This is a genomic window from Caballeronia sp. AZ10_KS36 (assembly GCF_023631105.1).
Taxonomy (GTDB): Bacteria; Pseudomonadota; Gammaproteobacteria; order Burkholderiales; family Burkholderiaceae; genus Caballeronia.
Genome location: NZ_JALQDQ010000033.1, coordinates 1 through 182547, shown reverse-complemented (window position 1 = coordinate 182547; position 182547 = coordinate 1). Strand labels below are relative to the sequence as shown.

Here is a 182547-nt window from a genome sequence, read left to right as displayed (position 1 = left end):
CGACGAACTCAGGGGAACGGCGGCAGCTGCGAAGCGCAGCCCGCCAACTCGGCAGAACAACTTTTACGCCGGGACTCGGAATCTAGGGCCCCGGTCAGCAAGGGGGATTGCGATGTTTGATGTGAAGACGGCAAGCGATTACGTGCGCGGAGCTTTTCCGTATAGGTTCGACCGGATCGAAGTGAATGGCTCGGTCTTCACGGGCCCGGCGAAAGGCACGCACCTGTGCGCTGATTTCGAACGCCCGCGTGAGCCGGTCTCCTTCTGCCTGCTTGGCGAATGGTACTGCGACTATCCAAGCGGCCCGCATCTGGGCGTGCTTGCCAACAAGGCCGCCGACATTCTCGGCGCGAACGGCTTTTTTGGACTCGCCAGCGCCCGCCGCACAGGCATAGGCGACTGAGACGCACCCGACACAGTTCAATCGTCCACAGAGAAACGCAGAAACTAAGGATTACGACATGAAGCTGAGCCGCGCACAGACCAAGAAAATGCAGGAAGTTGAGCAACTGATTGCGCTTGAGCGCCGCCTGACAGACGATGAGCGCCTGTTTGTGTTCGAGCACTATCAGGAAGGCGCGAGCAGCAACAATGCAGCGCTGGGCGCTTTTTTCACCCCTTGGGGTCTTGCTCGGGATTTCGCCGTGGAGGTGCCGGAGCGTTGCAATACGATCGTCGATCTCTGCGCGGGCATCGGGTCGCTTGCCTATTGGTGCGAGAACAGGGCGCGGCAGGTCGTGTGTGTGGAGCAGTGCGCGGAATATGTGCGCGTGGGCCGGAAGCTGGTGCCGGACGCGACGTGGATTCACGCTGATGTTTTCGGGGACTGGTTTAAGGATTTTGACGGCTTCGACGTGGCGATTAGCAATCCGCCCTTTGGCAACCGCGTGAAGGCGCACGGCTTCGAGGGTCGATATACCGGCAGCACCTTTGAATACAAGGTGATCGAGCTTGCATCGCGTATTGCAGACACTGGCGTTTTCATCGTGCCCCAATCGTCGGCCCCGTTCGTGTACAGCGGCTCGCGTCGCTACGACGTGCGCGAAAGTGACGACTGCCGTCGATTCATGGAGCAGACGGGAATCCTCCTGGAGCCGAATTGCGGCATCGATACGGCGATGTACCGGGAGCAGTGGCACGGTGTCGCGCCGACCTGCGAAATCGTTGTATGCGATTTTGAGCAGTTCGAGCAGACCAGCCCGCTCGCGCAGACGCGCGCCGAGTCTATCGCGGTGCCGACAACGCAACTTGATCTGTTTGCCGCTGCTGCGTGATCCCCAACCAGATAACGAGAGTGCCCCTATGACACCGATGACATTTCACCAGACCTACGAGGTTGTCACTGACGACAGCGCAGAGCAGGGCGAGGCCGAGGAAACCGGCTTCGACTGGCAGGACGAACCCCACACGTTCAGCGAGCTGGTCCACCGCCTCAGGCGTGACTACATCGGCGCGGTCCCGCAACGCGGATGCAGCTGCATCACCGCGGACGGCGACCGTGAATATGTCGACGGTTCGACCCGCAATATCTCACTCCATCCCGGCAACGAACGGGCCAAGCGCTGGTTGCCGAAAGCATTGAAGGCCGCAGGACTGGTGCACTAGCCAACGTCACCGCCGATATGAACGCCGGCCGCGAGCCGGCGTTTTCACGTGCGCTGCAGCGCGCTGCTATCGAGCCGGACCGCTGCACCCTGCGCGCCGGTCCGCTGCGCAGCCCGTCACGCAAGCTGCGTTATCGCGGCCCGGTGACCGGACGACTCCGCTCTTGGGGCCGCGCCGCGTCCCGCGGACTTGCCCCGGCGCGAGCCATCCCCTCCAGCCTCGCAGCGCTCCTGACGTCGCACCGCTCGGATAGCGCGCTCGCCGCGCGGGGCGTCCTGCCTCGTGCGTGAGCTGCTGCTGCCGACACCTGCCGTTCCCCTGGTTCGCCGTCCAGTACCCGCGACCTTAGCTCAGGCCTTTGCCGCGTCAAGGCGCGCGGGGCCGTGTCAGTCGCTGCGCTCCATCCCGCACCCACCCCGCGCTTGATTCCTTGACGCGTCGCCGGCCCTCGCACGAATCGTCGCGGGACGACGAACTCAGGGGAACGGCGGCAGCTGCGAAGCGCAGCCCGTCAACTCGGCAGAACAACTTTTACGCCGGGACTCGGAATCTAGGGTCCCGGTCAGCAAAGGAGAACCGCATGCGTACTTTTTCACAGTTATCCGAATTTGCGTCGGTTGCGCAGGAGTATCAGCGACTCCGCACAAAGCATCCGTTGATTCCCGCGCGCTACGTGCTGAAGTGGATCAACTGCGACGACGCATCGATTGGATGTTCAACGATCGAGCAATTCGTGTGTCCGCACGAGTGGACCGTCAATGAGGAAAGCGACGCGGGTTACTGCTGTCTGTGTGGCCTCCCCGAGTGCTGAATCCCGTTACCACACCCCTTACTGGAGGATTTTGCAATGGTCGAAACGATCGAGATTGGTTCCGCTCCCTGCGATGAGCAGTGCGCGCAGGTCGGTGAATCCAATTACCCGGAGTGCAGCCGCGCCGAGTGCCGCGCATTCATCAACCAGATCAAGCGCGCAATGGGCGAGCCGCCGGAAGGCGTTGGCCTTTTCATCAAGAGTAACGCGCACGACTTCGGCACCTACCGCGAAGTGGCGGTAAAGGTCACCGGCCTGTTGACGGAGGAAGCACGCGAAAAGGCATTGGAGTATGCCTACCGCTGCGAGTCGGATTCGCCCGCGAGCTGGGACGACGAGGCGCGCGCTGAACTCGCCACAGCAGGATTTCCGGTCACGGTCGAGGCCTGACATGTTCCATACCATCGGCTACAAAGGGCACTACATTCACCTGGCCTATCAGGACGGCGTCGAGACCATCCAGACTCAGATCATGTATGCCGACGGCGGATTCACGCTGCAGCGTCGCAACACGTATGCAGGCGCGCAGCGTGCGATCACGCGGCACGTGCGCGCCGCACTCGCTGCAGCTAACCAGTAACGAAAAGGAAGGGTGAGCGGATCGCTCACCCACCACAAAAATGCGATTCAAGCGATATGGACGTTACGAATTCACCGACACGCCGCGTAAGCGCGCCGCGTTCGCGCGCAAACAGCGCCTGGAGCGTGAAGCCTTTCCGCTCTTCGCCGACCAAATCGCCGCCGAGCAGATCGGCGCCGATGAGGAAATGAAGGGGCGACGCGAGCAGTGGGACCGGCAGACGGCTGCGGACCGCTCGCGTCGCGCGACGCAGTGGCGCAAAGCTCGCGGCCGCCTGCGCGGATATCGGGCACCTGTTCGCAGCGCCTTGCACGCGTACTGGCAACAATGCAGATGGCCCGCCGACCCCGAATATCTGCTGACCATGCTGCGCATGTACGACACCGGACGCTTGTCCCTGCCGGACACCAGCCCTACCAACTGAGGATCTATGCAGCTCTCAATCCATCCAGTCACCAGACGAGCGCCGAACGGTCGCCTCTGTCAGAGCTTTGACGTGGTCTGCGACGGCGTAACGGTCCACAACGCGATGACCCGAAGCCTCGCCCTGGCGCACATGGACGCCCTTTGGGAGAGCCGCCCGGAATCCGATCGCGTGCTGGAACAGCTGTACACCGGCGACTAGATGTCGCAGCCCTGCCGGTTACTGGGCCGCGCGCCGCTATCGAGCCGTGCCGCTGCACCCTGCGTGCCGGTCCGCTGCGCAGCCCGTCACGCAAGCTGCGATCTCGCGGCCCGGTGACCGGACGACTCCGCTCTTGGGGCCACGCCGCGTCCCGCGGACTCGCCCCGGCGCGAGCCATCCCCTCCAGCCTCGCGGCGCTCCTGACGTCGCACCGCTCGGATAGCGCGCTCGCCACGCGGGGCGTCCTGCCTCGTGCGTGAGCTGCTGCTGCCGACACCCACCGTTCCCCTGGTTCGCCGTCCAGTTCCCGCGACCTTAGCTCAGGCCTTTGCCGCGTCAAGGCGCGCGGGGCCGTGTCAGTCGCTGCGCTCCATCCCGCACCCACCCCGCGCTTGATTCCTTGACGCGTCGCCGGTCCTCGCACGAATCGTCGCGGGACGACGAACTCAGGGGAACGGCGGCAGCTGCGAAGCGCAGCCCGCCAACTCGGCAGAACAACTTCTACGCCGGGACTCGGAATCTAGGGTCCCGGTCAGCGTAACACCCAACAGGAGGGCCTTTTCATGGTCGAAGCAGGTCGCTCGATTGCGCAGGCAATCGCCGCTGGTAACTATCACAGGATCGAGGTGTATTCGGCACCGGATGCGCTCGGTATGACTCGCGTGGAGTACCGATACGATCCGCCCGCGTGTGAAACCGTCGAGGAGGTCGCGCAGTGCTTTGTCGAACTGTTCGGGCCGATCAAGGCGGGCTGCACGGCGAAAGCATGGCGCATCAAGGGCGGCCGCATCGGTGCCTATGTTGTCGAGGACGCTGGAGATGTAACCGCGTTGCTTCAATAGCGGTAGCGCAGCAGCCGGGAATGTGACTTATCTGCTTTTCTCTTTCACTTAATCAGGAGCCTTAATCATGAAGTCGATTCTTGTTGCAGTTGTGGTCACCATCCTCGTATCGGGCTGCGCAACCAGTGCGGGCAACATGGCCATGAGGGAGCAGAGCGCCGACAGCATCAGCGCGCAAATCGATGAAGGGAAGACGACCAAGAGTGAGGTCCTGCACGCGCTGGGCTCGCCATCGAAGGTGACCTACAACGAGAACAGCGTCGAGCAGTGGACGTACAGCTACGCGCGTGCCACGCCGAAGGCGATCAACTTCGTGCCGATCGTTTCGATGTTCGCGCGTGGCGCCGACGTTCACAAAAAGCAGCTTCTCATCCTTTTCGACGACGCTGGCCGTGTGAAGAAATACACTTTCACTGACTCCGTTGACGAGGTGAAAGGCGGGCTGATCGGCTGATGGACACTGACACCCGCATACGTGCCGCGTGAAGCCCGCCGACCGGCGGGTTTTTTTTCGTTTGCGCGTGCGCGGTGTCACAGCTGCGATCGAGCCGGCCCGCTGCACCTTGCCCGCCGGCCTGCCCTGCAGACCGGCATGCAAGCCGCCTCGTCGCGGGCCAGTTTCCGGAACCAGCCGCTCTTGGGGCGCGCTGCGTCCCGCAGCTTGCCCCGGCGCGGGCCATCCCCTCCAGCTTCGCACCGCTCCTCTCGTCGCAGTGCTCAGATAGCGCGCTCGCCGCGCGGGGCGTTCTGCCTCGTCGACGGCCAGCAGCTGCCAACACCTGCCGTCCCCTGGTCCGTCGTCCACTTCCCGCGACTGTAGCTCGAGCCTTTGCCGCGTCAAGGCGCGTGGGGCCGTGTCAGTCGCTATCGCTCCATCCCGCACCCACCCCACGCGTCAATCCTTGACCCGGCGTCGGCCCTCGCTCCTTTCGTCGCGGGACGACGAACTCAGGGGAACGGCGGCAGCTGCAAAGCGCAAGCCGCCGACTCAACAGAACGGCTTACGCCGGGACTCAGAATCTAGGGGCCCGGCGGTCCCGTCACACCTTCAACCTTCATTGAGGAACTGCCATGCAAACCGTGAACGCCCACGACACCAACCAGACCGCGAACGAGAACACGACGACCGCAGAACTGCCGAACGCACTCAAGGCAGGCTCGGCAGAGGTGCTGATTCCGCTCAAGCGTCTGGTCGCCTCGCCGTACAACCAGCGCAAGACCAAGCGTGACCCGGCGAGCATCGAGGCAATCGCGGACAATATCCTCGCAGTCAACCTCCTGCAAAATCTGGTCGTCCACCCGATGAAGGTGTCCGCAAAAAGGGCGCAGACGTATGGCGTGGATGCAGGAGAAACGCGCCGACAGGCTTTGCTTCTCAACGTCGAGCGCGGCCACATCAGCGAGGATTTTCCGGTGCGCTGCATCGTCATCACTGAGGCCGAGGCGATTCTCGCCAGTGCATCGGAGAACGACCTGCGCGTGCCACCGCACCCGGCAGACCAGTTTATCGCCTATAAGGCGCTCGCGGATGAAGGTCGCAGCCCCGAGTTCATCGCCGCTGTGTTCAAGGTAACGCCTAAGACCGTCGCGGGCTATCTGAAGCTGGCGAACGTGTCGCCCAAGCTGTTCGACCTGTTCGCTACCGACGAAATGGACCTTGACCAGATCAAGGCCCTCGCCATGACCGATGACCATGAACGACAGGAAGCCGCATGGTTCGGCGCGAAACATTCGTGGTCACAGCAGCCGCACGAACTGCGCGCTGTGCTGAAAGGCGACAAGCTGACGCTTGGCGACCGGATGGTCAAGTTCGTCACGGTGGAGGCCTACGAGGCTGCTGGTGGAATCGTGGAACGTGATCTCTTTGCCGAGCGCGACGATGGCTTTATCGTCAACCGCGACGTCCTGAACCGGCTGTTCGATGCAAAGGTCGCCAGCGAGGTCGAAGCCATCAAGGCGCAAGGATGGGCATGGGTCGAGGCCCGACCGAAGTTCGACTACAGCGACCGCAACCAGTTCACCCAACTGGACGCAGAACCCGTACCCCTGACCGCTGACGAACAGGCGCGTTACGACGAACTTGAAAAGCGGTCCGGGGAAATCTCGGACAAGCTGGATGCGCACGAGAATGCTGACGAAGGCGACGAGGCCTACCTCAGCGACGAAGCGTGGCAAGCCCTGAGCGACGAATTCGACAAGGTGTCGCAAGCCATTGATGAAATGGACGAAAGGGAAGGCAATTTCACGGCCGAACAGATGAAGGTCAGCGGCGCTGTCGTGGCCGTTGGTTACCACGGCGAACTGGAGGTCGTGCGTGGCCTCGTTCGTCGCGAAGATCGCGCCGAAGCACGCGCGATGATGGAGGACAACGGCGTCGCTGTTCCGCACAGCCTGACCAAAAAAGAGAAGGGCGTTCACTCCGAAAAGCTGCTGCTGAACCTGACGGCGCACCGGACGGCTGCTGTGCAGTCCGCTCTCTCACAGAATCCGCAGGTCGCACTGGTGGCGACTGTTCACAAGCTTGCGCTCGAATATCTCTACACGGGTAGTAGCCTCGACCGACTGAGCGTCGCGCAGATCAGCGCGCGCGAAGTGACTTACGAACTGGCCCGGTCGGCACCGGACTTGGAGCAGACCGAGCACGCTTCGGGCCTTCGCGCCTACGTGGACTCATGGCGCGCTCAGATTCCGAAAAATCCCAACCTGCTGTTCGGCTGGCTGTTGGAGCAGCCGCAGGACCGCCTGTTGAACTTGCTGGCTGTCTGCACGTCGCTGAGCATCAACGGCGTCTCGCGCGAGGAGGGCCCGAGCGCGGTAAATGCTCTGGCGGGCGCTCTGAGCCTGAACCTGTCCGCCTACTGGCAACCGACGCGAGCAAGCTACCTCGATCATGTGTCCAAGGATCGCATCGTTGCAGTCGTGAGCGAGGTCGTCTCGAAGGAAGAAGGGGCGCGGCTCGCCAAGATGAAGAAGGGCGAAGCAGCGCAGGCAGCCGAGAAGCTGCTGCAAGGCAAGGACTGGTTGCCCGAATTCATGGCCGCAGCCCAGGTCGCAGAAGTACGGTTCTACGGTGATGACGACGACGATGCGGACGACGAGTGCGACGACGTCACGCTCGACGCCGGAGAGTGCGACGACTCCGCAGCGTCCGAAGGCCCTCAGCACGCGGATGCGGCACCGTGGCCGTTCCCGAAGGCGGCCGATTTCGGAACCGTTCCGGCAGAAGTGAGCGCGCGCAAGTCCGACCGTGATGATGGGCCCCGCAAGCCGACTTCGCCAGCGATCGCCTGGCCGTTCCCGACGACCAATCCGCAAGCACTGCGTGGAATGCGGCAGGCGGCCTGACCGTCCAGTTTCTCCCTCGGGTCTTCGGACCTTTTTCGCCCCGCCTTGAGCGGGGTTTTTTTTCTGTGGGTAACTTCGCCCGGCCAAACGGCGCCTCACGATCCTTCCTCTTCGCGCCTCCGGCGCTCATCGTTCGGACCGCTGGGCGACAAGGGACACTCGGCTTCGCCGACCAAGGAGGAACCCCGTTCCGGTTCCCCCTTGGAACTCCCTCCCTCGGGCCGCAAGCATTTTCATAATATAATTGTGCTCAGTTGCAGAACTGAGTAAAATTAAATTGTGGCCCTGCTTTGCAGGACCATCAAGGTAGCCGCGGAGACCACTTGAAGCAAAAAACCAAAAGCCAGAAAACGCGTGCCATGCTCGCCGCTTGCGCGGCAGCAGACACGCGTCGTCTAAGGCTACGCTTCGGGAACAGAGTCGCCCCGATCACGTCAATCTCTGTCGAACCTCCTTCAGGTATGGTCGCTCAACCCATGATCGGCAATACCATAGGGCCACGGCAGAACACGAACCAGAACTGAAGTGTGCCGGGGCCATGCTCACGTCGATCGTTTTTGGATTCATTGCAGCAAGGGTGTCCACGGGCCGAGCTGCGGCCGCAACGGCGGCAGTCACGCCGAATCATGTCGATCGCGTTGTGACGTTTTCCGTCGCAACTGAATTTTTTGTTGGGTCGATTATTCTGCTGACGCTGAGTGCGCTTGTATGGATGGTCGCTCCAGCAGTAGTATCCGCAGTTCGCTTTTGCAGTTCGTCTGTCGGTGGCTTACTGAGTGTTTCATTTCCTTCAGATTGTGCTCCGAGCAGTGCGAGCTGGTATGTCGTCAAACGCGCGCTCGTCGGATATGCAGGATTATCGTTTGTCGTATTTTGCATCGCATTGGCATGGCGAATCGTGATAAGCCTCAGGGAGCGATCCAGTCGCCGTGCAGTTAGTCGCTGGTCAGTTATGGTCGACGACGATGGAAAGGAGTAAGCCCAATTTATTGGGGCGTCTTTGCTCCGCAAAGACCGGCTATGTTGCGCTACGCCCGCAAAAGACGCGGGCTATGCGTCGAGCCTCCTGCGGAGTCTCGCCCCTCTCCCTGCGGTCGGGGCTGCCAGCGCCTCGCCGTCCGGTCGCCTCGCTCCCGGAAAAGCTCACCATCGCTGGTACGGTCTCTCAGCATGCTGCATATGGCCCTCGGAATGGCAGCATGTTTTACGCCCCGCTCACGCGGGGTTTTTTTTCCGCTTCGCTCTTCGTCCTTGAGGACGCGCTGTCGTGTCGCGCCGTTGGCGCGAAAGGCGCTCGCCGCGCGGCGTTCTACCTCGACGTCACAACCCGTCAATGGCCGTTCCCACCCGTTCACGTCCAACCTCGCGACCATAGGTTCGTCTTGGCGTCCGTCAAGGCGCGCGGGGCCGTGTTGTCGCTGCGCGACCGCCCGCCCCAACACCCCGCGCTCTTCTCCTTGACATCCGCCGCGGCGAACCACAACCGGCCGCGGGACGATGAACTCAGGGGAACGGCGGCAGCTTCGGCAAGTGCGGCCGTCTCGGCAAAACACGGACGCCGGGACTCCAAATCTAGGGGCCCGGTCAGCGACACCCGGCAGGAGGGGCGATGGATAAAGACGACGAACGCGTATGTGGGGGATGCAGACACTGGTGCAGGGCAGGCGACTACAGATGGGGCGGTTGCGATGCCCCGTTGCCAGCCTATCTCATGCACGCGGACCTGCCCCGTACCGGGCCAATCTTCCCAGACGACAAGCAGGCGCAGGAGTGCGAGGTATTCGAAGTCAACGGGTCGCAACAGATCGCATCCGGGAGCAGCCACACATCATGAATCCAGTCATGGCCACGCGCTCTAAGCGTTTTCAGGATCGCATGCCCCCGCGCTCGCCGGGAGCTATTCAACAGGCACGGCGCGGCGCTGCCGCGCCCCTCCGGCCACCGACCACGCGCCCTGGCGGCCGCATATTCCTTGCGGTGCCGACTAAGGACATCCCGAAGGCGCGCGCGATGGGCGCAGAATGGGACCACGAGCTTCGCCTTTGCTGGTTGCCCGCCACCGCAGATACGACACCTTTCGCAGCGTGGGTCGTGGATGATGCCGCGTTGAACGCTGCCGGTATCGACCGGACGGACGTCCTTGCCGACTTTGCCGAGGCGATGCGAAGCTACGGCCTCATTGTGCCTGACACGCTGTATGCGGACGGCGAATGGCACTGTGCGATGGTCATGACGAAGTCTGGCCCGCGATCGCATGGCGGCTACATCATCGAACTTGACGGAGTACCGCATGGCTACATCCGTAACTTCGTTGGCGCGTCGGGCGCGTGGTGGTATCGGGCAGGCAAGCTCACGCGTGAGCAGCGCGCCGCGCTCGAGGCGCAAAGTCGGGAACGGCAGGCCGCGCGCGAAGCAGCCCTGCGCCGCGCTCAGGAACTTGTCGCGCAACGCTCCCTGAAAATCCTCACCATGTTGCCGAGGGCGGAACAGCACCCGCATCCTTATCTGGACAAGAAGGGCGTCGGCGCGTACGGATTGCGCGTTGCACACGCATCGAAGCACAATCTGGCAGAGCTGTTAAACGCGAAAGACCCAAGCGTCCTGAAACGTAGCAATGCCACATATCTCGTGATTCCCGGCCGCGATGCAGAGGACCGACTGCTTACGGCTCAGGCGATCGGCCCGGACGGCTTCAAGATGTTCGTGCGCGATGCCCGCAAGAAGGGGGCGTTCCATCCCATTGGCGTGCGGCGCACGCGCGACCTTGCGGCCGCGCCTGCGGTGCTGTTCGCGGAGGGTTATGCGACAGGTGCGTCGCTGCACGAAGCGACCGGACTGCCCGTGGTGATCGCTTTCGATGCGGGCAATCTGGTCGAGGTCGTTCGGCAGATCACGCCGTTGCTGCCGCCGTCACAGCCCAAGGTCATCTGCGCGGACAACGACCAGTTCTTTCTCGACAACGCGCTGGCCAGAATCGCGGAGATTGGCGGCTCACCCGATGCGAAGCCGGTTTCGGTTCGCGTGGTCGCCGGCGCCGATGGGGCAACGCGGGAGGTCGAGATCCGCGCCACCTATGCAGACGGCAAGTGGCACCAGACACGGCTTGGTAAATACCGTCTCTCGCTGGAAAGCGTCGCGGGCGTGGTCAGGAGCGTGACGCTCGACCTCGTTGTGCCGGATAAGCCGCACGTCCGCGTAACGACCCGCAACACCGGCGTCGAAGCGGCCACGGACGCGGCCCGTCTCGCGGCCGGCCGCGTCGTGACACCGTTCTTTGTATCGCTCCAACGCCGGCCGACCGACTTCAACGACCTGGACGTATCCGAAGGGCGCGCGCGCGTCACGGAACTCGTCCAGAGCGTCCTGCCGTTTCACATCACTGCGGACGCGGCTGTTACCGAACGCGCCTGATCCCTATGGCACATCTCTACTACTACCACCAGCTCACCCTTGAACAACAGGTTCAGGCGCTGAAGTTTTCCGAGGAAGTGCGTCCGGAGTGGCAATGCTACATGGTCGATTTCCGGGGCGACGTGTTGCGAGGTTTGCCGCTGAACCCGATCCTCCAGACAGGAACGGTCCGCGTGGCGGACAGCGAGCGCGCGCAACTTGCAAAGTTTCATCGCGCAGAGATCGAATTCGTGGTTCGGCATGCGATCGGAGACTGGTCAGAAATGTCCCCCGACGAGTGCGCAGCAAACCATCTCGCCATCGAGAACGGGGCTCCCGTCATTTCACGTTATGCAGTGGGCGACATCGCCCAGGTGTACGTAGTCACGCCTGCGGACCGGCTTCACACGCAAGTGATGGTGAGCCTCCACGCCGGTAGCCCGCGAGGCGTTCAGTAATTCATAAACATCATCCGCTACGGGAATCATCATGCGTCGTTGCATTACTGCGGCCGCGGTCGTCTTTGGCTGTGTTGCTTTCAGTGCGCCCGCCCGGTCATCGCCCTGGTCCTCGCAGCTTGAGGCTGCACGGGCGACACATACCGCGAGCGTTCCGTCCCAGCGGGTCAACTGGTTCGCGTTCTCACCCGAGGATCACGGAATGGACCTTGTGATGTACGGCGTCTATTCCGCCAAACGGTCGATACATGTCCTGTCGTACGTGATGACGTATCGCCCGCTGCTGCAAGCTCTCGCCGCCAAGGCGCGATCCGGTGTCCAGGTCGCTGTCGTGGTCGACTACGGCGAGAGTATCGCTAACGACCGCAGTGGCTACATCCGGCAAGGGCTCGGTTACCTTGAAAACGCAGGTGTAAGAGTGTGCGCGATCGACGCCTACAGAATTTCGCACGATAAGGCGATGGTGCTGGACGGTCGCAGTGTGCAGACGGGAAGCATCAATTACACGGCTGCCGGCGCACGCGAGAACAGCGAGAACGCGGTCATTGAATGGAACGACGTCGACAGTGCAGCCGGCTTTGAACGGCATTTTCAGACGAGGCTCGAACAATGTCACCCATTCTGATGGAGTCGTCGCGTCAGGCGCCGCATTGCGACGACGGCCGTATTCGTGTGCTCGGCGCGCTGCACATCGCTGTGAGCATTGGCGAGCTGCTGTCGGGGCGCGTCAGGTCTTCTTTGCCGGTTCGCGCCTCCCAATGGTCGACGCTTGGCGAGCATGTCCGCGCATGGCGGTTGCTGCTGGCCGACGACGCGTCGAGGATCGACCCGCACACGAGATCTCACCTCAGCCTGGTCGTGCGGCTACTGAATACCCTCCTCGAGCAACATTGCGCCGGCGACGAGCCTGACCGGGAAATGTGGGATACCGTCATGCCCACGATTGCGTCCGCCGCCCGTCATCTCGACGCCTTCCCGCTTCGGCAGCGGAAAGCGGCCAGTCGGCACTTCGCTGCGTATCGGCCGTCGTAGTTCAAGTCATAGCACCAGCTGCAGGGGCATTTCCGGGCAGAGCCCGGAAACCGCTACGGCGTGCCCGGCACGCTGCGCGAGCCGGTCATCGAGCCCCGTCCCGGGTCTCGCCCCTTCGGGCTTTCATCGCTTGCCTTTCGGCTGACGCCGACCAGAAGGGACGAGTCCCTTCTGGACATCCAACTTCCCGAAGTGATGCGGCCTGCGGCCGCATGAAGGGCGCTCGCCGCGCGGCGTTTTTACCCTCTCGCGCAGACACGCCGTCGCCAGTCCCCTGAGTCCGCCGTCCCTTTTCGCGACAGTAGCCCTCCGCCGCGCCCGGCCAAGGGTTCGCTTCGCCGTGTCCTCGCCCGTTCGGTGCTCGCCTGCGGCTGCGCTCCGCATGCGGCCTCCGGGCACGCCCTTGTCCGTTCGCGGCTACGGGCTCCTTTGTCGCCGGGACGACGAACTCAGGGGACTGGCGGCAGCACGGTAGCAGCTGCCGGTCGGGCAAAAACAAACCCTACGAAGGGACTCGGAATCTAGGGTCCCGGTCAGCCTGAACCCCTTAAACCGAACGGAGCGCACATGAAATCGAATCTTCTTCGCCGCATCGCAGCTTTCTTTCTCGGCTGCGACCTGAACGCAGAAATCCGCGTGATGTACCGCTGGCGTCGTGAGGAGGATGACGTGCGCGCCGTGCGTCTCGAAACCGTGATCGACGGCCAGCCCAAGCGCGTGACGCTCTACCAGCACACGCCCGGTAACTGGTCCCCGATGGCCATTTAAGGGAGGCACCGTGAGCAGCTATTCGTTTGCGCTTGAAGCTCGCGCCGCATGGGCACTTCACGTCGTCGCAGTGATTGCAGGCGATTCGAAGGCCGCGGACGCTTACCGCGCCGAGGCACAGATTATGGCGATGGAGAGCGGACGGGCAAGCCACACCGAAGGTGTTAGCAGGCCCAACCTGGTGTCGGACGTTCCCGCGCTGGTCGGCAAATGGACTGCAGGTTGGAATGAACGAGCGAGAGCCGCGCTCCCGACTATCCACGACCTTATCGAGGCCGCCCTCAACGCTAACAAGGTGACGCAATGACAGATACGCAGAAAAGCACATTTTCGACCGCACTCGACGCTCGCACGCAATGGGCGCTGCACCGCGTTAGCGTGGTTGCTGGCGATGACAGGGACGCCAAAGACCGGCTTTTCTGGGCGCTCAACTACGCAAAGCGTTGTGGTGATGTCGCCGGGAGTGACGATTGTGATGTGCAATGTCCGGCACTTCTCGCCGATGTTCAGCCGCTTCGCAACGCGTACATCGAGGCGTTCGAGGCGGTAAGGGAGCGGCGAGAAAAGCGGCGCACCCGGGAAGGTATCGACTCCGAGCTAACGGCGATGGCCGACACGGCAAGGCGTGGATGCGGACTCTCATACGAACTGTTCGTAAAGCGGTTTTCACAGAACGTGGACGACTTTCTGGACGCGCTCGAAGTGCCCTTCCGAGACCTCGCCCTGGAGATTGCCAAGGGCAAGGGCTACGCCACGCCGGAGGAATGTCAGGCGATGCAGGATGAGATCGAGGAGTCCGGAGGGTGCTCACTGACGGGGATTGATCCCTGGTGTTGCCCTTGCGGTAATCACGAATAGCGGACTACGGAGGCGCACCCGTCGTGCGATGCACGGCGGGCAAAGTTGCGCATGCGAAAAACATTCACAGGTGGGGGTGACTGCAATTTCCGCGGTCGGCGCGGGCGGGCCGGCTTCTGCGCTGCGCGCCGAATCCACCCCGCCCGCGCCGGGCACAGCACTCGCGATTTTGAGCAATGACTTGCTCAAAATAGGTCCGTCCGATCCGGCTACCGGCGCTCACGCGCCGCTCGCCGGATCTACCGTACGAGTGGCCGCTCGCGGCGCATTGCCATGCAATGCCGCCTCTCGCGACTCCACGCTACGGAACGCTCCGCGTCCCTTCGCCTAGCGCACGGCACGTCATCCTGATGGAGACGTCGCCGACCTAAACGCCGCTCTCATTTTGGCCGGACTCTCGCATTTGAACCGGTGCTGGCCCGTGCCGGTCCAGCATTCACTTAATCCAGCCTAACCGATTAACTCGTACCCTCGTCATCGGTCAGGAAGCCCCTGAAAATGGAAACGGCGACCAGGGGTCGCGCGGGACTATCGTCCCACACTTGCCCTTGGCCGCCGTCGCCGCTCACCGCCGCGGTTCTTACACCGCACGTTTCCCACAAGCTCCACCGCACCCCGCGGTACCGAGTTTTCCACAACAAACCCCGTTGTGGAAAACTCCCGCGGCGGACGGCTCTTGCGATTTATATCAATCGCGGCCGTCCGTCCGGTGCCGTGGATTTGTGGAAAGCGCTAAGCCGCCTGCGCCTGCGCTGGGCTTGCTTCCTTGGCGCTATCCGGCGTGCGCGCCGGGCTTTCGCCCGAGGCTTGCACGCCGAGAAGCGCCTTGACCTGCGGGACAACCTTCTTCCACTCGTCGACGCTGATCACATCCAGTCGCTCGGATTTGAACAGATCGAAAATCGCCTTACGGTTCTTCTCGACGTTCTCTCTCTCTTCGCGCCTCGCCTGTTCCCTAAGCGCTGCAAGTTGCTTCTCCATGTCGGCGATTTTCTCAGCGGTAGACAACGCCGGCCGACGTCCACGCGGTTTCTTCTCAGTTACGTCTTGCTTGCTCATGATGCTCATCCCATAGTGAGGTTGTAGTCGGGGGATTCCGTAGTAGCGTGCGCCGGTGCATCATCGCTTTCTCACGCCCAAAAATCAATTCCCCGGAATCCCCCGACGCTGCAGGGGCATGCCTTTTCCCCGTATTCCGAGGCAGCAGGAAAAATCAAAACCGCCCCTCAGAAAGCACAGACATGACGCACGTACCGTGCACACGTCAAAACCGTCGCAAGCTCATGATTTGGCGGTTCTTTTTGCGCACCAAAAATTATAATCAGTTCTTTCCATGAAAGAAATAAAGATGTAAAATCGCGCATGAAATCAGAGAGATACATAGTGGTGCAAATTGCACCACTTGCCGATCAATCAACCTCAAGCGAGAGAGACCAGATACCGTGAAGCCGTCAATTCATTTCCGCGTTGAATGGGACGAATACGAGCATCTAAAACAGGAGGCGAAGAAGCGCAAGATCACTCACAACACGCTGGCTCGCCTCTACCTGCGCGACGCAATCTCCGGCTACGACCGCATGCACGAGGTCCTGTTGGAGACCAATCAGACGCTACAAGCTCAGGTAACAGATCTGCAGGAAGCGGTTACCAAACTCTGCATTCTCGCGGCCGGGGCGCTCGCGTCCTCCGCAATCCCTCCGGGACTCGCCAGCACGATGCCAGACAGCGTGAAGGATCAGGTGAGAGGGCATATCCGGGAAGCGATCAAGCAAGGAAAGTTCATCGACCGCGCATACGACAACGGGACCTTCAACGGGGATTGACGCCATGTTTCTTCCTATCGACATCGAGTCCGTCAACCGTCAAGAGCAGCTGGAGGAAGGCGAGTATCACGCCTCATGTCGTACCTACGCCTCCGAAGACGGCGCCTGCACGATGCTTCACTTCGAATACAAGCGGGTCGGTGACGAGCTGCCGGGTGCCTGCGAGATCGTGTTTGTCGAACCTGATGGCCGCGTCAGGGCGTGCGATTTCCTGCGTATGCCAGACCGTAGCTGGCGAGACAGTTTCGGCGCACGCGCGGATTCCCTGCTTACCCTTTTGCCGCATGACGCCGCGGGGTATCGGCTGTTGAGTGTGTCCGAACTGGGTGTGCAACATGTGGGGAATGCAACATGAGCGAGAAGATCATTTCCGACGCGGGTGCCGGTCGTGCGCTCTTTCTGACCCGGATGAAGTTGACCATCCATGCGGTGTCAATGTCGCTGTGGGCGGGTGCGGTCCCCGGGCTGATCGTTCCCATTGTGCTCTGGATGTCATGCCTTTCGCCTCGCGATGTCGATATCGTCAAGCTCAATATCGTGTCGCACTTGGTCAAACAGGACACGCCCCGTAAATGGCGAATCCGGGACGACGCGGGTCAGGAGCAGATTCTGACCGTGATCAAGTCCAGTGGGGACCCGGTGCAGTTGCTAACCGCTGCCCAATACCGCAGTGTGACGACCTCCATCTCGCGGCCTGTGACCGTCTTTGGCTATGTCATGCTTTCCAGCATGCTGTGCGGCCTGCTCGGATATCTGTCTGTCTGGTGGTCGCTTAGCCGTCTCGGCAAGCGTGCCCGCGAGAACAGGCGGGTCGATGGGGTCGAGGAGCTGGTCGAGCCGAAAGAGCTTTCGCGTCTCGTTAGAAAGGAGGAAGCCGGTCCCTACACTGTACTGGATGTCGCTCTGCCGAAATCGGCACCCATGCAGGGTATTCAGTTCATGGGCGCGCAGGGCACCGGGAAGTCGCTGGCTATCCATGACCTCATGCAGCAGGTCTTTCAGCGCAAGCGCAAGTGCATCATCTATGACCAGAGCGGCGAGTATTTCAGAGCCTACTTCCGTCCGGGAAAGGACTATTTTTTCAACCCGTCCATGCTGGGCTCGGTGCCTTGGTCTATCTTCAAGGAGCTGCAGAACACCTACGACTCAAACACCTTGGCGCACGCCTTTCTGCCGCCGAAGGCAGGAGTTGTGCACGGCGCAAGTGCGTTCTTTGAAGACGCTGCCCGCGCGCTGTTCTCCGTCATGACTTTGCGGCTACGCCAACGCGGTGCTGTCTACACGCGGACGATCGCAGAGGCTATTTTGAGCATGCCGGAGGATGAGCTCGAACTGCTGATTCAGGAGTCGGTTGCAAGTTCGGCGGTCGGCGGCGATTCGAAAGGGCAGCGCCAGGGTGTCATCAGCTCCATCGCGATCTATCTCGACGGGATAGCGGCGGTCCAGGACGGCGAATGGACGTTGCGCCAGTTTTTCGAAGCTGACGACGATGCGCGATTTTTTATCGTTAGCACGGACGACACCAAAGCGATGTTCGCACCGCTTTACCGGCTTTTGCTTGCGATCTCCTTTGGCATCATCGCCGCCAAACGCGAGATCTGCCACTACGACCGTTACTGGTACTTCCTCGACGAGGTGCATGTTCTTGGCGACATCAAGCTTGATGAGACGCAGGCGACGCATCGCAAATATGGCGTGTGCGTGGCGACCGGGATTCAGGCGGACACTCAGTACATCACGTCGATCGGGCATGAACGGGCGAAGACGCTGATGAACTGCTTTAACACGTCCGTAATGCTGCGGGCGAACGAGCCAGAGATGCGGGATCGCATGGCAAGACGCCTCGGCCGGATGGACATGGAAGTCGTCTCCAACGGGCAGGCTCTGGCGGTGAGCGACTGGCGGGACGGCGGATCGCTGAATCAGGGGCAACAGGAAAAATGGCTGGTGATGCCCGACAAGATTGGCAAGCTGAAAAACTGCATGGCCTACGTTCAGGTGCCGGGTGACTATCCCGCGACACTCGTCAATTACCGTCACTGGCTGCCGGCGTGGTATCGACCGTGGGCTCGCGTTAATCGACTTGCCGCGCGTCAGGATGACCCGCCACGTGACCCGAGATTCAAAATTGTGGTCGCGGAGGGGCAGGACGCTCTCGCGAGCGTTCGCGCGGAAGCTGAAGCGAAGCGGGTCGAAGCGGAAAAAGCTGCCGCAGCGAAAGACGCGATCGAACGGACCGGCAAATGGGTTGTGACCGATCTTGAAACGGGCGAGATCATGCCAGCAGAGAATCATCACGAGGAAGCGCTCGCCGAGGGAGCGGATGGTGACCTCAACGAGAACAGCAATGACGAAGGGGGGCTGTTTTGATGAAAGGGCTTTTCATTCGTTGGACCGTCACGTTCGCGGTAATCGGCATCGCGCTCGCATGGGCATTTTTCCCGCAAATCCGCGGAGTGGCCGCCGATTGGTATTCGGGTAATGCCGGCATGCCGGCGCTGCAAGATGCGGAACTGGCTGGCATCCGCGAGGTGAAATTTCTTGGGCACGACCAGATCATCGCCAACGTCGCCGTGTCCGATTTGCGCGTGATAACAGCAGCTCAGGGTTTTGCGACGATCGGTCTGACGCTGGCGAGCAGCGAGCCGACGGCGTTGTATCCAAGTTTGCGCGTCTACCTGCAGGCGAACCACCAGACCGTGCGCACGCTTGTCATTGGTCCGGGCGCTTACGAGCATCACGCAACCCTCGTAAATGAGCCGGTGAAGGTATCGATCAGGCTGCAGACCGGCGAAACAGGTTTTACGGCGAGCGCTTTCTACGGCGCCGGAGGGACCTGACGTGATCTCGAAGGAGCCAATCAAAAGCGTCGGCGACGCTGCGCGATACCACGACAAATCCTTCAATCAGGACGCCGGGCAGAAGGCGGACAACTACTACATCAACGAAAAGGCAACCGCCCGCTGGGAGGGGCGAGGCGCCGAAATTCTTGGCATTCGCGGCAACGCGGTCGAGAAGAAGGACTTCGTCAATTTCCTGAGCGGAAAGCTAGTGAACCCCGAGACTGGCGAAGTGGTCGACCTTGCGAAAAACAGCAAAGGCGATAACCGCCGGCCGGGAATCGACTTCACCGTTGCACCGCCAAAAAGCGTTTCAATCGCCGGCCTCGTCGGAAGGGATGACCGGATTGTTGCGGCCCATCTGGTCGCGAACGAACGGACAATGCAGTGGTTTGAAAAGCATGCATCGATCATTCGCGTGAAAGATGAGAACGGCCGGAATCGGCAGGAGCGCGCGGGCAATCTGCTTTACGCGAGCGTGCTTCACGAGACCAACCGGGAGAACGAGCCGCAGATTCACAGCCATAACGTCATCGTCTCGGCGGTTTATGACGAAAATCGGAAGGTCTGGCGCAGCCTCACGAATGACATGCTGCACAATCTGCGCGCGCAGGGCGACGTGATCTACAAGGCCGAACTTGCGGGCGCCTTGAAGACCTTGGGGTACGAGCTGGAATACGCCACCAACGGCGTGGACTTCGAGATCAAGGGCTTTACCAGAGAACACGTCGACACATACAGCACACGTGCGACGCAGGTACGCGATGCGTTGCTCAAGCGCGGCATAGATCCGGGCGAGGCGAGCTTCGACGCTCGCCGAATTGCGAAGCTGGACAGCCGGGCGGCCAAGCAGGAGCATCCGCGCGAGGTGCTGCAGGAAATCTGGCAGGAGACGGCGCGAAAGGCCGGTCTGGACGTCGAGGCTATTGTTCAGTCTGCGCGGGACCGTACGCCACCGTTGACACATGACCGCGGCGCAGGCGTGGATCGACCGCGCGCGGATATCGGACGGGATGGAAGCGAACAGTCGGTAAGTCGGGACGCCACAGACGGCACTGAGGCGGCCAATGCACAGCGCTCGTCGCGCGGCCGGGAGGGCGTCGAGGGCGAGCCAAGCCTGGGCGCCATGCGCGCTGTGTCATGGGCCATCGAACACCTTACTGAACGAGAGCAGTCGTTCGAGCTGGCCGATCTCGAAATCGCAGCGGTCAAATTTAGCCGCGGGATGATCGACGACGTCGATGCAGCCGTGCAGCGACATATCGACAATCACATGCTGGTCGAGCGTGGCACGACCGACGACGGCAGACTGTTGTACACGACGCACCGCGCGATCGATAGTGAGATGCGACTCGCCGAAAACATCCAGTCGGGGCGAGACGGCGGAAACATCATCCTGGGCAACGAGTCCGAGTTCGACGCTGCGCTCAAAGCTTTCGAGCAGAAGAAGGAACAGAAGACCGGCAAACCATTCAAGCTTTCTGGCGAGCAGATCAACGCGGCGCGGAACGTGCTCATGCATCCAGACTCGTTTCAGGGCATCCAGGGCGAGGCAGGAACGGGCAAGACTGCTGCGCTGGCAATGGTCAACGACGTGGCGCTGGCAAAGGGATGGGACGTCATTGGCGTGGCGACGTCGGCGGCGGCAGCGAAAGAACTGGAGGCCTCGAGCGGAATGAAGAGCAGCACGGTTGCTGCCTATTTCGCCGCGCGCGATACGCAGATCCGTACGATCGAGTCACGCCTGGGGGAGCTGCGCGACGCGCTGGACAAGCGCGAGAACATCCGGGATACCGGCGCACTGCGTATGGAATCACGCCGGCTGACAGTCAAAGGCAGCGATATCGATTTCGGCACCAGCCGTTATTCGTTCGATCATCAGCGAGGGGAGGTCTTCAAGTCGCCCGACAATCTGCGCAACGCCATCGGCGCGGTGCTGACTGACATTGCAGCGCGGCATCGGACCCAGCCCGGCGAAGCAGTGAAGGAGCGCGAGACCTTCGGCGCGCGTATTCAGTCAGGCGCATTTGATCTTGCCGCATCGCTTGGACGCAGACTCTCGACATTCGGACAGGTAGGAACGGTCGAGGCCATTGCTGCACGGAACACGCTCTACGAGACGCGGCCGGGGCCCGGAGCCGAGTTGCAGCGCGAGCTGCTGGTCAAACAGGCTGAGCTGGCCAACCTTCGCAGATACGGCAACATTGAGGGCAAGAAGACCCTGATCGTGATGGACGAGTCGTCGCTGACCGGTGCATTCGACACCGAGAAGATCTCTAACCTCGCGCGAGAGATCGGCGCGCGTGTCGTGTTTCAGGGCGACATCAAGCAGCATGGGAGCGTGGCGGCCGGCCGCGCGTTTGAGCAGGCTCAGAACGCCGGTATGAATGTTTCGGTGCTTGAGGAGACGCGGCGTTTCGTCGATGCGACTGCGCCCACGCAACAGGCCTTGCTCGAAATGAAGGCGGGAAACTACAGCCGGGCCGTGGAGATGCTGGATACCGTGACCGTGGACCAGGGCAAGCTGGCCACGACCGTCGCCGAACGCTATTTCGAGAACCTGCAAGCGCTCGAAGCGCGCGGCGTCGAAAATCCGAAGATTGGCGTTGTCGCGATTACCAACCGCGACCGGAAAGCAATCAACGAGGCTGTCCACGCGAAGCTTGCCGAAAACGGGCTTGTGTCGGGTCAGGATTTTCACAAGCCACATCTCGACGATCCGAAGATGACCGGTGCGGAGCAGCGGTACGCCGTCATGTTGCGCGAGAAAAAGGTGAACGTGCTCGTTTACCGCAAGACCTATCGCGAAATCGGTGTCGAAAATGGCGACGTGCTGCACGTGAAATCGTATGACATCGAGAAGAATCGCATCCACGCCGTGAACGCCCAGGGAAAAGCTATCGAGATCAATCCGCAGCGCCAGGACTATTTCTCGCCTGCGGTGCTGGAAGGCCGGAAGTTCTCTGTGGGCGATCGCATCGAGACGCGCGCGATCATTCGCCTGCCAGCGCAGGAACTGCAGCGGATCGACAATGGCACGCCCGGCGTCATCACCGAAATCGACGAACAGGGAGCAAAGGTCCGCTGGACGCGGACCGGCAAAGAGTCGTATCTGAAGAACGACGACATACGGTTCGTCGACCACGCGTACGCGCACACCTCGTACAAGGAGCAGGGCGCGACGAATGATCGCGAAATCATCGCTGTCAGCGTGACGGGTGCCAAGGTTTTCAATCGCGAAGCTGCCTACGTCGCGGCATCGCGCGCACGGGACAATACAGAGATCGTCACAGAAGACCGCGACGGTATGTTGCGTAACGCGGGCAAGGAGGTCGGTAAAACAACGGCCGTCGAGTTTGAGGCAGCTACGCGCAACGCGGCGACGTCGCAGCAAGCAAACGCGGCGCAAAAGCAGACAAACAAGCGCGACCGATCAGCGACGAAGGAGCAGGTGCGGGAGGTCGATGCGCACGCGCAGCCAGAACGCCAGACGGACCAGGACAAGCGGCAGGGACAGGAGAAGGGGAAGGTGCTGGAACTCTGACAGACTGCAGCCATACGCTCGCGCAAAAGAAAACGGCCCGCCTTAGACAAGGCGGGCCGTTTTCACTTGGCGTCGCACTACGCGTGCTGAGCCAGAGAGATGATCGCGGCTACCGCGATGGCGGCAAAGGCCACCCAGGTAATCCAGCTGTTTTTCTTTGCCATCTTCTGGCCGAAAGTTTCCTTCTTTGCCTCACTGCTTGTCATTCGATGCCTCCTTTTGGCATTTACCGTCAGCTACACATGCGTCCCAAATCGCGACGCGCTCCTTGAAATCTGTCTGCCGTGCGGCATCCACCGCATCGGCTGTGGTATCGGCCGCCGCGAGCGCGACGATCGCTTTCACGAGGGCATCCTGTTCGGCCTGCGGCGTTTTTTCTGTCTTGTAGGCGATCACAATTTCGCCCGGAGTGTCGGGCCTGAAATCCACGCGCCGTACGTCGATCTGCCGGTATGCACTCGTGTCGAGCGCCGGCAGGACAGCAGGGATCAATGCGGCGCGTGCGGGCCGGGGTACATTGCCAAGATCCTCGGCAATACCTGAATTCGCCATGACCTGAGCGCCGGCTGCCGTGCCGAGCCCAGGCACCGGAATGAAGAGCGCACCGATCGACAATGCGTCGCCCGCAATGTTGCGGACCCTCACACGTGCGGGCAACGAGCGGGGATCACCCTCGCGACGTACGAACAGTTGCCGGTAATCGAGCTGCGCCTTGGCGAACTTCGGGTAGTCGTCGGGCGCGAGCGTCGTCGCGTCCCCCACGTGGAAGAGATATGCAGACTTGCGGACCAGCGTTGTCTTCTGTGCCGCCAGTGCAGCCTGGGCTCCAAGCGTCACCGGATTGTCGCTGACGCCTTGAAGCACCAGTGGGCTTCCGCGGTAGCGCGTGCCGTCCAGCATGATGTCGTACGAGACCTGACGGTCACGGATTGCGTCAAGCGTGTCCTGCTGCACGGAGGTGTCGCCAGACCAGGAATCGACCGGCCGCACGACGATGACATGGGCGGCGTCAGTATCGAGTTCAACCGGCTGTGCCATGCTACAGAGCGGCGCGCCGGCCGCCGCCGTGGCGAGCACAAGCGCTTTGAGCATCCTTTTCATTGAGTCAGACTCCGAGTTTGAGCGTTTGGCGGATCTTCTCGCATGCCGCCGCCTGTTCGGCAAAAGCGCCGACATTGTCTTTCAGGCTGCTGTTTTCAGGAAGCAGCTTCGCGAGCTGGTCGCTCAGTGAGGCGAGCTTCGTCTCGTCGTCCCGGTACTGCTTGTCCAGCGTCTTGACCTGCGCGTCGAGCTTTGTCAGCTTGTCGGCCTGCTGTTTGTTCTGCACTTCAAGCGAGCGCTTGGAAAGATAAGTAACGCCGGAAAAGGCGAGCGACGCTACCAATGCGACTGCGCCGAGCGCGGTAAAGATCTTGGTGATGACCGGTTTACGGGTGTCCATGTTCGGCTCTATTTGGTTGAGTAAGTGGGTAGGACCGGGTTGCTACTGGATTGCACGGTGCCGCTCTTGCTGTTCTGCTCGATCGTGTTGTAGTTGCCCGGGATGTTTTTCGGCACGTTCGCCAGCGCCTGCTGCTCCATCTGTGCGGTGAATTCGCTGAAGTCGATCTTTGTGAAGTCAATCGCACTGACCTGGGCTGGCGTCAAGCCACCACAACCTTCCAGCGGCAAGCCGAGCTGGGTCTTACCCTGTATGTTGATGATTTTGGCGAGCAGCGAGTTGAACGAACAATAGTTGTCGACGTACTGCACGCAAGCGCCCAACACCTTCTTTGAACATGTCTCGTCGATAAACGTGCTGAGGTCCGCGCCCTTGTGTAGTGCGAGCAACTGTTCTGCCTGCGAGCACTTTGAAAGCGACGTGATCACCTGTATCGCGACCATTGCGGCGAAGACATACGGGTTGAACGCGAGATAACCGTTAGATCCGAATGTCGCGAGTTCGATATTGCCGCCGAAGAGGCCGGCCCCCATCGAACCCCAGCCAGCCGTGAAGCCGAACGCGCCGACCGAGAAGCCATTGGCTGCGAGGTTCGTGCCGAGGTTGCCGCCGCCGTTTGCTGCATCAAGCGAAAACGCAGTCGTGAAATTCTCCGTCAGTGCGTTCGTGAAGATGCCGTTCGTGTACATGGCATCGAACACGTAAGGCGAAGCGAGGTCGATCGCCTTCTCGCCTGCATACTTCACAAGCGACCCTGCGGCGCCGACCGCTGTAGACATCGCTACGTTGTTCGACGTCGCTCCGGGCGAGCTCTTGCAGCAGTTCTGGATGCCTTCGTAGCCCTTGCGGCAGCTTTCGGCAACGCCCTTGAAAATGGTGTTGCCGTCCGTATAGGTTTGCCCCTCGCCAAGAATCTCGAGCCCCAGCGCACCCTTGATGAACGAGTCGTTATTGTTAGGCGGGGTCGGGAACCCACCGTCGTTAAAGAGGCCACTCGTGCAGTTCAGGTTCTGTGCCGTCTGTTGCGCCTGGGTCTGGCATTTATACGTATACGTCCACTGATCGCACTTGCCGGTTTCGGCGATCGTGTCATTACAAACGCTTGAGACAACGCCGCACGCCGGGTCGCTACGATACTGCCCGCAGGTATCGGTTGTTGTTCCTGTGCACGCGTAGTTGTACGAATACTGCCAGCAGCTGTATGGCACCTGGAGTGCGCCAGACGGCAGAGAGGCGTTCGACAGGCAAACCTGCTGGCCGTTCGAATCTGTCTTGCACGGCGTGGTGTCGATGCATGTCTGCGAGCCAGGTACAAGCGAACATGCTCCCGCTCCGTAGGTTTGTGCGAAGGCGACGGGAACGTTGCAGGCGAACGTGAACAGCAGAAGCGCAATGACCTGCCGTAGGAAGCGGGAGAAGTTTGTCATGTGCCTTCTCAATTCGTAGGTGTGGCGAGCGACGAACCGGCGCTCTGTTCGTAGACGCCACATGTATCCGTCCACGTCGTGGTAACCGTCTGCTTGACGCAGTTGGTTCCAGTGAGCGACTGGCCAGATGGGCAGCTATACGTGATCGTGGGTGCCGTTTGCGTGACCGATACGCATGACTGGCCCTGCACCGAGCCGCCGCTCGGACAGTTGTACTGAGCGCCCACGGTGATGGTCTGGATACACTGGGCGCCATCCCACGAGTATCCGCTCGGACATGATTTGAGCGGGAGGAACCAGCACGTCCCCGCGTAACAGGTCACGAGATCCATCCCCTCATAAGTCGGAGGGTAAGCGGTCACGTCTGAGAACTGCTTCATGCACGTGTTGTTGCCCGAGATCGTCATGGGCGTCGTATCACTCGGGCAGGTCATCGAGGCCGCAAGCGTGTTGGTCTGGACACATTGATTAGCGCCTGACTGAATGTACCCGGCCGGACAGGTGATGGTCGGCGCATAGGTGTACTGGTTTTGACAAGCGCCATTGACGAGACTCCCGCCTCCCGGACAGCTTTCGGTTGAAATGGCCTGATTGATCGTGTTGACGATCTTCGCGCTCAGATACTGCGAGCAGGCGTTTTCTTCTTCGTCGGTCGACACCGTGCAGGTGTTGTACGCATATTGCGCGGGCTGGGTAACGACGGTGTCAGAGGTACACGTTTGCGTGAGCGTGTCCGTGGCTGTGTTTCCCAGGTTGCCTATCACCTGAAAGATCGGGTCCGACGACGTCACTTCATTGCCGTAGTTGTACTGTCCTTGACCAGCGCCGTAGGTGCCCGCGCAGTTGGCGGACGAGCCAAACTGAGTCGAAGTCGCGCCAAGCACTGACTTCTGGTTCCCGGTCGGCGTCATGCACTGTTCATTCAGGAAATTGACGGCGGCACAGTACTGGTTCTGGTACGGGTCACTTCCGGGGGTATAGCTGGCGCAGTACGACTCAGCCTGGCGTCCGAACGCCGTCAGATTTGAATTCTTCGCAGCGTTCAACGAATCCGATGCAGTGTTTGGATTCGAAAAGCCACCGAGGCCTGTTGGGACCGACGAAGATACGCCAGTCTGGTTGCCCCAAGTGCTCGAACTTACCCCGGTCGGATTGACGATCTGCGAAGGAGAAGTCGGCTTGATCGAGTTCGCGAAGGCTGTGCCATTCGCCACGTCTGAGGCACTTTGCGCATAAGCAGCCGTAACGCCGCAGGCGAGAAGGAGGACGGCGATAACGCGCTTCATTGACGGCTCCCCTTTGCTGCGGGTGCGTCGGGCGTGGCGCTTCTAACCGCTTTGGCGGCCTGTTCCGGGGTCATGCCGCCAGCGGCGACGGCACCTTGAATCGCGGCAGCGACTTCAGGTGTGTCAACTGGCGTGGACGCATCGGCGCACACGCTGTTGTAGGGGACGAGTTTGTCGGGGTGCCCCTTGCACATGCGCAAAGGCGGCTCGCCGTCTTCACAGATGTTGAACTGCCCCGACATATCGGAGTACATCACTTTCGCGCTCGGCTGCCCGATGATGAACCCGACACGTCCACAAAGCGGCTGTTGCGTGAAGCGGGTAATGCGCTGCGCGTAAACAACGACGGGGCCGCTGTCGCCGGTTCGCTTCTTGATGGCGACGACGGCTTTGCCAAAGTTGCCGTCGTCGGACAGGGGCGCGCTGGCCGAGCCGTTCGAAAGCGCCTGCGTAAATACGCTTGACGGTCCTTCGTCTGCACGAGCCAAGGTGGAAATCATCACCACGAACGCGCATAGGGACCAAGCCGGGAGTGACAGCCTCATGGGTTCTTTTCCTTATTGCCTTGTATGGCTGACAAATGGGGCGAACTGGTCAACGTCCTGTTGCCGGAAGGGGAGGTAAGGAACGCTCCACGCATAGTGGAAATGGTTGGATGCGCGCTCCTTTTCCAGTGAGCGGATCTCGGTAGGGACAAAGCCGACGATTCCAGGCACTACGGTGTTGTAGCGGATCAGGGCCTCTTTAGGGTCTGCCGCAATATTGCCGGTCTGGCGGTAGCAACTGATCGCGTCGTCGCGCAGGGTATTGCCATCGAGATTGTGACGGTAGCGATCGACCAGCATGTACTTGCAGGCAAGGTATTGGGGATCGGCTCCCGCGTCATGCGTCACTTTTGCGAGCAGGGGATAGCCGTCGTCAATGCCTGCGACGATCGATTCGCGTAGAAGGGTCACGCGTTGTGGCAGGGTTACGCGGTCGTCGTAGAGTGCCTTTGGAATGCCGGCCAGACTGGACCAGCATGACTGTGCGTAACGAGCCGCCTGCGCGCGATCGCCAACCCGATAGCTGAGGAATGCACCAAACCCGCACACACGATAGGAAGCGTCCGGGCTGATGGACGAGGCGCGCGCGATATAGCCAAGCGCGTTATTGAAATCTGCGCGGGACCCGAGTTTTCCATAGGCCGACGCGACAGCGAGGTTATAGATCGCTGGCTGATAATTGCGGGCGGCCGCTGCCTGATATAGCTGTAGCGCGCGAGAGACATTCTGTGGATTCCCGAACAGGCCATATTCAGCAGCGAAGCCCTCGAACGTCAACGCTTCGGGGATGTTCTGATCCGCCAACGCCGCGAGCTTGCCAAGCAGATCCGTGCGCTCCGCCGGCGACGCGCTCGTCAGTTGGATCATCCACGCGATCATCGTCTCGCCGTCGTTGCTAACGACCGCGTGGTTTCCATATTTCAGTCGCTCACCCAGGACCTTCGCCTTGGGCAGCATTGCTTTTGCCTGTGCGACCGCGGCGTCATTCACGCTGTCGATCACGGATCTGTTTTGACGCTGGAAGTTCGACTGGAGCTGGCTGAAGACGGGCGAATTGAATGTTGACTCGGCGAAGCCCTTGACGCTCTCAGGCGTCGTTGGCTGCATCTGAGCAGCCGAATAGCCAGGCAACAGCGCGGCCAGACAGGCAGCAGAAAACAATGAGAGACATCCCCGTGTGGTCGTAACTTTGTTCTGCATCGTTCTATTGAGAGGGCAGGTTACCTTAATTATAATCAGTTATCGTGCGGACTCAAATTTAAATCTGCGACTCGGCGGGTACGCAACAGATGGTCCAGCGCAGAGACCTCAACGGGGTAACGAGCGATGCAAATTAGAAACGGGATGCTGCTGGAAGAGATACCTGAAGTCGACGGATTGGACGACCTGACTGAGGAAGAACGCCGGAGCGTCATGATGATCCGCGAGGGCAGCAGTGAGCAGGCGCCCATCGAACTCGCCATTCGCAATCTTTTCGTGTGGGCGATTATCAGTAAGGCCGAAGACGTCCACATTGAAGGGCGAGGGCACCGGGACTCGCCGACGGTTCATGTGCACGTGAGACTGCCAGGCGGCATGGTGAACTTCAAGTTCGAACCCCGAGGCAAGGAAGCGCGGCATTGGGAAACCAAAATGTTCCAGCTCACTGGCACGTCGCAGGGGGCCACGACGCCAGAGATCGCTTCAACGCGTTTTGACATCGTGCTGCCGTCTGCTTTCGCGTCGCGGCATGGGCTAAAACCGTTCGAGGACGATCCATCCTATCGGGTGGACATCCGGGTCGAGTACACGAGGACATACAACGGCTTCGCTTTCATCAGCCGCCTGCTCGATTCTCAGCGCGCGCCGAAACTGGAGGAGCTGGGTCTTTCCTACACGCTGTACCGCATCATCCTGCGTGCATTGAACGAACCGAGTGGCCTCATCCTGGTGACCGGGCCGACAGGCTCGGGAAAGACCACACTGCTAAACGCCATGCTAGCGGTGCTGAACGACGGCACGCGAGCGATTGATACCGCGGAAGACCCGGTTGAGATCGCACTGCGCGGCATAGGCCCGATCAAACAGCGGCAGATCGGTGGAAACATCACCTTCCCGCGCGCCTTGCGCTCGATGCTTCGGTCGGGCCCAGACGTCATCCTGATCGGCGAAATTCGCGACGCGGAGACGATGGAAATCGCACTTCAGGCCTCGCAGACAGGTCACATTGTTCTCGCGACGCTGCACACCAACGACAGTGCTGAAACCTTCTCCCGGGCGCTCGATCTCACGCTGGACAAGGGCCGGGACGCATTCCGGCTCGCGCAGAATCTCAAACTCGTGGTCGCGCAACGTCTCCTGACCAAATACGAGGGACCGGTGGTGAAACGCCGGCTGACGCGCGATGAGCAGCAATGGCTCGATGCGAACGGCATCCCGTACGGCGACGATATCTCAGAGGTCGTACCTGAGCGGGTCGTCGGCAAGGTGGCCGTACTCGAGGCGGTTGTCACAACACCTGAAATCAAGCAGGTTATCCGGGCTGACCGGATGGATACGTCAGCCATCTATCGTGCGGCGTGCGACCAGGACCATTTCGAGCCGCTTGCGACCGGAGGAGTACGGGCGGTGCAGGCGCACCTGTCGACTTTGCACGAATGCATGCAACGTCTCGAAGGCAATACCGACGCCCGTATGCACCCGAGCCTGCGGGTTCGACTGGCGCGTCAGCACGGTCTGGATTTTGTACAGGTCGCTGATGCGATCGATGCCTATCACCTGGACGCCGACAGCGGCAGCAAAACCACGATCGAACAACACATCGAGACTGCCACGCTTGGCGCGCTGAACAAGGTCATCGAACAGGAGGCGGCATGAAAGGCATCGCATCACTCATTGTGGCGGCGGCCGCGGCGACGTTTGCATGCTGTGGGCACGCGCAGGTTCCAGCGGGGATGGAACAGCTCAAACCCTATTTGCAGGTAAAACCGGTTGCGGGCGACGAGGAGACGGTCCGCGTATTCTTTTCTCCGAGTTGCCAGTTTTCAAGAAACTACTTTCAGTTTTTTAAAAATCTCGAAGCAACGATGCCGAAACCCAAAACGTTTGAATTCACGCCTTTGGTAAATAAAGGAGATGGGCTCGCCTTCGCATTAAGCTTTTTAGCCGTCGAGAAATATTATCCGTCGTACGTCCATAATTTTATGGAGGCGTCGTTTATTGGAGCACAAGACCTCGGTATCTCGACCGTGAATTGGGCCGGAATTGACCGCATCGGGAAGGCGGCTCACGTACCAGTTTCCGTACCGCTGCTGGTCAAGCAGCACGAAGCCGCCCTCAGGACTGACCTGGCCGCGCTCCTGACGCTGCAGAAGGACCTGCAGGTGACAAATACGCCGGCCGTCTCCGTTGCCGGAACTTACATCGTCACGCCGGAATTCACCAACGGGGACGCGCAGCTCTTCAGCCAGCTGGTCAACGGCATCATCTCGATGGCTCGCTGATGGCGGGCCCGAACCAGAATCTGTCGCCCGCGAAGGAGACGCGCGGGCGAAAATACGCGCTTACCACATTACATTTCTTAACAGTTTTCAAAGCTACCGTCATAATTGTCCGGTTAAGATTCCGGGCTCTGCGTTGCGGGCTTCGTTTTTGCTGGTTCCCCGCAAACCTTTGCTTGCAGGCCGCTTTCGTTCGACCATTTCTTATTTCAAACCAGCGTTGTAAAGTGCGCTGGTAGGGTCTTGCGCGCGTGAGTCGAGACAACTTGAGTTATGAAACTGTAATGTGCTGCACGACCTGTCACCGGAGAGTGGCGAAAAAAGTTGAAGACCTATGCTGACGGACGAACAGAAAAAACTTATTACTAAGGGTCTCAGCAGGGGAGTCGCCGACACCCAGATAGCCGAAGCCATCGGCGTTAAACACATGCAGGTGTTCAACTACCGGAAATCCATCGGCGTCAGCTCACAACAGGTGGTCGAAGCGCGGTACGACACATGGATACGGTTGCTTGAGGCAGGGATGAGCGTTGACCTCGTGGCTTCCATGTACCAGGTAAAGCCTGAGTCCGTGCTGAATAGCCTGTACCGGAAGCGCGATTTCTCTTACACGGAAGCGAAGAAGCGCGGTCAGAAGGCGATCGAGGCGGGTTTCCGCAAGGCGATGGGACTGACCGCTCAAGACCTTCAGGAGCAACGGACTCAGGCTTGGGTGCGGCTATTTGACTCAGGCATGTCGGTGGAAGCGATTGCGGACATCTACAAGCTGAAGGCCTCGACCGTGCGCAATGCCATCAGGAAGGCGACGGACATGAAGGTCCCTTCAGAGTCCGCACATGGGGCGTTCGACTGGTGAGAGGCAGCCTAGAAACGCAAAGGGCGAATTTCGCATGCGAAACTCGCCCTCTTGCTACCACTTAACAAACTTCAAAAACCGGGGCCGGGTCGTGCGCCCCAATCGTTATTCGGGCCGCGCGCGCCTTGCCCAAATCCATTTGGATTGACGTGATTGAACCCGCTCGGTCCGACACCGGACCCAGCGACATAATCACCGTCTTCATCCTCATTATCGAGCGGAATGCGCTTAACTAATTCGAGGATTTTAGCCGCCGCGTTTTTTAACATCGACATGATCACCTCTTCTGCTTTAAACCTTTTCTCTAGGCTAACACAAAAGCCCGTTTACGGGGTCGCCTTGATTTCGGCGCCAAAATCGGGTTAGGTCGAGCACGATCTGACAAGGGTTTCCCTTGTGCCCCCAAATAAATACTATTTAAAATCAGAGGCTTCCTGTCTCCCTTTAGGCGCTTGCGTTTATCTTTTTGCGTCGCGGGCAGCCTAGCAATTCGTTTCCGGACTAAGGGTACCTTCTCGTCGAAGACTCGATTTCAGCAATATGCGGGCGCAGGAGGCACGAGGTGGCCGGACGGAGCAATGAAACAGCGGCCACACGCGATGCAGGTACCAAGTCCCTGGGCCGGAACCCCAGCGTGCAATGCCTTTGTGCAGAGAGGAGTTCGCGGGCGGAGGACGTCCAGACTGAGCGTTGAAACGAACGCGGATGCCCGAAGTTTCTATCCCAAGTGGGTCGTGCGGGGCTTCGGCGAGATCGTGTCCATCGATGTCAAGCCTTGAACAATGCCGCAGTTCTCGACGACTGCCCCTCCGCCGCATCGCTGCCTCAACGCCGTCAATTGCTGACGCAGATGCGTGAGTTCAGCAATCCGTTCGTCGACGTGCGCAATGTGCTCATCCACGAGCGCGTTCACGTTTTCGCAACCGCCGGACGGGTCGTCGGAGGCAACCAGCAGCGCCCGCACTTCGTCGTGCGTCATATCGAGCGCGCGACAATTCCGGATGAAACGAAGCCGATCGACGTGGCTTGCGGTGTAACTACGATAGTTCGCGCCGTTTCGCTCGGGCGGAGGGAGGAGCGCCTCTTTCTCGTAAAAGCGAATCGTCTCAGTCGTGCAGTTCGCCAGTTTCGCTAATTCCCCGATCCTCATCTTTGGCGTCCCTTCTCAAAAAAAATCCTTGACCTTGAAGCAACTTCAAGGTGTGTACTGCGAGCATACAGCAGAATAAGGATACGAGCATGGCACACGGCGAAGACAAGACGACCGCTCAAGCGCTCGCTGACAAGTCGAAGCGGGAACCGGGGAACGATCCCATAGCGGGTTGTGGCGAGGCGGTTTGCTGCAGCGGACCTGCGCAGCTACCCCTTGACTTGCAAGCGTCAAGCGGGACGCAAAAGCACGAGCACGCACATGGGAACCGCGACCACGGCGCGGACGATCACCACGACCACGATCATTCCCAAGGTGGCGATCATCCCCACGCACATGCTCACGCCAACGGCGGCGAACATTCCCATGAGGCGCACGACCATGGCGACTCGTGCTGCGGCACTGCGCCAACCTCCTTCCAGGCCCTTGCCGGAGCGGTTGCCGTGGGCGGCTCGATCCGCACCCAGATGCGCATCCTGCAAATGGATTGCCCGACCGAAGAAGCGCTCATCCGCAAGAAGCTGGGCGGCATGCCCGAGGTGGCTGAGCTTCAGTTCAATTTGATGCAACGCGTGTTGACGGTGGTGCACCGGCCGGACGGGCTCGACGCCATCGTCAAGGCACTCGGCACGCTCGGCTTTAAGCCCGAGGTCGCGGGCGCAGCAGGCGATCCAGGTGCCTCGCCTGCCGCATCCGAGGTGCGCAAGCCCTGGTGGCCTCTTGCGGTGGCCGGTGCGGCCGCGGTTGGCTCGGAGGCTGCCAGTTGGGCGGGCGCGCCGGTCTGGGTCGTAGCGGCCCTTGCGCTCCTGGCCGTCGCTTGCTCCGGTCTCGGAACCTATAAGAAAGGCTGGATTGCCATTCGGAACCGCAATCTCAACATCAACGCGCTGATGAGCATTGCCGTGACGGGCGCGCTGCTGCTCGGGCAGTGGCCCGAGGCCGCGATGGTGATGGTCCTTTTCACCATTGCGGAACTCATCGAGGCGAAATCGCTGGACCGCGCGCGCAATGCGATTCAAGGTCTGATGCGCCTTGCTCCCGACAAGGCGACCGTCAAACAGGCGGATGGATCATGGGCGGAGATCGAGGCCGCGCAGGTCACCATTGGGGCCGTGGTGCGTGTGAAGCCCGGCGAGCGAATCGGACTCGACGGAGAAATTGTGAGCGGCCGCTCGACGGTGAATCAGGCGCCGATCACCGGCGAGAGCTTGCCGGTCGACAAGGCGCAGGGCGACGCCGTCTTCGCTGGCACGATCAACGAGGCTGGCTCGTTCGAATACCGGGTGACGGCGGCGGCCAACAACACGACGCTTGCACGAATCATTCATGCGGTCGAGGAGGCGCAAGGCGCCAAGGCGCCGACACAACGCTTCGTCGATCAGTTTGCGCGCGTCTACACGCCGATCGTTTTCGTGTTGGCCATCGGCGTTGCCGTCGTTCCGCCGCTGTTCTTCGCGGGCGCGTGGTTCGACTGGATCTACAAGGCCCTCGTGCTGCTCGTGATCGCCTGCCCGTGCGCGTTGGTCATTTCCACGCCGGTCACGATCGTCAGCGGCCTCGCCGCCGCGGCGCGCCACGGGATTCTGGTGAAGGGCGGCACCTATCTCGAACTGGGCCGCAAACTTGCCTGGCTGGCGCTCGACAAGACCGGCACGATCACGCACGGCAATCCCGTTCAGACCGAATTCGAACTTCGCGCGGTCGATCAAGACAGCATGATGGTTCGCTCCATCGCGGCGAGTCTCGCGGGGCGCTCAGATCACCCCGTCTCATTGGCAATCGCGCAAGCGGGTGATGCAAACGGCGTCGCTCGACTGAGCGTCGATGCGTTCGAGGCGATTCCGGGCCGGGGCGTCGCAGGCGTCGTGAATGGGCAGCGCTACTCGTTGGGCAATCACCGGCTCGTCGAGGAGCTCGGTCGCTGTTCGGTCGAGCTCGAATCCCGACTGGATGTACTCGAGCGGGAGGGCAAGACGGTCGTGATGCTGATCGACGAGACTCGCGTTCTCGGACTCTTCGCGGTAGCTGATACCGTGAAGGACAGCAGCAAGGCCGCCATATCCGAGTTGCACGCACTGGGCGTTCGAACGGCGATGCTGACTGGCGACAACCCTCACACGGCGTCGGCCATTGCGAGTCAGGTCGGCATCGATCGCGCGGAAGGCAATCAGCTTCCGGAAGACAAGCTCGAAGTCGTGAAGACGCTCTCGGACGGTCGGTCGATGGTGGGGATGGTCGGCGATGGCATCAACGATGCACCGGCGCTTGCACAAGCTGATATCGGCTTCGCGATGGGCGCGATGGGAACGGATACCGCAATCGAGACCGCCGACGTCGCGCTGATGGATGACGATCTGCGCAAGATTCCGACGTTCATACGGCTTTCGAGGGCGACGCACAGCATTCTAGTTCAGAACATCACACTAGCACTGGGGATCAAGGCCGTGTTTCTCGCGCTGACCATCGGCGGCTTGGGCACCATGTGGATGGCTGTATTTGCGGACGTCGGAGCGAGTCTGCTGGTCGTGGGGAATGGACTGCGACTACTTCGCAAGTAAATCGAGATTTCAACCGAAACGGGAGATGACCCATGAACTGGCTTGAAAGGATATTCGGAGGTCATCACGGTGGCCACAACAGTGGAGGTCACGATCGTGGGCACGGAAGCTCGCATGGTGGATCGCACGACGACAGACGCGGTCATCACGGAAGCAACCACGGCAACAATGGTGGGTATGTCGACGAACGCAGTCGCGCTTCCAATGAAGGGTGGGGCAGGACGCCCGGCGCTGCTCCCGCAGCGCAGCCGGGCCTGACGTGCCCAAAATGTGGCGCGGCCAATGCCGAAGGCGCTCGCTTTTGTAGCCAGTGCGCGAGCTCGCTCACGCCGCAAGCCTGCACGAAGTGCAATCAGCCGTTGGCGCCGGGCGCGAAGTTTTGTAGCCAGTGCGGCACACAGGTGACCACGTGACACCCGCTGCTAAACTTGCACTCCTCACGCTGCCACCTGTGCTCGCCGCTGCCGCAGGTGCTGTGATCGCGTCGGCGCGCAAGCCTAGCCCACGCACCACCAGCGTCATCCAGCACTTCACGGCGGGCATCGTGTTCGCCGCCGCGGCGCTCGAATTGCTTCCCGAAGACCGCAAGCATGCCCTGTGGCCGGTCGTTATCGGGTTTGCACTGGGCTTAGGACTGATGCTGGGCATCAAGGCGGTCTGCAACCGTCTGGAAGAACGACTTGAAGGTTCCGCGCTTCCAACCGGCCTCGTGGTCGTGACTGCGGTCGACCTGATCATCGACGGACTTGTGCTGGGAATTGCCTTCGCGGCGGGAGAGGAAACTGGCGTGATCCTAACCATCGCGCTTACCCTCGAAGTGCTTTTTCTGGCGCTATCTGTCAGCGCAGCGCTGAGCGCTTCCGGGGTGCGTAGCCTTTGGGCAATCGTCGTCCCGATTGCGCTTTCTGCACTGCTCTCGGTATCGGCTGTGGCGGCCCATGGCGCACTTGCCAACTTACCCTCGGTCTATTACGCGGCACTCCTCGGGCTGGGAACCGTTGCGCTCATTTATCTGGTGACCGAGGAGTTGCTCGTGGAAGCGCATGAGGTGGCTGAAACTGCGCTTGCAACCACAGCGTTCTTTGTCGGTTTCATCGTCTTCTTCGTCATTGAAGCGACGGTCAAGACGGGATGACCATTCTGCGGGCAAGATGACAATTTTCTCATCTTCGCGTCATTGAGACGCACCGTCGGCACTCCACACTGAGTTGAGCCATATGCGGCTCAGTGTGGAGTTCACCGATGAAATCGAAAGTTGTTGTTGCAACGGCCTTGTTGATGGCCGGCTTGGCGCAAGCGCACGAAGGTCCATTGAACGAGGGGAAAACGCGGGAGCAAACGCGTCAAGAACTCGAGCAAGCCTATAAAGACGGCGTACTGCCCTTCAGGCGAAGCGAGTACCCGCCCACGGCGGCATCAAAGAAGAAGAACCGCGACGCGTACCTGCGGGCACATCCTGAAGAAATCGCGAAGCCCACAACCTCGGAAGCGAATGCCGGCCAGTAACTCGACTTGAGTGAGATGCTGGTCGCAACAGCTTGCGACCGCTTTGTTCTAAATAAACTCGATATTGCTGCGGCCCGTTCTCCCACGGGACGCACGCTTTTTTGCAACGGCATAAAGCCGAGGACCCAGCGTACTGAGTCAGAAATTGTGCGGTTAGTGGCTTGCCCGAAGATGACAAAAATTTCATTTTGATCTCATCTTGGCACTGCGATAGAACCGTAGCATCGCATCACCCCCATCCTTCAATGTCGCACATGCTCACGCGAACCCTTGCCGTCATGGCTCTCCTGGCGGTCACAACATCAAACTACACACAGGCGTCTCCCGTTCAGCCGATTGCGGATGAGGGCGGCTTGCCGCAGTCTCCGAGCGTTTCACCAACGGATCTGCCGCAAGTTTCATTGATCGACGTGCTTGGGCTTGCCGCGCAGAGCAACCCCCTCTTGCGAGGCGCGAGGGCGGACTCGGACGCATCGGCCGGCGCATTGATGCAGGCCGGCGCCAGGCCCAACCCCGAATTGTCGCTTCTGCAGGAAGGGTTTGGTGGTACGGAGCGCACGAGCACGGCGACCGTGAACCAGCTTATCGAACTCGGCGGCAAACGTCAGGCACGGCTGGACGTGGCGTCCTATGGTCGAGAGGTTGCGCTCGCCGCGCTCGACGGCAGAGGCGCGGCATTGCGGGCAGACGTCATCTCCGCGTTCTACGAAGAGCTCGCCGCGCAGCGGCAAGAGCAGGTCGCGCGTGAATCCGGCGACATCGCGGCCCGCTCTGCCGATCTTGCGGAGAAGCGTGCGCGCGCAGGCAAGGTTTCGCCGGTCGAAGCCACCAAGGCGCGCATTGCCGCGAGTGCTGTCCAGATCGAAGTGACGAATGCAACTGCGCGTGTCTTGACCGCTCGCGAGCGTCTGGCATCCGTCACCGGCAACGCGCAAGTGCGGGGCAGCGCAGCCGGAGGCGATATTGAGTCGGTGCCGAGTCTTGAGCCGCTCTCGGTACTCGTCAGTCAATTGAACGATAGCCCAGGCTCGCGCGTGGCCCGCGCCGAAATGTTGCGTTCAGACGCTGCGATCTCCGTTGAGCGAGCCAAGCGCATCCCAGATATCACGGTCAGCGCCGGTATGAAGCGGGTCATCACCGGTGGCATTCCCGACAATCAGGCCGTCATCGGCGTATCGATTCCGCTGCCTCTCTTCGACACGAATAAAGGTGCGCTTTTAGAGGCGGCTCACAAAGCCGAGAAAGCCAGCGCCGATTTCGATAACGAGCGCTTGCGGCTGCAACTGGAGTTGACCCGCGCGTATGCGAACTACGAAACATCGGTTCAGGCGGCTCGCAGGCTCAAGGACGACGTGCTGCCGGCCTCCAAAGATGCATTGAACGCCATGTCGAGAGGATTTGAACTCGGCAAGTTTGCTTTCCTCGATGTGCTCGATGCACAGCGCACGCTGTTCCAAGCGCAATCGCAATACGTGCAGGCGCTCACCGACGCTCACCTTGCGTATGCCGAAGTGGGGCGCCTGGTTGGCACGCCACTTCCCGCCGTCTCGCTGTCGAAGAACACTTTACCCTGAAGGAATCACCATGCCGCGCCGTAGAACATACTTCCTCATGACCGCTCTCGGTGGGATCGGCATCATCATTGCCGCCTACGCGATGACGCAAAAAAAGGAAGCGCCTGCGCTCGAGCCCCCGGTCGCCGAGGCTCAACAGGGCGAGGCGAATGCCAGTGCCGGACAGCACGGCGGCGTCCTCCTGAAAAATGGCCCGCTCACGCTCGAAGTCGTGCTCGCCGAGAAGCCCGGTGACTCGCGTCTCATCGTTTACCCCGCGAGCGATGGCAAGCCGCTGTCGAGGGAAGTGGTGGTCTCGGCAGCCGTGACCCGTTACGACGGGCAGAAAGAAACGTTGCAGTTTAGGCATTCCGCGCAGAAATACACGTCCACCGAGCCCATTGCGAAACCGCACGTGTTCGATGCGATCATCGAGGTCAAAGGAGGCGGTCGCAATGCCTCATTCGAATATTCCCGCACCGATGGGACGGTGGTGCTGTCCGAGGAGCAACTGAAGACCTCCAAGATCGATCTGGCCAAGGTCGGTCCGGCGCAGATCGCAACCTCGTTTCAGTTGCCCGGCGAGATCAAGTTCAACGAGGATCGCACAGCTCACGTCGTGCCTCGCGTGGCCGGGATCGTCGAACGCGTGGATGTGTCCATCGGGCAGAACGTAAAGAAGGGGCAGGTGCTTGCCGTGATCGCGAGCACCGGTCTGGCGGATCTTCGCAGCGAACTGTTGACGGCCGAGCGGCGTCTGTCGGCCGCGCGCACGACATACGATCGGGAGCAGACGTTGTGGAAAGAACGCGTGTCCGCCGAGCAGGACTTCCTGCAAGCACAGGTGCAATTGCGCGAAGCGGAGATCGCGGCGCAGAACGCTCGCCAGAAGCTCGCCGCGATCAATGCGCCTGCGGGCTCCGCTAGCCTGAATCAGTACGAGTTGCGTGCGCCTTTTTCAGGGACCGTGGTCGAGAAGCATGCGACACCGGGCGAGGCCATCACCGCGGACGCCAATGTCTTTGTGATCTCGGACCTTTCCAGCGTTTGGGCAGAAATGGCGGTGCCGGCACAGCGGCTCAACGACGTTCGCGTGGGACGGGAAGCCACCGTGAGCGCCGCAGCGTTCGAATCGACCTCGCGCGGGCCCATCGCCTATGTCGGCGCATTGTTGGGTGAACAGACGCGCACCGCACCCGCACGGGTCGTGCTGCCAAATCCCGACGGCGCATGGCGGCCCGGCATGTTCGTCAATGTCTCAGTCGACGCAGGCAAGCAGGACGTGCTGATCTCCGTTGCGAGCGACGCCCTTCAGGACGTCGATGGCGCGCCGTCTGTGTTTGTCCAGTCGTCCAAGGGATTCGTCGCTCAGGCTGTCGAAACGGGTCGTCGTGATGAACGGGTCACCGAAGTCGTCCGGGGCCTGCACCCTGGCCAGCAGTACGTTGCGGCGAACAGCTTCGTGCTGAAGGCGGAGCTCGGTAAAGGTAGCGCCGAAGAAGAATGAACAGCGCAACCCGCTACATAACGACGCGGCCCTTCGCGCCGCGCGCTTCCTGCTGCATCAGAGGACCATTCCATGTTTGAGCGATTGATTCGCTTCGCGATCGCGCACCGCTGGCTTGTCATGCTCGCGGTCGCTGCAGTGGCCGCCTTCGGCATGTACAGCTATCAGAAGCTGCCGATCGATGCCGTGCCCGACATCACCAACGTTCAGGTGCAGATCAACACCTCTGCTCCAGGCTATTCGCCCCTCGAGGCGGAGCAGCGCATCACTTATCCCGTCGAGACAGCGATGGCGGGTCTGCCGAACCTGGAGGAAACGCGCTCGATCTCGCGATATGGCTTGTCGCAAGTGACGGTCATCTTCAAGGACGGCACGGACATTTACTTCGCGCGTCAGCTGGTCAACGAGCGGATTCAGGAAGCAAAGGACAAGTTGCCGCCCGGTGCAACGCCTGCAATGGGCCCGACTTCGACAGGACTCGGCGAAATTTATCTCTGGACCGTAGAAGCGGATCCGTCTGCGCGTAAGCCTGACGGGACGCGTTACACGTCGTCGGATCTGCGCGAGCTCCAGGACTGGGTCGTGAAGCCTCAGCTTCGTAATGTGCCGGGCGTGACTGAGGTGAATTCCATCGGCGGATACGTCAAGGAGTTTCGCATCGCGCCGAACCCGACCAAGCTCATGTCGTATGGCTCGACGCTGGCAGACGTCGTGCGGGCGGTCGAGCGCAACAACGACAATGTCGGCGCGGGCTATATCGAGAAACGCGGCGAACAGTATCTGGTACGCGTGCCGGGTCAGGCGCGCTCGGCGGAAGATCTGGCGAATGTCGTACTGACGAACGTGGGGGGCGTGCCCGTTCGCGTGAAGGACATCGCGCAGGTCGACACGGGGCGTGAACTGCGTACGGGTGCTGCGACGTCCAATGGTGAAGAAGTGGTGCTCGGCACGGTCTTCATGCTGATGGGAGAGAACAGCCGCGCGGTATCGAAAGCCGTCGCGCTCAAGATGGACGACGTCAATCGTTCGCTGCCCAAGGGCGTGCGCGCCATTCCTGTGTATGACCGGACCAATCTGGTCGAGAAGGCCGTGGACACGGTCAAGAAGAACCTTCTCGAAGGTGCGGTGCTGGTCATCGTCATTCTGTTCCTCTTCCTGGGCAACATCCGCGCGGCCATCATCACGGCGCTCGTCATTCCGCTGTCGATGCTGATGACCTTCACCGGTATGGTGAACGCGAAGGTGAGTGCGAACCTCATGAGTCTCGGAGCGCTCGACTTTGGCATCATCGTCGATGGTGCGGTGGTGATCGTCGAAAACTGCGTGCGGCGGCTCGCGCATGCACAAACTCTGCTTGGCAGACCGCTGACGCGCGAGGAACGGTTTGCCGAAGTGTTCGGCGCATCGCAGGAGGCGCGGCGGGCCCTCATCTTCGGGCAGCTCATCATCATGGTGGTGTATCTGCCGATCTTCGCGCTCACTGGCGTGGAAGGCAAAATGTTCCATCCGATGGCCGTCACGGTCGTCATGGCCCTGGCGGCGGCGATGGTGCTGACCGTGACGTTCATTCCGGCGGCGGTCGCTCTATTCATTGGCGAGCGTGTAGAAGAGAAAGAAAACCGCATCATGGGCTGGGCGCGGCGCGCCTATGAGCCTGTGCTGACTCGGTTCATGGCGCAACCCAAGCGCGTGCTGAGCGGTGCTGTGGTCATCGTTGCACTGACGATGGGACTTGCGACCCGACTCGGTAGCGAATTCATTCCAAGCCTCAACGAGGGCGATCTCGCCGTGGCCGCGCTGCGCATTCCCGGCACAAGTCTGTCTCAGTCGCTCGACATGCAGAAAACGATCGAGAAAACGCTCAAGCAGCGCTTTCCCGAGATCGATCGGGTGTTCGCGCGTACCGGCACGGCAGAAATCGCGGCCGATCCCATGCCGCCGAATCTGTCCGATGGCTATGTGATGCTGAAGCCGACGAAGGATTGGCCAGATCCTGACAAGTCGCGTGACGATCTCATCAAGGAGATCGAGACGGTTCTCGCCGAACTGCCGGGTAACGCGTATGAGTTTTCGCAACCGATCCAGCTACGTTTTAACGAGCTGATTTCCGGCGTCCGTAGCGACGTGGCCGTCAAGATTTTTGGCGACGATATGTCGGTGCTCAACAGTACGGGCGAGAGGATCGCGGCGGCGCTGAACAAGGTGTCGGGCGCGTCCGAAGTGAAGGTCGAGCAGACGACAGGCCTGCCGGTGCTGACCATCAATCTCGAGCGGGAGAAGCTGGCCCGGTACGGCGTCACGGTTGCCGATATTCAGGATGCGATCGCCGCAGCGGTCGGTGGTCAGAAAGCGGGAACGCTGTTTCAGGGCGACCGGCGCTTTGACATCGTCGTGCGTCTGCCCGACGAGCTGCGCTCGGATATTGAGGCGATCAAGCGGTTGCCGATTGCGCTTCCCGCGGCGGCGTTGGCGCCCGCGAGCGGGCCGGTCGTGCAGGCGCCGTACGTTCCGCTGGCAGAACTCGCGACAATCGAGGTCGGACCCGGACCGAACCAGATCAGCCGCGAAGACGGAAAGCGGCGCGTCGTGGTGAGCGCGAACGTGCGCGGGCGCGATGTGGGCTCGTTCGTGGCCGATGCACGCCAGCAGATCCAGCAGGATGTACAAATCCCGGCCGGCTACTGGGTGTCGTGGGGTGGCCAGTTCGAACAACTCCAGAGCGCAAGCGAGCGGCTGAAGCTCGTGGTACCCCTGGCGCTGTTCATGGTGTTTGTGCTGCTGTTCGTGATGTTTAACAACGTGAAGGACGGTTTGCTGGTGTTCACCGGCATTCCTTTCGCACTGAGTGGCGGTGTCGTATCGCTTTGGCTGCGCGGCATTCCGTTGTCGATTACGGCGGCGGTCGGCTTTATCGCCTTGTCGGGCGTCGCGGTGCTCAACGGCCTCGTGATGATATCGTTCATCCGGAGCCTGCGAGAGGGCGGGGCGGAGCTCGACGTCGCGGTCAGGGAAGGTGCGCTGACTCGCCTGAGGCCTGTGCTGATGACCGCGCTCGTCGCCTCGCTCGGGTTCCTGCCGATGGCCTTCGCAACCGGCACGGGCTCGGAAGTTCAGCGGCCGCTAGCGACCGTAGTGATCGGTGGCATTCTGTCGTCCACCGCTCTGACCTTGCTGGTTTTACCGGTGCTGTATCGGGTGAGCCACTCGACATCGATGCGCGCCGTGTTCGAAAAGCGCTTCGGCTTTCTCGCGCCAAGCTGGCTTCAGCGGCGCATGCGTCACTCCCGAGGTAACGTGTAATGCGAATTCTGATTGTCGAAGACGAGGCGAAGATGGGCCTCTATCTGAAACGGGGGCTTTCCGAGGCCGGGTACACCGTCGATTGGGTTGAGGACGGCTTATCAGGCCAGTATCAGGCTGAAACGGAAGACTACGACCTTCTGATCCTGGACGTGATGCTGCCCGGCCAGGACGGATGGTCAGTGTTGCAAAACCTGCGTCGCACGAAGAAGACCCCCGTGCTTTTTCTGACGGCGCGAGACGATGTGGGCGATCGGGTCAAGGGACTCGAGCTTGGCGCCGACGATTATCTTTCGAAGCCGTTTGATTTCGTGGAGCTCACCGCTCGCATCAAGGTTATTCTCCGACGAGGTCAGCCGAGTGATTCGAGCACCATCCGTGTGGCCGATCTTGAACTCGATTTGACCAAACGGAAGGCCTTAAGACAGGGCAGCTCGATCCTCTTGACGGCGAAAGAATTTGCTTTGCTGTGGTTGCTCATGCGCCGTAAGGGTGAAATTCTGCCACGCGCGACGATCGCCTCTCAGGTTTGGGACATGAACTTTAATAGCGATACGAATGTGGTCGACTCGTCCATCAGGCGGCTTCGTTCCAAAGTCGACGACAATTACGAGCCCAAGCTTATTCACACCGTGCGCGGCATGGGATACGTACTCGAAGTCAGGGATGGCAAGTGAGAACCTCAAGCGTCAGACGATGAAGCGCGACTTTCCGAGAACCCTGCGCGCCAGGTTGACCGTCCTGATCGTCGTGTCCACTTCGACTGTGCTCGCTTTGAGCGGCCTGGCGCTCTACGAGGCTTTGCGAAGCCGTATTGAATGGACCGCGACCGAGCAGATGTCGAGCATTCTGACGGCGCTCAGGAGCCACTTCGACGAGATCAAAACCGCGGACGAGATCGCGCGCAATCCGGAGATGTGGACGGATCAGCTTCATGATCACCCCAACATGGCCATGGCGATCTACGATAGTAAAGGAGCACGGTTGCTTCAGACGCCCGGGTTCCAACCGTCCACGCCGATGATCGCCAAGCGGTCGCCCTACGCGGTTAGCCTTGACAGATCGAACTCCAAGAAGCGCTATCTCACCGCCGCGACGCCGCTAAACGCTTCGCCTGGCGAGAGTGTTCGCGTCGTGCTGCAGTACGACGGCAAGAATGATGCAGAACTTCTTCGAGCTTATGCTTATACGATCATTGTGATCGAAGTACTCGGGGTGATGCTCGCCTCAGCGCTCGCATACGGGATTGCCAGATTTGGCCTAAAACCCTTGAGGCAGCTCGCCGCTCGCGCCGAGCAGATGTCCACTTCGAGACTCGCGCATCCCTTGCCGTCACTGGATACGTCCGGTGAGCTCAAGGAACTCGAACTCGCCTTCAACGGCATGGTCGAACGGCTCAACGAGTCGTTCACGCGTTTAAGCGAGTTTTCGTCAAACCTTGCGCATGACATGCGCACCCCGCTCACCAACTTACAGGCGGCGGCACAAGTTGCCTTGACCCACGAGCGTTCCGCGCAAGATTATAAGGACGTAATTGAATCGAGCATCGACGAGTATCAACGCCTCTCGCGAATGATCGAAGATATGCTTTTCATCGCGCGTGCCGAACAAGCTGATGCAATGCTGAAGATCAGACGGCTCGATGGAGCATTGGAGGCAGGCAGGGTAGCGGGCTTCTATGAGTCGTTGGCGGAGGACACAGATTTGAGTATCCGCATTTCTGGACACGCGCGTATAGATGCTGATCTGCTTCTTTTTCAACGAGCGCTGAGCAATCTCGTCTCCAATGCGATCGCTCATGCGCCTTCTGGTAGCACAATCGATGTTAGTTGCGAGGAACGCGGCGACCAGTCTGTCATTAGCGTCACGGACACCGGACCAGGAATCGAACCGGTACACGTGGATCGCATCTTTGACAGGTTCTACCGTGTCGATCCCTCTCGCCATTCGCGATCATCCAGCTCTGGTCTCGGTCTCGCTATTGTGAAATCTATTGCTGGCAGTCACGGGGGAAACTGCGGAGTCGAGAGTCAACCCCATGTCAAAACAAGGTTCTGGGTTAGCTTTCCGATCCAACGTATTCGAGACGTCCCACCTGCGCTCTGATTTTCAATCAACGCGTTGAAGTGGTTTATCGCCGTCGACCGAGAAAAAGCGAACGCGCGCAGAGCTCAATCACGCGCGCGTTATTTGCGATCAGACGGCGCTATCGAGCAGCAACCGAGTCGTGATGATCCACGTTTGGCGTTACTTCGCCAGCATGTCGAGACGTGGCGTGCACTTGCTTATTGCGAGCGACTTGCGCTTCAGTAGGCGGATACTGGGTCTTGCTCGTCGGCACAACGCCCTCGTGCTGAGCCTGGACAAGCTCCTGATGGACTTGTGCGCGTGACTTACCTTGCGCCATAGCAACGTTTGAAATTGCGCCGAGCGTGACAGACGCGGTAACAAGCAACGCTGCGAATTTGATTGCTTTCATCTCTTTTCTCCGTTGATTCAGACGCCCAATCGGCGCGTCTTGGAGAACAGTATGCGTGTTAGCCCCTTCGTCAGCGTGACGCGAAAATGAGAAATCTGTTAGAGAGAAGATAAGTGAAGGAGGGACCGTTCGTCACCGTATTCGCAAGCACGTAGATGACGCCAACATGATGAAAATATCATTTCCGCGTCATCGCCGCAATTCGCTTCTAAGCCACCATAACACTGTAAATCTGCTCGATCTCTGAGAGCAGAGCGGTGGAGTCAGGATTAACTCAGATTGGTGGACCTTATGCGTAGAAAGACGCTTGTTGCATGTACTGCAATCACCGCAATTACCCTTGCGGGATGCGCTCAGTTTGGTTCGTTCGATGCAAACATGTTGCCGTCATCCAACGACGTCACGAAACAAAAGTCCTCGGCGCTACCATCCAACAACCAAGTCGATTATGCGGGGCATCCTTGTACGAGCGCGAATCTGCACGTGAAGGCACACCCGTGTATCTTTCCGCGGGATCGAGCCGAGTGACGCAAGAATCGTCGCGCCGCGTGTTGACGATTGAAATGGAATGAAAGGGACGGCGTTGTGAAGAACGGGTTTTATAGGATAGGTCTTGGGAAAGGGCACAACGCGAAGGGCAAGGCACACAGCGAAAGTTGGTCGCAGTAATCGAGCGAATGGTCCACTAGGAATCAATCTTGATCGCCCTCATTCATTTGAGACGAACGCGCTCTGCAAGGCTTCTATCAGAGCCTGGTCTATGAGATCAAAATGACGATACTTTCATATTCAGATCATGTTGGCAAAGCGTCCAGTTGCCATAATCCACTCACAGAATTGCCATTCGGCAATTAACTCCTGGAGAAACTGAAATGAATGCGAAGAAGGTTGTGGGCGCGATGCTGACTGTATGTGCGACGCTGGGTCTGGTTTCGGAAGTGGCGATCGCGCAGTCCAAGTCGCGTGAGCAAGTCCGTCAAGAACTCATTCAAGCTCGTCACGAGGGCATCACACCGGCAAGCAAGACTCAATATCCACCGACCGAGGCGGTACTTGCGCGCAACAAAGAGATTCACGCTGCTACAACCCATGCCGGTGAAAGATCGCCGAGTGCGGATCAACACGATCAGATCTCGGGCCGCTAATGTGCGAAAAACGTAACTCGTCAGTAGGCACCGTCCGAACGGACCGATAAATGGGGTTCGCTTCCACGTGCGCAGGGACCGGGCCGACGATCATCCATGTCGTACCGGTCCCGCATGACGTCGTCAGATGGCTTCATTTCACTGTCCCCACTTCTTCAGGTGCGCCAGGAACGCATCGGCACCGACGAATCCGACGAGCTGCGCGTCGCGTTCCTGTCTTCCGTTACTGTCGTAGAAGATCAGTGCGGGCGGCCCAAAGAGGCCAAAGCGCCGCAACATCGCAAAGTCCTCCGATGTGTTCTTCGTCACGTCGAGACGCATCTGTATCACAACTTCAGCTCGCGTTCCAACTCAATCGGCAACGGATTGCTGCGGTCGTGGCAACAGAGGGCATCCGGGACCCCGGCAGACCGATGATCCTCTTGAGCGTCTGATACGCCGATTCAACAACGCCGGTCACTTTCGCGTCTGTCTTTGAGTCGCAAGTTCCACCGTCGTTGGCGGGCTGGCGAGCAGTCTCAAAATATCGAGGAAAGGCGTCTGAATTGAGAACACGCTCCGGAGACGCCGTGGCTGGAGGGTCGCCGGATTCAGCCGGACCCTGAAACTGAAGCTCGGTGTTTCGCTGCGCGTCCTGAGCAAAAAACCGTCTGCTTCGCATACCGTAGCAATTTTACATAACCTAACTTATCGCATTTTAATTCGGGAGGCCTTATGTCAAGAACCATCCGCTGACTAGACTCGTTTCGCGCTACATTATGTCAATTGTAAAGAATCGCCGCTGGTTGCTGTCGGCTGGACAGCCGATGCCAGGTCGGCATCCCGATTTGTACCGTAGCGCCGCCGATTTTGCGCCGCTAGGCTGGATCGCTTCGTGATCGCCGCGGAGCACAGACGATGGAAAGCTGGCGAACAGGCTATCTTGGGATCCGTCAAGTACCCCGCGATCTGAGCGAGTTTGAACTCAACACTTTCTTCACGTTCTCGAAGCAAGAGATCGCGCTCATCGAGACGCGGCGATCTGAATTATATCGTCTCGCCGTTGCGTTGCACGTCGGGTTCATACGAATGTCCGGCCGATCGCTGGATTCATATCGCCAGATACCTGCGATGCTGTGGCGGCACCTCGGTCGACAACTGCATGTCCAGCCGCCCGATCTCGGAACGCTGCGCTCGATCTACGACGGACGCTTCGATACGCTGTCCGACCATCGACGATTTGCTCAAATCATCGCGAACTTCCGCACGATCTCAGAGCACCAACGGACCACGGATTGGCTAGAATTTGGTTCCAGAACACACCCCTCTCGGGCCTTGCGGCCATTTCTCTGCGAGCAATTCGACCGCACCCCCGAAAGCCGCACCCCCACTTTTTGCATCTAAAATTGACCCACCCCTGATGTGCAGAAACATCATTCTGGTGCGTCGATTTCCTCCTCTTTTTGTCGTCTGGGTGAGCTTTTCCGGGTTGCAGCCCGCGAAGCGGGCTGCCCCGCGGTGCTGTTTTTGAAGCGCCAAGAATCGTTGCCTGTTTCGACGATATGGCAGTGGTGCGTCAGACGGTCAAGCAGCGCAGTCGTCATCTTCGCGTCGCCGAACACGTTCGACCATTCGGTGAAGCTTAGGTTGGTCGTAACGAGAATGCTCGTACGCTCGTATAGTTTCGAGAAGAGATGAAACAACAGTGCGCCACCCGTTTGAGTGAATGGGAGATAGCCCAGCTCGTCCAGAACGATGGCGTCGACGTACATCAAGCGATTCGCCAGCTGTCCCGGTTTGCCGGCGGCCTTCTCGGCTTCGAGCTGATTCACAAGCTCAACGGTGGTAAAGAATCGAACTCGCTTCCCGTGATGCTGTATCGCTTCGATGCCGATGGACGTCGCAAGATGCGTCTTTCCTGTGCCCGGGCCACCGATGAACACAATGTTTTGCGCGGATTCGCAGAATCGAACAGTATGGAGTTCTCGCACAAGAGCTTCATCGACATTCGCCTGCCCGAAGTCGAACCCGGCGATGTCACGATGGGCAGGGAAACGAGCTGCGGCCATTTGGTAGTTGATTGACCGGACCTGCCGCTCAGCAGTCTCCGCCTTCAGCAGCATCTGCATGAATTGCTCCGGGTCGAAGTCGTTGTGACGCGCCTGCGCTACCAGTTCGGGCCATGCTTGCGCCATTCCGTGAAGCTTCAACGATTTGAGAAGTGCAGCTGTTTCATTCGACATGACCATCCTCCTCATTGCGCGTAACTCGCAGCCGCTCGTAACGGCGAACGTCTGCAAGCGGTTCGACCTTGAGCGTGATTGCTGTTCTCACAACGTCACCCGGACGCTGCGACGGACTTTTTAGTCGAGCAAGGATGTTGAGGACATGGTCACCGCTCGGGCGTCCGGACTCGAGCGCTAATTCCACGGCGACGAGCACGGCTTCCAATCCATGAACGGGAGTCGCAGCGAGAACCTGAACCATCACGCGGTCGCCACCGGTTTGCTTCAACAAGTGTCTCTGCAGACGAAGCATTGGTTCGGGCATCGTCAAGAACGGGGCCCCGTTTCGCAAGGAACCGGGCTTACGCTCCACGAGATTGATGTAGTGCCGCCAGTCGTAGAAGGTTTGATAACGGTCGAAACTGCGTGGATGGCGCGCAATCTCGGCGCCATCCGCCACGACGCTGATGTAGGTTGGATAGCTCCGGAGGCTGACGATTTGATGGGCATACTCCGTCGGCACGCTGTAACGGTTCCGGTCGAGATGCACCAAACTCGTCGGCGAGACGCGCACCGGCTTCTCAATGTAGCCGTCGAAGGGCTTTGGAACCTGCATCAGCCGTGGACGTTCGTCGGCCAAGGCGTCTTCGACGCTCAGTTCCGGCCATTGTGGATGTCTCAGCTGCTTCCAGGCCTGTTGGCATCGCTCGGCCAACCATATGTTAAGGACCTCGAGCGATTCCCACCGGATATTGATTGCATCGTGCCAAATCTGTCGGCGCCGGTCCTGAACGTTCTTCTCGACGATGCCTTTCTCCCAGCCGGCCGCTCGGTTGCAGAATTCAGGCTCGAAGAGATAGTGGCCGCACATCGCGTGGAACCGCGCATTGATGGCTCTCTCCTTGCCCGGCCCAACCTTGTCGACGGCGGTCTTCATGTTGTCGTAGTTTTGTGCCCGGACTCGTTTTGTGCCCTAGCGGCCTGAGACGCGCACCGGCATTGACGAGTCACCGGCCGCGAGGCACATAAGCTTCAAAGCGATTGCAGCCACTTCATCAGGTCTTTGTCTTGGTGCCATCCGTCGCGAGGCGGGGATGCCGCCGAAGCCGTCGGAGGCATGCATGCTGCGAGAGCGGCTTGCTTGGTTCGCATCGTGATCTCGGCGTACCGATTAGTTGTGTCGAGACTGACATGACCGAGCCAGGCACGGATGACGTTGGTTTCAACTCCCGACTCCAGCAATCGGACCGCGGTCGTGTGTCGAAACACATGGGGCGAAATATTCCTGCCTTGATCGTGGCCATCGCTTCGCACAAGGTTCTGCGTGTTCCGCCTGACGAGTTTGTAGATACCAAAGCGCGTCAGCGGTTGGCGTCGACTCGAAACGAAGAGTGCTGCTTTCGCGTCGCCGCCCTGCACCGTATCCAATTCCTTGAGCAAAGCGGCCGTTTCGGGCCAGATGGGGCAGCCCCGCCACTTGTCGCCCTTGCCATGTAGTCGCACGCGCAGCGGCCCCTCGAGATCGACATCGCCGACGCGCAGATCGGCGATCTCCTGTACGCGAGCACCCGTGTTGTACAGCAGCATCAGCAAGGCTTGATCGCGCAGCGTCCCCTGCGAAGCAAGCGTCCGGAATAGCCGGTCGATCTCATCGTGTTCCAAGTAGCGCGTTGGCGCGGGCGATGTCCGCTTGTTCGGGATAGCCTCGACGCGCTCTGCCTCGGCCAACATCTCGCAGTGATGTAACGCCACAAAGCGATAGAAGGTATGCAACGCGGCCAAGCGCTGGTTGCGCGTTTGCGGCTTGTTGTGGCGCTGAACCTCGATCATCTGCAGGAATTCGAGTACCCTCTGCGATGATAGATCCGTCAGACTGAGACGAGTGACCGGTTTGCGACGCGCGTGAGAAACGAAGGCGAGGAACAGCTTGATCGTGTCTCGGTAACTCCTGACCGATCCGGGACGTAGTCCCTTCTGGACCTTCAGATAGTCTTCGAAGAAGCTGAACAACACCTGCCCGACGGTGCTCATGATTGTTCTCCTCCAGGTACGAACATCCGAAATCGTCTGTCGGCTTCGTGCAACAACTCCTCGGTGATCGTCAGGTACACGGCAGTGGATGCCGGGTCTGCATGTCCGAGGAAGGTTGACAGATGGATCAAGCGCGAATTCGGATCGATTCCCGAGCGATACCAACGCAACAAGGTTCCGACCGCGAAGGCATGCCTCAGATCGTGTAGCCGTGGGGTGCATACACCGCTCGGGATGTTCAACTCGAGGTGCGGCAGTAGCGAGTGAAACGTTAGGCTGATCGTGCCTTCATGGATGGCTCCGCGCTTGGTGAACGTGAACAGCGGGGCCTCGGGATCGGGGCGCGGGCCGAAGCGTCGATCGACATAGCGTGCCAGGCGCTCGCCCATGCGTGGACCAAACGGCACAAGCCGGGACTTATAGAACTTGGTATCCCGCACCGACAGCATTGCACTCTGGAAATCGACGTCCCCCACCAACAACCTGGTGACTTCGCCGACCCGCAAGCCCAGCCCGTACAGCAAGGCGAACACCATCTCGTAGACCAACGCGCGATGTGGCGCCTTCGGCCGGGTACGCATGCCTCGGGCGGCCTCGAGCAACCGCTTCGCGTCGTCAAGGCTAAACAGGTAGGGGATGCGCTGGCCGGTCACGCGGCGAGAACAGGCATTGACCGGGTTGCCCTCGAGCACTCCTTGGATCGATGCCCAGTCGAAGAATCGCCGCGTTACGCCCACAAGGTGGTTGTAGCTGCGCACACGGGCACGCGGACGTGAAGCGAGGAAGGCGTCTATCTTAACCCGCGTTCGTCGCGCAAGTAGCTAGCAAATCCGGGAGCTTCCGATTCGAACGGGAACGGCTTGCGTTGACGATGTGGCCCGACGCTGCCATACAGCGCCAACTCCAGCATCTGTCGAACTGGATTACGCGCGTCATAAGCGACCTTCGCGCGAGCGATATCGGAATTGCACGACTTACCGTGAATCGACAGCCAGTGCTGCGCGAAGGCATCAATGTGGTCCAGCGCAGTCTGGCCGTCGGTTGCGCCGCGGGCGCTTGCGAATTCGCCGAACTGGCAAAGAATCGGCACCCGTCTGAAAACGTTGCGGTCCGCATAGCCCTGTGCACGCAGCCAACTGACGTAGTGCTCGATATAAGCCCCGGCGACGTTGGCCAGAATACGATCGACGGTGGCCGGCTTGACGTAGTAGTACTCCAACATGACAACCTCCGTTCCAAAATGGGAAGGGAGATTGATCATCCACCATCCGACCTGCGTTATGTGTCCGCTCGCAGTCGAGCCTTGAGGCGCGGTGCGCGTCTCAGGCCGCTAGGGCACAAAACGAGTCCGGGCACAAAACTACGATTTTGTGGCTGGCCACAAAATCGTAGATGCCGCGCCGAGGAACGCCGCCTAAGGCCACGAACGCTCGCGCGTGCGCGTCGAACAACATCTCGTGACTTTGCGTCGGATAGGCCACCAGCCAGAAGGCACGACTCGCGGCGAGCTTCATGTGGGCAACTTCTATCCGTCGCCTCAGCCCTCCGATAAAGACATACTCGCAACTCCAGTCAAACTGGAACGCTTCGCCGTATTCGAATGCGAGCGGCACGAAGGCACCGCGCTGCGCCCCAGCATCGCGTGCCTTCTTCCAGTTGCGCACAAACGCTGAGACGCGGTCGTAGCTCCCGTCGTAACCGGACGCGCGCAAATCCTCATATATCTGCGTTGCGGAACGACGCTCTCGCCTAGGTCGCGTTGTGTCGGCGACCAGCCACAACCTTAATTGCTCAGACCACGGGTCAATAACGCTGTCGTTGACGCGTTTCGGATACTTGGGCTCGCCCGTCGTGGGCTCGCGCAGCCAACGTCGAATGGTGTTTCTCGAGAGCCCCGTCTGTCTCGCAATGTCCCGAAGCGGGACGCCGTCGCGGAAATGCATCCGCCGAATCTTGGCCAACATGCTCACGGTAATCACTCCGTTCTGCTGCTTGGCGTCCAAGCAGGAAGTTGAACATGTGGGTCAATTTTCGATGCAAATTTCTAGCGGAAGTGGGTCAGTTTTGCGCGCGCATCAACATACAAGAACAACGAGAACAACCGCCGGCGTAGGGTGTGGCCTTTTTCTAGGGTCCCGTTTTCGACGGGTACCTGCACGACGTGCGCACCGATGCGCAGCAAGACCCAAATGCAGTCTTCACCTCCGCTGAGTTCCGAACGAGCCGTGTTCAGGCCGAACGTGTGAGGCAGGGATACTCAATTTCGTCCATGCGTCGTGCCGCGGTAGATTTGCCGGCTTCGACGACTTGAACTCAGTCGAACGCGTCCTACAATGGACTTCATCGTAACCAAGCCTCTCTTTGTCCCCAATGACATTTCCTGTTAGCGGCAATTTGAAAGTGCAAACAGAGATGCTGACCTTCCTCGTCATCTCCCACCTTGCGACCAAATTCGCGACCGGTGGATGGATGTCAACAGAGAATACCGTCGAGTCTTCCGTTTTCTGGTCGAAATCAATGCAGCGCGACGAAGATGTCGTAGCCCGGGTTATGTTGACAAGTCGTGCGCTATCGATTTCGAAGGTCATCGAAGCTGAGACTGGCCTCACGCTGAGCGGCAGCGCTCTAGCGTCCATCTTTGACAGCAATCTGCGGTTGGACTTCTCCTCTGCCACGACTCGCGATATTTACGAGCGGTGTTACAGGCATCTTCTGATGGTCAGGTAGGTTCAAAACCATACTCCAAACTATCTGCGCCTCAGGCGGAGCAATTTCGACGACGACCGCGTGGTGAACGCCAACCGAGCAGAGACCCTTACCCAAATCTACTTGCGCAGCAGTCGCAAGCCGTTCGCAACGACGAGCAGGCTCGCTCCCACGTCAGCGAACACGGCCATCCACATCGTCCCGAGTCCACCGATGGTCAGTGTAAGAAAGAGTGCCTTTATGCCAAGCGCCAACGTGATGTTCTGGACCAACACCGTGTGGGTCGCCTTCGAAAGACGGATGAACGTGGGAATCTTGCGCAAATCGTCATCCATCAGCGCGACGTCGGCCGTCTCGATAGCGGTATCCGTACCCATCGCACCCATGGCGAAGCCGATGTCCGCCCGCGCGAGTGCTGGTGCATCATTTATGCCGTCACCCACCATGCCGACCATCGCATTAACACTCGACAGGCTCTCGACCACGCGCAGTTTGTCCTCGGGAAGCTGGTCACCCTCGGCGCGGTCGACGCCCACTTCCTTGGCAATCGCTGCCGCAGTGTGTCCGTTGTCACCTGTGAGCATCGCGGTTCGCACGCCGAGCGCGCGGAGCTCGGAGATTGCTTCGCGGCTCGATTCCTTCACCGTGTCGGCAACAACAAAGAGACCAAGCACACGCTTGTTATCCGCGAGCATAACCACAGTCTTTCCGTCTCGCTCGTATGGTTCTAGTCGAGCCTCGAGTTCCTGCGAACAACGGCCAAGCTCCTCAACGAGGCTGTGATTACCGAGGGAGTAGTGGCGACCATCCACGCGTCCCGCGATACCTCGTCCAGGAATCGCCTCAAACTCCTCGACTGAGAGCCGCGCCACGCCATCGGCATTTCCTGCTCGCGTGATGGCTGTCGAGACAGGATGGTCTGAGCGACTCGACAAGCTGGCCGCAATAGAGCGCACGAACATGCTTTCGATGTCGGTCGCATGGAGCTCGAAGGCGACTTGCACCGGCTTACCGTAGGTAATAGTGCCCGTCTTGTCGAGTGCAAGCCAACGAAGCCTCCGACCCTGCTCGAGGAATGTGCCGCCCTTGACCAGAATGCCTTTGCGAGCAGCGGAAGCAAGACCACTAACTATAGAAACCGGCGTCGAAATCACAAGTGCGCAAGGGCAAGCGATGACGAGCAGCACCAGTGCCTTGTAGACCCAGTCAAACCATGCGCCGGCGAAAAGGAGCGGCGGAACGATGGCGACGCCAAGCGCAACCACGAAGACAATCGGGGTGTAGACCTTGGCGAACTGGTCGACAAATCGCTGCGTCGGGGCTTTGGTGCCTTGAGCGTCCTCGACCGCATGAATGATGCGCGCGAGCGTCGAATTGTTCGCCGCAGCGGTGACTTGAAACTCGAATGAACCCGATTCGTTGATGGTGCCTGCGAAGACGTTATCGCCGAGACCTTTTTCAACCGACATACTTTCGCCAGTAATTGGTGCCTGGTTGACCGTGGTACGCCCCTCTGTGACAGCCCCGTCAAGCGCAATACGTTCTCCAGGACGTACGCGCACAATCGCGCCCAAGTCGACGCGTGCCGCGTCAACGTCGACCCACGAACCATCTGCCTGCTTGACCGTCGCGGTTTCGGGCGCGAGGCTCATCAACCCTTCGATTGCGTTGCGGGCTCGGTCGAGCGATTTCGCCTCGATGAGCTCGGCAATTGTGAACAGCACCATCACCATCGCAGCCTCGGGCCATTGGCCTAAGGCCAACGCGCCCGTAACCGCGATGCTCATCAGCGCGTTGATGTTCAGGTTCAGATTCTTGATGGCGACCCAGCCCTTCTTGTAGGTGCCAATACCGGAACACGCAACGGCCACCAAGGCAAGCCCTGCTACGACCCACACTGACGCACCGAGCCAGTCGGAAACTTCTGCACCGAACGCGGCGACACCGGCGATGACCAATGGCCACCAGGACCTCTTGACCTGCCTCGGAGCGTGACGTGCGGCCGCTTCGTCGCCGAGTTCCGGCGTGAACCCAAGAGTCGAAAGCGCTTTGACGACTGCTTGGAGACCGTCGGGCCGATGAACTACTGTGAGGACCCGCTGCATGAGATTGAATTGCATCTCGGAGACCTCAGCCATTCCGCCGAGCTTCTTGCGAATGAGCGCTTCCTCCGTCGGGCAGTCCATCTGCATTATCCGCATCTGAGTGCTGACCAAGCCTCCGACCGCCGAAGACTGAGTGAGCGCAGCCAGAGCGGGCTGCGCTTTACTGTACCCACCATGCGGTGCGTGGTCGTGTCCATGGACGTGGTCACATTGCGCGTCTCGGCGATGCTCATGAACGTGACGATTGGTCGAATGCCCTGCGTCGTCATGCACCCGTCCTGTCGCATCTTCATCGAGTATGTCTGCGCAGGTATTTCCACGGCAACAACCATCGTGCGTCTCGCGCTTTGTTTTGGCCTGTTGCAACGCGATGTCCGAGCTTTTTTTACCGCAACAATCTTCCATGTCTGCTATCCGCTTGGTATATGCTCCCAGTAAACACCTTGGAGGAACTCCAAGGTCAAGGGTTTTTTGGGGGACAGATGTATGAGAATTGGCGAACTGGCAAAGGCGGCCAACTGCACAACAGACACGGTCCGGTTCTACGAAAAGGAAGGCTTACTCCCGCCGCCTGAGCGGACCGAGGCGAACTATCGTAACTACACTCCCGCCCACATCGACCGTCTCCGCTTCATACGAAACTGCCGCGCGCTTGACATGACGCACGATGAAGTTCGAGCGCTGCTGTCCGCATCGTACGAGCCGAGCATCGGATGCGGCACCATTGACTCGCTGCTGGACGAGCACATCGCGCATGTCGACGAACGTATCGCAGAACTTGTCCGCCTGCGGGAACAACTGGGTACTCTGCGCGCCCGTTGCGCGGGCGACGCGGCGGTCAAAGAGTGTGGAATTATGCAAGGTTTAACCTCGATGGAAACCACGCTTGAGAAACATCGAGGAACTCATCTGGGCTAGGAGGCAGCGGTTCATCGGCCTCACGAGCCGCGATTATCCTCGTGCTAATCCGAACGTTTGCAGCAACAAGAACGCGTTGAGTGCCAGGACGATGACCGCTGCCCCCGCGGCCAGTATGGTCGTAGATGCGCTATTCTTGCGGACACCCATGATGTCCTGTCGGCTACTAAACCATAGCAGCGCCAGCATCGGAAACGGCAACGCCAGGCTCAACACGACCTGACTGATGACGAGCGCAGTTGTAGCATTTACGCCGAAGCCGACTACCGCAAAACTGGGCAACATGGTCACGACCCTCCGCACCCATAGCGGGATACGAAAGCCAACGAATCCCTGCATAATCATCTGGCCGGCCATCGTTCCCACGACCGAGCTTGATATCCCGGAGGCGATTAGGGCAAGTAGAAAAATGCCTGCAGCGCCAATGCCCAGCAGCGGTGCCAATGTGTGATATGCCGTCTCGATTTCGGCGACATCAGGGTGTCCCTCGTGGAATGCGCCGGAAGCCATGATGACCATGGCCATATTGATAAGGCCGGCAGTGCTCAGCGCGATGACCACCTCGAGGTTCGAATACGCCAGTAGCGTGGTGCGTTCAGCTTCTGTCTCTGGGAGCATGCGCCTTTGAGTTAACCCAGAATGGAGGAACAACGCATGTGGCATGACGGTGGCACCAATGATGCCGACAGCAATAGTGAGAGCTTCTGAATCTGGAAGACGTGGCGAAAAGGTATGCGTGAAGACTTCTGGCCAGGCGACCCGTACGATGAACAGTTCGGCTAGGTAAGACAAGCCAATCACGCCCACCAGCCCCCCGATTGCAAGTTCGAGCGGACGGAAACCGGCGCGCTCAAACAACAGAAGCGCGTAGGTCACGAGAGCGGTGACAACCATGCTGACAAACAAAGGCATGTGGAACAGCAGGGATAGACCGACTGCTCCGCCCGCCCAGAAACTCGGCCAAATCCGTGGCCATCGCGGCCACCTCGCTCACGCCCCACATGAGAAGGACGAGGGACTTCGGAAAGTGTTCGCGGCAGAGCTCAGCGAGGTTTCGTCCGGTAACTATCCCCAGCTTCGCCGAAAGCGCCTGAAACAGCATGGCTATTAGATTCGCCAACAGCACAACCCAGAGGAGCGTATAGCCGTACTTCGCGCCAGCCTGAATGTTCGTCGCGAAATTCCCTGGGTCCATGTAGGCGATTGAGACGACGACCGCCGGGCCAAAAAACGGCAGGAACACCCGCGCGCCTCGCCCTTCGAGCCGCTCTCGCATCGCCGACTTCGTTTGCTCCGTCAGGGTTTTACGTCTGTCCTTGCGACGGGCACGGTCGTCCATTACCACTCCAGCCTGTCATCTGATGCACGCGCTGCACGTCAGCAGTCCGCCTGCACGCTGACACATCATTCGCCAGCGTGCTTGGCTTGCCACCTCTTCATGTAAGCAATCTCCTCATCTTGTGCCTTGATAATGTTCTTGGCCAGTCGCTTCATGTCGGGGTCCTTTCCGTACTTCAACTCCACCTTCGCCATATCCACGGCGCCTTGGTGATGGGGAATCATGTGCGCCACAAAGTCCTTGTCGGTGTTGCCCGTGTAGGGCGGAGCACTCATGTTTTTCATCATCTGTTCGCCGCCCTCCTTGAAGGCATGGGTTGCAGGGTTCGAATCACCGGCGGTCGACCCGGCCATACTCATGGCGGGCATCGACGCACTCTGCTGTGCGTGCACCGCGAGCGAAGCGCCCGAGAGGGCCACGCCAGCACAGACGGAGATGACATTGAGGAAGGTTACGTATTTCATGCTGGAGCTCCTTGCAAGTGAAATCAGTTGGATGGGTCCTGGCGATGATGATGCGCATCGGCATGTCCAGAGTGATGCCCGTGAGCGCCGTGCTCGTGATGGTCGCCCTCCATCATGCGCATCATCTCCGGACCACCTGTCCTGAAAAATACGACTGTCAAGACGATGAAGATTGCACCAAAGATGATGTCGAGTACGGTCGTGTAGTTGAATGTAATCGCTGCGTCGACGACTGCCGTGTGGCGTTCGCTCGGCACCCACCCGAGCGACTGGAAAAGCCCTTCGACCACGAGTGCCGCTGAAACCATTGAAAGATAGAAGGTCACAGCGAGGAACACCGTCATGCGGCCGCCGTAGTATTTCCTGTAGATGTTGAGGATGGGGAGAATGATGAGGTCGCCAAAGATGAAAGAAGCGACGCCACCGAAGCTGATGCCACCGTTCCACAGTACTGCTGCGAGCGGCACGTTACCCACGGAACAGGTGAACGACGCAACGGCAATCAGCGGGCCTACAAACGCGCCCCAAATCATCGCGACCGTAGGGTGGCTGACGAGGAAGAATTTCTGCCAGAAGCTGTCCGGCACCCATGCGCCGAGCGCGCCCGCGATAAGCAACCCTATTGCAATATCGCGCCAAAGCATCGACCAGTTCATCACGTAGCCGTGACTGATGGCTATCCAACCCTCTCTGGAAGCGAGACGTTGCTTCCAGGTCCCTTGCTGTTTGCTCATCGACATGGCGGCGTGACCCTCCATGCTGCCGGCAATACCCTCGTTCGCCTGTTCGATAGCCTCGCTTTTCAGCGAGCCCTTGAGAAAGAATCGGAAGAGTAGCGACAAGACGACAATCATGACTGGGCCGCCGATGAACTCAGCGGCTGCGAACTGCCAGGTAATCAGCACCCACATCAGCACGCCGAGCTCGAGCACGAGATTGGTTGCTGCGAACTGGAACGCCATCGCGGCCGTGAAGTCGCCTCCCTTGCGCACGATGGAGCGGGTCATCGCGACGGCGGCATAGGAGCAGGAGGACGAGGCAGCGCCGAGCAGACTGGCAGTTGTCAGCGACCCGGCGGACGCATTCGGAAGAAGCTTCGACATCTCCGACTTGGAGACAGCGACTTCAATCAAAGCGGAAAACAGGAAGCCGAGACTCAGCCCCCAGAATATCTGCCACAACATTGTGAAGGACATCCACAACGCGTGACCGAGGGCAGTGACAATCTGCATCGCAACCTCCTGCGAAGACTGCTACATCAGCGGTGCGCGGTTATAGAAGTAAATGCCGTGCGGTGATTTCCCGACCTTGATAGTGTTCACGAGCTTCAACGTCTTCATGTCGATAACGCCGACATAGCGCGTGAAACGGAACGTGACCCACAGGTATCGCCGGTCGGGCGTGAGCTCCATGTCATCGGGCCCGGGCAGCAACCCTGCGATGGTTCCCACATTAGTCAGCGTGTTCTGGTCTAGGATGCTGATGGTATTGCCGACCCGATTCGTCACGAGCACATGTTGGCCGTCGGCAAGGGAGCGGAAGTTGTGCGCCCCTCTATCCGTGTGAATTGTCTTCACGATTTTGCGCGCCCGCCAGTCAATGACGGCCACATAGTCAGCACCGGTCATGCCAATCAGCAGATACTTGTCGCCGGGCGTGAGCCACAGTCCTGCCGGCGCTTTGCCAACAGACATCTTCCACAGCACTGTCTGTGTCGCAAGGTCGATGGCGGCAACTTCTCCGGACTCCTGCAACGTGACGAAGACAATCTTGCTGTCGGCCGTGAAAATCATGTGGCTTGGCATCTTAGCGAGCGGCACCCGCTTGGCGAGCGAGACATTCTTGCCGTCGTAGTGGTAAATATCCACACGGTCAAGACGCAGTCCGTTGGTGACGAACCACTTCCGGTCGTAAGAAAAGCCAAGCTGATATGGGTCTTCGATGTCGGGAACCCACCTCTGAGTCTTACCTGTTTTCGGGTCCAGAAACACGAGGTTATTGCCCACCGAGTTTGCGACAATCAGAGACTGGTTGTCTGGCGTCGCCATCAGATGGTGCGGCTCTTTACCGACCGGGAAAGTGTCAACGACTTTCTGACTCGCCTGGTCGATGAGACTTACACTCGCGTCCGCCGAGTTTAGAACGATGACGTTCTCCGCCAAGGCGGGTGTACTTGCGAGTATCGCGACGGCAAGAGCGCCAAGCATATATCGCATCGGAGATATGCTCGGCTTCATGAAGCGAGCACCGTGGGATGAAAACCCGCGGCTTCGATTGCTGCCATGACCAGTTCCTGGGACACGGTCGAATCGACCTCGACAACCTTGCCGGCCACGTCGATTGCCACACTGGCTGCGGCGTCCTCCCGCGTGATGGCTTGCGTGATGGCGCTCGCACATCCGCCACATGACATGTCCTTGACTTCGAATTTCATTGCTGGCTCCAGCAGTTAGAAGCTCTGATGCTGAACCTTCCCATTGCGGGAAGGTCAAGCTTGTTCTCCGATTGCGCATGTCTTCCAATTCACGCGCAGGAACCGCGGGAAATGCAACGCCAAGGCCTCGTGGCGTCCGCTTTCCCTGATGGAGTCCCGCGACAGGTTTCACGCTAGCAAGCTTCAAGCCTGTGTTTTCCGGTGACTTCCGCCTTGAAGCGTCCATCTTTAGACCGCGCTCGGGATTTTCTCGACATGCCTGAGCGCAATCGCGGGCCCAACTTTGTTTCCTTGATAGCGGACAACTTCTCGAATAGGACGCACCGACGTAAATTGAAGCCCATTGAGCATGCTGGCGGCGACCGAAATGAGATTGGTTACGACCGACGGAACAGGATGGCATCGGCGGCAACGTGAGCGATTCTCTTAACCTGCAACGGCTCGTCATCGCACAGAAGTCAGCCGCCGAGGAATGAGCATCAAATTGAAGCGGAGCATCAAACCGAAGACCATCCGTTGCGCTGAAGTGACCGGGTGGCAGGTGCTCCGAGCAAAAACCAAATGTATGTTGAGCTCGCTAAAGTTTTTTGTCTAAAACCACAAAAAGAACATATCACGGCTGGCGCGAACGTTTAAAACAGCGGAAAGCGCGGTGCTCAGGTGCAGCACAATCGGGTTCAGTGACTTGTTGCTTTGCTGGGCGTGTCGAACTCTAAAGTCTTCTCAGGGTGAGCGCGAGCGTATGCGTCCTTGTTCTTTTTCATGGAAGCCGCGCTAGGCGGGTACTCCGACCGTCGAAAAGGCAAAATACCATCCTTGTAGGCCTGGACGAGTTCACGCCGAACCTCCTCGCGCGTTTTCCCCCGGTTCAACGGACCTTCATCGCCATAGGCTACGCCATTGACTCCTACTGTCAGCAGCATGAGCGTCGCGATTGCAATAATGAGTTTCATCGCATTCTTCCGTTGACCAAAATTCATATTGGCCTTCTCTTCAGTGTACAAGTCCGAAGCTGCTTCACGATGACGCGAAAATGATAAAACTGCCATTTGACTGTAATTTTTTGCCGACACCTCTCTCATAGAAAAAGAGAGAGCAAACGATGGAAGTAACGGTCGCTAGCCCAAGCTTCGCTGTTTATGGTGAGCAAGGTTATTTTGTTTGATGTAGACGACGGGGGCAGTTGCCAGGAGAACCAAGAATTACCTAGTACGGGACAAAAAAGTAGAAGCGTCCTAAGCCGGACTTTAGCCCCGAGGATAGCAGTAACAAGAATAGCGCGTCGCCCGGTTGACCTGACAGCTCTTAATAGCCGGTGAGAGACGCTCGAGTTACCGTCAATCTGCCGGGTGCGACGCCACGTCGCTTTTTCTCGGTGTCGCGGTCCTCGCAATTCCGCTAATATAACGTTTCAGAAGCAGTTCGGATTTTCGGAAGCGAACATGAAACGTCTTTTTATCACAGCGGCTTTTATGCTTGGAGCGCCGATAGCGCATGCCGCGGCTGTCACGGTCACGATATATAAAAGCCCTGATTGTGCCTGCTGCGAAGGTTGGGTTAAACATGTAAGGACTGCGGGTTTCGCGACTAACGTCGTTGATACGAGCAACCTTCAAGCGGTTAAGGACCAGCTAAGCGTACCGACCTTCGTGCGTTCCTGCCATACCGCTGTCGTGAGCGCCACGAATCAAGTCATTGAAGGCCACGTTCCTGCATCAGCTATAAAAAAGTTAGTTGCTCAACGGGCAGTGCGCGGTGTCGCCGCGCCGGGAATGCCGATGAATTCTCCTGGCATGGGAAAAATGGATGGGAAATTGGTCACCGTTGACTTCTCCGGAGAAAAATTCTCGCAGGACTGACCCGAACGAAGGGCGAGGTGTCAGATGCGTGATTCAAGCACGCGGCGAGCTCTCTCGCGGTTAGCTGCTCCAGGCGCATTTAATCGCCGATTTGCCCTCGCGGCCGGCCAGGATTGCTCCGTCATTCTGCAGGGATGGCAACGAGCAATCAATCATGGCTGGCGAATTCCCCATTTGTGCATCGCTCGTGATGTTTCAAGGATACTTTGCGAATCACCGCTCATGGTCGCAGGGCAATTTAATGTCCTACGGGAGCAGCGACGGGATTTGTTGCTCTGAGCCGCGACAAGTCTTGCGGCTCCTTGCCAACACGAATCGTCCACTTTCTAACTCTTCATGTCGACGAAACTCAGGCGTGCATTCGTCGGGTTTAGTACAATCACAAATTCTGCTCCGGGCTACCCTTGGCGCGACAAGCCTATTCGAGAAACAATGCTGACAACGTTTTCAGGCGGGGACGACCTCATTGATTGCAGCAGAATCGCTCGTTGGGAAATATAGAGTAAACGTCGTCCGACCAGCGGCACTTTGCACGTCAATTTTGCCGCGGTGCAGTTCCATAATAGATTTGACGATGGCAAGGCCCAAACCCGCATTCTTCCCGGAATCGTGTCGGGCAGGGTCTAGCCGATAGAATCGGTCGAATATCTTTTCGACGTCCGTGGCGGGTATTTCGACGCCTTCGTTAGTAACGGAGACGGCGGTATAACCGCGCCCGTTGGAACCTCGCAACTCGATGGTGGAACCGGGAGATGCATGGTCCAAGGCATTGCTTACAAGATTACTAACTGCTCGTCGAAACATCGTTGTATCGGCGCGAATAGTACCGTCGCCCTGAACGCGTAGCGAATTGCCGCGTTCCTCGGCTAGACCGTCAAAATAGGACGCGAGCCGTCGAAGCTCTGAAGCGATATCTACATCGACAGTCGTGATGGCTTGCTGAGCATTATCGGTCCGAGCAAGGAACAGCATATTTCCAATCATGCGCTGAAGCCGCTCGCACTCTTCGATGTTGGAGTCGAGAAGCGCTTCATACTCCTCAACGCTCCTGGTCTTGGATAGCGTGATTTGCGAAGAGCTGATTACGTTCGCGAGCGGCGTGCGCATGTCATGAGCGAGGTCCGATGAAAATTGCGACAACCGGACGAACGCGCGCTCCAAGCGGTCCAGCATTCGATTTACCGAGTGCGCTATTTCGTGCAATTCGACTGGGCCGCGCTCAATATTGAGTCGTTCACTCAAGTTGTGCGCCTCGATGCGAGACGCCTGGCGGCCAATACTTTTCACCGGCGTAAGTCCGCGCCTCGCCACGAGATAACCAAGAAGTCCTACCAGCGCCGAACCAATTGCCGCCGCAGCCCAAACGTCCAAGCGGTAACTAGCCAGCAGGGAAACTCTGTCAGAAGCACTGCGCGCGAGAAGTATGCGCACGGTCTCCCCGGAGGGCAGGGTCTCGCTTGAAAAAATGCATCTTGCAGACCCAATCGCTTCGGGCGAGCACGTGTAAGGGAACCCTTGCAGTCGCCGCGGCTCGTAAGCGGACAACAGACCACCGGGCGTTTCCGGGTGTTGAACCACTATCGCGCCCGCTCGGTCCAGGACCGTCAAATATACGCCCGGATGAGATAGCAGAATTTCGTGAAACATATTGCTGGCGTCGCGGACGCCTGCGACTGTCCCGGTGTTGTGAATGAGTTGTCGGAACTGACTGAGCTTTCCGTCAATCTCGATATCATCGCGTCGCTGAAGTTCTGATGAGAGCGACGTATACAGGAACGCACCCATTAACGCGAATACCATCGCCGCGACGCCGAGGAAGGCGAGCGCAAGGCGGCCGGACAGTGAATAATGCTGCCCATCCGCCTTCATGTGCGCTCCTCCAGTACGTAGCCCATGCCGCGCACTGTATGGAGCAGTTTTCTTTCAAAAGGAGCATCGATTTTGGCCCGCAGGCGCTTAACGGCGACGTCGACGACGTTTGTGTCGCTGTCGAAATTCATGTCCCAGAGTTGGGACGTGATGAAGGTACGCGTCAGCACCTCTCCTTGGCGCTCTGCCAGCAATTGAAGGAGCGCGAATTCCTGGGCTGTCAAATCAATACGAACGTTTCCACGACGGGCGCGTCGCTTGAAGAGTTCAATTTCGAGGTCAGCGATGTTGATTACGTCGCGCGCTCCGCGCGGCGAGCGTCGAAGCAAAGACTTGACGCGCGCCAGGAACTCCGCGTACGCGAATGGCTTTGAAAGATAATCGTCGGCCCCCAACTCGAGCCCTTTGACCTTGTCCTCCACCGTGTCCCGGGCAGTAAGAAGGAGCACCGGTGTCGATTTTTGTTGCCTCAACCGGCGAAGCACTTCGAAGCCGTCTAATTGGGGAAGCATCACGTCTAGGACGACAATATCAAAGTCTTCATGCAAGGCGAGGAAAAGGCCGTCCTTTCCGTTTGATGCAACGTCGACGTTGAAGCTCGCCTCGGTTAACCCCTTATGCAGATATGACGTCATTTTTTGTTCGTCTTCGACGAGGAGTATGCGCATATTGAGCCTTTCAATCGCAGAGGGCGTCGGTAAGGTTAGCAACGGCTGTCAGTCAAGCACATGACGCGAAAATGACATTTCGGTAATTTTAGGGTCTTCCATTACAGCTTGGTCATTTTCGAGCCACGGTCGCGTCATGCTCACCTGTGTATCGTCCTGTCAACTAATCCGCCGTAGCTTGCAACGGGTATAAACCCGCGTGCTAGACTCTTGCCTCATGACAAACTGGCGCCAATTCCTTACTGTCGTTCTGCTGATGCTCAGCCTGTCGGCTCGGGCATTCGCGGGCACACCGCTGAGCTGCGAACTTTCGCGGACTAGCGGAGGGAGTTCCTCCGTTAGTCATTTCCGTGCAACTCACTTGTTTGATGCAGCGTCGGACTCCGTCGCCGCCGTCGGCTCCGCCCAGCATCATCACGACGCCCATGACGGCTCACACCATCACGGCAGTGGGCCCTGCAGCATCTGCGCGTCGTGCTGCTTCGGTAATGCTCTGCCACCGGTAGCGGTCGTAGCGACACCCATCGAGCTATCTCATCAGGTGGCACCTACGCCACCGCACGTTCGCTCGGCCCGTTTTTTGACGGGCGGTATCGAACGTCCTCCTCGAACTCTTCTCGTTTAAGTCGAGTCGTCCCGCCCATGGCGTGACGCACCTTCGTTCTGTCTGCAACTCCTTGTGGACAGTTGACTTACGTCGAGAAATTTTTTATGCGAAACATTCTAGCGGCGCTGCTCACTGCGGCGGCGGCGATGCCGTCCTTCGCGAGCGAAACGCCGTCGCTTCCCGACCCTACGGACGCCGCGGCGCCGGTGCCGTCTGTGATGGTTCCGGCGATAGCCGGTTCATATCAATCGTTCCAGGACAAGCCGGTCGGGCCTTGGAGCGAGCTCAACAATGCCGTGGCTCCAACTCCGAAAAAAACCGGTCCGGCTGGAATGTCCGGGGTCGGAGAAATGGACCATTCCACGATGCCGTCGTCGACGGCCGTCACCAAAGCTAGCAAGGGCGCGGTACGTGGGGACGAAAAATCGCAGAAGGGCCGCAACGGCATGGCCGGAATGAGCCCTTCAGAGATGCCCGCGAAGTCCGCGACTGATGGCAACACGGGCTCGACTCGTGACAACAAGAAAGAGCATTCGAACCACGAGGGTATGCACGAATGAACCAGCGTTTTCTTTCCGCTGGCCGCCTAGTGACGACCGTAAGCATCGTCGCGGTGCTGGCCGGGTGTACGACTTTTTCTAAGGACGGCGGTTTTAACAGTGTCGCTAATGTCGCATCTGAACGACTGGGAAAAGACGCTGTCATCGTGAAAACTGACGATGACCGCAATGCGGTTTTCACGCGGACCAAGGAGTTGTTGGCCAAACCGCTGACCATGGACGATGCAGTGCAGGTTGCGCTCCTGAACAACCGCGGATTGCAGGTTTCCTATGGGGAGCTTGGTATCTCCGAGGCTGACCTCGTGCAGGCAGGACGATTGCCAAACCCGGGTTTCACGTTCAGTCGGACGCATTCCAGCAACGACCTGACCATCGGCCGTACGTTCTCGATGGGCATCTTGAGCATTTTTACGCTCCCGCTCGCGACTCGAATCGAAAGCCGCCGCTTCGAACAGACGAAATTGCTTACGGCCGATGCCATGCTCAAGGTCGCCGCTGACGCACGCCGCGCTTACACCACCGCAGTGGCCGCCCAGCAGTCGGTTGCCTACGCCGAGCAAGTCAAGGATTCGGCCGAGGCAGCTGCAGAACTCGCTCAGCGGATGCAACAAGCAGGCAACTTCAGCAAGTTGGACTACGCGCGAGAGCAGGCGTTTTACGCCGACTCCGTGGCTCAACTTGCGAAGACCCGCCAGGAAAGCGTTTCGGCCCGCGAGAAGCTTACTCGCGTCATGGGCCTTTGGGGTTCGGGTACTCAATACCAGCTTCCTGACCGGCTGCCGGACCTTCCGAATTCTCGCCCGGAATTGAATGACTTGGAAAGCTTTGCAATGCAGAACCGTCTCGACATTCAGGCGGCGAAGTTGCAGACACAGAGCGTGGCCACTTCCTTAGGCTTGACCAAGGCAACACGCTTCATTAACGCACTCGACGTTGGAATTCTCAATAACTACGAGACCGACAAGGGTCACGAGCACGGCTACGAAATCAGCGTCGAGATTCCCATCTTCGACTGGGGCGGGTCGAAGGTAGCACGCGCGCAAGCAATCTATATGCAATCGGCAAACCGCTTGGCGGAAACCGCTGTGAACGCCAGGTCGGAGGTTCGCGAATCTTACTCGGCCTACGTGACCGAATACGACGTAGCTAAGCACTACCGCGACGAAGTCGTTCCGCTGCGCAAGTCGATTTCAGACGAGCTGATGCTTCGCTACAACGGCATGCTTGCAAGCGTTTTTGAGTTGCTGGCGGATTCTCGTGAGCAGGTCGGCGCCGTCAACAGCTATATCGAGGCGCTGAAGGACTACTGGATTGCGGAGACCGATTTGCAGCAAGCAGTCGGTGGCCGCCTTCCTACTCTAGCCGTCGCCCAATCTCACCCCGCGCCTCTGGCACAGCCGGCATCGTCACCAAATTCTGAAGGTAAATAAATGGTCTCACGTCGAAATTTCATCGGCGGTTCAGGCGCTGCGTTGTTGGGCGCAGCACTTGTTAGCAAGGCCGGCGCTGCATCTCTGCCGGAGGCGCCGACAACGTCGAGCGTTAACATGCAGCCACCGTTGGTCCCGTCGAGCGGCCGCGCCTACACACCGGTGGTGACTCTCAATGGCTGGTCGTTGCCATGGCGCATGAAGAACGGCTGGAAGGAGTTTCACCTGACAGCCGAGCCAGTCGTGCGCGAAATGGCCCCCGGTATGAAAGCGAACCTTTGGGGCTATAACGGCCAGTCGCCGGGTCCAACCATCGAAGCGGTCGAGGGCGACAAAGTTCGAATCTTTGTGACCAACAAGCTTCCCGAGCATACCACCGTGCATTGGCACGGAATGCTGCTGCCGTCCGGGATGGACGGCGTTGGAGGGCTGACGCAACCGCATATCCCGCCGGGAAAGACCTTCGTCTACGAGTTTCAACTCGAGAAACATGGGACGTTCATGTATCACCCGCACGCCGACGAGATGGTGCAAATGGCAATGGGATTGATGGGTACGTTCATCGTCCATCCCAAGGACCCGAACGTCATGCGCGTTGACCGAGATTTCGTTTTTCTGATGTCGGCGTATGACATTGACCCTGGGAGTTTTACTCCGCGGGTCAACGAGATGACCGATTTCAACATGTGGACCTGGAATTCCCGAGTCTTTCCGGGCATCGACACATTGCCGGTGCGTAAGGGGGACCGTGTTCGCATTCGGTTCGGTAACCTCACGATGACCAATCACCCAATTCACCTGCACGGCTATGACTTTGAAGTGACGGGGACGGATGGCGGTTGGATTCCGCCGAGCGCGCGCTGGCCGGAGGTGACTGCAGACGTGGCCGTAGGCCAGATGCGAGCTATTGAATTTGCGGCGAATCGGCCGGGGGACTGGGCGTTTCACTGCCACAAATCGCACCACACGATGAATGCCATGGGCCACCAGGTGCCAAATCTGATTGGCGTGCAACAAAAGGATTTGGCGAAGCGTATCAATAAGCTCGTTCCGGACTACATGGCAATGGGGAGTGCGGGCGGCGCCATGGGGGAAATGGAGATGCCGTTGCCTGAAAATACGCTCCCCATGATGACGGGAACGGGACCATTCGGGCCGCTTGAGATGGGCGGTATGTTCACGGTTGTGAAGGTGCGCGAAGGCTTGGGCCGTAACGATTATCGCGACCCGGGTTGGTACAAGCATCCTAAGGGCACTGTCGCATACGAATACACCGGCGACATGTCTGATAGCTAAATCGCAGGTCCGCGGCGAGAAGCGGATATTTTCTAAACAGTATCTGGAGAAAGAGCATGAAAAAGACATTTGTTTCGATTGCATTCGGCGTTGCATTGGCCACTTCTGGCGCCGCATTCGCGGCGGGCGATATGGAGAACATGGACATGTCGAGCGGCGCCAAGCAAGGGGGGGCAGCTAACTCATCGATGTCGCACGGCGAAATTAAGAAAGTGGATACGGCGTCCGGCAAGTTGACCATCAAGCACGGCCCGCTTGAGAACCTCGGCATGGACGGGATGACGATGGCTTTCAAGGTCAAGGACCCGGCGATGTTGTCGCAAGTCAAAGTGGGCGACAAGGTTGATTTCGTTGCAGAGGAAATTAACGGTGCGTTGACTGTTACGAAACTGCAGAAACAGTAAAAGCATCTAGGACAGACAACTCGGTGCGCAGCGCTGTTTCGACGGCCCGCACCAACCACTATCAAGGAAATCAAAAATGAAGGCTTCGAAAAACAAGCTCATCGCGCCGGTCGTTGCGACTCTGGCCATCGCATTGACCCCAGCTATTGCCTTCGCACACGGCAAGCTCGAGAGCGCAGAACCTCCTGTGAATGGCACGGTTTCAACTGCACCGGGCGTACTGCGCCTAACCTTCAATGAAGACCTCGAACCGACTTTCAGCACCATCAAAGTCGCTGATGCGAGCGGTGCATCGGTAGGTGATGAAAAGGCCAAGGTGGACCCGGCAAACAAGCGCGTTTTGACTCTCGCCGTTCCGAAGTTGGCGGCAGGTACGTATTCCGTGCAATGGGCTGTCATGACCGGTGACAGTCACAAAGCGAAAGGCACGTATAAATTCTCGGTGAACTGATGAACTACGGCTCCTTGGACATCGAGCGCCTTTTGTTGATGGCGTTGCAAAACCTCGGTCTTGCGGCCATGGTCGGCGCTCTTCTCAGCGCGTGGTGGCTGAGGGGACCGAAATCCGATTGGCAAGTGCGCGCCTCGGCGAAGCTCGCACTTGTCTTCAGGATGTCAGCCATCGTAGCGTTGCTGTCAAGTACGGCAGGATTTTGGGTTCATTGCGCGTTGATGAGCGAGACTACTCTCCTCGACGCTTGGCCCGCAGTCCGCTCGATGCTGGTGAAGACGCAGTTCGGCCATATTTGGGCAATTGGGGCTAGTCTGCTGCTCTGCGCTGTTGTGTTGTCGTTCAAACCTACGAGTGGCGCCGGTATTCCGTGTCACCCTCTAATGTGGCTCTTGATAGGGGGAGTCGCTCTGGCAAAAAGTAACGCGGGTCACCCGGTAGATGCAGGTATTTTGAGTCTCCCCGTATGGGTGGATTGGGTTCACCTTCTCGCGATTAGTTCGTGGGTGGGTATGGTCCTCATGGCAGCGTACATCGTGTCGCCGGGAATGTTGCGCGCGAGGTCGACGGAACTCTCCGGGGGCGCGAGATATGTTCAGGCGATGTCGGATGCGGCTACCGTCGCCCTCATCGCCCTGTTCCTGACGGGCGCGTTCAACGGCTGGCGTGGTGTCAGCGCACCTGAGAATATTCTCGGTTCGTCTTACGGTGTGGTCCTCGTCTTTAAGCTTGCGCTCGTCTTGGTCGCCGCCGCGCTGGGCGGCCATAACCGGTTCTTCGAGATGCCCGCGCTTCTTGCGTCGCTGAAAGGGTCTTCGTCTGCCATTCAGACGCGTCAACTGAAACGCTTCGCGACCGTATTGCATATAGAGTCATGGGTCCTTATAGGCGTGATTGCAATTGCGACGGTGCTCGTATCGAGCCCGCTTCCGGGCACCGAGTGACAGAGCGAAATCTCGGCAGGCTCCTGCACATCGGTGCTCACAAGCCCCTCGCAACTTAAATTGGAAAGCGGTCGGCGCGAACCGAAGATAGCAACGCGGCGGTTCGCGGCGAGTCTACCGTCATCGAGATTAGTTGAGGCTCTCAGCAGACTCGTCTTTCGGGCCCGGAGTTCTACTTCGGGCCTTCTTAACCGCGTGGCGAGCCGTGTTTCTGCGATGGGAGACGCATCCGTCGATGTCCTCTCCGCACTGAAAGACCTTCTCGTGAATTTGTAGTCGGCGGGCATTGTAGAAGCCGAGCCAGTCGGCGATTTCATCCATCGCAGCACTCTGCGTTGCGAAGTGACGAGCGCGCAGTCGTGCGACCCCTCAGCGAGCCTTACAGGCTTTCGGTCGACGCACTATCACAACAATCGCCGCGACGGCTCCGTGACAAACGGATGCCAGTACGCCTTAAGCGTGTCCTGGAAGAGTCCGCTGCAATATTGGCTGCCACGGTGATACGCACCATCATTCCGGCTCCCAGGCGACGCCGGAACGCAATGCGATGCGCAGCGCATCTGTGGCCAGTCCGGCATTCATATGCGGCTGCATCGACCGGCCCACCACCTGCCATCTAAGCATGTCGATGACGACGGCCAGATACAAGCCAACCTTCGACCTCCGCGTCATACGTGATGTCGCTCGTTAGAGCTGCTTCGGCGCTACCGCCGTGAAGTTGCGCTCCATAAGTTCGGCGTGACCGGCAGGTTGTGGTTCGAGTTGGTCTTCGCAACGTACTTGCGCTTGTGCCGTGCGTGGATACCGTGCCGCGCCATCAGCTTGCGAAGCCGGTCCTAATCCACGCGTACGCAGCGCAATCAACTCCTTCCAAATGCGCGGCCGTCAGTATTCGCCCTTAACCTCGGCATGAATCGGCTTGATGTACGTCAGCAGCACGTCGTCGCTCACCCGGCAGGACGAAGCCGGAGCGGTATTCCTTCTCACATCCGAATTGCCATAGCGGTGCTTATGAAAAAATGACGCAACGTTTTACGATTCGCGTTCTGGAGGGTCAAACGGACCACGGTCAAAAGCTGCAAGCCGGGACAGCTTACAAGCGAAGACCCAATCAAACGTGACCCGCCGAGGGCACGGCCGCACAAATCCTCGAAATGCAGTACGGCAAGGATTCGGGAACGGCGGGCATGAGTTCGACTGAGCACGGCAAGGCGACAGCCACGCGGCACGGCCCAGGTGCGCAGGTGACTGCGAGCAGTTTGGGGCATTAAGCGTCGATGCGTCGCCCCGTCAGGTTCACGACCGCGACCGGCGGCGCTCGAACCCGGGGACTTTGGTATTCGAAAAAATACATCTTTCTCGACTTTCTTGCTCGAACTAACCAGTGGTTGGAGCGCGAACTGCGTAGACGCAGGATGGTGGCATGCTCGCAAGTGACGCATTGATTGCGCGCACATTACGACTGGGTCATTTGTTAGTCATCTTCAATCGTATTGCGTTTTTCCGCTTTCCTTCCGCTGTCTTGTGCAGTTAATCTCATCGACAAGTCGACTCGGTCGCTCGCATACAGAGGGCTGGTCAATGTTCAAAAGCGTTTTCGTATGGAATGTCGTCGGCTCCGGCTTTTCGCCAAGGGCGTCGATACTGCCTCGTGTGCAGTGCGCAAGAAGCCTCGGCGTTCGTATGACCATGCGGCGCGCGGTGGGACAAATCCTAGTTCTAGTTGTGAGAGGGCTTGACGTGACTAAGCTAAAGCAACAAGCGGATATTGATGTTGAAATCAACGGAAGGCGGCGTTTTGTACGCGGGCTCGCAGCCGGTAGTCTCGTCGCTGGCATTGGCGGATGGCCGATTGCATCACATGCCGCAACTGTAAGCACGGGTCCGACGGTACTTAGCGGCACGCAGTTTGATTTAACGATTGACTCGACACCGGTCAACTATACCGGGCGCACCCGACCTACAACCTCCGTCAATGGGTCGATTCCTGCTCCGATTCTCAAGTGGAAACAGGGTTCGGAAGTTGCGATGCGAGTCACGAATCGGCTTGCGGTTCCTACCTCCATTCATTGGCACGGCATCCTTGTCCCCTTTGGAATGGACGGCGTCCCTGGCATCAGCTTTCCTGGAATCGAGCCCGGCGAAACGTTCACCTATAGATTCCTTGTTCGGCAAGCGGGAACGTACTGGTATCACAGTCATAGCCGTTTCCAAGAGCAGACCGGCCTATATGGGCCACTGGTCATTGAGCCCGCCAATGGCGAGAGCGTCCCTACGGACCGTGACTACGTTGTCATGCTTAGCGACTGGACCGACGAGAATCCAGAGCGAGTCATGCAGAACCTGAAGGTCTCCAGTGACTACTACAACTACCAGATGCCGACGGCGCCGCAGTTTTTTAGCGATATCAAGCGAATCGGGCTCAAGGGGGCATTGAAGAAGCGGCAGATGTGGAACGAAATGCGAATGAACCCCACCGATTTCAATGATGTGTCGGGGGCCACCTACACATACCTCGTCAATGGTGTGGCTCCTGCCGGGAACTGGACCGCTATCGCGCGACCTCGTGAAAAGGTGAGACTTCGTTTCATCAACGGGTCTTCAACGACGCTTTTCGATGTTCGTATCCCGGGCCTGAAGATGACAGTCATATCGACAGACGGACAGGAAGTTGAACCGGTTGAGGTTGACGAATTCCGCATTTCGGTCGCCGAGACCTACGACGTTGTGGTTGAGATGCCTGACGACAAGGCGTACACGATTTTTTGTCAGTCGATGGACAGAAGTGGATATGCCCGCGCAACTCTCGCTTCATACCCCGGTATGCAAGCTCAAATTCCCCCAATGGACCAGAAGACCTGGCTGACGATGGACGACATGGGTATGGGCGGGATGGACGGAATGAAGGGAATGTCGGATATGGGCGACATGAAGGGCATGCACGACATGAAGGGCATGAGCGACATGAAGGACATGGGTGACATGGGCGACATGAAGAGCATGGGCGACATGAAGGACACGGGTGACATGAAGGGCATGGCCGACATGAAAGACATGGGCGACATGAAGGACATGGGCGACATGAAAGGCATAAACGGCGGAGGGACCACGGGGATGAGTGAGATGGCTCTTAAGACCGGCCCTGAAGTCGACATGCGACCGATGACTGTTTCGAGTTCTCTAAGCGACCCAGGACCACGGCTGCGGGGCAACGGCCGAAAGGTGCTGACCTATTCCGACCTGCGGACCATTGGCGGCCCGCTCGACAACCGCCCGCCTACGAGGGAAATGACGCTACGGCTTACGGGGAACATGGACCGTTTTATTTGGGGCTTTGATGGCAAGAAGTTCTCGGAAGCTGAACCTATCGTCTTCAACTATGGGGAGCGGCTCAGGGTTACGCTCATAAACGACACGATGATGAACCATCCGATTCATCTTCATGGGATGTTTATGGAATTGGAGGACGAGCATGGGCAATTCCTCGTGCGGAAACACACCATCAACGTCCAGCCCACCAAGCGAGTGAGCTATTTGGTAACAGCGGACGCTCCCGGGCAATGGGCGTTTCATTGCCATCTTCTGTATCACATGGAGGCGGGAATGTTCCGCAAGGTGGTGGTCGCATGAGCGCGAGCCACTTTTTCAGGCGCGCGAGCCAAAGGAAGCCGGTCAAGCCCTTTCCAACCGCGGTCGCGCTATTGATAGCCTCCTCGTCGGCCGTGGCTGCAGGAGATATGTCGCAGATGGACGGTATGCCGGGCATGAAAGGCATGGGCAACGTGGACATGTCGGACGAAGGGACTAACTCATCTCAGTCCCGCTCCGGCTCCGCCTTACAGACGGGCGGAGCACCCAGGGCAAAAGGAACGTCAGGGATGGACCGCGGGGACCAGACGAAATCGCCGGGCGACCAGCCACATCCCAAATCGGCTGCATCGACCGACAGCAATGGGTCGAAGTCTAGCGGCGACGCCGGTATCCGGGTGGATAATTCGAAGAGTCCGAAGGCAGGCCCGCTCAATGGACCCAATCACATCATTGGGGTAGACGAACCTCGCATTCCGATGGCGAACCCGAATGAAGGCATACCGATGCAAGGCATGGATATGTCCGACAGCGGTATCTACCATCAAATTCTCATCAACCAGTTGGAGTACGTTAAGGCAGTTGGAGGACAAGGATGGTCGTGGGACGGTGAGGCATGGATTGGCGGCGACATCAACAGGCTTTGGTTGAAGAGTTCTGGGGAGCGTCTTTACGGAAAAACAGACGATGCGCGCGTCGAAGCTCTCGTATCACATGCATACTCGACCTATTGGAACGCGCAACTTGGTGTCCGGCACGACTTCGGTAATGGACCGACTCGCGATTGGGCAGCCATCGGCGTTGAAGGACTAGCTCCTTATTTCTTCAATATACAGGCGACCGGCTATATCGGAACTTCCGGCCGCACCGCTCTTCAGTTGAAAACATCCTACGACATCTTGCTGTCTCAGAAGCTCTTTCTGACCCCCGAAGCCGAGATGAATGCATACGGCAAGTCCGACCCGGAGCGAGAAATTGGCAGTGGTATATCTGATATCAAACTGGGGTTGCGTCTTCGCTACGAGATTAGGCGAGAAATAGCTCCCTACATTGGCTTTGTGTGGGGACGCCGCTTCGGCCGTACGGCTGATTTTTCCCGCCGCGATGGAGAGCCGGTAACCGATACGGAACTGGTAGTTGGCTTGCGCCTTTGGTATTAACGCACCTCCGCTGTCCCCGTCGTTTGAACATGAAGCGTCGCGCCCGGCACTCCAACGTCGCCTTCGCCCTAGTAGTCCACAACTCGAACTAGGCAGATGATGTCAGCATTACATTTTGGTCATTCAACCGTCATTTTTGCGGTCCTCCTTCGACGAGGCATATCACGTAGGTAAAGCGCAACCTCGGTGAAGAAACCGTTGTCGGGTGGAACCGACGGCGGCTCGGTCATTCAGCCTTCCACGTCAGGCCGCGTTGCGCGCCCTAATGTGCCGTGCGACCGGTGGAACGTCCTGACGCGTTACTCGTTACAACACATGCGGCGAGCCGGGATTCTCCCGATGACCCACAAGGCAGGGCTAATGCGAGCCGGCACGCTCGGATGTACGTTTTCATATGGCTTTTGAGCAACGGGGCAGTGGTAGACTCGCGGCAAACGAGAGAGTCGCGAGCAAATGGACGAAATAGCAGCGTTGATTCAGCATTGGAAGCAAGACCCGACAGGAACGTTTCAGAGTTGGTTCTTATGGCCCGAACGCTTAAAGAATTTCCGCTCGATTCGCCAAGGGCTTCGACAAGTTGTGAAGGAGATAAAGGCAGGCACTTTCGGGAACGCGTACCGCGGGTCGTCACTCGAGACTGTCGTTCACTCAATCGCCGAGCAACGGCAAATATTTAAAGGGGCGGACCATGCGTTCATCTGGAAGCCGAAGCTCCGAATCCCGGACATCTACGAGAACTCCGGCAATCAGCGGGCGTTCGCGCGGCTCCTGGAAACTTGCGACTGCTGCAGCGAAGCAGAAGAAGTGCTTTGCGCCATACGAGCGCTCGATTCCCATGCTATCAAGGGGCTGGGACCGGCTGTCGCGAACTTGTTGTATTTCATCCATCCGACGCTGGTCAGTCCCTTCAATACAGCCATCGTCAAAGGCTTCAACGCAGTCTCGCGCTCGAACGTTAAGCTCGGCCGCTGGGACCATTATTTGACGATGCGGGAGAGCATTCTTGCGTTCAATGCGGCGCATCGCGGGCTCTTATCCAACGACCTTGGTGCAGCCGCTGGATTCCTGTTTGACGTTGGAAGCGAACGGTATCCGCTTCCGCCGATGGCTGACGACATGGCCTCACACGACGCGTGGCGCAAAGACCTTGAGGCAGTCCGCGCCCAATCCGCGAGTCAAGCCAAACAATTGGCGGCAAGCAGACAGGAGGATGCGACACATACGCAGATTCAAGGTTGGCTGCGCGACCTCGGACATTCGCTTGGATATAAGGTTTGGATTGCGACCAACGATAGGTCCCGCCCGTATGAAGAAGGAAAGCTCTCCGACGGATGCCTTGAGCAGTTACCGGTTGCGCTTTCAATCGTGGGCGGAGACACGGTACCTTTGATTGACGTCATCTGGCTGCATGAAGACGGCTCGGTTGTCGCCGCTTTCGAAGTAGAGCATTCGACGTCAATCTACTCCGGCATCGTTCGATTGCTCGACCTTGCGCTTGGGTCCGCAGATACTATTCAACGACATCTGTATCTCGTTGCTCCCGACAGCCGAGAGAGCGACGTTCGTAGTCAACTCGCGAGGCCGGCATTCTCGCGCGTGGCTGCGCTGAGCATGAAATACATCCCCTATAGTGCGCTAAAAGCAAATCGGGAAACCATCGCGCGTTTCGGCACCGGGATGAAGCCCATCGAGGCCATTGCCTCCAAGCTGTAGTCACTTGTCTCCCGTTGCTTGCTGGTCGCTTTAATCTAGACGCTAAGAATGTCCGGTTCACTCCGTAGCAGCGGCACGCATTTGTTCAAATGTTTCTGCGAAATGCTTCCTGTTGGGCCTGTGGTGTTCGTTGCGGTTCTGATAGATGAGCGGACACCGCATCATGCTCGTTGGAACGCTTGATTTAGCGAGCGATAGCCGTCGGTGGCCGACGTAGGAACAGACCTCGTCGCCGACCGATAGACCTACCGCATGTCATGACAGGACTGCATTGATGCTTGCATCACCGGGCACGATGCGTGCGCGTCCTTCTTCGCTGGCTCATCCAGCCCCTACTATTCAAGGAGGAAATATGGCTCACCAACAGTATCAGTCGTGCATTGACGCTTGCGATTCCTGCGCCACTGCTTGCGACAATTGCGCAACTGCATGCCTGTCTGAAAGCAACGTCTCCCAAATGGCCGATTGCATCAGACAGGACATGGACTGCGCTGGTGTCTGTCGTCTTGCGTCTGCGGTCATGGCTCGCGGCAGCCAACATGTCAAAGACATTTGTTCGCTATGCGCGTCCCTATGTGAAGCATGCGCTACCGAGTGCGAGAAACACCAACACGAGCATTGCAGGCAATGCGCAGAGGCTTGCCGCACGTGCGCGAAGGAATGTCGCGCGATGGCGTAGGACGCTATCTCGCCAAGCGGGCCCAGAGCGGCTCGCTCGGTCCGCCGTGCGAAAAAGGTGTAAGCACTTGGCGATGCAGTTTCTATATTCGGTAAGCGCTATCGACCACCGCTGTGCTGTCCGCGCAGATTTCCTCCTTCGGGTTGCAGTGGGCTAGCGTCCGAGAAGGGTTGATAATCTGCAATCCCGAAGTTCTTCTCGAGCAGCTCTCGCATCTCGTCGACGGCGCTAGTCTGAGCGTGCCACATTTGATTGCATAGGCGCGCGAGTGCCTCATGGCGTCGGTCTACACCGCTCATGCATCCATTAAGGGACTTAAACAACTGATAGTGGTGGTGACTGAATACCTCCAGGTAAGCGCGGTCGAAAGACTTGCCTGGCTGCGCATGCTCAAGTATTCCGATGGCCGCCTGTTGTTCCGGACGCAGCTGGGGTTGGTAGTTGATTCCATACCAGTCGTGAAGAAGCGACTGCAACTGAAAAATCTGCTCGCGCTGTGTGCGATTTTCCATACGAGCATTAGATTTGATTTCGTCCGAGCTGGCCTTAGCTTGTGTCGGAGGAAACCCCGGAGACGGTGACGTTCCCTCGGTTGGAGACAGATTGCCGCTCGTTCGAACGTCAGTGCCTGCGGCAAGCTCGGTCATCCTGAGCGCAGAAAAATGATGGTCCACGATGGTCTCCATCAGTCCCACCTCGAAATTCGCCGTTAGTCCTCGCCCAGGGCCGTCAGCATAGGTGGACGAGCTGGCAAAAGCAGCTACTGCTGCGACGATTGCGATTGCCGTTCGACGGCCTTGACGTGCACAGATGGTAAAAGCCGGAACGTCACGCCGTACTGTTTCCTTCCTCATACTAAATTGCATAATCCCCTCCGTGGAATTTTCCGAGTATGCGCATCGCCGAGTGACAGAGGGAGCGCTAGCATCCGTTAAGCCCGATTGGCAAAAATGACAAAGATTTCACGCGACAGTCATCAACCAGAAAGGAAGAGCTTCTCGCCTTTGCGCCACGAAACGGTGCCCAACTTCGTTTCTCATAATCTACGCAGCTCAACCCTAGTTAAACCAGTTAAACCCGGCCACGGCGAGGCGAATATGAGAGACGCCCTGGAACCGACGTCCGTGACACGTACGAATGGCCGCGTCGAGAAATGCCTCGGACCTCGCTTCACCGGCATGGCGTCGTGATGAATGTACAAGGCAAACGACACGGTCGACCGGGACGAGGCCGCAGAGATGCTCGCGGATGCGGTGCGATTTGCCAGTACGTCTATCACAGTCGATGCGGACAAGAACTACGAAGCGGCGGGGTTCGTGGCCATGTGCCGCTGTGACGCCGCATGTGGCGCAAAGCTCCGCATGCGCGGGCGGGTCCCAGGTCCGCGATTAACGCGCCAACGACGTAATGGTGGTTGCGCAATCAGTCAACTCAGACGCGAACGCATAGAGTATCGAGGTCTGTGGCGAGTCGACCCAGTTGCTGGGTAGGGCAAGACCGTCGGCAGGATTCGGCAGGCGATGTCCAGTTGCTTTTGCTGACTCAATCGGCCACAACTTGTTTCACGCGCGAACGCTTGCTGCTCAAGCAACATGAAAGGGTAAGCAAGACGGAAAGCGGCATCAGCGTCACCCGAATCAAGGAAGCTCGCCGTCGGAACACCACCGCGCTAGCTCTTGCGTATAAGCGAGCACGCGTTCGCGAAGGATAGTTCAACGACCTGCTAAGTCATTCAGCATCGCACCGACGCGATGTTACTTATTTGACCGCCATCACGGCTGCGCCGCGCACGGCAACCACTCATACCGTGAAAGAGCAGAACCTCTCAATTGGAAAAGCGCAATGCAGTGACACACTCAGCCCTTCGCGTCCTGCACGTTGGGTGACTGAATAGTCATCTGAGCGTCACGGTGTTTTCAGGTGCACGTCTTCAGAATAAGCCCCGTAGCGCGTCGAATCACCGACGCAGCTGTTAACAACGAGGTTAAACATGAAATTGCATCGTCTTGCTGTCGCCCTATGCTTGAGTGTCGCCACAACAGCTGCCTTGGCAGATTCTATGCACAATTACCCTCCGAAGGAAACCGCAAGAGCGGAAAGTGTTGAAACTACTCAATCCGCTCACGTCTGGCAAGCGCCGGTCGCTCAGGCCGCACCCACAGGGAAGACCCGACAGCAAGTCTTGCAAGAATTGAAACAAGCGGAACGAGACGGACTCATCCAGCACGGTGACAACGACTATCCGCCTAGCGAATCGCGCGTTCAATTGAACAAAGAAAAGTACGCTGCGCGGCAACGCGCGGCGCAAGCGCAGTAAGGGTCGGCCGGCTCGCGCTGCCTTGTTTCGCCAACAAGGTGCAGTGTTTGACAGCCAAGGTGTGAGCCGGACACTTAGGTTACGCTGGTGCTGAAAGAGCGAGGTCCAGCTTGAAAGCAGATATTGGTAGTGGCCGCGTAGTAATGGTAGCGATAATAGCGGGCGTCGTTCTTGCCGCCTGTGGCACGATATCGAATCAGAAAGGCTCTGCTGCTAGCACTAACACACGCGCTGCACCGAGTCCACAGTTGAAGCCCGAGTATCCCTGCCAAAACCTGCACGTAAAGCCAACGAACTGTCCTCCGCGGTAAGCGAACCGCGCGCATCAAGTTCGGCCGGTAAGGTTCTTGGAGAGGGGGAGGCTCACGGAGTTCATCCCTCGCCTCCTCGGTTCTCAATTTGTCTTCCCCGGAATAATCTCGAAGCGGAGTGCAACGCGGTGGGCGCTTCCGCTCGGAACCATTGGTCGAAAGGAATAAATCATAGCGGTATGCGCATCCTACTTATCGAAGACGAGCAGAAGATGAGTTCCTATCTTCGTAAAGGACTCACGGAGGCGAGTTTCACTGTCGACATTGCCGACAATGGTAGGCATGGCTTGTTTCTGGCCCTGCACGAGGACTTCGACCTGATTGTCCTTGATGTGATGCTGCCTCAGATAGATGGTTTCGAGGTGCTGAAACGGTTAAGGGAGCAAAAGGACACGCCTGTGCTCCTTCTGTCCGCGAGAGACACCACTGAGAGCAAAGTTAAAGGTTTCGAGCTGGGCGCTGATGACTATTTGGCGAAACCCTTTGCGTACATAGAGCTGCTGGCTCGAATCCGTACTCTTCTTCGACGAGTGCCTCGTTCGGCCCGTGACTACGTGTTCATTGCTGATTTAGAGATTGAACTCATAAAGAGACGCGTGAGGCGCGGTGGCGTACGGATTGAACTTACCGCCCAGGAGTTCGCTCTTCTTCAATTGCTGGCAGAGCGGCAGGGCGAAGTCTTGACTAGAACGTTCATCACATCGCAGTTATGGGACATAAACTTCGACAGCGATACAAATGTGGTCGACGTCGCGGTCCGAAGGCTCAGAGCTAAGATTGACTCCTCCTTTGACAAGAAGTTGCTCCACACTGTCCGCGGAATGGGTTACGTGCTGGAGGACAAGTCTCCGGCGAGTGAATAGTTGAAAGACCATCTTGTCCGAGGTCTTAAGGGTAGCACCCTCGCCGCAAGAAGTACGCGACGTCGGTCCCGGCGCGGAAAAGGGAGCTGGGCCTCCCGCGCACGGAGATGTTCCATGATGCGAGTGATACCTGCGGAAGGTGCCGGCTTGACGAACCTCTGGTCGGATTGGAGGAGCCCCTAGAAGGCGCGCACACCTCGATTTCGGTGACGACGTCAAGGGGACCATGCAGGCCGCCGAGGGCACTCGCGTTCTCTGCTCGTCCTGGCATGAATACCGCCCACGGCTACGGTGCAGTAAGCAGGTGTTCAATCTGGTGCATCGAAATGGGTTTGATTAACCAGTCGTCGAATCCGCTCAGTTCGCCGCTCGTGCGAATTTCAGCGCGGCCTGTAATGGCAACAATGCGGGCATGCCTTGACAGGCCGCAACGAATCTGAGAGCACACGTCTCGTCCATCGACATCCGGTAGTGAGATGTCCAGAAACACCAGGTCGAAGATTTGCTGAGACGCCATCCAGCTTGCCGTGGCTCCATCATATGCGACCGACACAGAATGGCCCAATTCGAGTGCGATATTTGCCAACATATCGGCTGTGTCTATGTGGTCGTCGACGAACAAGACCTTCCCCATGACAGCTCTCCAATAGTGCAGGTCGACCGAAACGCCGTTGCTGTGGCGTCGATGCGCAACCGCGCGCTGCGCAGTTGGCACTTTGCAACTTGTTCGCGACAACGCTCCTGTGTTGAAAAAAAGGCCCGACATTTCTGCCGGGCCCAAGGTGGACGGAATCGCTTACCGGCAAAAACGCGTATTGGCATACGCGTTCAGCCTTTGCCGTACGAAACCGTCCGCGTGGCCGAAACTCGACCTCTCCGCGAGCCAACCAATCGAGAAACCGGCAGCCTCATGCGGAGCGCCTCAGTCTGTACGAAGGCCCTCGAAGCGTGACTGGAAAACTTCAGTCCGCGCCATGAGTATGATGGCTGGTCTCTGGGCTATGTGAGGAAGTGGCATCATTCTTCGCGTCCTCTGCTGCGCCGTGCATCGACTTCATTCCAGGCATGTTCTTCATACTCTCCATTTCCTCGTCTGGAGGCGCGTTGGCCACCATTTCCTTGTATTCCTGTGGGCTCATACTCGGCAGTTTGTTCACGAAGGCAACCATACTCCAAATCGTCTCATCATCGTGTGTCTTGCCCCAAGCGGGCATTGCGCTCATCTTGAGGCCGTGCTTGATAACCCAGAATGCGCTGCGCGGGTCCAATTGCGACTTCGCCAGCTCCGGCGGCTGAGGGTAGAGTCCAGGAGCCAGCTCCGAATCTTTCACTCCAGGTGCAAGGTGGCATGTCACGCACATTGCCGCGTATTGCCCCGCGCCCTTAAGAATGAGTTCGGGACTATTGAGGTCTGGCAGCGCGATGTCCTTCGAATGAGCCTCGATGGACCTCATCCGCAATGTTTGCAAAATCTTGTAGGTAAGGGACCAATGCGGAGCATCTGCCCCCATGTTGTAGCTTCCAGACAAGACGAACGCGGTCGCACCGACGAGCGCGACGGCCGACAATGACGCTGCAGGAAGAACCCAGTGTCTCATGCTCTCACCGAGAAGAAGGGAATCGGCCAACATCATCCAATCAACGCTTCATGGCGGCTCGAACGCTGTCTTCGCTGAAGAAATCCATGTTTGGCAGTTCGACGAACCTCTCGTTTTTCCGTCGAACTGCCGCCCATCGCCAGCTGAATTCTGCAAACTCTTGTGCCACGTTGGCTAAGGCCATCCGTCGAGCGAAGCAAGTTGGCCTGAAATCCTAGTTGTGTGGAGGTCAGCGATTGCGAATCCGATAGAGTTCTCTATTGCGTTCGATGGTTCTCTCGCTGGGCGGGTAGTCGTTCTTGCTGGTGGGGATGATGCCGTCCCGTTGCGCTTGAATCATTTCGGCGACGACTTCCGCGCGGCTCTTCCCAATTTTGCCTGTAGCAGCCACGCCATCGGAGCTGCCGCCATACGACTGCGTGCTGCTGCTCGACGCCGCTAACGATTCGGCCACTCGGGTCGGCTGTACGCCGTTCAAGCGATAGGCATGTTCGGCAAAAGCTGGCGCTGCGACGGCGATGCTCAGGGTAGCAACCAACAACGGGATTACTTTCATTGCGTCCTCCAAGTGAGTTTGATTGGAGGAAAGTTTAGGTTTTGGACTCTGTCGGGAGCATGGCTTCAACATGAAAATTGCGCAACGTTTGAAGCGTAGAAAATGTGGATGAAGTTGGTTGGCATTCTCCCGGTTGGCTACCTACTCTCGCATCTTAATGCCTCGGAGCGTATTGAAGACGTCTGATGACGAACAGATTGCCAAAATGTAATCCCAGCGCAATGAACCGTGCGCCGTTGGTTTGTATAGTTAGAATATTGGGATGCAAAATCTGGTAAAAATGACTGCGTTAAGTTTTGGCAAATAGGACTGCGTATCAAATCAAGACTCTTCGTGATAAAGCGACGACTTCAAATCAGGCGTGCTCGTGTAGCGTTGCGTCATCGGTTCTGAGCGGTTTCGACGTGCGTCAGAGGGTGCTACCGATGTTTTAAGAGCCGGCGCGCGGGACACTGTGTCTCGCGCGACTTCATGCCGTTTTGACGTCCACGCGGATGGTGGACCTCGACTATGCTTCCCTAAGCGTTCGACGGACGTGCGGGTAGTCGTGTGCACCGCCATCCCTTCAGACCCGGTTGCAACGCCGGGTCTTTTTTTTTCCGAAATTCACGGGCTGGGGCTCGAACGTCTCCGGATATTGCGGCGAACTGCCCCTACAACCGCGGTCCGTCGGAACTAGCAGTGTGCCAACCGCTTTGGTCCCTGGTCCAAGCGCATGCTGACGGTCTACGTGGTCGTTTGAAGGATAGAAGTGGGTTCCGGCCTGCTGCGCCGTAGCTTTGTGCGTAAATTTACCGCCGGCAGGTACCGGACGCTTAGTGATGTTGGCTGCACTATAAAACCTCGCGTGCATCCTAGCGCGGTAATCGGCACCGCGTTGAGCTGCTCCGCCGGACGTGCTGCCGGTGCACGTCGTGGCCGGTAAAAAAGCGGCGCGGACGACAAATTTCCTAGAACGTGTATAAAATAGCTTCGCTACGCTTCTAGACATGAAATTTCTTCGGATACTGCTCCTCCTGTTGCTTTGCGCTGTGCTGCCCATCAGTGGGCTGGCGGCCAGCGGCTTGACCGGAGAATGTCCGATGCAGATGAGCGCGGGCTCTGACGAAGGAAGCGCGATGTCGTCGGAGATGCTCGGGTGCGAGATGACGAAATCTTCTCAACCTGAGAAGGCTAAAGGGTACTTTTGCAAGGCAACGGCGCAATGCCAGCTCGGCAGCCTCTACCACCCGGTTTCGCGCCTCGAGGTAACGCGTCCTGCCGCCTTGTCCAGCCCGCCCCAATTCCACTACGCGCACTCGCTCGTCGACCGTGAACCGGCCGGCCTCTGGCGACCTCCTCGCACTCTCTAATCCCTTGCTGACAGGTTCGCCGCAATAGCGGCGAGGTCGTCCTGCATTCAGGACGTGGATTCCCTATGGGAGTCCGCCGTTGGGGTTAGAACATGCCTTTAATCATTGGCACGCCGTCATACCGGCGTGCATCCCCGCGCGCGCATTCACTTTTTGCCGCGCTGATTCTCACGAGCGTGACTGTGTACGCTCAGGAAACACCCATTACGCTTGATGCAGCACTTCAGGCGGCGACCGACCATTCTGCCGTCATGGGGGCGGCGCAGGCCTCGGTGCGCGCGAGTTCAGAAGCGGCCATCCGGGCAGGTCAGTTGCCCGACCCGGTACTCAAGGCGGGCATCGATAATCTGCCCGTGACAGGGCAGCAGAAATTCACGGTCGGCCAGGATTTCATGACGATGCGTCGCGTCGGCATCGAGCAGGAATGGGTGTCGGGCGAGAAGCGCCGACTCCAATCCGCTCTAGCAAACGACGTTGTTGACCGCGAGCGAGCGGGCTATCTTGCTCAGCTCGCGAACACGCGTCAGCAGACTGCCATCGCGTGGCTGAATGCGGTGTACGCAAAGAAGACTGTCTTGTTGCAGCAGGAACTCGTTGAACACATGAGTCATGAGCTCGCCGCGACGAAGGCTTCATACCGCGGGGCGAAGGCGACCGCCGCTGATGTCACGCAAGCGCAGGTGATGCTCGCGCAGACCCAGGACCAGTTGCTCAAGACCCGCCAAATTTTCCAGACGGCACTCATCGGGTTGTCTCGATGGACGGCGATGCCTGCGTCCGACGTGGCGGGCGAGCCGCCCGCGCCCCTATCCTACGTATCGACGCTACCTCCGGAGGAGCTCAGTGAGGTACAGCCGGCACTCGTCGCTGCGTCGCGCGACATCGCGCTCGCCGATGCCGATACGGCCGTCGCGAACAGTAACCGAAGCCCGAACTGGACGTGGGGCGTTGCGTACCAACAGCGCGGCGGAGCGTACTCGAATATGGTGTCGATTGGCGTCAGCATCCCGTTGCCCATCAATCGCAAAAATCGCCAGGACCGGGATGCGGCGGAAAAAGCGGAGCTTGGCACTAAGGCGCGCCTGATGTACGAGGACGCGCAGCGTCAGGTCGAAGCCGACATCCGCACTCAGTCCGCCACCCTCGCGAGCGGTCGCGAGCGCATTGCCAATCTCTCCAACTCGCTACTTCCGGCTGCTGGCCAGCGCGTACAACTAGCGGCTGCCGCCTATAAGGCAGGCACCGGCTCACTCGCCGACACCTTTGCAGCTCGACGCGCGCAACTAGAGGCTGAACTTCAGGTGCTTGAACTGCGGCGAGACGTGTCACAGACCTGGGCACAGCTTGAATACCAGGTCGTCCCAGCTTCGATGACTGCGGGTCAGTGAAGGAGAAACGAATGCAAAAGAAACAACTGGCACGCGCAGCCTTGGCGGTGTTTGCGGCAGCGGCGCTGCTCGCCGTCGGCTATGTTGCCGGCACCCATCGTCCGGCTTCAGGAGGAGCAGGCGCTGTCGCCGCCGCCTCCACGTCAGGCGACAAGGTCGACCCGAAAACGGGTCGCAAGGTGCTGTATTGGCATGACCCGATGGTCCCGGCACAGCATTTCGACAAGCCGGGTAAGTCGCCTTTCATGGATATGCAACTTGAGCCCGTCTACGCGGACGAAGGTGGTAGCTCGACGGGCGTCAGCATCGACCCTGGCCTCCAGCAGAACCTCGGTATCCGTTACGCGACCGTGCGCCGTCAGGAAACTTCGGAAGGGTTCGACGCCGTCGGCACTACACAGTTCGACGAGTCGCGGGCAGACGTCGTGCAGTCACGCGTCACAGGTTACATCGACCACCTATACGCCAGCGCCCCGATGCAGCGGATTGCGAAAGGCGCACCGATTGCGTCGCTATTCGTCCCCGACTGGCTGGCACCCCAGGAGGAATACCTCGCGCTCAGGCGCAGTGGAATGGACACCGGCCTGCTGGAAGCGTCCCGCGCGCGCATGCGGGCGTTGTCGATTCCGGACGGCGTCATCGCGGCGCTCGACCGGACCGGTAAAGCGCAGACCCATGTCGTGCTGTCGTCGCCAGAAACGGGCGTCGTGAGCGAACTGAACGTCAGGGATGGCGCGATGGTCACGCCGGGGCAAACGCTGGCCAAAATCGCGGGGCTCTCGAAGTTGTGGCTTGTCGTCGAAATCCCGGAAGCGCTCGCATTGACGGTGCAACCCGGCATGACGGTCGACGCTAGGTTCAGCGGTGACCCGTCCCAGCACTTCAAAGGCCAGATTCGGGAAATCCTGCCTGGCATCAGCACGACGAGCCGCACGCTGCAGGCTCGCCTTGAACTCGACAATTCAGCGCTAAAGCTGACGCCGGGCATGCTCATGCGAGTGCGCGTCGCTGGCCAGAAGGCAGTGCCGCGGCTGCTGGTGCCTTCAGAAGCCGTCATCACAACCGGCAAACGCTCCGTCGTCATCGTGAAGAACGGCGACGGACGCCTGCAACCTGTTAGTGTCACCGTCGGCAACGATGTTGGCAACGAGACTGCGGTGCTCAGTGGCCTGAACGACGGCGAGACGGTTGTCGCCTCCGGCCAATTCCTCATCGACTCCGAAGCCAGCCTGAAATCAGTTCTGCCGAGGCTCGAAACTCGCGCGGCATCAGGGGCAACGGGCGTTACGCCCGCGACCGTTTCGGCGCCAGCCTCTGCCCCTGCGGCGACTCAGACGTATGAGACCACCGGTAAGGTCGAGAAGGTAACTGCGGGCGACATCACATTCTCACATCAGCCCGTTCCGGCGCTCGGCTGGGGCGCGATGACGATGGCGTTCAACAAGCCTTCGCCCGATGCATTCCCGGACGTCAAGGCGGGCGAGACGGTGCATTTCGTGTTCAGGCAGACGGATGACGGATATCAGCTCACGAAGGTCGAACCGGTGGGAGGCGCCAAATGATTGCGCGTCTCATCCGCTGGTCCATCCGCAATCGCTTCCTCGTGTTGCTGGCGACGGTCCTGGTCGCGTCTTGGGGTGTCTACTCGGTGAGTGAGACGCCACTCGACGCGCTACCGGACCTGTCCGATACGCAAGTCATCATCAAGGCCTCGTATCCGGGCAAGGCGCCGCAGGTCATCGAGGACCAGGTCACCTATCCGCTGACCACAACGCTGCTCGGCGTGCCGGGCGCAAAAACCATCCGCGCCTATTCCTCGTTCGGCGACGCGTTCGTGTACGTGCTCTTCGATGACAAGACCGACCAGTACTGGGCACGCTCACGCGTGCTCGAATATCTAAACCAAGTGCAAAGCCGCCTGCCGCCAGGAGCGACGGTCTCGCTCGGTCCGGACGCAACCGGCGTGGGCTGGGTGTACGAGTACGCGCTTGTCGACAGGACAGGGCAGCACGACCTCGGGCAACTGCGCGCGCTGAACGACTGGTTCCTGAAGTTCGAGCTGAAGTCGGTCCCCGACGTGTCTGAGGTGGCCAGCATTGGCGGCATGGTGCGCCAGTATCAGGTCGTCCTTGACCCGGACAAACTGCGCGCATATGGCATCACCCAGGCAATGGTGACCGATGCACTGGGCAAGGCGAATCAGGAATCGGGCGGGTCGGTGGTCGAGATGGCGGAGTCCGAATATATGGTCCGCTCTTCCGGCTACCTTCACTCGCTGGATGACTTCCGCAACATCGTGCTGCGCACGAACGATACGGGTACACCTGTGTTGCTCGGCGACGTGGCACGTATTCAGATTGGACCTGAGATGCGGCGCGGCATTGCGGAGCTGAATGGACAGGGCGAAGTTGCGGGTGGCGTCATCGTGATGCGCTCGGGGAAGAACGCGCTGACGACTATCGACGCCGTGAAAGCAAAGCTCGCCGACCTCAAACGTTCTCTGCCCGCCGGCGTGGAAGTCGTAACGACCTATGACCGCTCGCAGCTTATCGAGCGCGCCGTGGACAACCTCAAGGACAAGCTCATCGAGGAGTTCATCGTCGTCGGGATTGTCTGTGCGGTCTTCTTGTTCCATCTGCGCAGCGCGTTTGTCGCGATTCTGTCGTTACCGCTCGGCGTCCTCGCAGCCTTCATCGTGATGCGCTATCAGGGTGTCAACGCGAACCTGATGTCGCTTGGCGGCATTGCGATTGCCATCGGCGCGATGATTGACGCAGCCATCGTGATGATAGAGAACGCGCACAAGCATCTGGAAGCGTTCGAGCATGAGTATGCTGGCACGCGGATTTCTGCCTCGCAACGCTGGGACCTCATTGCCACGTCTGCGGCTGAAGTGGGGCCGGCGCTCTTCTTCTCTCTGCTCATCATCACGCTGTCGTTCATTCCAGTCTTCTCGCTGGAAGGGCAGGAAGGCAAGCTGTTCTCGCCGCTGGCATTCACGAAGACCTACACGATTGCGGCCGCTGCGGGACTGTCGGTCACGCTCGTGCCCGTCCTGATGGGCTACCTCATACGTGGCCGCATCCCGCACGAAAATGCCAATCCCATCAACCGGGTGCTGATTCGCCTCTACAGGCCGCTGCTCGAAGCAACGCTTCGACGCCCGTGGTTTGTCATGGGGCTCGCCGTGGTTGCGTTGGCTGCCACGATAGTCCCGGTTTCGCGTCTCGGTGGGGAATTCCTGCCACCACTTGATGAAGGCGACCTGCTGTACATGCCGACGGCGCTTCCGGGCATCTCGGCTGAGAAAGCGTCGGAACTACTGCAGCAGACCGACCGGCTCATCAAGACCGTGCCGGAAGTGGCCACTGTCTTCGGCAAGTCCGGCCGCGCCGACACTGCCACAGACCCGGCCCCCCTTGAGATGTTTGAAACCACGATTCAGTTCAAGCCGCGCAGCCAGTGGCGCCCGGGCATGACGCCGGAGAAGCTGGTCGACGAACTGGACGCGACAGTCAAGGTCCCGGGGTTGTCGAACGTGTGGGTGCCCCCCATCCGTAATCGCCTGGACATGCTGTCGACGGGCATCAAGACGCCCGTCGGGGTGAAGATTTCGGGCGCGGACCTTTCACAAATCGACCGAATTGCGACGCAGGTGGAAGCGGCGGTTAAGGATGTACCCGGCGTGACGTCCGCATTGGCCGAACGGCTGAATGGTGGTCGGTACATTGATGTCGATATCGACCGGTCGGCGGCGGCCCGCTACGGGCTTGGCGTGAGGGATATCCAGGCAGTCGTTTCCTCCGCGGTGGGCGGCGAGAATGTCGGCGAGGTGATTGCAGGCCGCGAGCGCTTTCCCATCAATATCCGCTATCCACGCGAGGTTCGGGACTCCCTCGAGAAGCTGCGACAGCTGCCAGTCGTGACGGACCGTGGCGCGCAAATCCAGCTCGGTGATGTAGCGCATATCACGATTGCCGACGGTCCCCCGATGATTCGCAGCGAAAATGCCCGTCTTTCGGGCTACGTCTACGTGGACATCCGTAACACGGACCTACAGTCAGCTGTGAAAGCGATGCAGCGTGCGGTCGCAGAAAAGGTCGTCCTCCCTCCCGGCTACTCGATTGCTTGGTCCGGGCAGTTCGAGTACCTGGAGCGCGCGGCGGCGAAACTGCGCACGGTCATTCCCGTGACACTCGTCGTCATCTTCGTGCTGCTCTTCCTGACCTTCAATTCGGCGGCCGATGCGTTGCTGCTCATGTCGACAGTGCCATTCGCGCTGGTCGGCGGCCTCTGGTTCGTCTGGCTACTGGGCCATGCCGTGTCGGTCGCTACATCAGTGGGTTTCATCGCGCTCGCCGGTGTTGCTGCTGAATTCGGCGTCGTCATGCTGCTGTACCTTAAGGGTGCCCTCAATCGTCGCCTGGAAGACGGTGAGCCTCTGACAGAGGCGCTGCTTTTCGACGCAATACGCGAAGGCGCTGTGTTGCGCGTGAGGCCAAAAGCGATGACGGTTGCGGTCGTGCTGGCTGGTCTTATCCCCATCATGGTCGGACACGGCGCGGGGTCAGAGGTCATGCAGCGCATCGCCGCGCCGATGGTCGGCGGCATGGTCACCGCACCCTTTCTGTCGATGTTTGTGATTCCTGCTGCCTGGTTCCTGTTACAGCGCCGTCGTGCGCGGCAGGCCGACGCGACACCTTTTCATAGTGAAGTACCTTCCGGCACGAGAGTGCCATCTACCGAAACTGGAGAAGTCCAATGAAGAATCTGATTGTCGCAACAGCAGCGTTTGCAGCCGTCTTTGCCACCCCTGCGTTTGCGGGCGACGACATGGCCGGCATGAACATGTCCGCGAAGCCGTCGGCTGCGAAGGCGTCGTCGAACGCCGCGCTGACCGACGCAGAAGTAAAAAAGGTAGACGCAACGACCGGCATGATTACGCTGAAGCACGGCGCGCTGGAGAACGTCGGCATGCCGCCAATGACGATGGCCTTCAAGGCAAAAGATGCTGCGATGGTCACGCAAGCTCACGAGGGTGACAAGGTCCGGGTTCGCATCGAGAACGTCGACGGCAACCTCACCATTGTGAGGCTTGAAAAGCAGTCTTGACGAGGTACTGATACCGTACTCGCAGGCTCGCTATGTGCGGTGGGCCTGCGGTCCGGCCGACAGGAGACAGAGGCCAGCGATGCTAGCAATATCAACCAATGTATGGAGCGCGACGGTCAAACGCGTGTTGCGCGTTGCACTCGGCTTGCTGTTCGTACTGACGTCGCTGGCCGCCCACGCTGTCGACGAGTCGGAACTACTGTCACCTGAACAAGCTTTCCCGTTAAAGGTCACGCTCAGCGCGCCGCAGGAGGTGCAACTCGATTTCAACACTCACGAAGGCTACTACCTTTACCGGGACAGGTTCCGTTTTGCGGTCGACGGCACACCGATAAAGCCGGACCACATGCCGCCGGGTGAGCTGAAAAGCGACCCAACATTCGGCATGGTCACGGTCTACCACCGGCCCATGCAAATCCGTATTCCTTTGCCCCGCCCGATTGCGAGCAGCATTGTGCTGTCCGTCACATCGCAGGGATGCGCAGACTTGGGCGTCTGCTATCCGCCGCAGACGCGAAGTTATCGCGTGGCAGCGAATGGCTCAGTTGCCTCCGTCGCACCAGGGAATAACGCGCCGGCGGCTGTTGACGGATTTCCCGACACTGGCGACGCCCTGCCGGCCGCCAGGCTTGGACTCAATCTACACCCTGCGAATGGCATTTCCCTCGCCGAACTGTTCGGCTTTCTGCTTGCGGGCTTGTTAATGGCCGGTACCGTGTGCATGTACCCGCTCATTCCCATTGTGACCGCGGTTATCGGGGGAGCGCGGGAACCGTCGTCCTTTGGCCGAGGCTTCGCTCTAACATTCGCGTACGTGCAGGGGCTTGCGATTACGTATGCGGCGGCGGGCACCATTGCGGCGCTCATCGGCATCCCGTTAGTGGCGGTAACACAAAAGCCTTGGGTGCTCGCCAGCTTTGGCGTGCTCATGGTCATCCTGGCGCTCGGAATGTTCGGTGTCTTCAGACTGCAACTGCCGACGAGCTGGCAGACCCGAGTGACGGAATGGAGCAATCGTCTGCCTGGGGGGCGCCTTGTCCCAGTGTTCATTGCGGGCATGCTGTCCGCGCTGATTGTCGGGCCGTGCGCGACGCCGGCGCTGGCCGGCGCACTTCTGTATATCGCCAACACCCGCGACGTCATTGGGGGAGCGCTGGCCCTTTACGTGATGGGTATGGGGATGGGAATTCCGCTGCTACTCGTCGGTACCTTCGGAACTAGAATGCTTCCTCGGGCCGGTCACTGGATGGTCGCGGTCCAGAACACGCTGGGGGTAATGCTGCTGGCAGCGGCGCTGTGGTTCGTCTATTCGCTGCTGCCTGTTTGGTTGTTGATGATACTGATTGCGCTGCTGCTCACCGGTTGCGGCGTGATGCTTCACGCGATTGACCCGCTGCCAACAGCTGCGCCCGCGACTACGCGGGTGAGCAAAGCGCTCGGCGTGCTGCTACTGGTCGCGGGCATCGCCGAGTTCATTGGTGCTTTGTCAGGTCAGCGGGACGTCCTCGAGCCCCTTGGTGGTGTGATGCGAGTTTCGTCGGAGAGCACCGGCCAGGGAGCCGCACGCTTCGAGGCGATACGGTCGAATGCAGAACTGGACCAGGCGCTCAACGCAGCACGTGGCCAACCGGTTATGGTCGATTTCTATGCGGACTGGTGCATCAGTTGTAAGGAACTCGAGCGCTTCACGTTTACTGACCCGCGCGTAGTAATCGAATTTGCTCAATGGAAGCTGCTGCGCATTGACGTCACGAAGAACACGCCCGAGGACATAGCGATGCTGCGGCGCTTCGGACTTTTCGGGCCGCCGGCACTGATTTTCTATGACAGGAACGGCAGGCAGCAACGCGACGCGCAGCTCGCGGGATTCGTCGGTGCCGATGCGTTCCTGTCGCACCTGAGGAAATGGTCCCAGTGACATGAAGCCACACTCGAATCTCGCGACGTGTCGTAGCGTTGTGCTGCGACCAAGCCTATACTGAACTTCATGAAATTCTGGGTAAAATTCGTCGCATGTTTTCTGATTGTCTGGTTGCCTTTGATGGGCTACCCGGCATCGGCGACGTCATGCCCGGAAATGACGGCAATGGCTTCACGACAAGCCAGTGTGTCGGGTGCCTCGGACTCGACACCCTGCGCACATGACGCGAAACACAGCGCCGTGAACGCGCAACACGTCTGCCCGGGTGGCGCAGGCGGTTCCCTTTGCGGTGTGTCGGCCATACCCGTGAAGTATTCGGTCCTCGTCACGCCTTCGTCGCCCGTCTTTCGGGCCGTAACTCCCGCCTTCGCTGAAGAGTTCATTCCCGAACTTCCCGCCCCTCCGCCTCGCTCGCTGTAATTCCTCTTTCGACCAGGTTTGAACGGTTCTACGCCGTGGCTCGCGCACGTTCGCTGCGCGCAGCGACTGTCGACCTGCGCATGAACGTTTTACGAGCGACACGATTCAATCGGATTCGGAGCTTTTCATGAACACGAAAACTGTAGGTGCATTGATTGTTTCGGCAGTACTTCTGGGTGCAAGTGCGGTCAGCATGGCAGCAGGAGCAGGAGTGAACAACTCTCCCGGCTCGTCATCGCAGAGCCGGGAACACGGCCCAATGATGGGCATGGGCGGAATGATGGGGGGCTGCCCGATGATGGGTGGTACGGCCGGTATGGACCCTAAAACCGCGATGAAGATGCACGGCGAGATGATGCGCGCGATGGGCGACATCATGCTTAAGTATTCGGACCAAGCCGCAGGGGCTCCGTCGAAGTGAATGAGTCGGCACTCTCCCGCTAAATCTCAAATCATAGCCTTGAGGATTCAATCATGAAGTGCAACACAAAGACGATGGTGACGATTGCGCTTGCTCTCGCACTGATTCTTGCAGTCGGCTACTGGGCACTGCCTCAGATACGAGGCGAACTCGGCAGATTCATCGCGATAGCCAGCGTGCTGATTTGCCCGCTCTCGATGCTGTTCATGATGCGCGGCATGCAGACCCAAACCGATAGACCGGAGAAGTCCGGTCAGGCGACGGAAAAAAGCGGCTCGTAGTTCAACACTCTGATGGCATTACGCAGGGCCGGTGTGGCATTGATGGTCGTCGCGCCGAGTCCCTGCGTAGCACGGGAGCGAATCATGTTTAACGGAAAGCCGATATTGAACATCATCATCGGTCTCTTTGCGGCCATCGGTTTGATTGTCGTGCTGGGTGCAGTTGGCATGACGGCGATGCATATCAGCATGATGCAGGGACTGCATTCCTGCAGTCAGGCGATGCTCGACCCCGGCGCCGACAGAAGAACTGGGAGGCTCTGATAATGAAACGCGATACACCCGAGAAGAATCCGTGGGGCAAGCCGTCGCGAAAAGCGCGGCTTCATCTGCTGTTCCTGTCGGCGCTGGTTCTCGCGATACCTGCTGCGATGGTCTGGGGGCCGTCTCTTATGCGCCACGAGACGACATCGGTTGCGATGGTGGCAGGACCATCCAGTCAGGTACGGCAAGGAACTGCCGCAGTTCCCTGGCATATCGGAATGCTGCGTCCTGACGGGTTGCGCATCATCCCAAGTGGCCGGTCAGATGCCTCCCACGTGCTGAGTCCGAATAAGTTCGTTGCCAAGGACGTGCGGCACGCCTACTGGGTTGCAACGCAGATTCCCGCAGTTCTCAACAAGCTTTACTGCTGGTGCGGTTGCGAGAATCGTGGCGTGCATCGCTCGAACCTGCAGTGCTTCGAAGACGAGATGGCCGTGACCTGTGCCGTGTGCCAGGGTACCGCTGAGATTGCTTACCAGATGACGCAGGACGGCGTTCAGGATGCGGGCAAGATTCAGGCGGGAGTCGATGCGAAGTGGGCGCCAAGAGGATAGGCCCGAGCGGCTTTCTCGCAACTTGTCATGGAGGGGAGCATGGAACTGAGATGCGTTGTTGCAATTGTGCGGCCCGAAGTCCTTAAGGTGTTGGAACGGCGGCTGGGAACAGTTCACGTTCATGGGTTGACCGTCACGCGAGTCAAAGGATTCGGGACTCATCCAAACCCGTTCTCGAACGATTGGACGACCGAGCACATCAAGATTGAAGTCTTCACCGAGAGCGAGCGTGTCGATGCGCTGGTCCAGGAAATCATGGACACCGCGCGCGGCGCCTCAGGGGACGACGGAATCATCGCAGTTCTTCCCGTGGAGCGCTTTTTCCGCGTGCGGACGGCTTCAGAGGCGGCTCCGTGAGCGGGAAAGACGGCGGACGGGACGTCCCCCCGTGCCCGGTCGACGTGCTGACTGCCTCAGTGGGCCCGTCACGTTGTCGAAGCGCGCAAGATTCTCGCGATGCTCTTTGAGCGCGCCGTACGGCAGATATTCGACGCCGAGCTCGACCGGGGTCCGTGCCGACGTCGAAGAAAAATCGAGTGACAGCCGGCGGGTCTGGCTTAGTTCGGCGAGTGCGAAGCATGTCCATACCGATTGTCAGACGAGTCTATCGCTCAGGAGCGGCCACCGATTGAAGCTCCTTGACCTTCCCATGGCAGGAAGGTCAACAATGGGTTGTATCGGTCGAGCGGCCGTTTCGTAAGGGGAGACCATGAACATCGGTGAGGTTGCGAAGTCATCGGGCATGTCCGCCAAGATGATTCGACACTACGAGGAAACGGGCCTGATTCGGGCTGCCGCGCGAACCGGGTCGAACTATCGGGTGTACTCGTCCCGAGATGTCCAAGTGCTGCGCTTTGTTCAGCAGGCCCGACATCTCGGATTTTCGACCAGACAAATTGCGGTGTTGCTGGCTCTTTGGGAAGACCGCAGCCGGTCAAGTCGTGAGGTCAAGCGGCTCGCGAACGCGCATATTGCAGACTTGAATTCAAGAATTCAGGAACTGGTGGACATGAGGGATACGCTCATGCATCTGGCGAAACACTGCAAAGGGGACTCACGCCCCGACTGTCCGATTCTCGACAAACTGGTTGGCGGGACGCATTGATGCATCCATGGGTCGAGGTTTACGATAACCGAGGCAAGTTGTTCAGGGCATGACGACGAGATGGGAGCACTCGATATGAGCAGGCCACTTAGCGACGGTAAGACTTCTCACGACCATTTGGGTGCTGCCCACGAGCCGGGCGGCCAACATGACCAGCCTACGGTCAATGTACAGGGTAAACCGTCTGGGCATGTTTACGACAATCACATCGCGCACCACGGGCATGGTCATGTCGGTGCAAAAGCGGAGACTAATGGCGTGCTCAAGGACCCCGTTTGCGGTATGCGTGTCACTGCGGATTCGCAATTCCGGTCCGAACATGACGGACATCAATATTATTTCTGCAGCGAGTCATGTCAGGAGAAGTTTCGGGCTGCCCCGCTGCGTTATGTCGACCGGCCGAACGATACATCTGTGCAGCCTTCTCCGGAGGGCACGATATACACCTGTCCGATGCATCCGGAAATTCGCCAGGACCATCCCGGAAACTGCCCAAAGTGCGGGATGACCCTCGAGCCCATGTTGCCCAGTCTCGAGGACGAAGAGAATCCGGAATTGACCGACTTTCGTCGCAGATTCTGGTGGACCCTGCCGTTGACCGCCGTGGTGTTCGTCCTAGCCATGTTTGGCCATCGGCTGGACTGGATAGAAGCATCCACCCAGAGCTGGGTTGAGTTCGTTCTCTCTACCCCCGTCGTCGTTTGGGCAGGTCTGCCGTTCTTCGTACGATGCGTTCAGTCGTTCGTCAATCGCAGCCCGAACATGTGGACGCTCATTGGACTCGGCACAGGCGCGGCCTATGCCTATAGCGTCATCGCGACGGTTGCTCCGGGAGTCTTTCCTGAAGCTTTTATCGCCCACGGTCGTGTCGAGGTGTACTTTGAAGCTGCGGCTGTCATCATTTCGCTCACCCTGCTGGGTCAACTACTTGAACTGAAAGCACGGTCACAAACGTCCGCTGCTATCAAGGCGCTCCTGGGTCTCGCGCCGAAGACTGCGCGGCGTATCAATGCTGATGGAACTGAGGAGGATGTCCCTTTGACTCACGTCCATGTTGGCGACCTGCTCCGCGTACGGCCGGGCGAGAAAGTGCCAGTGGACGGGGTGGTCATGGAGGGTTCCAGCTCGCTGGACGAGTCAATGATTACGGGCGAACCAATTCCTGTCGGCAAACGGGTCGGAGACCATGTCATAGGCGCGACCATGAATGCGACGGGCAGCCTCGTTATCAAGTCGGAGAAAGTCGGGTCTCAAACCGTACTCGCACAAATCGTCCAGATGGTGGCGCAGGCCCAGCGCTCGAGGGCGCCAATGCAACGCATGGCTGATAAGGTTGCGGGTGTGTTCGTCGTCGCCGTAGTTGGTATCGCGGCCTTGACTCTTCTCGCCTGGGGCTTGTTCGGCCCCGACCCGAGCTGGGTGTACGGTCTCATCAACGCCGTGGCGGTGCTCATCATTGCATGTCCGTGTGCACTCGGGCTCGCTACGCCGATGTCCATCATGGTTGCGAGCGGCAAAGGGGCCTCCAATGGCGTGCTTTTCAGGGATGCCGCCGCGATTGAGAATCTGCGCAAGGTCAACACACTTATCGTGGACAAAACGGGCACGCTAACCGAGGGGCGTCCCGCCTTTGACCGTGCAGTCGGTGTGAACGGACATTCGGAGGAAGATGTTCTCCGGCTCGCGGCGAGCCTCGACCAGGGTAGCGAACACCCGCTTGCCGCGACCATCGTGGATGCGGCCAGTCATCGAAAACTGGCCCTCGAGAAGGTGGAAAACTTCGAATCGAGCACCGGGATTGGCGTGCGAGGACTTGTCGGCGGTCGGAAACTCGCGCTCGGCAACACCGCGTTGATGGAAGTTGAAGGCATTTCCGTTCGGGAACTCGCCACAGAGGCCGATGCGCTGCGAGCGCAGGGGGCGAGCGTCATGTACCTGGCGGTCGACAAGACGCTGGCAGGTCTTCTCGCGGTTTCGGACCCGATAAAGGCGACGACATCCGAGGCATTGAAGCGGCTCAGGGAAGACGGCATTCGCGTTGTGATGGCGACTGGCGACGGTGTCGTGACAGCCAAATCTGTGGCGACGAGGCTCCAAATCGACGAGTTCCATGGCGAGGTCAAGCCCGCCGACAAGCTTGCGCTCGTAACGAGGTTCCAGGAGGAAGGCAAGGTCGTGGCCATGGCCGGAGATGGTATCAACGATGCGCCAGCGCTCGCCAAGGCCGACGTGGGTGTTGCGATGGGAACCGGTACGGACGTCGCGATGAGCAGCGCTCAGGTCACGCTTGTCAAAGGCGACTTGCGCGGCATCGCGCGGGCCCGGGAGCTATCTGAAGCCACCATCCGCAACATGAAGCAGAACCTCGGCTTCGCGTTCGTCTACAACGCATTGGGTGTCCCGCTGGCCGCCGGCGTGCTCTATCCATTCACAGGGCTGTTGCTGTCCCCGATGATTGCGGCGCTAGCAATGAGTTTGAGTTCGGCTTCAGTCATCTCGAACGCGCTGCGTTTGCGCAACGTAGAGATTTGACTCATCGCTTCGGATTGTAGGGCGGGTATCGTGGCTGTATACGGTACACGCCCACTTCCTCGATGCCTCATTGGACCTGCGCGGTATCCCTGCCAGATAGCCTCGGAACGAAGCGCGGTGTTCGTGCGGCATATTCGCGCCACGCCTGTCCGAACTGCTGTTCGGAATCATGCTCCTCCTGACGGGCAAGGTGCACGTACATAGCGACGAGAATCGGGAACATGACGAGCGTCACCAACGTGGGCCACTGCAGCAGGAAGCCAGCCATGATAATGACGAAGGCGACGTACTGCGGATGCCGAACTCGAGCATAGGGTCCCGTCGTTGCCAGTTGCCCTTTGCGCTGCGCTTCATAGAGGACGTGCCACGCCGTCGACAGCAGATAGAAGCCACCGAAGATAAGGGCAATGCTGGACAGATGTGGGAAGACAAGGTGCGGATTGCCGTGCTGGCCGGTTATCGTCCACCAGATGTGACCGGCGTCGTGGGTGAACAGGTTCGTTTGCGGAAATTTCGCCTGGAGCCAACCAGCCAAAAGATAAATGGTAAGCGGAAAGCCGTACATCTCGGCAAACAGCGCGACGACGAACGCCGAGAAAGCTCCGAAGGTGCGCCAGTCTCGGGCAGTATTTGGTTTGAAGAAACTGAAAGCGAAGATGATGAAGATTAGGGAGTTGATGGCAACCAGCCCCCACAGTCCATACCCGCCAGTTGGGTCATTCATCTCGCCCTCCCTCCGTGTCCGTGCTTTGAGTAACGCTGCGCTCTCCGTGATGGTGTCCGTGGTGCATGAAAAGATGCATCAGCGGGCACGCCAGGAGAAGCAGATATGGAAGCGCGCCAAGAAAGTGCGCGCGATGTTCTGAGAACATAAAGAATGCGGCTATCGCCCCGAAGCCGAGCAAAGCAATAGCGCCGCGCGATTTCCAAAACGGTGACGCGACGTGAGAAGGCATCTTCATACCGGGCTCCCTGATAACTGGCTGGACGTTGTCGACTGTAACGACGGGGGTGAAGAGTCGATTGACCTAACTCAAGGGAAGTGCGATGTGGCTGGAATCGTGACTCGAGAATCGCGAGCGAGAAGCGTTTCCACACAGTTCCGGAGCTGACGACAGCTTGTCATCAAGACTGGCCAGTGACGCAGCAGCAAGGGGGCAACGTCAAACATGAACCTCGTTGATGTGCGTCAAAAGCAAAGTTCTCTTCGAGCGTAGGCTGGCATCACCATCTCGGCGGTGGTGCGTCGCTTCCACCTGGCAACCAAGGAATTTGCGGTCGTCGCATACGGCGCGCGGTCCTGTGGCAAGTACAGGAGCCGGATTCTCGACGGATAGGAACAGCTCAATGCGCACACTACTTTTAGGCTTGGTCACCGTCATCGTTCTCGCAGTCTCGGGGTGCGGCTATAACACCATCCAGACTCGGGACGAGCAGGTAAAGGCTAGCTGGTCAGAAGTGCTGAACCAGTATCAGCGGCGCGCCGACCTCGTTCCCAATCTTGTGAATACGGTCAAGGGCTACGCAAGCCAGGAAAAGGATGTGTTCACGCGCGTGACGGAGGCACGGGCACGGGTGGGCTCCATCCAGGCGACTCCTGAGCTTATCAACGACCCGCAGGCATTCGCGAAGTTCGAAGCAGCTCAGGCCCAACTGACGAACTCGCTCTCGAGGTTGCTGGTGGTGTCTGAAAATTATCCGCAGCTGAAGTCAGATGCCAATTTTCGGGACCTGCAAGCCCAATTGGAAGGAACTGAAAATCGCATCACGGTTGCCCGAAACCGCTACATTAAGGCGGTGCAGGACTACAACGTCACAGTGCGCTCGTTTCCGTCAAATCTAACGGCGAGTGCGTTCGGCTATAAGGAGAAACCCAACTTCTCGGTGTCGAACGAAGCGGAGATTGCCCGCCCTCCACAGGTTGACTTCAGCGCGGCGCCGGCGAGCGGAGCGGCCAATTGAACATACTGAAAGCGGCCAGAATCGTTTTCTTCGCGCTCGTCTCGTTCTGGCTGCTTGTTGCCAACGCAGATGTCGCGATTCCAACGCTAACCTCGCGCGTCACCGACGAGACCAAGACGCTCACCACCGACCAACGCGCAGCGCTCGAGCAGACGTTACAAAAATTCGAGGCGAACAAAGGGAGTCAGCTTTCGGTGCTCATCGTTCCGACGACGCGACCCGAAACCATCGAGCAGTATTCGATACGGGTTGTCGAGCAATGGAAGCTTGGTCGCCAGCGTATCGACGACGGTGCGCTACTCATCGTCGCAAAAAATGACCGAACGTTACGCATCGAAGTGGGATATGGCCTCGAAGGCTCGCTGAATGACGCCACGAGCCATCGCATCATCGACGAGGTAATCGTTCCCAAATTCAGACAGGGAGACTTCTACGGCGGTATCACGGCCGGTGTTGACAGCATGATGAATGTCATCAATGGTGAACCGTTGCCCGCGCCGGACCGAAACGCAGGCGGTCGTTCAGGGCGCGTAGGAGGCTACTTGCCCATCCTTTTCGTGCTCACCTTGGCGCTTGGTGGCGTGCTTCGTTCCATCATGGGACGTCTCCCGGGCTCGCTTGTGACGGGCGGCGCTGTTGCGGGCATTACATGGGTGCTCTCGGGGACAGTCTTTGTGGCAATCGTCGCGGGGGCGATTGCTCTCGTGTTTACGCTGGTGGGTGGTGGCATGGGTGCGTACGTCGGAGGGCGAGCTATCGGCGGACGGGGTGGCGGGTCGGGGAGGTCACCGTTTCGCGGTGGCGGCGGTGGTTTCGGCGGCGGCGGCGCCTCGGGCAGGTGGTAGCCATGGACCTAAGACGCGTCGTCAGACACATGTTCATGACTCGCTGGCAAGTGGACCGTGCCTTCCCACACCGGACGCTGCGAGCAATTGAAAAGGCGATTCAGACAAGTCACCACGCCCACATAGGACAGGTTCGATTTGCCGTGGACGGCGCACTGCACGTTAGTGAACTACGGCGCGGCACGACAGCGAGGGAGCGCGCAATTGATGTCTTTTCGGAGCTTCGTGTTTGGGACACTGAGCACAACAATGGAATACTCATCTATCTCCTGCTCGCCGACCGTGATGTTGAAATCGTCGCTGACCGAGGTGTGCACGCCCGGGTGCACGCTGCCGAATGGGAAAGGATTTGCAAGAAAATGGAGGCGAATTTCAAGCTCGCCAAGTACGAGGTCGGCGTTCTCAAGGGCATAGAAGAAGTGACCGAACTGCTCACGAGGCACTTCCCTATCCAGCAGGAGCTACGCAGCGAACTGCCGAGCAAGCCGACCGTATTATGAGCCGGGCCACCCCGCATGGGGAAGGACAACGGATGGCCGATTTATACCGCGTCAGACGATGGCAAGCAGCGTCAAAGGCCGCAGAGGCAAAACTCCAACTGGGAGACGAAACGCTGCACGTATTGGCTCTCGGGGCGCTATAAATTTCTAGGAGCGCTTTCGTGTCGCATCAATCTGGCACCCGTTGTATGGGTCTGTATGCTCAATTTCATGTAAGCGCTCGTGCGAAGTGCTGGTCGCGCGACTGCTTAGCTGTCTGCGTATAAATCCGATTCTCTAATATACTAAAAAGAGTTCGTTCCAAGATATTAGGCTTTCTTCAAAAAGCTAAGAACAGAAGTCTCTTTTAGGGCCACACTCCGTTCACATCTTCGGCCCTTCGCCGTATCTCAGGCGGCGAGTCGCCACCGTCTCCATGCGGTCTTCATGCAGGAACGCATGGGGAGACCTAAATGCGGAGAGTCAATGCACGGCAGTTCCCAGAGATGACCCTCCAGACGTTCAGTACGGGCACGCACTGCGACTGAGTTCGCAGCGGCAACGTGACGAATACGAACTGCAACTGAGGATTGAATCGCGGCAGCGTCATAGTTACTTCTTGGGTCAGTCTGTCTTGCGAAGCACTGCACGGCATCGTTCGAGCTCCTCGGTGAGCGAGTCTATCTCCGTCTGCATTTCCGCTACTCGTTCAAGAAGCCGACCGACGTGGTTCCAATAGGCACCGCCCGAACCATCTTCCTCACGCGCCAGTTCCTGAATCTTACGAAGGGCCGGCTCCAAGTCGATATGGTCTTCCGAGAGGGGCAACGCTCTGGCGCGGTTTCCACTCGGGCAGTGTCAGGCTGACGCGAGCGCCTGAACAAGACACCCTCGTTCACGTATCGCTTCATGATGCGCAAAAAAGGACCAAAATGAGGACTAGCGCCACGGCCGGCACATACAGCAGGGCCAGGTTTCGAAGAGCGAAGTCCAGGAGTTGTTTCATGTCTTCTGAAGTTGCATGACTACCAGACGTAGTTGCCTGCGACGCTTTTTCGTCACTTCTCAACGAAAGCCGCGGCGGCACGTATTACTCGCTTCTTTTCATCGAACCAGCCGACAAACGATATTAATTTGGCGCCAGAAGGCAAAGCCTTGTCGGAGCTAGAGCGCCCTAACCCGGAAAATGCACGGGAATCAAGACCACCCCTTTACGTGCTGGTCAAAATCCTCTACTGGCCGCCGGGGCCACGACGTACAAAGTGAGACTTCGGCGGTTCACCTTGCTGGGCTGCGGGCTTATCCGCAGGCTTCTCAACACGATCGGTATTGCCCAGACGCGTACGGGAAGACTGCCCGTCCTTTCGGCCCACGTCGACAACGTTGTCTGCGACATTCGCAGCCGTTCTGATCACTGTGCCGTGACCGTTCGCGTCGAGGCCGGAATCAGCAGCGAGCCGCTCGGCGCCCGTGACCGCCTGCTCAACGTTATGACGACCGCCGGCAACCCTCGACTGAACTTCGTTCTGCAGATCAGGGGCAAGGTTGAAGTTCGGGTCCGCCGCCTTGGGCAATTCCTGCGGTCGACCTGCGAGGGCGGGAGCGTTCGGCACGCGGGAACCTGGGTGAGCCGGTGCAAGGTGCGCCGCCGCCGGGTGAGCTGTGGGATGCGCCTGAGGAACGCTGGCCGGCGCTCGCTGTGAAGGAATCGCCCCAACCATTGGTCCGTGCATCCGCGCTCCGGCCGCGTTCGCCAGTCCGCCGCCATCCACGCCCGTGCCATCAACCGGCTTGCCGATATCGAGGTTCATTGGCCCGCTATTCACGTTGGGCTCGAAACGCATGTGCTGAAGCGCGCGGCCTTCGTCCGCGAGGTATCGCGCTGCTGCAAGACGATCCGCCGGCGCGGCCTTTTCGTCCTGCGCCATCATCACCGCTGCGCGATGCCGATTAACCGCATCCTGCGCGTCACGATCGCCAACGACGCGGTCCGTCGCTCCGGACGCTGCGTCCGACTCGGCCTTGGCAATATAGGGTTGTACAGCCGAGTTCTCAGAGAACTGGCGGCCGGACGTTAGCTGGAACGCGGCGTATTCGCTGTTCGATCTCTGCTGCCATGCAAGCTCCGTTGCACCGATGGTGGAACTCATGTTGACCATGCTGGACGTGTCGCGCACGCCTTGGCTCGCGGAGTCGGAGACCGATTGCACCTCGCTGAGTGTTTTTTGGTAGGACTGCTGGATAGACAGACTCTTGGACAGTTCACTCGACGAGCGTTGCCCCGCACTCGTGTTCTGGAACTCAGACATCGTCTTGGACAAGGCGCGTGACATCGCCACGGAGTCGTTGTAGTTTTCATTACGCGTGCGGCTTTGTGCGTCCTGCAACGAATCGTTCGCACTCGTCGCCGTGTCGCCGTGCGCGCCCACGTTGAAGCGAAGTCCCCTGTTGCTGAAGCTCGCGCTTCCGCCCCCACCAGCGGACGTCTGATTGGAGTTGCTGCGCACGCCCGTGACAGCGCCACCCGCCTGCATGTCATTACCTGTGCGCTGTTCTGCGTTGAAGTTGCGTGCAAGGGCCTCCCCGACCTGGCGATCCAGCCCGATGCTCTGGTAGTTGCCGCTGCTGATGGCGCTGCGAATATCGGCGAGGTTCGACTCCCCTGCCGTCAAGGCCCTCGACCGCGTGTCCGATTCGGTCAGTGATCGCGCGGCCTCGCGTACCGAATTACCGAAGGTATTGCTTGTGGAGACGGCGTTAAGGCTACCCGTCATCGCCAGGCGGCCGGACCCATTGCCTGTCTGGCTGATCGTGCCCACCGCGCTGTTCTCGAACATCGGTCGCGTCGATTCGGGCGCTGGCGCGAGGTTATCGGCCGTATCCCGACCTTTAGGTGCGATCGTTGTGGCGACACTCGTCATCGCGGACGATTCACCCAGCCCAAAGATCAGGCTCATCAACACCGGAAGGCTCGCCATGATATGGGAGCCGACGCCAATCTGCAGGCTGAGTTCCTTGTACGCGGAAAGCGTGGACGCCTGCGAGATCCAGCCGCCTTGGCGCAGCGACTGGAGGTAGTTCGCCACGTCGACGCAGATCATGCTGTTCACGAGCTCCGCGCCGACGTTCACCACGAGCAACGGCCACACGATGATGTGCGCGACCGTCTTGACGCATTTCCCCGCCTCGATGCCCGCGAACATCATCAGCATGACGATGGCCGGGCCGAGCCCGATGATCATCGCAAGCAGGTAATTGCCGAAGCTGCCCGCGTACCGCAGCATCGGCACTTCGCTGGCCGCCTGCTGGAGGTTGTTTCGCTCGACCTCGGCGGCCTGTAGTGCGGTCGCCTGACATTCCACTAGCGTGTCGCTACTCGCCTTCAGGCAGTTCAGGTTCGTCTCGACTATCTCCGAGAAAAGCAGATTCATGAACTCTGCATTAGCCTGCCCCGTCCCGCCGGAGAACACGTTGCCCAGGGTATTTGCCCGCGTGACTGCAGAATACTGCGCTGCAACCGTGTTGAAGCTATAGTCTGCCCCCGGCAACGGCTGGTCCATGCCGTTGACCGCGCCCTGAATGACACGTGTGAATTCGACGGAATTGAGTGCGTCGGTAATGTCGTCCGCGACCTTGTACGCGGCATCCGAGCAGGAAAGAATCTGCGTCGAGCTGAGCCCAGGATCATTCACCATGCCGTTGGTGTTCAGCGATGCCTGGTACAGCAATGCGCCAAGAGCGGTCGGGTTCAGCCCGTTGATCGAAATGGACTGTGCGCTCGTCGCGCCCGTGTTGCCGGCGTTCTGGACGAGATTCTGGATGCTCGCGTAGTTGACTCCGGAATCGGGCCCGAGGCAGGCTGCGAGCACGGTTTTCACTTCTGAGTCGACACCGCCGAGTCTCACCATCGCCGTGCGAGAGGTTAGCAAGACCTTTAGTGGGTTCAGGAAACCATTTGCACTCGCCGAGATTGCGGGATAGTCCGCGTCAACGGTCTGGAACGCAGTCGAGTATGCCGCGTTCAGATCCATCGACAGGATGCTGCCGGCGGCCGGAATCGCCGAAATGACGAGCGGAACGTTATCGACCTCGGTAACCGCACCATTGACCGTTGCCTCGAGCTGCACCGTGCCCTTGAGCATCGGATTGGTGAGGGTCATAGCCAAAATGAAGGGCATGAGTGTGTTGAATGCGCCATGACCAAGGACGGCGGCACCCTGCCCGCCTGGGCTCCTCAGGACGGCGCTGGTGGACGACGCAAGCAGTCGCCACATGGCGACAACAAGCGCAAAGCCCCAGATCCACGCGTCCTCCTTGCAGATCATCGCTACCCCGTTCAGCACGGCGTAGAGCGTCGTCAGGTCGGCGCTCGTGGAATAGATGGTGAGAGTTGGAATAGCCACTGTTTCCCCTCGCTGCGCTTACTTGATGTTGGACGACATGAACCGCGTGTCTTCGTTGATTTCCGTAACGATCTTCAGCATCACGTCGCTGTTGTTGCACGCGGTCTGCTTGACGAGATAGTCGCCGCGCAACTGCTTGATACGGTCCTTTTCGTCGTCGGTGAGATCGAAGCCGGTCGAGGTCTGAATCAGATTGGCGCCCTTGTACAGCACTTCGCCCATATGCGAGGCGACACAATCCACGATGTGCGGCGCAAGCCTTTGCGCGATCGCAACGCGGGTATTCGGATTCGACGTTTTCGACAGCAGCGCGGCCAGAGGCACGCCCGCCTGCTTCATGAACTGAACCTGTGCAGTCGTGAAGCTTGTCGACGTACCGCTGTTGACCTGACCGACGATGGAGGAGCCGGACACACCGTTGGCCGGGTCAGCCTGGCCGAACAGCATCGTATTAACCCAACCTTCGATGCCCTGATAGTTGAACGACACCACCTGCATCTGCGTACAGATCTGTGCGTCAATGCCGCCTGCGATGCTGCCGCTCGGGTTCACGCATCGGTAGAGCGACAAGGGGGTGCTCGGACGCAGCGAGCCCGTGCCGCCGCCCTTCACAATGTCGTCGAGGGTGATCAATGCCGGGCCCGAACAGGTAACCTGGCCGATGCTGTTGCCGGACGGCGTGGAGCTGCTGACGCCTTGCCCGCTCTGGTTCAGGCTGTTACACGGGACTGCATCGATGTTGTACCCGAGCAGCGCATACAGAATCTGGTTGTTCAGACTGTTCGGATTCGTCGCGTCGTCGCTGCTGCCGTCAACGTTCGGAAGTCCCGCGAGGCCCATGATCGACGATGCGCCGGAGGACACGACTGTCTTCACCAGCGAGTTGCCACTCTTCGGATTGTTCGCCGACTGCTGCTTGAGGAACGAGTTCGCATTCGACAGGTAACTCGTGAGGCCGGAGAAGGCGTCACTGAGCATGCCCGAATCCGTACTGGCGATGTTGCCGTCACCGTTGACCGCGTTGGACAGCGCCGCGGCCGCAGGGTCGACGATGAGATGGGCGAGCTGGCAGGAATTCTTAGCGAGATTGTTCAGGTTCTGCAGCAGCGTCTGGAACTCGGTGATCAGCGCGTCCAGTGACGGTGAGATCGCCTTGATAGCGGCCTTGAATGCGAGGCCCGCCGCATTCGCGGCTACCTGCCGGAAGATCTGGATCAGCTGCTGACCGTTGATGAAGCTGAACGAGCCTCCATAGAGATCGATGCCACCACACCCGGCATCAATCCGAGGCGGGTCGAAGGTGATGAGGTTCACCGACTGGATCGGCGCACGCATCGAGAAACCACCCATGAACACACCCACCCGATCCTTGGTAGTCAGCACGCCAGGCGCCGTCGAATTACTCATGACCATCGAGCCGAGGTCAGCGAAAATCCCTGCAAACGCGAACATCGGCGCAAGCGCGAGCACAATGGCCACCAGAATATGTTTTATACGCATGGGCGACTCCTTAATACTGCTTGAGCAGATATGGTTGCAGGGTTTCCTTGAATGAACCCGGTTTGCTTGGGTCCAGCCGCAGGTTGTTCAGGTCTTGCGTGCTCGCTACGCCGCGGTCCCAGACGTTCAGGTCTCGCATGACGTCCGCACTGAGCAACTGCGTGTCATGACCCGCAAATGCGATTTGCTTGACCAGTTCGTCCTCGGCGTAAAACCCTTGCGAGACGATCAGGTACTTGTTCGGGTCCACGGGCCCGTTATAGGCGCGGGGGTGCGGGACGAAGACAATCGACGGCGTCAGCTTCAGCCCGAGCTTATGGAACATGCCGTTGTCCTGCATGATGCTGCCCGTGAATCCCTTGGGACGGGTACCATCGAGCGAGATCACCAGATACTCGACGTTGTAGCCACGCCGGAGCATGTCGAGAATCGGTAGCTGCATGGCGCAGAAGCGGCAGGAGCCGTCAACAAATACAACGAGGCCACCGATCTTCGACAGCTCCTCGACGGCCTTCTGTTGCGCCTGATAGTCGGCGTTCCGGACGGAGCGTGCGCCAATCGACGCATACGGAACGCGATTGTTCTCGTCCAGAACCGGGTCTTCGTGAAGAACCCGGACCACTGCCTCCGAAAAGCGTTGCGCCTTGTCGAAAATCACACGCTTGGCATACATGTAGTCGGAGACATTCGCATCCGTCGGATTGTTGATCGCCCGCTCTTCCAGTTGGGGGTAGATCTTGCGGAGGAATTCCACCGTGACGGCCTGCTTGCCATCCGATGCCGGAGCAGAGGCTGGCGCGGGGGCGCGAGCGGCGGGTGCTGCGGCGACGGGCGGCGGTGCAGAAGCCGGGGCTGCAGGTGTCACGTATGGCTGATAGTTCAGAAACGCGTCGCCATACGCGTCGCCTCGCGGAGACACCGCCTGGGCCAAGGCACAAGTGGTTGTGAGCAAATACGCGAGCGCACAGCTGAATCGAATGATGTGGAATCGGCGAACCATACTGGTCGTTCAGAAGAGACGGTAAGCGAAGCCTGCGACCCGGCCTGCGTCGAGGTAGCCCCAATAGCGCGAGTCATTCGAGAGGGGATGAACACCAACCATGAAAAACTCCCCGGGCGGAATGATCTCGTCGCGCTCGAATTCTTTTTCACCACGGTGGTAGAAGCGCGCGAGCGGGAAACCTTGCACCACTGTCTTTCCGTTGATCTGGACCTTGCCGTCGCGAATCGTCACGCGATCGCCGGGCACGCCCGCAACCTGCTTGAGGATGAAGCGTTCCTTGAAGCCGGCCAACGCGCCAGACGGCGTCCAGAACAGCAGATCGCCGTCGTGGACCGCTGCGGGAGCACGGTGTACCAGCAGCGCTAGATGCAGGTCGGGAAGGCAGCGCTCGTTTTGCGGGTCAAAACCGATCGTGATGATCGGCTTGCTCCAGAACCCCCACGCAATGAGCAGCACCCCAAGGAAGAACATGAGGAACTTTCCGCGATCGTAGGCCGGCGCTTCTGCGCTTGCTGCTGCGTCGTGGATCATTGACGGGCACCCGCTGCACTCGCGCTAGCAGTCGCTTCCGCCGGCGCAGGGGACGCAACGTCGGGTTTCTGCACAGGAAGATGCACGGCAGTGCGCAGCTCGTTCGTGATGTCGATCGTGTCAGCCGGCAGGGCGTCGAGGGTTATATCGCCCTGATCATTGCGGCTGGTATTAACCACCACGAAGCCAGCCTTTTCGTACCGCTGGATCACCCCACGGATCGGCACGGCGACCTGCTGCTTCAATTTCTCTTGGGACGCAGACGGATCATTGAGGGCGGCCTCGAGGATGACCGCGCTCTTCTCGGCCACCGCAATGCGCGGAGCCGGTTTGGCCGTCTGGTGTCCCATGAGGTAGACCGCAAGCGACAGCATCATCACGACGGAGTACGGCACCGAGCCCGCTGTCATAAGTCCTTTCATTACTGCAGCTCCTTTATCTCGTTGATGACTTCGTTCGGTGTGAGTCCATCGTGATCGGTGCACATTGCGAGGATCTTGCGGAACCACTCGGTGCGGCGGGCTTTCTTGTCGCCCATCACTTTCCGGACTGCGTCGAGCACGTCCATGCCTTCATCCATGAGTTGCAGCACGACGTCGCGATCGTCACCTTCAGAACTGAAGAGCGTTGCAGTGAACTTGTCCACATAGAGACGGACAACTTCGTACGTTTTGTCGCCCATGATCAGGGACTCGCTCCAGAATCCCTTTCTCGATTCAACGCTTCGCAACAGGCGGTTGAAATACGGATCGTCGGCGAATGCCGTCATGACCTTCTGCGCGATCACCGCGTCGATTTCTTCAGGTTCCTGCTCCATGATTACCTTCCACGCCGATTGCCGGAGGATCACGGCGCCGGCCGGGAAGCCGGCGATCTTCAGCAGCGACTGGACGATGATCCAGACCGCGAGCTTTTCTTTCCGGCCCTTCAGATAGAGCCCTTCCATCGCGGCTGCGGCCGCCGGAACCTGGAACAGGTCCTGCGCCTCGTCGACATAGATGCGCTTCCGGCCGGGAATGGTCCTGACGCGCGACATCAGGACGTTCAGGCAGCAGAACAGCACAACGCGCTTGAGGTGGTCGTCATCGCCGAGGCTCGCCAGTTCAAACACCGTGAACTGGGAGCGGGGATTCAGCGTGCTTGGACCGCGGAAGTACGGGCCGCGAGTTGGCGATTCCACGAACGCCTTCAGGCGCGGAATGAGGTTGGCAGCGGCCGTGATGACTTGGTTCTTGATCGGATTCGACTGAGCCTGCTCGACCATCTTTTCGAGGCAGTCGATGACAGTGGAGGTTTCGGCCTTGTTGCCCTCCTTGCCCCAAGCCGCCTTGACCGCTTCGTTCGCGGCAATCCGGGCGCCGGAGTCGGGCGTCTCGCCGTCGTACGCCATCATGATATGCAGGGACGTAATCGTTTCCTGCTGGGCGTCGAAATCGTCGTCAGACAGGCCAGTGAACGGCGTCAGCGACGGTCGATAGCCATCGGGCCCGCCAAACTCGTTAAACTCGCCTCCGACTGAGCGACAGAATTTTTTGGAGCTTTTGCCGTTGTCGAAGAGCATGACGAAATCGCCCTGAGCCAGGTCGCACTCGATCATGTACTGCAGATTGAACGACTTGCCGGCACCGGATTTCGCGGCGAGCACACCGTTGTAGTTGGAATTGCTGACGTACGGATCAAAGTAGTGCATAGACCCGCGTCGCGTAAGGTACGCAGCGCCCGTCACCGGGTATGAAGCGTTGACGTTACCGAGATAGTCGCCGTAGACGGGAAGCAGGCACCCCACTTCGGAGCTGGCCATCACGGCCTCGCCGTCGACATTGTTGGCGATTGCGGACGAGAAGTTCAGGGGCAGAATCTGCGAGAGTCGAACCAGCCCGGTGCCAAGTACCGCACGGGCGTCGAAGCCGAGCTTGTCCAGAGTGCCCTTCACCGTCGCAGTCGCGCGCACCACCTCCTCGCGCTTGCGGCCGAACAGAAACACGTTGGTCGAGGCGTACACGAACTTCTGGCCGTCTTCAGCGACCTGGCGCTTCAGCTCAAGCAGATCCGCGAGCTTTGCCTGGGTGTCTTCGACACCGAGCTTGATCGGAAAGTTTTGTGCAGTGGTCCGCGACTTGATGGCGCTTTCCATGCGAGTCCACTCCTTGCGCTGGCTGGCGACCCGCACCGTCGTGGACAGGATGTAGGCGGTTTCGATACGCTGGCCGCCGCCCTCTTTCGTCGGCCCCTTGTTAAAGGGCGCTCCGCTGACCAGATTCATGATGCCGTGGAACGGCTCAACCGGGTAGCTCTTGGTGGTCACGACCGAGCAGTAGGTGTCCTCGTTGATGACGCCAATTTTCGAGTCCGAGAAATCGAAACTTTGATCGGGCCCGTAGATCTGGTACTTCAGATCGATCATCTGGTCGAGCTGGACTTCGCCATGCTCGTTGAAGATGTCTGTGAACTGCCGGTAGGTGCCCACGACCTGACCGGGCGTAAGTTTTTGCGCGTCCCGGAAGCCGCAGTCGCGCACGTTGGTCAGGAATTCGGTCTGCAGGTTTTCGGCCTGTTCGATGACCTCGGCGTCAGCCTTGCGGCAAGGCACCGCGAGCGAGATATACACCGTACGCTTGTTGATCATGCCCATGTCGGCAAGCGTGCCGGTGCGAAGGCCTTGCTCATACAGCCTGCGCTGCCTGTTGACCAGGTCGGTAACAACATAGCCGCCATTCACCTTGCCCTTGGCAAACGCGGCTGGAGCATGGTGGTCAGGTTGAACCAGAAGGCTGACCGTGATCACCGAGTCGTCGGGGACCGCCTTGAATACGTTTTGCACGACGGTACTGAATTCGCCGCCGCCGCCGGCAAGGGGACTCATACGGTAGACCGCGCCGATATACGGCTTCTCTCCGCCCGCGGCCTTGCTGATCAGAAGATGCGAATCAGGGGTATAGGTTTCGAGGTTAATGATGTCGCTCGCACGTTTGGTGCGGCTTTGCGTGATCTTGGCAGTCAAGATGAATCTCTCTGTCGGCGTCAGCGGAACGCGGCGCGACCGGATGGACGCGCCGCGATTTCTCCTACGAGGTGTCGCGATAGGGTCAGTGCGCGAGATCGACCGTTTCCAGCTGATGTGCCGTCGACGCATAGCCCGGGCCCGTCGCCGTTGCAACGGTCTGGACAAGAGACGGTCCGATCAGCGCAGTCGCCAGAATGCCCAGCACAACGGTCAGGTTGCGGTATCCACCGCCATGCGCGAGTTGCCAGATCGTTACGATCAGCGAGAGCAGCACGAGCGCCATGACGAGCGTACTGCCGAGCATCGTCTGGACGGTCGAAACAAGCGTGTCCCACGCACTTGCGGCCAGCGCCGTACCACCGTTGAGTGCGCCAACGGAAACAAGCATCGCCCCCATCGTAAGCACCATCACGGCTACGGGCCGGAACGAGCGTGCCGGTGCGTGAGCGTGAGTCAAGACAGCATTTTGTTTCATGGTTTTCCTCTACTTTTACTGTGGCATTGAAGACGGCAAGGAATTGCCTGGGCTACTTTCACCAGCCGATGCTTGCGGTCCTGGCTGGATGAAATCGGTGCGCTGGGACGTGTCGGGCTGCGAGGGCTTCGCGGCCTCGAGCGCCTTGCTGTCCGCAGGCTTGTGTGGGTAGACGCCGCGCGCGGCGCCGGCGGGGTTGCCCCCATCGAATCCTGACCAGTGCGAGCCAACGATCTCCTTGTAGACGGTGGTGTCACTGGTCAGCATGTCGTTGCCGTCCACGAAATGCTTGATCCACGTCCGCTGGATAACGGGGCCCTCACGGACCGGCATGCCGTCAGGCATGCCGTCTACGGCAACCGTGCGAACCGTTCCTGGAGTCGCCGATCCCTGAACGGCCGGACCGCCAGAGCCCATAACGACCGGCTCGCCCGAACCAGAGCGAATCGGGGAGGCCGCCGTATTGCGCTGGCCGACCGGCGCGATGTCGGTCGCCTTGTCGTACTGGCTGAAGTTCAGCTCGGAGTCGAAGCGGCTGGGCGGCAACTCGCCGTTTGTCGAAGCCTCAACAGCCTTGAAGCTGTGGCAGTAGATGCTCGACGGGTCCTGCTTGCGATTGCAGTCGTACGAGTTAGACCCGATCGGATTAAAGGCGGCTGGGCAGCCCGATAGGACCGGCACAGCGCAAACGGAAATGGCGATCACCGCAAGTTTGCTTTTAAGGTTGCTCATTGGACTGCTTCCTTGTTGACCAATCGTTTCTTCAACACGAGGTTTTCTTTGAGAATCCAGGTCACACGGGTGCCTGCCGTGACTTCGACGACCGGAAAGGTCTCCTTGGCAAAGTTCAGATAGAACTGCGACAGCTCAGTTGCCGCGTGATTGATGCCCTGGCCTACTGCCGTGCCCGCCAGATAGCTCGGGCTCGGATAGGTGTAGCTCTGCTCCGAGCCGCTGCCGACGTTCGTGTTGTAGCTGGGCACCGCGCTCGGCGCGAGCGCAGCGCCAAGGCCTGCAGCCATACCCGTCAACGCGGCCTGCATCAGCATCGCACCCTGCTTGTTGACCACTTTCCCCGCCAGGCCCAGCGTGCCGTCAACGTCGAGCGCATAGGCCTTCATGGGCGCTTCGTACACGTCACCGTTCTTGAAGATGCAGCTGATGTGATCGGCGATTCCATAGGCCCGCTCGGCGGATAGCACGGCAGTCGCGGAGCCGCCGACGAAGCAGTTCGCAAGATCACTGGCCTTCCACGAATTGGGCATGATCGCCATGCCCTTGACGCGCGAAACGAACGGCGCGCCAACGTCGAGCGCGGATGTCACGCTTCCGGCAGCTCCTCCACCGTTCGAGCCGCTGGGTCGCGCGTTGATCCCAGAGAGCATGACGGCCTCGATGCCCGTGTACATCGGCAGCACCAGATCGGGGCGCTTGTCGTCATCGCTGCTGGATCGGGCAGGGACCGGGTCGGCGATCATCGTCGGACGTGCCGGCGGCAGGTTCGCCACCTGGGGCGCAGGCGCTGCGGCATCTGCGCTCGCTGTCACGCCGGACGCGTCAATGGGCCGTGCCTTGGCGCGCGAGCCCGGTTGGTCGAAGCTCACCGCTTCCGGCAGGTCCTTGCCGAGCGGATTCGAACCCTGGCTGTCGGTGGCGGGCGTCGTCGGCGCGGGGGCACTCGCCTTGAACGGCGTGTTGACGACCCCAGGCGCGGGATTTCCACCCTGCTGCCGCTGGAGTGCCGCGAGCTGCGACTTCAGGCTCTCGATGTCCGTCACGACGTTCTCGAGTCCCTGATTGCGCGGCGAGGACGGCAGCACGTTGCCCACGACACCCGTAAACGTGGGAGCCGATGCCCCGGTTGCGGGAGCTGCAGCGGGGGTCGGCATCGCCACGGTCTGTGCGGGTAACGCTGCACTCGTCGAGGTCTGCGGCGGGCGACGCGTGAAGTGGTTGTACGTGATAAATGCCGTGCCGAGCACGGTCACCGCGATCAGCAGGTAACGGAACCCAGGCTGCATGTCGTTCCATTCCTGCTTCTTCTGGTCGAGCCATTGCCATTCAAGTGCCATGCTCACTGCTCCTCACGCTTGCGGGCCAGCACAAAGACCCGGGCTCTTTCGCCAGGCTGCAGCAACGGCTTCGGATAGATGGAAACCGCAAGCACGTTGGGGCCGTCGAATTCCTGTTCCCGCAGTTGTGCAATCGTCTGACGCGGATTCCTCACCGTGTAGACCCAAACGTCCCCTTCCTGACCGCTGTAGCGCGTGTCGGCCGTCACGGTTAATCCATCCATCCCAATCGGCGGCAGGTTCACGTCGACCTGCGAAAAGCCGTTCGGCGACTCGCCGAGCGCGACGGACGCCATCAGGTCCTGAACGTGGGTGACGTAATCGCTGCTGTCACCTGTTTTTGGCTTGTGGCTCGCAGTAATGCCGGTATCGTCCGCAACGAGGATCGTCTGCCCCGGGATGGTCTTCGGAACAATCTCGAGCCCAAGGGCTTGACCACCACCACCCGGCGGCTCGATATAGATCTGTCGCGGCTGCGCGTCCTCAGGACGATTGACGTTCCAGTACACGTACAGGTTGTTGCTCTCCGGGCGATGGTCGACCGTCACATCGCTCATCCGCACGATGTACGGGTTCTTGAACGGAAGCACGATGCGGTTCGGTTCGGTCACACTGAGATAGACGGTCTTCGATCCCTGATTGGTCCACGAGACCTTTTGTGAGCGCGTCGGATCGTCCATGCCCAGCTTCTCCCCCGGCACGTGCAGTACACCGGGCAAGTCGATTTCTTTGGCGGGCGTCGCCTTCACAGCGATTGCCGAATCGACCGTCAGCGCGTTGCGCGCGGCTTTGCTTTTTACATGTGCGACCACCTTTTTCCGGGTCGGTGCCGCACCTTGCGCGCCGGCGGACGGAAAAGGCGTCGAACTGGAAACTGCGCCAGTCGGTTGGCCGAAATCAACCGTGGCCGGCGCGCTGTCAGCGCGTGAGGCAAACGGGAGCGAGAGCCCAAGGCTGGCCAACAGCAGCGCGGGCAGGTAGCGTGTGGTGGTCTTCATTTCTTTTGTTGAGCCTTGATCCATTCGGAGTTATGTGCCTTGTCACCGGAATAAGCGATCGCGTCGTCGAGGATCATCTGGTAGTTGGCAAAATGCACCGGAAACTCGAAGACCCACGGCTCAGCTGTATCTCTTGCCGCGTTGACCGTGTGAACGTCGCCAAGCACGAATACCCTACCCAGCTTGTCGTCCGCCTCGAAACGCTTGAGGATGAAGTAGTAGCTGCCCAGCTCGTGCTGGATGCTGAGCGTTGCTACCTTGCTGTCAATGGCCTGGCTAACCTTCGTGTAGGCAGCGGCGGAGAAAAACGGCTGTACAAACTTCTTGATGCTTTCACCGGTGCTCGGATTAACAGAAGCAAGCGCCGAAGCTACGGCATAGGCGGTCGCCTGTTGCGCGCCGACGTCCATGCCGTTTCGCTCGATCTTCGCGCCATCGGGCATGCCGGGAACACGGTTCACAACAATTTCCGACATGAAGACGACCTTGCCGACGCACAGCAGTACTGCCGCGGCGAGACACAGCACTACGATCATGAGGAAGTCATTCTTCTTTCGGAGTTCCGCGACTGACTTGTTTCGGTTCGGAAGGTCCATATCGTTGTTGCCCTATTCAGTGACTTGTTGTTCGGAATCAGCGACGTCCTGCTTGCGCATCATCTGAGATAGAAGACGGTCCGAGGCGGGGTTGATCACCGTGGCATCCCCGACATACACCGTTCGCTGCGACTTGAACCCTTTCGAAAACCCTCGCAGCCCGAAGCGGTAAAGCCAGACCAGAATGAAACCAGGCAGTCGGGTGCTACGCCATTCGATGTACTTCTTGTTCGCGTGATAGCCGACGAACGGAATACCCAGATACGCGCCAGTTCCGTAGATCTTTCCTGCCACTAGCGCAACGAACACGCTGACGATGAGGATGTATGTGTCTTTGAACTCAACGCCTAGAAACGCGCTTTCAGCGCCGCCATATTTTGGAATGCGGAAGGTCTTATTCGACACGTCGATCTCCAGCGAACCAGCAGACGAGGTGTTGCTGCCAGTCCGAAGCAGACGCAAACGCTGATTGCGGGACACACGTTCTGTCGCCAACGAGAACGACCTTGGGCCAGTTGAGCTTCGGCGCCGCGCGTCGACTGACGTGCTTCGTTCTCGCCCGCGCATTCGCCGCCGCCATCGCCTCGCGTTGGAGTTCCCGAGTACGCCAGAGTGCGGCCTCTTCCACAGAGCTGAACAGGTCATAGTTCTGGCGAGGAGCCTGCCCCAGCATGAATCGCTGCGTGCCGCGTCCGTCGTCAGCCGGCTTGGACGAGTACACATATTCGCCGCCATTCGCCGGCGCAACGACCACAGCGCCCGACACGTACCGACCCTGCTGGACGTACGTGACGCCGTCCGATGCTGGTGCCGAAAACGCCGGCACGCACACGACGGCTAACCCCGAAAGAATCATTTTGGACTTTGTCATACATTTATTTTAATCACTAGGAAGACTGATCACAATTAGTATTTATCGCCGTAGGCCGAGTAATAAACGCGGCTCGCCGCGTCCCTCGCGGCAGGCAGTTTCGATGTCTGCGCGACGAACTTCAGTGCCTGGGCGAGACTGATCTCGCCCGCGACTTTTGAGTACTCGCGAGGGTCGTCACTTTCGCCGTGAGCAACGACAAACGTCGGTGCTGCAGTGACGTGATAGCGCCGGGTCAGAACGGGATCGATGATCCAATGGGCAGGCTTCTTTCCACAGCAGGCGCTGCTGATCTGCGCGGCATACTTCTGGGTCGCAGTCAGCGTGCCGTTTTCGTCCGAAAAGCCGGTGAGCACAATCACAGCACCCGCCTGACTGGCCTCGCGGGCCAGCTCGATCACGGAGGCCTGTGGCATCCTCGTGGAGACGAATACCAGCGTGTTCCACGGTGCGGTCATCGAATCGACAAGCGACGGTTGTTCAGCGTGGGTCGAAGCCGCACAGCACAGCATGATGGTTGCGAGCAGTCTTTTCATTTGCTCTCCTTTACTGAGCGACCGTGTAGGTTGCGCAGCAGTCCTTGCGCTGGAAGAGAAAGTACCCGTAGTCCTTGTCCTGCGGACGGGACGCGCCGATCTCCTGAAACGCAAGAGGCCGACCGATCGGCGTGCACATGTTGTCGGGAAACGGAAACGTCCGGTTCGTCTTGTACTGCCGCTTGTCCATGATCAGTTGCGGCACGCCAAGGGCGCCGCATGACTGAAGAGCGTCCTGACCAGCTGTCGACTGCTGCGCCCCGGCTGCGTGCAGCTTTGCAAACAAGCGTGCGATCATCAGATGCGAAACCTGCTCCTGCGTGTTCGCAACAGCGACGTTGCCGTCCAGCGGATACATCGGGCCCCAGGCCCCAGCAACCCAGAAGAGGATTTCCGAGGGAAAGCCGAAGGTGGCCGATATCGCGTCGGGCAGCTCGGCCGCAACACTTGGAACGCCTGCAAACGGATACGCATACGGCGTCAGCATTAGCGACAGCGAGTCATCGTTCCATGTCGGATCTGCCCAGCTGAGGAAAGGTACGTCGAAAGAGCGGTTGTCCAGACACGGGTTGTTCACCACCACGCCGATCGCCGACATGACTGGATTGATGTACTCATTGACCTGTACGAAGGCCGACTTTCGCTTGCCGTTTAGATGCGCCGTCGTGTAGTTCTCCGTTCCGTACTCGTCGGAGTTGTACGGCGTGTTGATGTCGATTCCTCCGAGCAGGGGCATGCAGCCGGGCTTTGTCGTGGTATCGACCATGTAGCGCGGCTCCCAGAATGAGACCGGTGAACCCACCGACAGGTTGTTGGCGCAGACGCAGACCGGAAAAGAACTCGCGCCTGTGTCGTAGTCCTGAGAGGAAACGCCGAGGTTGATGAACCCCCCCATGATGGAAATCGGAAATATGCAGTCGTAGCAGACGTCGTTAATGAGATTGGGAAAACTGCCGTTGCAGATCTGCTGTGCCTGGGCGCCGCCCGACAGGCTGAACGCCAGTACGATCGCAATCCAGAATCGCGAGAGAAGTCTCATTTCATATCTCCCATACCGAACTGGACGGCGAGCTTGTCACCCTGCTGGAATAGCGCAGCCGGAACGCTGGCAATCTGGATGCCATACAGCTTTGCGAGCGTGCTGATGATGATCTTGCGTTGGTCGAAATAGAAAGGCACGCCCTTCTCACCGCGCCACGGGACGTTCTGATACTTGATGCGCATCAGGTACGGCGAGCCGGCCGTGAGCACGATCTTCATCGGTTCCCGCTGGCTACGCCGGATTGCGTACTCCACTTGCTTTGGATCGGTTCCGTCGATGAACAGCAGGCCAGACGTCAACGGCATAACTTTCAACGGTTCGACAACCGTGCCACGTTTGACGATCACGTTTCCGTTCTGGTCTTTATAGTCCGACGGAATCACAAACCGAAGGTCGTGCAACTCCGTGCGCGTCGTGTAGTCGCTTCTGACGCCGAGCGACGGCGGGTTTTTGATCGACGCAATCACCTTGTCCCGGTAGTTTTTCCAGAACGTGTCCATCTCGCCGCTCTGCTGCTTGTGACGCATGACGTCCTTGATCTGCTCCGTGGCGTCGCGATCGAGCGCGTAGGTTTGCGCTTTCACGCCGAGGTCTTCGGCACAAGCAAGCTGCGCAGTGGCCGCGAGTGCGAACACAACGCATTGCAAAAATCTTCTGTTCATTTGTCCACCACCATTGTTGGTCGCGTCGGCCTCGCTTGCGTCTCGATCCGGGCGGCTCGAGGAAACACAGGCTCGCTCTCCGGGTTCATCAACCGCTCGTATTGCTGCTGGACGAGGCGCGCGTATTCGAGCCGTGCCTTTTCGTTGCCGGGTGCGATGCCCGCGCCATATGCGCCGACCGCACGCCAGGTATTGCCATACATGCGGATAAAGTCGGAGAGCAGGAAAGTGCCCACATTGATGTTCGTGCAGCCGTCTAGCAGATCGTCACGATTGATGCCATATCGCTTCAGCCAGTTCAGGTGAAACGGCATGATCTGCATCACCCCCATCGCGCCCGTGGTCGTGTTGACCGCTCCTGGCCGATAGCGCGATTCCACGTGACCGATTGCAAGCAACAGCTTCACGCTGATGTGCCGACGCTGCGCCGCGTGCTCGAAGCATGCCCGCAGGTCAGCGTCAGCTCGCGCGGATTGGCAGATACCCAGCGCGATCACGAGCGTGACGAAGGCCCGGATCATCACGCGTACTTGCTCAAGCCCCTTCGGGCCAGCCAACGCCCGAAGGAAATCAGCCCGAGAACCAGTTCGATCACCACCGCAGCGAAAATCACGTAGAACGATGCAGCGATGATTAGTGGCCCCAACGGACCGAGGTCGCCAGCTGTCAGCATCATGAAAACAGCCGTGGCGATTAGCGTGACGACGCCGGCATGGAGCGCCGTGTAGCGACCGGGCGCGGCAACGGCGCTAAGAAGGCGAAATTTCAGGGTGCTCATTTGGATGCCGTCAGGTTTGCGTGAGACTGCGTCAGTTGCGCCTCGATACGGGCCGTGGGGGTCAGGCCGGGCACCAGCGTTCCGTCTTCGAAAATCAGGGCCGGCGTGCCGTTGATACTCCACTTCTCACCGAACGCAAGATTGCGGGCGATGGGGTTCTCGCACGTCGGCTGATCGGGTTGACGGCGCGAATGCAGGTAATCGCGCCACGAAGAAATCAGGCGCGCCGATCGCTTTTTGTAGTCCGCTTCGGGGTCCGCATCGAGCGGCGGGCCGGAGAAACCGTCACGCGCAAGGTCTTGATATTTGGCCCACGCGGCCGCCCGATCCGACTGACACCAGACGGCTTCCGATACGCCGGGTGCGTTCGGGTGCAACTGCGCGAGGGGGAACGGGAAGATATAGACCGTAACGTCCTTGAGCTGGGTGAGTTCGCCATCGAGCCGACGGCAGTAAGGACAGTCGGGGTCGGAGAAGACATAGAGCTTTCGCGAGCCGCTACCGAAGCGGATCGCATCCTTCAGGTTCAGTTGTGCCACATCAATCTTCGGCCGGTTCGCCTGTTCGAGCGCCTGCGTCAGGTTCTGCTTGGTTCGCAGGTCGATGACGTTCCCGGTGATCAGCACGGAGAAGTCGTCGCGCACGAAGAAGACTTCGCTGCCCTTGACGACCGACCAGAAGCCGGGAATCGAAGGCTGGATCTTGGCACCCTGAGCGGCCGGAAAGCGCTTGACAAGCTCCTCGGGGAAACCGGCGTGAGCGAGTGCCGCGTAGCCCGCGATAACGAGCGCGGCGGTGAGTTTGGAAATGCTTCGCATGAGTCTGTTGCTCCGGTTGGTGCCGTTATCGGCGATCGAACTTTCAGACGGTTCGGTTGATACGACAGAAATCCATCTGCGGTGTGCGGCGTCGGAGCGTGGCATGCAGGTGCGCGGCGCAAGGCTGTGAAAACCACGCCAGCATGTACCGACACAATTCATGACGGTCCCCGATCCCCGTAACGGCGATGGCTTAGGACAGGTAGTTATTGAGGACGACGCAGCCGTAAACGACGATCAGTACGGCGAGGCACAGGCCGTACTCCAGCTCATACATTCCTTTGTGCGCTCGCCAGTAGAGATAGCCGATGGCGAGCAAAAGCAGAAATGCGGCCTTGATCAGCGTCAACTCGTAGGCAAAGCTGATCCACTGGGAAATCCAGTTAAGGAGCTTGTTCGACTCATGCCGACCATGCGGTGCGGTGAGCGTGCTGTGCCAGTCGAGCAGCTGAAGAATCGCAACGACGCCGAGAAGAACTGGCGTTCGGTTGCGAAAGATGGCGTTGGGATGGTCGGTCCTCATTACGTCCCCGTAGTGTGCGCGCCGTTTTGTGTAAAAAACTGAATCAGGCGACTGGGTGATTATAATTTAGTTTTTCTGGCGATGCACGACCTTCCGTTGTGCACTACCAACCATGTCATAGCTTTTCGTCGGGGCCGTTAACCGTTGTAATTTCAACACGTTGCGGCAAGGCATCGAGTGCGGATCGCCGGGAAGATCTGAAGACGTTTTGCCAACCGTGACAAACGAATTAAAATCACGGATGCAGGTTAACAAAATCAAATTATGCGGGGTGTGAGATGGAGCTTGAAAACATCCGGTACGTCAATTTCGACGAACCGGACCGGCGCCGCGTACAGGAGCGGGCGATAGAGTCGGCAAGGTCCGCGCCGGAGAAGTACATCGAGGCCTACAAAAGCGATGTCCGGTCGTTCGAGGGACGGTACGTTGCGGCAGATCTCTTCAAGGAGACGTTCCCGGAGTTCAGCGCGTCGCGGGAGGCGCGAAACCGATACAACCAGCCGGTGCACAACACGGCGGCGGTTCTGTCTTCCGCCCTCTTCACCGAAAACCTCCAGGGGAAGCGCGAAGCGGGCCGTGACACGGTGTATTTCCTGACCGGCTCTCCAGGGGCCGGCAAAACGTCGCTGATGCTCAAGGAAAACAGACTGCCGCAGGATGCCGTGATGGTTTTTGAGGGGCAGATGTCGAGCTTCGACACCAGCCGCGACAAGATCCAGAAGGTGCTTGATGCCGGTTACCGGGCGCATATTATGGTCGTACATCCCAAGGTCGAAGATGCGCTCGACAAGACGCTGCAGCGGTTCTACGAGGAGGGCCGGGGTTCAAGCATCGGAACCATCGCGCGGATCGTCGGTGGCCTGCCCGACTCGCTTTCGCAGCTGAGCGCATACTTCGGAAATAATCTACTTCTCGACATCATTGATGTGCGCGACCGGTCCAACCCGGTCAATCTGCAGGGTTTCGAAAACGTCAACGTCTTGAGATCAGAGGGCAACTATGAACACATCCAGCAACGACTCCAAACCAGAATCGAACAGCAGCGAGACGCCGGACGAATCGACGATGCCGCCTACCGACAGGCAGCCGGACTCCCACCGCGAGATAGCCTCGCAGTGGATTCGCAGCGCCATGAAAGGAGTCAAGGAGATGCACGAGAACGAGGAAGCTCGACAGGACGTAGCGGGCAAGCTGTTCTGACTGCGGATGGCGATGAGCCGACCGGGGCGAAGGCGACCGCGGGAACCCATTTACGTGTCACGAAAGCAAGCGATCTCGATCCCAACATCGTGGTGCGCGGCGAGGTGATCAGGGTCACAGACAAGCACGTGCTCGTGCAAACTGGACGTACGGATGCCGTTGAGTTTGCCCGTTCAGACGTTAGCGGTGCGGTTCGCGTTGGCCAGAGAGTGCAGATGAACTATCAGGAAGTCGATCAGAAGAAGTCGGTCGAGCAGAGTCAGGAAATGACGCCGGGAAAGCAGGAGCAAAGCCGCGGTATAAATGAGCCGTGAACCGAGTAACGTCGGAAGCGCTACCTTGCGTCCTACAAGCACTTAAAAAAACGGGGTTTGGCAATGCAACGCTATGAGATCGACGGACGGCTGTTCGACGAAGACGGTCCCGCACTGCAGGCTGCACTCGGCCGTATCCACCACACGAAGATCCGGCCATTGTGCCTTTGCGTGCGGCCGGGGATTCCAATGTACGTCGCGAAGTCGAACGGTCACTATCTGATCAAGCGAATGCCAGAGTCGGGAGCAGGCCACGCCGCTGATTGTGGGTCGTACGACCCGCCGGCGGAACTCAGTGGGCTCGGCGAGGTACTGGGTCACGCGATCAAGGAAGATATCGAAGACGGAACGACGGCCCTACGGCTTGACTTCGCCCTGAACAAGGTTCCGGGGCGAGCGCCGCCACAGCCCAGCAACAGCGAGCAGGAAAGCATCAAGGGCGAGACTTCGAAGCTCACCATCCGGTCTCTGCTGCATTTTCTGTGGGACGAAGCGCACCTGACGCACTGGAATCCAGCGATGGAGGGCAAGCGCAGCTGGGCCACGATCCACAAGTACCTGGTCCGCGCGGCCCAGGGCAAGTATACAAAAGGACTGCATCTGCCGAGTACGCTTTATGTACCCGAGCCCTTCTACGTCGATCGCAAGGGGGAAATCGCGCAGCGGCGAAGCGCGCTCATCGCCTCTGCCGAGAGCGCTGGCAGGACGGGACAGAAGCTCTTCATTGTTGTCGGCGAGATCAAGGAAGTGACCGCAGCACGCTACGGAAAGAAGGTCATCCTGAAGCAGGTTCCAGATTTTCCGTTCATGTTGAGCAGCGATCTGAACAAGCGGCTCGAAAAGGTCTACAAGGACGAGGTCAGTCTCTGGAACGCATTCCCCGAAATTCACCTCGTCATGATCGCGACGTTTAGCGTGGGCGGTGCCGGCATTGCAGACATCGAAGAAATGGCCCTGATGCTTGCCAACGAGCACTGGCTGCCGTTTTCGAACGTCGACGAAAAAAACCTGCTGGACAGCCTCGTTACGAACGGACGACGGTTCGTTAAAGGTCTCCGCTACAATCTCCCGTCCTCACGGCCACTCGCTTCGGTGATCCTTAGCGACACGTCGGAGAAACACACCGCGGTGTATATGATCCCGGGCAACGCGTCCGACGGCTTTATGGCGGCCCTTGGCGAGCTGCTGGAAAACGACCGGCTCAACCATGTGCAATGGGCAGCCGGCGATGCAATGCCCGATCTATCCCAGGCCGTCCCGCACGCTTTCAATACCGCAGAATGACACTGAAGCTGCTTTCGCATGCGAAACGATCTCTCTTCGTTTCCACGCCAGCCGCAGCCGCGGCGACACTCGCAGCTGGCATGATGATGCTCCCTCTTTACGGCCACACTCAGACGATCCATTTCGGGGTGTTCGACGGTCGCAACTATGCTCCAGCGCAGCTGCCTCTGGCCGCGCGGTCGCCGGTCCAGAACGAGTCACCGAAACTGGATCGCGGGGTCTATCTGGTGCCCCGGTCAGCGGACGGGCAGTACCACCTCGCCGGCTGGATCAACGGTTACCCGGTCGTATTCCTGGTCGACACAGGCGCCACTGTTTCGGCAATTCCGCTGCACGAGGCGCGTAATGCAGGGATTCGCGCTGGCCAGCAGGTTGTCGTTTCTACCGCTAACGGTATGGCAACCAGTTGGACGAGCAAGGCCAACATCCTCAGCTTCGGCGGCTTTACGGTCAGCGACGTCGACGTGCAGGTCGTCGAGCACCTGCAGTTCCCCCTGCTGGGAATGAACGTACTCAACCGTTTCCAGATTGGATACGCCAACGGTTATATGACGTTGAAAATCGCGCAGTGAATAATGCTGCGCGCCCCTCGGCCGACTCATGGTGACCTCGCTCGCGCTAGTCCAGCATCTGCCTGTTAAATCGATGCTGGCATATCTTTGCCCGGCAGCGATCATCGCGCTGCTTCTAGCGCGCTGGGGTCGTGCCAACCTCGCCTTCGCATTGGTGGCGCTCCCGGGTACGATCGCACACGAACTGCTGCATTTCATCGTCGGATTTCTTACGCTGGCGCGACCGGTACGCTTGTCCCTATGGCCCCATCGCGCAGCGGACGGTTCCTACGTGTTCGGTGCTGTCGTATTCGCGAACGTGCGGTGGTGGAACGCGGCTCCTGCCAGCCTCGCTCCGCTGCTCGGTTTTGCAATCGCACCTGTCGTCGCATGGCTAAGAGTGCGTCATGGATTCCACCCGTCCGCGTGGGATGCAATGCTGTGGCTATGTCTCGCGCAGCTGCTAATGGCGGCATGGCCGTCCAGCGTCGACTGGCGCTTGTCATTACGGTCGTGGCCGTTTCTTGTGATTGGGACGGCCGGGGCGTTCCTGATCCGCTTTGTACACGGCTGAAACGATTGCTCAGGCGCTCGCCTTCCGCCCTAGTCAGAGTCACGTACGAAGCGATCGGGCCATCGCAAGAGGATGACATACCGCGCGATGTACATCATGCCAACGACCGTTGTCATCAGCGCGCCGACCGCTAGCGCGACGGCCAGCTTCCACGCGATAGCAGCCGGTGGCGCTGCCAGGTCTGTAGTCGACACGTCGGGCGCCATGACCAGGCTGATTGCACACAGGACCGAGGCAGTCACCAGCGCGTAGAACATGCGACGCCCTGCACGGCGCTGAGCGGCGACTACCCGATTCATCGCGTCCGTGTCGTGAAGGTCGATTATCCAGACAAGAAGCCCCCGGATTGTTTCCATATCATCTCCCTCGCCGGTCACCGGCTAAGAACACTGCGTCACATTGCGGAAGAGATCGACGGCATCAGCCATTGCGCCGGCCGCGTCCAGCTCGACCTCTCCCCGTCCCATGAGAAGAATTTGTAGCAGCTGGTCGGGAAATCGACGCAGGACGCCATCATCGGCGCGGCATAAGTCACGCTCGTCTTCCCGTACCCATCGACGTACCTCAGTAGGCGTCGCGGTGTTGATGGACCGCAATTCAACACTGTCTTCGTCGGCGCCGAACAGGCGCAAGGCATCTTCCAGTGTCGCCGCGTGCGCCCATTGTTCGGTTGTCCAGGTAGGAGGCGAATGCTGGGGCGGAGTGCCCGCCATCAAGGGGTTCCGGCTGAGCCAGTCGGCAAACATCCAGACCGCGATAGTGTAGGCCTGGTTACCAATGGAGGAGGTGTACATTCTGTGTCGCCGGCGCCATCAGCTGCGCGGAGTCGAGGGCCGCTGCAACATCACCAGCGCGATCGGCGCGCCGGAGACGTCGAGGCCGGCCTTCAGCGTCCCGTCCTTGCCATCCCACTGAACAGTTTCGTTGAGTCCGGCGAAGCCGGCCGCTGAGTCGGGCTTGCCCATCTTCTCCGTCAGGCTCGTGACGATCCCGCTAAAAGCCGCAGAGGGAAATTCGATGCCAAAGGAGCTGAGCGTGTACCCGGCCGCCGAATAACTGAACGCGAGCGTCTGCTGAAAGCTCGTTGCGTTGCCAAGTTGAAGCTGGGCGACGCTTCGAGTGCCGTCGGCGCCGAGCGTTGACCAGGTGCAGAACTTGAGCGTAGTGCTCGGGGGCAGGCGGGCACGCTGATCAAACATAATGTCGCCGTCGCCCAGGCAGTACAAGGATGCGCCGGCAGGGGCTGCGGCCTTGACCTCATCGAGCGACATTCCAGCTCGGACGCCGAGCAGGTCGATATGCTCCGGCTTGCCACAACCAGCCAGCATCAGTGCTGAGGCGCAGGACAGAAGAGTTAAGGCGATTTTCGAGCAGGTGGTCATGCGTTGTTCCATTGTTTGTTTAATCTTTCGTTGAGGAGTGGTTGGCGCTTGCGCAACCCTTTTTACGACGCAATCTTTCGCCGCATCGCTGTCTTGAATTCGGCTGGGCTTTGTTTGTCCGCTGTGAGCCCTCGTTCTGCCAGATACAGAGCGAGTTCCAGTTTTCTCACCCGTTCGGCCAAATCGACATTCTCTCTGGCAAGCCGTTCGGCCCGTCTGACTTCGTCCTGCAATCGCTTTTCATACTGCTCAACCGAGCGAGGTAATGACCGCCGGCGTGCGATGGAGAACAAAACGGCGCGCTCTGCAATCACGTCGGCTTCGTGCTGGAACGCGGACCAGTCTCCCAACTTCGCACCCAGCGACGGCCATCCGTTTCCGGTCGGCCGCAGAATTTCGCGCACGGTGTGCCCATCGGCGTACAGCAGGCCCCACCGCTCCGGCAGATCGGCTACGTCCATCACTTCGGGCAGGCAGAGATAAAACCGATACACACCTAGACCGCCCGATATGCGATGTGGCTTGCGTGAGTCGGCCAGAAAATCGGACCGGGACGCCTTGGCTTCTATCACGGCCGAGCAGTTAGACCTGAAGCCGATAACATCGGCTTGTTCCCGCGTGCCGCTCGTCACAAGCTCGCTCGCGACTACGGCAAACCCCTGCCGCTTCAGCCATTTTTCGCCAAGCGTCACCAGCCGTTTATGGATTTCCCCCGCCATCGTGTTAACCGTGCAGCGCGAAACACACGGCGGCCCGGTGATCCTTGTACTGGGCCATCACGTTGCTTTTTGACAGGGCTTTAGCGATAAGACCTGCTGGGGCGCTGAAATGCAGCTCAAGAGCATCTGCAGCGTCGGCAGCGTGAAAACATGCAGGCTCTTTGGAGACAATATTCCCCTCGGCGTCGTGCATGTCGACCCACATTTCACCGTCTTCGAGATCTTGCCCGTTGTTTGGGAGAGCCCGATCGTCGGCTAATGCTGCCTGCAGCATGCGTTCGCCGTCGACCGGCGAAACTGGAGTCTGCATCACGTCGATCAACTCGCCGTGCACTGCGACCTTGGCGACAAGAGTGAACATCGAACCTCCTTCATGACGGACTTATGATTCAACCAACTTGCGCCTTCGAGCGCTTGCTTCAATCGTCGCAGTTGTGAACCGCACAGGTTGGAAAGTGACACGCGGTTACTTTCGCGACATCCCTGAGCGGTCCCACATCAGACTTTTACCGCGTCGCGCGCGTTACTTGCTGACGCCGGCGCTCGCCAGTTGCTGTTCGACATACTGCGCGAACAGGGCGTGGAGATGCGTCGACGGATTGGTCAGATCGGCGAACATGTACGACTGATCGGCACCAGCAACGGTGTAAAGGGCCGGCGCGCAGAACAGCGACGAGCCGAACGCTTGCGGATTGCTCACGCCAGAGTTGGTCGCATTCTGGACCATCAGCGAAATATTGCAGCCTGTGCCGGTATTGGCAACGGAGAAGCCATTCGCCTGATAGGCAGCGATAACACCGTTTTGCCACCCGAACAGGTCAACCGGAACGACCTTGCCGGCCGGCAAGCCGAAGCTCTGAATCGTCTGACTGACCGCCTGGTTATAGACGGTTGCGAGCGCCGTCAGCAGCTGCTGCCCACTCGAACCGACCTTTGCCCCAAGGGGAGTCTGGCCGAGGTCCGGCACATTGACCACGACGACGTGGCCGGCGCCCGCGGTCGCGATCTGTTGCACCGTCGCAGCGAACTTCTGAGCTACCGGCACGAGAGCGGCGGTTGCTTCCTTCTGCACCGCGCTGGTCAGGTCCATGCCTCCAGCGACATCCGATGCGACCAGGCTCTCGATCGAAGGCTCGAGAAGGAGAATGTCATTCGTGCCGCCGTTCACCAGCACGACCTGGCTGGAGCTGAAGGCTCCATGTGCACTCAGGTAGTTCTGCACCTGCTGCGTGACTGGAACGGTTGTCGCCTGCGCGTAGTCGGCGTTCGGCACCGACGACGCCGCATGCCCTTCGCCGGCCGGGTCCTGCACGCGTGCCCCGCCTTGCGCGTAGCCAAGGCCTGTCGACGCTGCGAGCGGCTGACCAAAGCCGCCAAGATAGGCAGCGCTGAGCGAGCCGCCGAAATATTCCGCGACCTTCTGCGTCCAGACTTCGCCCGGATTCGTGGTAAAGCGGCCCCCGCCAAAACTCGCGGTGATGACCGGCGCGTATGTACCTACATCCGACAGCTCGTCGCCGAACGATACGATTTGAACGTTTGCGCTGGCCTGCGCATTCGACGCCGCGGAGGTATTGCCACCGCCACCGCCGCCGCCGCACGCCGCGAGTGCCGCGAACGCCAGCGTCGCGAGCGCGTATTGCGCGGTCCGCTTGATCGTGGTGATGTCGTTTGCAAAGATGGCCGTATTCTTCGTCTTCATTATTTGGTTCCTCGGTCTGTTAATCGATGCGTTGTGGGTCGCTTGCTGTTGGTATCGCGAGCCACCACCTGTTTGGGCCGCTTGGCCGCTGCTGCTTTATTCTTGCGGGCCGGGCGGAGCCACTGCGTCGCCGCCCCGTTCGGTTGCCTGCTCGACACGTGTGAGCCGCGAGTGCTCGCGCATCGCGTCGCGTACGTCGTTAAACTGGTTTTTGCGCGTATCGCCTTCCCAGAGAACGTAGCGGGGGACGCCTTGCACGTAACACTTGGCGATCGTCCAACCGCTCGGATGCGACAGGCAATACTCGCTTTCTTTGGTCCACTCGCCCATTGCCTTCGTCCTCACCAACTGGCATAGAGCGCTACCAGCTCACAGCCAGTAAGTCATCGTCACGACGGCTGGCTGTCGCGCAAGGCGGCGAGCGCCGGCGTTTGCGTGATGGTGGCACCCATCGCCGGGTCAGCTTGCGCAACTGCGACCTTGAAAAACAGCTCGGGGTGAGCTTTGTAGACGAGATGGCCCATCTGGATAACGGCACCGAGGGCGACAAAGATTAGGCCGTTGCGGCAAAAACGCGATGCATCGACGAGGGCCTTAACGGTGGCCACTTCAATCGCATTCGGTGTCGCCCCCTTCTGCGTGTCGATCAACGAAAGCATGTCGACCTCTTGCTCCCTGCTCATTACGGCACCGATCGCCACCCAGCACGTTCCATAAAGCACCACGCAGGCAGAGATCCAGTCGAACTGGTCGTCGGCGAGAACGATGTGGAACGGAAAGGAAAGGCAAAGTGCGAACACCGAAGCGAGCGCGAGTAAGAAGGCGATGTTGTGATGCTGTGCCGGCGCCGCGGGCGCGCTTTTGTGATGGACGAGTCGCGCGTAGATCCGCCTGATGGCGACGAACGCGATGCCAATGAAAAGCCAGAAGAGAGTCGCCTGCAGCACGGACATGCCTGCTACGGCGTTGGTGAGGTCTTGAAGATACTTGGTCATTTTGCGTTCTTGTTGAGTTGCTGGTTCTGCTTGCGGCACCGCCCCCGGGCGGCGCACCTGTCTCGCAAACACAAACGGAATCCATCGCTAGATGGATGACAGACAACTCAATAATGCGGTGTACATGTACACCGCGTCAAGTGCTGCGACCAAGTTTTTTTAGTTCTTTTTCCAGGGCTTCGACCGCCCATTCATGGCACGTTCTTGCGCGCGTCGAGTCAGGCGAGCATGTCCAGGACTTGATGGCGCTCACGCTACATGGACGACGAGTATGTTTGGCGATCAACGCGGCCGCTTCAGCCTGCGAGCCGGCCAGCTCGCACAGCGCGCGCATGCGGTCCCTGTTGGCGGAATCGGGGGGAAGAGAGGTATTCATGGCCGAAACTATATCAGGGGTATATCGAACTCGATGCCCCGATCAATTACGGGCCGGAAGCCGCGGGTTGCGTGTCCGCTGGCGTGTGTCGTACCGCTTGTTTGGTTTCAGTCTGCGCGTCGGCATTCGCCAGCGCATCGAGAATATGTCGACCGTCTGTTATGCCTTGAGAATAGGAAGGCCAAGGCACAAACGGTTGACTGTAATCGCGGCCGAACTCGATCAGCGTCGGACATCGGTAGGTCGCGGTTCTACCATCCAGTCTCACAAGCACTGAGCTGCTGCAATTGACGTCCTTGCCTACAAAGGAAGCCTCTGCTGTGCCTGCTTTTTCAGAATCACGAAAGAACCACCAGTGATCAACCGCCGTGCCGCAGATGTAGAGCCCTGCCAGTACGGCTAGCATCGCTGTACCGAAGCGCAGCGTGAGCGGGTCGCGACGATCCTGGCGTTCCTGCTTACGCAGCCGCGCAACGAAGAGCGCGATGGTTGCCGCCCCGAACCCAAAAAATGCAACGGGGCTCCAGTTGTATGCGTCGCCCGCGATGCCTTTGGTCGGATCGGGGACCATCTCGAATCCCAACAACAAACCGAGTACGCCCACGAGGCAGCACACGAAATGCAGCTGCGCCACAACCCCGTCACGTCCTTTCAAGACAAGACCGCGAATAGCAATGACCAGATTGGCGTATGCGGCAAATAAAAAGGCGGGGAAAAATACCATCTTTTAGCTGCGGAAGTTTTCGAAAATAGCTGTCAATCCGGTGCGGCCGCTGCCCCGATTCGCCTCGTTCAAGCAGATTGAGAATGTCCAGCTTGCCCCGATGCTCTTGTTTTCTTACTCGTGGTCCCGGAGGTCCGTTAGGGACTCTTCCAGCGTGTCAGCGGCGTCCAAATGGAACTGCACAACGGCATCAGTTAGGGGCTCGCCGTTGGGCATCTTGCGTGATTCGGCAGAATCTCGCAAAAGGTTGATTGCGGCCCGCAAGGCCAGCGCCGGGGTAAGGTTGGACATGGCTCGCTTTGCTCGTGATAGACGGCGGCATTTCCCGAGTTAGATATGCAACCAAGCACGGATGGTCACGCCGGCAGCGGCGATTGCAATACCCAGGCACCACCCTGCCAGAATCCGTTTCGGAAGCCACGTGTCCCACTCATTACGAACGAACCAAACTGCCGCTACCAAAGGCGGAGCGATCACGCCGACGAGGCCACCGATCCAGCGGAAAGACCACGCCTCAAAGTAATACAGGTCAAGCGTGCTGAACTCTGCGATCAACATCGCGGCCGCACAGAATCCGTAGAGCACAGCAGCCATCGCGTACGCTTCCACGGGATAGCCCTTTTCGGTCATCATTCGTCGCAACAAGATCTACTCCTTTCTTTGGTTTAACGGACACATTTCATCGCGCCTGGAGTATGGCAAGCGTCACCGCTGGATACGGCCATGTTTCACGAGGCGGGACTCGATTGCGCCTTTAGTCCTGCCGTGTTTGACAGCCAATTCCTTAGGCACGATACCAGCATCAAATTCGGCAAGCAGCTCTGCATCTTCTTGCGGCGACCACGACCGGCCGGCGTTTTCTGGTCTGGGTTTTTGCGTCGGTGCTGCCTTGGCGTCTAGCCCGTGTGCCTTGAGTGCGTTCGATGCGAGATTTAGCGCGCGGATCACTTCCGGCTGATTGAACGGACTCTCTGCAGACAGCACTTCGCCGGTCGTCGGGTCTATGCCGTCCGCGAGCTGCTGGACGATTTGAAGGGCTTGTTGTGGCGACATGGTTGTTTCCGGAACGACGTGGCTCACCCGCATCAGACCTTCATGACGAGGTCAGGTGCGTACTGTTCAAGATGACCATCAACCGTCATGAAATGCATTGGCTCATGTTTCGCTTGAGCGATCAGCAGCCGATCAAACGGATCGCGATGGAAGTCTGGAAGATGGCGTACGGCGGCACCGTGCGCCGCGATGACGGGCAATTCGTTGAACCCGCTCGTCTCGATGGCGCTTACGAGGGCGTCAATATCGACGTCCAGCTTTCCCAGCCCCGCCTTGATAGAGGCTTCCCAGATGCTCGCGCTACTGACGAACACCTCTGCCGCCTCCGAGATTGTCGCGCGGGCCGCGGCGCTCAGTTTTGCGTCGTCGGCGACCACCCACAGGAAGATATGCGTGTCGAGCAGCAGGCGCATCACCGTCCCTCAAAAGCGGCGAGAATGTCGTCGGGCAGCGGCGAATCAAAGTCGTCGGCGATGCGGATGCTATCGCGCATTACGCCGAAGCGCCGGAGAGGTTTTTCGGATTCGACGGGTACGAGCCGGACCGCCGGCTTACCCCGCTTGGAGATCACGACCTCTTCTCCGGCTATTGCCGCGTCGACAAGCCGCGACAGATTCGTCTTGGCTTCGTGAATGTTGGCATTTTGCATGACATCGCTCCCTTGGACGACACCATTCTAGCCAACTTAGCTAAGTTGGTCTACTGGCGGCGTCAGATCGCGCCCTACTGTCATCGCCGTCACTCTGTCGGGCGGCTAGCTAGCGCGGCACGGGCCTTCGACACCAGCTCGACCAGCTTCGGCCGGTAATGCTCGTTGCCCGGCATGCCGTCAGGGTCCAGCGCCTGCGCGCCGTACTCGCGCTGGAATGAGTCCAGCGCCTGCACAACTTCGCGCAGTGCATCGCGCTCCGACGCAAGGTTCAAAACCTCTCGTGTCGGGGTCATTTCCCGTTGACCCGACACCCAACAATGGAGTCGACCGTAGCGACGCTCACTTTCAGCGCGGGAAACGGTCTCGCGTCGCGGCACGTCCGGGCCACCGCTTGATGCAGCATCAAGACTGACCTCGACGCGTCCGGAGAACTGCCACGGCGTGCAAAGCTTGATGCGCCATGTGCCGAAGGCTCGCCGGGCGAAGACGTAGATCTGCAGAAGGCTTGCGAAACCAAAGCCGACGACGACGGCTATCAACCCCAGCCACAACCATAAGGGCAACCAGTGATACGCCGCGCCGACAAGAGCGAGGCATGCTAGCCTCGCCGTCATCGTGTAGTTGGTCGTGGCATAGAGCGCGAAACTTTCGAGGTCCCCATTGGTAGCGCTCGAGAGACGATCCTCCAATGCGCGAAAGCCGCACAGGTTGCCGTCGACGTGGCTCATGAATGTCACGCCGGCTCGTCGGTTGATGCCGTAGAAGGCGACGCACGGCCCGAGGTTACCTGTGCGCAGGCGGTTCAACGTGTCCTGCGTGGTCGCAATGGCAAAGGCTCCCTGCCTCACATTAAGCGTTCTCGCCTCGAGGCTGTCTGTCGATTCCACGGTCTCAAGAACCGCCGAGCTCTCGCCTGTCTCGCTGTGTTGCTCACTCATATGGATGGACTTTTTCAGAACGCGCTTCGCCGGTTACGCTTGTATCTCGCTTCCGCTCGCTTGCCACCGACGAGCGCGACGACACAGCCGATGACCAGCACGACAGCCGATCGGACGATGTCATGGTTCGTTGCGGGCGCCGACCATCCGTACATGCGACCGTTGAACAGTTCGAAGACAACCAGCCACGCGACGAAGATGCCGATCATCCAGCGACGGCCGTAACGTGAAGCGGAAACATCATGTGGATTGCGCGATTTCATCTTTTATTCCTATAAGTGATCGATACGTCAGCCCGTACCGGCGTTGGCTTCTTGCGCGCCATGCCCGCCCTCTCTGCATGGCAAGGCGATGCTCTTGGGACTGCTAGCTTCGAACGCGCTAAATCGCCGATTCAGAGACAGGGAACAGCGCGTCGAAGCGTGGCACCGGAATTACCAGACCGTCGTTCAGACAGGCGGCCGCAACGACCAGATGCTCGCTTGCGGCCCGCTGGGGTTGAGGCTTCCACCCGAGATGGTCCAGCGCGGTCTTCGCCTCTTCGGCAAACACCGTGGCGGCCTCCTCCGGCGTGATTCCGCTGGATTTGATGTGCGAGTTCACCAGTTCGATAAGTGCCTTGCGGAATTCCGCTTTCCGATCTTTTTGTGACATGCTCCACTCCTGCAATGTTGATTTTAATCACTAAATGCAATGAGTGAAATTATATAAGGATTGCGCGTTGCTATGTGAATATCCAAGGCCGTCACACGCGGCGGGCCATCATGTGTTACGGCAACCAACGTCAGGATCTTGAGTATTGCGCGTGGCGCTCATGCTTGGAGCCTTGCAGTCATCTGCTTGGTGATGACCTGCTGCCGCTCGATTCCGCCCCACGGCATATCCCTGCGCTGCCGTGCGGTGCGCACATTCCACTGGTCGCCGCCTTCAACAGCGCCAAGTTCGTCCCAGCTGATTGGCACCGACACGCCGAGCCCGGGGCGAGCGCGAACCGAATACGCGGCAGCCGTCGTGGAGCCGCGCCCGTTGCGCAGATAATCGACGAAGACCTTCCCGACTCGGTTTCGAGGACCAGACACCGCGGAGAAGCGCTCGGGCACGACACGCGCAAGATGGCGTGCAATCGCATGCGAGAACCGCTTGACCTCGTCCCATGCATGAATCGGCCGCAACGGGATGACAAGATGCAAACCTTTCCCGCCGCTGGTTTTGCAGAACGACTCAAGCCCGATCTCGTCAAGGAGTACCTTGGCCAGCATGGCCGCCTCCCGCATCGTTCTCCAAGGCAGCGCAGGGTCCGGGTCAAGGTCCAGGATGAACTGGTCAGGGCTAGCGAGATTCGGTGCGCTCGCGTTCCAGCAGTGGATCTCGACGACGTTCAGTTGGGCCAACTCCACGAGGGCAGCGGGCGTGTTGGCGACAAGCAGGGGGGCATGTCCGGGATGGAGAGACGGCGGCAAGCTCTCGACCGCCACGAAGCGCTGCGATTCGGCGTGTTTTTGGTAAATTAGCGCGCCGCTGATGCCGTCGGGGGCGCGCACGAGCATCAAGGGCCTGTTGCCTATTTGCGGCAGCATCAAGTCGGCCATCGCTTCGTAGTAGCTGATCAGGTCGCGCTTTGTGACGGCCGACGATGGATCGATGATCCGGCCGGGATTGGTGATCCGCACCGGACGGACTCCGGATGAGAGACGCTCTCCTGCGCCTGTTGACATCGCGAGATCGACGCCTTCCTCTCGCACTTCCCTGGCGTCTTTGTCTTCTCTCAGGCCGACCATGACGCCCTGCCGAATCTCACCTACCGGCGTCCACTCAAGAAACGATACTTCGACCACTTTCTCGGGTTCAACCCAGACGACCTCGCGATCAGGGTCTCGCGCCGGCGGATTAAGAAACGGCGGCGATTTGCGCTCGTGCAGCGAGGCCGCGAACGCCTGCAGCTGCTTCGGCCTGAGTTCAGCCTTGGCCGCCCCCGCGTAACGCAACGAGCCGTCGCGCTCGAAGACGCCAAGGAGCAGGCCCCGAACGCCGCTTCGCGCGCCTCGCGATTGCGTGTAGGCTCCGATCACGAACTCCTGGCGCCGCCGACACTTCAGTTTGACCCAGTCGGGCGAGCGGCCCTCGGTATAGGTCGCGTCTGCCCGCTTGCCCACGATGCCCTCGAGCTGCATGCGGCAGGCAGAGTCCAACAATGAATGGACGTCCTGCTCAAAGTCATTGCTGAATCGCAGACGTGCGTCGTCTATTTCCGCCAACAACTGCCGCAAGAGATCGCGGCGCTCATGCAGAGCCACGTGACGCAGGTCGAATCCGTCCAGGTACAGAAGATCGAATACGAAGTACACGATGCTGGACGTGCGACGGCGTGCAAAAGCATTCTGCAATGCGCTGAAGTCGGGCAGGCCGCTTTCATTGAGCACGACAGCTTCGCCGTCGAGCCAGACGCTTTTCACTGGCAAGGAGCCAAGGGAGTCGGCCAGCGCCGGCAGACGATCGGTCCAGTCATGGCCGTTGCGCGTGTAAAACGTCGGCACGCCCGCCACGCATTTCGATAGCAGCCGATAGCCATCGAACTTGATCTCGTAAGACCATTGCCCTGTCGCCGGCGGCTGCTTCGCGAGCACGGCAAGCTGCGGCGCGATACGACCGGGCATTTCAGCCCTGACGGCCCCTAATCTGCGCAGTCGTCGCACGTCAATCATGGGAAGGCCTTGCGGAATCGGTGCAGAGCATGCGCACGTCGTGTGCCTCCTCCGGCGGAGGCACAGCGGTTGCTCGTCGGCGAAGAACAACCGCGGAGGAAGACATGGCAGAGCAGCATAAACCCGGCGAGATTGTGAAGACCTCGGGCATCTACAAGGTAGTCCGGGAAGGCGACGGCGGAAGTGGCTTTGAAGTGACGTGTGTCGAAGGCGAGCATTTCCCCCCAACCCGCAGCGGCAAGGGCGCGCATTACGAACTGATTCATGGTGCGACCCACTCCCACAAACATAGCGAGCTGGGCAGCAAAGACTAACCTCGGGGCGGTGCCCGTAACGTTAACACGACCGACGCGCCGTGTCCGCGTTCGTCACGCCGACGTGGTCTCGGCGAGGCTTCGTCGACTTACGGTCGCAGGACGGCGGGTCCTGGCGTGGCGGCTGAGCAGCACGGGCGACGGGTGAAGCTCGACCACGATCGGCTGCGCGGCGGCAGGTCCCTTTCGTTTAACGACTTCGACGGACACGCCGTCAGTTGTTGGCCGGACCGAGAGCCGCAATTCAGCCGGCGACGGGTCCATCGCGGCCGCCAACGGTCTGAAAACGACAAACAGGGTTTCGCTTGACTTCGCGACGACCTGCAGCCGCCTCAGCCATTCCGCTTTGACGTGGTTTTGCCAGAAAAGAAGCGCGCCGCACGTCCCCGCACGGAGGATCTGCTCTGCAGACCACAGGGAGTCGGCAGTCGTTTTGGGCCGTAACAGCAAGGTGTTTTCCAGCGGGACGCCCACATACGCGAGCCCCGGAGCATTTGGCTCTTGCGGTGGCTGGACCAAGGTGATGGGTCGCTTCGTGGCGGCGAGCGCCGGAGCCAGCAGGCGCAGCTCCCCAATGCCTGTCTGCTGGAGCATCATCTCAGTGAGTGCGCCCAAGGGCCATCCACCGCCCGGCAGCTCCGTCGAGAGGCTGGCATAGCCTGTATCGATCGTCCGTCCACCGCCCCGCGCCAGCTGCGCTCCGCGCCACAAGGTTATTCCCCCCGACTCCGAATACATATTTCTGTCGAGCGCAGCATCGATGGAGCGCGCCCGTTCCTCGGGCGTGCGTAACTGCTGTGCGGCTAACGCAGTCCGACTCACGATTTAGCTCCAGAAGTACTGTATAAATATACAGGTATTCTAGCCCAAGTGTTTGAGTTCCAGGTTGGAGGTCGAGTCCAATCTTCTTCGATTCCGCCCGCTATTTCCCGTCCCTAATTAATCGACCAAACACTGTCGCTCTGTCGTTTCAAGATTACTTGAATCTTTGAATCGACAGGTCTATGATGCTGCCATGGACTCGAACCTCGTTGTACGCGCGCTCGGCGCGCTCGCTCATGAATCGCGCCTGGCGATCTTCCGCGCACTGGTTGTCGCGGGCCCCGAAGGCATGCCGGCTGGTGAGATCGCTCAGCAGCTTGGCCTCTCGCCATCCGGTCTGTCGTTTCACCTTAAAGACCTGTCGCATGCTGGCCTCGTCAACAGCGTCCAGCAGGGACGATTCATCTTCTATTCAGCCAATTTCGACGCGATGAACGGCTTGCTCGGGTTTTTGACTGAGAACTGCTGTGCTGGCGCCGACTGTTCCGTTCAAGGTGTGCCGCAATGCACAGGAGCTAAATCATGAAACGCATGCACATTCATGTCGCTGTCGAAGACCTCGAAGCGAGCACTCGCTTTTACGTTGCTATGTTCGGAGGCACGGAGCCGACCGTATCGAAGTCGGACTATCGCAAGTGGGAGTTGAGCGATCCTAAGGTCAACTTCGCCATTTCGAAGCGTGGCGTGAAGCCGGGCATCGATCATCTTGGCATCCAGGTCGAGTCAGATGATGAACTCGCCGAGATGCGAGCCCGCTTTGCAAGCGCTGAGCTGCCTGTTTCAAACCAGACGGCGACGACTTGTTGTTACGCAAAGTCGGACAAGGCGTGGACTGTCGATCCTCAGGGAGTCGCGTGGGAGACATTTAGAACGCTTGAGCATGCTCCAGTTTATGGTGAGTCGCGCGACCGTTCACGCAGTACCTACGTTTCTTCAAATGCCTGCTGCGCGGGCGCAGATATTAAACGGAGCGCCACGTGAGCAACAAGACCTACAACGTTCTGGTCCTCTGCACGGGCAATAGTGCCCGAAGCATCATGGCCGAAGCGCTCTTCAACACACTCGGCAAGGGCCGCTTCCATGCGTTCAGCGCAGGTAGTCATCCGTCAGGTGCGGTCAATCCGTTTGCGCTCGAGCGTTGCGAATCACTGGACTACGACACGGCAGGGCTACGCAGCAAGAGCTGGGATGAGTTCGGTACGCCGGACGCACCGCAAATGGACTTCGTGATCACCGTATGCGACCAGGCGGCGGGAGAGGTCTGCCCGATCTGGCCCGGCAAGCCGATCACCGCGCACTGGGGCTTTGAGGATCCTGCCGCATTTGTGGGCAGCGACGAGCAGAAGCGCGCAGTCTTTACGAAGGTCTACCGGCAGATCCTGACGCGGGTGAGTCAGTTTGTGAACCTGCCGTTGAACATACTTGATCGCAATGCAGCGCAGAAGGAAGTGCGTGCAATTGGCGAACGTCCGGCCGAGGAATCCAATGAGCAGCACTGATTCGGTTGCTCGCGCGGGCCGCCCCGTCATTGGCTTCTTCGAGCGATACCTGACGGTGTGGGTCGCGCTGTGCATCATCGCGGGCATCGCGCTGGGCCAATGGTTGCCGTCGTTGTTCCAGGCTATCGGTCGCATGGAGATCGCGCAGGTCAATCTGCCAGTTGGCGTGCTCATCTGGGTGATGATCATCCCGATGCTCATCAAGATCGACTTTGGTGCGATGGCCCAGATCAAAGGCCATTGGCGCGGGATCGGTGTCACGCTATTCGTGAACTGGCTGGTCAAGCCTTTCTCCATGGCGCTGCTCGGATGGATCTTCGTGCGCCACGTCTTCGCTCCCTGGCTGCCTGCAGCGCAACTCGACAGCTACATTGCCGGCCTCATTCTGCTGGCCGCCGCCCCTTGCACGGCGATGGTGTTCGTCTGGTCGCAGCTTTGCAAGGGCGATCCCTATTTCACCTTGTCGCAAGTGGCGCTGAACGACGCGATTATGATCGTTGCGTTCGCACCGATCGTGGCGCTTCTCCTTGGCCTATCCGCCATCACTGTCCCCTGGAATACGCTCATCGCGTCGGTGGGTCTCTACATCATCATCCCAGTGGTCATTGCGCAGGTCCTGCGTCGCACGCTTCTCGCGAAGGGTGAGCCACACTTCAATCGAACGGTGTCTCGTCTGGGCCCCTATTCGATATGCGCGCTTCTCGCTACGCTCGTCCTCCTGTTCGCCTTCCAGGGGCAGGCTATTGTCCGCGAGCCGCTGGTCATCGCGATGCTCGCTGTCCCGATCCTCATTCAAGTCTTTCTGAACTCCGGGCTGGCCTATTTGCTGAACCGTAAGCTCCGTGTGGCGCATTGCGTAGCCGGGCCTTCGAGTCTAATCGGCGCAAGCAATTTCTTCGAGCTGGCCGTCGCGACCGCGATCAGCCTGTTCGGCTTCCAGTCGGGCGCGGCGCTCGCGACTGTCGTTGGCGTGCTGATTGAGGTGCCAGTCATGCTGCTCGTGGTTGGCGTTGTGAACCGCTCGCAGCGCTGGTACGAGACCGCGTGAGGAGCGGGCGTGAGCATCATCATTTACCACAACCCTGATTGCGGTACGTCGCGCAATGTCCTCGCTATGTTGCGCGAAGCCGGTGAAGACCTATGCGTCATCGAGTATCTGAAGACACCACCGGATCGCGCAACGCTCGAGCGGATCATCACGGACACCGGACTGGCGGTCAGGGACATACTCCGGATCAAAGGCACGCCGTATGCGGAACTCGGACTCGACGATGCGGCATTGACCGATGCGCAACTGATTGACGCGATGCTGGTCCATCCGATGCTGATCAATCGACCGATTGTCGTGACGCCGCGCGGCACACGTCTATGCCGACCTTCGGACGCTGTTGTTGACGTACTGGCTCATGCACCCGAGCGCGAGATGCTAAAGGAGGATGGCGTACCGTTCATCGTCGCCCGGGCAATCCCGGGCGACGACGCCACCTTCGTGCAGACTATGAGGGATGCCCAACTACCGGTCGATGACCTGTCCGAGCCCGGACGCGCATTCTTTAAGTTCAGCACGCTAGCCGGTGTACACATCGGCTACGGTGGATTCGAACGGTACGGTAGTGATGCGCTCGTCCGTTCGATCGTCGTCGCGTCCGGGCATCGAGGCATGGGCATCGGTCGCAACCTGCTATTTGTATTGCTGCACGAGGCATTCGATGCAGGTGCTCGCACTGCATGGCTGCTCACGACGGACACCTCGGCCTTTTTCGAGAAGACTGGTTTCAGGGCCGTCATGCGCGAGGCGGCGCCCCCAACGATCCTAATGACGCAACAGGCTTGCACCCTGTGTCCGGCCAGTGCGGTACTCATGTCGCGTGCCATTACCCTGTAGCTCGCGCGAGCGCGGGATGGCACTTAATTGGAGTCCAGTCATGAACAATGTTGACATCACAGCACCCTCGTTGTGGGTTGGTTCCTCTGGCTCGCGCTGCAACCCGATGACGGCTGCGATCGCGCTTCGATTGCGCCCGGCACGGAAGTCCAGCAGCGCGAGACTCAGGAACATCGCTGGATCGAATGTACCCGCTGCTTTGCAGTCAGTCAGTATGTCCACCTCAACCTTGATCGATGCACTCTTACGATCGCTTGGCCGGGAGGCCGGGCAGTTCGCGGAAGCAATGGATTTAACCGCGACTCGAAGCGGGCATGAGGACTTGATGCGATTTGTCTTAGGCGGCACAACAGCGGCTGCTGTCCTGTTACTCGATGTGCCAACCCTGTTTCAGGTCCCGCGCTGTAACTGGCAAGCTCCGCTCCTGCAAACACGCAACCGCCTCTCTGACGACGGATTCAAGGTCTATGCGATTCTGGTGAATGGCCGCAGGGAGCACAGCCTGTCAGGCGCGCTGTACCGATTAAACGACCGGTACGAGGGATCGCGACTCGCTCGGTTTTGTGACACGAACGGTGTTGGACTTCTAACGAGCGACGAAGCGCGAGTCGCTGAAACGCGCAACGGGGCGGAAGGCAGTTTGGCTTCGTCGATAGCGTCGGCGCTAATGTCCGCACGCCACTTTTGTTGCGGAGCCTTCCGGATTGGCAAGTCGGACGTCGACACGAGCCATCTGTAACCGCACATCTATATGATCAACGACCTGCCGCACGTCAGCGCCTCGCATCTCGACATACCCGATCTCGCGAAGCTTGAGGCGCATGCGATTTCGCAGCACCCGCCCCGAATCCTCCTACTGTACGGTTCACTTCGACCCACGTCGTACAGCAGGTGTTGCCTTTCGCCGTAAAGGGGCCGGGTGTTTTCGGCGTAATGGCGCCAGCGAAAGGCGCCTGATTCGGGGCTCGAACGGGGATCAAGAATCCTTGTTTTTACCTCCTTTCGCAAGTGCTGATTTGTTGCTCTCGGGCATCGGGCGTGGAACACGGTAGCTCTCGCCGTCGAGCACGACGCGGTATGCCGCGTGTCGCAAGCGATCAAGCGTTGCAGCGCCGAGCATTTTGTTGGTCGCGAACGCGTCGCCCCATTCCGTAAAATCCAAATTACTCGTTAAGACAGTCGATGTACGCTCGTACCTCTCGGCAATCAGATCGTGGAAGTCTTCATCTTCGGGCGTGCGCATGGGTTTCAGTCCAAAATCGTCAATGATGAGCAGCGGTACCTTGGCAAGCGCCTGGAAGCGCCGGTCGTAGGAGCCGACGGCTTGCGCGTTGCGTAGCGTGCTGAGAAGCCGGGTCTGGGTCATGAACAGGACATCGTGACCTTGCCGGGCGGCCGCATGGCCCAGTGCCTGTGCCAAATGACTTTTGCCCGTTCCGCAAGGACCGGCGATCAGCACGCTGACCTTCTCATCGATGAAGCGGCAGGTCGCCAGATCATGGACGACGGCGCGATTAAGGTTGGGCAGCCGGTCGAAGTCGAAACCTTCCAGTGTCTTCTGGCCACGGAAGTTGGCGCGGCGCATGCGGGCGTCGAGCTTTCGATGATCGCGCCGTGCGATCTCGTCCTGGATGAGCAACGTCAGGAAATCGGTATAGGCGAGCTTACGGTCGATGGCTTCACGGTTGCGCGCTTCGAGCGTGTCGAGGATGCCGGACAGTCGCAATTGCTTAAGGGAAGACGTGAGTTCGGGAATTGGATTCATGTTCAATGGATAAGCAGAGTCTGGGTATCGCGGCAGAAGCGGCCGCCGTGGGTGTAGGTACTCGCGCCCGATTCAATAGGTTCGGTCGACAGCCAGGTCTGGTCGAGGCCTTTCTGCAGGATCAGCTTGACGGCTTTGTAGCTTGGCGTGCCGAAGTGATTCGCGCGACGGCAGGCGGCCTCCAGGCGAGATGCGCCGAACTGCTGGGCGAAGCGCAGCACGCCCTGGACGGCGCGCAGCTTGATGAGAACCTGATCTCCGAAGAGCGCGTGAACAAGCGCGTAGCAGGACGGTCCGATACGTTGCGCTTCTCCCAGGCACCATTGGGTGTCGTGCATTTGCCAGGCCTGTGCTGCTGGCGGCATGTGATCGGCCACCGTGCTACGCGTTCCTGGCGCAGTCTGGCGGACATGCGATGCTGACAGTTCGTGCTCATAGTAAACCTGCACCATTGTGGCGGTTGCCTTGAGCCACAGCTCTTTACCGGCAAGCCGGAACGGCACGGAATAGTAGGCGCGCTCGAATTGCACATGGGCGTCGCGATGGACCTTCACGCGCGCCCAGGTTGCCAGCTCGGGCGGCACATCGGGAAGCGGCTGCAACAGCGCCTGTTCGACATCCTCGAAACGCTTGAGCGGCACTTCGCGCGTCGTGCCATGCGTCCGGATGCTGGCCTCGTGCATCACCCAGGCTCGTGCTTGCCGGTTGGCGTCGTCAAGATCACGGAATTCGCGAAGAGGAAGGAAGCTCGACTTCACGTATTTAACGCCCGATTCGACAATTCCTTTTTTAGCCGGGTCCCTCGGCGGACACGGATCGATCTTGAACGAATACCCTTCGGCGCATTGCGCATAGGCCCGCTGGACTTCGGGTTCGTAGATACAGGCCTTGACGATGGCACACTTGGGGTTATCGATGATGACGCGTCCCACTACGCCGTTGAACCATTCGAAGGCGTGACGGTGACATAGCAACCATGTGTCGACGCTCTGATCGCGGACAAACTCAACGTATTGATGCCGCGACCAGCACAACGTCATCACGAAGAACCACGTCTTGTGGACCTCGCCGGTGTGTGCATCGGTGATAGTCGGACCTGCGCCGAAATCAACTTGCGCGGCTTCTGCAGGTTTGAACTCAAGCCGCATCGGAACATCCGGCGTGAGCTCCGCCTTCAATTGCTGAAGTAGCCTGTAGACGGATGAGTAGCTTCCCGCGTAGCCGTGGTTGCGCACCAGCGCGCTGTGAATCGTCGTGCCGGGCACGCCCGCGTTGTGCCACTGCGCAATCTGTTCGCGCCACGGTTCGGCCGACGAGATACAGCTCGCGGGCAGGAACTCCTTGTGGCTGAACGCTGTAGCAAGCTGCGCGTCATCCGGCAAAGCGTTGTCCGGAGAAAGCCATCCGCGCTCGGTTGCGATCTCCCGCACGGCTGCCAGCTTCTTACGGCCCATGATCTTCGACCGGTCGATATCCCGGTCGGAGTCACCCTGGCGCATTCGCACCAGAACCTGTCGATATTGGTACATCTCGAACTTCCTCTTCAAGCCACCCTCCGGAGCAAATGCGTGCCGTGAGGGTAGCGGTTGGCGGAGTTCGAGCGCCCGCCTCAGACGCCAGTGGCGCCTTTACGGCGAAAATCTACTGGCGCCTATATGCCGAAAAACTTTCGGCGCCTAAACGCCGAAAACTCCCTGGCGCCTTTATGCCGAAAACGGTTTGGCTCCTTAACGGCGAAAGTTCACAGCAGGCTGCTGACGCTTGAAGCTGAACGCATCCTCCGGCAGTTCGGCGCTGAGACCAGAGTGTTTGATCCGCATGGCCTGCCACTCGCCGACAGCGTGCCCGCAGACCACCCAAAGGTCGTCGAATTGCGCGAAGCGTCCATCTGGTCCGAGGGCCAAGTGTGGTGCAGCCCGGAACGACATGGCGCACTGACCGGCGTGTTCAAGAATCAGATCGACTGGCTGCCGCTCGATTCCGGTAGCATCCGGCCGACGCAAGGGCGCACGCTAGCGGTCATGCAGGTGTCGGGAGGCTCGCAATCCTTCAATGCGGTGAACGCTTTGCGCGTGCTTGGCCGCTGGATGCGGATGGTGACCATTCCCAACCAGAGCTCCGTTGCCAAGGCGTTTCAAGAGTTCGATGAGGACGGACGCATGAAGCCATCGCCGTACTACGACCGCGTGGTCGATGTGATGGAGGAGCTCTATAAATTCACGCTGCTCGTGCGCGACCGCTCGGATTACCTGACCGACAGGTACAGCGAGCGTAAAGAGAAGACCCCTACATCTGTTTCCGCCCTCGCCAATGCAGCAATGAGCCATGAGCACAGCACACAGAACGCCGACACCGACGACAGTGAAGTCGAGTAATTCGACGGATCGCGCCGAATCACTGGCCACCTGGGCGCTCGCGCTCGCCCAACTGGTGTCGTGGGGCTCGGTCTACTATTCGTTTTCGCTGCTGGTCGTACCCATGGAGCAGACGATGGGCTGGAGCCGCACGTCCACGAATGCGGCCCTCTCGCTCGGACTGCTGGTCTCGGGCTTCGCAGCATATCCGGTGGGCAAATGGATCGACCACGGGCTCGGACGTCGGGTCATGTCCATCGGATCGCTGATCGCGGCAGCCATGCTGCTGATGTGGTCCGCCACATCGTCGCTCACGATTCTCTTCGTAGCGTGGATCGGCTTGGGCTTGTCGATGGCGGCGACCTTCTATGACCCGCTCTTCGCCGTGCTCACGCATCGCTATCCGCTGCGATACAAGACCAAGATCACACTGGTGACGCTCGTTGCGGGATTCGCGAGCACGGTTTTCATTCCGATCACGCAGTTCCTCGTGGATGTGGCCGGTTGGCGTCTCGCGCTCGTCGCACTGGCCGCGTGCAATCTAATCATTTGCCTGCCGATTCATGTCGTCGCGATCCGCTCCTCACGAATCGACCCGAACGCTTCCCAGCCGAGCGCGGAGCGCATGGCGGTCGATGCTGCGGCAACGCGACGTGCACTGCGCACGCCTACCTTCTGGGCGCTCGCGCTGTGCTTCACAACCTACTACGCGACCTTCGCCGCGCTCACATTTCATCTGGTTCCGTTGATGGTCGAGCGCGGCGTCACCAACACGGTTCTGGTCATCACCATGGCGCTGATCGGACCCGCGCAAGTCATCGCCCGCGCGGTCTGGTTCGCATTCGATCGCAAGGTCACCATCACGACAGTTGGTTTCATCGTGGTGACACTCTTTCCCGTCTCGACGGTCGTCCTGATCGTGGCTGGCAAATCCGCTGCGCTATTGTGGATCTTCGCGCTCTGCTATGGCGCCGCCAACGGCATGATGACGATCCTGCGCGGCACGATCGTCCAGCAGTTTCTGTGGACGGAGGGCTACGGCGCGATCAGCGGCATGCTGTCGTTTCCGTCGAACATTGCGAAGGGCATCGCGCCCATCGCAGCGGCGAGCATCTGGGGACTGACGCATGGGTATGTCGCCGTCGAATGGACGGTGTTGCTTGTCTCGTCGCTATCCGCCTTCAGCTTTTTTATCGCAGCGAAGTGCGCGCCGGCACGGCTCTCTCATCGGTGAGTCGATTCAGGAGCAGCGATGACTTACAACGGTCAACGTGGTGACTTAAAGCGTGCGTAGGATGTTTGCTATTTCTGTCGAGCGATGTTCGTCAGCATCAGAGCAAAGGTCCTCACGGACGAAACCGGCGTCTACACTGAGATCCCCGCCTTGCTTGCCGCGACGGGGATACTCGAGCCGCTGATTGATTATTTCCTGCATAGAAGCCACGATCGCAGTCTGGAATGGATGCGCAAGGTGACGCGATCGGTGCGGCTCTTTCTTGAGTACATTCAGCTCAACCCCGCCGAACGCGACCCTCATCAACTGTTTCAGAATTTCGCGAAGCGCCTGTACACAGGAACGTTCAATCGCGAAACAGGACTCGACGCCACGGGCCTTTGCTGGCCACCTCGCTCGCCGCACGACGCGGCACGCATCATCATCCATTTGAGCGACTTCTTCAATTGGTTGGGCGAAGTTCGTCCTGAAGCAGCCAGCGTCAATCCTCGGTACCTCGGCAGCACGTTCGATCGACAGATTGATGAAGCCGCTTACCAATATCGTAGAAGCAAGGCCTTCCTTGGGCATACGTGGTCGTCGAATTCCACCGCGCGCGCCACACGATATTGGCTTCGCTACGGGAGAATCCCGAGGGTCGCGCGAGGTGAGCCGCCAGCTTTTCCAGAACGTCACTTTGAAGCGTTGCTCTTCAAAGGCTTTCGCAACGGCGATCGTTACGACTATCGTGGCATCTTGATCACGCTACTGCTCCATGGCGCGGGATTTCGAGAGTCGGAGCCTTTTCACCTTTACGTTCAGGACGTATTTCCAGATCCACAGGACCCGCGTCAAGCCAAGGTCCTCATCCACCATCCGCACTACGGGATCGCGCCTGCCGATTGGTGTGACGAGCGAGGACGACCGCGTAACTCGAACCGAGCAGAATACCTCGGCCAGCGCTTCCGCCTTGTGCCGCGTACAGACCTGATGGACCGTCGCCATGCCGGCTGGAAAGGCAGTATGCACGACGGCCCTTACTACAAGCAAGCTTACTGGTTCGTGCCGGAGTATGGCGAGTGGTTTCTCGAGTTATGGCAACGCTATCTGAAGCAGCTGGCGCATTTTGACCGGGATCATCCCTTCGCCTTCGTGAACCTTCGACACGCGCCATACGGTGCAATGTACACCCTCACTCAATACAACAAGGCTCATGCGGCCGCATGCAAACGCATAGGACTCGAGGTCGGTAAGGCGCTTGGCACCACCCCTCACGGGCACAGACACGCCTACGGCCAGCGCTTGAGGCGTGCAGAGATCGATAAGTCGATGATTCGCCGCTTCATGCATCACGCCTCCATCGAGAGCCAGGAGATCTACACACAAGCAAGCTTTAGCGAAGCCCGAGAAGCACTTCAGCAAGCGGCGCACCGGCTGGATGGACTTCTTACGACGCCTCTGTCGGATTTGGTCCGTTCATCGGACTAACCACATCTCCACGTGACCGAGCAAACACATGTACAAGACCTCTCCAACTAAACCGAAGGGGCGTCGCAAGGCGGCAAGGACCGAGCGCAGCATGCGACGCGATTCGGATGCAACCCTGGCCTGGGTGGTGGAGTTCTATCCAGAACTTGCAGCCTGGAGAGTCTTCGCCTTGGAGTGGCTCGGTGGGGAAACGCATGGTCTACACCAGAGACTGCAGGCCCTATCGACTTTCTTCGAGCGCTACCTCATTCTGCAGAGCCTGCCGCTGGACCCGAGTGTATTCCTGGCGCAAACGACACAGGTTCCAGAATTTCACCGAACGGCGTGTCCTGACTCTCCTTGGGGCATCAGCGCGAATAATCTTATCCACGCTTTTCTGCAGTTTGTGTTGCTTCGGCATTTCAGTCAGATTGGTAAAGACGATAATGCCGTATTAATGCAGGGCTATCGCAACCCGGTACGTCGTATGTCGAAAGCGGGGTTGCCGAAGCGCGGCGAGAGCGTTTACTCACCGCTGCCCTATGGCTACATCGACCAACTTCGGCAGATGCTGGCGGCGGGACCCCATTTTCGCGACTGGCAATGGGCGCAAGGGGCGCTCGGGAGCAAGATCGGCCATATGGGTGCGAGCGCACCTGATTGGTTCGACGTGACCGAAGACGAGATTGATCGCGACGATCCGGATTGCGTGTGGCGCATACGTAAGCTGAGTCGAAACTATCGCGGTGGTCAAGTGTTGCAGATGTGGAGTCCAGTGCGCTGGGTCGCATTGCTTGTGAAGCTCATCTTGCCGTTACGCACTAGCCAGGTCCGTGTGCTTGACTCTGGAGAGGCAGACACCTGGCGCTATATGGCAGGTCGTTGGGAACTGAACAGCAATGAGATTGCGCAGGGGAGCGAATTTCGACCGCTACAGCAGGGTGTGTTCAGGCGCGACTATGATCGCAGCAGCAGCGAGGACCCACTAGCGGTCCTGTATATCAACACGAACAAGACTGCCGATGTTTCGAAGTCAGGGCCGGAGAAGGGCTATTTGCTGCCGTGGATGCACGGCGGAGCAGTTCACCAGAATGTTTTCTACTGGATCGAGAAGCTGCGTAACTGGCAAGAGAAGTACAACCCCATCTCCCGTCGAACCTCATGGGCCGAACTGGATCGTCGACATATCATCGTCAAGACTGATTTCCAGTTGGCGCGCTATCCCGACGCGTGCTTTCTCTTCCGATTGCCAGAATACCCAACGGCACAAATGCGTAACTTTCCGCTTCAGGATCAGGCGCTCAATTCGTGCTGGTTCTATTTGCTGAAGGCATTTGAATCACGGCTCGCCGTGCGTTCCGAGACTCACCACAATGGAACGCCGATTCGGCTGCTGCCGCCCCAATCCAAGAAGAGGACGTTGTTCCCACTTCACAGTTTGCGAGTCTCCCTTGTCACCGCCCTGGCCTTGGAAGGCCAGGTGCCGTTCCCTGTGCTGCAGAAGCTTGTCGGTCATAGCCGGTTGGTCATGACCTTGTATTACACCAAGCCTGGAGCCACCCATATTCGCGATGTCCTCCTCGATGCGAAGGCTCGTTTGGATGCCAATAAGAATGCGAGCATTCAGAATTTCCTGCTCGATACTGCGCACGAGGAACTTGTGCAAAGCGCGATCTGCAATAGTGTAGGTAGTGTTGCAGATGCAATCGCTGAGCATCCAGCGGCAAGAAACGCGTTGGGCTGGATGCCAATGCACCACGGCCTGTGCCTCGCTGGAGGAAACGCCAGCGATTCGATGGAGAACCGTTCGATTGGTGGATGCCACAACGGAGGTCCGATGGTTCTGCCAGGTACTGCTGTTGGCAACGCAAAGCACGCTCCCGTTCCGGGAGGGAATCGCAACTGCGTTCGATGCCGCTGGTTTGTGACGGAGCCTCACTACCTTCCATCGCTCGCCGCGCACTTCAACACGATCGCCTACCATTTCGACGAGGCCCGCAATGCTTGCCTCGCGAATGAGGGCGTGCTTCTTGATCTGAAGAAGCAGAAAGCTGACGCTGAAGACGCTGGCGAGGTCTTCCTTCATCTCGATACCTTTCGGCAAGCAGAGCGCGTGTGGGAAGGATCGATGAAGCGATTCAACGACTTCGCGGAGGATCTCACCGCTTGTTGGCGGCTCATTGAACGCTGTAAGGCCGCGCTCGACCGGCTCGTCGAAGACTCTACTCAACTGGTGGCCGTGGGCACCGCGAGCGACGTGCATATCGCGTTTGAAGACACCGAATCGGAATTGCTTCAGCTTGCTGGAGTTTGCGAAGACGTCGAACTCTATCCTGATCTCGATGCTGGCAAGGCGATATTTCGTCGAAGTCAGTTGCTCGATGCTGTGCTATATCGCGATAACCTGTCGCCCGTCTTCATGATGCTGAGTGAGGGAGAGCAACTTCGCGTTGGCAACGCATTCATGCGCCGTCTCGCACGGCAGATGAACCCCGCCAATCCGGTGCTGGGAACGCGGCAAGTCATCAATTTGATGGATGCTGGCCAGAGCTTGAGCGAGCGATTTGGCGTCGATTTCGCCACGTTTCTGCCGGAATGCAATGCCACCGGCATGCTCACGCGCAAGCCTCAATCCATCGACGAGTCGCAAGGATGAACAGCCCAACAATCGGCCACCCGGACATTGTTCTTGGCACGCTGCTCGCCAAAGGCGGCCGCGCTCATCGGCTTGCTAGGCTGACAGCGCTGCATGAGATTTGCCGTAGGCATCAGGAGTTAGGCTCGTGCGATTTTTCTCTCTCAACCATTGGTCGCCTGGCGGAGGCGGAAGGCATCCTAAAGGGGCGCGTCCTCTACAACATGCAATCGGCGGATTACCGCAAGCTGATTTTGTCCTGGGCAACGTATGCCGGGCCACCGACGCTTCAACCATCGAAACCGCTGGCAAGCCACGAATACCTCATGCGTATTCAAGACCCCGCGATCCGCTCCATCATGCAAGCGATCATCGGGGAGCGAGACAAGCTCCGGGCCGAGGTCAACCTTCTGAAATCTAACGCTCAAGTCGTCGTGGACCGGCGCCCAATCGGTGCGCGCGGCCCAGGAGCCGCCATCGTCTTGCCAACAACGACGCACGGCCACGACGCGCAGCTCACTCCTTCAGAACGTGAAGCGCTGGAGAAGGCGGTCTCTGCCGACTACCTTGATGGACACGGCTTACACGAAAGCAGCCATGGGGAGATTGTGAACGAACACGGTCGGACTGTGTTCGATGTCGGCTTCGCGCGTGCAATACGAAAGATCCTCGGAGCCTGAACAGCCGATAACCGAAACGATGTAGTTCGATGTATGCATACATCGAAACGGAGAGTCCTTGGCGACCCCACCGCAGAACGCTTTCACGCTTTTCGCTCTCAAACTATGTACTCCACGGGTATAGGTCCACAGCGACGGATGGATTTCCTCGACACGTGCCGGCAACGCGCCCATAAGCCCTCCAAACACTGTATGTTTATACAGTATAGAGCATTGCGTGGAATGCAGGGGCCTGCTACGCGAGGGCCGCACGCTCCCTGTTCGCGCTGGACTCTTTCGAGTAGCGAGAGCGTGCGGGTACAGCTACCGTGACCTGCCGCAATCGGCCTGTGTTGGCCACCCGCCGGTCCGGCAACCGATTGTCGCTACTCCGCCGGAGCGGCCGCGCCCGGCTTTCCATCGCCCAGCGTGAACGCCCACTGCCGCCGCAGAAAGTTGCCAAACGGGACCTGGCCACGCTTTTCGTCCCGCTCACAAAAGTAGTAGATCAAACTGTGGATTACTGAGAGGGACAGCGGCGTGTGGAGCAGAGAATCACCAAAACCGGCGCCCCCGATCCGGGCCTGCCCGCTCGAAGCATGGCAGGTGTAGGCACCGTATATATCGACCGGGAAAATCGATATGAACGTCAACGCGAAGATCATCGCAGCCGGAATCTCGCGATTGTGACCTCGCGCGCGCGGAAGCCAGATGCTCACACATAGGAGGATCGCACCCGGCACGACGTGGACGGCATTCGCATCGCAGTACGAGAACGCCGATGAGATTACCACCGATAGTACGAACATCGCGCACGTGAACTTTGTCGTTACATCCAGCGTGCGCGGAAGGTATGCGACGGCGGCGGCAAGCGGTAGGCCTGCCCCGATCGCGTCGAGGGAAACTGTATTCATCCTCTTCCCGGTAATAGTTTGTCCATCAGCGTAACGACAAGGGCAGGCTGACGCAACGCAGCGCCGTTCGCTCACGCAGCCTGCGGTTGCTCGGCAAAGGAATGCACAAGTCGCGGTTTAACCGAACCCACACCGGCTCCCGAAGCGGCCAGCCGCAGGCCGTCCTGTGATTCACCGGCGACCTCCAGAAACTGGTGTCTCAACCGCATGGCCTTCGCCTGTGAGCATTGCATGAATCTTCGGATTTCCTTGACGGTTGGCCGCACTCGCCCGTCGGCGATCGCGCTCGTTAGCTGCACCAGTTCTGAATTGACGACGCTGTGCATCCGATGATCGGTGCGTCCGCTACTCCCGGTCTGAATCGCATGACTACCGGTGACTTCAACCCGGTAACCATGCTCGTCCGCTACGGCCGTCTCGCCCTTTACGGGACTGGCCACCAGCGACATGCTACCGGCAAGCAAGGCGGCGTTACTCGACGATACTGAGACGTCTTCTGCACTACTGCTGATGCGCGAGGGGCCGGAAAGCGCGATCATCCAGCCCAGGCAGGCGACGCCTTCCAGCAACCAGCCCATCGAGAGAGCAAACACAAGATCGATCGTTCCCCGCGGTGCGCCAAGCACGTCTGCTACCCGCGACGTTACTGGATCATTTCTCGCTGCATCCGCTTTAGCGTTCAGTGCATCGCGCGCGGCAATTTCCCTGTCGGCGGCTTCTTCACGCCGGCGTGCTTCGTTCGCTTCGGTTCCAAGCGCCGCCAGTTGGGCCGCAAGCGATTCACGCCTGATGTCGAGCGATTCACAGCGGACTGTGCAATGTGTCGAGCGCGCCACGAGCAGTGCACGGGTCACGCGGGCCTGCTCGCGAGCGATCGCGTCCGGCGCACGACCTGGAAGCGCGGGCACTGCGGGCAAGTCACGTTGCACCTGAGCCGCACGCGCCTCGCCAGCATGGCGCTGCGCGGCAAGAAAGAATGTCGCATGCCCATAGCCGGTGCTGACCATGCACACTAGCCATAGCAGCACGGCCGTACAACGCACATGCAACGTCGCCCCATGAGTAAGCGCTGGAATCAGGTGTGCGCCGAGCAACAGGACAAGCCCTACGGCCGCCCACGCGAGACGTTCTGACGCTGCTCCCCCTCGTTCAATTCCCGCGATGATGGATATCCAGGCAGAAATGCCTGTCGCTAGGACGGCGAGAAGAAATGCAGGTATGCGAACTGAGAAGGAAGGAAAACGATGGGAAGGTTGCCTGAAGCCAGGCGCGGCGGTGTTGCTCATGATGCGGCCTCTTTGGTTTGCGGTCGAACTCCGCTGCCCATCGCCAAATGGGGTGAGCGGGCACAAGGCAGGGTTGGCGAACCGGAACCAAAGAAACCGGCAGACCCGAAGGTCTCCCCACCAGGGCCCGCCCATAGAACCGGCGTGCAGAGGCGCAGGCACAAAAAAGCCGCTTTGCGCGGCGTTTGCGCTTTGATTTGTTCAGGTCGCCAAACCCGACGTCTGCTGTTTCAGACGTGTCTACAGTATAGCCGTGCCGGGCAGGGTTAACAACCGGCGAACGGCGTGTCGTCCGACTAACGGACTGTCCCTTATCCCGTGCGCTCCGTGACAGCTCACCGGACGGACCAGCCGCCCACTAGCCAACAACAGACAGGTGTATCAGAACCCGTACGGATTCTGGCTCCAGCGGCGAAGCACCTGGTAGTCGTGCTCTGGCAGCACGATCAGCCCGTCTTCGGCCGCCTCGAGCACCCGCTCCATCTGGCCGCTCTTTACGAGGTTGCCGTGCAGGCCGTAGAAGTACCATGCGAACGGCATGCCGATGCGCTCATCAAATTGTGTGAGCTTGCCGTACAGGCTGTACACATCGAGCTTACCGGTGTTTTTCAGTTCCGCTATCTTGCGCGTATGAGCCCACTGCGGAACGAAGCTCAGCTCCCGCTTGCCACTCGGATCGGTGTAATCAGAAGTATTGAAGGTCCAGCGCAGGCAGGCCCGGTGGCCTGCACGACCGGCGCTCGACGCGCTCCAGTCGTCGAAAAAGCGGCGACCCGACCAGCGCACCTGATCGTAACCGGGCGTGAGCTCGCGCACCGTCACGATCCGCTGCTCGCCCGTCGAACTGTTGGTTTCTACCAGACGGCGGTCGCCGTCGGCGCGCCGGCGCCGGTCGTACATGGCCGTGGCGAGCGCAGTGAATTGCAGCATGTCGATCGCACCCTCAAGCCGATATCGGGGCGTGCCGACCATGCGCGGTTCGATGCGCTCGATGAAGGCCATCCCGGTCGCGCCCCTCCGAAGCTCGTCGATCCGGGGCAAGCCCCAACTGTCGTCGCGCGGAAACAGCTCGCGCTCGACAAACTCCTGCTCTTCCCACACTTCGAGTTGAACGAAGTTGTCCTGCTCCCCACCACGGTCATGCACGAAGTAATGCAGCAGCGGCCGGATCTCGGTCAGCCGATAGCCAGCATTCCTGTACGCTTCCCACACCGCGCGCACCGAACCGCCATGCGCTTCGAGCTGCGCGTCAATCCACGCATGATAGTCGGCCGCGATCTCGCGATCCTCCGCGTCGAGGATGCGCGCCGGCCGCTCGCTGTATACGTCGCGGGTCATGACGTAGCGCGCACTTCGATAGTCCGTGCGCGTGGCGAAAGCCGTCAGCAGGTCGGAGTGGTTTTTTGTGAATGACGTCGCGGCGACGATCGTCGCCAGCACGTCAGTCTGCAGATCATATTCTTTGCGCATGGTGCTACCTTGTTGCTGGGCCGAAGAGCCGCGGGTCCAGGGTAAAGGGTTCGCTGCTGAGGACCTTGACGCTCGCCATGTCGGGATGCATCGGGTTCAACAGCAGGTTGAAGTCGGTTGGACAGACGACCGACGGCACCCGCATTGCCAGCCGTTCGCCGGTCTCTATCCACTGGCGGCCGAGGGCGCGCGTCGCTTCCGGATCGCGCGTCAGGTCCGCCCACCCGGTCGGCAACGCAGGCACGAACGCCGCATCGTAGACCGCGTCCGCCACGTCGAGCGTCACCAGAAAATAGCCGCCGGCAGGCAGCAGGCCCGACATGTGTACCAGCGCCTCAAGCAGCGCGGTCGACGCGTGACAACACGTGTACAGCACCCGCATGCCTCGCGGGTTCCAGCGGCCGCCGGCCAACGCCGCGCCGTTGCCGCTCAGATCATCGGCCCGATAATGTCCGCGCCGTTCCTTCGCGAGTCGGTACAGCCTCATGCAGACACGCCGTGGATGACGCGAAGCAACAAGTCGCGCACGCGGTCGTAGCCCGGCTGCGAATCCAGAACCTCGAGCGGCCGCAGGCCGCCCAATTCCATATGCGGCCGTTGCATCCATTCTGCCGCCAGTGTGTCGTCTTCGAACACCTCCGCTGCCTGCTCGAATACATAGAGCACTCGCGCGACCCGATCTGACTCGGGTCCGGACAGGCGTTCTTCCTTCGAGATCTTGCGGAGGATCGTCGAACTCGGCAGTCCAAGACCACTCAACAGGGTTTGTACGGGAATATGCAACAGCTCCTTCGCGACCCGATCGATAATGATCGCCTCCATTCCCTCACGAATCTGGCGGCGCTGCTCAAGCGGGTCCATCTTCCGGAATGATTCGAAGTCGTGCGGTTGTGCGCCGAGGCCGTTGGAGCCCGCGAACGCCTTCGCCCGTTTGCCGGCGGCCGGGTCGCGGCCGGCGGGTTGATTCAGTACCATGCGAGCCTCCCAAATGAGAACATCATAGCTCCCAGATTAGTACTGTCTCAAATGGGAGTCAAGGAATTTCCATTTGGCAGCAATATGCTGGCGACCCAGACGCCGAATTTATACTTGGGAATCGGTCTTGCTGATCTAGGGTGTACCGTCGAGGAGAACCGCCATGTGCTACGGAGAGCCATACCAGCTGCTTGAACTTGTCCTCGGGAATCGCGACCTACCCAAAAACGACCTCGGGCACACGCCGCTGGACGACTTTCGAGACTTCTGCACCCGCACGCGCTGCAAAGAGGATGAACTCGGGCCGACGGCCTTTGCTTTCGTCAGGGTCGCGTACGTGACCGCCGCTCTGGGCCGCGCCAGCTTCCGACGCGCCGTTGAATGCAATGATCGGCCGCCGCCAGATGCCGCCCACATGGTGCCGGATGAGCTGCTGCAGCTGTTCATCGTTGATGGCGCGCTGCCCAAGAACGATCTGGGGCATACCCCGCTCGACGACTTCGAACACTTCTGTGCGTATAGCGGCTGCAATGAAGGTGACCTGGGTCAACGGGCATTCGCATTCGTCAGACTTGCATATGTGACGGCAAGCTTGGGACATCGAGGGTATAGATGGGCGCCACTCGACGACGAGCTGGCAAAGGCGCGAGCGAACGTCGGCATGCTCCTGCGTGACCATCCGCTGGGAACCACCGCGGACATTGCCGAGTACTGCGTGCTGTACTGGGATGGCGACGAGCTTGCCGGCGCCCACCTTTCCGCCGACCAGCCCGGGACCGTCGACGAACCGTTCGACGCGGATGAAGTGCTTCCCGAGATCGCTGAAGCGGTCGACGACTGGCTGAAGTCGCCAGTCTTCACTTTCCGCCCGTCACTTCTGGAGTGGCTGAAAGATGCGCCGCCGCGCGATTCCGCCGTCTGAAAAAACTGTCTGACCGCACGGCGCCCGTCACTGTGGGTTTCCGCCTGCCCTGATCGCTCTTGCGACGCTCACGGCGAGATTGCCGCAGAACCAAGGATACCCATCAGGGTCCTCGCGTTGCGCTGTCCCTGGTCTTCGAAATTGTTGTTGAACACGACGTGGGTCCGCTCAACGTTCTTTGCGATCCGCTGGATCATCACGGCCAGTTCTGCAAGCTCCTGCTCGGTGTAGTCGTAATTGAACCGCGACGACGCAGAAGTGGCGCCCTGAATGTTCCACGTCTCATGATTGCGGCCGTGCAGCCTGATGAGCGCGAGTCGCGGATTCGTCACTTCCCACACGGCAGGGATCGAGTTGGCCGTCGTGTTGGGCTCGTCGACCACCACGTTGACGAAGCCGCGCTCCCGTTCCATCAGTAGCGTCGATTCGCGCGCCTTGTCCGAGAACCACGATCGGTGCCGGAACTCAGCCGCGAGCGTGTAGCCCTCCATCACATCCGCACAGTGTTCGACGTGAGCCCGGCCATCGGCGTTATTGACGACCCACGGTGCGAACTGGAAATGCACGGCTCCGAGCTTGCCCGCTTTGCGCAGCGGTTCGATCGCTTCAATGTACCGGCGCCACAGTTCACGCAGGATGTCTCCCGGCGTGTCTTTGTAGTACAGGTTTTTCTTATCGCTTGCGGGCAGGGCGGCCTGGATATCCTTGGGCAGCTTGGTCCGGTCCGTCTGATGCCCAGTGAAGAGACGGAACGCCTTGATGTTGAACGTGAAATGCGGCGGTGTGCGCTCGGCCCACAGAACAGCGTTCGAGGCGCTTGGCATTGCGTAGTAGCTCGAGTCCACCTCGACCAGCGGGAACTGGGTCGCGTAGAACCGCAGCCGCGCTTCCGCGCTCGTACAGCCGGGAGGATAAAACCGCTTGCTGGCGATTAACGTCGGGTCCGTCCAGGACGCCGAGCCCACGCTGATGGTCATGGATATTCCCGTCCGTTTCGCATGCGAAAAACATTCTTCGCCTTGGTCTGAGGGTACCAGCCAACGCAGCGGGGAACCAGCCCCCGACATGACCAACCTGCGTCACACCGTGTCAGTGCCGCTGCGAAGATGGTCTCTGCGGAGCATGTCAGTCGCCAGACGACGCGACACCGATACGGCGCTTCGCCAGTTCAGCCAGTACATATTTCCCGAGCAGCTGTGTGTTGATCATCCGGCCACCACTACCAAGCAACTGGATTCCTAGGTCGTACCGGTCATTCGCCAGTCGCAACATCGGATGTGCATCGACCTCCTGATCGGCTTCCGCGTCAAACACCTTCACCGGTCCAGAGGTCCCCGCCCCGCGGTAGCGAGCAATCAAGTATTCCTTCCCGTTCAGCTCGACCAGCCGCTGCTCGATCACGTCCATCGAATCTTGGCTCGCGAACCTGCGCTTCGCCACCGACTCAGCGACGATTTCCCGCTGAAGGAACTGCACGAACGCCTTGAGCGTGTGCCGGGTGTAATCCGAGATCGGCTCAATTTCGGCGAGCGCCTCTCGCCGCAGCAGGTCGCGGATCAGCTCCACGACGGACAGCTGTCCTTCTGGCCCGCCGGTCCAGCGCAGCCACGTCTTACGGTGTGGATGGCGACCGTCGAGCTCCAGGGCGTCGAACTCCGCGCGGAGCAGAGCGCAGCGGCTTCGCCGGGCGGCGTCAGAAACACCACCGTGATGGGCGTCGGCAAGTCGCGGTTGGCTTCGCTGATGCAGGCGAACTGCTCGGCAAGCTGCTGCGCCTGCGCGGCTCCGGCTTTCACCTTGTTTTCGATAACGATGTGATGGGCTTTTTGCTGTGAGTCTCCATCCCCGGTCATTAACTGGATCTCAATGTCAACGATACGCGACACGGGACCGTCGTACTTCTTTTCGAGACCTACTTCAACGCTCAGGAGCGGATGCCCCAGCGCGGCGCTGAAGCGCTCCGGATCGCCGCAGGATCGAGCGACCTCGGTGAGAAAAGCATGCAGGAACGCATGCGAGAAGCCGTGCGGTTTGTTAGGTGCAAGCAGGAACGCCGCGAACGCACTGAGGTTCGTTTCGGTCAACCTGCCGCGCCCCTCGGAGAGGGCGTAGAAGATGTTCATCGGTGTGTGCAGGTGAGTCAGGAGGATTTGAAGCCACGTCGATCGCAGTCCATCAGCAGCGCATTGTGGACCGCAATGGGCATGCTCGACCGCAGCATCGGTTCCAGCGTGGTGAGGCCTCGATCGACAATTTCGGTGGCTCGGGCGATGGTTATGCCCTGCAGGCAGGCCGCGAAAAGCGGCTTGGTCTGCTCGAAGAGTACCCGATCGGTGTCGAGTGCCCCTGCCACGTAGAACTGTCGCTGATCGATCGACAGCTTCGTGTATCCATCGGGCGACACGGCCTGCAGGAGTGGAACGGCCGGCAGTGCCGGTGCTTGGGCGAACGCGCCCGTGGTTAGGCAAGCGACAAGCGCGGCGGCCGTTACGACGGTTTTGCTGTACATGGGGTTTCCTCAAGATGGCTCGTCGCTCTTAACGGCTGTTTGTTGAGGTTCCTTGAGTCGTTTGGCCGCGGCTGGGCGGCCGAAGATCACCTGACGGCACGGTCACTGACGCGGCCACGCTCTTAGCCTAATTCAGCGATCGAAACGAATCGCGAGCGGTTTTCGCATGCGCAATGAATGGCAGTTTCCGTCAGGGGGCGCCGCGCCCTGCGACGTCTAGCTGACCAGCGTGAGCGGCCGAGGCTTACGCGGGTCGACCTGGGTGTCCTGATGCGCGAAAACCGCGAGTCGAATTTCTGCCTCCGTTGGTTTTCTGGTGGACTCGAAACGTATTGTCCGTATCGCGGCGCTCGCCAACGCGGCGTCCCTCGCGGCGTCCCTGTTGCGGTTATGTGTCCGATCGTCCAGTTCGACGACCGCCATGAGTTTCAGCTCGGGGTCGCAAATTGCGAAGTCGACGCGTTTCTGCGAAATTCGGTTGAAGTCGCCGATTCGCTCTTTCGTACGCGAACAAGGTTCTATCAGCGCGGACATGGCCACCTGCGGGAACACGTGCGCGTCCGGCAGCGCCCGGCGCAGCCGATGAAAGAACTCGGTTTCATTCTCGGTGAGGAGCAACCTCGCGCGATACCGTGGGCTCTTTACCTTCGCTTTGTTACCGACGATAAATATCAGGCCGACAAGCAACAGGACGGCGAAAAATGACGCGTTCAGATGCATGGTGTCTGATTGTTTCTCGTTTGATCGCGGACGGCATGAACGTTATCAGCAGAAGTGATCCGCAGTCGAGCGCACGTCGCGTGAAACATGCGTCTATCGGACCCCGAGACGCTGATGTTCGTGCAAAAGGTACGTCAGATAGCTGCGCGTGAGATCACAGAAAAGGCGCGCCTCGCCCTCCGTCAGCTCGTAAGCGTCGCTCAGCACCGCACCGTGTCGCACCCCGCCACCGGACGGCGACGATAAGTACCCGTGCAACTTCTCGATCCATGAAATCGCTTCGCTGAGTACACGTCCTCGGTTGAACCGCTTGAGGTCGCCAATGATCCGGTTGAAGTATTTGCCGGTTACCGTGCCGTCTTCGTGCTCCAGACCCTGGAACGCAGTCGACACGGTTTCGAGCAACCACAGGATCTCCTGTACGGCGAGCCGGTACTTGCCGGTATTCAGCAATCGCTCGGACTCCGAAAGCGAGCGCTGGATGCGGTCGTTCGCCTGCTCGTCCAGTGACGGGACTTTCGCCGGCACCGCAACCGGCACGGCAACGCGTCCCGCGACCAGCCTCGGCGGATCGATCGCGAACCCGCTCGGAGCGAGCGCGTCATTCACGTAGTGCCACGGCGGCAGGCCTGCCTGCGGATGTTTCTTTGCGAAGTCCTGCAGGGCGTCGTACAAGGCCTCGACGAAGAGTGCCGCGTTACCCGCTGCCTGTCTCATATAGGCGAGGAGGTCGCTTACGGCCCAGCTTTCGCTCGAGCTTCGGCCGGCAGACTCGCCGCAGCACGCGGCAAAGCGTGGCTTGAACAGCTCGTAGACATCCTGCCGGCTGCCTTGCGCGGGCAGGCGGGAAATGACCTGAGAGAACACCGCGTCGACGACGTCATCGGGCATCACACCCGGAGACTCGTAGCGCCACGCCTGATCGAACTGCAACATTGCTCAGCCCTCGTTCCTGTCATCGGCGGTCGCCCCTGCCCTCACTGGGCCGGTCCACCAATCTGCGCTGCATTCTGCCCGAAAAGAGGCACCGTGACGCCGCTGTCGAGAAATCCGCACATCTGATAACCGGAGTTATCACGAACGCTGGATTTCCTCGTCAGATTTCACGTGTTCCGCTACACTTCGCTGGAACGTCCGCCGGGCAAGGGTCTGGCGCCGATCCGTCATGCCTTCTCACCGAAACGGTTCTGTGATGACGCCACCGAAGATCGACCCCACCAATCCCGAGGCGCTGCTCAATGAGCTGTTCGACGATGACCGCTGGGTCAAGGACAAGTTTGCCGAACATCTGAGCGGACCGATCCTCGAACTGTGCGAAGCGCTCGCCGGTTGTTTCCGCCTGATGACTGCCGTGAATGAGGCGGCCACCAAAACGGAAACGGTTCGCACTGCGCTTGTCGGGGCATTCGTTTTCGGGGTCCTGGACGACATCATGGTGTCGACGAAACTGCTGCTCACCGGCAAATTGCCGGCCGCCGGTAACCTCATGCGTCAGGTCATTGAAGGGATTGCCATGTCGATCCTTTGCTCAGCGGACAAACCGCTCATCGTGAGGCGCAAAACGAAGAAAGAGTCCGAGATCAAGATGCTGTACTGGGATCGACTCAACGCCGGCGACAAGCTGACCAGAGGCTATCTCGCGGTCGACCAGTTGGCGTGGAATGCCGTGCAACTTGGGGTACTTGCCGTCGCTGTCGAGCGGCTGCGGGAGGCCAAGGACTACTACAACACCTTTAGCCACTGTGGCACCGCCACGATCACGAATCGGGTTTCGCTTGAGGGGATCGGCGTGTTCCATATGGGAGGCCATTTTGACGACGCGAAGGTTGAGGTCTACCGTGCCGAGCTGCAGGGCCGCATCGGTCTGTCCCGCATGCTGCCGTCGTTTATGGAACATCTGCTGAATACGATGACGGTTCCGGCCACTACATCGGCAACGCCAGCCCAAAGGGCCGAGCCGGCATGAAGCCGCTGAAATCAGCCGCTCGCCGGCTAACCCGTCAACACTTCGCGCTGTACCGCGGCTGGCTCGAGGGCGCGGCGATCGAGGGGCTGCACACCGCCTACGGCGAACCGGGGACCGACGTCCGCGTCACGCGGCGCCTCGTCACGACGCTGCGCGACGCCCTTGCCGTCGCCGCGCGGCGTGCGCGCGACATCGAGGCCGCCCACCTGCTACGTCTGAAACCCGGCAGCATTCCGGCCGCGGAACTGCACGGGCGCGACGACACGCCGTCCCTCGACGACTATCGCGCACAGGTCGATCCGGACAGTGTGTACGGCGAGGCCGAGCTGCTGGAGCTATACCGGGTCGACTTTCCCCCGGAAAGGTCGCCCCGCGTCGATCGGAAAATTGCCCGCAATGCGCGCCTGCGCGCTCGCCAGGCAGCGGCGCTGGCCCGCATGGAGAAGGCTCTCGCCGAGGAACCGGCCCCCAGTCACCCGCTGGATGGCTGGTTCGAGCCAGCGCTGGCCGCGCGCCTCAGTGCCGCAGGGCTGTCCACTCTGGACGATCTGCTCGCGCTAATCCGGCGCCGCCGGCATCGCTGGTACGCGGCCGTGCCCCGGCTGGGCCCCAAAGGCGCACAGCGCGTCACTGCATGGCTGTCGTTGCACGCCGCTTCGCTCGGCGAGGAGTTGTCGGTGCTCGCGATCACGCCGCGGCGGCAACTTGCGGCCGGCCACCCGGCGCTCGCGCGGCCACCCCAACTGGGGACGTCGGTCGATGTCGTGCCGCTCGAATCGCTCCGCGTACCGAACGAACTGGACGGCTCGCGCGGCTTGAACCGCGCGCCGTTACCGGCGCACCAGGCTTCGCTCAACACCGATCTTGACGCGATCAACGCGTGGATCTCGATCTGCGGATCGCGCAGCGAGCATACGGCGCGCGCCTACCGGCGCGAAGCCGAGCGCCTGTTGCTGTGGGCTGTGATCGTCAAACGCAAGCCCCTTTCCTCCCTGAACACCCTCGACTGCGGCGAGTACATCAACCAGTTTCTGGCCGATCCGCAGCCGGCGGCCCGCTGGGTCGGCAAGGGCAAGGTCGAGCGGTTCGATCCGGCATGGCGGCCGTTCGCCAAACCGTTGCCGGAGGGCAGTCGGGAGACGGCGCGCAAGCTGCTATCCGCCCTGTGCGGCTGGCTCGTCAGGCAGCAATACCTGCAGGTCAATCCCTTCCACGGCCTGCCCAGGGTCGGCAGCCGCAAGGCGGACCTGGACGCGACCGGCCGCGCACTGACGCACGCGCAATGGCGCTTTGTGCTGCAGACCGTGAGCCGGCCTAACCCGACACCTGCGGAGTTGCGCGACCGGTTCGCGCTGCTCTTCGCCTATGCGACCGGTCTGCGCCGCGCCGAGCTGGTCTCTGCGACCACCGGCGCCCTCTCCCGCAAGGCGTTGGACGGTGCGCTGGAGGACGCCTGGACGCTGAAGGTCCGGGGCAAGGGAAAGCGGGATCGGGTAGTGCCCATGCCGGCGCGGCTGATCGACACGCTTGCTGGCGTGCTGCGCGGGCGCGCCGCACCCTGCACGCTGGAAACGGCCCCGAACGAGACGCCGCTGATCGGCCACCTGACGACGGGGCGGCCACTGACCCCGGATGCCCTCGCCCGGCTATACAAGCGGATTTTCGAACGCGCCGCGCAGCAACTGGAGCGAACGTACCCCGGCGCAGCGGCGGATCTACGACAGGCGAGCACGCATTGGCTTCGCCATACGCACGCCAATCATTCGCTGGACGCCGGCAGCGACCTGCGCGACGTGCAGGCGGGCCTCGGTCATGCCAGTCTTGCAACGACGACGATATACACGAAGGGCGATGCAGCCCGACAATACCGGGCAATAGAGAAGTTCTACGACGCTGGCGTCGACGCGGACGCCACACGCCTCTAGCAAAAACCGCATCAACGCGGTCAAAACCGCCTCTTTTTCGCATGCGAAAAGCGGCCCATCGTTGTCCTCGCCGCGCACCGAGCAACCTTCCGCAACAAATACCTCAAGTAAACCTTCAAGTTTACGGGTTTACCGGCTATTATTCGCCGAAATCGCAAGTCATCGAAGATGGATGATTTCGGCGATTTTCGATGACAACACCAAAAGGTAGGGAACTCATGGCTATCAAAGAACTGTCACCGCCTCGCAAGGCGATCGGTATTGACCAGCTGATCGCGATTGCTGACCGGGCCGAAGCGACGCTCGCGCAACTTCGGGATGACCTTCTTGAGCCGTGGCCCCGCAAGGTCGCGCCCATGCTCACGGCTTCGCGCGTGGCGAAGCTCTGCAAGATCGAGCGCACTCAGATCCAATACCTCTGCACGCGAGGGAACAAGAAGGGCGAGTATCCCACCGGCACACTAACGGGCAACGGCCGCAACCGCGAATTCACGCTCGCCGAAGCCCAGCAATTCGTGCGCTTGGCGGGCCCATACAAGGCGCGACCGGACGGCGCGCAGGGCATCGCCATAGCTGTCGGCAATTTCAAAGGCGGAGTCGGAAAAACCACTAGCGCCGTGGCGATCGCGCAAGGGCTAACGCTTCACGGCCATAAGGTCTTGCTGATCGACCTTGATCCACAGGCCTCCACGACGACGCTGATGGGCTATGTACCCACTCCCGAAGTCACGGAAGAAATGACCGTGATGCCTATGGTATATGAGGAGCAGTCCGACCTCGCCTACTCGATCATTCCGAGCTACTGGGACAACCTTGACCTAATCCCTGCATGCCCCGCCCTGTTTGGCGCCGATTTTTACCTGCCAAACCGTCAATCGAAAGACCCAGACTATCAGTTCTGGCAGGTTCTGGAGCGGGCTATGGGACCGATCCGCGCGAAGTACGACGTGATCGTCATCGACACTCCACCCAGTCTCGCGTACCTAGCGACCAGTTGCTTCATGTCGAGCGATGGTCTCATAGTGCCCCTCCCCCCTGAAACCCTCGACTATGCATCTAGCGCTTCCTTCTTCAGACAGTTTGCTGATCTGTTCAAAACGCTAGCTGATGATCGCTCGGTCGCAAAGGAGTTCGCTTTCATCAACATTTTTCTGTCGAAAGTGAAGCCCCGGGTCGATGCCACTGACATCGTCAGGTCATGGATTCAACAAACGTATCCGGAGTTGCTGGGTCGTGCCGAGATCCAAGACTCCGATGTCGTGAAAAACGCCGCTGCCGAGTTCAAAACCATCTACGACGTACAAGCTCTAGGTGCGTACGCCCGGGCGATTGAATCGTTCGACGCGATGGTTGATGAGATCGAAAGCAACCTGCAGAGCGTCTGGTCCACCCGAGCTCTAGCTACCCAAGCCTCGAAGGAGCGGGCGCATGCCGAGTAAATTTAAGGAGCGGTTGTTAAGCCGGACGGCAGGCGTTGCGGAACGGGCGGAATCGGCAGCGGCTGCACGGCCGTCGGAAAGTCAGGCGCGCAGCGCCACCATGCCTGCCCAACTCAGCGCATTCCGGCTTGAGGCTCGAGGCTACCAAGAGCGAATCCAGCAACTGCAGGAAGAGCTTGAAGCGGCCAAGCGTCACGGCGGCGCCATGAAGGTGCCTTTGTCGGACCTGCACGAAGTGCCGGGGCGTCGGCGGTTCAAGTCGCCAGAAGCCTATGCGGAGTTGCGTGAGAACCTACGGCACAACGCCCTGATCACGCCAGTCGCGATTCGACCGCGGCTAGAAGGCGGTTTCGAGCTTGTATCGGGGCATTGGCGCACGGACGCTTACCGAGAACTAGGCCGCACAGAGATCGATTGTGTGCTCAGTGAGTCGACCGAGACAGAAGCAAGCTTGGGCGCGTTCTACGCTAACTTGCTGCAGTCAGATCTCACGGACTATGAAAAATACCTGGGATTCAAGGACATCCAGCAACGCTTCGAGGGTATTACACAAGCAAAGATGGCGGAGCAGGCTGGAGTAGGCGAGGCGGCGATATCTCGACTGATGGCGTATAGCGACCTGCCCGCCGAGGTGCTAGCGATGCTGGATGAAAAGCCGGGGCTGTTTGGCGCCACGTCAGGGACAGCTTTGGCACGTCTTGTTCGGACCGGCAGATCCGCGCAGGTTATCGCTGCGGTTCAGCGTTTGGCCGACAAACAGTTTGATGAAACGCAGGCCGTGAAATTTGCCAGCACGGACCCGGCGAAGGAAAAGCCCCGCCCGATACCGACAGCGTTCAAAGTGAAAGCGGGCCGGTCGACGTATTGCGATGTACGGCAGGCCAAAAACGTCGTGCGATTAGAGTTCCAGTCGGAAGAAGAAGCCAAGGCGATGCAAGGGGCTCTTAAAGAAGTGTTGGAGCGACGAGCTGCGAAAGCGCAAACGGAATCATCGCCCGACGCGGGGAAATAATCTTTTATTTTCAAAGACTTCCAAGTTGGAATCGCATCTGAAACGCTTCTGACGGAGCGTCATAACAGGAGAATCGCCTTGAAATAGGTCCCGAAAAAACAAAAGCCTTCGGCGTCGGAACCGAAGGCTTTTGAGTTTGGGCTTGCTGTCGCGCGCCCTACCGCTCACTTCCCCGACGGCTAATCGGGCAAGGGATCAACACCACGAAGTGTAGCGGAATGCGATCGACAGTCAAGCATCCATCAATCCATTTTTGAAATGGACGCTGGACATGTCTATCGCGCAACCCTTGGTTGCTGGCGAGGGTCAAACACACCACGACTCAGCCAACCTGTCAATCTCCGCACTCGACTCTGCCGCATTGGTGGAGTTTGGCTGCGACACCACGAATCTGACCTGGATAACGTTCCGGGCCGCATTCCGCGCGTCACACATCGACGCCCTGCCCGCGCGTGCGCGTGCCGTTCTCGCCGCGCTCGCCAGGACCGTTCTCTCGACCCGTCCTTACGCTGCAATCTATGCGAGGCGCGAGCTCCTTACAGGCCGTGCCATGCAGTCCATGCGGACGTTCTACCGCAGCTTGGACGATCTGGAGACTGCGGGACTCATCCGACGTTCTGCGCAGAAACGGTACGAGGCCGACGGCATCTACGGTCGCGCCTATCTCTATCTGACGGAGAAAGCGGCCGTGTTGCTTGGATTTGTTACCCCCGCGACGCCCGTAGCCGCCAGCAAGCAAGCAGACGGTTCCAGCGATCAGGAGCAGTCGGCAAAAGCGCTTGGGCAGCCGTCTGCCACGGTGGCAGACGGCTCTATATATAAAGATGTTTACCCAACCTCTTTTCAAAAGAGACAACCAGGGGCCCTGCCTCAGGACCTCGAACGCCTCACTTCGCTGGGCTTTAATAGATTTTTCGTTTTCAAGCTGATGGCCGAAGCCAGAGACAACGGCAAGCGGCTATCGGACGTTGTGGAGAGCTGCTGGAACTCGCTCAAAAAGGCCGTCGCACCTATCGCCTACCTTCGATCGCTGCTGCGCCGGCCACTCGACTTTTCGTACCAGGCACGCCAACGCCAAGCCGATAACGACAAAAAGACCCATGCGGACAACGAGCGGGCAGACCTGATGCAAACCCTCGATGCCGCGGCCGGTCAGGTTTTCATCGATCCGGCCACAGGTCTGCTGATCGAGATCGGCGAACGCGGTACGGACGCCCTCGTTCGGTATCCGCAAGAATCGAGGCCGCGTTCAGTCGTCGGCAGCTGGATGCTCGACATCGCGCGCGGCATCAAGGCCGGCCAGATCCAACTCAAAGGACACTCAACCCAGTCCCCCGCACGGACCGACAGTCGGCTTCCATGCGAACAAGCCGCTCAAAGAAGCGAGGAGGGCAGCGACGCGATCACGTCGAGGACGCACGTGATGCAGATGCGCGAGGTGCTGAAGAGCCGCCGTCGCGCTTTGTCAGCGCACTAGGCCGAGCCGTGCGCGTTCAGGCACCCTTTGCGGCGAGCTGCGCCACTGCCAGCGACGGGTCGACGTCGCACGCGCGACACCAGTCGAGGTAAAAGAGCGTGTCAACATAGCGCTCCCCGCGCTCGATCTTGGACACGCGCGACTGGTCGACTTTCAAGCGCTCCGCCAATTCGGCCTGGGTGAGCCCCGAGGCGAGCCGAAGATCCCGCAGATGCGCGAGTAGCAAGCCATATCGGGGATGATGGACGGTGATTGAGCGGGTGTTGTGCGGGAGCATGGACGAATGCTCCCTGCAAAGAGAGAATAGGCCATTTTGGCCTATTTGAACTATCATCGCCTACTGGGGCATCAGGGATGCATCAGCCGGCTGCGTTGTTCGTCACCAGGTTTTTCGCGCGGTTGATCAGACTCGTGTCGAAGGTCACAGCTTGTCGCAAGCCGTCGCCAAAGTTAGTGAAGACGTCAGCTGAAGTGGAATTCATGCGGCCCATCACCCCAGCCTGAATGAACAACAGGCCGAGCAGGCAGAGAACGAAGCGGATCATGCTGAGGGTGTCCCCAAGTGCATTCCAGCCTCAAGCGGCAATGGCGGGGGCACATACGTGCCGCAGCGCACCTTCTCCCTGAGCCGGGAATCTGTCGACCAACGACAGCCGGTGACATCGCAAGCCGTTCAGCGATCTCGGGTCGCGACAGGCCCATATCGAGCAACGCAGCGATTCGTTTCTGATCCCCCGTGACACCGCTGATCGCAGAATTTCGCATGCGAAATTTAATCACCATTGAGACTGATTAACTTACGCGCCGCGCATCGATCGCGCGTGACGCATTCAATCCGGGATGTGCGCTGACCTGTTTGGCACCCTCGGGCCGCGCCAATTCTACCGAACCCAAGCCGTCCAGGCCAGGCGTCGATAACAATGTTTGTCCTTGTCCCTTGACCGTCAACATATCTAATAATATGATCAAAACACATCGCAGCCGGCGGGGTGGGTAACCGGCAATCACCAACAAGAATTGGAGAATTTCCATGAAGAACGCTGTGCAGTCCCGACTCTTTGCTCTTCTTTCCGATCTCATCCCAAACCTGGGCGGGAAGGAAAGCAGAACCCACTTTGCCCCGTCGAGAATCCCGGGAGATATGGCAGTCCATTGCACTATCGACGCGGCGGAAGACGGACATCTTGAGGTGGAAATCGCGCATGACCAAACGAACGCGCGAGGTGAAGCACAGTCGTGGATCTGTTTCGACGTGGATATTGCGAGCGGGACGGCGCGCGTCACGAGCTTTCAGGAAGGCTGTCACTACAGCCTCGCGAGTCCCCAGAGCGATGCGCGGGCCGCACGTGTTAACCTTTACGCTGCAAACTGGCTGGCAGTGTTTCACACGCTGGGCCGCGTGTTTCAGCCAGTTGACTGCCTCGTGCTCGCTTGAGGCCAAACAATGAAGATAATCGGAATCTGCAACGGAAAAGGCGGGGTCGGAAAGACCACTACCGCCAGACACCTGATCTATTCAGCGATCGACCGCGGCTTGCGCACGCTCGCAGTCGATCTCGATCCCCAGGGAAACCTGAGCAAATCACTGCTCTTCCAACAATTGGTCGCGCAATCGCAAGCACCTACAGGCACCGTTGCGCTCAGTTGGCAGCATATGGGCCTGCCAGAGATCGACCCTCAGGCTAGTGCGCATCTGCTTTATCAGGACGAGGTTGCATCGCGCCCGATGCCAATTATTCCGAATGTCTGGCTAATTGGTGCAACGCCAGAACTCGCGGACGTTCTGACATGGCCGCTCGACAGTGCATTCACTGCGCGCAACAGCTTGCAGCGAATGAGCCGCGATTACGACCTATGCGTGATCGATACGCCACCCACCATGAGCAATCTTGTGGTCGGCGGATTGATCTGCTCGCAGTACATGTTGATGCCGACAGATCTCAACATCGATAGCATGGACGGGCTGCTTGAGACCTCACTGAAGGTCGACCTTGTCCGTAGAGAATGGAATCCCGAACTCGAATTACTCGGCGTGCTCCTGAATAAAGTAAACCCGCGGCGTGCCGATGACCTATCAATGCGGACCACAGTGCGCAATGCCTTCGAGGGTGCGGTACTCGAGGCGGAACTACAGGACCGAGCAGGCGTTCGCCTGACTAGTTTCCACCCCGTGTGGAAGCATCAACGAGGAGACAGCGACAGACGAGCCGCAAAAGAAATGCGCGCACTCTGCGACTCAATCTTCGAGAAAGTCGGCCTGTAAAAAACAAACAGCAATAGAGGTTACGCATGCACCCAAATGGTGGAAAGCTCTCATCACTGTCGATGCTAACGCGCGCCGCAACGGCAAGCGCACGCGCTGCAGAAATCGAGAAGGAAACCGGCGCCTTCACGAAGACAATCCAGATCGCGAAAATACGGGTCAAACCGCAAGTGCGACATGACTTTTCCGACATCGCCGATTTTGCAGTTCGCTTGCAAGTCGTTGGCCACGTACACACGCCCATACTCGTGCGTGAAATCAAAGGCGCTGACGGGTTCGAATTGATTGCCGGCGAGCGTCGCGTGCGCGGCAGTACGCAGAATGGCTGGACGGAAATTCCTGCCAAGATCTTTCCGGCCGATACACCTGATCTCAAGATCCGCATGTATCAGGTATCGGAGAATGTTGATCGAAAAGGGCTGTCACTGAAAGAAACGTCCATTGGCCTCGCGGCAGACGTTGAGCGATTTGGTCGTGAAGAGGCCAGCCGAATCTGGACAGCACCCAACGGCAAGCAGCGCAGCGCCTCATGGATTTCGAAGCATCTGCGCTTCCAGAAATACGGCCCGATCACGCGCGAATTGTTCGATGCCAACCAGTTCGACGACATCGAGGCCGCAAACAAGATGGCGGACATCGAGGAAATCAGCACCGACGCCGCGGCCGAGCTGGCAGCGGAGATCCGCGCTGAATTGAGAGTCGGACGCAAGATCGGCCGGCTCACGCTCGACGCTCGATTGAACGCGCTGAGGCAACAAGCAGCTGTACCGTCCGACACGCCGAATGCTCAGCAGCTAACGTCTCAGGTCGGAGCCGAGCGCGAAGATGACGCGCCCCCGACGATTGCGCGAGACGTGGACCCAGTCAGTGTCAGGGAGCCGCATGCAGCTGCAGCCGCCGATATGACGGGCGCCGCGTCGTTGCGTCCCGCGTCGTCAAGCACAGGGGCGGAGGACCGCGGGAATGATTCGGCGCCGCGCACGAATACTCCCTCGCGTGTCAAGCATGAAAGGGCATCGAGCGCCGATCCCAAGAAAAGTGTTGTATGGCGAGTAGAGGAAATCTACGAAACTGGAACCGGCTCGATTGAGCGGGTGAGATCGCTGCAGGCCGATCTCACGGCCGCCGGAGTAGGGGCCGAGGACCGCGAGTGGCGTCTCTGGGTTGCCTTCGTCGACATCGCGGCCTCAGCTTTGGTTGGCATGGAATCAGAAACCGCGAGTAGAATATTGAACAGGTTCAGTGCTGAATTAAATTCGAGGGGACCACTCGAGCTGCTGAACAGGCTGCATCCGACCCGCAAGACCGGCGTTTTGCCAGATGACTTCAGGTACGATACCGACCGCGAAATTCATCCTCTGGCGCCAGGCGACTGGACGCTGTAACGCAACGGGACGGGGCTGGCAGGCTTCTAAACGTTGCCTGTCAACCTTTCTGGATAGCAACCTTGGCAACTTTCCGTCTAACGGCAAAAAATTTTTCAGCACTTGACTCCGCCATGCGCGAGCAGGCAAGCGAGTACGGCACACGATCCTTCTCCGAGCAGAGTCGTGACATTGCCCGCGCTGTCATTGTGGATGGGCGAGCCGCAGTCGAAGTCGCGAAGGAATTTAACGTGACGCGGCAGCGGGTCAACCAGCTCGTGACGCGCTACTACCAGGCATTGTTAGGCTCGAACGTGCAGGAGGACGTCGTACTGTGGCTGAAGCACGGCTTCGAGGTGCCGAGCACAGCCATTGAACCGCTTGAAGAGTTTTTTTTCAAAGCTCGACGTTCTAAAGACACGAAGAAAGTCCAGTCGGCTATTGCGGCCCTAATAAAGACTTTGGGGGCGCAAGTTAGCAAGCTGGAGTAGAAAAACGGGGTTAGCAGGAGAGAATGAGTACAGTCGAACAAGACCGCAGTTACTCACTGCGAGGGCCAGCAGTACCGGGGCGCGGCAGAATGGCCAAAGCGCCGCTCCATGATGTCAACATCGTCCTGACGCGTGATACGCCTCCAGCTGTTCAGGATGCGGAACCGCTCGACGAGGGAGACGTCGACCACGAGCAGCTAGAGCTCTTTTCGGGCGAACAACTTCCGGACTCCTGGAAGCCGCGTGAGGACCTTCACTCCCTCGAATTCCCTCTCTTTTCACTGCAGAAGGGGAAAGACACACGTGTGCGGATCTATCGCAACGGCGATCAGATCGTCCGCATCATCCCTAGCGTCGTCGGTGCAGCGAACATCTTCGACAAGGACCTTCTTGTGTACGCCGCCACGTTGATCTGCAAGGCGGCCGATGCGAACAAGCGCGTTTCGCGTCGCATCCGCTTCAAGGTCCGCGATTTCTTGAACTATACGCGCCGCAGCACAGGCGGCGCATCCTACACCCGCATCATCGACAGCTGTCGCCGCCTCAAGGGGACGATCGTCGAAACGAATTTCGACACGGCGAGACAGGGCGCAAACGAAGAGGGCATTCACGAGACGCTGCAAGGATACGGGCTCATCGAGGAATACAAGGTGATTTCGTACACCGCGAACAAGCAGGGTGCACTCGAGGTTGAACTGATCCTGTCTGAATGGACCTTCGACTCGCTGCTGAATCGCCGCGTGCTAACGATTCACCCCGGTTACTTTGGACTGGGGCAGGGGCTTGAGCGCCGGCTATATGATCTCGCGAAAAAACACTGCGGTGACAAGCTCTGGTTCAAGATCGGCCTCGACAAGCTGCACGCAAAATCTGGCTCCGCACAGGCCCTGAAGTATTTTCGGCGCGATCTGGTTGAAGCCATCAAGGCGGATACGCTTCCGGAGTTTCACATTGCGCTCGACGACGACAAAGCAATGGTGGTCTTCTTCCGTTGCGATCGCGACAACCGCCGGCAGGACGAGCAACTGGTCGCCAGCATTCATCGTGAGCTGCTATCGAAGAAACAGCAGAAGTGGTATTACGCGCTCCGCCGCTGGGATTCGGCGGCGCACGGCGAGGCTCAATACCCGCTGCTTCCCGCGTAACACGGGATGACCTCCGACCATTGGAAAGTGTATGAACTCGTCACCGCTTCAGCTGGTTGAGATCCACGACACGGACGATGACCACGAAGTCGGCGGCCAAGACCTGCCGTACCTGGTGACCGCCGTCTACCGCGGCGAATATCAGTCTGCGGCCGCCCTGATCCAGGCAGACAAAGCCCTCAACGCTTTCAACATCCAGCCTGCGGAATCGCGGGTCAAGCTGCCCGGGCACGTCGAGTTCTGCACGTTCGAATACCGGGATATCTACCGCTTCTTTGGCGTGCCCCGGCCCATGTCGCCTGAACGCGAGCTGGCGGGTCGCTACTGGCAGAGCACTTACGCGCGGACGGTCGGCGAGCTGCGCGCAGCCCTTGCTGACCTGCCCGATGACTTCCCCCTGATCCACACGGGCCACGACGATCGCCGCGAGGCCACGAATCGCCTCGGCGTCCACGTCACGACAAACACCTGGGAATGGACCGCTCCAGAGCCAGCTGAGTACGGCCGCTACGCAGGCTGGGCGATGAGAGTCGGGCAGCTGGCCAACGACGACTGGAATCAGGTCGTGAGCGGCACCTGGAAGGACAAGCGTTACAACGACATTGAGTAGCGTTGAGCGAAGGCACCCCGCCGGTATCCCGTCGGCACCGATGCTTTCCTTTTTTGCTGTCCGGCACTCCCCACCGATTCGCTTTGGACTATGCTGTTGAGCAGGGCGCCGGCCGTTCTGCTGACAGAGGACGTCCGGCGTCTGCAAATCTGCGTAGCCCCTTCGGTGAGGCTAGACATGAAGAGAACTCCCCGCATTGCCAGCTATCAAGGCTGGACGATAGACGCCGCCCCGGTGATTCTCGCGCAACATAGGCTATTTCAGTCATGTGCCGTGATTAGGCGAGACAACGGGGAAAGATTTGTGTTTGTCGACCTTGGGAACCGCGTATATCGATGGCAGGCGCACGACCGCGGAATCGAATGGGCCAAGCACTGGATCGACAACAATTACACTTATCGTGCCGCGCGGCGCTCAGAGTAGCGAGCACCGCTTGATCTGCCGCGGGACATCTGTCGGGGCTGTTAATTCGCCGCCCGCCCGCCGGGCGATTCAACAGCCGCAGGCTTGCAAAACGAACGTCTATCGCGCCACTGCCGATTGGTCGATCGGAGTGAGAAACCGCAACAAAACCACGACCAATGGCACGGAACGCCGCGTCCATCGGACCACCGCGCACGAACGTCTATCAGACCACCGCCAAGCGATATTCCGGTCCGTCCGATGTGTCTATCGGGCCACCGTCTCTCGCGTCTATCGCGCACTTCATCTGAGATAGCAAACGCTTGCGGGGAAAGCCTTGGGGCGGAATTCATTCAAAAGGCATAGACCCAAAGCCCTGCTTTTTCATGGGTCTAGCGCGCGTCTTTGCGCCACCGGCGGGCATTTTGTGGATAACTTGGGTGCGCCGGCGTCTATCAGACCACCCGATGTGTCTATCGGACCACCACCGAGGTGTCGATCGCACCACCGCTCGGGCGTCTATCAGGCCACGTGATCGGGCGCAGATCGTTACGGGACAAGGCGCTCGGAAACCGTAAACGCGCGCGCGGTTAACGATTTTTTTTAACTTTGGTTTTAACTGCGAATGGGAAAGGCCCCACCCTCAGTGAGGGGGGGCTCAAGAGCCCCCGCGGCCGGGTTCGCCGGCTAAAGCCGGCCCCACCCACCCGGCCCCACCCCCCAAGAAGCATATCGTGGCCCCTTCGGGGCACAGATGACAACACAACCAAACCAGCTGACCGCTAAAGACACCGCGCGGCAGGCACTAAGGGCTGCACCGCGCCTACGGCACGCTGCACCCCTAAGTGCGCGATAAAAGATTTACGGGGCGGTTACACCACCCCGTAAATCAACGCGCTCGTGTGCTCGCCATCTGCCGTGATGGTCGGTTGGTTTATCAGCGTCTACACCGAGCTGGCAGAGAAGGGGGGGTCCCTCGGCGGAAGACAGCGATGCTGGCTTGCGTATGGGCCGCCTAACCGCCTGCCGGCAGCCCGGTAGGGGTAGGGGATCGCTCGAGTCTCCGAGCGGCGCTACGGAGCCTCCGCAATTCCGCGCTCGGAAGCAATCCGACGCTGTTCTGGCCAGATGGTATTTCGCGGGATGGCCTTGGGCCGCCTGAGCCTGGACGTCGAGCTGCTGGTCGACGCCGGTCCAAAAAGCCAAAAGCCCGCTTGCGCGGGCCTTCGACTGCCTTTTCGGGAGGAAAACAACTTGGTTGGTGCCCTGAGGAGCAGGGCAGAGATATTAAACCGCAAAAGCCGCGCGCTACGCAACCGTTGTTTAATAATACTCAGTGCAGTAAGTGATCATAATTACACCACGCGCCGCGAGACGCGTGGTGCGTTCGACGCACTGTCAGTATACTCCGCGGCCTGGGCGTTGCTCACGCACGCATGTTCCTTACGCTGCCTTGCCCCATTCGCGGACGTTGTCGCGGTCCTGCTGCTGCGTCGCTTCCTGTCCTTCTCGCGCCTATCGTTGGCCTCGGGACAGGGCGCACGGGAGCGTCCACAGCGCGGATCTGAACCGCTCGCCGTCAGGTACTCAACTCGCTTCCGACCGGCCTGGCTGACCAGTGAGCTGCACTGCGCACGCTATCCAGCCCAGGTGGTGCGCGCTGCTGACGCGAGATCTCCTGTTCCGATCCAGCCGTCGTCCGGCGGACTGGCCAGCCAGTCCCCCACGCCGCACGCCGGTTTCCCGGCAGCACGCAGGTCTTCGTCCTGCGTTTCCACACCGACGAAATGTCGCTCCGCGGCGCTATCGCTTGCTACGCGAGAGGGCGCTCGCCGCGCGGCGTCCTGCCTCGTACGTGAGCTGCTGCTGCCGACACCTACCGTTCCCCTGGTTCGCCGTCCAGTTCCCGCGACCTTAGCTCAGGCCTTTGCCGCGTCAAGGCGCGCGGGGCCGTGTCAGTCGCTGCGCTCCATCCCGCACCCACCCCGCGCTTGATCCCTTGACGCGTCGCCGGCCCTCGCACGAATCGTCGCGGGACGACGAACTCAGGGGAACGGCGGCAGCTGCGAAGCGCAGCCCGCCAACTCGGCAGAACAACCCTACGCCGGGACTCGGAATCTAGGGGCCCGGCGGACGATATTCACGCGGATGGAGCAAGAGCCATGCAGAAGCAGACGATTGAAATGTTCACCCTCCATGAAGTGCGTCCGACGCTCGATCAGCGCGTGCACCGGGCGTTGACCGCGCTGCGCAAACTGTTCAATGAGCAACGCATGGTTGTGTGTCAGTTCAGCGCTGGGAAGGACAGTAGCGTCGTCGCCGCATTGACGCTGGAAGCGGCTCGGCAACATGCTGCAGATGGTGGAGCGCCTATGGTCTGCGTAGTGACCGTAGACACGCGCGTTGAGTCGCCAGAGATGGTCGCGCTCGCTCAGCTTGAACTGGAGAAGATGCGCGACTATGGACGCACTCATGGTTTTCAGGTCCACGCGCAGACGGTCATGCCGTCGCTCTCCGCATCGTGGCAGGTCGCGATCCTCAGCGGTCGCGCCTTGCCCAGCTATGCCGGGACAAATTCCGATTGCTCAGTATCGCTGAAGATCGAACCGTCGCGCGTGTTTCGCAACCAGCTATATCGCTCGGCGGCGTCGCAGGGCTATGCCGAGCCGGTCGTGTGTCTCGGAAGCCGCTTCGCGGAAAGCGACAAGCGCAAGGCCGGAATGCAAGCACGCGGCGATCGCGCGGATACGCCTGCGCGCAATGCCGACGGCGAGCTGACGCTCTGCCCGATCGCCGACTGGAGCACCGAAGACGTTTGGGAATGGATCGGTGAAGTGACATCCGGCCTGCGCACCGCCTACACAGACTTTCAGGAGACTACCCGCGTTTACGCGCACGCCGGCAACAGTAGTTGCGCGATTGTCTCCGAGCTGACGTTCGAAGAGGCCACCGCTGGCAAGCGTAAGCGACGTGGACAGTGTGACGCGCGTACGGGCTGCTGGGTGTGCCAGCAGGCCGAGGATCGTTCGCTCGAGGAGATGATCAACTTCGACGAAGAACGGTACGCGTACGCGCGCGGACTGAACCGCCTCAACAAGTTCATCAGGGCGATCCGTTACGACTGGTCGCGTCGCAACTGGGTCGGCCGCACGATTCACGAGGGCTTCGTGTGCATTGAACCCGATACCTTTAATGCTGCAACTGTTCGGGAACTGGTTCGCTACATGATGACGATTGACCGCGACGAGCAGCGCCGTGCATCGAGCGCCGGCACGAAGCCGAAGTTTCAGACGTTGCCACTCAGCACGATGATCGCCGTCGACGCGATGCAGTCGTTGCAGGGCCTTGCCGTGCCGTTCGCGATCTGGGCGGACTACCGCGACATCTACCTGCACGGCGTGAGTTACGACGTACCGGATGTCGAGCCGCTTCCCCCTAAGGGCATGCCCGAACCCATGTTTCTGCACGTCGGAAAGGACTGGGATGACAACGCCGACCAGTGGACCGGTTTCCGCGATGCCCTTTACGAGTCACTGACGGCAGATTCGCCGTGTGCGCCGGAGATCCTGCACTTCAGCGACGGGCGCAGTACGTGGAAGGTGCCTACCGGACAGCGCCTGGAGGTGGACGAAGAATCCGCCGAGCTGATCCTTGAGTTCGAGCTTGATCGTCTGCTGGAAATGCACGATCGCGGCTTCTTCCCGGGCGGCATCACAGCCGGATATCGCTGGTATCTCAACTATGGCGTGCTCAGCCTTTCACACGGCCAGCAACGCGAGCACGACGAGATCGCGCGCCGGACCGATTTCAAGGACCGTATGGGCCTCAACCTCAACTATGACATCGAGTCGCTGTTAGGCCGTGCTGTCAGGTACGGCGATATGCCGGAAAGCGCGCGCGCAGCGTGGTCGCACAAGGCGACGACGTCGGGCGCGCAGATGTCAATCGACTTTGACCTTGCGGCCTGACCGTTGGGCGCGCGGTGGCGGATTACCAAAAAGAAGGAAGCTATCATGACCAGTGCTACTCAAGACCTCGTGATCCTGGCGTGTTCCGCAACGAAGCTGCCGTATGCAGCGCGGGCACTCGATCTCTATCAGGGTGTGATGTATGGCACGTTTCGCGCGAACGTGCGCAGAGACGCTCATCCTCATGTTGTGATCCTTTCGGCCCTTCACGGCTTCATTCGTTCGGACGCGGTTATCGAGCCGTACGAACAGCGCCTGACATCGGAACGTGCAGACCACATGTTGCGCCATCTTGACGACTTCCTGCCAGCGCAGTCGCCACAAGGCATCACCAAGGTACTGCTCGCCGGCGGCGCCGAGTATCGCCGCGTGATGCGCGCGGCAGTTCCGCGGCTCGTCGAACGCGGATGCATCACGGCGCAGGCCTCCGTAACCGAGACATCGGGTGGCATCGGCTACCAGCGGCAGCAGCTGGGCGAATTCCTACGTGCGTGCCCGCCGGCGCAAGATGTGGTTGGCCAGCATCAGAACGGCACGCCGCTTTACCGATCACTTGGTGGCTTCAACGTCGACCAGTCGGTAGACGTGGTCTACGCCAGCCGTCCGGACCTGCCGGCGAGGCCTGCGGTCATCGAGCAACTGTTCCACGGTCCTGCTGGGCCGACCGCGTGCGTACTGATGCTTGACGCGAAAGACATCGACCGCGCGCGAACCTGGGTTGGCCTGCGGGACATCAAGCCCGGCAACTCCCTCTTCTGATGTACACGCCGATCCAGGATAGGTCGGTGGCACGCCAGTCAGCCGTCGTCCGGCGGACTGGCCAGCCAGTCCCCCACGCCGCACGCCGGTTTCCCGGCAGCACGCAGGTCTTCGTCCTGCGTTTCCACACCGACGAAATGTCGCTCCGCGGCGCTATCGCTTGCTACGCGAGAGGGCGCTCGCCGCGCGGCGTCCTGCCTCGTGCGTGAGCTGCTGCTGCCGACACCTACCGTTCCCCTGGTTCGCCGTCCAGTTCCCGCGACCTTAGCTCAGGCCTTTGCCGCGTCAAGGCGCGCGGGGCCGTGTCAGTCGCTGCGCTCCATCCCGCACCCACCCCGCGCTTGATCCCTTGACGCGTCGCCAGCCCTCGCACGAATCGTCGCGGGACGACGAACTCAGGGGAACGGCGGCAGCTGCGAAGCGCAGCCCGCCAACTCGGCAGAACAACTTTTACGCCGGGACTCCGAATCTAGGGTTCCGGTCAGCACTCACTTCAAGGAGCCTTTCATGACAGCAGCCGTCATTGCCATCGAAGCGCCGAATCGCGCGCAGAACCCGTCACAACGGGCCAAGACAACGATTAAGGAAGCTACCCGCCTGATGCTCGCGGATATACCCGTCATGCGTCAGGGCGAGTTGATCTTCGCGCTCGAAGCGCTCATGACCCCGACTGAGCGTGGACGGCACTTTTTCGACGTTCGCGAAGCGATCAATGAACTGATCGACGCGGGCGACCTGTGTGTGTTTCAGGTAACCACATCGACTGGCGCGGCGGTTCGGCTGGTGGCGATGTCGGGTTCGCAGCTTCAGCGCATTGCGTGACTATGGAGACCCGCCATGAAAAGCGTCAAAGTGAAACGCGACATCAAGCAGGAAGTGACGGACCGCATCGTCAAGGCGATAGAAGACGGCCGAATGTCTCCGGCAAATCTCTGGGCGCGCAATGCCGCTGGAGGCCTGCCGGTCAACTATGGTACGAAGACGCCATACAGCGGGGCGAACGTGCTGCTGCTCTGGCTCGAGGCGCATGATCGCGGCTTTCAGCGAAACGAGTGGATGACGTATAAGCAGGCGCAGGCGATCGGAGCACAGGTACGTCGCGGCGCCAAGGGATGTCCGCTCGTGCGCTTCAATCAGGTCGAGCGCGTTGACCAGGAGACGGGCGAGGTCGAGTTTTTTCCCGCGCCGACGGGCTTCACTGTCTTTAACGTAGAGGAAATCGACGGCATAGCGCCTGCTGCCGTGTACGACCCGTTTGATCCGATCGACGCAGCCGAGCAAATCATTTCGAGATCCGGGGCGTGCGTCAGGGAGACAGGGGACCGGGCGTTCTACCGGGCGAGCACCGACGAATGCTTTCTGCCGCAGAGGACGCGCTTCAAGACGGCCGCCAACTTCTACCACGTTGCGCTTCACGAACTGAGCCACTGGACCGGCCATCCTTCGCGGCTCGCTCGCGAGTTCGGCGCGCGCTTTGGCGACGAAGCGTATGCATTCGAGGAACTGGTGGCCGAACTGGGCGCTGCATTCTGCCTTGCCCGTATCGGGCTCGATCAGGGGCAACTGGAGTATCACGCGTCGTATCTCGATTCATGGTTGCGTGTCCTGAAGCGAGATCGCAATGCAATCTTCACCGCTGCAGGGCATGCCGCAAGGGTATTTTCACTGCTCATGGCGAAAGCCGGCATCAGTGAAGCGGTCGGTACGACGCAGCAACTGGCCGCGTAAGGGGAGGGCGATGTGAAAAAGCGCAGACAGCCGAAGATCTACGCGACGCTTCGCAAGCGATATACCACTGAGGCGTTGGTAGGTCTGAGATTCGTACGCCACGGTGGAAATATGGTGCGCTTCGGTGCGTGCCGTGTCCAGCTGGCGATAGCGACGAGCCTGGACGGCCAATGGTGGCGGGTCACCCCACTCGTGCGCCACTGGCGCTAACTTCTTTTGTTACCTTCAATCACGCCATGAAAAAGCCACGGATGAAGCTGCAGCCGCAACAACTGTCGTTCTTTCAATTTTGCGAACTTGCGCGGATCGAACCATTGACGAATCACGGCCGGGCTGCCGAGGTGTTCTTCCACGGCGCAAGCCTGCGCTTCGTCGACGCCATCGGGATCGCCGGTCTCATGCAGGCCCACAAGCGCGAGGTCAACAACGCCCTGTACGCACGGTCAGGCGACGCGCCCGAGTTCATGTCCGATCGCGCACTGCCGGCGGCCGTCGCGCTTGCCGAGTATCCGGATATGCGTATCAAATTTCCCCACGCCTCGCAGCTCGTCGACGCGGCCGGGACGTCGGCAACGCCTGAAATAGGTCCTGCATCCCAGTTGCGCGCCGTTGCGACGCCGGCGCTGCTCGCCGAACTCCATATGCGGGGCGCACTTACGTCGCTGCATCACGCGGTCGGCGCAGTGTACGACCACCTCGAGCGCGCAGGACATCTTGACGCGGGCAGCCCGCTGTTGGCATATCGCATGTTTCGCTTGAGACGGTTCGAGGCTGAGCTCTCGGGCGCCCCGGGAGCCGAAGCAATCGCCCGCCGATGGGAAGATCGTGTTGGTTCGCTCGAAGTGGGTGCGCGATAGACGCAGGTCCTGAATACCACCCGCGGCCGCCAAACTCTGTCGTCGTGGCGGCCGACGACGGCGCTTCGCACCGCGCGAACGCTGTCCAGCCGGACCGCAAGCGGCCCGGTTTCCCCACGAACTCCGGCGCGCTATCGCTTGCGCGGATCTTCAACCCGACGAAGTGTCGCTCCGCGGCGCTATCGCTTGCTACGCGAGAGGGCGCTCGCCGCGCGGCGTCCTGCCTCGTGCGTGAGCTGCTGCTGCCGACACCCACCGTTCCCCTGGTTCGCCGTCCAGTTCCCGCGACCT

The 182547-nt window shown here is 59.4% G+C and carries 180 protein-coding genes and 6 pseudogenes; 99 read left to right on the top strand and 87 right to left on the bottom strand.

Going from position 1 to position 182547, the window contains the following annotated elements:
• The 16 genes from NCR35_RS20620 to NCR35_RS20545 all read left to right on the top strand — a co-directional run.
• On the top strand, positions 1-403 hold a 403-nt coding region (locus NCR35_RS20620), incomplete at its 5' end, for a hypothetical protein (protein ID WP_250535777.1).
• A gap of 58 nt (positions 404-461) precedes the next feature.
• Positions 462-1274: a methyltransferase gene (locus NCR35_RS20615; RefSeq protein ID WP_033536651.1), complete on the top strand. Its 813-nt coding sequence runs from the start codon at positions 462-464 to the stop codon at positions 1272-1274.
• Between the two features lie 28 nt (positions 1275-1302).
• On the top strand, positions 1303-1605 hold the full coding sequence (locus NCR35_RS20610) for a hypothetical protein (RefSeq protein ID WP_033536650.1): 303 nt from the start codon (positions 1303-1305) through the stop codon (positions 1603-1605).
• 847 nt (positions 1606-2452) lie between these two features.
• Positions 2453-2806 carry a hypothetical protein gene (locus tag NCR35_RS20605; protein ID WP_033535945.1) on the top strand — a complete coding sequence of 118 codons (354 nt, stop codon included), beginning with the start codon at positions 2453-2455 and terminating at the stop codon, positions 2804-2806.
• A 1-nt stretch (position 2807) separates the two neighbouring features.
• Positions 2808-2996 (top strand): hypothetical protein, encoded by a 189-nt coding sequence (locus NCR35_RS20600; protein WP_033535946.1) that lies wholly within the window; start codon positions 2808-2810, stop codon positions 2994-2996.
• Positions 2997-3036: 40 nt separating this feature from the next.
• The gene (locus NCR35_RS20595) at positions 3037-3420 is read left to right on the top strand and encodes a hypothetical protein (protein WP_250535776.1); all 384 of its coding nucleotides are present in this window, start codon (positions 3037-3039) and stop codon (positions 3418-3420) included.
• 764 nt (positions 3421-4184) lie between these two features.
• A complete protein-coding gene (locus NCR35_RS20590) occupies positions 4185-4463 on the top strand; it encodes a hypothetical protein (protein WP_033537033.1) in 279 nt (92 codons plus the stop codon).
• A gap of 67 nt (positions 4464-4530) precedes the next feature.
• The gene (locus NCR35_RS20585; RefSeq protein WP_033537032.1) at positions 4531-4917 is read left to right on the top strand and encodes an SEN1984 family lipoprotein; all 387 of its coding nucleotides are present in this window, start codon (positions 4531-4533) and stop codon (positions 4915-4917) included.
• A gap of 617 nt (positions 4918-5534) precedes the next feature.
• Positions 5535-7808, top strand: coding sequence for a ParB/RepB/Spo0J family partition protein (locus NCR35_RS20580; protein ID WP_051996582.1), 2274 nt, complete (start codon positions 5535-5537; stop codon positions 7806-7808).
• Between the two features lie 1830 nt (positions 7809-9638).
• On the top strand, positions 9639-11219 hold the full coding sequence (locus NCR35_RS20575; protein WP_144403812.1) for a DUF5710 domain-containing protein: 1581 nt from the start codon (positions 9639-9641) through the stop codon (positions 11217-11219).
• A gap of 5 nt (positions 11220-11224) precedes the next feature.
• Complete coding sequence (locus NCR35_RS20570; RefSeq protein WP_033537031.1) at positions 11225-11656, top strand: hypothetical protein; 432 nt, start codon at positions 11225-11227, stop codon at positions 11654-11656.
• Positions 11657-11858: 202 nt separating this feature from the next.
• Complete coding sequence (locus NCR35_RS20565) at positions 11859-12281, top strand: phospholipase D-like domain-containing protein (protein WP_233392132.1); 423 nt, start codon at positions 11859-11861, stop codon at positions 12279-12281.
• A complete protein-coding gene (locus NCR35_RS20560) occupies positions 12266-12688 on the top strand; it encodes a hypothetical protein (RefSeq protein ID WP_144403811.1) in 423 nt (140 codons plus the stop codon). The genes NCR35_RS20565 and NCR35_RS20560 overlap by 16 nt, the downstream gene beginning before the upstream one ends.
• Before the next feature lie 567 nt (positions 12689-13255).
• The gene (locus NCR35_RS20555) at positions 13256-13456 is read left to right on the top strand and encodes a hypothetical protein (protein ID WP_033537028.1); all 201 of its coding nucleotides are present in this window, start codon (positions 13256-13258) and stop codon (positions 13454-13456) included.
• Positions 13457-13466: 10 nt separating this feature from the next.
• Positions 13467-13763, top strand: a complete 297-nt coding sequence (locus tag NCR35_RS20550) for a hypothetical protein (RefSeq protein WP_033537027.1) — start codon at positions 13467-13469, stop codon at positions 13761-13763.
• The gene (locus NCR35_RS20545) at positions 13760-14314 is read left to right on the top strand and encodes a hypothetical protein (protein WP_033537026.1); all 555 of its coding nucleotides are present in this window, start codon (positions 13760-13762) and stop codon (positions 14312-14314) included. The genes NCR35_RS20550 and NCR35_RS20545 overlap by 4 nt, the downstream gene beginning before the upstream one ends.
• Before the next feature lie 732 nt (positions 14315-15046).
• On the opposite strand, the gene NCR35_RS20540 is transcribed toward NCR35_RS20545, so the two are convergent.
• Positions 15047-15373 (bottom strand): hypothetical protein, encoded by a 327-nt coding sequence (locus NCR35_RS20540; protein WP_144403810.1) that lies wholly within the window; start codon positions 15371-15373, stop codon positions 15047-15049.
• Between the two features lie 383 nt (positions 15374-15756).
• Between NCR35_RS20540 and NCR35_RS20535 the strand changes: the two genes are divergently transcribed.
• Genes NCR35_RS20535 through mobF form a run of 5 tightly spaced genes read left to right on the top strand, consistent with a single transcriptional unit; the run spans position 15757 to position 22521 of the window.
• A complete protein-coding gene (locus tag NCR35_RS20535) occupies positions 15757-16137 on the top strand; it encodes a hypothetical protein (RefSeq protein ID WP_033537025.1) in 381 nt (126 codons plus the stop codon).
• 4 nt (positions 16138-16141) lie between these two features.
• A complete protein-coding gene (locus NCR35_RS20530) occupies positions 16142-16492 on the top strand; it encodes a hypothetical protein (protein ID WP_033537024.1) in 351 nt (116 codons plus the stop codon).
• Positions 16489-18507, top strand: a complete 2019-nt coding sequence (locus NCR35_RS20525) for a type IV secretion system DNA-binding domain-containing protein (RefSeq protein ID WP_051996577.1) — start codon at positions 16489-16491, stop codon at positions 18505-18507. Before NCR35_RS20530 ends, NCR35_RS20525 begins: the two co-directional genes overlap by 4 nt.
• Positions 18507-18977 (top strand): hypothetical protein, encoded by a 471-nt coding sequence (locus NCR35_RS20520; RefSeq protein WP_033537023.1) that lies wholly within the window; start codon positions 18507-18509, stop codon positions 18975-18977. Before NCR35_RS20525 ends, NCR35_RS20520 begins: the two co-directional genes overlap by 1 nt.
• A gap of 1 nt (position 18978) precedes the next feature.
• Positions 18979-22521 carry a MobF family relaxase gene (gene mobF, locus NCR35_RS30030; protein WP_051996575.1) on the top strand — a complete coding sequence of 1181 codons (3543 nt, stop codon included), beginning with the start codon at positions 18979-18981 and terminating at the stop codon, positions 22519-22521.
• Between the two features lie 77 nt (positions 22522-22598).
• Here mobF and NCR35_RS29900 read toward each other — a convergent pair whose 3' ends face one another.
• The 7 genes from NCR35_RS29900 to NCR35_RS20485 are packed head-to-tail and all read right to left on the bottom strand — an operon-like array spanning position 22599 to position 28420.
• Positions 22599-22727: a hypothetical protein gene (locus tag NCR35_RS29900; RefSeq protein WP_255725350.1), complete on the bottom strand. Its 129-nt coding sequence runs from the start codon at positions 22725-22727 to the stop codon at positions 22599-22601.
• A complete protein-coding gene (locus NCR35_RS20510) occupies positions 22714-23622 on the bottom strand; it encodes a hypothetical protein (protein WP_033537022.1) in 909 nt (302 codons plus the stop codon). The genes NCR35_RS29900 and NCR35_RS20510 overlap by 14 nt, the downstream gene beginning before the upstream one ends.
• Positions 23623-23626: 4 nt before the next feature.
• The gene (locus NCR35_RS20505; protein WP_029672532.1) at positions 23627-23962 is read right to left on the bottom strand and encodes a hypothetical protein; all 336 of its coding nucleotides are present in this window, start codon (positions 23960-23962) and stop codon (positions 23627-23629) included.
• Between the two features lie 8 nt (positions 23963-23970).
• Entirely contained in the window at positions 23971-25389 is a 1419-nt protein-coding gene (gene traN / locus NCR35_RS20500; RefSeq protein WP_051996573.1) for a conjugal transfer protein TraN, read from the bottom strand.
• Positions 25390-25397: 8 nt separating this feature from the next.
• Entirely contained in the window at positions 25398-26675 is a 1278-nt protein-coding gene (locus NCR35_RS20495; protein WP_033537021.1) for a hypothetical protein, read from the bottom strand.
• Positions 26672-27220, bottom strand: a complete 549-nt coding sequence (locus NCR35_RS20490; protein WP_029672559.1) for a hypothetical protein — start codon at positions 27218-27220, stop codon at positions 26672-26674. Before NCR35_RS20490 ends, NCR35_RS20495 begins: the two co-directional genes overlap by 4 nt.
• A 12-nt stretch (positions 27221-27232) precedes the next feature.
• Positions 27233-28420, bottom strand: a complete 1188-nt coding sequence (locus tag NCR35_RS20485) for a hypothetical protein (RefSeq protein WP_233392129.1) — start codon at positions 28418-28420, stop codon at positions 27233-27235.
• Between the two features lie 144 nt (positions 28421-28564).
• Here NCR35_RS20485 and NCR35_RS20480 point away from each other — a divergent pair, with 144 nt between their 5' ends.
• The 3 genes from NCR35_RS20480 to NCR35_RS20470 all read left to right on the top strand — a co-directional run bounded on the left by NCR35_RS20480 (position 28565) and on the right by NCR35_RS20470 (position 31555).
• Positions 28565-30076, top strand: a complete 1512-nt coding sequence (locus NCR35_RS20480) for a GspE/PulE family protein (protein WP_233392127.1) — start codon at positions 28565-28567, stop codon at positions 30074-30076.
• On the top strand, positions 30073-30702 hold the full coding sequence (locus NCR35_RS20475; RefSeq protein WP_033537020.1) for a thioredoxin domain-containing protein: 630 nt from the start codon (positions 30073-30075) through the stop codon (positions 30700-30702). The genes NCR35_RS20480 and NCR35_RS20475 overlap by 4 nt, the downstream gene beginning before the upstream one ends.
• A gap of 331 nt (positions 30703-31033) precedes the next feature.
• On the top strand, positions 31034-31555 hold the full coding sequence (locus NCR35_RS20470) for a hypothetical protein (protein WP_033537019.1): 522 nt from the start codon (positions 31034-31036) through the stop codon (positions 31553-31555).
• Positions 31556-31626: 71 nt separating this feature from the next.
• Here the strand turns inward: NCR35_RS20470 and NCR35_RS20465 are convergent, their stop codons facing one another.
• The gene (locus NCR35_RS20465) at positions 31627-31830 is read right to left on the bottom strand and encodes a hypothetical protein (RefSeq protein WP_144403809.1); all 204 of its coding nucleotides are present in this window, start codon (positions 31828-31830) and stop codon (positions 31627-31629) included.
• A 443-nt stretch (positions 31831-32273) separates the two neighbouring features.
• Positions 32274-32705 (bottom strand): Cd(II)/Pb(II)-responsive transcriptional regulator, encoded by a 432-nt coding sequence (gene cadR / locus NCR35_RS20460; protein WP_033537018.1) that lies wholly within the window; start codon positions 32703-32705, stop codon positions 32274-32276.
• Between the two features lie 89 nt (positions 32706-32794).
• On the opposite strand from cadR (NCR35_RS20460), the gene NCR35_RS20455 reads away from it, so the two are divergent.
• The 9 genes from NCR35_RS20455 to NCR35_RS20415 all read left to right on the top strand — a co-directional run bounded on the left by NCR35_RS20455 (position 32795) and on the right by NCR35_RS20415 (position 45235).
• Positions 32795-35263 (top strand): heavy metal translocating P-type ATPase, encoded by a 2469-nt coding sequence (locus tag NCR35_RS20455; RefSeq protein WP_075583539.1) that lies wholly within the window; start codon positions 32795-32797, stop codon positions 35261-35263.
• A gap of 32 nt (positions 35264-35295) precedes the next feature.
• Positions 35296-35676, top strand: a complete 381-nt coding sequence (locus tag NCR35_RS20450) for a zinc-ribbon domain-containing protein (RefSeq protein WP_075583538.1) — start codon at positions 35296-35298, stop codon at positions 35674-35676.
• Positions 35673-36398, top strand: coding sequence for a ZIP family metal transporter (locus NCR35_RS20445; RefSeq protein ID WP_033537016.1), 726 nt, complete (start codon positions 35673-35675; stop codon positions 36396-36398). The genes NCR35_RS20450 and NCR35_RS20445 overlap by 4 nt, the downstream gene beginning before the upstream one ends.
• A 107-nt stretch (positions 36399-36505) precedes the next feature.
• Positions 36506-36769 (top strand): DUF4148 domain-containing protein, encoded by a 264-nt coding sequence (locus NCR35_RS20440; protein ID WP_033537015.1) that lies wholly within the window; start codon positions 36506-36508, stop codon positions 36767-36769.
• Between the two features lie 254 nt (positions 36770-37023).
• Complete coding sequence (locus NCR35_RS20435) at positions 37024-38343, top strand: TolC family protein (RefSeq protein ID WP_033537035.1); 1320 nt, start codon at positions 37024-37026, stop codon at positions 38341-38343.
• 10 nt (positions 38344-38353) lie between these two features.
• The gene (locus tag NCR35_RS20430; RefSeq protein WP_033537014.1) at positions 38354-39829 is read left to right on the top strand and encodes an efflux RND transporter periplasmic adaptor subunit; all 1476 of its coding nucleotides are present in this window, start codon (positions 38354-38356) and stop codon (positions 39827-39829) included.
• A 72-nt stretch (positions 39830-39901) separates the two neighbouring features.
• A complete protein-coding gene (locus NCR35_RS20425; RefSeq protein WP_033537013.1) occupies positions 39902-43129 on the top strand; it encodes an efflux RND transporter permease subunit in 3228 nt (1075 codons plus the stop codon).
• Positions 43129-43806, top strand: a complete 678-nt coding sequence (gene irlR, locus NCR35_RS20420) for a heavy metal response regulator transcription factor IrlR (RefSeq protein ID WP_033537012.1) — start codon at positions 43129-43131, stop codon at positions 43804-43806. The genes NCR35_RS20425 and irlR overlap by 1 nt, the downstream gene beginning before the upstream one ends.
• Before the next feature lie 19 nt (positions 43807-43825).
• A complete protein-coding gene (locus NCR35_RS20415) occupies positions 43826-45235 on the top strand; it encodes a heavy metal sensor histidine kinase (protein ID WP_033537034.1) in 1410 nt (469 codons plus the stop codon).
• A 100-nt stretch (positions 45236-45335) separates the two neighbouring features.
• Here NCR35_RS20415 and NCR35_RS20410 read toward each other — a convergent pair whose 3' ends face one another.
• Positions 45336-45608 carry a DUF4148 domain-containing protein gene (locus tag NCR35_RS20410; RefSeq protein ID WP_075583537.1) on the bottom strand — a complete coding sequence of 91 codons (273 nt, stop codon included), beginning with the start codon at positions 45606-45608 and terminating at the stop codon, positions 45336-45338.
• A gap of 872 nt (positions 45609-46480) precedes the next feature.
• Between NCR35_RS20410 and NCR35_RS20405 the strand changes: the two genes are divergently transcribed.
• Positions 46481-46753, top strand: coding sequence for a DUF4148 domain-containing protein (locus tag NCR35_RS20405; protein ID WP_033537011.1), 273 nt, complete (start codon positions 46481-46483; stop codon positions 46751-46753).
• 138 nt (positions 46754-46891) lie between these two features.
• On the opposite strand, the gene NCR35_RS20400 is transcribed toward NCR35_RS20405, so the two are convergent.
• A complete protein-coding gene (locus tag NCR35_RS20400; RefSeq protein WP_033537010.1) occupies positions 46892-47074 on the bottom strand; it encodes a thioredoxin fold domain-containing protein in 183 nt (60 codons plus the stop codon).
• A gap of 576 nt (positions 47075-47650) precedes the next feature.
• Here NCR35_RS20400 and NCR35_RS20395 point away from each other — a divergent pair.
• A pseudogene (locus NCR35_RS20395) lies at positions 47651-48064 on the top strand (DUF4158 domain-containing protein); the annotation flags it as partial.
• Between the two features lie 101 nt (positions 48065-48165).
• On the opposite strand, the gene istB (NCR35_RS20390) reads toward NCR35_RS20395, so the two are convergent.
• From istB (NCR35_RS20390) to NCR35_RS20360, 7 genes and pseudogenes are all read right to left on the bottom strand, one after another.
• The gene (gene istB / locus NCR35_RS20390) at positions 48166-48981 is read right to left on the bottom strand and encodes an IS21-like element helper ATPase IstB (protein WP_375294349.1); all 816 of its coding nucleotides are present in this window, start codon (positions 48979-48981) and stop codon (positions 48166-48168) included.
• Positions 48965-49903 (bottom strand): annotated as a pseudogene (locus NCR35_RS20385) (Mu transposase domain-containing protein); the annotation flags it as partial. The pseudogene NCR35_RS20385 and the gene istB (NCR35_RS20390), both read right to left, overlap by 17 nt.
• Before the next feature lie 86 nt (positions 49904-49989).
• Positions 49990-50988: a tyrosine-type recombinase/integrase gene (locus tag NCR35_RS20380; protein WP_029672325.1), complete on the bottom strand. Its 999-nt coding sequence runs from the start codon at positions 50986-50988 to the stop codon at positions 49990-49992.
• The gene (locus NCR35_RS20375; RefSeq protein WP_144403836.1) at positions 50985-51746 is read right to left on the bottom strand and encodes a tyrosine-type recombinase/integrase; all 762 of its coding nucleotides are present in this window, start codon (positions 51744-51746) and stop codon (positions 50985-50987) included. Before NCR35_RS20375 ends, NCR35_RS20380 begins: the two co-directional genes overlap by 4 nt.
• A gap of 32 nt (positions 51747-51778) precedes the next feature.
• Positions 51779-52210 (bottom strand): hypothetical protein, encoded by a 432-nt coding sequence (locus tag NCR35_RS20370; RefSeq protein WP_029672327.1) that lies wholly within the window; start codon positions 52208-52210, stop codon positions 51779-51781.
• Positions 52211-52373: 163 nt separating this feature from the next.
• Positions 52374-52958 (bottom strand): annotated as a pseudogene (istA, locus tag NCR35_RS20365) (IS21 family transposase); the annotation flags it as partial.
• Between the two features lie 855 nt (positions 52959-53813).
• Positions 53814-56204 (bottom strand): heavy metal translocating P-type ATPase, encoded by a 2391-nt coding sequence (locus NCR35_RS20360; protein ID WP_375294348.1) that lies wholly within the window; start codon positions 56202-56204, stop codon positions 53814-53816.
• Positions 56205-56285: 81 nt separating this feature from the next.
• Here NCR35_RS20360 and cadR (NCR35_RS20355) point away from each other — a divergent pair, with 81 nt between their 5' ends.
• Entirely contained in the window at positions 56286-56717 is a 432-nt protein-coding gene (cadR, locus tag NCR35_RS20355; RefSeq protein ID WP_033536745.1) for a Cd(II)/Pb(II)-responsive transcriptional regulator, read from the top strand.
• A gap of 33 nt (positions 56718-56750) precedes the next feature.
• On the opposite strand, the pseudogene NCR35_RS20350 reads toward cadR (NCR35_RS20355), so the two are convergent.
• The 6 genes and pseudogenes from NCR35_RS20350 to NCR35_RS20325 all read right to left on the bottom strand — a co-directional run bounded on the left by NCR35_RS20350 (position 56751) and on the right by NCR35_RS20325 (position 61958).
• Positions 56751-58056, bottom strand: a pseudogene (locus NCR35_RS20350) (Nramp family divalent metal transporter).
• A gap of 65 nt (positions 58057-58121) precedes the next feature.
• On the bottom strand, positions 58122-58520 hold the full coding sequence (copM, locus tag NCR35_RS20345; protein WP_029672334.1) for a CopM family metallochaperone: 399 nt from the start codon (positions 58518-58520) through the stop codon (positions 58122-58124).
• A 23-nt stretch (positions 58521-58543) separates the two neighbouring features.
• Positions 58544-59752: a permease gene (locus NCR35_RS20340; RefSeq protein ID WP_029672335.1), complete on the bottom strand. Its 1209-nt coding sequence runs from the start codon at positions 59750-59752 to the stop codon at positions 58544-58546.
• Positions 59753-59773: 21 nt separating this feature from the next.
• Complete coding sequence (locus tag NCR35_RS20335) at positions 59774-60727, bottom strand: YVTN family beta-propeller repeat protein (RefSeq protein WP_250535775.1); 954 nt, start codon at positions 60725-60727, stop codon at positions 59774-59776.
• A gap of 26 nt (positions 60728-60753) precedes the next feature.
• On the bottom strand, positions 60754-60954 hold the full coding sequence (locus tag NCR35_RS20330) for a heavy-metal-associated domain-containing protein (protein WP_029672337.1): 201 nt from the start codon (positions 60952-60954) through the stop codon (positions 60754-60756).
• A gap of 677 nt (positions 60955-61631) precedes the next feature.
• Positions 61632-61958: a DUF4148 domain-containing protein gene (locus NCR35_RS20325; protein WP_233392123.1), complete on the bottom strand. Its 327-nt coding sequence runs from the start codon at positions 61956-61958 to the stop codon at positions 61632-61634.
• A gap of 438 nt (positions 61959-62396) precedes the next feature.
• On the opposite strand from NCR35_RS20325, the gene NCR35_RS20320 reads away from it, so the two are divergent.
• Complete coding sequence (locus NCR35_RS20320; protein ID WP_029672339.1) at positions 62397-62813, top strand: DUF411 domain-containing protein; 417 nt, start codon at positions 62397-62399, stop codon at positions 62811-62813.
• A 447-nt stretch (positions 62814-63260) separates the two neighbouring features.
• Here the strand turns inward: NCR35_RS20320 and NCR35_RS20315 are convergent, their stop codons facing one another.
• Both NCR35_RS20315 and NCR35_RS20310 read right to left on the bottom strand, forming a co-directional pair.
• Positions 63261-64682: a heavy metal sensor histidine kinase gene (locus tag NCR35_RS20315; protein WP_034472854.1), complete on the bottom strand. Its 1422-nt coding sequence runs from the start codon at positions 64680-64682 to the stop codon at positions 63261-63263.
• On the bottom strand, positions 64679-65350 hold the full coding sequence (locus tag NCR35_RS20310) for a heavy metal response regulator transcription factor (RefSeq protein ID WP_029672341.1): 672 nt from the start codon (positions 65348-65350) through the stop codon (positions 64679-64681). The genes NCR35_RS20315 and NCR35_RS20310 overlap by 4 nt, the downstream gene beginning before the upstream one ends.
• 687 nt (positions 65351-66037) lie before the next feature.
• Between NCR35_RS20310 and NCR35_RS20305 the strand changes: the two genes are divergently transcribed.
• From NCR35_RS20305 to NCR35_RS20280, 6 genes are all read left to right on the top strand, one after another.
• Positions 66038-66517 carry a hypothetical protein gene (locus tag NCR35_RS20305; RefSeq protein WP_051996570.1) on the top strand — a complete coding sequence of 160 codons (480 nt, stop codon included), beginning with the start codon at positions 66038-66040 and terminating at the stop codon, positions 66515-66517.
• The gene (locus NCR35_RS20300; RefSeq protein WP_029672343.1) at positions 66514-67947 is read left to right on the top strand and encodes a TolC family protein; all 1434 of its coding nucleotides are present in this window, start codon (positions 66514-66516) and stop codon (positions 67945-67947) included. Before NCR35_RS20305 ends, NCR35_RS20300 begins: the two co-directional genes overlap by 4 nt.
• A complete protein-coding gene (locus tag NCR35_RS20295) occupies positions 67948-69243 on the top strand; it encodes a copper oxidase (protein ID WP_029672344.1) in 1296 nt (431 codons plus the stop codon).
• Between the two features lie 56 nt (positions 69244-69299).
• Positions 69300-69647: a copper-binding protein gene (locus NCR35_RS20290; protein ID WP_029672345.1), complete on the top strand. Its 348-nt coding sequence runs from the start codon at positions 69300-69302 to the stop codon at positions 69645-69647.
• A 76-nt stretch (positions 69648-69723) separates the two neighbouring features.
• Positions 69724-70098, top strand: coding sequence for a copper resistance CopC family protein (locus tag NCR35_RS20285; RefSeq protein ID WP_029672320.1), 375 nt, complete (start codon positions 69724-69726; stop codon positions 70096-70098).
• A complete protein-coding gene (locus tag NCR35_RS20280) occupies positions 70098-71042 on the top strand; it encodes a CopD family protein (RefSeq protein ID WP_033536747.1) in 945 nt (314 codons plus the stop codon). The genes NCR35_RS20285 and NCR35_RS20280 overlap by 1 nt, the downstream gene beginning before the upstream one ends.
• 273 nt (positions 71043-71315) lie before the next feature.
• Here the strand turns inward: NCR35_RS20280 and NCR35_RS20275 are convergent.
• A pseudogene (locus NCR35_RS20275) lies at positions 71316-71996 on the bottom strand (IS3 family transposase); the annotation flags it as partial.
• 786 nt (positions 71997-72782) lie between these two features.
• Here NCR35_RS20275 and NCR35_RS20270 point away from each other — a divergent pair.
• The 4 genes from NCR35_RS20270 to NCR35_RS20255 all read left to right on the top strand — a co-directional run bounded on the left by NCR35_RS20270 (position 72783) and on the right by NCR35_RS20255 (position 78182).
• Positions 72783-74672: a copper resistance system multicopper oxidase gene (locus NCR35_RS20270; RefSeq protein ID WP_051996596.1), complete on the top strand. Its 1890-nt coding sequence runs from the start codon at positions 72783-72785 to the stop codon at positions 74670-74672.
• Positions 74669-75790: a copper resistance protein B gene (locus tag NCR35_RS20265; RefSeq protein WP_029672317.1), complete on the top strand. Its 1122-nt coding sequence runs from the start codon at positions 74669-74671 to the stop codon at positions 75788-75790. The genes NCR35_RS20270 and NCR35_RS20265 overlap by 4 nt, the downstream gene beginning before the upstream one ends.
• Before the next feature lie 453 nt (positions 75791-76243).
• Positions 76244-77503 (top strand): type II restriction enzyme NmeDI-related protein, encoded by a 1260-nt coding sequence (locus NCR35_RS20260; protein WP_029672316.1) that lies wholly within the window; start codon positions 76244-76246, stop codon positions 77501-77503.
• Between the two features lie 274 nt (positions 77504-77777).
• Positions 77778-78182, top strand: coding sequence for a four-helix bundle copper-binding protein (locus tag NCR35_RS20255; protein ID WP_375294347.1), 405 nt, complete (start codon positions 77778-77780; stop codon positions 78180-78182).
• A 98-nt stretch (positions 78183-78280) separates the two neighbouring features.
• On the opposite strand, the gene NCR35_RS20250 is transcribed toward NCR35_RS20255, so the two are convergent.
• Positions 78281-78868 carry a DUF305 domain-containing protein gene (locus NCR35_RS20250; protein ID WP_233392119.1) on the bottom strand — a complete coding sequence of 196 codons (588 nt, stop codon included), beginning with the start codon at positions 78866-78868 and terminating at the stop codon, positions 78281-78283.
• A 1304-nt stretch (positions 78869-80172) separates the two neighbouring features.
• Here NCR35_RS20250 and NCR35_RS20245 point away from each other — a divergent pair.
• Positions 80173-80499 carry a DUF4148 domain-containing protein gene (locus tag NCR35_RS20245; protein ID WP_049815721.1) on the top strand — a complete coding sequence of 109 codons (327 nt, stop codon included), beginning with the start codon at positions 80173-80175 and terminating at the stop codon, positions 80497-80499.
• A gap of 490 nt (positions 80500-80989) precedes the next feature.
• Positions 80990-81673: a heavy metal response regulator transcription factor gene (locus tag NCR35_RS20240; protein ID WP_029672314.1), complete on the top strand. Its 684-nt coding sequence runs from the start codon at positions 80990-80992 to the stop codon at positions 81671-81673.
• A gap of 286 nt (positions 81674-81959) precedes the next feature.
• Here the strand turns inward: NCR35_RS20240 and NCR35_RS20235 are convergent, their stop codons facing one another.
• The 3 genes from NCR35_RS20235 to NCR35_RS20225 all read right to left on the bottom strand — a co-directional run bounded on the left by NCR35_RS20235 (position 81960) and on the right by NCR35_RS20225 (position 83827).
• Positions 81960-82307: a response regulator transcription factor gene (locus NCR35_RS20235; protein ID WP_029672313.1), complete on the bottom strand. Its 348-nt coding sequence runs from the start codon at positions 82305-82307 to the stop codon at positions 81960-81962.
• A gap of 328 nt (positions 82308-82635) precedes the next feature.
• Positions 82636-83271 carry a c-type cytochrome gene (locus NCR35_RS20230; protein ID WP_233409885.1) on the bottom strand — a complete coding sequence of 212 codons (636 nt, stop codon included), beginning with the start codon at positions 83269-83271 and terminating at the stop codon, positions 82636-82638.
• Between the two features lie 229 nt (positions 83272-83500).
• Positions 83501-83827, bottom strand: coding sequence for a DUF4148 domain-containing protein (locus NCR35_RS20225; RefSeq protein WP_033536748.1), 327 nt, complete (start codon positions 83825-83827; stop codon positions 83501-83503).
• Positions 83828-84816: 989 nt separating this feature from the next.
• Here NCR35_RS20225 and NCR35_RS20220 point away from each other — a divergent pair.
• From NCR35_RS20220 to NCR35_RS20160, 13 genes are all read left to right on the top strand, one after another.
• Positions 84817-85179, top strand: coding sequence for a hypothetical protein (locus NCR35_RS20220; protein ID WP_029672310.1), 363 nt, complete (start codon positions 84817-84819; stop codon positions 85177-85179).
• Positions 85180-85271: 92 nt separating this feature from the next.
• The gene (locus tag NCR35_RS20215; RefSeq protein ID WP_029672309.1) at positions 85272-86567 is read left to right on the top strand and encodes a TolC family protein; all 1296 of its coding nucleotides are present in this window, start codon (positions 85272-85274) and stop codon (positions 86565-86567) included.
• 11 nt (positions 86568-86578) lie between these two features.
• Positions 86579-88129, top strand: coding sequence for an efflux RND transporter periplasmic adaptor subunit (locus tag NCR35_RS20210; RefSeq protein WP_029672308.1), 1551 nt, complete (start codon positions 86579-86581; stop codon positions 88127-88129).
• The gene (locus NCR35_RS20205; RefSeq protein WP_029672307.1) at positions 88126-91332 is read left to right on the top strand and encodes an efflux RND transporter permease subunit; all 3207 of its coding nucleotides are present in this window, start codon (positions 88126-88128) and stop codon (positions 91330-91332) included. The genes NCR35_RS20210 and NCR35_RS20205 overlap by 4 nt, the downstream gene beginning before the upstream one ends.
• Positions 91329-91679, top strand: a complete 351-nt coding sequence (locus tag NCR35_RS20200; RefSeq protein ID WP_029672306.1) for a copper-binding protein — start codon at positions 91329-91331, stop codon at positions 91677-91679. The genes NCR35_RS20205 and NCR35_RS20200 overlap by 4 nt, the downstream gene beginning before the upstream one ends.
• Before the next feature lie 79 nt (positions 91680-91758).
• Positions 91759-93597, top strand: a complete 1839-nt coding sequence (dsbD, locus tag NCR35_RS20195; protein WP_033536827.1) for a protein-disulfide reductase DsbD — start codon at positions 91759-91761, stop codon at positions 93595-93597.
• A 550-nt stretch (positions 93598-94147) separates the two neighbouring features.
• Positions 94148-94441: a hypothetical protein gene (locus tag NCR35_RS20190; RefSeq protein WP_029672303.1), complete on the top strand. Its 294-nt coding sequence runs from the start codon at positions 94148-94150 to the stop codon at positions 94439-94441.
• 53 nt (positions 94442-94494) lie between these two features.
• Positions 94495-94722 (top strand): DUF2933 domain-containing protein, encoded by a 228-nt coding sequence (locus NCR35_RS20185; RefSeq protein WP_029672614.1) that lies wholly within the window; start codon positions 94495-94497, stop codon positions 94720-94722.
• Positions 94723-94827: 105 nt separating this feature from the next.
• Positions 94828-94986, top strand: coding sequence for a hypothetical protein (locus tag NCR35_RS20180; RefSeq protein ID WP_160172906.1), 159 nt, complete (start codon positions 94828-94830; stop codon positions 94984-94986).
• Positions 94987-94988: 2 nt separating this feature from the next.
• Entirely contained in the window at positions 94989-95540 is a 552-nt protein-coding gene (locus NCR35_RS20175; protein WP_049815765.1) for a PCYCGC motif-containing (lipo)protein, read from the top strand.
• Between the two features lie 39 nt (positions 95541-95579).
• A complete protein-coding gene (locus tag NCR35_RS20170) occupies positions 95580-95897 on the top strand; it encodes a P-II family nitrogen regulator (RefSeq protein ID WP_029672611.1) in 318 nt (105 codons plus the stop codon).
• Positions 95898-96249: 352 nt separating this feature from the next.
• Positions 96250-96645: a Cu(I)-responsive transcriptional regulator gene (cueR, locus tag NCR35_RS20165; protein ID WP_029672610.1), complete on the top strand. Its 396-nt coding sequence runs from the start codon at positions 96250-96252 to the stop codon at positions 96643-96645.
• Positions 96646-96720: 75 nt separating this feature from the next.
• Positions 96721-99177, top strand: coding sequence for a heavy metal translocating P-type ATPase (locus NCR35_RS20160; RefSeq protein WP_075644179.1), 2457 nt, complete (start codon positions 96721-96723; stop codon positions 99175-99177).
• Between the two features lie 67 nt (positions 99178-99244).
• On the opposite strand, the gene NCR35_RS20155 is transcribed toward NCR35_RS20160, so the two are convergent.
• A complete protein-coding gene (locus NCR35_RS20155) occupies positions 99245-99901 on the bottom strand; it encodes a methyltransferase family protein (RefSeq protein WP_034472839.1) in 657 nt (218 codons plus the stop codon).
• Entirely contained in the window at positions 99894-100133 is a 240-nt protein-coding gene (locus NCR35_RS20150) for a DUF2933 domain-containing protein (protein WP_081851870.1), read from the bottom strand. The genes NCR35_RS20155 and NCR35_RS20150 overlap by 8 nt, the downstream gene beginning before the upstream one ends.
• Positions 100134-100524: 391 nt before the next feature.
• On the opposite strand from NCR35_RS20150, the gene NCR35_RS20145 reads away from it, so the two are divergent.
• The 3 genes from NCR35_RS20145 to NCR35_RS20135 are packed head-to-tail and all read left to right on the top strand — an operon-like array spanning position 100525 to position 102484.
• The gene (locus tag NCR35_RS20145; protein WP_033536753.1) at positions 100525-101139 is read left to right on the top strand and encodes a LemA family protein; all 615 of its coding nucleotides are present in this window, start codon (positions 100525-100527) and stop codon (positions 101137-101139) included.
• Positions 101136-101984 (top strand): TPM domain-containing protein, encoded by an 849-nt coding sequence (locus tag NCR35_RS20140; protein WP_033536754.1) that lies wholly within the window; start codon positions 101136-101138, stop codon positions 101982-101984. Before NCR35_RS20145 ends, NCR35_RS20140 begins: the two co-directional genes overlap by 4 nt.
• A 2-nt stretch (positions 101985-101986) precedes the next feature.
• Positions 101987-102484 carry a TPM domain-containing protein gene (locus tag NCR35_RS20135; protein ID WP_033536755.1) on the top strand — a complete coding sequence of 166 codons (498 nt, stop codon included), beginning with the start codon at positions 101987-101989 and terminating at the stop codon, positions 102482-102484.
• 1211 nt (positions 102485-103695) lie between these two features.
• Here the strand turns inward: NCR35_RS20135 and NCR35_RS20130 are convergent.
• From NCR35_RS20130 to NCR35_RS20035, 20 genes are all read right to left on the bottom strand, one after another.
• A complete protein-coding gene (locus NCR35_RS20130; RefSeq protein ID WP_051996780.1) occupies positions 103696-106866 on the bottom strand; it encodes a conjugal transfer protein TraG N-terminal domain-containing protein in 3171 nt (1056 codons plus the stop codon).
• An 18-nt stretch (positions 106867-106884) separates the two neighbouring features.
• On the bottom strand, positions 106885-108366 hold the full coding sequence (locus tag NCR35_RS20125; protein WP_033536757.1) for a conjugal transfer protein TraH: 1482 nt from the start codon (positions 108364-108366) through the stop codon (positions 106885-106887).
• A gap of 10 nt (positions 108367-108376) precedes the next feature.
• Positions 108377-109366 carry a conjugal transfer protein TraF gene (traF, locus tag NCR35_RS20120; RefSeq protein WP_081851912.1) on the bottom strand — a complete coding sequence of 330 codons (990 nt, stop codon included), beginning with the start codon at positions 109364-109366 and terminating at the stop codon, positions 108377-108379.
• Positions 109367-109375: 9 nt separating this feature from the next.
• Positions 109376-109900 carry a signal peptidase I gene (gene lepB / locus NCR35_RS20115; protein WP_051996779.1) on the bottom strand — a complete coding sequence of 175 codons (525 nt, stop codon included), beginning with the start codon at positions 109898-109900 and terminating at the stop codon, positions 109376-109378.
• The gene (locus NCR35_RS20110; RefSeq protein WP_033536758.1) at positions 109897-110322 is read right to left on the bottom strand and encodes a hypothetical protein; all 426 of its coding nucleotides are present in this window, start codon (positions 110320-110322) and stop codon (positions 109897-109899) included. The genes lepB and NCR35_RS20110 overlap by 4 nt, the downstream gene beginning before the upstream one ends.
• The gene (locus NCR35_RS20105; protein ID WP_033536759.1) at positions 110322-112901 is read right to left on the bottom strand and encodes a TraC family protein; all 2580 of its coding nucleotides are present in this window, start codon (positions 112899-112901) and stop codon (positions 110322-110324) included. Before NCR35_RS20105 ends, NCR35_RS20110 begins: the two co-directional genes overlap by 1 nt.
• A gap of 85 nt (positions 112902-112986) precedes the next feature.
• The gene (locus tag NCR35_RS20100; protein ID WP_233392242.1) at positions 112987-113292 is read right to left on the bottom strand and encodes a hypothetical protein; all 306 of its coding nucleotides are present in this window, start codon (positions 113290-113292) and stop codon (positions 112987-112989) included.
• Positions 113293-113394: 102 nt separating this feature from the next.
• Complete coding sequence (locus tag NCR35_RS20095) at positions 113395-114111, bottom strand: TraV family lipoprotein (protein WP_144403768.1); 717 nt, start codon at positions 114109-114111, stop codon at positions 113395-113397.
• Positions 114108-115451, bottom strand: coding sequence for a TraB/VirB10 family protein (locus tag NCR35_RS20090; RefSeq protein ID WP_033536761.1), 1344 nt, complete (start codon positions 115449-115451; stop codon positions 114108-114110). Before NCR35_RS20090 ends, NCR35_RS20095 begins: the two co-directional genes overlap by 4 nt.
• Positions 115452-115453: 2 nt before the next feature.
• Complete coding sequence (locus tag NCR35_RS20085; protein ID WP_233392240.1) at positions 115454-116449, bottom strand: TraK domain-containing protein; 996 nt, start codon at positions 116447-116449, stop codon at positions 115454-115456.
• Complete coding sequence (locus NCR35_RS20080; RefSeq protein ID WP_033536763.1) at positions 116446-117045, bottom strand: TraE/TraK family type IV conjugative transfer system protein; 600 nt, start codon at positions 117043-117045, stop codon at positions 116446-116448. Before NCR35_RS20080 ends, NCR35_RS20085 begins: the two co-directional genes overlap by 4 nt.
• Positions 117046-117057: 12 nt before the next feature.
• The gene (locus NCR35_RS20075) at positions 117058-117450 is read right to left on the bottom strand and encodes a hypothetical protein (protein WP_033536764.1); all 393 of its coding nucleotides are present in this window, start codon (positions 117448-117450) and stop codon (positions 117058-117060) included.
• Complete coding sequence (locus NCR35_RS20070; protein WP_033536765.1) at positions 117440-117916, bottom strand: hypothetical protein; 477 nt, start codon at positions 117914-117916, stop codon at positions 117440-117442. Before NCR35_RS20070 ends, NCR35_RS20075 begins: the two co-directional genes overlap by 11 nt.
• A gap of 35 nt (positions 117917-117951) precedes the next feature.
• Positions 117952-118452, bottom strand: coding sequence for a TrbC family F-type conjugative pilus assembly protein (locus tag NCR35_RS20065; RefSeq protein WP_033536766.1), 501 nt, complete (start codon positions 118450-118452; stop codon positions 117952-117954).
• A gap of 10 nt (positions 118453-118462) precedes the next feature.
• The gene (locus NCR35_RS20060; RefSeq protein ID WP_033536767.1) at positions 118463-119491 is read right to left on the bottom strand and encodes a TraU family protein; all 1029 of its coding nucleotides are present in this window, start codon (positions 119489-119491) and stop codon (positions 118463-118465) included.
• Positions 119488-120129, bottom strand: coding sequence for a conjugal transfer protein (locus tag NCR35_RS20055; protein ID WP_233392236.1), 642 nt, complete (start codon positions 120127-120129; stop codon positions 119488-119490). Before NCR35_RS20055 ends, NCR35_RS20060 begins: the two co-directional genes overlap by 4 nt.
• 23 nt (positions 120130-120152) lie before the next feature.
• Positions 120153-120677: a transglycosylase SLT domain-containing protein gene (locus NCR35_RS20050; RefSeq protein ID WP_033536769.1), complete on the bottom strand. Its 525-nt coding sequence runs from the start codon at positions 120675-120677 to the stop codon at positions 120153-120155.
• Positions 120677-120934, bottom strand: coding sequence for a hypothetical protein (locus tag NCR35_RS20045; protein WP_033536770.1), 258 nt, complete (start codon positions 120932-120934; stop codon positions 120677-120679). The genes NCR35_RS20050 and NCR35_RS20045 overlap by 1 nt, the downstream gene beginning before the upstream one ends.
• Positions 120931-121857, bottom strand: a complete 927-nt coding sequence (locus tag NCR35_RS20040; RefSeq protein ID WP_233392231.1) for a DsbC family protein — start codon at positions 121855-121857, stop codon at positions 120931-120933. Before NCR35_RS20040 ends, NCR35_RS20045 begins: the two co-directional genes overlap by 4 nt.
• Positions 121858-121945: 88 nt before the next feature.
• Positions 121946-122275: a DUF5658 family protein gene (locus NCR35_RS20035; RefSeq protein ID WP_033536832.1), complete on the bottom strand. Its 330-nt coding sequence runs from the start codon at positions 122273-122275 to the stop codon at positions 121946-121948.
• A gap of 278 nt (positions 122276-122553) precedes the next feature.
• On the opposite strand from NCR35_RS20035, the gene NCR35_RS20030 reads away from it, so the two are divergent.
• The 4 genes from NCR35_RS20030 to NCR35_RS20015 all read left to right on the top strand — a co-directional run bounded on the left by NCR35_RS20030 (position 122554) and on the right by NCR35_RS20015 (position 126198).
• On the top strand, positions 122554-123789 hold the full coding sequence (locus NCR35_RS20030) for a KfrB domain-containing protein (RefSeq protein WP_081851911.1): 1236 nt from the start codon (positions 122554-122556) through the stop codon (positions 123787-123789).
• A gap of 63 nt (positions 123790-123852) precedes the next feature.
• On the top strand, positions 123853-125073 hold the full coding sequence (locus NCR35_RS20025; RefSeq protein ID WP_051996776.1) for a DUF1173 domain-containing protein: 1221 nt from the start codon (positions 123853-123855) through the stop codon (positions 125071-125073).
• A complete protein-coding gene (locus tag NCR35_RS20020) occupies positions 125070-125645 on the top strand; it encodes a retropepsin-like aspartic protease family protein (RefSeq protein ID WP_051996774.1) in 576 nt (191 codons plus the stop codon). Before NCR35_RS20025 ends, NCR35_RS20020 begins: the two co-directional genes overlap by 4 nt.
• Positions 125646-125673: 28 nt before the next feature.
• Complete coding sequence (locus NCR35_RS20015; RefSeq protein ID WP_235366297.1) at positions 125674-126198, top strand: hypothetical protein; 525 nt, start codon at positions 125674-125676, stop codon at positions 126196-126198.
• Between the two features lie 29 nt (positions 126199-126227).
• Here NCR35_RS20015 and NCR35_RS20010 read toward each other — a convergent pair whose 3' ends face one another.
• The 17 genes from NCR35_RS20010 to ligD all read right to left on the bottom strand — a co-directional run bounded on the left by NCR35_RS20010 (position 126228) and on the right by ligD (position 137441).
• A complete protein-coding gene (locus NCR35_RS20010; RefSeq protein ID WP_034473960.1) occupies positions 126228-126554 on the bottom strand; it encodes a hypothetical protein in 327 nt (108 codons plus the stop codon).
• Between the two features lie 24 nt (positions 126555-126578).
• Positions 126579-126992: a hypothetical protein gene (locus NCR35_RS20005; RefSeq protein WP_033536773.1), complete on the bottom strand. Its 414-nt coding sequence runs from the start codon at positions 126990-126992 to the stop codon at positions 126579-126581.
• 18 nt (positions 126993-127010) lie between these two features.
• A complete protein-coding gene (locus tag NCR35_RS20000) occupies positions 127011-127580 on the bottom strand; it encodes a hypothetical protein (RefSeq protein WP_144403769.1) in 570 nt (189 codons plus the stop codon).
• Positions 127581-127642: 62 nt separating this feature from the next.
• Positions 127643-128299, bottom strand: coding sequence for a hypothetical protein (locus NCR35_RS19995; RefSeq protein WP_033536775.1), 657 nt, complete (start codon positions 128297-128299; stop codon positions 127643-127645).
• A 4-nt stretch (positions 128300-128303) separates the two neighbouring features.
• Complete coding sequence (locus NCR35_RS19990; protein ID WP_033536776.1) at positions 128304-128660, bottom strand: hypothetical protein; 357 nt, start codon at positions 128658-128660, stop codon at positions 128304-128306.
• A gap of 162 nt (positions 128661-128822) precedes the next feature.
• Complete coding sequence (locus NCR35_RS19985) at positions 128823-130001, bottom strand: SGNH/GDSL hydrolase family protein (protein ID WP_051996772.1); 1179 nt, start codon at positions 129999-130001, stop codon at positions 128823-128825.
• Positions 130002-130097: 96 nt separating this feature from the next.
• Positions 130098-130331: a hypothetical protein gene (locus NCR35_RS19980; protein WP_033536777.1), complete on the bottom strand. Its 234-nt coding sequence runs from the start codon at positions 130329-130331 to the stop codon at positions 130098-130100.
• A 59-nt stretch (positions 130332-130390) separates the two neighbouring features.
• Positions 130391-130996 (bottom strand): hypothetical protein, encoded by a 606-nt coding sequence (locus NCR35_RS19975; RefSeq protein ID WP_033536778.1) that lies wholly within the window; start codon positions 130994-130996, stop codon positions 130391-130393.
• Positions 130997-131418: 422 nt separating this feature from the next.
• Positions 131419-132096: a hypothetical protein gene (locus tag NCR35_RS19970; RefSeq protein WP_033536779.1), complete on the bottom strand. Its 678-nt coding sequence runs from the start codon at positions 132094-132096 to the stop codon at positions 131419-131421.
• A 330-nt stretch (positions 132097-132426) separates the two neighbouring features.
• Positions 132427-132741 carry a hypothetical protein gene (locus tag NCR35_RS19965; RefSeq protein WP_144403770.1) on the bottom strand — a complete coding sequence of 105 codons (315 nt, stop codon included), beginning with the start codon at positions 132739-132741 and terminating at the stop codon, positions 132427-132429.
• A gap of 60 nt (positions 132742-132801) precedes the next feature.
• A complete protein-coding gene (locus tag NCR35_RS19960) occupies positions 132802-133149 on the bottom strand; it encodes a hypothetical protein (RefSeq protein ID WP_033536838.1) in 348 nt (115 codons plus the stop codon).
• Positions 133150-133181: 32 nt separating this feature from the next.
• Positions 133182-133562 (bottom strand): type II toxin-antitoxin system VapC family toxin, encoded by a 381-nt coding sequence (locus NCR35_RS19955; RefSeq protein WP_033536781.1) that lies wholly within the window; start codon positions 133560-133562, stop codon positions 133182-133184.
• Complete coding sequence (locus NCR35_RS19950; RefSeq protein WP_033536782.1) at positions 133562-133798, bottom strand: type II toxin-antitoxin system Phd/YefM family antitoxin; 237 nt, start codon at positions 133796-133798, stop codon at positions 133562-133564. Before NCR35_RS19950 ends, NCR35_RS19955 begins: the two co-directional genes overlap by 1 nt.
• A gap of 89 nt (positions 133799-133887) precedes the next feature.
• Positions 133888-134739: a hypothetical protein gene (locus tag NCR35_RS19945; RefSeq protein ID WP_033536783.1), complete on the bottom strand. Its 852-nt coding sequence runs from the start codon at positions 134737-134739 to the stop codon at positions 133888-133890.
• A 14-nt stretch (positions 134740-134753) separates the two neighbouring features.
• Entirely contained in the window at positions 134754-135002 is a 249-nt protein-coding gene (locus tag NCR35_RS19940) for a hypothetical protein (RefSeq protein ID WP_033536784.1), read from the bottom strand.
• A gap of 118 nt (positions 135003-135120) precedes the next feature.
• Positions 135121-135393: a hypothetical protein gene (locus NCR35_RS19935; RefSeq protein ID WP_033536785.1), complete on the bottom strand. Its 273-nt coding sequence runs from the start codon at positions 135391-135393 to the stop codon at positions 135121-135123.
• 158 nt (positions 135394-135551) lie between these two features.
• The gene (gene ligD, locus NCR35_RS19930) at positions 135552-137441 is read right to left on the bottom strand and encodes a DNA ligase D (RefSeq protein WP_235366298.1); all 1890 of its coding nucleotides are present in this window, start codon (positions 137439-137441) and stop codon (positions 135552-135554) included.
• 104 nt (positions 137442-137545) lie between these two features.
• On the opposite strand from ligD, the gene NCR35_RS19925 reads away from it, so the two are divergent.
• Positions 137546-137755: a hypothetical protein gene (locus NCR35_RS19925; RefSeq protein WP_033536786.1), complete on the top strand. Its 210-nt coding sequence runs from the start codon at positions 137546-137548 to the stop codon at positions 137753-137755.
• A 54-nt stretch (positions 137756-137809) separates the two neighbouring features.
• Here NCR35_RS19925 and imuA read toward each other — a convergent pair whose 3' ends face one another.
• Positions 137810-138493 carry a translesion DNA synthesis-associated protein ImuA gene (gene imuA / locus NCR35_RS19920; protein ID WP_033536787.1) on the bottom strand — a complete coding sequence of 228 codons (684 nt, stop codon included), beginning with the start codon at positions 138491-138493 and terminating at the stop codon, positions 137810-137812.
• A 277-nt stretch (positions 138494-138770) separates the two neighbouring features.
• Here imuA and NCR35_RS19915 point away from each other — a divergent pair, with 277 nt between their 5' ends.
• The 7 genes and pseudogenes from NCR35_RS19915 to NCR35_RS19885 all read left to right on the top strand — a co-directional run.
• Complete coding sequence (locus NCR35_RS19915; RefSeq protein ID WP_075583599.1) at positions 138771-139103, top strand: ArsR/SmtB family transcription factor; 333 nt, start codon at positions 138771-138773, stop codon at positions 139101-139103.
• Complete coding sequence (locus tag NCR35_RS19910) at positions 139100-139558, top strand: ArsI/CadI family heavy metal resistance metalloenzyme (protein WP_033536789.1); 459 nt, start codon at positions 139100-139102, stop codon at positions 139556-139558. The genes NCR35_RS19915 and NCR35_RS19910 overlap by 4 nt, the downstream gene beginning before the upstream one ends.
• Positions 139555-140076 (top strand): arsenate reductase ArsC, encoded by a 522-nt coding sequence (locus tag NCR35_RS19905; protein WP_033536790.1) that lies wholly within the window; start codon positions 139555-139557, stop codon positions 140074-140076. Before NCR35_RS19910 ends, NCR35_RS19905 begins: the two co-directional genes overlap by 4 nt.
• Positions 140063-141124 carry an ACR3 family arsenite efflux transporter gene (arsB, locus tag NCR35_RS19900; protein WP_033536791.1) on the top strand — a complete coding sequence of 354 codons (1062 nt, stop codon included), beginning with the start codon at positions 140063-140065 and terminating at the stop codon, positions 141122-141124. Before NCR35_RS19905 ends, arsB begins: the two co-directional genes overlap by 14 nt.
• 9 nt (positions 141125-141133) lie before the next feature.
• A complete protein-coding gene (gene arsN2 / locus NCR35_RS19895; protein ID WP_075583598.1) occupies positions 141134-141961 on the top strand; it encodes an arsenic resistance N-acetyltransferase ArsN2 in 828 nt (275 codons plus the stop codon).
• A gap of 40 nt (positions 141962-142001) precedes the next feature.
• Positions 142002-142700 carry a hypothetical protein gene (locus NCR35_RS19890; RefSeq protein ID WP_144403771.1) on the top strand — a complete coding sequence of 233 codons (699 nt, stop codon included), beginning with the start codon at positions 142002-142004 and terminating at the stop codon, positions 142698-142700.
• A gap of 12 nt (positions 142701-142712) precedes the next feature.
• Positions 142713-142853 (top strand): annotated as a pseudogene (locus tag NCR35_RS19885) (arsenical resistance protein ArsH); the annotation flags it as partial.
• 84 nt (positions 142854-142937) lie between these two features.
• Here NCR35_RS19885 and istB (NCR35_RS19880) read toward each other — a convergent pair.
• Together istB (NCR35_RS19880) and istA (NCR35_RS19875) are read right to left on the bottom strand one after the other, a co-directional pair.
• Entirely contained in the window at positions 142938-143726 is a 789-nt protein-coding gene (gene istB, locus NCR35_RS19880; protein WP_250535774.1) for an IS21-like element helper ATPase IstB, read from the bottom strand.
• Positions 143727-143728: 2 nt separating this feature from the next.
• Positions 143729-145255 carry an IS21 family transposase gene (istA, locus tag NCR35_RS19875; protein ID WP_250535778.1) on the bottom strand — a complete coding sequence of 509 codons (1527 nt, stop codon included), beginning with the start codon at positions 145253-145255 and terminating at the stop codon, positions 143729-143731.
• A 126-nt stretch (positions 145256-145381) separates the two neighbouring features.
• Here istA (NCR35_RS19875) and arsH point away from each other — a divergent pair, with 126 nt between their 5' ends.
• The 5 genes from arsH to gmtX all read left to right on the top strand — a co-directional run bounded on the left by arsH (position 145382) and on the right by gmtX (position 152075).
• Positions 145382-146101 carry an arsenical resistance protein ArsH gene (arsH, locus tag NCR35_RS19870; protein WP_250535773.1) on the top strand — a complete coding sequence of 240 codons (720 nt, stop codon included), beginning with the start codon at positions 145382-145384 and terminating at the stop codon, positions 146099-146101.
• A complete protein-coding gene (locus tag NCR35_RS19865; protein ID WP_033536794.1) occupies positions 146052-147314 on the top strand; it encodes an MFS transporter in 1263 nt (420 codons plus the stop codon). The genes arsH and NCR35_RS19865 overlap by 50 nt, the downstream gene beginning before the upstream one ends.
• Positions 147315-147398: 84 nt before the next feature.
• On the top strand, positions 147399-148781 hold the full coding sequence (gmtY, locus tag NCR35_RS19860) for a gamma-mobile-trio recombinase GmtY (RefSeq protein ID WP_033536795.1): 1383 nt from the start codon (positions 147399-147401) through the stop codon (positions 148779-148781).
• Between the two features lie 28 nt (positions 148782-148809).
• Positions 148810-151416 carry a gamma-mobile-trio integrase GmtZ gene (gmtZ, locus tag NCR35_RS19855; RefSeq protein ID WP_250535772.1) on the top strand — a complete coding sequence of 869 codons (2607 nt, stop codon included), beginning with the start codon at positions 148810-148812 and terminating at the stop codon, positions 151414-151416.
• The gene (gmtX, locus tag NCR35_RS19850; protein WP_033536805.1) at positions 151413-152075 is read left to right on the top strand and encodes a gamma-mobile-trio protein GmtX; all 663 of its coding nucleotides are present in this window, start codon (positions 151413-151415) and stop codon (positions 152073-152075) included. Before gmtZ ends, gmtX begins: the two co-directional genes overlap by 4 nt.
• Before the next feature lie 365 nt (positions 152076-152440).
• Here the strand turns inward: gmtX and NCR35_RS19845 are convergent, their stop codons facing one another.
• The 5 genes from NCR35_RS19845 to NCR35_RS19825 all read right to left on the bottom strand — a co-directional run bounded on the left by NCR35_RS19845 (position 152441) and on the right by NCR35_RS19825 (position 156699).
• The gene (locus tag NCR35_RS19845) at positions 152441-152968 is read right to left on the bottom strand and encodes a hypothetical protein (RefSeq protein ID WP_033536806.1); all 528 of its coding nucleotides are present in this window, start codon (positions 152966-152968) and stop codon (positions 152441-152443) included.
• 71 nt (positions 152969-153039) lie between these two features.
• Entirely contained in the window at positions 153040-154254 is a 1215-nt protein-coding gene (locus NCR35_RS19840) for a hypothetical protein (protein WP_052131858.1), read from the bottom strand.
• Positions 154255-154635: 381 nt separating this feature from the next.
• A complete protein-coding gene (locus NCR35_RS19835) occupies positions 154636-155724 on the bottom strand; it encodes a hypothetical protein (protein WP_033536807.1) in 1089 nt (362 codons plus the stop codon).
• Positions 155725-155728: 4 nt separating this feature from the next.
• A complete protein-coding gene (locus NCR35_RS19830) occupies positions 155729-156211 on the bottom strand; it encodes an RES family NAD+ phosphorylase (protein WP_033536808.1) in 483 nt (160 codons plus the stop codon).
• On the bottom strand, positions 156208-156699 hold the full coding sequence (locus NCR35_RS19825; protein WP_051996593.1) for an Xre family toxin-antitoxin system antitoxin: 492 nt from the start codon (positions 156697-156699) through the stop codon (positions 156208-156210). The genes NCR35_RS19830 and NCR35_RS19825 overlap by 4 nt, the downstream gene beginning before the upstream one ends.
• A 163-nt stretch (positions 156700-156862) precedes the next feature.
• Between NCR35_RS19825 and NCR35_RS19820 the strand changes: the two genes are divergently transcribed.
• Positions 156863-157621 (top strand): hypothetical protein, encoded by a 759-nt coding sequence (locus NCR35_RS19820; protein WP_033536809.1) that lies wholly within the window; start codon positions 156863-156865, stop codon positions 157619-157621.
• 68 nt (positions 157622-157689) lie between these two features.
• Here NCR35_RS19820 and NCR35_RS19815 read toward each other — a convergent pair whose 3' ends face one another.
• From NCR35_RS19815 to NCR35_RS19790, 6 genes are all read right to left on the bottom strand, one after another.
• Entirely contained in the window at positions 157690-158598 is a 909-nt protein-coding gene (locus NCR35_RS19815; protein WP_033536810.1) for a DUF72 domain-containing protein, read from the bottom strand.
• Positions 158599-158746: 148 nt separating this feature from the next.
• Positions 158747-159187: a hypothetical protein gene (locus tag NCR35_RS19810; protein ID WP_033536811.1), complete on the bottom strand. Its 441-nt coding sequence runs from the start codon at positions 159185-159187 to the stop codon at positions 158747-158749.
• Complete coding sequence (locus NCR35_RS19805; RefSeq protein ID WP_033536812.1) at positions 159178-159744, bottom strand: PD-(D/E)XK nuclease family protein; 567 nt, start codon at positions 159742-159744, stop codon at positions 159178-159180. The genes NCR35_RS19810 and NCR35_RS19805 overlap by 10 nt, the downstream gene beginning before the upstream one ends.
• Positions 159745-159761: 17 nt before the next feature.
• Positions 159762-160130, bottom strand: a complete 369-nt coding sequence (locus NCR35_RS19800) for a hypothetical protein (RefSeq protein WP_033536813.1) — start codon at positions 160128-160130, stop codon at positions 159762-159764.
• A 216-nt stretch (positions 160131-160346) separates the two neighbouring features.
• The gene (locus NCR35_RS19795) at positions 160347-160850 is read right to left on the bottom strand and encodes a DUF2726 domain-containing protein (RefSeq protein ID WP_051996591.1); all 504 of its coding nucleotides are present in this window, start codon (positions 160848-160850) and stop codon (positions 160347-160349) included.
• 93 nt (positions 160851-160943) lie between these two features.
• Positions 160944-161786 (bottom strand): type 2 periplasmic-binding domain-containing protein, encoded by an 843-nt coding sequence (locus NCR35_RS19790; protein ID WP_033536814.1) that lies wholly within the window; start codon positions 161784-161786, stop codon positions 160944-160946.
• Positions 161787-162042: 256 nt separating this feature from the next.
• Between NCR35_RS19790 and NCR35_RS19785 the strand changes: the two genes are divergently transcribed.
• The 5 genes from NCR35_RS19785 (at position 162043) to NCR35_RS19765 (ending at position 168669) form a co-directional block, all read left to right on the top strand.
• A complete protein-coding gene (locus tag NCR35_RS19785; protein ID WP_051996589.1) occupies positions 162043-162816 on the top strand; it encodes a hypothetical protein in 774 nt (257 codons plus the stop codon).
• Positions 162813-164741 (top strand): site-specific integrase, encoded by a 1929-nt coding sequence (locus NCR35_RS19780; RefSeq protein WP_033536815.1) that lies wholly within the window; start codon positions 162813-162815, stop codon positions 164739-164741. The genes NCR35_RS19785 and NCR35_RS19780 overlap by 4 nt, the downstream gene beginning before the upstream one ends.
• Before the next feature lie 218 nt (positions 164742-164959).
• The gene (locus NCR35_RS19775) at positions 164960-166180 is read left to right on the top strand and encodes a ParA family protein (RefSeq protein WP_033536816.1); all 1221 of its coding nucleotides are present in this window, start codon (positions 164960-164962) and stop codon (positions 166178-166180) included.
• The gene (locus NCR35_RS19770) at positions 166170-167192 is read left to right on the top strand and encodes a ParB/RepB/Spo0J family partition protein (RefSeq protein ID WP_033536817.1); all 1023 of its coding nucleotides are present in this window, start codon (positions 166170-166172) and stop codon (positions 167190-167192) included. Before NCR35_RS19775 ends, NCR35_RS19770 begins: the two co-directional genes overlap by 11 nt.
• Before the next feature lie 271 nt (positions 167193-167463).
• Complete coding sequence (locus NCR35_RS19765; protein ID WP_033536818.1) at positions 167464-168669, top strand: hypothetical protein; 1206 nt, start codon at positions 167464-167466, stop codon at positions 168667-168669.
• Positions 168670-168685: 16 nt separating this feature from the next.
• On the opposite strand, the gene NCR35_RS19760 is transcribed toward NCR35_RS19765, so the two are convergent.
• Both NCR35_RS19760 and NCR35_RS19755 read right to left on the bottom strand, forming a co-directional pair.
• Positions 168686-168946 (bottom strand): helix-turn-helix domain-containing protein, encoded by a 261-nt coding sequence (locus NCR35_RS19760; RefSeq protein WP_033536819.1) that lies wholly within the window; start codon positions 168944-168946, stop codon positions 168686-168688.
• Positions 168947-169028: 82 nt separating this feature from the next.
• Positions 169029-169214, bottom strand: a complete 186-nt coding sequence (locus NCR35_RS19755) for a hypothetical protein (RefSeq protein ID WP_033536820.1) — start codon at positions 169212-169214, stop codon at positions 169029-169031.
• A 485-nt stretch (positions 169215-169699) separates the two neighbouring features.
• Here NCR35_RS19755 and NCR35_RS19750 point away from each other — a divergent pair, with 485 nt between their 5' ends.
• The 11 genes from NCR35_RS19750 to NCR35_RS19700 all read left to right on the top strand — a co-directional run bounded on the left by NCR35_RS19750 (position 169700) and on the right by NCR35_RS19700 (position 182256).
• Positions 169700-170104, top strand: coding sequence for a hypothetical protein (locus NCR35_RS19750; protein ID WP_034472871.1), 405 nt, complete (start codon positions 169700-169702; stop codon positions 170102-170104).
• Between the two features lie 9 nt (positions 170105-170113).
• Positions 170114-170932, top strand: a complete 819-nt coding sequence (locus tag NCR35_RS19745; RefSeq protein ID WP_033536822.1) for a ParA family protein — start codon at positions 170114-170116, stop codon at positions 170930-170932.
• A gap of 26 nt (positions 170933-170958) precedes the next feature.
• Positions 170959-172317, top strand: a complete 1359-nt coding sequence (locus NCR35_RS19740; protein WP_033536823.1) for a ParB/RepB/Spo0J family partition protein — start codon at positions 170959-170961, stop codon at positions 172315-172317.
• Positions 172318-172379: 62 nt separating this feature from the next.
• Positions 172380-172787, top strand: a complete 408-nt coding sequence (locus tag NCR35_RS19735) for a TrfB-related DNA-binding protein (protein WP_033536824.1) — start codon at positions 172380-172382, stop codon at positions 172785-172787.
• Positions 172788-172876: 89 nt separating this feature from the next.
• A complete protein-coding gene (locus tag NCR35_RS19730) occupies positions 172877-173932 on the top strand; it encodes a replication initiator protein A (protein WP_233392144.1) in 1056 nt (351 codons plus the stop codon).
• A 31-nt stretch (positions 173933-173963) separates the two neighbouring features.
• Positions 173964-174542, top strand: coding sequence for a DUF6225 family protein (locus tag NCR35_RS19725; protein ID WP_033536825.1), 579 nt, complete (start codon positions 173964-173966; stop codon positions 174540-174542).
• A gap of 2564 nt (positions 174543-177106) precedes the next feature.
• A complete protein-coding gene (locus tag NCR35_RS19720) occupies positions 177107-178912 on the top strand; it encodes a phosphoadenosine phosphosulfate reductase domain-containing protein (protein ID WP_033537043.1) in 1806 nt (601 codons plus the stop codon).
• 45 nt (positions 178913-178957) lie between these two features.
• A complete protein-coding gene (locus tag NCR35_RS19715; RefSeq protein WP_174447745.1) occupies positions 178958-179671 on the top strand; it encodes a DUF6884 domain-containing protein in 714 nt (237 codons plus the stop codon).
• A 507-nt stretch (positions 179672-180178) separates the two neighbouring features.
• Positions 180179-180493 (top strand): hypothetical protein, encoded by a 315-nt coding sequence (locus NCR35_RS19710; RefSeq protein WP_033536442.1) that lies wholly within the window; start codon positions 180179-180181, stop codon positions 180491-180493.
• A 15-nt stretch (positions 180494-180508) separates the two neighbouring features.
• On the top strand, positions 180509-181399 hold the full coding sequence (locus NCR35_RS19705) for an ArdC family protein (RefSeq protein ID WP_051996586.1): 891 nt from the start codon (positions 180509-180511) through the stop codon (positions 181397-181399).
• A gap of 236 nt (positions 181400-181635) precedes the next feature.
• Positions 181636-182256, top strand: a complete 621-nt coding sequence (locus tag NCR35_RS19700) for a hypothetical protein (protein ID WP_250535770.1) — start codon at positions 181636-181638, stop codon at positions 182254-182256.
• Positions 182257-182547 lie beyond the last annotated feature (291 nt).

Bases quoted from the DNA above. Each gene is read 5' to 3' on its own strand.
- arsH (WP_250535773.1), top strand. From the start codon at position 145,382: ATGCCGAAAAACTTTCGGCGCCTAAACGCCGAAAACTCCCTGGCGCCT.
- NCR35_RS19995 (WP_033536775.1), bottom strand. From the start codon at position 128,299: ATGGCGGGGGAAATCCATAAACGGCTGGTGACGCTTGGCGAAAAATGG.
- NCR35_RS20540 (WP_144403810.1), bottom strand. From the start codon at position 15,373: ATGAGCAAGCAAGACGTAACTGAGAAGAAACCGCGTGGACGTCGGCCG.
- NCR35_RS20370 (WP_029672327.1), bottom strand. From the start codon at position 52,210: ATGTTGGAGTACTACTACGTCAAGCCGGCCACCGTCGATCGTATTCTG.
- NCR35_RS19980 (WP_033536777.1), bottom strand. From the start codon at position 130,331: ATGGGCGAGTGGACCAAAGAAAGCGAGTATTGCCTGTCGCATCCGAGC.
- NCR35_RS20335 (WP_250535775.1), bottom strand. From the start codon at position 60,727: ATGCTTGGCGCTCTTGCCGTCGCGATACTCGCAAGTACACCCGCCTTG.
- copM (WP_029672334.1), bottom strand. From the start codon at position 58,520: ATGAAATACGTAACCTTCCTCAATGTCATCTCCGTCTGTGCTGGCGTG.
- NCR35_RS20310 (WP_029672341.1), bottom strand. From the start codon at position 65,350: ATGCGCATACTCCTCGTCGAAGACGAACAAAAAATGACGTCATATCTG.
- NCR35_RS19710 (WP_033536442.1), top strand. From the start codon at position 180,179: ATGACAGCAGCCGTCATTGCCATCGAAGCGCCGAATCGCGCGCAGAAC.
- NCR35_RS20505 (WP_029672532.1), bottom strand. From the start codon at position 23,962: ATGGACACCCGTAAACCGGTCATCACCAAGATCTTTACCGCGCTCGGC.
- NCR35_RS20410 (WP_075583537.1), bottom strand. From the start codon at position 45,608: ATGAAAGCAATCAAATTCGCAGCGTTGCTTGTTACCGCGTCTGTCACG.
- ligD (WP_235366298.1), bottom strand. From the start codon at position 137,441: ATGATTGACGTGCGACGACTGCGCAGATTAGGGGCCGTCAGGGCTGAA.
- NCR35_RS20330 (WP_029672337.1), bottom strand. From the start codon at position 60,954: ATGAAATTCGAAGTCAAGGACATGTCATGTGGCGGATGTGCGAGCGCC.
- NCR35_RS19770 (WP_033536817.1), top strand. From the start codon at position 166,170: ATGCCGAGTAAATTTAAGGAGCGGTTGTTAAGCCGGACGGCAGGCGTT.
- NCR35_RS19985 (WP_051996772.1), bottom strand. From the start codon at position 130,001: ATGAAGACGAAGAATACGGCCATCTTTGCAAACGACATCACCACGATC.
- NCR35_RS20475 (WP_033537020.1), top strand. From the start codon at position 30,073: ATGAAAGGCATCGCATCACTCATTGTGGCGGCGGCCGCGGCGACGTTT.
- NCR35_RS20360 (WP_375294348.1), bottom strand. From the start codon at position 56,204: ATGGAAGATTGTTGCGGTAAAAAAAGCTCGGACATCGCGTTGCAACAG.
- NCR35_RS20470 (WP_033537019.1), top strand. From the start codon at position 31,034: ATGCTGACGGACGAACAGAAAAAACTTATTACTAAGGGTCTCAGCAGG.
- NCR35_RS20555 (WP_033537028.1), top strand. From the start codon at position 13,256: ATGAAATCGAATCTTCTTCGCCGCATCGCAGCTTTCTTTCTCGGCTGC.
- NCR35_RS20005 (WP_033536773.1), bottom strand. From the start codon at position 126,992: ATGTACACCTCCTCCATTGGTAACCAGGCCTACACTATCGCGGTCTGG.
- gmtZ (WP_250535772.1), top strand. From the start codon at position 148,810: ATGTACAAGACCTCTCCAACTAAACCGAAGGGGCGTCGCAAGGCGGCA.
- NCR35_RS20040 (WP_233392231.1), bottom strand. From the start codon at position 121,857: ATGCCACGCTCCGACGCCGCACACCGCAGATGGATTTCTGTCGTATCA.
- NCR35_RS20225 (WP_033536748.1), bottom strand. From the start codon at position 83,827: ATGAAAGTAATCCCGTTGTTGGTTGCTACCCTGAGCATCGCCGTCGCA.
- NCR35_RS20175 (WP_049815765.1), top strand. From the start codon at position 94,989: ATGAAACGCGATACACCCGAGAAGAATCCGTGGGGCAAGCCGTCGCGA.
- NCR35_RS19820 (WP_033536809.1), top strand. From the start codon at position 156,863: ATGTGCTACGGAGAGCCATACCAGCTGCTTGAACTTGTCCTCGGGAAT.
- NCR35_RS20245 (WP_049815721.1), top strand. From the start codon at position 80,173: ATGAAATTGCATCGTCTTGCTGTCGCCCTATGCTTGAGTGTCGCCACA.
- NCR35_RS19745 (WP_033536822.1), top strand. From the start codon at position 170,114: ATGAAGATAATCGGAATCTGCAACGGAAAAGGCGGGGTCGGAAAGACC.
- NCR35_RS19755 (WP_033536820.1), bottom strand. From the start codon at position 169,214: ATGATCCGCTTCGTTCTCTGCCTGCTCGGCCTGTTGTTCATTCAGGCT.
- NCR35_RS20190 (WP_029672303.1), top strand. From the start codon at position 94,148: ATGAACACGAAAACTGTAGGTGCATTGATTGTTTCGGCAGTACTTCTG.
- NCR35_RS20060 (WP_033536767.1), bottom strand. From the start codon at position 119,491: ATGAGACTTCTCTCGCGATTCTGGATTGCGATCGTACTGGCGTTCAGC.
- NCR35_RS20145 (WP_033536753.1), top strand. From the start codon at position 100,525: ATGCGCACACTACTTTTAGGCTTGGTCACCGTCATCGTTCTCGCAGTC.
- NCR35_RS20495 (WP_033537021.1), bottom strand. From the start codon at position 26,675: ATGAAGCGCGTTATCGCCGTCCTCCTTCTCGCCTGCGGCGTTACGGCT.
- NCR35_RS20575 (WP_144403812.1), top strand. From the start codon at position 9,639: ATGAATCCAGTCATGGCCACGCGCTCTAAGCGTTTTCAGGATCGCATG.
- NCR35_RS19825 (WP_051996593.1), bottom strand. From the start codon at position 156,699: ATGGTACTGAATCAACCCGCCGGCCGCGACCCGGCCGCCGGCAAACGG.
- cueR (WP_029672610.1), top strand. From the start codon at position 96,250: ATGAACATCGGTGAGGTTGCGAAGTCATCGGGCATGTCCGCCAAGATG.
- NCR35_RS20440 (WP_033537015.1), top strand. From the start codon at position 36,506: ATGAAATCGAAAGTTGTTGTTGCAACGGCCTTGTTGATGGCCGGCTTG.
- NCR35_RS19935 (WP_033536785.1), bottom strand. From the start codon at position 135,393: ATGTCACAAAAAGATCGGAAAGCGGAATTCCGCAAGGCACTTATCGAA.
- imuA (WP_033536787.1), bottom strand. From the start codon at position 138,493: ATGTATTCGGAGTCGGGGGGAATAACCTTGTGGCGCGGAGCGCAGCTG.
- NCR35_RS20290 (WP_029672345.1), top strand. From the start codon at position 69,300: ATGAAAAAGACATTTGTTTCGATTGCATTCGGCGTTGCATTGGCCACT.
- NCR35_RS20025 (WP_051996776.1), top strand. From the start codon at position 123,853: ATGCAACGCTATGAGATCGACGGACGGCTGTTCGACGAAGACGGTCCC.
- NCR35_RS19765 (WP_033536818.1), top strand. From the start codon at position 167,464: ATGTCTATCGCGCAACCCTTGGTTGCTGGCGAGGGTCAAACACACCAC.
- NCR35_RS19715 (WP_174447745.1), top strand. From the start codon at position 178,958: ATGACCAGTGCTACTCAAGACCTCGTGATCCTGGCGTGTTCCGCAACG.
- NCR35_RS29900 (WP_255725350.1), bottom strand. From the start codon at position 22,727: ATGACAAGCAGTGAGGCAAAGAAGGAAACTTTCGGCCAGAAGATGGCA.
- NCR35_RS20125 (WP_033536757.1), bottom strand. From the start codon at position 108,366: ATGCGTATAAAACATATTCTGGTGGCCATTGTGCTCGCGCTTGCGCCG.
- NCR35_RS20185 (WP_029672614.1), top strand. From the start codon at position 94,495: ATGAAGTGCAACACAAAGACGATGGTGACGATTGCGCTTGCTCTCGCA.
- NCR35_RS19805 (WP_033536812.1), bottom strand. From the start codon at position 159,744: ATGAACATCTTCTACGCCCTCTCCGAGGGGCGCGGCAGGTTGACCGAA.
- NCR35_RS20430 (WP_033537014.1), top strand. From the start codon at position 38,354: ATGCCGCGCCGTAGAACATACTTCCTCATGACCGCTCTCGGTGGGATC.
- NCR35_RS20590 (WP_033537033.1), top strand. From the start codon at position 4,185: ATGGTCGAAGCAGGTCGCTCGATTGCGCAGGCAATCGCCGCTGGTAAC.
- NCR35_RS20250 (WP_233392119.1), bottom strand. From the start codon at position 78,868: ATGGAGACCATCGTGGACCATCATTTTTCTGCGCTCAGGATGACCGAG.
- NCR35_RS20155 (WP_034472839.1), bottom strand. From the start codon at position 99,901: ATGAATGACCCAACTGGCGGGTATGGACTGTGGGGGCTGGTTGCCATC.
- NCR35_RS20530 (WP_033537024.1), top strand. From the start codon at position 16,142: ATGTTTCTTCCTATCGACATCGAGTCCGTCAACCGTCAAGAGCAGCTG.
- NCR35_RS20340 (WP_029672335.1), bottom strand. From the start codon at position 59,752: ATGCAGATTGTCACTGCCCTCGGTCACGCGTTGTGGATGTCCTTCACA.
- NCR35_RS20150 (WP_081851870.1), bottom strand. From the start codon at position 100,133: ATGCCTTCTCACGTCGCGTCACCGTTTTGGAAATCGCGCGGCGCTATT.
- NCR35_RS20260 (WP_029672316.1), top strand. From the start codon at position 76,244: ATGGACGAAATAGCAGCGTTGATTCAGCATTGGAAGCAAGACCCGACA.
- istA (WP_250535778.1), bottom strand. From the start codon at position 145,255: ATGTACCAATATCGACAGGTTCTGGTGCGAATGCGCCAGGGTGACTCC.
- NCR35_RS20230 (WP_233409885.1), bottom strand. From the start codon at position 83,271: ATGAGACACTGGGTTCTTCCTGCAGCGTCATTGTCGGCCGTCGCGCTC.
- NCR35_RS20485 (WP_233392129.1), bottom strand. From the start codon at position 28,420: ATGCAGAACAAAGTTACGACCACACGGGGATGTCTCTCATTGTTTTCT.
- istB (WP_250535774.1), bottom strand. From the start codon at position 143,726: ATGAATCCAATTCCCGAACTCACGTCTTCCCTTAAGCAATTGCGACTG.
- arsB (WP_033536791.1), top strand. From the start codon at position 140,063: ATGAGCAGCACTGATTCGGTTGCTCGCGCGGGCCGCCCCGTCATTGGC.
- NCR35_RS20160 (WP_075644179.1), top strand. From the start codon at position 96,721: ATGAGCAGGCCACTTAGCGACGGTAAGACTTCTCACGACCATTTGGGT.
- NCR35_RS20425 (WP_033537013.1), top strand. From the start codon at position 39,902: ATGTTTGAGCGATTGATTCGCTTCGCGATCGCGCACCGCTGGCTTGTC.
- NCR35_RS20045 (WP_033536770.1), bottom strand. From the start codon at position 120,934: ATGAGCACCCTGAAATTTCGCCTTCTTAGCGCCGTTGCCGCGCCCGGT.
- NCR35_RS20545 (WP_033537026.1), top strand. From the start codon at position 13,760: ATGACAGATACGCAGAAAAGCACATTTTCGACCGCACTCGACGCTCGC.
- NCR35_RS20265 (WP_029672317.1), top strand. From the start codon at position 74,669: ATGAGCGCGAGCCACTTTTTCAGGCGCGCGAGCCAAAGGAAGCCGGTC.
- NCR35_RS20510 (WP_033537022.1), bottom strand. From the start codon at position 23,622: ATGAAAAGGATGCTCAAAGCGCTTGTGCTCGCCACGGCGGCGGCCGGC.
- NCR35_RS20020 (WP_051996774.1), top strand. From the start codon at position 125,070: ATGACACTGAAGCTGCTTTCGCATGCGAAACGATCTCTCTTCGTTTCC.
- NCR35_RS20570 (WP_033537031.1), top strand. From the start codon at position 11,225: ATGGCACATCTCTACTACTACCACCAGCTCACCCTTGAACAACAGGTT.
- irlR (WP_033537012.1), top strand. From the start codon at position 43,129: ATGCGAATTCTGATTGTCGAAGACGAGGCGAAGATGGGCCTCTATCTG.
- gmtY (WP_033536795.1), top strand. From the start codon at position 147,399: ATGTTCGTCAGCATCAGAGCAAAGGTCCTCACGGACGAAACCGGCGTC.
- NCR35_RS19960 (WP_033536838.1), bottom strand. From the start codon at position 133,149: ATGTCGCCACAACAAGCCCTTCAAATCGTCCAGCAGCTCGCGGACGGC.
- NCR35_RS20400 (WP_033537010.1), bottom strand. From the start codon at position 47,074: ATGCGTCTCGACGTGACGAAGAACACATCGGAGGACTTTGCGATGTTG.
- NCR35_RS19990 (WP_033536776.1), bottom strand. From the start codon at position 128,660: ATGTTCACTCTTGTCGCCAAGGTCGCAGTGCACGGCGAGTTGATCGAC.
- NCR35_RS20170 (WP_029672611.1), top strand. From the start codon at position 95,580: ATGGAACTGAGATGCGTTGTTGCAATTGTGCGGCCCGAAGTCCTTAAG.
- NCR35_RS19925 (WP_033536786.1), top strand. From the start codon at position 137,546: ATGGCAGAGCAGCATAAACCCGGCGAGATTGTGAAGACCTCGGGCATC.
- gmtX (WP_033536805.1), top strand. From the start codon at position 151,413: ATGAACAGCCCAACAATCGGCCACCCGGACATTGTTCTTGGCACGCTG.
- NCR35_RS20080 (WP_033536763.1), bottom strand. From the start codon at position 117,045: ATGGACCTTCCGAACCGAAACAAGTCAGTCGCGGAACTCCGAAAGAAG.
- lepB (WP_051996779.1), bottom strand. From the start codon at position 109,900: ATGATCCACGACGCAGCAGCAAGCGCAGAAGCGCCGGCCTACGATCGC.
- NCR35_RS19720 (WP_033537043.1), top strand. From the start codon at position 177,107: ATGCAGAAGCAGACGATTGAAATGTTCACCCTCCATGAAGTGCGTCCG.
- NCR35_RS20610 (WP_033536650.1), top strand. From the start codon at position 1,303: ATGACACCGATGACATTTCACCAGACCTACGAGGTTGTCACTGACGAC.
- NCR35_RS19910 (WP_033536789.1), top strand. From the start codon at position 139,100: ATGAAACGCATGCACATTCATGTCGCTGTCGAAGACCTCGAAGCGAGC.
- istB (WP_375294349.1), bottom strand. From the start codon at position 48,981: ATGGTCATGTCGAATGAAACAGCTGCACTTCTCAAATCGTTGAAGCTT.
- NCR35_RS20465 (WP_144403809.1), bottom strand. From the start codon at position 31,830: ATGTCGATGTTAAAAAACGCGGCGGCTAAAATCCTCGAATTAGTTAAG.
- NCR35_RS19760 (WP_033536819.1), bottom strand. From the start codon at position 168,946: ATGCTCCCGCACAACACCCGCTCAATCACCGTCCATCATCCCCGATAT.
- NCR35_RS20205 (WP_029672307.1), top strand. From the start codon at position 88,126: ATGATTGCGCGTCTCATCCGCTGGTCCATCCGCAATCGCTTCCTCGTG.
- NCR35_RS20210 (WP_029672308.1), top strand. From the start codon at position 86,579: ATGCAAAAGAAACAACTGGCACGCGCAGCCTTGGCGGTGTTTGCGGCA.
- NCR35_RS20215 (WP_029672309.1), top strand. From the start codon at position 85,272: ATGCCTTTAATCATTGGCACGCCGTCATACCGGCGTGCATCCCCGCGC.
- NCR35_RS19840 (WP_052131858.1), bottom strand. From the start codon at position 154,254: ATGAGCAACACCGCCGCGCCTGGCTTCAGGCAACCTTCCCATCGTTTT.
- NCR35_RS19955 (WP_033536781.1), bottom strand. From the start codon at position 133,562: ATGCGCCTGCTGCTCGACACGCATATCTTCCTGTGGGTGGTCGCCGAC.
- NCR35_RS20050 (WP_033536769.1), bottom strand. From the start codon at position 120,677: ATGATCCGGGCCTTCGTCACGCTCGTGATCGCGCTGGGTATCTGCCAA.
- NCR35_RS19835 (WP_033536807.1), bottom strand. From the start codon at position 155,724: ATGCGCAAAGAATATGATCTGCAGACTGACGTGCTGGCGACGATCGTC.
- NCR35_RS20580 (WP_051996582.1), top strand. From the start codon at position 5,535: ATGCAAACCGTGAACGCCCACGACACCAACCAGACCGCGAACGAGAAC.
- NCR35_RS20600 (WP_033535946.1), top strand. From the start codon at position 2,808: ATGTTCCATACCATCGGCTACAAAGGGCACTACATTCACCTGGCCTAT.
- traF (WP_081851912.1), bottom strand. From the start codon at position 109,366: ATGGTTCGCCGATTCCACATCATTCGATTCAGCTGTGCGCTCGCGTAT.
- NCR35_RS20565 (WP_233392132.1), top strand. From the start codon at position 11,859: ATGGACCTTGTGATGTACGGCGTCTATTCCGCCAAACGGTCGATACAT.
- NCR35_RS20295 (WP_029672344.1), top strand. From the start codon at position 67,948: ATGGTCTCACGTCGAAATTTCATCGGCGGTTCAGGCGCTGCGTTGTTG.
- NCR35_RS19775 (WP_033536816.1), top strand. From the start codon at position 164,960: ATGGCTATCAAAGAACTGTCACCGCCTCGCAAGGCGATCGGTATTGAC.
- NCR35_RS19740 (WP_033536823.1), top strand. From the start codon at position 170,959: ATGCACCCAAATGGTGGAAAGCTCTCATCACTGTCGATGCTAACGCGC.
- NCR35_RS20480 (WP_233392127.1), top strand. From the start codon at position 28,565: ATGCTGCTGGAAGAGATACCTGAAGTCGACGGATTGGACGACCTGACT.
- NCR35_RS20415 (WP_033537034.1), top strand. From the start codon at position 43,826: ATGAAGCGCGACTTTCCGAGAACCCTGCGCGCCAGGTTGACCGTCCTG.
- NCR35_RS20585 (WP_033537032.1), top strand. From the start codon at position 4,531: ATGAAGTCGATTCTTGTTGCAGTTGTGGTCACCATCCTCGTATCGGGC.
- NCR35_RS20220 (WP_029672310.1), top strand. From the start codon at position 84,817: ATGAAATTTCTTCGGATACTGCTCCTCCTGTTGCTTTGCGCTGTGCTG.
- NCR35_RS20095 (WP_144403768.1), bottom strand. From the start codon at position 114,111: ATGAGCAACCTTAAAAGCAAACTTGCGGTGATCGCCATTTCCGTTTGC.
- NCR35_RS20525 (WP_051996577.1), top strand. From the start codon at position 16,489: ATGAGCGAGAAGATCATTTCCGACGCGGGTGCCGGTCGTGCGCTCTTT.
- NCR35_RS20085 (WP_233392240.1), bottom strand. From the start codon at position 116,449: ATGAAGACCACCACACGCTACCTGCCCGCGCTGCTGTTGGCCAGCCTT.
- cadR (WP_033536745.1), top strand. From the start codon at position 56,286: ATGAGAATTGGCGAACTGGCAAAGGCGGCCAACTGCACAACAGACACG.
- NCR35_RS20035 (WP_033536832.1), bottom strand. From the start codon at position 122,275: ATGAGGACCGACCATCCCAACGCCATCTTTCGCAACCGAACGCCAGTT.
- NCR35_RS20100 (WP_233392242.1), bottom strand. From the start codon at position 113,292: ATGCTTGTTTCCGTTGGCGCACTCAACGGTGGTACGGCGCTGGCCGCA.
- NCR35_RS20435 (WP_033537035.1), top strand. From the start codon at position 37,024: ATGCTCACGCGAACCCTTGCCGTCATGGCTCTCCTGGCGGTCACAACA.
- NCR35_RS20010 (WP_034473960.1), bottom strand. From the start codon at position 126,554: ATGGAAACAATCCGGGGGCTTCTTGTCTGGATAATCGACCTTCACGAC.
- NCR35_RS19950 (WP_033536782.1), bottom strand. From the start codon at position 133,798: ATGCAAAATGCCAACATTCACGAAGCCAAGACGAATCTGTCGCGGCTT.
- NCR35_RS20090 (WP_033536761.1), bottom strand. From the start codon at position 115,451: ATGGCACTTGAATGGCAATGGCTCGACCAGAAGAAGCAGGAATGGAAC.
- NCR35_RS20135 (WP_033536755.1), top strand. From the start codon at position 101,987: ATGGACCTAAGACGCGTCGTCAGACACATGTTCATGACTCGCTGGCAA.
- NCR35_RS20200 (WP_029672306.1), top strand. From the start codon at position 91,329: ATGAAGAATCTGATTGTCGCAACAGCAGCGTTTGCAGCCGTCTTTGCC.
- NCR35_RS20560 (WP_144403811.1), top strand. From the start codon at position 12,266: ATGTCACCCATTCTGATGGAGTCGTCGCGTCAGGCGCCGCATTGCGAC.
- NCR35_RS19800 (WP_033536813.1), bottom strand. From the start codon at position 160,130: ATGTACAGCAAAACCGTCGTAACGGCCGCCGCGCTTGTCGCTTGCCTA.
- NCR35_RS19970 (WP_033536779.1), bottom strand. From the start codon at position 132,096: ATGGTATTTTTCCCCGCCTTTTTATTTGCCGCATACGCCAATCTGGTC.
- NCR35_RS19815 (WP_033536810.1), bottom strand. From the start codon at position 158,598: ATGACCATCAGCGTGGGCTCGGCGTCCTGGACGGACCCGACGTTAATC.
- NCR35_RS19865 (WP_033536794.1), top strand. From the start codon at position 146,052: ATGAGCACAGCACACAGAACGCCGACACCGACGACAGTGAAGTCGAGT.
- NCR35_RS19790 (WP_033536814.1), bottom strand. From the start codon at position 161,786: ATGTTGCAGTTCGATCAGGCGTGGCGCTACGAGTCTCCGGGTGTGATG.
- NCR35_RS20490 (WP_029672559.1), bottom strand. From the start codon at position 27,220: ATGAGGCTGTCACTCCCGGCTTGGTCCCTATGCGCGTTCGTGGTGATG.
- NCR35_RS20015 (WP_235366297.1), top strand. From the start codon at position 125,674: ATGGTGACCTCGCTCGCGCTAGTCCAGCATCTGCCTGTTAAATCGATG.
- NCR35_RS20300 (WP_029672343.1), top strand. From the start codon at position 66,514: ATGAACCAGCGTTTTCTTTCCGCTGGCCGCCTAGTGACGACCGTAAGC.
- NCR35_RS19730 (WP_233392144.1), top strand. From the start codon at position 172,877: ATGGCCAAAGCGCCGCTCCATGATGTCAACATCGTCCTGACGCGTGAT.
- NCR35_RS20235 (WP_029672313.1), bottom strand. From the start codon at position 82,307: ATGGGGAAGGTCTTGTTCGTCGACGACCACATAGACACAGCCGATATG.
- NCR35_RS19940 (WP_033536784.1), bottom strand. From the start codon at position 135,002: ATGAAATCGCGCAATCCACATGATGTTTCCGCTTCACGTTACGGCCGT.
- NCR35_RS19725 (WP_033536825.1), top strand. From the start codon at position 173,964: ATGAACTCGTCACCGCTTCAGCTGGTTGAGATCCACGACACGGACGAT.
- NCR35_RS20000 (WP_144403769.1), bottom strand. From the start codon at position 127,580: ATGACCACCTGCTCGAAAATCGCCTTAACTCTTCTGTCCTGCGCCTCA.
- NCR35_RS19795 (WP_051996591.1), bottom strand. From the start codon at position 160,850: ATGCATCTGAACGCGTCATTTTTCGCCGTCCTGTTGCTTGTCGGCCTG.
- NCR35_RS19845 (WP_033536806.1), bottom strand. From the start codon at position 152,968: ATGAATACAGTTTCCCTCGACGCGATCGGGGCAGGCCTACCGCTTGCC.
- NCR35_RS19830 (WP_033536808.1), bottom strand. From the start codon at position 156,211: ATGAGGCTGTACCGACTCGCGAAGGAACGGCGCGGACATTATCGGGCC.
- NCR35_RS19890 (WP_144403771.1), top strand. From the start codon at position 142,002: ATGAACAATGTTGACATCACAGCACCCTCGTTGTGGGTTGGTTCCTCT.
- NCR35_RS20285 (WP_029672320.1), top strand. From the start codon at position 69,724: ATGAAGGCTTCGAAAAACAAGCTCATCGCGCCGGTCGTTGCGACTCTG.
- NCR35_RS20605 (WP_033535945.1), top strand. From the start codon at position 2,453: ATGGTCGAAACGATCGAGATTGGTTCCGCTCCCTGCGATGAGCAGTGC.
- cadR (WP_033537018.1), bottom strand. From the start codon at position 32,705: ATGAGGATCGGGGAATTAGCGAAACTGGCGAACTGCACGACTGAGACG.
- NCR35_RS19705 (WP_051996586.1), top strand. From the start codon at position 180,509: ATGAAAAGCGTCAAAGTGAAACGCGACATCAAGCAGGAAGTGACGGAC.
- NCR35_RS19750 (WP_034472871.1), top strand. From the start codon at position 169,700: ATGAAGAACGCTGTGCAGTCCCGACTCTTTGCTCTTCTTTCCGATCTC.
- NCR35_RS20030 (WP_081851911.1), top strand. From the start codon at position 122,554: ATGGAGCTTGAAAACATCCGGTACGTCAATTTCGACGAACCGGACCGG.
- NCR35_RS20615 (WP_033536651.1), top strand. From the start codon at position 462: ATGAAGCTGAGCCGCGCACAGACCAAGAAAATGCAGGAAGTTGAGCAA.
- dsbD (WP_033536827.1), top strand. From the start codon at position 91,759: ATGCTAGCAATATCAACCAATGTATGGAGCGCGACGGTCAAACGCGTG.
- NCR35_RS20065 (WP_033536766.1), bottom strand. From the start codon at position 118,452: ATGAAAAGACTGCTCGCAACCATCATGCTGTGCTGTGCGGCTTCGACC.
- NCR35_RS20240 (WP_029672314.1), top strand. From the start codon at position 80,990: ATGCGCATCCTACTTATCGAAGACGAGCAGAAGATGAGTTCCTATCTT.
- NCR35_RS19945 (WP_033536783.1), bottom strand. From the start codon at position 134,739: ATGAGTGAGCAACACAGCGAGACAGGCGAGAGCTCGGCGGTTCTTGAG.
- NCR35_RS20280 (WP_033536747.1), top strand. From the start codon at position 70,098: ATGAACTACGGCTCCTTGGACATCGAGCGCCTTTTGTTGATGGCGTTG.
- NCR35_RS20070 (WP_033536765.1), bottom strand. From the start codon at position 117,916: ATGACAAAGTCCAAAATGATTCTTTCGGGGTTAGCCGTCGTGTGCGTG.
- NCR35_RS20450 (WP_075583538.1), top strand. From the start codon at position 35,296: ATGAACTGGCTTGAAAGGATATTCGGAGGTCATCACGGTGGCCACAAC.
- NCR35_RS20520 (WP_033537023.1), top strand. From the start codon at position 18,507: ATGAAAGGGCTTTTCATTCGTTGGACCGTCACGTTCGCGGTAATCGGC.
- NCR35_RS20380 (WP_029672325.1), bottom strand. From the start codon at position 50,988: ATGAGCACCGTCGGGCAGGTGTTGTTCAGCTTCTTCGAAGACTATCTG.
- NCR35_RS20320 (WP_029672339.1), top strand. From the start codon at position 62,397: ATGAAACGTCTTTTTATCACAGCGGCTTTTATGCTTGGAGCGCCGATA.
- NCR35_RS20455 (WP_075583539.1), top strand. From the start codon at position 32,795: ATGGCACACGGCGAAGACAAGACGACCGCTCAAGCGCTCGCTGACAAG.
- traN (WP_051996573.1), bottom strand. From the start codon at position 25,389: ATGACAAACTTCTCCCGCTTCCTACGGCAGGTCATTGCGCTTCTGCTG.
- NCR35_RS20405 (WP_033537011.1), top strand. From the start codon at position 46,481: ATGAATGCGAAGAAGGTTGTGGGCGCGATGCTGACTGTATGTGCGACG.
- NCR35_RS20595 (WP_250535776.1), top strand. From the start codon at position 3,037: ATGCGATTCAAGCGATATGGACGTTACGAATTCACCGACACGCCGCGT.
- NCR35_RS19975 (WP_033536778.1), bottom strand. From the start codon at position 130,996: ATGACCAAGTATCTTCAAGACCTCACCAACGCCGTAGCAGGCATGTCC.
- NCR35_RS19780 (WP_033536815.1), top strand. From the start codon at position 162,813: ATGAAGCCGCTGAAATCAGCCGCTCGCCGGCTAACCCGTCAACACTTC.
- NCR35_RS19915 (WP_075583599.1), top strand. From the start codon at position 138,771: ATGGACTCGAACCTCGTTGTACGCGCGCTCGGCGCGCTCGCTCATGAA.
- NCR35_RS20315 (WP_034472854.1), bottom strand. From the start codon at position 64,682: ATGAAGGCGGATGGGCAGCATTATTCACTGTCCGGCCGCCTTGCGCTC.
- NCR35_RS19700 (WP_250535770.1), top strand. From the start codon at position 181,636: ATGAAAAAGCCACGGATGAAGCTGCAGCCGCAACAACTGTCGTTCTTT.
- NCR35_RS19785 (WP_051996589.1), top strand. From the start codon at position 162,043: ATGACGCCACCGAAGATCGACCCCACCAATCCCGAGGCGCTGCTCAAT.
- NCR35_RS20255 (WP_375294347.1), top strand. From the start codon at position 77,778: ATGCTTGCATCACCGGGCACGATGCGTGCGCGTCCTTCTTCGCTGGCT.
- NCR35_RS20110 (WP_033536758.1), bottom strand. From the start codon at position 110,322: ATGAAAGGACTTATGACAGCGGGCTCGGTGCCGTACTCCGTCGTGATG.